General features: G+C 72.0%; 142 protein-coding genes, 3 rRNA genes, 4 pseudogenes and 1 riboswitch (1 of these 150 running past the window's edge). Of the genes and pseudogenes, 95 read left to right on the top strand and 54 right to left on the bottom strand.

The window, feature by feature from the left end; all coding sequences use genetic code 11:
- The 6 genes from AC4BEG_RS03905 to AC4BEG_RS03880 form a co-directional block, all read left to right on the top strand.
- Positions 1-2104, top strand: partial view of a serine/threonine-protein kinase gene (locus tag AC4BEG_RS03905; RefSeq protein WP_490704507.1) — the 3' portion only. The gene continues 278 nt to the left of window position 1, outside the view; 2104 of the gene's 2382 nt are visible here — the last part of the coding sequence; the start codon falls outside the window, past its left edge; its stop codon occupies positions 2102-2104.
- A gap of 295 nt (positions 2105-2399) precedes the next feature.
- Positions 2400-3968 carry a phytoene desaturase family protein gene (locus AC4BEG_RS03900; protein ID WP_490704506.1) on the top strand — a complete coding sequence of 523 codons (1569 nt, stop codon included), beginning with the start codon at positions 2400-2402 and terminating at the stop codon, positions 3966-3968.
- Between the two features lie 90 nt (positions 3969-4058).
- On the top strand, positions 4059-5162 hold the full coding sequence (locus tag AC4BEG_RS03895) for an NAD(P)H-dependent flavin oxidoreductase (RefSeq protein ID WP_490704505.1): 1104 nt from the start codon (positions 4059-4061) through the stop codon (positions 5160-5162).
- Positions 5163-5192: 30 nt separating this feature from the next.
- The gene (locus AC4BEG_RS03890; RefSeq protein WP_490704504.1) at positions 5193-6752 is read left to right on the top strand and encodes an acyl-CoA synthetase; all 1560 of its coding nucleotides are present in this window, start codon (positions 5193-5195) and stop codon (positions 6750-6752) included.
- 31 nt (positions 6753-6783) lie between these two features.
- Complete coding sequence (locus AC4BEG_RS03885) at positions 6784-7473, top strand: alpha/beta fold hydrolase (protein ID WP_490704503.1); 690 nt, start codon at positions 6784-6786, stop codon at positions 7471-7473.
- Positions 7474-7512: 39 nt separating this feature from the next.
- Positions 7513-8142 (top strand): chorismate mutase, encoded by a 630-nt coding sequence (locus AC4BEG_RS03880; protein WP_490704502.1) that lies wholly within the window; start codon positions 7513-7515, stop codon positions 8140-8142.
- 76 nt (positions 8143-8218) lie between these two features.
- Here the strand turns inward: AC4BEG_RS03880 and AC4BEG_RS03875 are convergent, their stop codons facing one another.
- Positions 8219-9844, bottom strand: coding sequence for an acyl-CoA synthetase (locus tag AC4BEG_RS03875; RefSeq protein ID WP_490704501.1), 1626 nt, complete (start codon positions 9842-9844; stop codon positions 8219-8221).
- Between the two features lie 162 nt (positions 9845-10006).
- Between AC4BEG_RS03875 and AC4BEG_RS03870 the strand changes: the two genes are divergently transcribed.
- The 5 genes from AC4BEG_RS03870 to AC4BEG_RS03850 all read left to right on the top strand — a co-directional run bounded on the left by AC4BEG_RS03870 (position 10007) and on the right by AC4BEG_RS03850 (position 14406).
- The gene (locus AC4BEG_RS03870; RefSeq protein WP_490704500.1) at positions 10007-10813 is read left to right on the top strand and encodes a crotonase/enoyl-CoA hydratase family protein; all 807 of its coding nucleotides are present in this window, start codon (positions 10007-10009) and stop codon (positions 10811-10813) included.
- A gap of 77 nt (positions 10814-10890) precedes the next feature.
- Positions 10891-11853 (top strand): Zn-ribbon domain-containing OB-fold protein, encoded by a 963-nt coding sequence (locus AC4BEG_RS03865; protein WP_490704499.1) that lies wholly within the window; start codon positions 10891-10893, stop codon positions 11851-11853.
- Complete coding sequence (locus tag AC4BEG_RS03860; protein ID WP_490704498.1) at positions 11854-12915, top strand: thiolase family protein; 1062 nt, start codon at positions 11854-11856, stop codon at positions 12913-12915.
- Positions 12912-14078: a thiolase family protein gene (locus AC4BEG_RS03855; protein ID WP_490704497.1), complete on the top strand. Its 1167-nt coding sequence runs from the start codon at positions 12912-12914 to the stop codon at positions 14076-14078. Before AC4BEG_RS03860 ends, AC4BEG_RS03855 begins: the two co-directional genes overlap by 4 nt.
- Before the next feature lie 82 nt (positions 14079-14160).
- Positions 14161-14406 carry a DUF397 domain-containing protein gene (locus AC4BEG_RS03850; RefSeq protein WP_201873574.1) on the top strand — a complete coding sequence of 82 codons (246 nt, stop codon included), beginning with the start codon at positions 14161-14163 and terminating at the stop codon, positions 14404-14406.
- A gap of 107 nt (positions 14407-14513) precedes the next feature.
- Here AC4BEG_RS03850 and AC4BEG_RS03845 read toward each other — a convergent pair whose 3' ends face one another.
- On the bottom strand, positions 14514-15659 hold the full coding sequence (locus AC4BEG_RS03845; RefSeq protein WP_490704496.1) for an isoafricanol synthase: 1146 nt from the start codon (positions 15657-15659) through the stop codon (positions 14514-14516).
- A gap of 250 nt (positions 15660-15909) precedes the next feature.
- Between AC4BEG_RS03845 and AC4BEG_RS03840 the strand changes: the two genes are divergently transcribed.
- Together AC4BEG_RS03840 and AC4BEG_RS03835 are read left to right on the top strand one after the other, a co-directional pair.
- Positions 15910-18819: an ATP-binding protein gene (locus AC4BEG_RS03840; protein WP_490704495.1), complete on the top strand. Its 2910-nt coding sequence runs from the start codon at positions 15910-15912 to the stop codon at positions 18817-18819.
- A gap of 622 nt (positions 18820-19441) precedes the next feature.
- Positions 19442-19942, top strand: a complete 501-nt coding sequence (locus AC4BEG_RS03835) for a hypothetical protein (protein WP_490704494.1) — start codon at positions 19442-19444, stop codon at positions 19940-19942.
- Between the two features lie 85 nt (positions 19943-20027).
- On the opposite strand, the gene AC4BEG_RS03830 is transcribed toward AC4BEG_RS03835, so the two are convergent.
- Positions 20028-22040, bottom strand: a complete 2013-nt coding sequence (locus AC4BEG_RS03830) for an N-acetylmuramoyl-L-alanine amidase (protein WP_490704493.1) — start codon at positions 22038-22040, stop codon at positions 20028-20030.
- Between the two features lie 340 nt (positions 22041-22380).
- On the bottom strand, positions 22381-23484 hold the full coding sequence (locus AC4BEG_RS03825) for an aminoglycoside phosphotransferase family protein (protein ID WP_490704492.1): 1104 nt from the start codon (positions 23482-23484) through the stop codon (positions 22381-22383).
- 245 nt (positions 23485-23729) lie between these two features.
- On the opposite strand from AC4BEG_RS03825, the gene AC4BEG_RS03820 reads away from it, so the two are divergent.
- Positions 23730-25253: a DNA-binding protein NsdB gene (locus AC4BEG_RS03820; RefSeq protein WP_490704491.1), complete on the top strand. Its 1524-nt coding sequence runs from the start codon at positions 23730-23732 to the stop codon at positions 25251-25253.
- Positions 25254-25312: 59 nt separating this feature from the next.
- On the opposite strand, the gene AC4BEG_RS03815 is transcribed toward AC4BEG_RS03820, so the two are convergent.
- Positions 25313-26821, bottom strand: a complete 1509-nt coding sequence (locus AC4BEG_RS03815) for a PP2C family protein-serine/threonine phosphatase (RefSeq protein WP_490704490.1) — start codon at positions 26819-26821, stop codon at positions 25313-25315.
- A gap of 310 nt (positions 26822-27131) precedes the next feature.
- Here AC4BEG_RS03815 and AC4BEG_RS03810 point away from each other — a divergent pair, with 310 nt between their 5' ends.
- From AC4BEG_RS03810 to AC4BEG_RS03785, 6 genes are all read left to right on the top strand, one after another.
- Complete coding sequence (locus AC4BEG_RS03810; protein WP_490704489.1) at positions 27132-28556, top strand: HEAT repeat domain-containing protein; 1425 nt, start codon at positions 27132-27134, stop codon at positions 28554-28556.
- Between the two features lie 375 nt (positions 28557-28931).
- The gene (locus tag AC4BEG_RS03805) at positions 28932-30098 is read left to right on the top strand and encodes a glycosyltransferase family 4 protein (protein WP_490704488.1); all 1167 of its coding nucleotides are present in this window, start codon (positions 28932-28934) and stop codon (positions 30096-30098) included.
- Positions 30095-31444, top strand: a complete 1350-nt coding sequence (locus AC4BEG_RS03800; RefSeq protein ID WP_490704487.1) for a glycosyltransferase — start codon at positions 30095-30097, stop codon at positions 31442-31444. Before AC4BEG_RS03805 ends, AC4BEG_RS03800 begins: the two co-directional genes overlap by 4 nt.
- Positions 31445-31806: 362 nt before the next feature.
- Positions 31807-32781 carry an SGNH/GDSL hydrolase family protein gene (locus AC4BEG_RS03795; RefSeq protein WP_490706971.1) on the top strand — a complete coding sequence of 325 codons (975 nt, stop codon included), beginning with the start codon at positions 31807-31809 and terminating at the stop codon, positions 32779-32781.
- Complete coding sequence (locus AC4BEG_RS03790; RefSeq protein WP_490704486.1) at positions 32778-36380, top strand: hydantoinase B/oxoprolinase family protein; 3603 nt, start codon at positions 32778-32780, stop codon at positions 36378-36380. The genes AC4BEG_RS03795 and AC4BEG_RS03790 overlap by 4 nt, the downstream gene beginning before the upstream one ends.
- A gap of 391 nt (positions 36381-36771) precedes the next feature.
- Positions 36772-37077, top strand: coding sequence for a WhiB family transcriptional regulator (locus AC4BEG_RS03785; protein WP_490704485.1), 306 nt, complete (start codon positions 36772-36774; stop codon positions 37075-37077).
- Between the two features lie 40 nt (positions 37078-37117).
- On the opposite strand, the gene AC4BEG_RS03780 is transcribed toward AC4BEG_RS03785, so the two are convergent.
- Genes AC4BEG_RS03780 through AC4BEG_RS03770 form a run of 3 tightly spaced genes read right to left on the bottom strand, consistent with a single transcriptional unit; the run spans position 37118 to position 39452 of the window.
- Positions 37118-38011, bottom strand: coding sequence for a 5-oxoprolinase subunit C family protein (locus tag AC4BEG_RS03780; protein WP_490704484.1), 894 nt, complete (start codon positions 38009-38011; stop codon positions 37118-37120).
- Positions 38008-38676, bottom strand: coding sequence for a 5-oxoprolinase subunit B family protein (locus AC4BEG_RS03775; RefSeq protein WP_490704483.1), 669 nt, complete (start codon positions 38674-38676; stop codon positions 38008-38010). Before AC4BEG_RS03775 ends, AC4BEG_RS03780 begins: the two co-directional genes overlap by 4 nt.
- Complete coding sequence (locus tag AC4BEG_RS03770; RefSeq protein ID WP_490704482.1) at positions 38673-39452, bottom strand: LamB/YcsF family protein; 780 nt, start codon at positions 39450-39452, stop codon at positions 38673-38675. The genes AC4BEG_RS03775 and AC4BEG_RS03770 overlap by 4 nt, the downstream gene beginning before the upstream one ends.
- Positions 39453-39738: 286 nt before the next feature.
- Between AC4BEG_RS03770 and AC4BEG_RS03765 the strand changes: the two genes are divergently transcribed.
- From AC4BEG_RS03765 to AC4BEG_RS03735, 7 genes are all read left to right on the top strand, one after another.
- Positions 39739-40410, top strand: coding sequence for a GntR family transcriptional regulator (locus AC4BEG_RS03765; RefSeq protein WP_490706970.1), 672 nt, complete (start codon positions 39739-39741; stop codon positions 40408-40410).
- A 156-nt stretch (positions 40411-40566) separates the two neighbouring features.
- Positions 40567-41289 carry a DUF969 domain-containing protein gene (locus AC4BEG_RS03760; protein WP_490704481.1) on the top strand — a complete coding sequence of 241 codons (723 nt, stop codon included), beginning with the start codon at positions 40567-40569 and terminating at the stop codon, positions 41287-41289.
- On the top strand, positions 41286-42254 hold the full coding sequence (locus tag AC4BEG_RS03755) for a DUF979 domain-containing protein (RefSeq protein WP_490704480.1): 969 nt from the start codon (positions 41286-41288) through the stop codon (positions 42252-42254). The genes AC4BEG_RS03760 and AC4BEG_RS03755 overlap by 4 nt, the downstream gene beginning before the upstream one ends.
- Positions 42255-42285: 31 nt before the next feature.
- Positions 42286-42930, top strand: coding sequence for a pyroglutamyl-peptidase I (pcp, locus tag AC4BEG_RS03750; protein WP_490704479.1), 645 nt, complete (start codon positions 42286-42288; stop codon positions 42928-42930).
- Between the two features lie 216 nt (positions 42931-43146).
- A complete protein-coding gene (locus tag AC4BEG_RS03745; protein WP_490704478.1) occupies positions 43147-44679 on the top strand; it encodes a hypothetical protein in 1533 nt (510 codons plus the stop codon).
- A gap of 73 nt (positions 44680-44752) precedes the next feature.
- Positions 44753-45646 (top strand): hypothetical protein, encoded by an 894-nt coding sequence (locus tag AC4BEG_RS03740; RefSeq protein ID WP_490704477.1) that lies wholly within the window; start codon positions 44753-44755, stop codon positions 45644-45646.
- Positions 45647-45716: 70 nt separating this feature from the next.
- The gene (locus AC4BEG_RS03735) at positions 45717-51101 is read left to right on the top strand and encodes a hypothetical protein (protein WP_490704476.1); all 5385 of its coding nucleotides are present in this window, start codon (positions 45717-45719) and stop codon (positions 51099-51101) included.
- 116 nt (positions 51102-51217) lie between these two features.
- Here the strand turns inward: AC4BEG_RS03735 and AC4BEG_RS03730 are convergent.
- The 7 genes and pseudogenes from AC4BEG_RS03730 to AC4BEG_RS03700 form a co-directional block, all read right to left on the bottom strand.
- Positions 51218-51690, bottom strand: a pseudogene (locus tag AC4BEG_RS03730) (APC family permease); the annotation flags it as partial.
- Positions 51691-51717: 27 nt separating this feature from the next.
- Positions 51718-52926: an RNA-guided endonuclease InsQ/TnpB family protein gene (locus AC4BEG_RS03725; protein WP_490704475.1), complete on the bottom strand. Its 1209-nt coding sequence runs from the start codon at positions 52924-52926 to the stop codon at positions 51718-51720.
- Positions 52927-53101: 175 nt separating this feature from the next.
- Positions 53102-54568 (bottom strand): aldehyde dehydrogenase family protein, encoded by a 1467-nt coding sequence (locus tag AC4BEG_RS03720; protein WP_490704474.1) that lies wholly within the window; start codon positions 54566-54568, stop codon positions 53102-53104.
- On the bottom strand, positions 54565-55728 hold the full coding sequence (locus tag AC4BEG_RS03715) for an aromatic ring-hydroxylating oxygenase subunit alpha (RefSeq protein ID WP_490704473.1): 1164 nt from the start codon (positions 55726-55728) through the stop codon (positions 54565-54567). The genes AC4BEG_RS03720 and AC4BEG_RS03715 overlap by 4 nt, the downstream gene beginning before the upstream one ends.
- Before the next feature lie 73 nt (positions 55729-55801).
- Positions 55802-58261, bottom strand: coding sequence for a GcvT family protein (locus AC4BEG_RS03710; RefSeq protein WP_490704472.1), 2460 nt, complete (start codon positions 58259-58261; stop codon positions 55802-55804).
- Positions 58258-59343, bottom strand: a complete 1086-nt coding sequence (locus AC4BEG_RS03705) for an S-(hydroxymethyl)mycothiol dehydrogenase (protein ID WP_490704471.1) — start codon at positions 59341-59343, stop codon at positions 58258-58260. The genes AC4BEG_RS03710 and AC4BEG_RS03705 overlap by 4 nt, the downstream gene beginning before the upstream one ends.
- 325 nt (positions 59344-59668) lie before the next feature.
- The gene (locus AC4BEG_RS03700; RefSeq protein WP_490704470.1) at positions 59669-60466 is read right to left on the bottom strand and encodes an IclR family transcriptional regulator; all 798 of its coding nucleotides are present in this window, start codon (positions 60464-60466) and stop codon (positions 59669-59671) included.
- Between the two features lie 149 nt (positions 60467-60615).
- On the opposite strand from AC4BEG_RS03700, the gene AC4BEG_RS03695 reads away from it, so the two are divergent.
- Positions 60616-60978 (top strand): bifunctional 3-phenylpropionate/cinnamic acid dioxygenase ferredoxin subunit, encoded by a 363-nt coding sequence (locus AC4BEG_RS03695; protein WP_490704469.1) that lies wholly within the window; start codon positions 60616-60618, stop codon positions 60976-60978.
- Entirely contained in the window at positions 60975-62171 is a 1197-nt protein-coding gene (locus AC4BEG_RS03690) for an NAD(P)/FAD-dependent oxidoreductase (RefSeq protein WP_490704468.1), read from the top strand. Before AC4BEG_RS03695 ends, AC4BEG_RS03690 begins: the two co-directional genes overlap by 4 nt.
- On the opposite strand, the gene AC4BEG_RS03685 is transcribed toward AC4BEG_RS03690, so the two are convergent.
- Positions 62119-62550, bottom strand: coding sequence for a hypothetical protein (locus AC4BEG_RS03685; RefSeq protein ID WP_490704467.1), 432 nt, complete (start codon positions 62548-62550; stop codon positions 62119-62121). The genes AC4BEG_RS03690 and AC4BEG_RS03685 overlap by 53 nt on opposite strands.
- 375 nt (positions 62551-62925) lie before the next feature.
- On the opposite strand from AC4BEG_RS03685, the gene AC4BEG_RS03680 reads away from it, so the two are divergent.
- The 4 genes from AC4BEG_RS03680 to AC4BEG_RS03665 are packed head-to-tail and all read left to right on the top strand — an operon-like array spanning position 62926 to position 67152.
- Positions 62926-65742: a sensor histidine kinase gene (locus AC4BEG_RS03680; protein ID WP_490704466.1), complete on the top strand. Its 2817-nt coding sequence runs from the start codon at positions 62926-62928 to the stop codon at positions 65740-65742.
- The gene (locus AC4BEG_RS03675; protein WP_490704465.1) at positions 65739-66167 is read left to right on the top strand and encodes a roadblock/LC7 domain-containing protein; all 429 of its coding nucleotides are present in this window, start codon (positions 65739-65741) and stop codon (positions 66165-66167) included. Before AC4BEG_RS03680 ends, AC4BEG_RS03675 begins: the two co-directional genes overlap by 4 nt.
- A 15-nt stretch (positions 66168-66182) precedes the next feature.
- A complete protein-coding gene (locus AC4BEG_RS03670; RefSeq protein ID WP_490704464.1) occupies positions 66183-66578 on the top strand; it encodes a DUF742 domain-containing protein in 396 nt (131 codons plus the stop codon).
- On the top strand, positions 66559-67152 hold the full coding sequence (locus tag AC4BEG_RS03665; protein WP_490704463.1) for a GTP-binding protein: 594 nt from the start codon (positions 66559-66561) through the stop codon (positions 67150-67152). Before AC4BEG_RS03670 ends, AC4BEG_RS03665 begins: the two co-directional genes overlap by 20 nt.
- 85 nt (positions 67153-67237) lie before the next feature.
- On the opposite strand, the gene glpK is transcribed toward AC4BEG_RS03665, so the two are convergent.
- The 6 genes from glpK to AC4BEG_RS03635 all read right to left on the bottom strand — a co-directional run bounded on the left by glpK (position 67238) and on the right by AC4BEG_RS03635 (position 75067).
- Positions 67238-68767 carry a glycerol kinase GlpK gene (gene glpK / locus AC4BEG_RS03660; RefSeq protein WP_490704462.1) on the bottom strand — a complete coding sequence of 510 codons (1530 nt, stop codon included), beginning with the start codon at positions 68765-68767 and terminating at the stop codon, positions 67238-67240.
- A gap of 14 nt (positions 68768-68781) precedes the next feature.
- Positions 68782-69552 (bottom strand): MIP/aquaporin family protein, encoded by a 771-nt coding sequence (locus tag AC4BEG_RS03655; RefSeq protein ID WP_490704461.1) that lies wholly within the window; start codon positions 69550-69552, stop codon positions 68782-68784.
- 398 nt (positions 69553-69950) lie between these two features.
- Positions 69951-71141, bottom strand: coding sequence for a lipid-transfer protein (locus AC4BEG_RS03650; protein ID WP_490704460.1), 1191 nt, complete (start codon positions 71139-71141; stop codon positions 69951-69953).
- Complete coding sequence (locus AC4BEG_RS03645; RefSeq protein ID WP_490704459.1) at positions 71138-71590, bottom strand: Zn-ribbon domain-containing OB-fold protein; 453 nt, start codon at positions 71588-71590, stop codon at positions 71138-71140. The genes AC4BEG_RS03650 and AC4BEG_RS03645 overlap by 4 nt, the downstream gene beginning before the upstream one ends.
- Before the next feature lie 125 nt (positions 71591-71715).
- A complete protein-coding gene (locus AC4BEG_RS03640) occupies positions 71716-72519 on the bottom strand; it encodes a M15 family metallopeptidase (protein WP_490704458.1) in 804 nt (267 codons plus the stop codon).
- 64 nt (positions 72520-72583) lie between these two features.
- Entirely contained in the window at positions 72584-75067 is a 2484-nt protein-coding gene (locus tag AC4BEG_RS03635) for a glycoside hydrolase family 31 protein (RefSeq protein ID WP_490704457.1), read from the bottom strand.
- 313 nt (positions 75068-75380) lie between these two features.
- Between AC4BEG_RS03635 and AC4BEG_RS03630 the strand changes: the two genes are divergently transcribed.
- Positions 75381-77399, top strand: a complete 2019-nt coding sequence (locus tag AC4BEG_RS03630) for an acetoacetate--CoA ligase (protein ID WP_490704456.1) — start codon at positions 75381-75383, stop codon at positions 77397-77399.
- A 132-nt stretch (positions 77400-77531) separates the two neighbouring features.
- On the opposite strand, the gene AC4BEG_RS03625 is transcribed toward AC4BEG_RS03630, so the two are convergent.
- The gene (locus AC4BEG_RS03625; protein ID WP_490704455.1) at positions 77532-78851 is read right to left on the bottom strand and encodes an aminotransferase class I/II-fold pyridoxal phosphate-dependent enzyme; all 1320 of its coding nucleotides are present in this window, start codon (positions 78849-78851) and stop codon (positions 77532-77534) included.
- An 86-nt stretch (positions 78852-78937) separates the two neighbouring features.
- Between AC4BEG_RS03625 and AC4BEG_RS03620 the strand changes: the two genes are divergently transcribed.
- Positions 78938-80263: an MFS transporter gene (locus AC4BEG_RS03620; RefSeq protein ID WP_490704454.1), complete on the top strand. Its 1326-nt coding sequence runs from the start codon at positions 78938-78940 to the stop codon at positions 80261-80263.
- 23 nt (positions 80264-80286) lie between these two features.
- The gene (locus AC4BEG_RS03615; RefSeq protein WP_490704453.1) at positions 80287-81243 is read left to right on the top strand and encodes a DUF8829 domain-containing protein; all 957 of its coding nucleotides are present in this window, start codon (positions 80287-80289) and stop codon (positions 81241-81243) included.
- Positions 81244-81327: 84 nt separating this feature from the next.
- Here AC4BEG_RS03615 and ptsP read toward each other — a convergent pair whose 3' ends face one another.
- Together ptsP and AC4BEG_RS03605 are read right to left on the bottom strand one after the other, a co-directional pair.
- On the bottom strand, positions 81328-82998 hold the full coding sequence (gene ptsP, locus AC4BEG_RS03610) for a phosphoenolpyruvate--protein phosphotransferase (protein ID WP_490704452.1): 1671 nt from the start codon (positions 82996-82998) through the stop codon (positions 81328-81330).
- Between the two features lie 104 nt (positions 82999-83102).
- On the bottom strand, positions 83103-83555 hold the full coding sequence (locus AC4BEG_RS03605; protein ID WP_490704451.1) for a PTS sugar transporter subunit IIA: 453 nt from the start codon (positions 83553-83555) through the stop codon (positions 83103-83105).
- Between the two features lie 560 nt (positions 83556-84115).
- On the opposite strand from AC4BEG_RS03605, the gene AC4BEG_RS03600 reads away from it, so the two are divergent.
- From AC4BEG_RS03600 to AC4BEG_RS03540, 13 genes are all read left to right on the top strand, one after another.
- Positions 84116-85644, top strand: a 16S ribosomal RNA gene (locus AC4BEG_RS03600).
- A gap of 288 nt (positions 85645-85932) precedes the next feature.
- Positions 85933-89057, top strand: a 23S ribosomal RNA gene (locus AC4BEG_RS03595).
- Between the two features lie 73 nt (positions 89058-89130).
- Positions 89131-89247: ribosomal RNA gene (gene rrf / locus AC4BEG_RS03590) — 5S ribosomal RNA — on the top strand.
- The 16S, 23S and 5S rRNA genes sit together here, the layout of an rRNA operon.
- 147 nt (positions 89248-89394) lie before the next feature.
- The gene (gene clsA / locus AC4BEG_RS03585) at positions 89395-90003 is read left to right on the top strand and encodes a cardiolipin synthase ClsA (RefSeq protein WP_490704450.1); all 609 of its coding nucleotides are present in this window, start codon (positions 89395-89397) and stop codon (positions 90001-90003) included.
- Between the two features lie 110 nt (positions 90004-90113).
- The gene (locus AC4BEG_RS03580; protein ID WP_490704449.1) at positions 90114-92609 is read left to right on the top strand and encodes a sugar phosphate nucleotidyltransferase; all 2496 of its coding nucleotides are present in this window, start codon (positions 90114-90116) and stop codon (positions 92607-92609) included.
- 116 nt (positions 92610-92725) lie between these two features.
- On the top strand, positions 92726-93661 hold the full coding sequence (locus AC4BEG_RS03575; RefSeq protein ID WP_490704448.1) for a DUF881 domain-containing protein: 936 nt from the start codon (positions 92726-92728) through the stop codon (positions 93659-93661).
- Entirely contained in the window at positions 93658-93990 is a 333-nt protein-coding gene (locus AC4BEG_RS03570; RefSeq protein WP_014058688.1) for a small basic family protein, read from the top strand. The genes AC4BEG_RS03575 and AC4BEG_RS03570 overlap by 4 nt, the downstream gene beginning before the upstream one ends.
- A gap of 245 nt (positions 93991-94235) precedes the next feature.
- The gene (locus AC4BEG_RS03565) at positions 94236-95228 is read left to right on the top strand and encodes a DUF881 domain-containing protein (RefSeq protein WP_490706969.1); all 993 of its coding nucleotides are present in this window, start codon (positions 94236-94238) and stop codon (positions 95226-95228) included.
- A 130-nt stretch (positions 95229-95358) separates the two neighbouring features.
- Complete coding sequence (locus tag AC4BEG_RS03560) at positions 95359-96213, top strand: FHA domain-containing protein (RefSeq protein WP_490704447.1); 855 nt, start codon at positions 95359-95361, stop codon at positions 96211-96213.
- 17 nt (positions 96214-96230) lie between these two features.
- Entirely contained in the window at positions 96231-96980 is a 750-nt protein-coding gene (gene ftsR / locus AC4BEG_RS03555) for a transcriptional regulator FtsR (protein WP_490704446.1), read from the top strand.
- 52 nt (positions 96981-97032) lie between these two features.
- Entirely contained in the window at positions 97033-97506 is a 474-nt protein-coding gene (locus AC4BEG_RS03550) for a bifunctional nuclease family protein (protein WP_014058684.1), read from the top strand.
- 206 nt (positions 97507-97712) lie between these two features.
- The gene (locus AC4BEG_RS03545) at positions 97713-98342 is read left to right on the top strand and encodes a MerR family transcriptional regulator (protein ID WP_490704445.1); all 630 of its coding nucleotides are present in this window, start codon (positions 97713-97715) and stop codon (positions 98340-98342) included.
- Between the two features lie 106 nt (positions 98343-98448).
- The gene (locus tag AC4BEG_RS03540) at positions 98449-99918 is read left to right on the top strand and encodes a DNA polymerase IV (RefSeq protein ID WP_490704444.1); all 1470 of its coding nucleotides are present in this window, start codon (positions 98449-98451) and stop codon (positions 99916-99918) included.
- Here AC4BEG_RS03540 and AC4BEG_RS03535 read toward each other — a convergent pair.
- Positions 99894-100223, bottom strand: a complete 330-nt coding sequence (locus AC4BEG_RS03535; RefSeq protein WP_490704443.1) for a PRC-barrel domain-containing protein — start codon at positions 100221-100223, stop codon at positions 99894-99896. The two genes, AC4BEG_RS03540 and AC4BEG_RS03535, sit on opposite strands and share 25 nt — an antisense overlap.
- A gap of 113 nt (positions 100224-100336) precedes the next feature.
- A riboswitch (glycine riboswitch) is annotated at positions 100337-100435 on the top strand.
- Between the two features lie 182 nt (positions 100436-100617).
- Between AC4BEG_RS03535 and gcvP the strand changes: the two genes are divergently transcribed.
- On the top strand, positions 100618-103530 hold the full coding sequence (gcvP, locus tag AC4BEG_RS03530; protein ID WP_490704442.1) for an aminomethyl-transferring glycine dehydrogenase: 2913 nt from the start codon (positions 100618-100620) through the stop codon (positions 103528-103530).
- A 137-nt stretch (positions 103531-103667) separates the two neighbouring features.
- Here the strand turns inward: gcvP and AC4BEG_RS03525 are convergent, their stop codons facing one another.
- Both AC4BEG_RS03525 and AC4BEG_RS03520 read right to left on the bottom strand, forming a co-directional pair.
- Complete coding sequence (locus tag AC4BEG_RS03525; RefSeq protein WP_043236576.1) at positions 103668-103874, bottom strand: DUF5999 family protein; 207 nt, start codon at positions 103872-103874, stop codon at positions 103668-103670.
- A 263-nt stretch (positions 103875-104137) separates the two neighbouring features.
- Positions 104138-104725: a hypothetical protein gene (locus AC4BEG_RS03520; protein WP_490704441.1), complete on the bottom strand. Its 588-nt coding sequence runs from the start codon at positions 104723-104725 to the stop codon at positions 104138-104140.
- Between the two features lie 454 nt (positions 104726-105179).
- Between AC4BEG_RS03520 and AC4BEG_RS03515 the strand changes: the two genes are divergently transcribed.
- Both AC4BEG_RS03515 and AC4BEG_RS03510 read left to right on the top strand, forming a co-directional pair.
- Entirely contained in the window at positions 105180-106682 is a 1503-nt protein-coding gene (locus AC4BEG_RS03515; RefSeq protein WP_490704440.1) for a glutamate-cysteine ligase family protein, read from the top strand.
- A 132-nt stretch (positions 106683-106814) separates the two neighbouring features.
- Positions 106815-107615, top strand: coding sequence for a CPBP family intramembrane glutamic endopeptidase (locus AC4BEG_RS03510; RefSeq protein ID WP_490704439.1), 801 nt, complete (start codon positions 106815-106817; stop codon positions 107613-107615).
- 25 nt (positions 107616-107640) lie between these two features.
- Here the strand turns inward: AC4BEG_RS03510 and AC4BEG_RS03505 are convergent, their stop codons facing one another.
- Positions 107641-108456, bottom strand: coding sequence for a PhzF family phenazine biosynthesis protein (locus AC4BEG_RS03505; RefSeq protein ID WP_490704438.1), 816 nt, complete (start codon positions 108454-108456; stop codon positions 107641-107643).
- Positions 108457-108606: 150 nt separating this feature from the next.
- Here AC4BEG_RS03505 and AC4BEG_RS03500 point away from each other — a divergent pair, with 150 nt between their 5' ends.
- Complete coding sequence (locus AC4BEG_RS03500) at positions 108607-109266, top strand: PadR family transcriptional regulator (protein ID WP_490704437.1); 660 nt, start codon at positions 108607-108609, stop codon at positions 109264-109266.
- A gap of 78 nt (positions 109267-109344) precedes the next feature.
- Here AC4BEG_RS03500 and AC4BEG_RS03495 read toward each other — a convergent pair whose 3' ends face one another.
- Positions 109345-109773: a type II toxin-antitoxin system Rv0910 family toxin gene (locus tag AC4BEG_RS03495; protein WP_490704436.1), complete on the bottom strand. Its 429-nt coding sequence runs from the start codon at positions 109771-109773 to the stop codon at positions 109345-109347.
- A 30-nt stretch (positions 109774-109803) separates the two neighbouring features.
- Positions 109804-110433 (bottom strand): HAD domain-containing protein, encoded by a 630-nt coding sequence (locus AC4BEG_RS03490; RefSeq protein ID WP_490704435.1) that lies wholly within the window; start codon positions 110431-110433, stop codon positions 109804-109806.
- Between the two features lie 217 nt (positions 110434-110650).
- Here AC4BEG_RS03490 and AC4BEG_RS03485 point away from each other — a divergent pair, with 217 nt between their 5' ends.
- Together AC4BEG_RS03485 and AC4BEG_RS03480 are read left to right on the top strand one after the other, a co-directional pair.
- The gene (locus AC4BEG_RS03485; protein WP_490704434.1) at positions 110651-111262 is read left to right on the top strand and encodes a Clp protease N-terminal domain-containing protein; all 612 of its coding nucleotides are present in this window, start codon (positions 110651-110653) and stop codon (positions 111260-111262) included.
- A 31-nt stretch (positions 111263-111293) separates the two neighbouring features.
- Positions 111294-112328, top strand: coding sequence for an EamA family transporter (locus AC4BEG_RS03480; RefSeq protein WP_490704433.1), 1035 nt, complete (start codon positions 111294-111296; stop codon positions 112326-112328).
- Positions 112329-112669: 341 nt separating this feature from the next.
- Here AC4BEG_RS03480 and AC4BEG_RS03475 read toward each other — a convergent pair whose 3' ends face one another.
- Positions 112670-113356 (bottom strand): pyridoxamine 5'-phosphate oxidase family protein, encoded by a 687-nt coding sequence (locus tag AC4BEG_RS03475; protein ID WP_490704432.1) that lies wholly within the window; start codon positions 113354-113356, stop codon positions 112670-112672.
- A 36-nt stretch (positions 113357-113392) separates the two neighbouring features.
- On the opposite strand from AC4BEG_RS03475, the gene AC4BEG_RS03470 reads away from it, so the two are divergent.
- Entirely contained in the window at positions 113393-114721 is a 1329-nt protein-coding gene (locus tag AC4BEG_RS03470) for an aminotransferase class I/II-fold pyridoxal phosphate-dependent enzyme (RefSeq protein ID WP_490704431.1), read from the top strand.
- 25 nt (positions 114722-114746) lie between these two features.
- Here AC4BEG_RS03470 and AC4BEG_RS03465 read toward each other — a convergent pair whose 3' ends face one another.
- Positions 114747-115754 carry a DMT family transporter gene (locus tag AC4BEG_RS03465; protein ID WP_490704430.1) on the bottom strand — a complete coding sequence of 336 codons (1008 nt, stop codon included), beginning with the start codon at positions 115752-115754 and terminating at the stop codon, positions 114747-114749.
- A gap of 74 nt (positions 115755-115828) precedes the next feature.
- On the opposite strand from AC4BEG_RS03465, the gene AC4BEG_RS03460 reads away from it, so the two are divergent.
- Complete coding sequence (locus AC4BEG_RS03460; protein WP_490704429.1) at positions 115829-116737, top strand: LysR family transcriptional regulator; 909 nt, start codon at positions 115829-115831, stop codon at positions 116735-116737.
- Between the two features lie 41 nt (positions 116738-116778).
- Here the strand turns inward: AC4BEG_RS03460 and AC4BEG_RS03455 are convergent, their stop codons facing one another.
- Positions 116779-117264: a pyridoxamine 5'-phosphate oxidase family protein gene (locus tag AC4BEG_RS03455; RefSeq protein ID WP_490704428.1), complete on the bottom strand. Its 486-nt coding sequence runs from the start codon at positions 117262-117264 to the stop codon at positions 116779-116781.
- Between the two features lie 129 nt (positions 117265-117393).
- On the opposite strand from AC4BEG_RS03455, the gene AC4BEG_RS03450 reads away from it, so the two are divergent.
- Positions 117394-118005 (top strand): cysteine hydrolase family protein, encoded by a 612-nt coding sequence (locus AC4BEG_RS03450; protein WP_490704427.1) that lies wholly within the window; start codon positions 117394-117396, stop codon positions 118003-118005.
- Positions 118006-118026: 21 nt separating this feature from the next.
- Here the strand turns inward: AC4BEG_RS03450 and AC4BEG_RS03445 are convergent, their stop codons facing one another.
- The 3 genes from AC4BEG_RS03445 to AC4BEG_RS03435 form a co-directional block, all read right to left on the bottom strand.
- A complete protein-coding gene (locus AC4BEG_RS03445; protein ID WP_490704426.1) occupies positions 118027-118578 on the bottom strand; it encodes a Rieske (2Fe-2S) protein in 552 nt (183 codons plus the stop codon).
- Positions 118579-118684: 106 nt separating this feature from the next.
- On the bottom strand, positions 118685-120790 hold the full coding sequence (locus tag AC4BEG_RS03440) for a S9 family peptidase (protein ID WP_490704425.1): 2106 nt from the start codon (positions 120788-120790) through the stop codon (positions 118685-118687).
- Positions 120791-121140: 350 nt separating this feature from the next.
- Positions 121141-121803, bottom strand: a complete 663-nt coding sequence (locus AC4BEG_RS03435; RefSeq protein ID WP_490704424.1) for a class I SAM-dependent methyltransferase — start codon at positions 121801-121803, stop codon at positions 121141-121143.
- Positions 121804-122117: 314 nt separating this feature from the next.
- Here AC4BEG_RS03435 and AC4BEG_RS03430 point away from each other — a divergent pair, with 314 nt between their 5' ends.
- Positions 122118-122804 (top strand): lysophospholipid acyltransferase family protein, encoded by a 687-nt coding sequence (locus AC4BEG_RS03430; protein WP_490704423.1) that lies wholly within the window; start codon positions 122118-122120, stop codon positions 122802-122804.
- Here the strand turns inward: AC4BEG_RS03430 and AC4BEG_RS03425 are convergent.
- The gene (locus AC4BEG_RS03425) at positions 122776-123387 is read right to left on the bottom strand and encodes a TetR/AcrR family transcriptional regulator (RefSeq protein WP_490704422.1); all 612 of its coding nucleotides are present in this window, start codon (positions 123385-123387) and stop codon (positions 122776-122778) included. The genes AC4BEG_RS03430 and AC4BEG_RS03425 overlap by 29 nt on opposite strands.
- A 247-nt stretch (positions 123388-123634) precedes the next feature.
- Between AC4BEG_RS03425 and AC4BEG_RS03420 the strand changes: the two genes are divergently transcribed.
- From AC4BEG_RS03420 to AC4BEG_RS03340, 17 genes are all read left to right on the top strand, one after another.
- On the top strand, positions 123635-125131 hold the full coding sequence (locus AC4BEG_RS03420; protein ID WP_490704421.1) for an MFS transporter: 1497 nt from the start codon (positions 123635-123637) through the stop codon (positions 125129-125131).
- Between the two features lie 15 nt (positions 125132-125146).
- Entirely contained in the window at positions 125147-126100 is a 954-nt protein-coding gene (locus AC4BEG_RS03415; RefSeq protein ID WP_490704420.1) for an ABC transporter ATP-binding protein, read from the top strand.
- Between the two features lie 12 nt (positions 126101-126112).
- The gene (locus tag AC4BEG_RS03410; protein WP_490704419.1) at positions 126113-126853 is read left to right on the top strand and encodes a hypothetical protein; all 741 of its coding nucleotides are present in this window, start codon (positions 126113-126115) and stop codon (positions 126851-126853) included.
- Between the two features lie 538 nt (positions 126854-127391).
- The gene (locus tag AC4BEG_RS03405; RefSeq protein ID WP_490704418.1) at positions 127392-134819 is read left to right on the top strand and encodes an SDR family NAD(P)-dependent oxidoreductase; all 7428 of its coding nucleotides are present in this window, start codon (positions 127392-127394) and stop codon (positions 134817-134819) included.
- 113 nt (positions 134820-134932) lie between these two features.
- The gene (locus tag AC4BEG_RS03400; protein WP_490704417.1) at positions 134933-135439 is read left to right on the top strand and encodes a DinB family protein; all 507 of its coding nucleotides are present in this window, start codon (positions 134933-134935) and stop codon (positions 135437-135439) included.
- Positions 135436-136344, top strand: coding sequence for a cytochrome P450 (locus tag AC4BEG_RS03395; protein WP_490704416.1), 909 nt, complete (start codon positions 135436-135438; stop codon positions 136342-136344). The genes AC4BEG_RS03400 and AC4BEG_RS03395 overlap by 4 nt, the downstream gene beginning before the upstream one ends.
- 14 nt (positions 136345-136358) lie before the next feature.
- Positions 136359-140537: a non-ribosomal peptide synthetase gene (locus AC4BEG_RS03390; protein ID WP_490704415.1), complete on the top strand. Its 4179-nt coding sequence runs from the start codon at positions 136359-136361 to the stop codon at positions 140535-140537.
- Between the two features lie 20 nt (positions 140538-140557).
- Positions 140558-145108, top strand: coding sequence for a non-ribosomal peptide synthetase (locus AC4BEG_RS03385; protein ID WP_490704414.1), 4551 nt, complete (start codon positions 140558-140560; stop codon positions 145106-145108).
- Positions 145105-146703: a GMC family oxidoreductase gene (locus AC4BEG_RS03380; RefSeq protein WP_490704413.1), complete on the top strand. Its 1599-nt coding sequence runs from the start codon at positions 145105-145107 to the stop codon at positions 146701-146703. The genes AC4BEG_RS03385 and AC4BEG_RS03380 overlap by 4 nt, the downstream gene beginning before the upstream one ends.
- A 44-nt stretch (positions 146704-146747) precedes the next feature.
- On the top strand, positions 146748-147521 hold the full coding sequence (locus tag AC4BEG_RS03375) for a thioesterase II family protein (protein ID WP_490704412.1): 774 nt from the start codon (positions 146748-146750) through the stop codon (positions 147519-147521).
- Between the two features lie 82 nt (positions 147522-147603).
- Entirely contained in the window at positions 147604-148560 is a 957-nt protein-coding gene (locus tag AC4BEG_RS03370; RefSeq protein ID WP_490704411.1) for a metal ABC transporter substrate-binding protein, read from the top strand.
- Positions 148541-149359 (top strand): metal ABC transporter ATP-binding protein, encoded by an 819-nt coding sequence (locus AC4BEG_RS03365; protein ID WP_490704410.1) that lies wholly within the window; start codon positions 148541-148543, stop codon positions 149357-149359. Before AC4BEG_RS03370 ends, AC4BEG_RS03365 begins: the two co-directional genes overlap by 20 nt.
- Positions 149356-150207 (top strand): metal ABC transporter permease, encoded by an 852-nt coding sequence (locus AC4BEG_RS03360; protein ID WP_490704409.1) that lies wholly within the window; start codon positions 149356-149358, stop codon positions 150205-150207. The genes AC4BEG_RS03365 and AC4BEG_RS03360 overlap by 4 nt, the downstream gene beginning before the upstream one ends.
- Before the next feature lie 145 nt (positions 150208-150352).
- Positions 150353-151177, top strand: a complete 825-nt coding sequence (locus AC4BEG_RS03355) for a HipA family kinase (RefSeq protein ID WP_490704408.1) — start codon at positions 150353-150355, stop codon at positions 151175-151177.
- Complete coding sequence (locus tag AC4BEG_RS03350) at positions 151174-151569, top strand: DUF3037 domain-containing protein (RefSeq protein ID WP_490704407.1); 396 nt, start codon at positions 151174-151176, stop codon at positions 151567-151569. Before AC4BEG_RS03355 ends, AC4BEG_RS03350 begins: the two co-directional genes overlap by 4 nt.
- 157 nt (positions 151570-151726) lie before the next feature.
- A complete protein-coding gene (gene fabG / locus AC4BEG_RS03345; RefSeq protein WP_490704406.1) occupies positions 151727-152488 on the top strand; it encodes a 3-oxoacyl-ACP reductase FabG in 762 nt (253 codons plus the stop codon).
- 17 nt (positions 152489-152505) lie between these two features.
- Complete coding sequence (locus AC4BEG_RS03340; protein ID WP_490704405.1) at positions 152506-153267, top strand: SDR family oxidoreductase; 762 nt, start codon at positions 152506-152508, stop codon at positions 153265-153267.
- 66 nt (positions 153268-153333) lie between these two features.
- On the opposite strand, the gene AC4BEG_RS03335 is transcribed toward AC4BEG_RS03340, so the two are convergent.
- Positions 153334-154761, bottom strand: coding sequence for an IS110 family RNA-guided transposase (locus AC4BEG_RS03335; RefSeq protein WP_490701905.1), 1428 nt, complete (start codon positions 154759-154761; stop codon positions 153334-153336).
- Positions 154762-155128: 367 nt separating this feature from the next.
- Here AC4BEG_RS03335 and AC4BEG_RS03330 point away from each other — a divergent pair, with 367 nt between their 5' ends.
- On the top strand, positions 155129-155815 hold the full coding sequence (locus AC4BEG_RS03330) for a uracil-DNA glycosylase (RefSeq protein WP_490704404.1): 687 nt from the start codon (positions 155129-155131) through the stop codon (positions 155813-155815).
- A 16-nt stretch (positions 155816-155831) separates the two neighbouring features.
- Here AC4BEG_RS03330 and AC4BEG_RS03325 read toward each other — a convergent pair whose 3' ends face one another.
- Positions 155832-156242, bottom strand: a complete 411-nt coding sequence (locus AC4BEG_RS03325; protein ID WP_490704403.1) for a DUF3224 domain-containing protein — start codon at positions 156240-156242, stop codon at positions 155832-155834.
- Positions 156243-156351: 109 nt separating this feature from the next.
- Here AC4BEG_RS03325 and AC4BEG_RS03320 point away from each other — a divergent pair, with 109 nt between their 5' ends.
- Positions 156352-157323 carry a helix-turn-helix transcriptional regulator gene (locus tag AC4BEG_RS03320; protein WP_490704402.1) on the top strand — a complete coding sequence of 324 codons (972 nt, stop codon included), beginning with the start codon at positions 156352-156354 and terminating at the stop codon, positions 157321-157323.
- 130 nt (positions 157324-157453) lie between these two features.
- Entirely contained in the window at positions 157454-157960 is a 507-nt protein-coding gene (locus AC4BEG_RS03315) for a hypothetical protein (protein ID WP_490704401.1), read from the top strand.
- 213 nt (positions 157961-158173) lie between these two features.
- Here the strand turns inward: AC4BEG_RS03315 and AC4BEG_RS03310 are convergent, their stop codons facing one another.
- On the bottom strand, positions 158174-158857 hold the full coding sequence (locus tag AC4BEG_RS03310; RefSeq protein WP_490704400.1) for a TetR/AcrR family transcriptional regulator: 684 nt from the start codon (positions 158855-158857) through the stop codon (positions 158174-158176).
- Positions 158858-158931: 74 nt separating this feature from the next.
- Here AC4BEG_RS03310 and AC4BEG_RS03305 point away from each other — a divergent pair, with 74 nt between their 5' ends.
- Together AC4BEG_RS03305 and AC4BEG_RS03300 are read left to right on the top strand one after the other, a co-directional pair.
- Positions 158932-160194 (top strand): FAD-dependent monooxygenase, encoded by a 1263-nt coding sequence (locus tag AC4BEG_RS03305; protein ID WP_490704399.1) that lies wholly within the window; start codon positions 158932-158934, stop codon positions 160192-160194.
- Positions 160191-161108, top strand: a complete 918-nt coding sequence (locus AC4BEG_RS03300; protein ID WP_490704398.1) for a Gfo/Idh/MocA family protein — start codon at positions 160191-160193, stop codon at positions 161106-161108. Before AC4BEG_RS03305 ends, AC4BEG_RS03300 begins: the two co-directional genes overlap by 4 nt.
- On the opposite strand, the gene lnt is transcribed toward AC4BEG_RS03300, so the two are convergent.
- Positions 161068-162612, bottom strand: a complete 1545-nt coding sequence (gene lnt, locus AC4BEG_RS03295) for an apolipoprotein N-acyltransferase (protein ID WP_490706968.1) — start codon at positions 162610-162612, stop codon at positions 161068-161070. The two genes, AC4BEG_RS03300 and lnt, sit on opposite strands and share 41 nt — an antisense overlap.
- Positions 162613-162731: 119 nt before the next feature.
- Positions 162732-165194 carry a SpoIIE family protein phosphatase gene (locus AC4BEG_RS03290; protein WP_490704397.1) on the bottom strand — a complete coding sequence of 821 codons (2463 nt, stop codon included), beginning with the start codon at positions 165192-165194 and terminating at the stop codon, positions 162732-162734.
- Between the two features lie 219 nt (positions 165195-165413).
- Here AC4BEG_RS03290 and AC4BEG_RS03285 point away from each other — a divergent pair, with 219 nt between their 5' ends.
- The 4 genes from AC4BEG_RS03285 to aspA all read left to right on the top strand — a co-directional run bounded on the left by AC4BEG_RS03285 (position 165414) and on the right by aspA (position 170323).
- Positions 165414-166145, top strand: a complete 732-nt coding sequence (locus AC4BEG_RS03285) for a FadR/GntR family transcriptional regulator (protein WP_490704396.1) — start codon at positions 165414-165416, stop codon at positions 166143-166145.
- A gap of 140 nt (positions 166146-166285) precedes the next feature.
- Positions 166286-167728 (top strand): amino acid permease, encoded by a 1443-nt coding sequence (locus tag AC4BEG_RS03280; RefSeq protein WP_490704395.1) that lies wholly within the window; start codon positions 166286-166288, stop codon positions 167726-167728.
- 91 nt (positions 167729-167819) lie between these two features.
- The gene (locus tag AC4BEG_RS03275; protein WP_490706967.1) at positions 167820-168854 is read left to right on the top strand and encodes an asparaginase; all 1035 of its coding nucleotides are present in this window, start codon (positions 167820-167822) and stop codon (positions 168852-168854) included.
- 65 nt (positions 168855-168919) lie between these two features.
- A complete protein-coding gene (aspA, locus tag AC4BEG_RS03270) occupies positions 168920-170323 on the top strand; it encodes an aspartate ammonia-lyase (protein ID WP_490704394.1) in 1404 nt (467 codons plus the stop codon).
- Positions 170324-170342: 19 nt separating this feature from the next.
- On the opposite strand, the gene AC4BEG_RS03265 is transcribed toward aspA, so the two are convergent.
- On the bottom strand, positions 170343-171647 hold the full coding sequence (locus tag AC4BEG_RS03265; RefSeq protein ID WP_490704393.1) for a helix-turn-helix domain-containing protein: 1305 nt from the start codon (positions 171645-171647) through the stop codon (positions 170343-170345).
- 390 nt (positions 171648-172037) lie between these two features.
- Between AC4BEG_RS03265 and AC4BEG_RS03260 the strand changes: the two genes are divergently transcribed.
- The 6 genes from AC4BEG_RS03260 to AC4BEG_RS03235 all read left to right on the top strand — a co-directional run bounded on the left by AC4BEG_RS03260 (position 172038) and on the right by AC4BEG_RS03235 (position 182262).
- The gene (locus tag AC4BEG_RS03260; protein ID WP_490704392.1) at positions 172038-173015 is read left to right on the top strand and encodes a trypsin-like peptidase domain-containing protein; all 978 of its coding nucleotides are present in this window, start codon (positions 172038-172040) and stop codon (positions 173013-173015) included.
- A 12-nt stretch (positions 173016-173027) separates the two neighbouring features.
- On the top strand, positions 173028-174707 hold the full coding sequence (locus tag AC4BEG_RS03255) for a VMAP-C domain-containing protein (RefSeq protein WP_490704391.1): 1680 nt from the start codon (positions 173028-173030) through the stop codon (positions 174705-174707).
- A gap of 89 nt (positions 174708-174796) precedes the next feature.
- The gene (locus AC4BEG_RS03250; protein ID WP_490706966.1) at positions 174797-175837 is read left to right on the top strand and encodes an AAA family ATPase; all 1041 of its coding nucleotides are present in this window, start codon (positions 174797-174799) and stop codon (positions 175835-175837) included.
- On the top strand, positions 175834-181011 hold the full coding sequence (locus AC4BEG_RS03245; protein ID WP_490704390.1) for an SAV_2336 N-terminal domain-related protein: 5178 nt from the start codon (positions 175834-175836) through the stop codon (positions 181009-181011). Before AC4BEG_RS03250 ends, AC4BEG_RS03245 begins: the two co-directional genes overlap by 4 nt.
- The gene (locus AC4BEG_RS03240) at positions 181008-181238 is read left to right on the top strand and encodes a hypothetical protein (RefSeq protein ID WP_490704389.1); all 231 of its coding nucleotides are present in this window, start codon (positions 181008-181010) and stop codon (positions 181236-181238) included. Before AC4BEG_RS03245 ends, AC4BEG_RS03240 begins: the two co-directional genes overlap by 4 nt.
- Before the next feature lie 49 nt (positions 181239-181287).
- Positions 181288-182262, top strand: coding sequence for a hypothetical protein (locus AC4BEG_RS03235; protein ID WP_490704388.1), 975 nt, complete (start codon positions 181288-181290; stop codon positions 182260-182262).
- 30 nt (positions 182263-182292) lie between these two features.
- Here the strand turns inward: AC4BEG_RS03235 and AC4BEG_RS03230 are convergent, their stop codons facing one another.
- Entirely contained in the window at positions 182293-182862 is a 570-nt protein-coding gene (locus AC4BEG_RS03230) for a hypothetical protein (RefSeq protein WP_490704387.1), read from the bottom strand.
- 82 nt (positions 182863-182944) lie between these two features.
- Positions 182945-184189 carry an ANTAR domain-containing protein gene (locus tag AC4BEG_RS03225; protein ID WP_490704386.1) on the bottom strand — a complete coding sequence of 415 codons (1245 nt, stop codon included), beginning with the start codon at positions 184187-184189 and terminating at the stop codon, positions 182945-182947.
- A gap of 285 nt (positions 184190-184474) precedes the next feature.
- Here AC4BEG_RS03225 and AC4BEG_RS03220 point away from each other — a divergent pair, with 285 nt between their 5' ends.
- Together AC4BEG_RS03220 and AC4BEG_RS03215 are read left to right on the top strand one after the other, a co-directional pair.
- Positions 184475-185422, top strand: a complete 948-nt coding sequence (locus tag AC4BEG_RS03220; RefSeq protein WP_490704385.1) for a GlxA family transcriptional regulator — start codon at positions 184475-184477, stop codon at positions 185420-185422.
- Positions 185423-185506: 84 nt separating this feature from the next.
- Positions 185507-186136: a DJ-1/PfpI family protein gene (locus AC4BEG_RS03215; protein WP_490704384.1), complete on the top strand. Its 630-nt coding sequence runs from the start codon at positions 185507-185509 to the stop codon at positions 186134-186136.
- 119 nt (positions 186137-186255) lie between these two features.
- On the opposite strand, the gene AC4BEG_RS03210 is transcribed toward AC4BEG_RS03215, so the two are convergent.
- Complete coding sequence (locus AC4BEG_RS03210) at positions 186256-187113, bottom strand: response regulator transcription factor (RefSeq protein ID WP_490704383.1); 858 nt, start codon at positions 187111-187113, stop codon at positions 186256-186258.
- A 314-nt stretch (positions 187114-187427) separates the two neighbouring features.
- Here AC4BEG_RS03210 and AC4BEG_RS03205 point away from each other — a divergent pair, with 314 nt between their 5' ends.
- Entirely contained in the window at positions 187428-187550 is a 123-nt protein-coding gene (locus AC4BEG_RS03205) for a hypothetical protein (protein WP_490704382.1), read from the top strand.
- Between the two features lie 74 nt (positions 187551-187624).
- On the opposite strand, the gene AC4BEG_RS03200 is transcribed toward AC4BEG_RS03205, so the two are convergent.
- Both AC4BEG_RS03200 and AC4BEG_RS03195 read right to left on the bottom strand, forming a co-directional pair.
- A complete protein-coding gene (locus AC4BEG_RS03200) occupies positions 187625-188992 on the bottom strand; it encodes an NAD(P)/FAD-dependent oxidoreductase (protein ID WP_490704381.1) in 1368 nt (455 codons plus the stop codon).
- A gap of 52 nt (positions 188993-189044) precedes the next feature.
- Positions 189045-189632, bottom strand: a complete 588-nt coding sequence (locus AC4BEG_RS03195) for a helix-turn-helix domain-containing protein (protein WP_201879405.1) — start codon at positions 189630-189632, stop codon at positions 189045-189047.
- A 166-nt stretch (positions 189633-189798) separates the two neighbouring features.
- Between AC4BEG_RS03195 and AC4BEG_RS03190 the strand changes: the two genes are divergently transcribed.
- Complete coding sequence (locus AC4BEG_RS03190; protein WP_490704380.1) at positions 189799-190275, top strand: hypothetical protein; 477 nt, start codon at positions 189799-189801, stop codon at positions 190273-190275.
- Between the two features lie 59 nt (positions 190276-190334).
- On the opposite strand, the gene AC4BEG_RS03185 is transcribed toward AC4BEG_RS03190, so the two are convergent.
- The 5 genes and pseudogenes from AC4BEG_RS03185 to AC4BEG_RS03165 all read right to left on the bottom strand — a co-directional run.
- Positions 190335-190538, bottom strand: coding sequence for an MbtH family protein (locus AC4BEG_RS03185; RefSeq protein ID WP_201879402.1), 204 nt, complete (start codon positions 190536-190538; stop codon positions 190335-190337).
- 81 nt (positions 190539-190619) lie between these two features.
- Complete coding sequence (locus tag AC4BEG_RS03180) at positions 190620-191897, bottom strand: MFS transporter (protein ID WP_490704379.1); 1278 nt, start codon at positions 191895-191897, stop codon at positions 190620-190622.
- A 17-nt stretch (positions 191898-191914) separates the two neighbouring features.
- Positions 191915-213754, bottom strand: a pseudogene (locus AC4BEG_RS03175) (non-ribosomal peptide synthase/polyketide synthase); the annotation flags it as partial.
- Between the two features lie 9 nt (positions 213755-213763).
- Positions 213764-221392 (bottom strand): annotated as a pseudogene (locus AC4BEG_RS03170) (amino acid adenylation domain-containing protein); the annotation flags it as partial.
- Positions 221393-221395: 3 nt separating this feature from the next.
- Positions 221396-230557: pseudogene (locus tag AC4BEG_RS03165) on the bottom strand (amino acid adenylation domain-containing protein); the annotation flags it as partial.
- Positions 230558-230686 lie beyond the last annotated feature (129 nt).

Genomic DNA, 230686 nt, shown 5'->3' with positions numbered 1-230686 from the left:
GGAGTTACTGGAGGGCCGCAACCTCGGCCAGCTGCTGGACGACAACAAGCACCATCCGCTGCCGGTGCCGGATGTGCTGGACATCGCCGGTCAGGTCGCCGCCGCCCTCGCCTACACTCATCAACAGGGCATCGTGCACCGGGATTTGAAACCGGCCAACATCATGCGGCTCGCCGACGGCAGTGTGAAGCTCTGCGACTTCGGCATCGCCCGCCCCGGCCAGGACTACGGCCTCACCTCCCGGCTCACCGGCACCGGCGTTGCCATGGGCACACCGCACTACATGTCGCCCGAGCAGATCGTGGGCGGTGCCGTCGACCACCGCAGCGATCTGTACTCGCTGGGCTGTGTGCTCTACGAACTCGCCACCGGGGCACCGCCGTTCGACCTCGGCGACGCCTGGGCGATCCTGGTCGGCCACCGGGACACCCCGCCCGCACCGCCGAGACGCCACCGCCCCGAACTGCCCGAGCGGTTCGAGCGGGTGGTGCTCGATCTGCTCGCCAAGACCCCGGAGCGCCGCCCGCGCGACGCCTCCGACCTCGCCGAGCGGATCGCCGTGGCGCGGGCCGCCCGGTTTCCGGCGGTCGGTGGGGCCGTCGTCCGGGGGCCGGGGCCACGGCTTCCGGCCTGGGCCCTGAGGATGACCATCGGTTCGCGGGCGGGCAGCCCGGACGCGGCGCTGCCGACCCCGCCTGACCCGCCCGAGGCCCTCACCGGTGCGTGGACCGGCCCCCGGGCGGTACTGGCCGCGCGGCCGACACCTCCGCCGGGCCCGCTGGGTGCCGTTCCACCGGACGCGCCCGTTTCGCCTGACGGCTGTGGCGCGAGCTCGCGTGCTTGGGCGCAGGCCCCGCCGACGCCATCGCCCGCCGTGAGGCACGCCGTTCCCGACGACGGCCGTTGGGCGGGCCCGCCCGCGGTGGCGTATGCGGCGCCCCCGGTCCCGCCCGGCGACGTATACGGGCACGTGCCCGAGGCCGAACAGCTCGGTGAGCGGCACCAGGCCGGACTGCGGCTGGTGCAGCTCGGCCGTTGGCAGGAGGCGGCCGAGCTGCACCGCGCGGTCGCCGCCGAGCGTGCGCGGCTGCTCGGCCCCGACCACCGCGACACTCTCGCCAGCCGCTACGAGATGGCGTTCGCCCTGGGCGGTCTGGATCGCCCCGGCGAGGCGCTGCGCGCGTACGCCGAGGTCGCGGCGGCCCGCGAACGGGTGCTGGGCCCCGGCCATCCCGATACGCTCGCCGCCCGGCAGGAGACCGCGTTCACTCTCGGCCGACTCGGCCATCACACCGAGGCCCACGGGATCTACACCGCCGTCCTCGCCACCCGTGAGCGGACGATGGGCGCCGAACACCCCGACACCCTGCGCTGCCGCCACAACCTCGCCTTCAATCTGGGCCGTCTGGGCCGCCACCAGGAGGCCCACCGGATGGCATGCGAGGTGGCCGCCGCCCGGACCCGGGTGTTGGGCGCCGAGCACCCCGACACCCTGGTCACCCGCTCCGAGGTGGCGTACGCCCTCGGGCGGCTCGACCGCTGGGAGGAGGCGCTGAGCGGCTACCGCGAGGTGGCCGCGGCCCGCACCCGGACGCTCGGCCCGGACCACCCCGACACCTTCGCCGCCCGCTACGAGGTCGGGATCAGCCTGGGGCGTCTGCACCGTGCCCCGGAGGCGCTGATGGTCTACCGCGCCCTCGTCGCCGACCGCACCCGCGCCCAGGGCCCGTCACATCCGGAGACCCTGCGCGCCCGGCACGGCCTCGGCGTCAACCTCGGCCGACTCGGCCGTTGGGCGGAGGCGCTCGCCGAGGCGCGCGAGGTCTGTGCCCTGCGCGAGCGCGCCCTCGGCCCGGACCATCCGGACACCCTGGTCAGCGAGCGGGAGGTGGCCGTGGCACTCGGCTGGCTGGGCCGCTGGTCGGACGCGCTGGCCGGATACCGCCGGGTCGTCCGCGCCCGGACCCGTGTGCTGGGCCCGAGCCACCCCGACACGGTGGCCAGCCGTACCGACGAGGCCCACTGCCTGGAACAGCTCGACCGCCACCCCGCGGCCGCCGCGCCGCACCACCCCGCATGCGCGAAGCCCCGCGCCTACGGCTGACCCAACGCGGCGGTGGGCCCGCCGCCGCCCCCGGCCCCGTTCGGGCCACCGTCGTGGGGCGCGGGCCCGGCGGCCGGGCCCCGTCGCACCGGCCGTTGCCCGGTGGCAGCCCGGCCCTTGGAGGGGGCGGGCCCGCGCCGGTAGCGGCGGCTGCGGTTGGCCCCCGCGGCACGGCAGGTCACCCCGTGGCGGCCCGGCCACGCCCTGGCCACCGCCGTGGAGTGCGGGCCCGGCGGCCGGGCCCCGGCGTACCGGCGGTCTGGCCCTGGAGATCGTTGCGTGTTAGGCAGAGGGCATGCCTCACCACGATGCGTATCACGATGCGTATGACGTCGTCATCGTCGGCGGCGGTCACAACGGGCTGGTCGCCGCCGCCTATCTTGCTCGCGCCGGGCGCAGTGTGCTGGTGCTGGAGCGGCTTGGGCGGACGGGGGGAGCGGCGGTGTCCACGCGGCCGTTCGCCGGGGTGGACGCACAGCTCTCGCGCTACTCCTACCTCGTCAGCCTGTTGCCGCGGCGGATCGTGGAGGACCTGGGGCTGCGGTTCGCGGTGCGCAAGAGGGCGGTGTCGTCGTACACCCCGGCGGTGCGGGACGGGCGGCCGACCGGGCTGCTGGTGGACACCGCGGGCGGCGGGCGCACCCGGGAGGCGTTCGCGCGGCTGACCGGCTCCGAGCGCGAGTTCGCCGCCTGGCAGGGCTTCTACGGGATGACCCAGCGGGTCGCCGAACGGGTCTTCCCGACGCTGACCGAACCGCTGCCCACCCGGGAGGCGCTCAGGGCCCGGATCGGGGACGACCGGGCGTGGGAGGCGCTGTTCGAGCGGCCCGTGGGCGAGGCGATCGAGGCCGCGTTCGAGGACGACCTCGTCCGTGGTGTGGTCCTCACCGACGCGCTGATCGGCACGTTCGCCCATGCCCATGATCCGTCGCTGCGACAGAACCGCTGTTTCCTCTACCACGTGATCGGCGGCGGTACCGGCGACTGGGACGTTCCGGTCGGCGGGATGGGGGCGCTCACCGACGCGCTCGCGGACGCGGCCCGCGCGGCGGGCGCCCGGATCGAGACCGGACGTGAGGTGACCGCGATCGCCACCGACGGCACAGCGGCGGAGGTGAGTTACGCGGGCGATGCGGGCGAGGGTGTGGCCGCCGCCCGGTACGTACTGGTGGGGGCCGCGCCGCGGGAACTGGCCCGGCTGCTGGGCGAGCAGCCGCCCACCCCGCCCGCCGAGGGGGCGCAGCTGAAGGTGAACATGTTGCTGCGGCGGCTGCCCCGGCTGCGCGATCCGCGGACCGATCCGCGCGAGGCGTTCGCCGGGACATTCCACATCGCCGAGGGGTACGGCGCGCTGGAGGACGCCTACCGGCAGGCCGCCGCGGGGGAACTGCCGCACCGCCCGCCGTCGGAGATCTATTGCCACTCCCTCACCGATCCGTCGATCCTCGGCCCCGAACTCGCCGCGCAGGGCTACCAGACGCTGACCCTGTTCGGACTGCACACCCCCGCACGGCTGTTCACGGCGGACCATGACGCGGCCCGCACCGCGCTGCTGGAGGCCACCCTCGCGCAGCTCGACGCCCATCTCGCCGAGCCGCTGGCGGAGTGTCTGGCCACCGATGCCGACGGCAGGTCGTGTATCGAGGCGAAGAGCCCCCTGGACCTGGAACGTGAACTGCGGCTGCCCGGCGGCAATATCTTCCACCGGGATCTGGCCTTCCCCTACGCGCAGGAGGGGACGGGCCGCTGGGGCGTGGAGACCCGGCACCCCAATGTGCTGCTGTGCGGGGCGGGCGCGGTACGCGGCGGCGGAGTGAGCGGGATCCCCGGGCACAACGCGGCCATGGCCGTGCTCGAGCGCTGACACCCGGATTGGACGCCCGGATCCCATCGATCTGACGTTCCGTCAGAAAAACTCTTCCCTCGTCCGGCGCCCTGCGGCATCCTGCCGCCCATGAGAACGGAGCTGAGCACACGGCTGGGCGTGGAACACGCCATCTTCGGCTTCACACCGTTCCCCGCCGTCGCCGCGGCGATCACCCGGGCCGGTGGGTTCGGGGTGCTCGGCGCGGTGCGCTACGGCGCGGCCGAGGACCTGGCCCGCGATCTGGACTGGATGGAGCGGCACACCGGCGGACTGCCCTACGGCCTGGACGTGGTGATGCCCGCCCGCCAGGTGAAGGGGGTGACCGAGACCGATATCGAGGCGATGATCCCCGAGGGCCACCGCCGGTTCGTGGCGGACACGCTGTCCGCACACGGGGTGCCGGAGCTGGCCGAGGGCGAGGCGTCCGGCTGGCGGATCACCGGCTGGCTGGAGAAGGTGGCCCGCAGCCAGCTCGACGTGGCCTTCGACTATCCGGTCAAACTGCTGGCGAACGCGCTCGGTTCACCGCCCGCCGATGTGGTCGACCGCGCCCATGACCACGGCATCCTGGTGGCCGCGCTCGCGGGCAGCGCCCGGCACGCGCGCCGCCACCAGGAGGCGGGTCTCGATGTTGTGGTAGCCCAGGGCTACGAGGCGGGCGGCCACACCGGCGAGATCGCCACCATGGTGCTCACCCCCGAGGTGGTGGAGGCCGTGGACCCGCTGCCCGTGCTCGCCGCCGGAGGCATCGGCAGCGGTGAACAGATCGCCGCCGGGCTCGCACTCGGTGCCCAGGGCGTCTGGCTCGGCTCGGTCTGGCTCACCACCGAGGAGGCGGAACTGCACTCCGCCGCCCTCACCCGCAAACTGCTCGCGGCCGGATCCGGTGACACCGTGCGCTCCCGCGCCCTCACCGGCAAACCTGCCCGCCAGTTGCGCACCGCGTGGACGGATGCCTGGGAGAACCCGGACGGGCCGGATCCGCTGCCCATGCCGCTTCAGGGGCTGCTGGTCGCCGAGGCCGTCTCACGCATCCAGAAGTACGAGGTGGAACCGCTGCTCGGCACCCCGGTCGGCCAGATCGTCGGCCGGATGACCACCACCCGCAGTGTGCAGGCCGTCGTCGACGACCTGACCCGAGGATTCGAGCGTGCCATCGACCGCATCAACCGCATCGCCGGACGGGCGTGACCGGACGGCCGTGAGGAGGGCGAAGGACCGATGAGCGAGATCCCGCACGGCTTCTGGGCCCAGGCCACACAGGAGCCGGACCGTACCGTCCTGGTGGCCCCCGACGGCGAGGAGTGGACCGCGGGGCGGCTGCACACCGCGTGCAACCGCCTCGTCGGCGGACTGCGCGCCGCCGGGCTGCGGCGCGGCGACGCGTTCGCCGTCGTACTGCCCAACGGGCCCGAGTTCCTCACCGCCGCCCTCGCCGCCACCCAGGCCGGGCTGTATCTCGTCCCCGTCAACCACCATCTGGTCGGCCCCGAGATCGCCTGGATCGTGGCCGACTCCGGCGCCAAGGTGCTGATCGCCCATGAGCGGTACGCCGAACGCGCCACCGCCGCCGCGGACCAGGCCGGGATGCCCGCCGACCGCCGCTACGCCGTGGGCGACATCGAGGGATTCCGCCCGTACGCGGCCCTGCTCAACGGCCACCCCGGGGAGCCGCCCGCCGACCGCGAACTGGGCTGGGTGATGAACTACACCTCCGGCACCACCGGCCGCCCGCGCGGAATCCGGCGTCCGCTGACCGGAAAGCTCCCCGAGGAGAGCCATCTCGGCGGATTCCTCCGCTTCTTCGGTATCGCCCCCCGGGCCGAGGTGCCCGACCACGTCCATCTGGTGTGCTCACCGCTCTACCACACCGCCGTTCTCCAATTCGCGGCCTCCTCTCTGCACATCGGCCATCCCCTGGTGGTCATGGACCGCTGGACACCCGAGGAGATGCTGCGGCTCATCGACACCCACCGCTGCACCCACACCCATATGGTCCCCACCCAGTTCCACCGGCTGCTGGCCCTCCCCGAAGGGGTCCAGCGTTCCTACGACGTGTCCTCGATGCGCCACGCGATCCACGGGGCCGCGCCCTGCCCCGACCACATCAAGCGCGCGATGATCGACTGGTGGGGCCGCTGTGTCGAGGAGTACTACGCGGCGAGCGAGGGCGGCGGCGCCTTCGCCACCGCCGAGGACTGGCTCAAGAAGCCCGGCACGGTGGGCAGACCGTGGCCCATCAGCGAACTGGCCGTCTTCGACGACAGCGGCGAGCGGCTCCCGGCCGGCGAAGTCGGCACCGTGTACATGAAGATGAGCACCGGAGGCTTCTCCTACCACCAGGACGAGCACAAGACCCGTAAGAACCGCATCGGCGACTACTTCACCGTGGGCGACCTCGGGCTCCTCGACGAGGACGGCTATCTCTTCCTCCGCGACCGCAAGATCGACATGATCATCTCCGGCGGGGTCAACATCTACCCGGCTGAGATCGAGGCCGCGTTGCTCACCCACCCCGCCGTCGCCGACGCGGCCGTCTTCGGCGTACCGCACGACGACTGGGGCGAGCAGGTCAAGGCGATCGTGGAACCCGCTGAGGGACACGCGCCCGGACCCGTGCTCGCCGAAGAGCTCCTCACCCACTGCGCCCAGCGGCTCGCGGGCTTCAAACGCCCCAGGTCCGTGGAGTTCATCGCCGAGATGCCGCGCGACCCCAACGGCAAGCTCTACAAGCGGCGGCTGCGCGAACCGTACTGGGAAGGACAAGAGCGCCCCATGTGACCACGGGTAATCCGGCCGTATCCTCTGCCGTATGCACACACTTGACACGGTCGAGGTGGACGGGATCGAGCTGGCGTACCGGGTGTGGGGCGCCGCGGGGGACCCGGCCGTCCTGCTGTTGCACGGCCTCGGCGAGGGCGGGGTGGACTGGCTCACCGTCGCGCCGCGGCTCGCCTCGGGCCGCCGGGTGTACGCGCTCGATCTGCGCGGACACGGTACGAGCGACTGGCCGGGGGACTACGCCCTGGAGCCGGTGCGGGACGACGTCGCCGGATTCCTGGCGGCGCTCGGCCTGGACTCCGTCACCGTGATCGGCCATTCCTACGGCGGGGTGGTGGCCTATCTCCTCGCCCAGAGCCATCCGCACCTGGTGGAGCGGCTGGTGCTGGAGGACGCCCCGCCACTGCTGCCCCAGGACCCGCCGCTCCCGGTGCCCCCGCGGCCCGCGGGGCGGCTGGTCTTCGACTGGGCCGTCAAGACCCAGTTCACGCAGGCGCGCAACGCCCCCGACCCCGGCTGGACCGAAGGGCTCGCCGCCATCACCGCCCCGACGCTGGTGATCGGCGGCGGACCGGCCAGCCATATTCCGCAGCGGCTGCTGGCCGACATGGCAGAGCGGATACCCGACTGCCGTCTGGTCACCATCGACGCGGGCCATCTGGTCCACCAGCAGTGTCCGGAGGAGTTCCTGGCCGCCGTCGGCGCGTTCCTGGAACAGTAGGGGCCGGATCACCGAACGTCCGCCGAGAGAGGTTCACCCGTGCGACCGTCCCCGCGTGCCCCCCGTCGCCTGCTGATCGCGGCCCTCACCACCGCCGTGCTGGCCACCGGGGCGGCCGGAGCCGTCGCGGCCCCGGCCGCCACCGCGCCGGACCGTCCCGCCGCCACCGGGTCCCGGCTGCTGCCGCTGGCCGGACTGTCCGCCGAGCGGCTGCTGATCGCGGACGAGGTCGCCGCCGCCAAGTGGGGTACGGACAGTCCGATCGACGACCCCGCGCGGGAGAAGCAGGTGCTGGACTCGGTCGCCCGGCAGGCCACGGAGCTGGGTGCCGACCCGGCCGCGACCGTACGGATCTTCCGCGACCAGATCGAGGCGAGCAAGGTGGTGCAGCGCGGCCTCTACCGCCGCTGGGACGCCGATCCGTCGCAGGCGCCCACCGAGCGCCCCGATCTCTCCCAGGTCCGGCTGAAGATCAACCGGATCAACGGCGAACTGGTGGGGGCCATCGCCGACTCGGCCGCCGCGCGCACCGCTCCCTCCTGCGCGGGACGGCTGGCGGCCGGGGCGGTGTTCACGGTTCATGAACAGCGGCTGGACGCCCTGCACACGGCCGCCCTGGGGCGTTCGCTGCCGTCGGTGTGCGAGCGCGGGACGGCCACCACCGGCTGACGGAGCGCACCGCCCGCTGACGGGGCGGCCACCACCCGCTGACGGGGCGGCCACCGCCCGCTGAGAAGGGGGCCGTTCAGGCGTCGGCCGTCGTCGCGGCGCCCGCCGTGGCCCGCGCCCAGCGGTAGTCGGCCTTGCCGCTGGGGGAGCGCTGGATCCGGTCGGTGAAGACGACGGTACGGGGGATCTTGTAGCCCGCGAGCCGGGTGCGGCAGTGCTCCCTGACCGCGTCGGCGGTCAGCGACGTCACCCCGTCCCGGGGCTGGACGACGGCCGCGACCCGGTTGCCCCAGCGCTCGTCCGGGACCCCCGCCACCAGTGCGTCGTACACGTCCGGATGGGCCTTGAGGGCCTGCTCCACCTCTTCCGGATAGACCTTCTCACCACCGGTGTTGATGCACTGGGAGCCGCGTCCCAGGACCGTGACCACACCGTCCTCGTCGACCGTCGCCATGTCCCCGAGCAGCACCCAGCGTTCACCGCGTGCCGCGAAGAAGGTCTCGGCGGTCTTCTTCGGGTCGTTGTAGTAGCCGAGCGGCACATGGCCGTGCTGGGCGAGGCGCCCGGGCACACCGGGCGCGGCGGGCTCCAGCGTCACCGGATCGACCACGGTGGTACGGGTGTTGACTCGCAGCCGGAAGCCCTTTTCGGGGCCGGAGTCCTCGGTGGCCGTGCCATTGAAGCCGGACTCCGAGGAGCCGAAGTTGTTGAGCAGCATCGCGTGCGGCACCAGTTCGGCGAACCGGGCGCGGACGGTGTCCGACAGGATCGCGCCCGAACTGCTGACGGTGATCAGCGAGGAGCGGTCGATGCCCTTCAGCGGCCCGCTCAGCGCGTCGATCAGCGGGCGCAGCATCGCGTCACCGACCAGCGAGAGGCTGGTGACCCGCTCCTTCTCGACCGTCCTCAGCACCTCCTCGGGCGTGAACTTGCGGTGGAGGACCACCTTCTGCCCGTAGTGGAGGGCGACGAACGTGGTGAGGGTGGAGGTGCCGTGCATCAGCGGCGGGGCGGGGAAGAAGACCAGGCCCTCGCCGCCCGCCGCCACCCGCTCGGCCAGCTCCTCCGGGCGGCCGACGGGTTCACCGCTGGGCGCGCCGCCGCCGAGTCCGGAGAAGAACAGATCCTCCTGACGCCACATCACCCCCTTCGGCAGTCCGGTGGTGCCGCCGGTGTAGATGATGAAGCGGTCGTCCGCGGAGCGCGGTGCGAAACCGCGCGCGGCCGAACCCGCCGCCTCGGCCTCGGCGAACGGCACGGCCGACGCCGGACCCGGTCCGTCGCCCCCGCCGACCCGCAGCAGGTGGCGCAGGGTGTCGGCCCTCGGTACCGCGGCCGCCACCCGCTCGTCGAACTCGGCATCGAAGACCAGCGCGGCCAGGTCGGCATCACGGTAGAGATGGATCAACTCCTCTTCGGTATAGCGGTAGTTCACATTCACCGGCACCGCGCGGATCTTCAGGCAGGCCAGGGTGGTCTGGAGGTATTCCACACCGTTGTAGAGATGGAGCCCGACATGCTCACCGGGTCCGATCCCGCTGTCCAGGAGATGGTGGCCGATCCGGTTGGCCGCCTCGTCGAGCCCCGCGTAGTCGAGCCTCCGCTCCCGTCCGGTGCCGGGGTGGTCGAGGTACACCAGGGCCTCCCGGCCGGGCACCGTGTCGGCGATCGACTCGAACAGGTCGGCAAGGTTGTACTCCACGGTTCCTCCTGACCTGGTACCGGGCGGGCTCGGCGCTCATTACAGACCCGCGGGGGAGAGGTGGGAAGAGTCGCGGCCAAGAAATCTGACGAGACGTCAGCTAACTCTTGAAGTCGCTCCCCGCCTCCTGCAACCTGTTGGCGTCGAGACGGGAGGACTGCCGTGACAAGCGGGACCGAACACCTCGTGGTGGAGCGAGTCGGCGCCACCCTCGTACTCACCCTCAACCGACCCGAGGCGAAGAACGCCCTCTCGCTGCCGATGCTGGTCGGGCTGTACGACGGCTGGCTCGAGGCCGACGCGGACGACTCCGTACGCTCCGTGGTGCTCACCGGCGCGGGCGGCGTGTTCTGCGCCGGAATGGACCTCAAGGCACTCGCGGGCGGCGGCCGGATGGCCGGAGACCACTACCGCGACCGCCTCACGGAGGACCCGGACCTCCACTGGAAGGCCATGCTGCGCCACCACCGGCCGCGCAAACCGGTGATCGCCGGCGTCGAGGGCCACTGTGTCGCGGGCGGCACCGAGATCCTCCAGGGCACCGACATCCGGATCGCCGGGCGCGGCGCCACCTTCGGCCTCTACGAGGTGCGCCACGGACTCTTCCCCATCGGCGGCTCCACGGTGCGGCTGGCCCGGCAGGTGCCGCGCACCCACGCCCTGGAGATGCTGCTCACCGGGCGCCCCTACACCGCCGAGGAGGCCGCGCGGATCGGGCTGATCGGCCATGTCGTCGAGGACGGCGCGGCGCTGGACAAGGCGCTGGAGATCGCCGAGCTGATCAATGCCAACGGTCCGCTGGCCGTCGAGGCGGTCAAGGAGTCCGTCTACGAGACCGCCGAGATGACCGAGACCGAGGGGCTGCGGTCCGAACTCGCACGCGGCTGGCCGGTGTTCGGCACAGCCGACGCCAAGGAGGGCTCGAAGGCCTTCGCGGAGAAGCGGCCACCGGTCTACCGGCGAGCCTGACCAGCGGCTACGCGCTCCCGTGCGCGGCCGATGCGCATCCGACCGGTCCGGACCGCCGGACAGAAGGAGACCCACCCATGCCCCCGGCTCCCTCCTCCGAGGCCCTCCAGGCCCCCCTGGTCGTCGAGTTCCCCTTCACCCGCTCCCTCGGACCGGTCCAGAGCGCCTTCCTCACCGGGCTGCGCGAGCGCACCGTGCTCGGGGTCCGCACCACCGACGGCCGGGTGCTCGTACCGCCCGTCGAATACGATCCGGTCACCGCCGACGAGCTGCGCGACCTGGTCGAGGTCGCCCCCACCGGCACCGTCACCACCTGGGCCTGGAACCCGTCGCCGAGTCGCGGCCAGCCCCTGGACACCCCCTTCGCCTGGGCGCTGGTACGGCTCGACGGCGCCGACACCGCCCTGCTGCACGCCCTCGACGCACCCGGGCCGGAGGCCGTGCATACCGGGATGCGGGTACGGATCCGCTGGGCCCCGGAACGCACCGGCGCCATCACCGACATCGCCTGTTTCACACCGGACACGGGTGAGGCCGGGGTGAGTGAACCCGTCCCGCACAGCGGTGTGTTCACCGACCCCGTGCGCGGGATCGTGGCGCCCGCGCGGCTGGACTACACCTACGCGCCCGGCCGCGCCCAGTCCCGCTTCCTGGCCGCCCTCGCCGACCGCAGGACCGTCGGGGAGCGCTGCCCGTCCTGCCACAAGGTCTATGTGCCGCCCCGGGGCGCCTGCCCCACCTGCGGGGTCGCCACCGCCGAACAGGTGGAGGTCGGCCCGCACGGCACCGTCACCACCTTCTGCATCGTGAACATCAAGGCCAAGAACCTGGACATCGAGGTGCCGTACGTCTACGCGCACATCGCCCTGGACGGCGCCGGACTCGCCCTCCACGGCCGTATCGCGGGCATCCCCTACGACCAGGTGCGGATGGGGCTGCGGGTGGCGCCCGTATGGACCGAGGACGGCCGCTTCCCCGACCACTACCGGCCCACCGGCGAACCCGACGCCGACTACGACACCTACAAGGAGCTGTTGTAGATGCGAGAGGTTGCCATCGTCGCCTTCGCGCAGAGTGACCACCGCCCCGACACCACGGACATCTCCGAGGTCGAGATGCTGATGCCCGTCCTGCGCCGGGTGCTGGACGACGTCGGGCTCACCACCGGGGAGATCGGCTTCACCTGCTCCGGCTCCTCCGACTATCTGGCGGGCCGCGCCTTCTCGTTCACCATGGCCCTGGACGGCGTCGGCGCCTGGCCGCCGATCTCCGAGTCCCATGTCGAGATGGACGGCGCCTGGGCGCTGTACGAGGCATGGACCAAGCTGCTCACCGAAGAGGCCGACACCGCGCTCGTCTACTCCTACGGCAAGTCCTCGCCCGGTGATCTGCGCGAGGTGCTCACCCGTCAGCTCGACCCGTACTACCTGGCGCCCCTGTGGCCGGACTCGGTCTCGCTGGCCGCCCTCCAGGCCCAGGCGCTCATCGACGCGGGGGAGACCGACGAACGCGCGCTGGCCGGGGTCGCGGCCCGCACCCGCACCTCGGCCGAGGACAATCCCCATGCTCAGCAAGTCGGTTCGGCCGGGCCCGAGCGGCTGCTCGACACCCCGTATCTGGTGCGGCCGCTGCGCCGCCACGACTGCCCGCCGATCGTCGACGGCGCGGCCGCCGTCGTGCTCGCCGCCGGGGACACCGCCCGCCGGCTGTGCCGCCGCCCCGCCTGGATCCGAGGCATCGACCACCGCGTCGAACCGCACGCCCTGGGCGTACGCGACCTCACCCGCTCCCCCTCCACCCGGCTGGCCGCCGAGCGCGCGGGCGCCTTCGACGCGCCCGTGGACACCGCCGAACTGCACGCCCCGTTCACCTCGCAGGAGGTGATCCTCCGCCGTGAGCTGCGGCTCGGCGAGGACGTCCGCGTCAATCCGTCCGGCGGTGCGCTGGCCGCCAACCCCATGATGGCCGCCGGGCTGATCCGGCTCGGGGAGGCCGCCGCCGCCATCCACCGCGGCGGCTCCGACCGGGCCCTGGCCCACGCCACCTCGGGCCCCTGCCTCCAGCAGAACCTGGTGGCGGTCCTGGAAGGAGACCCGCAGTGAGCAAGGAGCCGGTGGCCGTCGTGGGAATCGGCCAGACCCAGCACACCGCCGCCCGCCGGGATGTGTCCCTCGCCGGACTGGTCCGCGAGGCGGCCCTGCGGGCCCTGGAGGACGCCGAGTTGACCTGGGCGGACATCGACGCCGTGGTCATCGGCAAGGCCCCGGACTTCTTCGAGGGCGTCATGATGCCCGAGCTGTACCTCGCCGACGCGCTCGGCGCGGTCGGCAAACCCCTGCTGCGTGTCCACACCGCGGGCTCGGTCGGCGGCTCCACCGCACTGGTCGCCGCCGCCCAGGTGGCCGCCCGGATCCACCGGACCGTGCTCACCCTCGCCTTCGAGAAGCAGTCCGAGTCCAACGCCATGTGGGGGCTGTCCCTGCCAGTGCCGTTCCAGCAGCCGCTGCTGGCCGGGGCGGGCGGCTTCTTCGCGCCCCATGTGCGGGCGTATATGCGGCGCACCGGGGCGCCCGCCGGGACCGGCGCGCTCGTCGCCTACAAGGACCGCCGCAACGCCCTGCGCAACCCCTACGCCCATCTGCACGAGCACGGGCTCACCCTGGAGAAGGTGCGGTCCTCCCCGATGCTGTGGGACCCCATCCGCTACTCCGAGACCTGCCCCTCCTCCGACGGCGCCTGCGCCATGGTGCTCACCGACCGCGCCGGGGCCGCCCGCGCCCCGCGTCCGCCCGCCTGGATGCACGGCGGCGCCATGCGCAGCGAGCCCACCCTGTTCGCGGGCAAGGACTGTGTCTCCCCGCGTGCGGGGCGGGACTGTGCGGCCGATGTCTACCGGCAGGCGGGGATCACCGATCCGCGCCGTCAGATCGACGCCGTGGAGATGTATGTGCCGTTCAGCTGGTACGAGCCGATGTGGCTGGAGAACCTGGGCTTCGCGGTCGAGGGGGAGGGCTGGAAGCTGGTGGAGTCCGGGGTGACCGAGCTGGACGGCGAGCTGCCGGTCAACCCCTCGGGCGGGGTGCTGTCCACCAACCCCATCGGGGCCTCCGGCATGATCCGCTTCGCCGAGGCCGCGCTCCAGGTGCGCGGCGAGGCGGGGGAGCACCAGGTCGAGGGGGCGCGCACGGCGCTCGGCCACGCCTACGGCGGAGGCTCCCAGTTCTTCTCCATGTGGGTGGTGGGGGACGCGCCGCCCACCGGTTGAGCGTACCTCTTTCGTGGCCTGTCCGGCACCGGCCCACGGTCGCTAGGGTGGGGCGCGGACGACGATCCGGGAGGAGCCAGGCGTGGCCGAGATCACCACCACCGAACACCCCCTCACCTCCGGCTGGGAGAAGCCGGACCTCGACCTCACGGGCGCCCAGTGGCGCTCCAGCAGCCAGGGCGTGGGCGATGTCGAGATCGCCTTCGTGGAGGGGTTCATCGCGATGCGCCACGGCCGGCGCCCCGAGGACCCGGCGCTGATCTTCACCCCGGCCGAGTGGCGGGCCTTCGTCCTGGGCGCGCGGGACGGCGAGTTCGACCTGACATAAGCCCCGAGCCCCGCCGTAACGGAGTTGCGCACCGCGGTGCGCGCCCGCGGTGCGCACGGCCTGCCGCCGTGCGCACCGTCCGTCCGTCCGTAGTCCGGTGGTGAGCGTCAGCCCGGTGTGCGCCCCGCGCGCACCAGCGCGTCCGATTCGGCCAGACCCGCCCACGGACGTTGCCGTCCCCGGCTCACCGCCTCGATGCCCCGCTCGTCGTAGCGGGCCGTCCGCAGCGACCACCCCAGATTGCCGTTCATCACGTTCCGCATGCCGTCCACATAGGACTGCACATTCCGGCGTACGTCCCGCTCTGCCCCGGCCCGGGAGAGCATCCTGGGCAGCCGGGCCGCGGTCTTCTCGAACCAGTGGTAGCGGGCGTTGGCGAGGTCGGCGATATGGCGCACCGCGTCCTCCAGATCGCCACCGGTCCGCTCCCGCCGGACGATCACGCTGTTGTGCACGTCCCCGGCCGCCAACTCCTTGTCCAGGGAGGCGATGTCGTTGGTAAACACCACCACGTCGTCGGTGGCTTCCCGCATCTTGGCGAGCGGATGGCCGCCGTGGAGTGTGCTGGGGAGGGTGTAGCCGCCGAAGGGCTCATTGAGGTCCAGACACGGCTGCACTCCTATGGAGTGGCGGCGTAACGCGAGCACGGCGTCCACCGAGCGCGGCATACCGCCACCGGAACCGGTGCGCTCCAGGGCCTCGCGGTGGTACGAGTGCAGATACTCCAGCCAGTGGTGGCGGAAACGCGCCCGCCACACCGGTGAGCGGCCGGAGTTGATCCGGCGCCACAGGTCGCGGAAGCCGGCCAGCAGCGGTCCGCCCGGCCCCTCGGAACCGTCCCCTTCGCCGTCCCCGGGCGCCTCCCGCGCGTCCGGGGTGGTGAGGGGCTCCTCGGTGATCCGGATGACATCGGCCACCAGCCGTGCCACCGCCTCCGGGCGGTGGCCCAGTTCACCGTCGAATTGGTCGTCGAAGACGAAGTACCAGCCGACCAGGTCATTGCCCAGATTGAGATCCGCGCCCCTGGCCTCGGGGTAGAACAGCCCCGTCAGCACGTCGAAGCGCAGCGCGTCGTACTCCGCGACGTCCTCAGCCCCCTCGAAGACACCGAACCGCGACAGCCACTGGACGGTGTGCAGTCTGGCGGCCTCCGCATCGGGGCTGAGGCCGTCGGAGGCCGGGAAGTCGAAAAGGGCCGCCCGCCGCAGCAGTGCCGACTGTCGGGCGTGAGACCGCGAAGTGCTTGTGGTCATGATGCGAAACCGCCCCCCTCCATGAAGTGGATCACCTGTGCCGCACATACCACAGGGCATCACGGCACCAAGGCAACCCGATGGATCCGGCCATCCTCGCCTGCGAAACGTGCCATCGATAGAGGACGAGTTGAAATGGTGCGTGCCCGTGGCAATGCCATGGGGAAAACGCCGGTGCGGGGGCTACGGAGCGTGCCATACACGCTACGCTCGGCGTTACCTGCCGGAGGGGAAGAACGTGGCGGAGGACATGAGCCGACAGAACCAGGCGCGCCTGACACTGCTGGAGCGGGAGAGCGAACTCGGCGCGGTGGACGAGGCGTTGACGGACCTGTGCGGTACGCGTCCCGAGGAGCACTGCGGAACACGCACCGGAGGTGTGATCGCCTTCGCGGGGCCGGGCGGCGTCGGCAAGACCGCGGTGCTCGCGGAGATGCGGCGCCGGGCGGTCGCCCGTGGTTGCACCGTACTGTCCGCGCGCGGCGGCGAACACGAACAGGGCGCGGCCTTCCATGTGGTGCGGCAGCTCTTCCAGCCCGTGCTGGCGGCCACCGGCGAGGAGGAGCACCGCCGGATCCTGGGCGGCTGGTACGACATCGTGGCGCCCGCGGTCGGTCTGGTGGTCTCCGAGGGCGGTGGCGCACCCGATCCGCAGGGCGTCCGCGACGGCCTCGACTGGCTGGTCACCCGCTTCGCGGTGGAATACGCCCCGGTCGTGCTGATCCTGGACGACGTCCACTGGGCCGACACCGAATCCCTGGACTGGCTCACCCGGTTCGCGCCGCGCGCCGTGGACCTGCCCCTGCTGCTCGCCGTCGGCTACCGCCCGGAGGACCTGTCCGCCGAAGCCGCCGGAGTCCGCGGTCTCACCGAGCGCCAGGGCTCACGGCCGCATGTGCTGGTGCCGCTCACCCCGAGCGGAGTCGGCAGGATCGTTCGCGATGTCCTCGGCGAGGAGGCCGACGACTCCTTCTGCCGCGAATGCTGGGCGATGACCGGTGGCAACCCGTTCGAAGTCATCGAGCTCACCGCCAAGATCCGCGACCGTGATCTGAAACCGCAGTCGGAGAATCTGCCCGCGCTGCGTGAACTGGTCTCCTCGGCCAAGGACAGCGGGCTCAACGACCGGCTGACCCGGCTCGGCACCGCCGCCGTACGCCTCGCCTGGGCCGTGGCCGTCCTCGGGATCGAGGCCACCCCCGGCCTGAGCGCCAGTGTCGCCGGGCTCAGCGAGACCGAGGCCGCCGATGTGGTGGGGCGGCTCGTCGACGCCCGTATCCTCGCCCCGCCGCGCGGCGGTCCGGGGAAGCAGCCCCTGGAATACCTCCACCCGCTCATCGCCACCGCCATCTACCAGGCGATCCCCGGCGCGCTGCGGGTGGCCATGCATGGCGAGGCCGCATCCGTCGTCCTCGGCGCCGGACTGGGATCCACCGCCGCCGGCCGCCATCTGCTGGAGATGCACCCCGAGAGCGACCCGTGGGTGGTGCGCCATCTGCGGACCGCGGCCCGTGAGTATCTGCGCGCCGGAGCGCCCGACGCCGGGCGGCGCTGCCTGGCCAGGGCGCTGCGGGAGCCGCCCGCCCCCGAGGAGCGCGCCGCCGTCCTCTACGAACTGGGCTGCTCCGCCCAGCTCACCGAGCCCTCCGTCACCGTCAACCATCTGCGGGCCGCGCTGGAGGAACCCGCGCTCGACACGGATCTGCGCGAGGCCATCACCTGCCGGCTGGCCCAGGCGTACGGCCACAGCGGCCGCATGGAGGAGGCCGCGCAGGTCGTCGCCGCGGAGGCCGGGCGGGCCACCAGCGCCCGCACCCGGCTGCGGATGCAGACCGAACAGTTCATGTGGAACATGTTCCGCGCGGACGAGAAGGAGTCGCCCGCCCGCTCCCGCAGACTCGCCCGGCTGGCCGACCACCTCACCGGCCGCGGTATGGCCGAGCGCTATCTGCTCGGACTGCGCGCCTGGGACGCGATGACCCGCGGCGAACCCGCCACCACCGCCCTGTACTACGCCGAGGAGGCCCTCGGCGACGGCCTCAGCTGGACCGATGAGGACTGGGGCTTCGAGGTCCCCATCCTGGTCGCGCTGATCTTCCTCCACTGCGACCAGCCGGGACGCGCGGAGGACCTGTTCAACAAGGGCATCGCGGAATGCGAGCGCAAGGGCTGGCGCGGCTCCCACCTGGCGTTCGGCATCACCCTCCTCGGCTACGCCCGCTACCGCCGCGGCGCGCTGAACGAGGCGGAGGAACTGGCCCGCGAGGGGATGCGGATCGCCGATCTGGTCGGCTCCTCGACACCCGCCCACTGGACCGCCGTCGGCACTCTCATCGAAACCCTGATCTGCCGCGGCCGGGTCCAGGAGGCGCAGGAGTTCGCGGCCGGACACGGCGGGGAGATCCTGCCGCAGGCCGTGCTCTGCCCCGATGTGCCCGCCGTCCGCGGTGAACTGCTGCTCGCCGCCAATATGCACCGCGAGGCCCGGCACCAGCTCACCGAGGTCGGCCGCCGGATGGATGGGCGCGGGATGCGCAACCCCGCCTGGTGCCCCTGGCAGCTGCACCTCTCCCAGGCCCTGGCGCTCACCGAACCGCGGGAGGCGGCCGAGGTCGCCGACGACGCGGTGCGCCGCGCCCGCCAGTTCGGCACCCACTCCGCCATCGGACGCGCCCTGCACACCGCGGCGGGGGTGGCCCACGGATCGGAGCGGATCAAACTGCTGGCCGAGGCCGTCGGCCATCTCGAGCGCTCACCGTCCGCCTACGACCTGGCCGTGGCGCTGGTCGACCACGGCGCCGCGCTGCGCCGTATCGGCCTGCCCCAGGAAGCGGGCGATCGGCTCTACCGCGGTCTGGAGGGCGCGGTCCAGTGCGGAGCGGAGGCGCTGGCCACCCGCGCCCGCGACGAGCTGTCCGCGGCGGGGCTGCGCCCCATGCAGCTCCGCGTCGACCACACCAGCCCGCTCACCTCCCAGGAGCAGGCCGTCGCCGAGCGGGCCGCCCAGGGCTGGACGGACGAGCGGATCTGTGAGGAGACGGGGCTGAACGACCGCGATGTGGCCCGGTTACTCTCCGGTGTCTACCGCAAGGTCGGCACCGACCGTACCGGGCTGGCCAAGCTCCTGGGCCTCGCCGCTGACCGGCCTCCGGCGCAGTGATCCGACCACTGACGGCCCGGCCGGGCCGGACCACCTGCGGTCACCGCGGCCGTGATCCGGCCCCCTGGCGGCTCCGCCCCGGTTCCGGCCACCGGGCCGCGCCGGGTCCGCGGTTGCCCCGTAGGCCGCGGGGGCGGTGATCCGACCGCTGTTCGCACCGCTGCCGGTCGGCACGGCCCGGCCGGGTCCGAGGACCGGTAGCGGCATCGGGCCCCGGTCCGGCGGGTGGTGGCCCCGCCGCTGCCCCGGGCCGGGTCGCTGGGCCGCGCCGGGTCCGCGGTTGCGCCGTAGGCCGCGGGGGCGGTGATCTGATCACTGTCCGCACCGCTGCCGGTCGGCAGGCCACCCGCAGGCTGTCCGCCGCCGGGCCGCGGGCCGACGCGGGCCGCCGCCCCCTGGCGGTCGGTTCGGCCGCCGGGCTGCACCCGGCCATCGATGGGCCCGCGGCCGTGCCCGGCCGCACGCGGCGGCTTCGGCCCGCAGGCCGGGGCTTGGGTGTCGTCGTCGCGGGGCTCCGGGACCGCTCAGCGGCCCCGAGGAGCTCCCGCGGGCGACGGGCCGCGCATCCGATTCGTAACTTCCCCGGCAGGGGGGACGTCGAGCGGGCACGTACCATATCCGCATGTCCTTCCTCCGCCGCCGCAGCGCCGCCACGCCCACCGGGCCGGACTTCGATGTCCTCGCCATGGATCCGGGGGACTGGCCCGGCGATCTCGGGGCGGGGCTGCTGCCCGCGCCGGACGGCAGCTGCCAGGGCGTCTTCCTCCGCTACGACCTGTTCGGCGGCCGCGGCCCGGCGATGATCATCGGCAATCTGCCCGAGGGCTCCCCGGCCCGCGAGGTCGAAGAGGGCCAGGTCCCCTTCGAGGTGACCCAGCTGCTCGCCGCCCTCGAGAACGAGGAGCCGGTGCATGTGGTCGACATCGAGGACAGCCCGGTGATGCACGAGGACAACCTGCTCATCGTGCGCCGGATCAAGGTCTCCGAGGGCCGGATCTCCTGTGCCCAGTTCGACCGCGACGACGGTGTGCTGGTCACCATCGCCAGCTGGGACCGCCCCATCACCGACGACCTCTACCGGCTGCTCAAGCCGCTGCCCGCGGAGATGTTCCAGCAGCGCTGACGAGACTGGCGCCGAGGGCGGACCTTGGCAGGCCCGGCACGGGGCGCCAGCCGCGTCTGACGCCCCGTCGGTCACACTTTCGGTCTCACTTCCCCGAACGGCGGACCGTGACATCGGCGGCGCGGACGAAGGCCACCCGGTGCCCGAACTGGATCTGGTAGTAGATGTCCTGACCGCGCACCACCTGGTGGCCCGCCGGATCGAAGGTGGTCGCCCACAGATACTCGCCCGGTGTCCTCAGCCCCAGCGGATACGACTGCCCGGCGAGCAGCTTGTACGGCAGTGGGGAAACCGCCTGCACCGGCACTCCCTCCGGATACGCCTCCTGCTCCGGATAGGCCCGGCCGTACACCGGAACCTCCGTGGCCCCCGCCCGGGGCGTGACGACCAGACCCTTGGCGTGCACCGCGGTGGGCTGTGGCTTGGGGTTGTGGAACCACGCCACCTGGCCCAGGTACCAGATCGCCGTCCAGTCGCCCTCCCGCCCGGCGACCGCGAACTGCTGGCCGGTGGTGGCGCGGGCGCCGGTGTCATTGACGCCCGTTGTGGAGTCGGAGCCGTCCGGACGCAGCCCGATGTCCTTGACCAGCGGCGCGTCATCGCTGGGCGCGGTGTGCAGCCGCACCGCGGAGGAACCGTGCGGGGCGCAGGGCTGCCCCGCCTTGTCACAGCCGGTGTACACCGGCTGATGGGTGTCGTAGTCCGGGCGGATGGTCACCAGCCCGCCCCAGGCACCCGCGGTGTGCCGGAAGGGCGCGCCGAGCAGGGTGAAGTAGTGGGCCCAGTCCCAGTAGGGGCCCGGGTCGGTGTGCATGCCCTTGATGGTGGCGGTGGTGGTCCCCGGGACATTGTCATGGCCCAGGATGTGCTGGCGGTCCAGCGGGATGTCGAACCGTCGCGCCAGATAGCGCACCAGACGGGCCGACGCGCGGTACATCGCCTCCGTGTACCAGGCGTCGGGGGCGGTCAGGAAGCCCTCGTGTTCCAGCCCGATCGACTTGGCGTTGACGTACCAGTTGCCCGCGTGCCAGGCGACGTCCTTGAGCGGCACATGCTGGGCGATATGGCCGTCGGAGGAGCGCAGGGTGTACTGCCAGGAGACATAGGTGGGGTCCTGGACCAGCTTGATGGTGGTGTCCCAGGGGCCCTCGGTGTCATGGATGACGATGTAGTCGATGCGCTGGGACTCGGGCCGGTTGCCCAGGTCGTGGTTGCCGTAGTCGTTGTCCCCGAACTGCTCGTACGGCGCCGGGATCCACTCGCAGGACACGTTCTTGGGCGCTTCGACCTGCGGATCGCGGGCGGGCGAGGGAAGCCCGAGGGTGCGCAACTGCCGTCTGTCGGGGGAGACTTCGGGGTGCGCGTCGAGTGCCACCCGCTCACCGTCGCCGGTCGTCCGCGTCGTACCGCCGCGGATCACCTCGTACACCTCGTCGGCGAAGGCTGCCGCCGCCGCGGTGTGGTCCGCGCCCGGGTACGCCGCCACCGCCGCGTACCAGTCGGCCGGGTCCTCACTCAGCGGCAGCCCGAGCCGTCTCTGTTCGGCGGCCAACAGGGCGGCGCCACCCCGTACATTGGCCGTGGCGTCGGTGCGCAGAGCCTCCGCGGACAGTCCGGTCAGCTTCGCCGCCCGGCCCAACGTGCGCAGCCGTGCGGGGAGTTGGCGCGGCTCGGGCACGGTGGTGCGGGGGACCCGCAACGGACGGGCGAGATCACCGCGCGCGTCCTCGGTGCCCGCACTGTGGTGCGGGGTACGGGCCAGCGCGGTGTGCGCGTCGGTGAGATGCATCGGGCCATAGCCACCGGTGACACTGGGCGCCCCGCCGTGGCCGTCCCAACGCGACTGGAGATACGCCACACCCAGCAGCACGCTCAGCGGAACGCCGTGCTCTTCGGCCGCCGCCGCGAAGGCCCGCTGGAGGCTGTCGCCGCCCCTCGGCCGCGGCTGATCGGCACGGGCGGCCGGGGTGGCGGAGACGAGGGGAAGCAGAAAGGCGGCGGACGCGGTGGCACCCGCGGCCCGTACGGTGGTTCGCCGGCTGGGGCCGGACGCCGGTCTGTTCGAGTCGTGGGCGCTGTCCTGTGCGGATCCTGGCATAGCAGCCTCCTCAAGGCGGGCCGAGCACGAGCCGGGCCACTCAGAGGTATCCGCTGCCAAGCCATCCGTCAATCAGATGCGCCCAGACGGGTGTTCGCACGTCAGCCGCCTGCGGCGCGTCACCGGTCCAGACCGGTGACGCGCCTCTAGGGCCCGTCGTCACAGGGGCCGTCCTGCTCCCGACGCCTGGCACGGCGCCCCCAGCTACCGCTGAGAGGTGCCCCCGGCCGCGTTGTCGAAAGGAGCCCGAGTACGCCCAGTACGAGGGCGATCCTCCGCCTTGCGAGCTACCGCAGACGCCGCTCGCGGCCGGACGCCCCCTGTGACGACGGACCCTGGCTCACCGCGTACCGACCGCGGCCCGTACCGCTCGCCGGGCCAGCGCACAGTCGTCGTGCAGCCGGCGCAGCAGCAGCCGCTGCTCCTCGCCCGCCGGGATCGCGCCGGGCGCCACGGGGGTGGGGTCGTGCATGGTGCGCTGCACGGCGGTCTCGTACTGGCGGATCTCCCGGGTCAGCACCAGCATCAGATTCACCAGGAAGGAGTCCCGCGCGGCCGGGCCGGCCGCCTGGGCCAGCTGGCTGATCTGCCGTCGGGCCACCGGGGCGTCGCCCAGCACCGTCCACAGCGTGGCCAGGTCATAGCCGGGCAGATACCAGCCCGCGTGGTCCCAGTCGAGCAGCACCGCGCCCGAGGGGGACAGCAGGACGTTGTTCAACAGGGCGTCGCCGTGGCAGAACTGTCCCTGCGCCTGCCGCCCGGGGGCGTGCGAAAGTCCCAGCAGCAGCTTCTGGAGGTCGCCCATGTCCCGGTCGGTCAGCAGCCCCAGCTCGTGGTAGCGCGACAGCCGGGCCGCGTAGTCGAGCGGGGCGTCGAACAGGTCCGCGGGCGGCCGCCATTGATTGATCCGGCAGATGGCGCTCAGCGCGGCCCGGATGTCGGCGCGCTGCGGCGGCTCCATGGGGTGGCGCTGCGAGGCGGCGACGCGACCGGGCATCCGCTCGATGACCAGTGCGCAGTTGTCCGGGTCGGCGGCGATCAGCCGGGGCACCCGTACGGGCGGCCGCTGGCGCACGAACGCCCGGTACATCGCTATCTCCCGGCGGAACCGCTCGGCCCACGCCGGGGAGTGGTCCAGCAGGCACTTGGCGACCGCGGTGGTGCGGCCGGTGGTGCCGACCAGGAGCACGCTCCGTCCGCTGCGCCGCAGCACCTGCACCGGATTGAACTCCGGACAGATGCGATGGACCGATGCGATCGCGGTGCGCAGCTGCGCACCCTGAGGACCGGACACGTCGAGTCTCCCGCGGGGCGGCACGTGGCCGAGGGCGGCGGACCGCCGGGCGCGGCCGCTGTGGGAGGGATCGAGGTACGGCCCAGTGCCGGGCAGCTGCCGCCGGTACGGCCGGGGTGGGACGGACACGGAGGACGATGCTGCGTACATGGGCGAGACAGATCCCTTCGTGTGCCGACGAATGCGTACGCTCCCGGCCCCGTGACGGGGCCGCACCCTGGGGAATGCGGTCGATTTCGCTCGAGCCGCCACCGGGCCGGGTAACGCGCTTCTACATCACACCCGCGCGCGGGTGGCACACCATCTGGCGGACCCTGGCGAACCCTGGCGAATAGTCGCACGGCCCGTGATGGGACCGTTACTGTCGAGCCAGCCGAGGAACCTGGGGGCTTGACGTGACGAGGGAACCCAACACCCGTCTTGCGGACCTGTTCGGCCTCGCCGGCTGGTCCAAGGGCGAGCTCGCGAGGCTCGTGAACCGGCGGGCGGCGGCCATGGGCCATCCGCAGCTGGCGACCGACACCTCGCGGGTGCGGCGTTGGATCGACACCGGCGAGACGCCGCGCGATCCCGTGCCCAAGGTGCTGGCGGCCCTGTTCACCGAGCGTCTCGGTCGTGTCGTGACCATCGAGGACCTCGGGTTCGGACGAGGGGGGCGGACGGGAAAGGGACAGTCCGCCGATGGGCTGTTCTGGCCCCCCGAGTCCACGGCCGCGGTCCTCACCGAATTCACGGGAATGGACCTTATGTTCAACCGACGCGGCTTGGTGGGTGCGGGCGCCGCGCTCGCCGCGGGATCCGCCATCACCGGTGCCATGAGCGACTGGCTGCTCTCCGACCCCACCCTCGCTTCCGACGCCCCCCGTACCGACCAGCCCCTGTCCGCCGAGCCGGCGGGCTTCGACCGCTATGAAGCCGCCCCCGTGGGCTCCCAGGAGATCGACGCGCTGGAGACCTCGGTGGAGGTCTTCCGCGCCTGGGACGCGGCGCGTGGTGGCGGACTCCAGCGCAAGGCCGTGGTGGGCCAGCTCAACGAGGTGGGCGGCATGCTCGCCTATCACCACCACCCCGAGCACCTCCAGCGCAGACTGTGGGGGGTGGCGGCCAATCTGGCCGTGCTGGCCGGCTGGATGTCCCATGACGTGGGCCTCGAACCCACCGCCCAGAAGTACTTCGTGATGGCGGCGCACGCGGCCCGGGAGGGCGGCGACCGCCCGCGCGCCAGTGAGGCGCTGTCCCGGGCCGCCCGTCAGATGGTGCACATCGGCCGCCCGCAGGACGCCCTGGAGCTGATGCAGCTGGCCAAGTCCGGTGCGGGCGACCGGGCGTTGCCCCGGACCCGCGCCATGTTCTGCACCATCGAGGCGTGGGCGCAGGCGTCGATGGGGCACGGCCAGGCGGTGCGCCGCACCCTGGGCGAGGCGGAGGAGCTGTTTGTCTCCGACCGGGACCGCGGGCCGTCGCCGAGCTGGATGCAGCTGTTCAACGAGGCGGATATGCACGGGATGCAGGGGCTGGTCTACCGCACCCTCGCCGAGCACGACCCCTCGGTCGCCTCGCTCTCCCAGCGCCATGCCAAGGAGGCGCTGCGGATGCGGGAGGGCGGCCGTCAGCGGTCGCAGATCTTCGACCACATCTCCATCGCCTCGGCCTGCTTCATCGGTGACGACCCGGCACAGGGCGACCGCCACGCACGGCAGGCGCTGGACACCATCGAGCAGAACTCCTCGCACCGCACCTGGGACCGGCTGCGCGAGATGTACGGGCTCACCGCCCCGTACGCCTCCTCCCGGCCGATCCGGGAGCTGCGGGAGGAGATCCAGCAGGCGCTGCCCAAGAGCATCGCCACCAAGGGAGCGAAGGGGGCGGGTCCTGGAGTGAAAGGGGCGGGCGGCACGGCCAGGAGCGCGGCGGTCTAGCGACCGCCGCGGCACCGCCCTGGAGGAGCAACGCCCTTCGCACCACGCGGAGTTGATTGCTAGGAGCCGACTTTGGCGATCAGTACGCAGGCGTCGCCCTCACGGCGCTCATCGCCGAATGCCTCGACGACTGTCCGTACGCAGTCCTGTGCGCCGCGGGCGGCGGCGAACCGTGGCGCGAGGGCGAGCAGCCGCTCGGTGGCGTCCTCGGCGTCCTGGGCGAGGCCGCCGGTGTGCAGCAGCAGGAGGTCGCCGGGGACCAGCCGTTCTTCGGCCTGGGCGTACGCGGCGCCGGTGGTGGCACCGAGCAGCACTCCGCCCGGCGGCGTCAGCGCGCGCCCCCTCCCGCCGCGGAAGAGCAGCGGGGCGGGGTGCGCGGCCTGCGCCCACACCAGGGTGCGGGTGCGCGGGTCGTACCGGCCGCAGACGGCACTGCCCAGCGCCGGCTGCGAGGAGACCCCGAGCAGCTGGTTGAGCCGCCCCATGAGCGGTCCCGGCTCGATTCCGGCGACCGCCATACCGCGGACGGCGCCGAGCAGCATCGCCATCCCCGAGGTCGCGGCGACCCCGTGGCCGGTGAGGTCACCGACGCTCAGCAGGGTCCGGCCGTCGGGCAGTTCGAGCGCGTCGTACCAGTCACCGCCGATCCGCGCGCTGGTCTCGGAGGGGAGGTAGTGCGCGGCCAAGTCGAGGCCGGGGTCCTGGGCCGGTGTCCCCGGGGCGGCGCTGTCCGGGAGGCGCAGTGAACCGCGCCAGGGCGGCAGCACGGCCTCCTGGAGCTCGACCGCCAGCCGGTGCTCGGTGCGGGCCGCGTACCGCTGGCGCTGGAGCGAGTCCTGGCTCTCGCGCACCGCCCGCTGGCTGCGGCGCAGTTCGCTGACGTCCCGGAGCACGGCCCACATGGACGCGGTGCTGCCGTCGGCGTCGAAGACGGGCTCGCCCGCCATATGGATGGTACGGACCGCGCCGTCCGCGCGCACCACGCGGAACTCCCCGTCGATCGGCTTTCCGTCCACCAGACAGTCCGTGACCATCGCGGTCAGCGCCTGCTGGTCCTCGGAGAAGACCCAGGAGGGCAGCTCGTCGAGGGTGAGTCCGCCGTCCTCGGGGGTGCGGCCGAAGATCCGGCACAGCTCGTCGGACCAGATCACCTCGTCGGTGAGCAGATTCCACTCGGCGCTGCCGACCCGGCTGAGCAGCGAACCGCGCGCGGCGGAGGTGACGGCCGGCTCCGCGGCGGCCTCGCCCGAGGCCCCGGTGCCGCTCTCCCCGGTGCGGGGCTCGGGTACGGTCCGCGCCCCGGGCTCCTCCGGCTGGTCCGCGGGCAGCCCCTCGCGCAGCTGGCCCAGATGCTGGCCGAGGTCGTCCAGATGGTGGACGGCGAGATCGCACAGCGCGCGCTGCCAGCGCAGCTGCGGGTCGTGGTCCCCGTCCAGATCGGCCGCGGTGTCTCTGCGGACGGCGTCGACCCTTCCACGGAGTCGCTCGGTCTGCGAGATGAGGGCCTCGACCGTGCCGCGCCGGGGCGGCTGGACTGAGGGCTGGTCCGCGGAGCGGGGGGGCGGCATGACGTTCTCCGATACGGGCGCGGCGCGGCCGGATTCATGGGGCTGGACCGGTTACGACTGTTGCACAGGCTGCGACGTACCGTAAGCGGTTTGGCAATACCCGATCCGGTGGTGCTTCTGGCATATGCCAGCGGCTGTCCTGGGATATTTCGCCCGCATCCGCCGGAGGAATTGGTTCCGGTAGGCTGCTGCGCTCGGGAATCCCTACAGTTCGGGCCTCCAGCAGGCATACCGCACCCGGACTCCGGCAAGAATGGCGGACGACGGAAATCCCGTTGCCAGCGAACCTCCCGCACCGGATGCTGACCTCATGTTCGATCCAGACATAGCGCCCAGCGGCACCCTGCTCGGCCTCCTTCAGAGAGGCCGCGGCGACGGGACCCTGCACGCCCTCGCGGCGCCGCGGGCCGAGGCGCTCGCGGCACTGCACCACTGCGTGCTGCGCGACCCCCGCCGTGACTGGCAGGTCGAGAACCGCTCCCTCTACTACGCCCGGCTCTGTCTCGACCTCGACGCCGACCTCGACGCGATCGAACAGCATCTCTTCCACCCCGACGACCTGCTCGACACCGACGAGCAGCGCACCGGGCTGGCCCTGGCCGTCCTCGGCCACCTCGCCTCCTACGACCGGCTCGACGCCCTGCGGCTGCTGCGCCGCTACGCCGCGGCCGGATCCAATTGGGAATGGGCCCTGGACGAGCTGGCCCTGCGCGACGACGACACCGGGCTGCGCGCCCTCGCCCCTGGGATCCTCGCCCGCTTCCCCGAGACCCCCGACGGCGACGCCGAACTGGCCGCCGCCATGCGCGGCGCCTATGAACCCCGGCCCTGGCGGCTGTGGGCCGACGACCCGCGGTACGGACAGCGGGTGCGCGCCGCGCAGGAGCGGGGCTCCTTCGACCGCTGGCAGCGCCAGCTGCGGCCCACGGGCCCGCGCCCCGGCTGGAGCGTCCATGACGTCCTCCGCTGGGCCCAGCAGGAACACGACCTGCGACCGAGCGCCCGTACCCCGGACGCGGCGGCCCGAATCCTCATCGCCGTCGCCGGTCCCGAGGACCGGCCCGAGCTGCTCGCCGCCGCCGCCTCCGCCCCGGACGCGGCCCGCGCGACGGCCCTGCGGCACCTCGCGGAGACCGGCGATCCCGAGGTGCTGGACCTGATCGAACTCGCCGTGACCGAGCCGGACGCCACCGAGCTGGTCTCCCAGGCGGCCCTCTCCGCCTTCGAGCGGATGCGCAGCATCACCGCCCTCGACCGCGCCCGCGTCTGGGCCCACCGCCCCGACGCCCTCGGCGACGCCGCCGCCGCGATGCTCGCCTGCCGCGGCGGCCAGTACGACGCCCCCCTCGTCCTCTCCGCCCTCCGCCGCACGGTTCGCGGCGACGGCCCCGACGCCCAGGCCCTGTGGACCCTCGTCGACGGCGCCGGACGCCTGGCGATCACCTGTGCCGCGCCCGTACTGCGCCACATCTACCGCGAAACCGCCTCGTCCCACCTCCGCGGCCGCGCCGCGCGGGCCCTCGCCGCCACCGATCCGTCATTCGCCGCGGGCTTCGCCGTCGAATGCCTCTGGGACTGCGAGGAGAGCACCCGCGAAGTCGCCGCCCACCACGCCGCCACCGCCGACGCCCGCGTCGTGGAGCAACTCCGCCGCCTGGCCACCGACCCCGCGGAGGAGGCGGACGTGCAAACCGCCGTCCGCAGCCGCATCGGCCCCGACGCGGCCGGCGTCTGACCGACGCCTGGGGCCTGCCCGCCCCGGACCCACCTCGCCCGCCGTCGTCGGCTCCGGCGTCACCTGGCGCGATCCCGGCGGGCCCTCCGGCTCGGACGTATGTCGGGCCGGGCAGGCAACCTCGTCGGCGGGCCGTGCGTCTTTCCTTGCGTCGTCACCATGTGTGCCCTCGCGATCCGCACATGTCATCTGCCCCGCCCCGGGAATCCGCGCACCGCGCGGCTCGGTTTCGGGTGGGTTCGTCCGGTGATGGCGGGGCATGACCGGGGCCACCGACCCCTTCCGCGGGCCCCGAGGGCCAACGCTCATGGGACGTTCCACGGCAGGAAACGTGCTCGATGCCAGGGCCACCCTTCGTACGCCGACAACACCGGTATGCGAGTCGCCATCGTCACCGAATCCTTCCCGCCCGACATCAACGGCGTCGCTCATTGCACGCTCCAGACCGCCGACCACCTCCACCGGCTCGGTCACGAGCCGATGGTCATCGCCCCCGCCGGTCCGCCCGGAGGGCAACCCGCCGTCTCCGGTGACGAGCCACCGGAGAGCCAGGGGGAGCTCGACCGGTCGCATCCGTACCCCGTCGTCCGTATCCCGTCCCTCCCGCTGCCCGGCTATCCGCAGGTGCGTGTCGCGCTCCCCAGCCGCCGCCTCGCCGCCGCGATCACCTCCCACGGCAGTGACCTCGTCCACCTCGCCAGCCCCTTCGTGCTCGGGGCGCGGGGGATGACGGCCGCGCTGCGGCTGCGGATACCCGCCGTCGCCGTCTACCAGACCGATCTGGGCGGTTACGCCCGTACCTACCTCGGAGCGGGGGAGAACGCGGCCTGGCGGCGGATCCGCGCGGTGCACACCGCGGCCGACCGGACCCTCGCCCCCTCCACCGCCGCCGCCCGCGACCTCGAGGAGCACGGGGTGCCGCGGATCCGGCTGTGGCCGCGCGGGGTGGACACCGAGCGGTTCCACCCGTCCCGCCGCGACCACGAGCTGCGCCGTGCCCTCGCGCCCGGCGGTGAGCTGATCGTCGGCTACGTCGGGCGTCTCGCCCCGGAGAAGAACGTCGAACTGCTCGCCCCGCTCTGCTCCCTCCCCGGTGTGCGGGTGGTCGTGGTCGGGGACGGGCCGAGCGAGCCCGCGCTGCGGGCCGCGATGCCCCAAGCCCGCTTCCTCGGCCGCCGCACCGGCGAGGAACTGGCCCGCGTCTTCGCGTCGCTGGACGTCTTCGCCCACACCGGACCTCAGGAGACCTTCTGCCAGACCGTGCAGGAGGCGCAGGCCAGCGGTGTCGCGGTGGTCGCGCCCGCCGCGGGCGGCCCGCTCGACCTCGTCGACCACGGACGGACCGGACTGCTGGTGCCGCCCGGCGACGCCACCGAGGTGCGGGACGCCGTCTCGCTGCTCGCGGCCGACGCCCGGCTGCGCGCCTCGCTCGGACGTACCGCCCGGGCCGCGGTCGAGGGCCGCACCTGGGGAGCCATCGTCGACCAGCTGGTCGACCACTACGCCGAGGTCCTGATGACCCGTACGGCGGTGGCGGCATGACCAGCGACCAGATCCAGCCCCGGACCCAGCGCCCGCTGCGCATCGTCCGGCTCGCCAACTTCGTCACCCCCGCCTCCGGCGGCCTCCGCACCGCGCTGCGCGAGTTGGGCGCGGGCTACCGGACCGCCGGTCATGAACCGGTGCTGGTGGTGCCGGGCGAGCGCGCCTCCGACGAAGAGACCCGCCAGGGACGGGTGATCACCCTCCCCGGGCCGTGCGTCCCCGGCACCGGCGGCTATCGCGTCCTCACCGACCGGCGGCGGCTGAGCGCCCTGCTGGAGTCGCTCGCCCCCGACCGGCTGGAGGTCTCCGACCGCACCACGCTGCGCTGGACGGGGGAGTGGGCGCGGCGCACCCGCGTTCCCGCCGTGATGGTCTCCCACGAGAGCGCGGACGCCGTGCTGCGCACCTGGGGTGTGCCGGAGGCGTTCGCCCAGGGCGCCGCCGACCGGCTCAACCGGCGGACCGCACGGGCGTATTCGCGGATCGTCTGTACGACGGAGTGGGCGGCGCGCGAATTTGTACGGATCGGCGCGCGGAATGTCGTACGCGCTCCCTTGGGTGTTGACCTGGAGCACTTCCACCCAGCCCACCATGACGCACGGCTGCGCGACCGCCACCGGGGCGATGCCGCGGTGCTGCTCCTGCTGGCCTCGCGCCTGTCACCGGAGAAGCGTCCGGGCCGCGCCCTCGACGCACTCGCCGAACTCCGGCGGCGCGGGATCCCGGCGGCGCTCGTGGTCGCGGGCGACGGTCCGCTCCGCGGACGGCTGGAGGCCCGCGCCCGTACCGAAGGGCTTCCGGCGTCCTTCCTCGGCCATGTCGCGGACCGTGCCGACCTCGCCGCGCTCCAGGCCAGCGCGGACGTCGTCCTGGCGCCTGGCCCGGCGGAGACCTTCGGACTGGCCGCGCTGGAGGCGCTGGCATGCGGTTCGCCCGTGGTGGTCAGTGAGCTCTCCGCGCTCCCGGCCATCGTCGGAGCGGCGGGTGAGACGGCGGCCGACAGAGGACCGGCGTTCGCGGACGCGGTGGAACGGATCCTGGACCGCCCGGAGCCGCTGCGCCGCGCCACGGCGCGGGCGCGGGCCGAGCGTTACGGCTGGCCCGCCGCGGTCGCCTCCTTCCTGGCCGCCCACGACGCACCGCTCGACGCCGCCCCGGTGGGGGAGGGCGAGCCGACGGCCGGCGTTTCGGCGCACCACCAGGTGTCCGACGGTGTCGCGTGCGACGGCGCCCCGGACCCGGCCGCGTCCCATCCGGACGCGCCCCGGCGCGGATACGGCCCGATGGCGCACTGCCCCACGGCCAACCGGCCCGCCCACAAGGCCATGGGCGGTGTGCGGTGAGCGCGGCCCGCGCCGCGCGGCGGCCGGACACCGGAGGGCCGACCGCCCCACCGGCCGCGCCCGTGACCGCCCCGACCACCCCGAAGCCCGTGTCGGCCCGCGCGGTCGCCACCGCGAGTACCCGGGCCCAGGCGACCGCACCCGTCCCCGACAACGAGCCCGGGACGGGCCCGGCCACCGTACGGCGTACGCCAACGCCTGCCGCCATGTCCGCGGCCCCCGCACTCGCCTCCGACGCGGCCCTCGCTCCCGGCGCCGGGTCCGCCTCGGCCGCGGAGTCCGGGACGGGGCCGGACGCCGCATGTGTGGCGGGTGCCGTGCCACCGGCGGTGTCCGCCGGGGACACCGCCGCCCGCGGGCCCGTGCGGTTCGCCGCGCTCGGGGATTCGCTGAGCGAGGGGCTCGGGGATCCGGCGGCCGGGGGCGGGTGGCGCGGGTGGGCCGCGTTGCTGGCGGCGGCGGCCGGGCCGCGGGGCGGGGCCGAGGTGGAGCTGGTCAATGTGTCCCGCAGTGGCGCGCTGGCCGCCGATGTCGCCGAGGAGCAGCTGCCCGCCGCCCGCCGGGCCCGTCCGCATCTGGCGTCCGTCGTGGTCGGCGGCAATGACACACTGCGCGACTCCTTCGACATCCACCGCGTGGCCCAGGCCCTCGACCGCACGATCGGCGCCCTCCGCGCGGACGGCGCCGTGGTGCTCACCGCCTGTCTGCCCGACCCGGGGCGGATGCTCGGGCTGCCGTCCGCGCTCGCCCGTCCGCTGGGGCGCCGGATGGGTGCCGTGAACACGGTGGTCCGTGCCCTGTCCGCGCGGTACGAGACGGTCCATGTGGAGCTGGGGGAGCACTCCTGGGTGACGGACCGGCGGGCGTGGAGCGTGGACCGGCTGCATCCCAGCGAGCTCGGCCACCGGCTGCTGGCCCGGGAGTTCCACACCGCGCTCACCGCCCGCGGCATCGCCATGGGCGAGCCGCCGTCGCTCGTCCTCGACGGCCCCGCCCCCTCGGCCGCCGCGGCCGCGTGGTGGATGGCGACTCGCGGCACGCGCTGGGTCGCGGACCGCTGCACCGATCTGCTGCCCGGACTGCTCGCCCTCGCGGCACTGGAGTGGCGGCATCGGCTGATGGGCACCGGACATCTCCTCGACAGCCGGGACGAACAGGCGGCCCTCGCCGCGCTCGCCGCCCTGGGCGGCGAACTGCGCCACACCGCGGTGAGCACCGCACCCGGCACCGCGTCCAGCACCGCACCCGTCTCCGCGTCCGGCACCGCGTCCAGCGCCGCACCGGCGCCCGGCCAACCCCTCCCCACCCCACCCCACGCTGCGACAATGGCAGGATGACGGGTCGCTGGGAGTTCTGGATCGACCGTGGCGGGACCTTTACGGACGTCGTCGGCAAACGCCCCGACGGCCGTCTGGTCACCCGCAAACTCCTGTCCCACCACCCCGAGCGCCACCAGGACGCCGCCGTCGCCGGAATCCGGCAGACCCTCGGGCTCACGGCCGGGGAGCCGGTCCCGGCCGACCGGATCGCCGTCGTCAAGATGGGCACCACGGTCGCCACCAACGCCCTGCTGGAGCGCACCGGCGAGCCGACGGTCCTCGTGGTCACCGAGGGGTTCCGGGACGCGCTGCGGATCGCGTACCAGAACCGCCCGCGGCTGTTCGACCGCCGGATCGTCCTGCCAGAGGCGCTCTACGACCGGGTGATCGAGATCCCCGAGCGGGTGGACGCCCACGGCGGCGTCGTACGGCCGCTCGACCTCGCCGCCGCCACCGAGGGCTTGCGCATCGCGTACCGCGACGGCTTCCGCAGCGCCGCCGTGGTGCTGCTGCACGGCTACCGCCACACCGCACACGAACAGGCGCTGGCCACCGCCGCCCGGGAGCTGGGTTTCACCCAGATCAGCTGCTCCCATGAGGTCAGCCCGCTGATGAAGCTGGTGTCGCGCGGCGACACCACCGTGGTCGACGCGTATCTCTCGCCGATCCTGCGCCGCTATGTCGAGGACGTGGCCACCGAACTGCGCGGAATCCGGCTGATGTTCATGCAGTCCAACGGCGGGCTGCGGGAGGCCGCGCACTTCCGTGGCAAGGACGCGGTGCTGTCCGGGCCCGCGGGCGGTGTGGTGGGGATGGCGCGATCGTCCGAGGAGGCCGGTCACGACCGGGTCATCGGCTTCGACATGGGCGGCACCTCGACCGATGTGTCGCACTACGCGGGCGAGTTCGAGCGGGTCTTCGGCACCGAGGTGGCCGGGGTACGGATGCGGGCACCCATGATGAACATCCACACCGTGGCGGCGGGCGGCGGTTCGGTGCTGCACTTCGACGGACGGCGCTACCGGGTGGGGCCGGACTCGGCCGGTGCCGTCCCCGGTCCCGCCTGCTACCGCCGCGGCGGCCCGCTGACCGTGACCGACGCCAATGTGATGCTGGGCCGGGTGCAGCCGGACCACTTCCCGGCGGTGTTCGGCCCGCACGCCGACCAGCCGCTGGACGCGGACACCGTCCGCGAGCGGTTCGCCCGGCTGGCCGAGGAGATCGCCGAGGCCACCGGCGACCGGCGCGGCCCGGAGGAAGTGGCGGCGGGTTTCCTGGACATCGCGGTCCTCAACATGGCCAACGCGGTCAAGAAGATCTCCGTACAGCGCGGCCACGACGTCACCCGCTACGCGCTCACCAGCTTCGGCGGCGCGGGCGGTCAGCACGCCTGCGCGGTGGCCGACGCGCTGGGCATCGGCACGGTGATCGTGCCGCCGCTGGCGGGTGTGCTCTCCGCGTACGGCATCGGGGTCGCGGATGCCACCGCCATGCGGGAACACGCCGTCGAGGCCGAGCTGTCCGAGGAATCGCTGCTACGGGTGCGCGAGCTGTGCACCCGGCTCGCCGAGCGGACCCGCGCCGAACTGCTCGCCGACGGTGTCCCGGAGGAGACCGTGACCACCGAGGCCCGGGTCCATCTGCGCTACGCGGGCACCGACTCCACGCTCCCCGTCCCTCTGGACACCATCCCGGTGATGGCTGGGGAGTTCGTCCGCGCCCACCGCACCCGCTACGCCTTCACCATGGACAAGCCACTGGTGGCCGAGGCGGTGTCGGTGGAGGCGACCGGCGCGGCCGGGCCCACCGGTGGCCATGCGGTGGAACAGCCGCCCCGGGAGGGCGAGGTGGCGCCCGTCGCCACCGTGCGGATGTTCACCGGGGGCAGCTGGCAGCGGACGGCGCTGTACGAACGCGCCCGGATGCGCCCGTCGGACCATGTCACCGGACCCGCGGTCATCGCCGAGGACGACGCCACCACCGTGGTCGACCCCGGCTGGCAGGCGGCCGTGGGCGAACGCGGCCATCTGCTGCTCACCCGGGTCCGGCCCCGTCCACGCACGGTGGCCGTGGGCACTGAGGTGGATCCGGTGATGCTGGAGGTGTTCAACAGCCTCTTCATGGCCATCGCCGAACAGATGGGTCTGCGCCTGGAGAACACCGCCCACTCCGTCAACATCAAGGAGCGGCTCGACTTCTCCTGTGCCCTGTTCGACGACGAGGGCAATCTCATCGCCAACGCCCCCCATATCCCGGTGCACCTGGGCTCCATGGGCGAGTCCATCAAGGAGGTGCTGCGCCGTAACGGGGACACGATGCGGCCGGGAGATGTGTACGCCATCAACGACCCGTACCACGGTGGCACCCATCTGCCGGACGTCACGGTGGTCACCCCGGTCTTCGACGAGGCGGGCACCGGTCTGCTCTTCCTCGTCGCCTCGCGCGGACACCACGCCGAGATCGGTGGGATCACCCCCGGCTCCATGCCCGCGTTCAGCCGGACCATCGAGGAGGAGGGGGTCCTCTTCGACAACTGGCTGCTGGTGCGCGACGGTGTGCTGCGCGAGCGGGAGACTCGTGAACTGCTGACCGGGGGGCCGTATCCGTCGCGCGCCCCGGACGCCAACCTCGCCGATCTGCGCGCCCAGATCGCCGCCAACGAGAAGGGCATCCAGGAACTGCGCCGGATGATCGGCCAGTTCGGCCTGGACGTGGTGCACGCCTACATGGGCCACGTCCAGGACAACGCGGAGGAGTCCGTCCGCCGGGTCGTCTCCGCCCTCGGCGACGGTGCGTACCGCTACGAGACAGACGGCGGCGCCGTCATCCGGGTCACCGTGACCGTGGACCGCGCGGCCCGGGGCGCCGTCCTGGACTTCACCGGCACCTCACCGCAGCGGCAGGGCAACGACAACGCGCCCAGCTCGGTGGTGATGGCCGCGGTGCTCTATGTGTTCCGCACCCTGGTGGCCGAGGACATCCCGCTCAACAGTGGCTGTCTCAAACCCCTCGACGTCCGGATCCCGGAGGGCTGCATGCTGGCGCCGGTCCATCCGGCCGCCACCGTCGCGGGCAATGTGGAGACCTCACAGGCCGTCACCGGAGCGCTCTACGCGGCCCTCGGGGTGCAGGCGGAGGGCTCGGGCACGATGAACAACGTGACCTTCGGCAATGACCGCGTCCAGTACTACGAGACCGTGGCCAGCGGCTCCGGCGCGGGCGACGGCTTCGACGGCGCGGACGCGGTGCAGACCCATATGACCAACTCCCGGCTGACCGACCCCGAAGTGCTGGAGTGGCGCTATCCGGTGCGGGTGGAGAGCTTCGGGATCCGCACCGGCAGCGGCGGCCGCGGCCGGTGGCGCGGCGGCCACGGCGTCACCCGCCGCCTCCGCTTCCTGGAGCCCATGACGGTGGCCCTGCTCACCGGCCACCGCCGGGTGGCCCCGTACGGGATGGCGGGCGGTGAGCCGGGCGGGCTCGGCGCCAATCTGATCGAGCGTGCGGACGGCTCCACCGAGCACCTCGACGGACGTGACACCGCGGACGTCGGCACCGGCGACATCCTCGTCGTCCGCACCCCGGGCGGCGGCGGATACGGGCCCCCGGTGGAGTGACGCCGCCTGGGGACGACGGTCGGTGGCGGATGCCGGAGTGGGCGCACGGGGGACCGCGAGAAGGTGGCGGCGCTGATCGCGGCCGGGCCGTCCGGCTGCCGGCGGAACCGCGCGACTGAGGTATCGCCCGAAGAATTGCCCGAAGAACTGCGTGACCGAGGGGTTGCGGTAGCGGGCGCCGTGAGTAGGTTGATTCCCCCGTTGTGACGTATGGCGCGTTCAAGACCGTTTGCGGTGGCGGCCATCGGTAACCCGAGACGTATCGAACCCGTCCGGATGCGCCCGCGTGAGCACGGGCGCCCGCCCCGCGGACAGTGCGCGGCGAGGCCGAGGACGGGCAGCCGGAACCGAATACACAGCACACGACCGAATTCACGGAAAAGGGGCAGCCATGGAGTGGTGGCGGAGCGCCGCATGCACGGACGAGGATCCCGAGCTGTTCTTCCCGGTCGGGGTCGCCGGTCCCGCCGCACAGCAGCAGGAGGCACGGGCCAAGCAGGTCTGCGGACACTGCCCGGTGACCCGGGTGTGCCTGGAGTACGCGCTCGAGACCGGGATGACCCACGGGGTGTGGGGCGGCACCGGTGAGGAGGAGCGCCGGGTGTTGCGCCGCCGGGGACAGCGCCGGGCCAGGAACGCCGAGCGGACCCGGGAGCGGGCCGTGGCACACGCCGGAGGCCGTCGCGCCGCCCGCTGAACGGTCGCGGCGGTCATGGGCGTTATGCGCGCTATGTGTGTTACGCCGGGTGCGGCCGCCCCCACGAGACCCGTCCCAGCGGGGTGAACCGCACCGGGGTGCCCGGCGCGGCCTGCGCCGCGGCGGCGAGCCACCGCTCCGGGACGACCCCCACGACCGGGTAGCCGCCGGTGGTCGGATGGTCGGCGAGGAAGAGCACCGGACGGCCGTCGGGCGGCACCTGGATGGCGCCGAGCGCCATGCCCTCACTGGGCAGTTCACCGTCCCGCGCCCGCTCCAGGGCGGGGCCCTCGGTCCGCAGCCCGATCCGGTTGCTGGCGGCCGAGACCCGGAAGTCGCCGGTGGTCAGCGTGTGCAGCCCCGCGCGGGTGAACCAGTCGTCGCGCGGGCCGAGCACCACCGGGAGCACCAACTCCGGCGGTACGCCCCGGTGGGGCACCCCGTCCGCCCCGGGCGGCGCCTCCCCGGCGGGCCCGAGGCCGAGCACCGCACCGTCCGCGAGCGGAGCCGGGCCGAGCCCGGAGAGCACATCGGTGGCGCGGCTGCCGAGCACCGGTTCGGCCCCGACCCCGCCGTCGAACGCCAGATAGCTGCGTACGCCATGGGTGGCGGCCCCGAGTTCCAGCAGCGCACCGGCCGGTACCCGCACGGGCGCGCCCCATGCGGCCGGGCGGCCGTCGACCGTGACCGGGCAGGGCGCGCCGGTGACGGCCACGGTCGCCGTGCGGCGCAGCCGTACCGCGCAGCCGGTCAGGGTGGTCTCCAGGGTGGCGGCCCCGTCGGCGTTCCCCACCAGGCGGTTGGCGAGCCGGTGGGCGGGCTGGTCGAGGGCGCCGGAGCGCGGCACACCGAGATGGGCGTGGCCGGTCCGGCCCAGGTCCTGCACGGTGGTCAGGGCGCCTGCCCGTGCCACCGCGAAGGCGCTGTCGGTCATGTGCCGCTCCCTTCGCCCGTCGTGGGCTCCCGAGGGACCGTCGTGGGCTCCCACGGGACGAAGCGGACGCGGGTGCCGGGCGTCAGCAGCGCCGCCGGTTCTCGTGCGGCGTCCCACAGCACGGTGTCCGTGGTGCCGATGAGCTGCCAGCCGCCGGGGGAGGAGCGCGGATAGACGCCGGTGTACGGGCCCGCCAGCGCGACCGAGCCCACCGGGACCTTCGTCCGCGGGGTAGCGCGGCGCGGTACCGCGAACCGCTCCGGCAGCCCGGTGAGATAGCCGAAGCCCGGCGCGAATCCGCAGAAGGCGACGCGGAACTCGGTACCGCTGTGGACGCGTACGGCCTCCTCGGGGGTGACCCCCCAGAGGCCGGCGACCTCGGGGAGGTCCGGGCCGTCGTAGCGCACCGGGACCTCAAGGATGGCGCCGTCATCGCGGGTGAGGGACGGTATGTCCCAGCCGGGCAGCTCGGCGGCGAGACGGCCGGGGTTCTCGAGGCCGTCGAGGTACACGGTGCGGGCGGCGGGCACGATCTCGCGCACCGCGGGCAGCCGTCCGTCGGCCACCCGGCGCAGCAGCTCGGCGTGGAGCGCCTCGGCCGCGTCGCCGCTGCCGAGTTCGACGAGGAGCCCGTGATCGCCGACGGGCAGGCTCCGGAGGGTCACGTGAACGCCGCCACGCGTACGCCCGCGGCCGTCAGTTCGCTCCGCACCCGGCGGGCGAGGTCGGCGGCGCCGGGGGTGTCGCCGTGGAGACACAGGGAGCCCACCTCCACCTCGATCCGCCAGCCGTCGACAGAGGTGACGGCGTTGTCGCGGGCGAAGCCCAGGGCGCGTTTGACCACCGTGCCGGGGTCGGAGACCACGGCGCCGGGCTCGGTCCGCGGCACCAGGGTGCCCGCCGCGGTGTACGCGCGGTCGGCGAAGGCCTCGGCGACCACCGGCAGTCCGGCCGCGCGGGCCGCCTCGTGCAGCCGGGAGCCGGGCAGACCCAGCACCGGCAGCGGTCCGCCCGCGGCGAGCCGTACGCCCTCGACGACGGCGGCGGCCTGCGCCTCGTCGTGCACACAGCGGTTGTACAGCGCGCCATGGGGTTTGACGTAGGACACCCGCGATCCGGCGGCGCGGGCGAAGATCTCCAACGCGCCGATCTGGTAGGTGATCTCATCGGCCAGTTCGCGCGGGGGGACGTCCATGGCGCGCCGTCCGAAGCCCGCCAGGTCCCGGTAGGAGACCTGGGCCCCGATGCGGACACCGCGCTCGGCCGCCAGCTCGCACACCCGGCGCATGGTCGACGGGTCTCCCGCGTGGAAGCCGCAGGCGACATTGGCGCTGGTGACGATGGACAGCAGGGCCTCGTCGTCGGTGAGCTGCCAGCGGCCGAAGCCTTCACCGAGGTCGGCGTTGAGATCGATCGACGGGTTCGCCAAGGGTGCGGTCATATCCGTCCGTTCGGGCGTGCGGATCGCGTACGGGTGGGGGAGAGTACGCGGGCGATGTGGTTGAGCGTCAAGGTAGGCGATCGTTGAACGATCCGACAAGAGTGTTGTTGTCCCGTTCTTCTTTCTGGGCTTGACTTCTCGCGATACGGAATGCGCGAAGCCGCGAAGAGGAGCAAAAGTGGCGAATGGGGACAACGGGTCCAACGGGACACAAGGCTTGCCGCCCGGCGCGGAGCGTCGGCTTGCGCAGGCGTCGGACGTCTCGGAGGGCTCCGGGGTCCCGGGACTGGAGGCCGACCGGGCGCTACTGGGTCGCACCAGTACCGCGGAGCGGGTCGCGGACATCCTCCGCGACCGCATCGCCGAGGGCTTCTTCCCGCCCGGCACCCGGCTGTCCGAGGACAGCGTCAAGGGCGCCCTGGGTGTCTCCCGCAACACCCTGCGCGAGGCGTTCCGGCTGCTCACCCATGAACGGCTGCTGGTGCACGAGCTCAACCGCGGGGTCTTCGTTAGGGTGGTGACCGTCGATGACCTCAACGATCTCTACCGGCTGCGCAGGCTGGTCGAATGCGCGACGCTGCGCGAGCTGGGGGAGCCGCCGTACCCGCTGGAGGCGGTCGAGGCGGCGGTGGTGGCCGGTGAGCGCGCCGTGCAGGACCGTTCCTGGCAGGACCTGTCCACCGCCAACATCCGCTTCCACCAGGCGATCGTCGGCCTCGCGGGCAGCCCGCGCGCCGACGAGCTGATGCGCGCCGTCCTGGCCGAGCTGCGGCTGGTCTTCCATGTGATGGCCGACCCCCGCCGCTTCCACGCGCCGTACCTGGTCCGCAACCGGCAAATCCTGGAGGTGCTCCAGGCCGGGGACGCGGTGGAGGCCGAGCGGCTGCTCGCCTCCTATCTGGACGACTCCCAGCGGCAGTTGGTCGAGGCCTACGCGCAGAAGGTGGCCCGCGCCTAGGGTCTGCGACGCGATGGACGATCCGACGGAACGAGAACAAGTTGGTTTCAGGCTCTTGTCGGATCGTTGAACGAACACCTAGCCTCCGGTGCATTCTCCTCACGCCGTCGTGCTCCGTACGCCGTCGTGGGGTCCTGCACGCGGAAGGCGGGACACATGATCGTTCTCCTTGGCGTTCTGGTGGTGATCCTCGGATTCGCCACCCGACGCAATCCCCTGCTGGTGGTCGGGGTCGCCGGCATCGTCACCGGGCTGCTGGGCAAGCTGTCGCCTCAGGAGGTCCTCGCGGCCTTCGGCAACGGCTTCGCCTCCAGCCGCTCGGTGACGATCTTCGTCATCACCCTCCCGGTCATCGGCCTCTTGGAGCGCCACGGGCTCCAGGAGCAGGCCCGGACCCTCATCGGCAAACTGGGCAAGCTCACCACCGGCCGGTTCCTCGCGCTCTACCTGGCCCTGCGCCAGCTGACCGCGGCCTTCGGCCTCACCAGTATCGGCGGCCCGGCCCAGAGCGTGCGTCCCATGGTCGCGCCGATGGCCGAAGGCGCCGCCGAGCGGCGCCACGGTCCGCTGCCGGAGAAGGTGCGGGAGCGGATCCGCTCCTACTCCGCCAGCTCCGACACCGTCGGGCTGTTCTTCGGCGAGGACTGCTTCCTGGCCATCGGCTCGATCCTGCTGATCACCGGCTTCGTCAACTCCACTTACCACACCCACCTGGAACCGTTGCAGCTCGCGCTGTGGGCCATCCCCACCGCCGTCTGCGCCTTCCTCATCCACGGCTTCCGGCTGCTGCGCCTGGACCGCTCGCTGGAGAGCCAGATCGCCGCCTCGGGCGGACCGTCCGCTGCCGTGGGCAGCCGCACCGTGGAGGAGGCCAAGTGATCAAGGCCGAGTGGTTCTTCTGGCTCGTCGGCGCCGTCTTCCTCGCGATGGCCACACAGATGGCCTTCGACCGCAGCAACCCCAAGCGCCATGGCTCCGCCGCCTTCTGGGGACTGCTGGGCGCCTGCTTCTTCTACAGCTCCTGGGTGACCGAGAAGAAGGCTCCCGCCGAGCCGCTGGGCGTCGCCGTCCTCGCCATGGTCTGCCTGGGCGGCTTCAACCTCACCGGGCGCGGGGTCCCGCGGACCACCACCACCGAACAGCGCGTCGCCTCCGCCGCCCGGCTCGGCAACCGGCTGTTCATCCCCGCGCTCACCATCCCGCTGGTCGCCGTCATCTGCGCCTCGGCCGTCAAGCACTGGCACATCGGCGGCACCCCGGTGCTCGAGACGGGCAGCGAGACCATCCTCGGCCTCGGCTTCGGCGCGATCGCGGGGCTGCTGGTCGCCATGGTCGTGGTCCGCGAGCGCAGGCCCGCCGTGCCGCTGCACGCCGGGCGGTCGCTGCTGGAGTCCATGGGCTGGGCGCTGCTGCTGCCCCAACTGCTCGCCGTACTCGGCTCCATCTTCCAGGTGGCCGGGGTCGGCGACCAGGTCGGCAAGATCACCGAACAGCTGCTGCCGGACGGCCAGAAGTACATCGCCGTGGCCGTCTACTGCGTCGGCATGGCCCTGTTCACCACCATCATGGGCAACGCCTTCGCGGCCTTCCCGGTGATGACCGCCGCCATCGGCTGGCCCGTACTCATCGAGCAGATGCACGGGGACGTGCCCGTGGTGCTCGCCGTCGGCATGCTCGCGGGCTTCTGCGGAACGCTGGTGACCCCCATGGCCGCCAACTTCAACCTGGTGCCCGCCGCACTGCTGGAACTCAAGGACCAGTACGGGCCCATCAAGGCGCAGATCCCCACCGCCGGCGCGCTGCTGGTCTGCAACATCGCCATCATCTCGCTCTTCGCCTTCTGACCGGTTCGCCTTCTGATCAGAGAGAGTTCCGATGACCCGGGTGCTGCTCACCGGTTTTGAACCCTTCGAGGGCGAGGAGGTCAACCCGTCGTGGGAGGCCGTCTCCCTCGCCGCGGCCGCCCCGCCGCCCGGCCTTGATCTCATCACCGCGCGGCTGAGCTGCGTCTTCGGCACCGCTCTCGAGGAGTTGGCCGCCGCGGTGGAGGCGGCCGACCCCGATCTGGTGCTGTGCGTCGGACAGGCGGGCGGCCGCTCCCGGATCACCGTCGAACGGGTCGCGATCAACGTCGACGACGCCCGCATACCCGACAACGCCGGACAGCAGCCGATCGACGAACCCGTCGTGGCGGGTGGCCCCGCCGCCTACTTCGCGCCACTGCCGGTCAAGGCGTGTGTCGCCGCCGTGCGGGCGGCCGGGATCCCGGCCGCCCTGTCGCAGACCGCGGGCACCTTTGTGTGCAATCACGTCTTCTACGGACTCGCCCATCTGATCGCCACCCGGCGGCCAGAGATGCGCGGCGGCTTCGTCCACCTCCCGTACGCCCCCGGACAGGTCGTGGACCGGGACCAGCCGTCGCTGCCCGTCGCCACGGCCGCCGAGGCGCTCCGCGTCATCGTCACCACGGCGGCGCACACCAGGACGGATCTGCGCATCGCGGAAGGAGCCACCCATTGAGCCCGCCGCGCTGCGCAGACTGTCCATGGACGGACCACCCGGTCACGGGGCCGTAGACTGACGGGCCGGTGAGTCGCGGGAGACGCGCCGGTGTCGCGCGCGTGGACGCGCGTATCAGCGCGCACCCGCGTACGCCCCGGCGGGGGATCTCCGCGTCATAGCGGGATCTCCGTGCCGTTTCGTCCGTTGTCGGTGCGACGGCCTACTCTGTGCGACGTGACATCTCCACCCCCCGGGGCCGCTGCGCCCCAGCTCAACGGCCATGCCGGGGCTGCTCGCCCGGCACCGGGCCCGGCCGCCGACGAGGGCCTGGCCCGGCGGCTGCGCGCGCTCGCGTGCACCGCGCCGCTGCATGACCTCGACGCGCGCAAGGTCAATCTGGCGGGGGAGTACGGGGTGTACGCGATGGCCGAGGTCGCCCTCGCCGCCATCGACCTCGTCACGCTCCACATGGACTTCGACACCGGAGCCGACCACGACGAGATAGTGGCCCGGCTGCTGCCCCGGATCGCCGCCCAGGCCCCCACACGCCCCGCCGCCGAGCATGAGCGCGTCGCCCGCTGGGTGCTGGACAACCTGATCAACGTCGGCAGTGTGGACCGCGGCTTCCGCGCGGTCTACGGCACTTTCGGCCCCGACGGCGCATATGTCCGGCGTGACTACGACTTCAAGCTGATCGAGGAGGTGCCGGGACCCGGCGGCACCGTCTATCTGCGCACCACCGACGAGGCGGTTAACGTCCTGGTCGGCGCCCTCGACACGGATGTCACCAGCGCCCAGATCGCCGCCGAGGTCAAGTTGGAGGTGCTGATCAGCCGCGGCCGTCTCGCCGACGCCCAACTCGCCGCCGAGCAGGCCCGCTACCGCACCGTCCAGTACTCGGAGACCCTGCGCCGCACCCTCGACGCCACCCGGCGCAACGTCCGCGCGGTCGACTGGCTGAGCACCGTCCCCGAGATGATCACCGAGGCGCTCGACCACGTCGCCGACCGCTACCGCCACGAGAACGCGATCCTCACCAACATCCGCAAGGCGCGCGACGAGGCCGAAGGCGCCGAGCACAAGCGGCGCGCCGCCGAGCTGGTCGACATCGTCAAGGACTGCATCCGCCGTCACACCCAGCTTCAGTCCCGGCTGCTGGAGGCCGGGCCGCTGTTCCGCGCCGAGCAGGACCGCCAGGCGTTCGCCACGCCCGCCGCCCGCGCCGGACTCGACCTCTACGGACAGCTGCTGTCCCCGCTGCTCCCGCTCCCGGTGGAGCGCGCGGGCCGGGTCACCGACGCCTTCTTCGCCCGCGGCGCGGGCCTGCGCACCCCGACCTCGGTACGGATGGGCGACCTGGTCGAGATGCTGCTCACCCCGCCGGTGGAGCGGGAGCACCTCGGCGCGGAGATGCCCGAGCCCGATCTGATCGCCACCCCCGACGACAGCCGCTTCAGCGAGGAACAGCTCGGGATGGCCATGGAGCTGCTCGACCTCCCGGCCGACGTCCCCCGACGCCTCTCGGGCCTCCTCGCCGACGCCCGCCGCCGCGACGCCGACCTCCCGTACCTCATCGCCCTCCTGGCCGTGCACGCCGCGAGCCCTCCGGTCGGCACCGCCTACCGCCAGGGCGAGCAGCGCCTGCTCTTCGCCGTCGACGACGGCACCGAGCTGGACGACCCGGAGTTCGGCGGCGCCGATCTGATCGTCGGCACGGCTCTGCTGGACGCCGTCGGCATGGCCGCGGACCGGGCGGAGGTGGCCTGATGCCGCGCGACGCCCGACCGGCCGCCGTGTCCTTCGTCAACCGTGAGTACGCCCCGCGCAAGGAGCTTCACCCGTGACCGAGTACGACGCCCTCGACGAGGCGACGCAGCCGGACCCCGCACCGGCGCCCGGCGGCGCACCGGGCGGGGTCACCCCCGCCGACGCGGCCGACGCCGCGCGGCTGGTGGCCTTCGGGCTCCAGCCCAAGCTGCTGCCCGCGCGTGACGTCGAGTACGCCGAGCTGCTCCGCCGCCACCGCGACGAACCGGCCTTCGCCCGGCTCACCGACGCCGTCGCCGCCGGGCTCGGTCTGATCGTGCTGGAGGTGTCCGCCCGCGCCGGGATGGCCGTCACCGCCGCCGAGGACTCCGTCTTCGCCGTCCGTATGGGCGACTACGCCCGCCGCGCCAACACCGACTCCGCCGACCGCTTTCTGCACGGCCTCGCGCATCTCGCCGTGGCCGCCCTGGCCTTCCCCCGCCCCGAGGACCTCGCCGATGACGGCTACATCGGCCGGATCACCGTCAACGGGGTCGACGCCTTCGTCCGCCAGGCGTGCCGCCGTCTGGAGGAGCGGGCCGGGGAGCAGGGCGACAACACCGATCCCGCCACCGACGCGCCTGGCCTGGAGGCCGCCTGGCGGGTGTACGCGCGACGCAGCGCCACCGGCGCCACCAAGGACGCGCGCAGACTGGCCGGTTCGACCACCGGCATCGTCGGCAAGGCCGTCGCCTTCCTCGTCGACTCCGGCTTCCTCCAGCGCACCGGGGACGACGCCGGGGGCGCGTACCGCACCACCGCCCGCTACCAGCTCCAAGTGCGCGACATGGCGGCCGGTGCCGCCATGACCGAGCTGCTGGAGCTGGGCGTCGTGCCCGTCGGCGACGGCAGTGCGACCCTGCTGCCGCCCGATGACACCGACGACCTCGACCTCGTCGCCGACGCCGGTCTGCCGTTCCACTCCTGACGACTGACGACTGACGACTGACGACCGAAGATCCACCCGCCACCCTGACGACAACGAGAGTCCTGCCGCCATGTACGAGCTGTCCCGGGTCCGCCTCTACTCCATCGGGCCGGCCGGTGCGCGCTATGCCGACACCGTGCTGGACCTGCGCGGAGTCGGCGAGCCGGTGCCCAGCCCCGCGCCCACCCAGGCGGAGTTCTTCGAGGAGGAGCCGGTCGGCCCGCCCCGGCGCCCGGCCCCCGCGGGCGTGCTCTTCCTGGAGAACGGCGGCGGCAAGTCCGTCCTGCTCAAGCTGATCTTCTCGGTGATGCTGCCGGGCCACCGCAACACCCTCGGCGGCGCCAGCTCCGGTGTGCTGCGGAAGTTCCTGCTCGCCGACGACTGCGGCCATGTCGCCCTGGAGTGGCAGCACACCGTCACCGGTGAGACCGTCGTGGTCGGCAAGGTCAGCGAGTGGCGCGGGCGTCAGGTCTCCAACGACCCGCGCAAGTTCGCCGAGGCGTGGTACTCCTTCCGCCCCGGCCCCGGGCTCAGCCTGGACTCGCTGCCCGTCGCCGAATCCGCCGCGGTACGGCCCGTCGCCGAGGGCGCCTCCACCGCCCGCGGCCGCCGCCGCACCATGAAGGGGTTCCGCGACGCGCTCACCGAGGCGGGCAAGGCGTATCCGCATCTGGACGTGGTGTGGGTGGAGATCCACGAGCGCTGGAACGAACACCTCGGCGACCTCGGTCTGGACCCCGAACTCTTCCGCTACCAGCGGGAGATGAACGCCGACGAGGGCGAGGCGGCCGGGCTCTTCGCCGTCAAGAACGACTCCGACTTCACCGATCTGCTGCTGCGCGCCGTCACCGACACCCGTGACACCGACGGGCTCGCCGATCTCGTCCACGGCTTCGCGCACAAGCTGGGCCGCCGCGCCGAGCTGACGGCCGAACGGGACTTCACCGCCGGTTCGCTGGATCTGCTCTCGCGGATCGCGGAGGCGGCAGACCGCCGTGAGCAGGCGCGCGGTGTGCACGCGGGCGCCGAGCGCCGCACCCGTACGCTCGCCCGGCGCCTCTCCGCGCGGGGAGCGGAGGAGCGTGGCCGCGCCGCCGAGCTGGCTCAGCAGGTGGCCTCGGCCGCACACGCCGTCACCGAGGCCGAGACGGCGCGCGGCCGCAGCGACCTCGTCGCGGCCGAACTCGCCTACCGCCACGCTTCGTTGGCCCTGGCCGCCGCCGAGAAGGGCGCCGCCGCGCAGCGCCGGGAGCTGAACGACGCCCGCACCCTGCACGCTGCCTGGCAGGCCGCCGAGACGGTGCTGCGCCATCGCGCCGCCGCCGACCGCTCCGCGCGCGTGGCCACCGCTATCCGCGAGGCCGAGCGGGACGCCGCCCCCGCCCTCGCGGCCCGCGCCAAGGCCGCGGCCGACCTCGTACGCGTCCTGCACGCGGCGGCCGAGGACGGCGAACGGGTGGCCAACGAGGAGGAGGAGCGCTCCGCCGCCCTCCAGGAGACCGGTGAGTCCGCCCACCGCGACGCCACCGCCGCCGCCACCGCGGCCCAGCGCGCCCGCAGCGACGCCGAGCATCTGCGGCAGCGGCTCGCCGAGGTCGAGCAGGAGACCGCCGAGGCCGTACGGGCCGGATGGCTCGACGACTCCGCCCCGGACGCCGACCCGGCCCGCGCCGCGCTCGCCGCGAGCGACGCGGAGAAGACCGCGGCCGCGGCCTGGGACGCCGCCCGTGAGACGGCCCGCCGCACCGCCGAATACGCCACGTCGGCCGCCGCCGAACAGGCCGGCGCCGAACTGGCCGCCGCCCGCGCGGCGGACGCCGCGCGGGCCGCGGAGTCCGCGTACGAGGGGGAGCGGCGTACGGCGGAGGCGCTCGGCGCCGAACAGCGCCTGGTCGAACTGCTCGGTCTGCCCCAGCCATCGGCCCCCGTCCCCGCACCCCGCGGCACCCACCGCCCGCTGGCCGCCGACTCCGGCCGGACCGGGTGGATCACGCTCCCGGTCGACGATTCCGACGCGGACGACATGCTGGGGCTCGCCCAACTCCCGGACGCCTTCCGCGCCGAGCCCCCGACCCGCCCGTTCGCACCCGAGCCCGACTCCCTGGGCGATCACGACCACGACCACGCCTACGCCTACGCCGAGGGCGAGGGCGAGGGCGAGGGCGGCGTGGAGGCGCCGGGGACGGGTGGGCCGACCGACCGTTGCGTGCGTCCGGACCGTGGCGTCCCCACCGCGACGGTGGACCCCATGGCTCCGGATCTGACCCCGGCCGGCGGACGGGACGTCGATGACCAGCACGCCGACGGCGGCAGTCGCACCCTGGCGGCGGAGTCCGTTCCGCCCGCGCGGGTGACCGTCCGGGTCGGGGACGAGGACGAGGCCGATGACGAGGGCGAGGACCGGGACGGGGGCGAGCAGCGCCGTCGCCGTCGTGCGGTGGCCGCCGAGTCGCGGCCGACGGGGCGGGTTTCGGCCGATGTCGAGGGCGGCACCGAGCGGCAGCCGTCCGACTCCGGCTCCGGCAACGCCGGTTCCGTTCCGTCGCCCGCATCCCGCGCCGACGGTCAGGAGTCCACCGACGCCGAGAACCCCGATACGCCCGACACCTCCGCCGACGACCCCGACTGCTGGGATCCCGAGCTGGGGGAGGACACCGCGGACGCTCCGCGCCCGCGCCAGGAGCGGCCCGCACCCCCGCGCCCCGAAGGGCCGCTGACCGCCGAGGAGCTGGACCGGAACGCCGAGGCGTTGCGCGAACTGCTCGACGACGGCGTCGCGTCCGCCGAGCGGCAGCTGTTCGAGCTGCGCACCGCCGCCGCCGATGACTCACGGATCCTCGCCGCACTCGGCGACGGCGGGTTGCTGCCGCCCAGCCCGGATGTGCTGGCGGCCGTCGAGTTCCTCGGTGAGCACGGCATTCCGGCGCTCCCCGGGTGGCGTTATCTCGCCCAGGCCGTCGACCCCGTCGACCACGCCGCCGTACTCGGGGCCCGCCCCGAGCTGGTGGACGGTGTGGTGATCACCGACCCCGACACCCACGCCCGCGCCCGCGAGGTGCTGGGGCAGGCGTCGCTGCTGCCGCGGTCCGCCGTGGCCGTCGGCACCGCCGCCGCGCTGCTCGCGCCGACGCCCGCGCCGGGGGCACAGGACAGCGGGGTCTTCCTGGTGCCGCCGAACCCGGCGATGCACGACGAGCGCGCCGCCGACGACGAGCGGCGGGAGCTGCGTACCCGCGCCACCGCGCGGGACGAGGAGATCCGGGCGCTCGCCGCCCGGCTGGCGGGCGACCGTGCGCTGTCGGCGCGGCTCGCGTCCTGGCGCACCGGCTGCCCGCGGGGGCGGCTCGCCGAGCTGGCCGCCGCGGCCGAGGAGGCGCGGGAGACCGCCGACACCGCACAGCGGGAGCTGGTGGAGCTACGGACGGCCCGCGCCGAGGCCGACGAGGCCGCCACCGAGGCGGCCCGGGTCCGCGACGAGCGGCAGGAGGCGGCCCAGCGCGCCCGCCGCGTGGCCGACGCGCTGGCCGGTCTGGCGCACCGGCTGCGTCGGCGTGCGGACTGGCAGACCCGGCTGCGCGAACTGGCCGACGAGGCCGCCGAGTCGGAGGAGCGGGCCGACACCTGTGTGGACCGCGCCCGCGCGGCCGACGAGGACCGGCGCGCGGCCCAGCGCGCGGCCGATGACGCACGCCGTACCGCCCGCGCCCTGCGCGCCGAGCGGGCCGAGATCGCGGGCGCGCCCGACGACCTCGGCGAGGACACCGAACCACCCACCGCCTCGCTGCCCGCGCTCCGCGAGGCGTACCGCGCCGCCTCCCAGGTGTACGAGAAGGTCGGCGTGGGCGCCGACCTCCGCGCCGAACAGGCCCGCGCCGAAAGCGACGAGAGCGCGGCACTCGCCGCCCTCGACCGGCTCACCAACAAGGTCCGCACCCGCGCCGCGCAGCTCCTGGAGGGCACCGACGGCGCCGACGGCCCCTCGCGCCAGGCCGCCGCGGCCCGCGCCGAATCGCTGGTCCAGATGCTGGAGACGCGCGCGTCGGCGGCGAGCGAGCAGCTGGGACGGCTGCGTGGCGAGGCCGAGCGGCTCGCCCCCGCCGACGACGGCGACGCGCACACCGAGCTGCCCGAGGAGATGGTCCCGGCCGACGCCGAGCGGGCCAAGGAGCTGCTGCGCACCGCCACCACCGAACTGGCCACCCGTACCGACGCGCTGGACACCGCCCGCACCGTCCACGCCGAGCTGCTGCGCTCCCACCGCGCCGCCGAGGACGCCGCGGGTGGCTTCGACGAGACCGCAGCGCTGCTGCGGGACCTGCTGCGCGATGGACCGGGCTCGGGCGAGGACGAGGCGGAGCGCCCCGAGCCGTACACCGGGGACCTCACCGAGGCCCGCCAGGCGGCGACCGAGACGCGCCGCTCACTCCGTGGCTGCGCGGCCGATCTCTCGCAGGCCGAGTCGGCCGTCCGGGAGGCGAGCGACGTCCTCGTCCGGCACGCCAACTCCACCCGCTACGAGCACGTGCGCACCCCGGCCCGCCAGCAGATCCGGGAACTGCCCGCGGCGGCTCTGCCCGAGCACGCCGCGGCCTGGGCCGAGGCGTTCGCGCCCCGGCTGCGGGTGCTGACCGATGAGCTGGAGCAGCTGGAGCGCAACCGCGGCAGCATCGTCGACCGGCTGCGCGGCCTGGTCGAATCCTGTCTGGCCACGCTGCGTTCGGCCCAGCGGCTCTCCCGGCTCCCGGAGGGCCTCGGCGAGTGGTCGGGCCAGGAGTTCCTGCGGATCCGCTTCGACGACCCGGACCAGGCGACGCTGACCGAGCGGCTGGGCGAGGTCATCGACGAGGCCACCAGCTCCGCCGTGAAGAAGAACTCCGATCTGCGCCGCGACGGAATGTCCCTCCTCCTGCGCGGAGTTCACGCCGCGCTCCAGCCGCGCGGTGTGGCGGTCGAGATCCTCAAGCCGGACGCGGTGCTGCGGGCCGAGCGGGTGCCGGTCGGGCAGATGGGCGATGTGTTCTCCGGCGGTCAGCTGCTGACCGCCGCGATCGCCCTGTACTGCACCATGGCCGCGCTGCGCAGCAATGACCGCGGCCGGGACAAGCACCGCCACGCGGGCACGCTCTTCCTCGACAATCCCATCGGCCGGGCCAACGCCACCTATCTGCTGGAGCTCCAGCGGGCGGTCGCGGACGCGCTGGGTGTACAGCTGCTGTACACCACGGGCCTGTTCGACACCACGGCGCTGGCCGAATTCCCGCTGGTGATCCGGTTGCGCAATGACGCGGATCTGCGGGCCGGGCTGAAGTACATCAGCGTCGAGGAGCATCTGCGGCCGGGGCTGCCCGAGCGTGACCCCGAGGGCGAGCAGGTGCACGGCCAGATCACGGCCACCCGGATGTACAAGCGGCCGGAGACCGCCGGGCCCGCGGACACCGCCGATCCGAAGGAATGAGCCGAAGCGGCGGCCCAGGCCCCACAGCCCAGCCCGCCGCTTCGGCCCCCCCGCTAGTTGGTCACCTGCTGTGTGGTGCTCCCCGCGGAGGCCGCGTAGTTGACGTCGCCGTTGTAGTTGGCGGTGACGGTGTGGGTTCCCTTCTGGAGCGGGTTGAACGTCCCGGAGGCCACGCCGTTGACCAGCGTCACGGTCTGCGGGGTACGCCCGGGAATCTGCGGCAGCGTCAGCTGGTAGGCCAGGGCCACCGCGGCCAGCGAGACGATCGAGGCGACCAGCATCATCCACCCGGCGAGCCAGCCCACATGCACGTTGCCCAGCCGCTTGGACCAGTTGTAGACCGAGCCCGCGACCGGATAGCGGGCGGCCAGCTCGGCAAGCAGAGCGCCACCATGAGCTGTCCGGCGAAGACCATCGGCCAGGACCACCAGTAGGCGGGCCCACCCTGGCTGTAGCCGAAGTAGAAGAGCTGGAAGGTGCCGGTGAGGATGGAGATGTAGCTGATCCCGGCGGCGAAGGTGTGGAAGGTGCCGAGCGTTCTCTTCAGTTCGGGACGGTAGCCGAACTCCGCGAGTTCGGCGTCGTCCTGGGAAGGGGACTTGACTTCCTCCCCCGCCTAAAGGCGGGGGATTCCAGCGGTCACCCGCTGGGGTTCCTGTTTCACCGACGACCGCCCCGTCCGGGAGGACTCCCGTTGAGGTCTTACACCGTCTCCACAGGCAGACGCCGCCAGCCCGGCGGCCAGGATGTTGCGTGCCGCGTTCACGTCACGGTCATGCACGGTGCCGCAGTCGCACGTCCACTCACGGACGTTCAGCGGCAGCTTCTCGCGGACCGTGCCGCAGGCCCCGCACAGCTTCGAGCTGGGGAACCAGCGGTCGATCACCACGAGTTCGCGCCCGTACCAGGCGCACTTGTACTCCAGCATGGAGCGCAGTTCCGTCCACGACGCGTCCGAGATCGCACGCGCCAGGGTGTGATTCTTCAGCAGGTTGCGGACGGTGAGGTCCTCGATCACGACCGTTTGGTTCTCACGGACGAGCCGAGTGGTGAGTTTGTGCAGGAAGTCCCGACGGCGGTCGGCGATCCGAGCATGGACCCTGGCGGCCTTCCGGCGGGCCTTCTCTCGGTTGTTCGAGCCCTTGGCCTTGCGGGACAGCTCCCGCTGAGCCTTCGCAAGCCGGGTCCGGTCGCGGCGCTCGTGCCTGGGGTTGGTGATCTTCTCCCCGGTGGACAGGGTCACCAGCGAGCTGATCCCGGCGTCGATACCGACCGCCGCGTCCGTGGCCGGGGCAGGGGCGATGGTGTCCTCGCACAGCAGGGATACGAACCAGCGCCCCGCGGCGTCACGGGAGACGGTCACCGTGGTCGGCTCCGCCCCCTCCGGGAGCGGGCGCGACCAGCGAAGGTCCAGCGGCGCCGTCATCTTCGCCAACGTCAGGCGCCCGTCACGCCACTTGAAGGCGGAGCGGGTGTACTCCGCACTCGCGCGAGACTTCTTCCGGCTCTTGTACCGGGGGTACTTGGCCCGCTTGGCGAAGAAGTTCCCGAACGCCGCCTGAAGGTGGCGCAACCCCTGCTGGAGCGGAACGGAGGACACCTCGTTCAGGAAGGCGAGTTCCTCGGTCTTCTTCCACTCCGTCAGCGCGGCGGAGGCCTGGACGTAGGAGACGCGGCGCTGCTCGCCGTACCAGGCACGGGTGCGCTCCTCCAGCGCCCGGTTGTAGACGAGACGCACGCAGCCGAACGTACGCGACAGCTCAGCCGCCTGCTCGCCCGTCGGATAGAAGCGGTACTTGAACGCCCGCTTCACCTGCTGCGCCATGCCTCACACTCTATCAATTCCTATGTGATTGAAGGGTTTCGGTCGCTGGTCGGCACACGCCGAATCGCCCTGACGGCGACTCGGCTTTCCCTGCCCTGCTCCGCAGGAGTCCGTTTCCTCCCCGGCCTGAAGGCCGGGGTATCCACGGAGGAATCCCGATGAACGGACTCCAATGTCAGGCGAACCAGCCCTGGGGACGGGGACGGGTATTGCGCCAGATGTGCTTGGTCTCGCGGTACTCCGCGAGACCGCTGGGCCCCAGCTCCCGTCCGGTCCCGGACTGTTTGAACCCGCCCCACTCCGCCTGCGGCAGATAGGGGTGGTAGTCGTTGATCCATACGGTGCCCAGCCGCAGCCGGGACGCGACCCGCTGGGCCCGCCCCTCGTCACCGGACCACACCGCCCCCGCGAGTCCGTAGATGGTGTCGTTGGCCAGCCGCACCGCCTCGTCCTCGGAGGCGAAACGTTCCACCGTGAGCACCGGCCCGAAGGACTCGTCGGCCAGCACCGACATACCGCTGTGGCATTGGTCCAGCACGGTCGGCAGATAGTAGAAGCCGTCCGCCAGGGCGGGATCCTCCGGCCGGGCCCCACCGCAGCGCAGCCGCGCCCCCTCCGCGATCCCGGCCGCCACATACGCCTCGACCTTGGCCCGGTGCGCGGCCGAGATCAGCGGACCGGTCCGGGCCTCCGCGTCGAACGGACCGCCCAGTCGGATCGCCTTCGCCCGGCGCACCACCTCGTCGACGAAGGCATCGTGCAGCGAGTCCTCCACCAGCAGCCGGGCACCGGCCGAGCAGACCTGTCCGGAGTGCAGGAAGACCGCGGTGAGCGCGTAGTCCACAGCCGTCTCGAAGTCCGCGTCGGCGAAGACCACATTGGGGTTCTTGCCGCCCAGCTCCAGCGAGGTCCGTTTCACCGTGCCGGACGCGGCGGCCATGATCCGCCGCCCGGTTCGCAGCCCCCCGGTGAAGGACACCATGTCCACATCGGGGTTGTCGGTCAGCGGCGCCCCCGCCTCGGCCCCCGGGCCCAGCACCAGATTGGCCACCCCGCCCGGGAGTCCCGCCTCCTGAAGCAGCCGTATCAGGGCGATGGCCGTACTCGGCGTCAGCTCACTGGGCTTGAGGACGAAGGTGTTGCCCGCCGCGAGCGCGGGCGCCACCTTCCACGAGGTCTGCAACAGCGGATAGTTCCACGGGGTGATCAGGGCGCAGACCCCGACCGGCTCATGGACCACCCGGCTGACGGCGTCCTCCAGACCGGTGTCCACCTCCCGGTCCACCTCGGTGCGCACCAGCGTGCCGAAGTAGCGGAAGCACGCGGCGACATCGTCGATGTCGATCTCGCTCTCCGCCAGCCGTTTGCCGGTGTCCAGGGACTCGGCGCGGGCGAGTCCGGCCTTGTCCCGCTCGAGCAGATCCGCCACACGCAGCAGCAGATCGCCGCGGGTGGCCGCCGGGGTGTGGGGCCACGGCCCCTGGTCGAACGCCTGCCGGGCGGCGGCCACCGCCTCAGCCGCGTCCTTGGCACCGCCCTCGTCGACGACCGCGACCAGCGAGCCGTCGGCGGGGCACCGGATCTCCCGGGTGCGCTGGTCGATCGCTTCGGTCCACTGGCCACCGATGAAGAGATCAGTCACGGGCATTCCTCCGCTGTCGGGGTCGGGACATGCTCGGTCACCCACTGGTGGAACGCGCCGATGTGGTGCTCGCTGGGGACGAGCACTCCGCCGCGCCGGTACGCCCGCGAGTCCATGGCCGGCTGGGTGCGCTCACAGGCGTCGAAGTCCTGGGTGTTGACGCGGTGAAACAGCTCGACCGACTTCGACAGATCCTGGTCGGAGGCGGAGGCCACGACGTCCGGTGCGTACAGCCAGTCGCACTCCACCAGGGTGCGATCGGCGGCGAGCGGGAACATCCGGTGGACGATCACATGGTCGGGCACCAGGTTGATGAACACCTGCGGGCGCACCGTGATCGCGTAGTAGCGGCGGTCCTGCTCCTCGGCGATCCCGGTGAACCGGTCGAAGCCCGCGCTGCCGTCCACCGTGAAGCCCTCGGCCTCCGCGGCGAACTCCGCGCCGTGGCCGACGAAGTACTGCGCGGCCAGACCGTCGGCGAACTCCGGGAGCACCTCGGTCAGTTCCGGGTGGATCGTCGCGCAGTGGTAGCACTCCATGAAGTTCTCGACGATCAGTTTCCAGTTGGCCCGGATGTCATAGCTGATCCGGCGGCCCAGGGCCAGCGCCGCCACGTCGTAGCGCTCCACTGCCTCGGCGTCGCCGAGGCGTTCGGCCACTGATCCGATCACCGTCTCCTCGAAGGAGGGCGGTTCGTCGGCCAGGCACACCCAGGCGTAGCCGAGCCATTCGCGCAGGGTCACCGGGATCAGCCCGCGCTCGACCCGGTCGATGTCGGGCATCTTCTGGAGGTTGGGGGCGGCGGTGAGTCTGCCGTCCAGATCGTAGGTCCAGGCGTGGTACGGGCACTGGAGCGAGCGCCGCACGGTGCCGGACTCCTCGGTGCACAGCCGGGCGCCGCGATGGCGGCAGATATTGAGGAACGCGCGCAGTTCACCACGGCGGTTCCGGGTGATCAGCACGCTCTCCCGGCCGACCTGCACGGTGCGGAACGCTCCGGGCCGGTCCAGCTCGGCGCTGCGCACGGCGCAGTACCACAGGGCCTCGAACAGGTGCTCCTGCTCCTGACGGAAGATGCCTGGAGAGGTGTACCAGTGGCCGGGGAGAGTGGTGATCAGACTGGGGGATGTGGCGGCGGGGGATTCGGGAGCCACAGTCATGGGTTCTCCTCAGGCGTGCGCGGCGGTCGGCCGCGGGGTCGAAGAGGTCGATGGGACATGGAACGCCCGGAGGTCAGCGGCGGATCCGCGCCATCCGCGGGTCGAAGAGGGGCTCGGCGGTGACGGTCGCGGGGACCTTCTCGCCGAAGTACTCGATGTGCACGGCGGTGCCGGGCACGGCGGCCGCGGCGGGCAGCCAGGCGTAGGCGACCGTGCGGCCGACGGTGTAGCCGTAGGCGGCGCTGGTCACATAGCCGGCGGGCGCGCCGTCGACGAACACCGGCTCGCTGCCCATGACCAGGGCGGCCGGATCGTCCAGAGTGAGACAGGTCAGCCTGCGCCGCGCGGTCTCCTCGGAGCGGCCCTCGAGTGCGGCCCGCCCGATGAAGTCGCCCTTGTCCATCCGGACGGCGAAGCCGACCCCGGCCTCGTACGGGTCGTGCTCGGTGGTCATGTCGTGGCCCCAGGCGCGGTACCCCTTCTCCAGCCGCAGGCTGTTGAAGGCGGAGCGCCCGGCGGCGATCACCTCGTGCTCCTGTCCCGCCTCCCAGAGGGTGTCCCACAGCCGCAGGCCCATATCGGCGGTGGTGTACAGCTCCCAGCCCAGTTCGCCGACATAGCTCAGCCGCATCGCGGTGACCGGGACATGGCCGAGGTAGGTCTGCCGGGCCTTGAAGTAGCCGAACGCGCCGTGCGAGAAGTCATCGCGGGTGAGCGGCTGGACCAGGTCCCGGGCGAGCGGGCCCCACACCCCGATACAGCAGGTGCCGGGGGTGATATCGGCGATGTGCACGTCGTCCGGGGCGTGGCGCAGCAGCCAGTCCAGGTCAAGACCGCCGTTGGCGCCCACCTGGAAGCGGTTCTCCGCCAGCCGCGCGACGGTCAGATCGCTGCGCACACCTCCGGCCTCGTCCAGCAGCAGGGTGTAGGTGACCGAACCGGGCTTCTTCGCCAGCTGGTTGGTGGTCATCCGCTGGAGGAAGGCGAGCGCGCCGCGTCCACTGACCTCCAGCCGCTTGAGCGGGGTCATGTCGTACAGCGCGACCCGCTCCCGGGTGGCCCTGGCCTCGGCGGCGGCGATCGGCGACCAGTAGCGGGCCGACCAGGCGTCGCGCGGGGGCAGTTCGATGCCCTCGGCGAGTGGGGCGTTGGCCGCGTACCAGTGCGGACGCTCCCAGCCGCCGCCCTCCAGGAAGGAGGCGCCCAGCTCCCGCTGGCGCACATGGAAGGGGCTGACCCGCAGCGGGCGGGGCCACTCCATGGGTTGCAGCGGGTGGATGACGTCGTAGACCTCGACGAAGTTCTGGGCGCCGCGCTCGGCCACATAGGCGGGGGAGCGCTGGGCGTCCTCGAAGCGGTACAGATCGCAGCCGTGGACATCGGTGGACGGCCGCCCGTCGGTCATCCACTCGGCGACGGCCTTGGCGACGCCCGCGGAGTGGGTGACCCACACCGCCTCGGCCAGCCAGAAGCCGCGCACCTCACGGGATTCGCCGAGCACCGGCATCCCGTCCGGGGTGAAGGAGAAGACGCCGTTGAAGCCCTCCTCGACCCGGCTCGCGCCGAGCGCGGGGAGCAGTCCGACGCTGTCCTCCCAGCTGGGCGCGAAGTCCTCCTCGGTGAACGGCAGCGAGGACGGCATCACCGGGGCGTCGTCGTAGGCGGGCACCTCGGCGGCGTCGACCGGCATCGGCCGGTGGGCGTAGGAGCCGATGCCGAGGCGGTCGGTGTGCTCGCGGTAGTACAGATCGCGGTCCTGGAAGCGCAGGATCGGCCGGTTCGCCTCGGTGCGCGGGTCATTGAGCCCCGCCAGCTCCGGCAGCGGCGCGGTCTTGGCGTACTGGTGGGCCAGCGGCAGCAGCGGAACCGGCACCCCGGCCATCGCACCGATCAGCGGGCCCCAGAATCCGGCGGCGGACACCACGAGGTCGGCGGTGAAGCGGCCCCGGTCGGTGACCACACCGGTGACCCGGCCGTCCTCCTGCTCGATCCCGGTCACGGTGTGCCGGTCCAGGAAGCGGGCGCCGCGCTCGGTGGCCCGCTCCATCTGGGCGCGGGAGGCGAGCAGGGCGCGGGCGAGTCCGTCGTCCGGGGTGTGCAGACCGCCGAGGATCCTGTCCTGGTCCAGCAGGGGCCACAGCTCCACGCAGCGGGCGGGGCCGATCAGTTCGGCCCGCACCCCCCAGGAGGTGGCGAGCCCGGCCTTGCGGTGCAGATCGGCCCAGCGCTCCTCGCTGGTGGCGATCTCCAGTCCGCCCACCGGGTTGAAACAGGACAGCCCGTCCACCTCGAGGGCGGAGAACTTCTCCACGGTGTAGGCGGCGAAGTCGGTGAGGGTCTTGGAGGGGCTGGTCTGGAAGACCAGTCCGGGCGCGTGCGAGGTCGAACCACCGGGGGCCAGCAGCGGCCCCTGCTCCAGGACGGTGACCTCGCTCCAGCCGCGGGCGGTCAGCTCGTCGGCCAGTGAGCAGCCGACGATACCGGCGCCGACGATGACCACGCGCCGCTGCCTGTTGCGGGCCTCCCCGTTCACAGGACCACCACCGACCGCAGCACCTCGCCGCGCTGCATCTTGGCGAACGCCGGCTCCACCTCGTCCAGCGCGATCATCTCGCTGATGAACGCCTCCAGGTCCAGCTTGCGGCTGAGGTGGAGGTCGACCAGGACGGGGAAGTCCCGGCTGGGCAGACAGTCGCCGTACCAGGACGACTTGAGGGCGCCGCCGCGGGAGAACAGGTCGATCAGAGGCAGATCGATCCGCATCTCCGGGTCCGGCACACCGACCTGCACCAGCACCCCGGCGTGGTCGCGCATATAGAAGCCCTGCCGGTAGGTCTCGGGGCGGCCCACCGCGTCGATGACGACATCGGCGCCGAAGCCGCCGGTCAGTTCGCGCACCGCCTCGACCGGGTCGGTGCCACGGGAGTTGACGGTGTCGGTGGCGCCGAAGCGGGTGGCCGCGTCCAGCTTCTTGTCGTCGATGTCGACCGCGATCACCCGGCGCGCCCCGGCCAGCGAGGCCCCGGTGATGGCCGCGTTGCCGACCCCGCCGCAGCCGATGACGGCCACCGTGTCCCCGTTGGAGACCTGGCCGGTGTGCACGGCCGCGCCGTACCCGGCCATCACCCCGCAGCCGATCAGGCCCGCCGCCTCGGGGCGCGCGGACGGGTCGATCTTGACCGCTTGGCCCGCCGCGACCAGCGTCTTCTCGGCGAACGCCCCGATGCCCAGGGCAGGGCTGAGCGGGGTGCCGTCGGCGAGCGTCATCGGCTGGGCGGCGTTGCGGCTGTCGAAGCAGTACCAGGGACGGCCCCGGCGGCAGGAGCGGCAGCCGCCGCAGGGAGCGCGCCAGGCCAGGACGACGTAGTCGCCGGGGGCGAGCCCGGTGACGCCCGGACCCACGGCCTCGATGGTCCCCGCCGCCTCGTGCCCGAGCAGATACGGGAACTCGTCACCGATCGCGCCTTCCCGGTAGTGCAGATCGGTGTGGCACACCCCGCACGCCTGGACGGCCACGAGCACCTCACCGGGGCCGGGATCGGGCACGATGATCGGCACCACCTCCACGGGGGCGCCCTTTTTGACCGCGACGACGGCGCGGGCTTCTTGCGGCATGGCTCACTCCTCTGTTCTCCTGCGCTCGCAGGGACCGGGCGTGGGGAGCTGACATGGCGGACTCGATATGGGGGGAAACCGACCGGTTCAACGGCTCTTGGTTACCCTCGAGTTGCGTATAGCGCGGCGTGTTGCGCGATGGGGGACATCCTGAAAGTGGTTCCCCCGCGCGGTCAAGAGGTACGCGCAATCGAGCTGTAGCGAAGCGTCGACCCGGGAGGGCGTGGCCGCGGACGGGCGCTCCCGGCGGGGCGTTCCGCGAAGACGACGAGGGGGCCGGACGGATCCGGCCCCCTCGTGCGGGTGGTGGTTCTTTCTCGCCTGCTCAGCCGGGGAAGCCCATCCTCCGGGACAGTTCCTCGGCCGTCTTCACGGCGTACTCGGCCAGGTCGGGCAGCCGGCTCTGAGCCATCCGGTAGGCCGGGCCCGAGACGCCGATCGCCCCGATGACCGCGCCGTCGTGGCCGCGCACCGGGGCGGCGACCGCGTTCAGCCCGATCTCCAGCTCCTCGCAGGAGTAGGCGAAGCCGCGCTCGGCGGCCGTCTCCAGCTGCTGCCGCAGCTCGGCGGAGGTGGTGAGGGTGTGCTCGGTGAACCGCGGCAGCTTCCGTGTCACCAGCCGCTCCCGCCGCTCGCCGGTCAGATGGGCGAGCAGCACCTTGCCGCTCGCGGTCGCGTGCAGCGCGGTCCGGCGGCCCAGCCAGTTGAAGGCGGTGACCGCCGCGGCGCCGCGCGCCTGCATGATGTTGACCGCCGCGTCCCCGTCCAGCACGGCGATATTGGCCGTCTCCCCGGTCTCGTCGGCCAGCGCCCGGCACACCGGGGCGCCCTCCTGCGAGATGTCCAGGCGGATGGCGGCGGCGCCCGCGAGTCTGAGCACCCCCGCGCCCAGGTAGTACTTCCCCCGTTCTCGCTCCTGGCCGACCAGCCCGCGGTTCTCCAGCACGCCGAGCAGCCGGAAGGCGGTCGACTTGTGCACCCCCAGCTCCTCGGCGATCTCGGTCACTCCGGCCTCGCCCAGCTTGGCGAGGATCTCCAGGACGCTGACCGCCCTGTCCACCGACTGCACTGACCCGGCGGCCCCCCGCTTCTCCTCGGCCCGGTCCTCGGTCGTGTTCGTCATGGGTCTGATCTCACCATCCGGCGGCTTCGCGTGGGGCCCCTCGACGGGGAACTCTTGACGACTGCCTTCCTGATCTGGATTCTGTTGCGCATCGCGCTATTCGATGCGCCATTCAGAACGCATGATACCGATCAACGTGAGGGGGGCCAATGATTCCCGTCTGCCGTATCGAGGACCTGCCGGAGGGCGAGTCGGTGCGTGTCGAGGCCGGTGAGACCGGCGGGCCGATCGCCGTATTCCACTCCGAGGGCGCGTTCTACGCCATCGACGACACCTGTAGCCACCAGGACGCCTCCCTCTCGGAAGGCTGGCTGGAGGGCTGCTATGTCGAATGCCCGCTGCACGCCGCGCTGTTCGATCTGCGTTCCGGCGAGCCCACCTGCCTGCCCGCCCGCAAGCCCGTACGGACCCACGCTGTCACGGTCGTCGACGGAATGCTCTATGTCCACCCCACGGTGCACACCGTTCCCGGCGAGCCCGTCCGCGCGGTCCAGGAAGAAGCCGTCGCATGAGGACGGTCACCGTCGTCGGCGCCTCGCTCGCCGGACTGCACGCGGCGCGGGGCCTGCGCTCCCACGGCTTCGACGGGCGGCTGATCATCGTCGGTGAGGAGCGCCACCGCCCCTACGACCGCCCGCCCCTGTCCAAGGAATTCCTCACCCGCCCCGGCGGCCCGGACGGCGATCCCGGTCCGCTCGCCCTGACCGACCCTGAGGACGAGGCCGAGCTCGACGCCGAGTGGCTGCTCGGCGTCCGGGCCGAGGTGCTGGACCCCGCCGCGGGCGAGGTCCGCCTCGCGGACGGCCGCACCATCGGCACCGACGGGGTGGTGATCGCCACCGGTGCCGCGCCCCGCACCCTGCGCGCCACCGCTCTCCCCGGGGTGCACACCCTGCGCACCCTCGACGACGCCGCCCGGCTCCGCGCCGAGCTGCACGCGGGCGCCGGCCGCGCGGTGGTGATCGGCGCCGGGTTCATCGGCGCCGAGGTCGCCTCCTCCTGCGCCGCCCTCGGACTGGACGTCACCGTGGTCGAGGCCGCCCCGCTGCCGCTGGTGCCCCAGCTCGGCGAGGAGCTGGCCGGGGTCTGCGCCGCGCTCCACCGGAACAGCGGGGTGGACCTGCTGTGCGGCACCCAGGTGGCCACCCTGCGCGGCACCGGCCGGGTCACCGGTGTGGAGCTCGCCGACGGCCGGGTGCTCCCCGCCGATGTGGTGATCGTCGGGATCGGGGTGCGACCCGTCACCGGCTGGCTGGAGGGCTCGGGCCTGAAGCTCGACGACGGGGTGCTGTGCGACGAGGGCTGTGTCACCGCGCTGCCCAATGTGGTGGCCGTCGGGGACGTGGCCCGGCTCGCCCGGCCCGGCACCGGACGCACCGTCCGCGCCGAGCACTGGACCAGCGGAATGGAACAGGGCGGGGTGGCCGCCCGCAATCTGCTCGCCGGATCCACCGTCGAGCCGTACACCGCGCTGCCCTACTTCTGGTCCGACCAGTACGGCGCCCGGATCCAGTACGCGGGACGGCGCGAACCCGGGGACACCGTCCGCATCGACGAGGGCGACCCCGCCGACCCCGGCGCCGGACTCCTGGCCGTCTATGAACGGGACGGCAACACCACCGCCGTCCTCGCTATCAACCGGCCCCGGCCCTTCATGCGGCTGCGCCGCGAGCTCGCCCGCGCTCCCCGGCCGGCCGGGAGGTGACCCGCTCCGCCCTGCGGGCCTCCCGGCGCTGACGGCGCAGCTCCCGCGCCGTGCTGCTGGGCCGGGAGACCACCCCGTAGCGCTGGTTCCAGACCTGGCGGGTCACCCACACATCCAGCACACCCCAGGTGGCCACCACCGTGCTCGCCACCGTGGCGAGCACGGCGGGGAAGGCGAACCACGACCCCGCGAAGGTGCACAGCACGGCCACCATCGCCTGCACCAGCGTCACCGCCACGATGATCACCGCCCGCACCGCCGCCGTACGAACGGGGTCGGGCAGCCGCCTCCGGCGGGCCGGTTCCTCGGTCCACAGTGGCCGGACCGCCCGCGCCGGGATGTCGCGATCCTTGTCCATCGCGCCGTGCATGGCGTCCATGACGCTCTCACCCCTTTCCTGCGGCCGCCCCGCCCCGCCGTCCAGATAGCGGTACTTGGGACGTATGCCCCGTTGATGTCCCCCATAACGTCACGAACGGCGGACACCGGAAGTTCCCCTCCGCGGACCGTGGGGAGAGGAAAACCGGCCAAGCCTCATGTGCCAGGGGCACTCGATGATCGGCAGGTCGGTGCCAAGCCCCGGGGGGTAAGTCGGACAATGGCCCGACAACTCCTGATCATCAGGGGTGGGGGGATCACTGCATCTACCGGACAGCTCTTCGAGGCCGCCGTATTCCAGTAGTAGGCTCGCGCCCGCTCGTTGTCGGAACATCGAACACCGCCCCCGCGCAAGGGGGTTGACGTTGGGGAGGCCATGCGCTTTCGCGGGAAGTCCATCCGCCGGAAGATCGTGGCGCTGTTGCTGGTGCCGCTTGTCTCACTGACGGCAATCTGGGCCTTCGCTACAGTGATCACCGGTCGTGAGGCGATGCAGCTGCTGGACGCGTCCGACATCATCGACAAGGCGGGCCAGCCGGCGGAGGACGCGGTGCACGCCGTCCAGAAGGAACGGCGGCAGACCCTCATCCTGCTCGCGGATCCCCGCCGGTCGGACGCGCTCCCCGTGCTCCACACCCAGCAGCGCAAGACCGACCAGGTCATCAACACCCTGCGGGACGCTGCCACGGACGGCGATGTGCGCGACCTGATGAATGGCGACTCCCGGGACCAGCTCGGCGGGATCCTCAAGGCGGCCGACGGCCTCGACAGTCTGCGCCGGAAGGTCGAGGACAACGACATCACCCGGACCGCAGCATATGAGTACTACAACAAACTCGTCGACCTCTGCTACAACTTCCGCAGTTCGCTGCATGCCGTGCCCGACACCGACCTGGACAAGCAGGGCCGGGCACTGGTCGCGATGATCCGCGCCCGGGAGGCCCTCTCCCGGGAGGACGCCCTGTACGTCTCCTCCCTGACGGCGCGCAAGATGAGCCTGGCCGACCTCAAGGCCATCTCCGACCTCATCGCCGAGCGCACCTTGCTCTACGACACCAACCTCCCGGTCCTGCCCGCCTCGGAGCAGAAGATCTTCGCCGACTACCGGCGCACCAAATCCGCCCCCGCCGCGCTGCGGGTCGCCGAGGGGAAGCTGCTGTCCTCGATGGACCCCAAGGCGGCCATCAAGGCCCTGGACCAGGAGCACTGGGAGGCCGCCGCGGGACCGGTGCTCAATGACTACGACCGACTGGGCGAAGAGGCCACCGACCGGCTCCAGGACCGTATCGACCCGGTCGCCGACAACGTGCTGCTCAAGGCCGGCGTGGCCGGCATCCTCGGTCTGCTGGCCCTGGTCGTCTCGGTCTTCGTCTCCTTCCGGATCGGCCGCACCCTGGTCCGCGACCTGTCCGGGCTCCGCAAGGACGCCCAGGAGGTCGCCAGCGTCCGGCTGCCCGGTGTGATGCGCCGCCTCGGCGCCGGGGACAAGGTCGACATCGAGACCGAGGCGCCCCGGCTCGACTACGGCCCCGATGAGATCGGCCAGGTCGGCCAGGCCGTCAACACCCTCCAGCGGGCCGCCGTCGAGGCCGCCGTCAAACAGGCCGAGCTCCGCCAGGGCGTCTCCGAGGTCTTCGTCAACCTCGCCCGCCGCAGCCAGGTGCTGCTGCACCGCCAGCTCACCCTGCTCGACGCCATGGAACGGCGCACCGAGGACACCGACGAACTCGCCGATCTGTTCCGCCTGGACCATATGACCACCCGTATGCGGCGGCACGCCGAGGGCCTGGTCATCCTCTCCGGCGCCGCGCCCTCCCGGCAGTGGCGCAAGCCGATCCAGCTGATGGACGTGGTGCGCGCCGCCGTCGCCGAGGTCGAGGACTACGAGCGGATCGAGGTCCGCCGGATGCCGCGGCTCGCGGTCAACGGCCCGGCCGTCGGCGACCTCACCCATCTGATCGCCGAACTGCTGGAGAACGCCACCGTGTTCTCCCCGCCGCACACCGCCGTCCAGGTGCACGGCGAGCGGGTCGCCAAGGGCTTCACCCTGGAGATCCACGACCGCGGTCTGGGGATGACGTCCGAGGCGCTCATGGAGGCCAACCTCCGGCTCGCCGAGACCGCCGAATTCGAGCTGTCCGACACCGACCGGCTCGGTCTGTTCGTGGTCAGTCGGCTCGCCCAGCGCCAGGGCGTCCGCGTCTCGCTCCAGCCCTCGCCGTACGGCGGCACCACCGCCGTCGTCCTCATCCCCGGCAGGCTGCTCAGCGAGAACGACGCCGATGACGACGCCGACGACCGCGGCCGCGGCCAGGGTTACGACCGGCTGGGCCCCCAGAGCAGGCTCCAGGCGGTCCAGCAGCGGACCGCGCCGTTGGAGGACCCCTCCGCGGTCTTCCGGGAGCTCACGGCGCCGACCGGGCCGACGCGGGGTGGACCCGCCCAACTCGAGGCGCCGGTATCGCGGTTCCCGGCCGGGCCTGCCGGGGCGACCGGGGCGAACGACGAGACCGAGGAGGACGAGGAGCTGGGCGGGATCTTCCGGGCCCGCGGACTGCCCAGCCAGCGCCCCGCCCCCGACGTCGAGCGGCACCAGCCCGCTGCCGCACCGCCGCCTGCCCAGGGCGGTGGCCCCGCCCCGCTGCCCCGCCGTGTCCCGCCGGTGCTGGTCTCCGACCACGGCCGCCCGGTCGACGGCACCCCGGGCGGCCGGCACGCCCGTCCGTACAGCGCCGATCAGCCCTCCCGGGCCGAACGGCCGGGCCCGGACAGGGGACCGGGTTCGGACAGCGGAACGGCCCCGGTCGCACGGGGACAGGCACCGGAGCCGGGACAGGGGCCGGGACAGGGATACGGATCAGGGCACATCCCGGGGCAGGGCCAGGACCGCGCCCCGTCCTGGGCGGGGGAGCGGACGCCCGAACGCCCGGCACCGCCGCGGCGTTCGGCATCCGGGCTGCCCAAGCGCGTCCGGCAGGCCAACCTGGCTCCGCAGCTGAGGAACGACCCCACGCCGCGCGATGAGGCGGAAAGGTACCCTTCGGACACCGATCCCGAGCGGGAGGCCGAACAGGCACGGGCCACCATGGCCTCCCTCCAGCGGGGTTGGCAGCGTGGTCGGCGTCAGACGGGCAGCGGTTCCGGCGCGCAGGACACAGCACCAGGAATGACATATGAGGGGGACGGTCGATGACCGCATCGAACGCCGCAGCAGGGAACGCCTCGGCACGGACGTCGGGCGAACTCAATTGGCTGCTTGACGAACTGGTCGGACGGGTGGGCAGCATCCGCAAGGCGCTGGTGCTCTCCGGGGACGGCCTGCCCACCGGCGGCTCACACGATCTGTCCCGGGAGGACGGCGAGCATCTGGCCGCCGTGGCCTCCGGATTCCACAGCCTCGCCAAGGGCGTCGGCCGCCACTTCGACGCCGGCCGGGTGCGGCAGACCATCGTCGAACTCGACGACGCCTTCCTGTTCGTCACCGCCGCGGGCGACGGCAGCTGCCTGGCGGTGCTCGCCGACGCCGACTCCGATGTCGGTCAAGTGGCCTACGAGATGACGCTGCTGGTGAAGCGGGTGGGCGCCCATCTGGGCTCCGCTCCGCGATCCGGCGGGTGACGGAGGCCGGGGGACATGACCCGAGGCGGGGAACAGACCGGCCGCTGGTTCGACGACGCGGCAGGGCCGGTGGTCCGGCCCTATGCGATGACACGGGGGCGCACCCGCAGCGCCGCGGAGGGAAAGCTCGATCTGATCGCGGTCGTCGTCGCCGACGCTGTGAGCCAACGGACCGTCACTGACCAGACGCTGTCCCCGGAGCACATCGACATCGTCGAAATGAGCCGCGACACCCCACAGTCCGTCGCCGAGCTGGCGGCCGAACTCGACCTTCCGGTCGGGGTGGTCCGTGTACTCATCGGTGACCTGCTCCACGCGGCACTCGTCCGAGTGTCCCGGCCCGTACCTCCGGCGGAACTGCCGGACGAGAGGATTCTGCGCGAGGTGATCAATGGTCTACGGGCACTCTGACCTAGGCCGCTCTCCCATCGTCGAACCGGTCACGCTGAAGATACTTGTGGCGGGCGGATTCGGCGCGGGCAAGACGACCCTGGTGGGCGCGGTCAGCGAGATCAAACCGCTGCGCACCGAGGAACTCCTCACCGAGGCCGGCCGTCCGGTCGACGACATCGCGGGGGTGGAGGCCAAGACAACCACCACCGTCGCCATGGACTTCGGGCGTATCACCCTCCGCGAGGACCTCGTCCTCTACCTCTTCGGCACCCCCGGACAGGACCGCTTCTGGTTCCTGTGGGACGAACTGGCCACCGGCGCGCTGGGCGCGGTGGTGCTGGCCGACACCCGGCGGCTGGAGGACTGCTTCGCCGCCATCGACTACTTCGAACGGCGCGGTATCGCTTTCACGGTGGCCGTCAACTGCTTCGAGGGCGCCGAGCGCTACCCCGAGGAGTCGGTGCGCGACGCGCTCGACCTCGACCCCGGCACCCCGGTCATCCTGTGCGACGCCCGCGAGCGGGAGTCCGCCAAAGACGTACTCATCTCGGTCGTCGAGCACGCGATGCTGGCCTCGGCCACAAGGCGCTAGCCGGACCTCCGCGCGGCGCAGGAGCGACCCGGCCCGTACCCCGCTCTCCGGGGTACGGGCCGTCGCCGTACGGCGCTGCGGGGAACTACGCTTCGGCGTCCCGGTCCTCCTTGTGCCACCCGAAGCTGCGCTCCACCGCCATGCGCCAGTTGCCGTACTCGCGCTCCCGCTCCTCCGCGCCCATCCGCGGGGACCACTCGGTGTCCCGCTGCCAGTGGGAGCGCAGTTCGTCCAGGTCCTGCCAGACCCCGGTGGCCAGCCCGGCCGCGTACGCCGCGCCCAGACAGGTGGTTTCGGAGACCACTGGACGGATCACCGGGACGCCGAGCACATCGGCCTGGTGCTGCATCAGCAGCCCGTTCGCGGTCATCCCGCCGTCGACCTTGAGGGTGGTGATGCGCACCCCGGAGTCCTGGTACATCGCGTCGACCACTTCGCGCGTCTGCCAGCTGGTGGCCTCCAGTACGGCACGTGCCAGATGTGCCTTGGTGACGTACCGGGTGAGACCGGTGACCACCCCGCGCGCGTCGGAGCGCCAGTACGGGGCGAACAGCCCGGAGAACGCCGGGACGATATACGCCCCGCCGTTGTCGGACACGCTCGCGGCCAGCGGCTCGATCTCGTCGGCCGAGCGGATGATGCCCAACTGGTCGCGGAACCACTGCACCAGCGCCCCGGTGATGGCGATCGAACCTTCCAGGCAGTAGACGGGCCGCTCACCCCCGAGCCGGTAGCCCATCGTGGTCAGCAGTCCGCTCTTGGCGGGCACCGGGCGGTCGCCGGTGTTCAGCAGCAGGAAACTCCCGGTGCCATAGGTGTTTTTGGCCTCGCCGACGCCGTAGCAGGTCTGGCCGAACACCGCGGCCTGCTGGTCACCGAGGGCGGAGGCCACCGGCACCCCGGCGAGCTGGCCCACCGCCGTGCCGTACACCTCGGCCGAGGACCTGATCTCCGGGAGCATCGCCTCGGGGATGTTCATCGCCGCCAGGATCGCGCTGTCCCACTGGAGGGTTTCCAGGTCCATCAGCAGGGTGCGCCCGGCGTTGGTGACATCGGTGACATGCACTCCGCCGTCGGTGCCGCCGGTGAGGTTCCAGATCAGCCAGGAGTCGATGGTGCCGAACGCGATCTCGCCGAGCTCGGCGCGGCGGCGCAGCCCGGGTACGTGTTCCAGCAGCCAGGCGGCCTTGGGCCCGGAGAAGTAGCTGGCCAGCGGGAGCCCGGTGGTGCCCCGGAAGCGGTCCTGGCCGTGTTCGCCGCCGAGTTCGGCGCACAGGGCGGAGGTGCGGGTGTCCTGCCAGACGATCGCGTTGTGCACCGGTTTGCCGGTGGCGCGGTCCCACAGCACGGTCGTCTCGCGCTGGTTGGTGATGCCCAGCGCGGTCAGCTGGTCGGCGCGCAGCCCGGCCTTGGCGAGTGAGCCCGCCACCACGGCCTGCACCTTGGCCCAGATCTCGGTGGCGTCATGCTCCACCCAGCCCGGTTTGGGGAAGATCTGGCGGTGTTCACGCTGGTCGACGGCGACGATCCGGCCGCCTTGGTCGAAGATGATGCAGCGGCTGGAGGTGGTGCCCTGGTCGATCGCGGCGACATAGGTGTCCGAGCGGTTCGGCATGGCGTCTCCTTCGGTCAGAAGGCTGCGTTGAAGACAAGACCCGCGAGCACGGCCCCGATCAGCGGACCCACCACCGGGATCCAGGCGTAACCCCAGTCCGAGGTCCCCTTGTTGGGGATGGGCAGCAGGGCGTGGGCCAGGCGCGGGCCGAGGTCGCGCGCCGGGTTGATGGCGTAGCCGGTCGGCCCGCCCAGGGACAGGCCGATCCCGACCACCAGGAAGGAGACGAGCAGGATGGAAATACCGGATCCGTAGATCACCGTGCTGTCGCCGCCTCTGCCGGACACCGGGCCGATGCCGATCCCGTCGACCTTGCCGAAGGCGAGCAGCGGAAGCACCAGGGCCGCGGTGGCGATGATCTCGGTGACCAGGTTGGCCACCGGATTGCGAATCTCGGGGATGGTGGCGAAGACACCCAGCGTGGGCTGAGCGTTCTTCTCCTCGGCGTTGGCGGCGAACTGGGCGTAGTAGAGCAGCCAGGCGAGCACCGCGCCGATGGCGGCGCCGATCAACTGGCCGCTGATGTAGAGCGGCACCTTGTCCCAGTCGCCGGTGTCGACGGCGACGCCCACGGTCACGGCCGGGTTGAGATGGGCGCCGGAGAGCGGCGCCGCGGTGTAGGCCCCGGCCAGGACACCGAAGCCCCAGCCGAAGGCGATGACGATCCACCCGGCGGCCTTGGCCTTGGAGTGGTTCAGGGTGACGGCGGCACAGACGCCGGCTCCGAAGAGAATCAGTATCGCGGTGCCGATGACCTCACCGGTGAAGATGTCCCCATTGCTCATGGCGGCTCCTAGGTCCTGTCCTGTCGATCTTCGTGGATCAGCCCGCGGCGTCTGGTGCCGTGGAACGCACGGCGGAGGGTCGTCCTCGTACTGGGCGTACTCGGAAGATCCCGACAACGCGGCGAGGCGCGGTGCCAGGCGTCGCGGGCCCGCGAAGATCGGCAGGACAGGGCCTAGGACCTCGCCCGGGACGCGGTGCCCCGGTCCTCCGTGCTGGGTCGTTTCGAGCGTGCGGATGCATCGGAATCGCCCATGGGGGGTGAGCGTGGTGGAGCCTGCGCGCGGCGACGCCGACGGACACCGCAGAAGTGTTGCTCCGAGGCCATGTGGCGTCAAGGTGATGAACGGCAACGGTGTCCGTCACGGCCGGACGCCGGACGCCTGCGCCCCACGGTCCCTCAGCACACCGCGATCACCGACGAGCCGTGCCCGAACAGCCCCTGGTTCGCGGTGATTCCGGCGCGCGCCTCCGCCACCTGGCGGTCTCCCGCGGTGCCGCGCAACTGCCAGGTGAGCTCACACACCTGGGCGATGGCCTGGGCCGGGACCGCCTCCCCGAAGGACGCGAGACCGCCGCTGGGATTGACCGGGATCCGTCCGCCCAGCGCCGTGACCCCCTCGCGCAGCAGCTTCGCCCCCTCCCCGGTGCCGCACAGCCCCAGGTCCTCGTACCACTCCAACTCCAGTGCCGTGGACAGGTCGTACACCTCGGCCAGCGACAGATCCTCCGGACCGAGCCCGGCCTCCTCGTAGGCCGCCCGCGCGATGGACGGACGGAACGGATCGGGTCCCGGGCCGGCCGTCGGAGCGGAGTCGGTGGCGATGTCCGGCAGATCGAGCGCGGTCCGCGGATAGCGCGGCGAGACCGACGACACCGCGCGGATCCGCACCGGCCGCCGTGCCCCGCGCCGCCGCGCCGTCTCCATGCTGCCGAGCACCAGCGCCGCCGCCCCGTCGGAGGTGGCACAGATGTCCAGCAGCCGCAGCGGATCGGCGACCACCGCGGACGCGGCCACCTCCTCGGCGGTCACGGGGGAGCGGTAGCGGGCGTAACGGTTGAGGGCCCCGGCGGCCGCGTTCTTCACCTTGACCCGTGCGAAGTCCTCGGGCGTATCGCCGTACACCGCCATCCGGCGGCGTGCCCACAGCCCGAAATAGGCGGGGTTGGTGGCGCCCAGCACCCGGAAGCGCAGCCAGTCCGGGTCATCGGGGCGCTCACCGCCCGCGGGTGCGAAGAAGCCCTTGGGCGCCGCGTCCGCGCCCACCACCAGAACGGTGTCCGCCATCCCGGACAGGATCTGGGCGCGGGCGGTGTCGATCGCCCGCGCACCGGACGCACACGCCGCGTACACACTGGTGACCTTGGCGCCCTGCCAGCCAAGCGCACGGGCGAAGGTCGCGCCCGCCACCTGTCCGGGATAGCCGCAGCGCAGGGTGTTCGCCCCGACCACGGACTGGATCGCGGACCACTCGAGTCCGGCGTCCTCGAGCGCGGCGCGGGCGGCCGCCGTCCCGTACTCGGTGAAGTCACGGCCCCATTTGCCCCATGGGTGCATTCCGGCGCCCAGCACCGCCACATCGCCCGTCATGACGCCTCCTCGGGAACCGGCCGCCAGTGCCAGGTGGTCAGGGTCCGCCCGTCCTCCTCGGCCAGCACCCCGGGTACCACCTCGACCTCCATGCCCACGGCCAGATCGGCCACGGTCACCCCGGGCGCGCCCTGTCCCAGCACCACCATCCCCTCGGCCGCGAGCTCCACGGCGATCAGGGTGTACGGCTGCCAGGGGCGGTCGGGGTCCGAGGGATACGGGGCGGGCGGCCGGTAGCGGCCGTCGGTGTACGACCAGATCCGGCCCCGCGGGGACAGCGGCACCTCGTCCAGTGCGGTGCCCGGACAGCCGGGGGCGCGGCAGAAGGCGTCCTCGCGCGGGAAGTACACGGTGCGGCACCGGCGGCAGCGGGTGCCCAGCAGCCGGAATGCGGTGGTGTCGTCCGGGGTGAACCACCCCGTGACCACCGGTGTTCGGGTATGGGACACGGCCCCTCCCGGCAGACGGTCCAGTGGACAGTGGTGCAACTCGAACTGACGGTACGTCAGAAGTGTGCCACGGGGAACCTCGGACGCGTCACGTGCCGGAAGAGACCGGGACCGTCGGCGGCCGGTCAGTGGCCGGTCAGCGACCGGCGCGCCACCGGGAAGTCGAAGTAGGTGTCCGGGAACAGCTCCGGCTTGTAGGTGTAGTGCCACCACTCCTCGGCCAGATTGACGAAGCCCAGCTTCTCCATGGTGTTCTTCAGCAGCATCCGGTTCGCCCGCTGGGTCCCGGTGATCCGCGGATCCATGGTGTGCGAGAGGGTGTCGAAGCAGTCGTATCCGGTGCCCATGTCCACCGAGTTGTCCGGGAACCGCTCCTTCCGCGGCCCGTAACAGGGCGTGAGCTGCTCGCCGGGCTCATACGGCCGGGTGGGCTTCGCGGGCAGCTTCACGATCGTCAGATCCAGCGTGCTGCCCCGGCTGTGCCCGGACTTCTCGGCGATATAACCGTCCTCGAACAACCGGGTCTTGTCGACCCGCGGATAGAACTCACCCTTCATCCGCTGGTCGTCGAGGTCCTTCGCCCACTCCACGAAGTTGTCCACGGCGCGCTGCGGGCGGTAGCAGTCGTACACCTTCAGCGTGTCACCGCGCTTCAGCAGCCGTGTCTGCGCCCGGTGGAGCGCCTCGGCCGCCGGACGGGTCAGGATGCACATCGGGCGGCGATAGCCGTCGACCGGATCACCGGTGAAGTTGTGCGGTGTGAGATACCGGATCTCCTGGAGGATCGTCGGATCCACATCACTCAGCGCCACGAACTCCTCGGGGGCCTTCGGATCGGGTTTCGCCCGCGCCGGGCCGGAGGAGGCCAGGGCCATCAGGGCGGCGAGGGGCAGGGCGAGGGCGCGCAGCGCGGCAGCACATTTCGGCATGGCCATCCTCTACCAGCCGCCCACGCCCCGGACAACCCCGGCCGCCGCGCGCCCCGTTGAGCGCTCAGTGGCGCCCCCGGCCCCCGCTCCGAGGTGCGTGGCCGCGTACCCGCACCGGATGGACCACCTCGGCCCCGTCCTCCCGCTCCACGCGCACCTCGCCCGCGCGCAGCCGGGTGGAGAACCGCACCACCTCGGTCTTCTCCCAGCCGTCGCCCCGGTCCTCGACCAGCACCCCGCCGCCGCCCTTGCGCCCCGGACACGGTGTCCACACCTCCAGCTCCACCCCGCCGTCGGCACCCGCCACCGGCACCACGGAGCCCGCCCGTGCCAGCACCGGGATCCGCGACAACGGGGCATCCAGCACCGCCTTGCCCGGCCCCTCGTACGCCACCCCGGTCACCGTGTCGTACCAGCGGCCGCGTGGCAACCGCACCGTACGCTGCTCCGCCCCCTCCTCCAGCACCGGCGCCACCAGCAGCGCGTCCCCCAGCAGAAAGGCGTCGTCACAGTCGCGCAGCGCCCGGTCCTTGGGTGTGCGCCACCACACCGGCCGCACATAGGGCGCACCGGTACGCCCCGCCAGCTGGGCGAGGGTCAGGAAGTACGGGTGCAGCCGCTGCCGTTCGGCCAGCGCCGCCGTCGCGAACCGAAGGACCCGCGGCCCGAACTCCCACGGCTCCCGGCGCCCCGCCGAAATGGCCGAATGCGTGCGGAACAGCGGCAGATACGCGCCCAGCTGGAACCAGCGCAGATACAGCTCGGGCGACGGAGAGCCGGTGAACCCGCCGATGTCCGGCCCCGAGTACGGCACACCCGACAGACCGAGCCCCAGCACCAGGGCCAGCGAGGCACGCAGCCCCGGCCAGCCGGTGGCCACGTCCCCCGACCAACTGCCCCCGTAGCGCTGCAACCCCGCCCAGCCGGAGCGTGAGAAGAGGAACGGCCGCTCCTCCGGCCGCAGTTCGCGCAGACCTTCGTAACCGGCCCGTGCCATGGTCAGACCGTAGACGTTGTGCGCCTCCCGGTGGTCGCCACCGCGGCCCTCCAGCGTGTGCCGGGCCGAGCGCGGCAGCGTCGTCCCGCCGAAGGCGCCGAACGACACCGGCTCGTTCATGTCGTGCCACACCCCGGAGAACCCCTGCGCCAGCCGCTCCGCGTACAGCGCGCCCCACCATTTGCGCACCCGCGGATCGGTGAAGTCCGGGAACACCGACTCACCCGGCCACACCTCACCGCGCACCTCCAGGCCCAGGGCGTCGCGTACGAACACATCGGCCGCCGAGCCGCTGTCGTACACCGCGTCACCCGGCTCCGCCTTCACCGCCGGATCGACGATCGACACCAGCCGTACGCCCTCGCCCCGCAGCTCGGCGGCGAGACCGGGCAGATCGGGGAAGCGCTCGGTGTCCACCGTGAACACCCGGTTCCCCGCGTAGTGGTCGATGTCCAGATGCAGCGCGGACAGCGGCAGCCCGCGCTCCCGGTAGCCGGCCACCACCCGGCGTACCTCGTCCGCGTCGCCGAAGCCCCACCGGGCGTGCTGATGGCCGAGCGCCCAGGCGGGCGGGACCGCCGGGGCGCCGGTCAGCGACGCCCAGCTGTGCATCACCCGCGCCGGGGTGCCCACGATCACCCAGTAGCGCAGCGGGCCGCCCTCCATCCGCGTCCAGCAGCCGCCCGGACGGTCATGGCCGGAACCCTGGCCCTCCTCACCCTCCCGCAGGGTGACCGAGCCGTCCCACGAGTTGTCGTGGAACACCAGATGGGTGCCCGCGTCCGCCACCACCAGCTGCAACGGCACGGTGAGCGAGAGCGGATCGTCACCCGGCCGGAAGGCGCCCCCCGGGTCGGTGTTCCACAGCCGGTACCGGCCGTCCCGCAGCCGTGGCCCCGACGACCGCCCGCCGAGCCCGAAGAACCGGGCGTCCGCCGCCACCTCGGACCGCTGCTGCCAGCGGGCGCCCTCGCCGAGCGGCCGCTCCCCGTCGGGCCCGCCCCCGTCCCGCTCCTGCTGTGCCGAATCCTCCTGTGCCGAGTCCTCCTGTGCCGATCCGGCCACTGCGGCGGCCGGTTCCCACCAGCGCGGCGGAAGATCGCGGCGGAGCAGCACCCCGCCCGGCGTCCGCACCTCCACCGCGCCCAGCCGGGAGACCGCCACCGTGACCCGCTCGGACACCACCCGCCAGCCGCCGACCGTGTCCGGTTCCAGCACCGCCCGGTCATCCACCTCCGGGCAGCCCCGGACCAGCGCGTACGACGGTTCCGGCGTCGCCCCGTCCCAGCCGCAGAACACCGCGCCGCCCGTCGTCACCCGCACCCGCAGCGACGACCGCGCGAACCGCACCATGCCGCCGCCGGGCTGCGGATCCGCCCCGGTCACCACACCCGGCACCCGGGCCAGCTCCGGGCCCCGCCGCGGCAGCCCCGCCGCGTCCGAACGCCGCCGCAGCCACGCCGCCCGCAGAGACCGCAGCCCCCGCGCCGTACCGACCGCCTTCACCGACCGAACCAGCTTCCCCGACCGCACCAGGTCACGCGCATCCATACTGCTCACCCTGCCACTGACGGAGCCGGTGCAGACCACAGTTCAACTGCCGTTCACCCGTGGTCCGGCCACACTCCTTCCCGGCCGGATGTGGAGTGGCGCCCCTGGTGCGGAGATCGATCACATGGCATCGTCCTGCACGGACACCGACGAGCCGACCCAGATCGCACAGAGCGTACACACCGTACACATCGCCTGCACGAATCAGACCGGACCAGACCAGACCAGACCAGACCGCCACGACGCCGTCGCACAGTTGACGCGGACGACGTGGGCAGCGTGGCCCACGCCGACAGCCCGGGAGCCGACACACATGAACACCTCAGCGCACTCCGAACCTCTGCCCAGGCCCCTGTGGCAGCCCGGAGCGGACCGGATCGCCCGGTCCCAGCTGACCCGCTTCCACACCTGGGCCGCCGAGCGGCACGGCGCGCCCGCCGCGACCCCGGACGACCCGGCCGCGAGCTACGCCACGCTGCACCGCTGGTCCGTGGCGGAGCTGGCGACCTTCTGGGCGGCCGTCGCCGAGTGGTTCGAGGTGCGCTTCACCACCCCGTACGAGACGGTGCTCGCGGACCCCGCCATGCCCGGCGCCCGCTGGTTCCCCGGCGCCACCCTCAACTACGCCGAGCATGCGCTGCGCGCGGGGGAGGACCCGGCCCGTGCCGACGCCCCCGCCCTTCTCCACGTCGACGAGACGCAGGAGGTCACCCCCATGACCTGGGCGGAGCTGCGCGGCCAGGTCGGCGCGGTCGCCGCCGAGCTGCGCCGCCTCGGCGTACGCCCCGGTGACCGGGTCAGCGGTTATCTCCCCAACATCCCCCAGGCCACGATCGCCCTCCTCGCCACCGCCGCCGTCGGGGCCGTATGGACCTCCTGCGCCCCCGACTTCGGCGCCCGCAGTGTTCTGGACCGCTTCCAGCAGGTCGAGCCGGTGGTCCTGTTCACGGTCGACGGCTACCGCTACGGCGGCAAGACACACGACCGCGCCGAGACCGTGGCCGAGTTGCGCCGCGAGCTGCCCACCCTGCGCGCCGTCGTGCACATCCCGCTGCTGGGCACCCCGGCCCCCGAGGGCGCGCTCGACTGGGACGCGGTGGTGAGCGAAGCGGTCGAGCCGGTCTTCGCACCGCTGCCCTTCGACCATCCGCTGTGGGTGCTCTACTCCTCCGGCACCACCGGACTGCCCAAGGCGATCGTGCAGTCCCAGGGCGGCATCCTGCTGGAGCACCTCAAGCAGGTGGGCCTGCACTGCGACCTCGGGCCCGCCGACCGCTTCTTCTGGTACACCTCCACCGGCTGGATGATGTGGAACTTCCTGGTGTCCGGCCTGCTGGTGGGCGCCACGGTGGTCCTCTACGACGGCAGCCCCGGCTACCCGGACACCGCCGCCCAGTGGCGGGTGGCCGAGCGCACCGGCACCACGCTCTACGGCACCTCCGCCGCGTACGTCATGGCCTGCCGCAAGGCCGGGGTCCACCCGGGCCGCGACTTCGACCTCTCGCGTGTGCAGTGCGTCGCCACCACCGGATCCCCGCTGCCGCCCGACGGTTTCCGCTGGATCCACGACGAGGTGGCGGAGGACATGTGGATCGCCTCGGTCAGCGGTGGCACCGATGTGTGCAGCTGCTTCGCCGGGGCCGTACCCACCCTCCCGGTGTACATCGGTGAACTCCAGGCCCCGAGCCTGGGCACCGACCTCCAGGCGTGGGACGCACAGGGCAAGCCGGTGGTCGACGAGGTCGGCGAGCTGATCGTCGCCCAGCCCATGCCGTCGATGCCGGTGCGCTTCTGGAACGACCCCGACGGCAGCCGCTACCGCGACAGTTACTTCGAGATGTTCCCCGGCGCCTGGCGGCACGGGGACTGGATCACCCTCACCGACCGCGGCACCGTGGTCATCCACGGCCGCTCGGACTCCACGCTCAACCGGCAGGGCGTGCGGATGGGTTCGGCCGACATCTACGAGGCGGTCGAGCGGCTGCCCGAGATCCGCGAGTCCCTGGTGATCGGTGTCGAGCAGCCCGACGGCGGCTACTGGATGCCGCTGTTCGTCCATCTCGCGCCGGGGGCGACGCTGGACGAGGGGCTGCGCGACCGCATCAAGCGGACGATCCGTGAGAACCTCTCCCCGCGCCATGTCCCCGACGAGATCATCGAGGTGCCGGGCGTACCGCACACCCTCACCGGCAAGCGCATCGAGGTCCCGGTCAAGCGCCTCCTCCAGGGCACCCCGATGGACAAGGCGGTCAACCCCGGCTCGGTGGACAACGCGGAACTGCTGCACTTCTACGAGCGGCTGGCCCGGGAGAAGCGGACACAGACCGGCTGACAACCGCGTTCCCGGCGGCCGGCCCGACAGGACAGGGCGACGTACGGCGGTCAGGGGCGACGTACGGCGGGCAGGGTGGCGTACGGCGGACAGGGGCAGACGTACGGCGGACAGGAGTGGCGTACGGCGGATCTATCCGCCGTACGTCACCTGTGACTCACCCAGCACCGCCGCCAGATCCGCCGCCAGCGGCCCCGCGTCGGCGGCCGCGAGACCCGCCGTCGTGATCCGTACGCCCGGCGCGGACGCCAGCCGGAACCGGGCCCCCGCGGCCACCCACCAGCCGTGTGTCCGCAGCCCGTTGACCACGGCCGCCTCGTCCCGGACCGGCACCCACACATTCATGCCGCTGGCTCCGTGCGCGGCGATCCCACGGGCCGACAGCTCGGTGAGCAGGGCCTCGCGCCGCAGCGCGCAGGCGGTGCGCGCGCTGTCGACCAGGGCCCGGGTCTCCGGGTCGGTCATCAGCCGGGTCACCGTCTCCTGGAGGACATGGCTGACCCAGCCCGAGGTCAGCAGCAGCCGTCCGTCGTGGCGTGCCAGCGTCGTCCGGTCGCAGGCGAGCGCGCCCCAGCGCAGATCCGTTCCCAGGTGCTTGGAGACCGTACGCACCTGGGCCCAGCGCGCCAGCCCCCCGGTGGTCAGGCTGTGCAGCGGCACCCCGGCGATGTCCGCGGCGTGGTCGTCCTCGATGACCAGCACCTCGGGCGCGCCGTCCAGCACCTCGAGCAGCGCCGCCCGGCGCTCCTCCGTGAACCAGCCGCCGTACGGATTCTGCGAGCGCGGACTGCATACGACGGCGCGCACCCCCGAGCGCAGTGCCGCCCGTAGCGCGTCGGGCCGAATCCCCTCGTCGTCCACCGCCACCGGCACGGTGCGCAGCCCCAACGCCGGGACCAGATCGAGCAGATGGTGATAGCCGGGGTCCTCCATGGCTACCGCGTCACCGGGGGTGAGCTCGACCGACAGCAGCCGCGCGATGCAGTCCAGCGCGCCCTGGGCGAAGGTGATGTGCTCGCTCGGTACGCCGTCACGCTCGTACCAGGCGCCGGCCAGCTCTTCCAGTCCGGCCAGCCGGGGCCGGGCGCGGTGCGACCGGATGCCGGGGGAGAGCCGCGCGGACGGCAGCGCGGCGGGCAGGAACGCGGGATCGGGATGACCGCCCGCCAGATCGAGCACTCCGTCGGGCACCGGCGGCGGACGGCGTGAGGCGACCGCGGGAGCCTCGGCGATCACCGTGCCGCCCCGCCCGTGCGTCATCACGATCCCGCGGCGGCGCAGCTCCTTGTAGGTCGTCGCGACCGTGCCGGGACTGACGCCGAGCCGCTCGGCCAGGCGGCGCACCGGAGGCAGCGCGGTGCCGGGCGCCAACGCCCCGTCCATGACGCCCTGTTCGATCGATGAGGCGATTCCCTTGGCCGTGGTGCCAGTGATCTCATATTGTGTCGCCACAGAAAATATTCTGTACCAACACAAAATAACGTGTCAACTCGTGCAACCGCGTGAGTACGGGTCAACTCGCATCAGGGGGAAACCAGGTGAGCAAGCCATGGAGGCGCACCGCACCCGCCGAGCGCATCCCGCTCGGCAAGCGCATCCCCGGTGGCCGGGACGGCCGCCGGATGCTGGTCGTCAGCTTCGTCGACCGGGTCGGCTCGGGACTGTGGGGCGCCACCGCCGCCCTCTACTTCACCTACGCCGCCGGGCTCACCACCACCGAAATCGGCCTGCTGCTCGGCGTGTCCGGCGCCGTCGGCATCGCGGGACCGCCCCTCGGCGGCGTGCTCGCCGATCGCGTCCCGCTGCGCCCGTTGCTGATCGCCGTCCAACTCGTGCGCGCCGTCGCCTCGCTGGCCCTCCTCAGCACCACCGATCTGCGCCTGCTGCTCGCCATCGCCTCCCTGGGCAGCGTCGGTGACCGCGCCTCCGCCGTCCTCACCAAGCTCTACGCGACCCGTGTCGCGGGCTCCGACCGCGCCCGCTACCAGGCCATCAACCGCACCGCCGCCAACACCGGCTGGGCCGTCGGCGGACTCATCGCGGCCGCGGCGCTCACCGGTGGCTCCCTCGCCGTCTACCGCTGGCTCCTCATCGGCGACGCCCTCTCCTTCGTCGCCGCCGCCCTGATCACCTTCGGCTGCGCCGAACCGCCCTCGGCCACACGCGTCGTGGCCTCGTCCGACCCTCGAAGCGAACAGAACAAGCACCAGACGCCGCGGCGGACCGCACCCGCCGCCGCACCCCCCAACCCCTGGCGCGATCGCGGCTATCTCACCTTCACCGCCACCGAGGCCGTCCTCTTCCTCGATGACTCCGTCTTCAAGATCGGCCTGCCGCTGTGGGCCGCGACCGCCACCAACGCACCCCATGAGCTGGTGCCCCTGCTGCTGGTCCTCAACAACGTGCTCGTGGTGCTCTTCCAGGTCCCGCTGGCGCGGTTCGGGGCCACCCCGCACACCGCCCGCGCCACACTGTGGCCGCTGGCGGGCGCCTTCCTCCTCGGCGGCGCCGCGCTGGCCGCCTCGACCGTCGGCGCGACCTGGCTCGCGGTCGCCGCGCTGGTGCTCGCCGCGACCGCCTTCACCGTCGCGGAGATGCTGCACGCCACGATCTCCTGGGAGCTGTCCGTCGCCCTCGCCCCGCCCGGCGCACAGGGCGCCTACCTCGGAGTGCACGGTCTGGCCCAGGCCGTGCAGCGCAGCGTGGGCCCCTTCGCGGTGACTGCCGCGATCGCCGCGGGCCCCCTCGGCTGGCTCGGCTTCGGCGCCGGGCTGGCCGCGATGTGCGGCGCCCAGCGCCACCTGGTCCGCGACCGCGGCGACGGAGCGTTGTCAGTGGCCCCGGTTACGGTGAGTGAGCATTGACCCACGGGCGCTGAGGGGGAGTCATGGCGCACACCAGGCACGGCGGCAGGAAGCGGAGCGGACGGGGCAGGCACCGGGCCGGGCCCGGCGGCGGCCGGGGGAGGACGAAGCGGCTCACCGCGCGGCGGGCCCTGCGGAGAGAAGTGCCCAGCACCGTGGCGCTGTTGGCGGACGAGCGGGACTTCACGGCCATGCGGCGCTATGCGTCGTTCACCTTCGACGACCACACCCACTATCTGCGGCAGATGGAGGGGCTGCTGCGCGCGCTCGCCGCACAGGGCGTACACACGGCGGTCGCCCTCTTCGACCCGGACGGCTACGCGGAGTTCTGCGCGGACGCCCGGCTCGACCCCGACACCCCCGCCGCCCGCACCCGTTACACGGCGGAGACGGCCGCCGCGGGCGGCACCGTGACCTACGACGGAGAGCCGATGGACCGTCTGGTGCCGCGCCTGATCGGCGCGGCCGAGGAGCGGGCCACCCTGGAGTACGCCACGGCCCTGCTCTCCCGGGCGGGCGCCGGTGACGGCATCGCCGGCGCGGCGGCCGAGCGTGCCGCCGCCGCGCTGCGCGCGGTGCTGGAGGCGGCGGGGCCCGGTGTGCACCATCTGGTGTGCAGCGTCCCGGCGGGCGGCACCTCGTTGATCGCGGTGGTGCACGCCGAGGCGCGGGGAGAGCGCCCGGCGCGCGCGGCCGAGCCCGGCGCCCAGGTCTTCCGCACCGTGCTGGCCTGCGGCATCGCCACCCGGAGCCCAGGGGGCATCGTGCTGCGCAGCTCCCTGCCCGGGGCGCGGGACCGGGTGCGCGGCTGGGCACTGCACGACGGCTGGCTCCGGCCGCTGAGCGAGGCGGAGGTGTTCACCGCGTACTGCACCGACGCGGAGACCGGCGAGCCGATCCCGCCGGAGCACGGCGTCGAGTACCGGGCGGGCATCCCACTCACCCGGCCCGCCGAGGACACCCGGCCCGAGGAGGGGTGATCACAGCACAAGGCCCGTTCCCCGCCGCGATTGTCGCGGCGGGGAACGGGCCCTGGTGACACCCGGGTTGCGCGGCCCTCCGGCTCATTCGCCGGACAGCACCGCCTGCGCGGCGCGGCGGGCGTCCTCGGCGGTGTCGGCGGCGCGTGCTGCGGCGGCGGCGCGTTCGCACTGGGCGAGGGTGTGTTTGGCGAGGGTGGCGCGTACGTAGGGGAGGGATGCGGCGCCCATGGAGAGGCTGGTGACGCCCAGGCCGGTCAGGACGCAGGCCAGCAGCGGGTCGGCGGCGGCTTCGCCGCATACGCCGCAGCTCTTGCCTTCGGCCCTGGCGGCTTCGGCGGATGCCGCGACCAGGTCCAGGAGTGCGGGCTGCCAGGGGTCCTGGAGCCGGGAGACGGCGCCGACCTGGCGGTCGGCGGCGAAGGTGTACTGCGCGAGATCGTTGGTGCCCAGCGAGAGGAACTCGACCTCCTGGAGGATCGAGCGTGCTCGCAGGGCGGCGGAGGGGATCTCCACCATCGCGCCGAACTTGGCCTGAAGGCCCGCCTGGCGGCAGGCGTCGGCGAATGCCTTCGCGTCGGTCCGGTCGGCCACCATCGGGGCCATCACCTCGAGATAGACCGGTAGTCCCTCGGCCGCCTTGGCCAGTGCCGTCAGCTGGGTGCGCAGCACATCCGGGTGGTCCAGCAGGGTGCGCAGACCGCGTACGCCCAGTGCCGGGTTGGGCTCTTCGGCGGGGGTGAGGAAGTCCAGCGGCTTGTCCGCGCCCGCGTCCAGCACCCGTACCACCACACGGCCCTCGGGGAACGCCTCCAGTACCTGCCGGTACGCCTCGGTCTGCTTCTCCTCCGACGGCGCCTTGGCGCTGTCGTCCAGGAACAGGAACTCGGTACGGAACAGCCCCACCCCCTCCGCACCCGCCTCGACCGCCGCCGGCACATCCGCCGGACCCCCCACATTCGCCAGCAACGGCACCTTGTGGCCGTCGGACGTCGCGCCCGGACCGGAGGACGCGGCCAGCGCGGCCCGGCGCTCCTCGGCCGCCCGGGTCAGCTCGGCCCGCTTCTCCTCGTTCGGCGCCACGAAGATCTCACCCGTACTGCCGTCCACGGCGATCACGGTGCCCTCGATCAGCTCCCCGGCACCCGGCAGCGCGACCACGGCCGGAACTCCCAGGGCGCGGGCGAGGATCGCGCTGTGGCTGGTCGGCCCGCCCTCCTCGGTGACAAAGCCCAGGACCAGCGTCGGGTCGAGCAGCGCGGTGTCCGCCGGTGCCAGATCACGGGCGATCAGCACATACGGCTCATCGCTGTCCGGCACCCCCGGCATCGGCACACCCAGCAACCGCGCCACGATCCGATTCCGTACGTCATCCAGGTCGGCCACCCGGCCCGCCAGATACTCACCGGCCCCCGCCAGCAGCGCCCGGTACGCGGCGAACGCGTCGTAGACCGCGCGCTCGGCCGTGCTGCCCACCGCGATACGCCGCTCGACATCGGCCATCAGCTCGGGGTCCTGCGCCATCATGGCCTGCGCCTCGAGCACGGCCTGCGCCTCGCCGCCCGCCAGATTGCCGCGCGCGATCAGATCGGCGGACACGGCCTCGACGGCCTGACGGGCACGACCCTGCTCACGCGGTGCGTCGTCGGCCGGAATCTGCTTGGCCGGCGGTTCCAGCACCGCCGTGCCCATGTGCCGCACCTGGCCGATCGCCACCCCGTGGCTCACACCGACGCCTCGCAGCGTTGTCTCCATGTCACCCGTCCCCGGTCGATACGGCGGAACCCCGCCATGGTGGATGTCGTACTCGCCGCGATCGCGCCCGGTCCGGCCCCGCCGGCGCCGGGCTCACATCCGGCTCAGGTCCATGTGAAGAGTGCGTCGCCCGTCTTCACCTCAGTGTCGCCGTCGCTGACGGCGGCCAGGTTGTCCGCGGCGGCCTCCAGGGCCACAACGGGACAGATCGGCGACTTCCCCGCGGCCACGGCGACGTTCGGGTCCCAGCGCACGATCGCGTCCCCGCGCCGGACGGTGTCCCCCTTGTTGATGAGCACCTCGAAGCCCTCACCGTTCAGCTGCACCGTGTCGATCCCCAGGTGGGTGAGCACACCGTGCCCCTCGACGTCCACGACCACAAACGCGTGCGGGTGCAGGGAGACGACGATGCCGTCGACCGGGGCCACGGCCACGCACGGTTCCAGCACCGGATCGACCGCTGTACCCGGACCGACCATGGCGCCGGAGAACACCGGGTCGGGGACCGCAGCGAGACCGATCGCACGCCCGGCGAGGGGGGACGTCACGGTGGTCATGGGAAGCCTCCCAGGGGCGAAGATTCATCACGCGCCGTCACCGCCTGTACCGGACAGCGCACTGCGCAGAAGCGTAAGTCATAGGAACTTTGGATTCCGCACGCGCGGCGCATGCCGGAGAGCGTCCGGGGGCGACGAATCGATTTGCCATGGCTGTGCGGGGACCTGTACTGTCGTATGCCTGCCCACCGGATGAAGCATCGCAGTCAACTGCGAGCGCGTCCAGGTCAAGGGCGGCACCTTCAGTTACTAGATCCAATTCTCGGATCCGCTTTCGCATGCCGTGCGAGGGACACCGGTTCGAGACACGGAAATGGTCTGATAGCGTGTGAAACACCGAAGGGAAGCGCCCGGAGAAACCGGTGAAACGGTTTCGAAGGAAGCGTCCGTTCCTTGAGAACTCAACAGCGTGCCAAAAGTCAACGCCAGATATGTTGATACCCCGTCCACTCGTGGACGAGGTTCCTTTGAAAAACACACAGCGAGGACGCTGTGAACCATCGGACTATTCCTCCGGTGGTTCCGCTCTCGTGCAGTGTTGCCGGGATATCCCGGAAGCATTCACGGAGAGTTTGATCCTGGCTCAGGACGAACGCTGGCGGCGTGCTTAACACATGCAAGTCGAACGATGAACCGGTTTCGGCCGGGGATTAGTGGCGAACGGGTGAGTAACACGTGGGCAATCTGCCCTGCACTCTGGGACAAGCCCTGGAAACGGGGTCTAATACCGGATATGACCACCGACCGCATGGTCTGGTGGTGGAAAGCTCCGGCGGTGCAGGATGAGCCCGCGGCCTATCAGCTTGTTGGTGGGGTGATGGCCTACCAAGGCGACGACGGGTAGCCGGCCTGAGAGGGCGACCGGCCACACTGGGACTGAGACACGGCCCAGACTCCTACGGGAGGCAGCAGTGGGGAATATTGCACAATGGGCGAAAGCCTGATGCAGCGACGCCGCGTGAGGGATGACGGCCTTCGGGTTGTAAACCTCTTTCAGCAGGGAAGAAGCGCAAGTGACGGTACCTGCAGAAGAAGCGCCGGCTAACTACGTGCCAGCAGCCGCGGTAATACGTAGGGCGCGAGCGTTGTCCGGAATTATTGGGCGTAAAGAGCTCGTAGGCGGCTTGTCGCGTCGGATGTGAAAGCCCGGGGCTTAACCCCGGGTCTGCATTCGATACGGGCAGGCTAGAGTTCGGTAGGGGAGATCGGAATTCCTGGTGTAGCGGTGAAATGCGCAGATATCAGGAGGAACACCGGTGGCGAAGGCGGATCTCTGGGCCGATACTGACGCTGAGGAGCGAAAGCGTGGGGAGCGAACAGGATTAGATACCCTGGTAGTCCACGCCGTAAACGTTGGGAACTAGGTGTGGGCGACATTCCACGTTGTCCGTGCCGCAGCTAACGCATTAAGTTCCCCGCCTGGGGAGTACGGCCGCAAGGCTAAAACTCAAAGGAATTGACGGGGGCCCGCACAAGCGGCGGAGCATGTGGCTTAATTCGACGCAACGCGAAGAACCTTACCAAGGCTTGACATACACCGGAAACATCCAGAGATGGGTGCCCCCTTGTGGTCGGTGTACAGGTGGTGCATGGCTGTCGTCAGCTCGTGTCGTGAGATGTTGGGTTAAGTCCCGCAACGAGCGCAACCCTTGTTCTGTGTTGCCAGCATGCCCTTCGGGGTGATGGGGACTCACAGGAGACTGCCGGGGTCAACTCGGAGGAAGGTGGGGACGACGTCAAGTCATCATGCCCCTTATGTCTTGGGCTGCACACGTGCTACAATGGCCGGTACAATGAGCTGCGAAGCCGCGAGGTGGAGCGAATCTCAAAAAGCCGGTCTCAGTTCGGATTGGGGTCTGCAACTCGACCCCATGAAGTCGGAGTCGCTAGTAATCGCAGATCAGCATTGCTGCGGTGAATACGTTCCCGGGCCTTGTACACACCGCCCGTCACGTCACGAAAGTCGGTAACACCCGAAGCCGGTGGCCCAACCCCTTGTGGGAGGGAATCGTCGAAGGTGGGACTGGCGATTGGGACGAAGTCGTAACAAGGTAGCCGTACCGGAAGGTGCGGCTGGATCACCTCCTTTCTAAGGAGCACATAGCCGACTGCAAGCAAGTGTCTTGCACGGTTGCTCATGGGTGGAACGTTGACTACTCGGCATTGTTTCGGAAGCTGTCTGCTAGTACTGCCTCTTCGGGGGCGTGGAACGCGGGGTCAAGCTGACGGGGCGGTGTCGGGCACGCTGTTGGGTGTCTGAGGGTACGGACTCGTATGGGTTTGTCCTTCGGCCGGTCCCGGTGTTCCATGCCGTGTGGTGTGGGTGACGGGTCACGGGTCGTTATTTGAGAACTGCACAGTGGACGCGAGCATCTGTGGCCAAGTTTTTAAGGGCGCACGGTGGATGCCTTGGCACCAGGAACCGATGAAGGACGTGGGAGGCCGCGATAGGCCCCGGGGAGCTGTCAACCGAGCTTTGATCCGGGGGTGTCCGAATGGGGAAACCCGGCAGTCGTCATGGGCTGTCACCCGCTGCTGAACACATAGGCAGTGTGGAGGGAACGCGGGGAAGTGAAACATCTCAGTACCCGCAGGAAGAGAAAACAACCGTGATTCCGGGAGTAGTGGCGAGCGAAACTGGATGAGGCCAAACCGTATGTGTGTGATACCCGGCAGGGGTTGCGCATGCGGGGTTGTGGGAGTTCTCTTGATCGGTCTGCCGGCCGGTCGGTGAGTCAGAAATTGTTGATGTAGGCGAAGGGCATGCGAAAGGCCCGGCGTAGAGGGTAAGACCCCCGTAGCTGAAATGTCGGCAACTTGCTTGAGAACCACCCAAGTAGCACGGGGCCCGAGAAATCCCGTGTGAATCTGGCGGGACCACCCGCTAAGCCTAAATATTCCCTGGTGACCGATAGCGGATAGTACCGTGAGGGAATGGTGAAAAGTACCGCGGGAGCGGAGTGAAATAGTACCTGAAACCGTGTGCCTACAAGCCGTGGGAGCGTCGCCGTGTTCTTCGGAGCACGGTCGTGACTGCGTGCCTTTTGAAGAATGAGCCTGCGAGTTTGCGGTGTGTTGCGAGGTTAACCCGTGTGGGGAAGCCGTAGCGAAAGCGAGTCCGAATAGGGCGGTTGAGTAGCACGCTCAAGACCCGAAGCGGAGTGATCTAGCCATGGGCAGGTTGAAGCGGAGGTAAGACTTCGTGGAGGACCGAACCCACCAGGGTTGAAAACCTGGGGGATGACCTGTGGTTAGGGGTGAAAGGCCAATCAAACTCCGTGATAGCTGGTTCTCCCCGAAATGCATTTAGGTGCAGCGTCGTGTGTTTCTTGCCGGAGGTAGAGCACTGGATAGGCGATGGGCCCTACCGGGTTACTGACCTTAGCCAAACTCCGAATGCCGGTAAGTGAGAGCGCGGCAGTGAGACTGTGGGGGATAAGCTCCATGGTCGAGAGGGAAACAGCCCAGAGCATCGACTAAGGCCCCTAAGCGTATGCTAAGTGGGAAAGGATGTGGAGTCGCAGAGACAACCAGGAGGTTGGCTTAGAAGCAGCCATCCTTGAAAGAGTGCGTAATAGCTCACTGGTCAAGTGATTCCGCGCCGACAATGTAGCGGGGCTCAAGTATACCGCCGAAGTCGTGTCAATCCAGCATGTACCCCTAACGGGGGCTGGGTTGGGTAGGGGAGCGTCGTGTGCCGGGTGAAGCAGCCGTGTAAGCGAGTTGTGGATGGTTCACGAGTGAGAATGCAGGCATGAGTAGCGATACACACGTGGGAAACGTGTGCGCCGATTGACTAAGGGTTCCTGGGTCAAGCTGATCTGCCCAGGGTAAGTCGGGACCTAAGGCGAGGCCGACAGGCGTAGTCGATGGACAACCGGTTGATATTCCGGTACCCGCTTTGAAGCGCCCAATATCGAATCCTCTGATGCTAAGGCCGTGAAGCCGCCTCTGATCTCTTCGGAGTGAGGGGGAGTGGTGGAGCCGCTGACCCTAGGTGGTAGTAGGTAAGTGATGGGGTGACGCAGGAAGGTAGTCCAGCCCGGGCGGTGGTTGTCCCGGGGTAAGGGTGTAGGCCGTGCGGTAGGTAAATCCGTCGCACATATAGGGCTGAGACCTGATGCCGAGCCGATTGTGGTGAAGTGGATGATCCTATGCTGTCGAGAAAAGCCTCTAGCGAGTTTCATGGCGGCCCGTACCCTAAACCGACTCAGGTGGTCAGGTAGAGAATACCGAGGCGTTCGGGTGAACTATGGTTAAGGAACTCGGCAAAATGCCCCCGTAACTTCGGGAGAAGGGGGGCCATTGCTGGTGATGGAGTTTACCTCCGGAGCTGGTGGTGGCCGCAGAGACCAGCGAGAAGCGACTGTTTACTAAAAACACAGGTCCGTGCGAAGCCGTAAGGCAATGTATACGGACTGACGCCTGCCCGGTGCTGGAACGTTAAGGGGACCGGTTAGTCGACCTTCGGGTTGGCGAAGCTGAGAACTTAAGCGCCAGTAAACGGCGGTGGTAACTATAACCATCCTAAGGTAGCGAAATTCCTTGTCGGGTAAGTTCCGACCTGCACGAATGGCGTAACGACTTCTCGACTGTCTCAACCATAGGCCCGGTGAAATTGCATTACGAGTAAAGATGCTCGTTTCGCGCAGCAGGACGGAAAGACCCCGGGACCTTTACTATAGCTTGATATTGGTGTTCGGTTCGGCTTGTGTAGGATAGGTGGGAGACTGTGAAGCGCTGACGCCAGTCAGTGTGGAGTCGTTGTTGAAATACCACTCTGGTCGTGCTGGATGTCTAACCTGGGTCCGTGATCCGGATCAGGGACAGTGTCTGGTGGGTAGTTTAACTGGGGCGGTTGCCTCCTAAAGGGTAACGGAGGCGCCCAAAGGTTCCCTCAGCCTGGTTGGCAATCAGGTGTTGAGTGTAAGTGCACAAGGGAGCTTGACTGTGAGACTGACGGGTCGAGCAGGGACGAAAGTCGGGACTAGTGATCCGGCGGTGGCTTGTGGAAGCGCCGTCGCTCAACGGATAAAAGGTACCCCGGGGATAACAGGCTGATCTTCCCCAAGAGTCCATATCGACGGGATGGTTTGGCACCTCGATGTCGGCTCGTCGCATCCTGGGGCTGGAGTCGGTCCCAAGGGTTGGGCTGTTCGCCCATTAAAGCGGTACGCGAGCTGGGTTTAGAACGTCGTGAGACAGTTCGGTCCCTATCCGCTGTGCGCGTAGGAGTCTTGAGAAGGGCTGTCCCTAGTACGAGAGGACCGGGACGGACGAACCTCTGGTGTGCCAGTTGTCCTGCCAAGGGCATGGCTGGTTGGCTACGTTCGGGAGGGATAACCGCTGAAAGCATCTAAGCGGGAAGCCTGCTTCGAGATGAGGGCTCCCACCTCCTTGAGAGGGTAAGGCTCCCAGTAGACGACTGGGTTGATAGGCCAGATATGGAAGCCGGGTGACCGGTGGAGTTGACTGGTACTAATAGGCCGAGGGCTTGTCCTCAGTTGCTCGCGTCCACTGTGTTGGTTCTGAAGTAATGAACCGTGTCGAATTTTCCGGTTCAACTTTATAGTGTTTCGGTGGTCATTGCGTTAGGGAAACGCCCGGTTACATTCCGAACCCGGAAGCTAAGCCTTTCAGCGCCGATGGTACTGCAGGGGGGACCCTGTGGGAGAGTAGGACGCCGCCGAACAAATTCTGCAAAAGCCCCCGAAGGGAACAATATTTCCCTTCGGGGGCTTTTTGTTGTCTCTGTCGTCCCGCCCCGGTGCGAGGGCGGTCCGTCCCTACCGGTAGGGTCATGAGGCATCATCGGAACGTTCTCGCAGGAGGCTCCCGGGTGGAGGTTCAGGAGACACGCGTTCAGACGGACCGTGTACTCACGATCCCGAACATCCTCAGCGCCGCGCGCCTCGTCGGCGTGCCGCTTTTCCTGTGGCTGATCCTCCGGCCCGAGTTCGGCGGGCCCAACAGTGATGGCTGGGCCCTGTTGCTCCTGGCGCTCAGCGGTGTGAGCGACTATCTCGACGGCAAGTTGGCCCGTCGCTGGAACCAGATCTCCAGCCTTGGCCGGATCCTCGATCCGGCGGCCGACCGCCTCTACATTCTGTCTACACTCGTCGGCCTCACCTGGCGCGAGATCCTGCCCATCTGGCTCACCGCGGCACTCCTCGCCCGGGAGTTGGTACTGCTTGTGATGGTGTGGATCCTCCGCCGCCACGGTTATCCGCCACCGCAGGTGAACTTCCTCGGTAAGGCGGCCACCTTCAACCTGATGTACGCCTTCCCCTTGCTCCTTCTGAGTGATGGAAGCGGCTGGCTTCACACGACCGCCGCAATTTTCGGATGGGCGTTCGCCGGATGGGGTACAACACTCTATTGGTGGGCAGGAGTCCTCTACGTGGTTCAGGTCCGCCGACTTGTCAGGGCGGACGCCGCGGCCGACTGAGCTCGCCGTAGCGGCAGCCTGTTGAGGCCGGGTGCCCGAAGCACGTTTCAGGGCCATCGGGCGTGCAGGGTCGGCATGACCGTCGTCTCTTCAAGGAGGACGCTTCCGACATGAAGGCCGTCGTGATGGCGGGAGGCGAGGGAACTCGTCTGCGCCCGATGACCTCGACCATGCCCAAACCGCTGCTGCCCGTGGCGAACCGGCCCATCATGGAGCATGTGCTGCGGCTGCTGAAGCGGCATGGGCTGTCCGAGACCGTGGTGACCGTCCAGTTCCTCGCCTCCCTGGTGAAGAACTACTTCGGTGATGGCGAGGAGCTCGGCATGGAGCTCACCTACGCCAACGAGGAGAAGCCACTCGGAACCGCCGGCAGTGTCAAGAACGCGGAGGAGGCACTCAAGGACGATGCCTTTCTGGTCATCTCCGGTGATGCTCTGACTGATTTCGACCTCACCGAGCTGATCGATTTCCACAAGGAAAAGGGCGCGCTCGTCACCGTCTGCCTGACCCGCGTCCCCAATCCGCTTGAATTCGGTATCACCATCGTCGACGAGGGCGGAAAGGTCGAGCGCTTCCTCGAGAAGCCCACCTGGGGCCAGGTCTTCTCCGACACGGTCAACACCGGCATCTACGTCATGGAGCCGGAGGTCTTCGACTACGTCGAGCCCGATGTCCCGGTGGACTGGTCCGGCGATGTCTTCCCGCAGCTCATGAAGGAGGGCAAGCTCATCTGCGGCTATGTCGCCGAGGGCTACTGGGAGGACGTCGGCACCCATGAGAGCTATGTGAAGGCGCAGGCCGATGTCCTCGAGGGCAAGGTCGACGTCGAAATCGACGGCTTCGAGATCTCGCCCGGCGTCTGGGTCGCCGAAGGTGCCGAGGTCCATCCCGACGCCGTGCTCCGCGGCCCGCTCTACATCGGGGACTACGCCAAGGTCGAGGCGGACGCCGAGATCCGTGAGCACACCGTCGTGGGGTCGAACGTCGTCGTGAAGAGCGGGGCCTTCCTTCACAAGGCCGTGGTGCACGACAACGTGTATGTCGGCCAGCAGAGCAATCTGCGTGGCTGTGTCATCGGAAAGAACACCGACATCATGCGTGCCGCCCGGATCGAGGACGGCGCGGTCATCGGGGACGAATGCCTGATCGGCGAGGAGTCGATCGTCCAGGGCAATGTGCGCGTCTATCCGTTCAAGACCATCGAGGCGGGCGCGTTCGTCAACACCTCGGTCATCTGGGAGTCCCGCGGACAGGCCCATCTGTTCGGCACCCGCGGTGTCTCCGGGATCCTGAATGTGGAGATCACCCCGGAGCTCGCCGTGCGGCTCGCCGGGGCGTACGCCACCACCCTCAAGAAGGGATCCACCGTCACCACGGCACGTGACCACTCCCGTGGTGCGCGCGCCCTGAAGCGGGCCGTGATCTCCGCCCTCCAGACCAGTGCCATCGATGTGCGGGATCTGGAGAATGTACCGCTGCCGGTGGCCCGTCAGCAGACCGCGCGCGGCAGCGCCGGCGGCATCATGATCCGTACCTCGCCCGGGGTGCCGGACTCGGTCGACATCATGTTCTTTGACGAACGCGGCGCGGATCTTTCCGCGGCCCGCCAGCGGAAGCTGGACCGGGTCTACGCACGTCAGGAGTACCGCCGGGCGTTCCCCGGGGAGATCGGCGACCTCAGCTTCCCGTCGAGCGTCTATGACTCGTACACCGGATCGCTGTTGCGGGCCGTGGATATCAGCGGGATCGCCGAGTCCGGGCTCAAGGTCGTCGTGGACGCTTCGAACGGAAGCGCCGGTCTGGTGCTCCCGAGTCTGCTCGGCCGGCTGGGGGTGGACGCCCTGACGATCAACCCCGGTCTCAATGAGTCGCGTCCCACGGAGACCGCGGACGCCCGCCGCTCGGGTCTGGCCCGGCTCGGTGAGATCGTCGCCTCGGCCCGCGCAGCCTTCGGGGTGCGTTTCGACCCTGTCGGCGAGCGGCTCTCGCTCGTGGACGAGCGGGGCCGCATCGTGGAGGACGACCGGGCGCTGCTGGTCATGCTGGACCTGGTGGCCGCCGAGCGGCGCAGCGGGCGGGTGGCGCTTCCGGTGACCACGACCCGTATCGCCGAGCAGGTCGCGGCGTACCACGGCACCCAGGTGGAGTGGACGACCACGGCCGCGGACGACCTCACCCGGGTCGCCCGCTCGGAGACCACCGTTTTCGGCGGCGATGGCCGTGGTGGCTTCATCATTCCCGAGTTCAGCAGTGTCTTCGACGGCTCGGCGGCCTTCGTCCGGCTGATCGGCCTGGTGGCGCGTACCCAGTTGACGTTGAGTCAGATCGACGCCAGGATTCCGCGGGCGCATGTGCAGCGTCGTGATCTGGCCACCCCATGGGCGGTCAAGGGTCTGGTGATGCGGCATGTGGTGGAGGCCGCGGGTGACCGCTCCGTGGACACCACCGACGGGGTCCGCGTCGTGGAGACCGATGGGCGCTGGGTGATGGTGCTCCCGGATCCGGCCGAGGCCGTCACCCATCTGTGGGCGGAGGGCCCGGACGACGCTTCCGCGCAGGCCCTGCTGGACGAGTGGTCCGGCGTCGTGGACAGCGCGGGGCGCTGACCCGGCGGTCGTTCCGGCGCTTTTGTGCGCGTCGGGGCGCCACCTCCCGGCCCCGGAACCGGCACGCCGATGGGGCCATTGGGTGACGGCGCCCCCGACGTGCGACGATGTGCGGCATGTCGCAGCAGCCCCCCGTTCGGAGCACAGAAACGCCGAGCCCACGCCCGCGTCTCGACGCGTCGATGTCGCTGCTGACCAATGTGATGGACCACAGCCTCGACGACGGTTACGCGGAGGCGGCCGCTCGGCGCGGGGAGACTGGGCGGTCGGGGCTGCCCCGGACCCTGCGCGCCAAGCTGGGGCTGGCCCTCGGCCTGGTCCTGGTGGGGGTCGTGGTGACCATCGGTGCCGCCGAAGCACGGATATCGGCGCCCACACTGGCCAAGGAGCGGGGAGAACTCATCGACCGCATCGAGCGGGGGAACTCGAACGCGGACGAGCTCGCCAAGAGCGTGGACAAGCTCCGCGGCGAGGTCGGGGAGAAGCAGCGGCAGGCGCTGGAGAAGCACGGCGGGGCCAGGGGCGATCTGGTCGCACTGCTCGCGGGGGCGACCGAGGTCACCGGTCCCGGTCTGAAGCTGGTCGTCAATGACGCCAAGCACGCCGAGAGCAGCGGCGGGGGACCGCGGGAGAGGGCCGACTTCTCCGACACCGGGAGGGTGCGCGACCACGATATGCAACGCGTGGTCAACGGTCTGTGGGAGGCGGGGGCCGAGGCCGTCTCGATCAATGGACAGCGGCTGACCGCACTGTCGGCGATCAGGGCCGCGGGCGACGCCATACTGGTCGACAACAAGCCGCTGGCGCCGCCGTATACGGTGCTCGCGGTGGGGGACGGCCAGCGGCTGAGCACCCGCTTCCAGGACAGTGCCGACGGACAGTATCTCCACGTCCTCAAGGAGAACTACAACATCCGCACCAGCATTTCCGCCCAGGACAAGGTCCGGCTTCCGGCCGCGCCGAGTCTGATCGTACGTACCGCAGAGCCGATAGCCGGGGGCGCAGGCAAGGGTGGCGCCGACACCGCCGACACAGGGAAGGGCACATCGTGATCGCCGTATTGGGCCTCATCGTGGGAGTCGTGGTCGGACTTGTGGTCCGACCCGTGGTGCCGACGGTGGTCGAGCCCTATCTGCCGATCGCCGTCGTCGCGGCACTCGACGCGGTGTTCGGTGGCTTCCGCGCGATGCTGGACGGGATCTTCGATGACAAGGTCTTCGTTGTCTCGTTCCTCTCCAATGTGGTGGTGGCCGCCCTGATCGTGTTCCTGGGCGACAAGCTGGGCGTCGGCGCCCAGCTGTCCACGGGGGTCGTGGTGGTGCTCGGTATCCGGATCTTCTCCAACGCCGCCGCCATCCGGCGCCATGTGTTCCGGGCGTGAGGCCGATGACGACTGACGACACCCCTGAGAAGCCGGAGCGGTCGGAGCGGTCGGAGGAGCGCGGTACGCCGGAGCGTTCCGCCCGTCCCGAGCGGCCTGGGCGTCCCGAGGCGGAGGCCGGGAAGGACGAGCGGCCGGAGCGGAACGGTAAGCCCCGGCAGCAACACGTGCCCCAGCCGTCCCAGCGGCAGTCCGAGCGGCCGGACAGACCGGACCGGTCGGCCAGGTCCGCGGCCGGACGCCCCCTGCCGCTGGAGCAGCCGCGCGGTGAGCGCGGAGCCGCCGAGTCCGGTGGAGCTCAGCGGCCTCACCCCCGGCCCGCCGACGGAGCCAAGCCGTCCGTTAGCAAGCCGTCCGGAAGCAAGCCGTTTGGCGCTCGGCCCTCCGGACCGGAGCGTGCCGGAGGCGGGGCTTCGGCCGCCGAGCCCGGAGGAAGGCCGCAGAAGGGTTCCCACGACGCCGCGGGGCCCGCGCCGGAGGGCCAGGACGGTACGGTCGAGGACGCGGCCGAGAAGCCGCTCACCGGCCGTCAGCGTCTGGTGAAGGGCCTGTGGCCGCCGCGGATGACCCGTGCCCAGCTGATCGTCGCCTTGTTGCTGTTCGGCCTCGGCCTCGGTCTGGCCATCCAGGTGCGCTCGACCAACGAGAACAGCGTGCTGCGCGGCGCCCGCCAGGAGGACCTGGTACGGATCCTGGACGAGCTGGACGACCGGACCCAGCGGCTCCAGGACGAGAAGCGCCGTCTCGAGGGCCAGCGGACCGAGCTGGAGAACAGCTCGGACCGGGCCGAGGAGGCCCGTAAGCAGACGCTCCAGAAGGAGCAGCAGCTCGGGGTGCTCGCCGGTACGGTCGGGGCGCAGGGGCCCGGTATCACGATGAAGATCAGCGACTCGCGGGGCGCTGTGGAGGCCGACATGCTGTTGGACACCGTCCAGGAGCTGCGGGCGGCGGGCGCCGAGGCGATCCAGATCGGCAAGGTGCGGGTGGTCGCCAATACCTACTTCGCCGACGCCGGCGGAGGGGTCGAGATCGACGGACGCAGGGTGACGCGCCCGTACGTCGTCAAGGTGATCGGCAAGCCGGAGGATCTGGAGCCGGCGCTCAACATTCCGGGCGGTGTGGTGCAGAGTCTGGAGAAGGAGCAGGCCACTGTGTCCATCGTGCGGGAGAAGAAGATCGTTGTGGATGCCTTGCGGTCCACGAAGCGGCCTGACTACGCTCGGTCGTCATCACGGTGAGGCGGTTCGAAATGAGGGTCTCTCGGGGAGACCATATGGACGCGGGGGGTCAACGCACCGGAAGAGTCCCGCGTGATGGAAACTGTCTGGTGGTCACGGACGTTGTGAGGATGTCCGGACCGTCCGGTGTGTGCATCGAGGGTTTGTCCTGCCCCACGGGCGGGTCTGTTTCAGTCAAGGGGAATCGCCCGTGAAGTTGTTCGGGAAGTTGTTCGGGAAGAGTGCACGCCAGGACGGCGGCAGCAGCACCGCTCGCCACCGTGCCCCGCGTGCCGCGGAAGAGAGTGGAGGGGGGAGCGAGGAGCGCCCGCTGTTCCGGGATCAGGTCGGTGGTGCGCAGGGTGGCGACATTTCGGGTGGTCGGGGCGCGTCTTCTGTTGACCCCTCGGCGGCCGGACGCATAGGTTTCGAAGAACCATCGACCTCGAGTGGTGGAGGGTTCGGCTTGCCTGTTTGTACGAGGTGCGGGCATCGGAATGCCGAGGCCAGCCGGTTCTGCTCGAACTGCGGCGCGCCGCTGCGGGGCGGTGCGCCCTCCGAGCGCGCCTCCGAGACCACCTCTACCATTTCGATCTCCGGCCTCGAGGCGTATGACTCGGAGGTCACCGGGCAGACGCAGCTGCCCTCGCTCAGCCCCGAGGCCCAGGCCGCCGTCGAGGCGCTGCCCCTGGGATCGGCGCTGCTGGTGGTCCGCCGCGGGCCCAATTCCGGCAGCCGGTTCCTGCTGGACAGCGATGTGACCACGGCCGGCCGTCACCCGCAGAGCGACATCTTCCTGGATGACGTCACGGTCTCCCGCCGCCATGTGGAGTTCCGGCGCGGCCAGGACGGCAGCTTCACCGTCGTGGATGTCGGCAGCCTCAACGGGACGTATGTCAACCGCGAGCAGATCGATGCGCCGGTGGTCCTGACCAGCGGCGACGAGGTGCAGATCGGGAAGTACCGGCTGGTCTTCTACCCGAGCCAGCGGGGCGTCGGCATCTGACCCGTCAGGGGAGGTCCATGCTTCAGACACCGTCGGGCGGTGCCGATACCGGCACCGCCTCCGCGGGCAGCCGGACGATGAGCATCGGCACCGTGCTGAATCTGCTGCGTGAGGAGTTCCCCGAGGTCACCCTCTCCAAGATCCGCTTCTTGGAGGCGGAGGGGTTGGTGGAGCCGCGGCGCACCCCGTCCGGCTACCGCAAATTCAGCCAGGGGGATGTGGAGCGGCTGGCTCTGATCCTCCGGATGCAGCGGGACCACTATCTGCCGCTCAAGGTCATCCGGGAGCATCTGGAGGCCCTGGAGCGCGGTGAGCGGCCGCAGCTGCCCGGCCCGCAGGGGGAGCGGCAGCGTGAGCTGCTGGACCCCTCCGCCGAGGCCCCCCAGGACGGCCCCACGGCCGCCCGGGTGGGCCGTGTCGAGCTGCTGGCGGCGGCCGAGGTCAGCGAGGCGGAGCTGGCCGAATGGGAGTCGTACGGGCTGATCGCGGCGGCCAGGGACGGCGGATATGACAGCGAGGCCGTCACCGTGGCCCGGCTCATCGCCGAGCTGGGCCGTTTCGGTCTGGAGCCACGTCATCTGCGGATCATGAAAGCGTCCGCCGAGCGGGAGGCCGGGCTGGTCGAGCAGGTGGTCGCGCCGCTGCGATTGCATCGAAATCCGCAGACCAGGGCCCATGCGGAGGCCAGTGCGCGGGAGCTGGCCAGCCTCTCCGTACGGCTTCACGCGGCCCTGGTGCAGACGGCTCTGCGGGCCCAGGCGCACTGAGCGGCCGGGCCCCGACTATCCAAACCGGCCGCGCACGTCCTAGGGTTGCTGTGTGAACGAGCTCGACGTCGTGGGTGTCCGGGTGGAAATGCCCTCCAACCAACCGATCGTGCTCCTGCGCGAGGTGGGAGGCGACCGCTACCTCCCGATCTGGATCGGACCAGGGGAGGCGACGGCCATTGCCTTCGCCCAGCAGGGCATGGCACCGGCGCGCCCGCTGACCCACGACCTCTTCAAGGACGTGCTGGAGGCGGTCGGCCAGCAGCTCACCGAGGTCCGGATCACGGATCTGCGCGAGGGGGTCTTCTACGCGGAGCTGGTGTTCGCCAGCGGTGTCGAGGTCAGCGCACGGCCCTCCGACGCCATAGCGCTCGCCCTGCGTACCGGGACGCCGATCTACGGCAGCGACGGCGTGCTGGACGACGCCGGAATCGCGATCCCGGACGAGCAGGAGGACGAGGTGGAGAAGTTCCGCGAATTCCTCGACCAGATCTCGCCGGAGGACTTCGGCACCAGCAGCCAGTGACCAGTGGCCAGTAACCGACGGTCGGCAGCGGCCATCGGTGAAGTCTGCCCGTCCTCGCTAGAGCATTCGAGTAGCCTTTCCCGGAAGAGGGACACGGGAAACCACCCTTAGGGTGATTATCACTCGGCGTGGCGAGTGTGGCGATCGTTGACGCACCCCGGGTGACTGCCTACCTTCAAGATGGCAGGTCGAGGACGGAGGTCGGCGTGAGAATCACCGGCGACGGCACGGCGGCCGGCGGTCCGTTTGCGCTCCAGGGGGGCGCACCGGCCGAACCGGCACTCAAGGCTCGGGTCACGGCACAGATCGCGCCGCCGGGCGCGGAGCCCGCCACAGGGGGGACGGAGCGGATCGGATACCGCGGACCGACAGCGTGCGCGGCCGCGGGCATCACCTACCGCCAGCTGGACTACTGGGCCCGTACCGGTCTGGTGGAGCCCAGCGTACGGCCCGCCTACGGCTCGGGGAGCCAGCGGCTGTACAGCTTCCGGGACGTTGTCGTCCTGAAGATCGTCAAGCGGCTGCTGGACACCGGTGTGTCCTTGCAGAACATCCGGGCCGCCGTCCAGCATCTGCGCGCCCGCGGGCTGGACGACCTCGCCCAGATGACCCTGATGAGTGACGGCGCCACCGTCTACGAATGCACCTCGCCGGATGAGGTCGTCGACCTCCTCCAGGGCGGCCAGGGCGTTTTCGGGATCGCCGTGGGCGTGGTGTGGCGGGATGTCGAGAGCGCGCTGTCCCAGCTGCACGGCGAGCGGGTGGACACCGGCGAGACGCTGATCGGCCAGAACCCCGCCGACGAGCTCGCCCGGCGCCGCAACAGGGCGGGCTGACCGCCCGGGGCTCCCCGCGCCCGGCGAGTGAGCCGAAGGGGCTTTGGCGTCGGCGGCGGACCGAGCGGTAAGGGAATGTCAGTGGCGTGCGGCAGCATCGGTAGATGTGAGGGGTGCGCCGACGATTCTGCATCTGGACATGGACGCCTTCTTCGCCGCGGCGGAGCAGGCGGCCAAGCCCAGCCTGCGCGGGAAGCCGGTGATCGTGGGCGGCCTCGGCCCGCGGGGCGTGGTCGCCACCGCGTCCTACGAGGCGCGGGTGTTCGGGGTGCATTCGGCGATGGCGATGGCGCAGGCCCGTCGGCTGTGTCCGAACGCCGCGTACCTCACCCCCCGCTTCGCCTTGTACCGCCAGGTCAGCGAAGCCGTGATGGCGCTGCTGCACACCCTGTCGCCGCTGGTGGAGCCGCTCAGTCTGGACGAGGCGTTCGTGGACCTGGAGGCGGGCGGCACCGAGCCCGCCGTCGGCGCGGCGCGGGCGGTGGGGGAGCGCCTGCGGGCCGATATCCGGGCGGTGACCGGGCTGACCGGCTCGGTGGGTCTGGCCGGGTCCAAGATGCTCGCCAAGATCGCCTCGGAGCAGGCCAAGCCCGACGGTCTGGTGGTCATCGAGCCCGGTACGGAGCGGGACCTGCTCGGTCCGATGCCGGTGCGCACGCTTCCGGGCGTCGGCCCGGCCACCGCCGAGGCGCTGCGCCGCGCCGGGATCCACACCGTGGCGGAGACCCGGGAGGCGGGCGAGGCGGAGCTGGTGCGGCTGCTGGGCCGGGCCCATGGGGCGTCGCTGTATCTGATGGCCTGCGGGCGGGACGAGCGTCCGGTGGTCGCCGAGCGTGACACCAAATCCGTGTCGGTGGAGGACACCTTCGACGTCGATCTGACCGACCGCACCCGGGTGCAGCTGGAGGTCGCGCGGCTCGCCGACCGCTGTGTGGGGCGGCTGCGCGCGGCGGGCCACTCGGGGCGCACGATCGTGCTCAAGGTCCGGCGGTACGACTTCTCGACGATGACCCGCTCGGAGACCCTGCGGGGGCCCACGGACGACCCCGCGGTGGTGCGGGAGGCGGCGGCCCGGCTGTTGGAGGGCGTGGACACCACGGCGGGTGTGCGGCTGCTGGGAGTGGGTGTGAGCGGCCTGGCGGACTTCACCCAGGAGGATCTGTTCGCCCAGGCCGCGCAGGCCGCTCACGAGGCGCTGGAGGACGCGCAGGCGGCGGGCGGTGAGGCATCCGAGCCCGCGGGGCCGGGCGCGGAGGAGGCCGCCGAGCCCACCGGGGCACCGCGGCGCTGGCTGCCGGGGCTGGATGTGCGGCACAGCGAGTTCGGCGCGGGCTGGGTGCAGGGCAGCGGGGTGGGCCGGGTGACGGTGCGTTTTGAGACACCCTGGTCGGCGGAGCCGGGCCGGGTGCGTACGTTCTCCGTGGACGACCCCGCGCTGGAGCCGGGTGAGCCGCTGCCGCTGCTGGCGCCCGCGGAGAAGCCGGAGTCGGGTCCCGGCCCGCACGACGGTCCTGGCACCGCCACGGCCCCGGGCCAGGGCTCCGGCCACGGTCAGCCGGTGACGTCCAGTCCGTAGTGGTGGTAGAGCTGGAGCTCCTGCTCGGGCGAGAGATGGCGGCCGACCCCTAAGTCCGGGGCGCCCTTGATCAGCGCCCGGTCGTAGGGCACCCGCAGGGTGTCGCCGACAACCTCGCTCGGTTCCAGGGGTACGAACACATCCCGGCTGAACAGTCCGGTGCGTACCGCCGCCCACTCGGGTTCGCCGGTCGCGTCGTCGAGATAGACCTCGTCCACGGTGCCGATCTTGGCGCCCTCGCGGTCGAATGCCTTGCGGCCGATCAGGGTCCGCGGGTCGATATCGGTCTGCACGCTCTCTCCCACAGGTGGCAATTGTCCAGTGATAACTACAAAAAGCCACATCGCCGCGCGCGGCCACTCGAGCGGTCGGCGCCCCCACCATGCGACAGATGCGCTGGTACGCTGGCTGTGGCTGTAGACCCCGTGCGGGAGAGTTCTCCGTCGATTTCTGTCGGAGGCGCCGAAGGAGCAAATCCTCCCCGGAATCTCTCAGGCACACGTACCGTGCGGGTGAGGTCACTCTGGAAAGCAGGGTGGGCCGCGGGCGGGCGTCGCTCCGAACCCCTCCTCACCGACGGTGAAAGCCGGTCGCATGCGGGCCGGTGAAGCTCTCAGGTTGATGACAGAGGGGGAGGCCGTCCGGGCACCCGCGCCGTGGTGCCCCTCGTCGGTCGTACAGACCAGGAGGCCCCCGCAGATGACCGCCAACCACATCACGCTCTCCGAACTGGAGCGCGGTACGCCGTTCGAGCAGCGCCACATCGGTCCCGACAGCGAGGCACAGGCCAAGATGCTCGCGCAGGTCGGCTTCGGCTCGCTCGACGAGCTGACCGAGACAGCCGTACCGGATGTCATCAAGAGCACCGAGGCGCTGGACCTGCCCCCGGCCCGCAGCGAGGCGGAGGTGCTCGCCGAACTGCGCGGTCTGGCCGACCGCAACCAGGTGCTGCCGTCCATGATCGGCCTTGGCTACTACGGCACCTTCACCCCGCCGGTGATCCTGCGCAATGTGATGGAGAACCCGGCCTGGTACACCGCCTACACGCCGTACCAGCCGGAGATCTCCCAGGGCCGTCTGGAGGCTCTGCTCAACTTCCAGACCGTCGTCTCCGACCTGACCGGGCTGCCCACCTCCGGTTCCTCGCTGCTCGACGAGGGCACCGCCGCCGCCGAGGCGATGGCGCTCTCGCGCCGGGTCGGCAAGGTCAAGGAGGGCGTCTTTCTGATCGACGCCGACTGTCTGCCGCAGACCGTCGCGGTCATCCAGACCCGGGCCGAGCCCACCGGCGTCGAGATCGTCGTCGCCGATCTGTCTCAGGGCATCCCGGACGAGATCGCCGAGCGCGGTGTCTTCGGTGTGCTGCTCCAGTACCCGGGCGCCTCCGGTGAGGTGCGCGACCCCCGTCCGGTCATCGAGCGGGCGCATGAACTCGGCGCGATCGTCACTGTCGCCACCGATCTGCTCGCGCTCACCCTGCTCACCTCGCCCGGTGAGCTGGGCGCGGACATCGCGGTCGGCAGCAGCCAGCGCTTCGGTGTGCCGATGGGCTTCGGCGGCCCGCACGCCGGATTCATGGCCGTCCGGGACGCCTTCGCCCGCAGCCTGCCGGGCCGGCTCGTGGGTGTCTCGGTCGACGCCGACGGCGACAAGGCGTACCGGCTGGCCCTCCAGACGCGTGAGCAGCACATCCGCCGGGAGAAGGCCACCAGCAACATCTGCACCGCCCAGGTCCTGCTGGCCGTGATGGCCGGGATGTACGCGGTCTACCACGGCCCGGACGGGCTCGCGGCCATCGCCCGGCGTACCCACCGCTACGCCACCGTCCTCGCCGAGGGGCTGCGGGCGGGCGGTGTCGAGATCGTGCACGGCGCCTACTTCGACACCCTCACCGCGCGGGTGCCCGGCCGTGCCGCCGATGTGGTCGCCGCCGCCCGCGAGGCCGGGGTCAATCTGCGGCTGACCGACGCCGACCACGTCGGCATCGCCTGTGACGAGACCACCGGGCGCGCCCAGCTCGCCGCCGTCTGGTCCGCCTTCGGCGTCGACGGTGGCAGCGGCGAGGGCACCGCGATCCCCACGGTCGACGAGCTGGACGCCGCCGCGGGTGAGGCGCTGCCCCAGGAGCTGCTGCGCGACGACACCTATCTGACCCACCCGGTCTTCCACCAGCACCGCTCCGAGACCGCGATGCTGCGCTATCTGCGCCGGCTGTCCGACCGGGACTACGCCCTGGACCGGGGCATGATCCCGCTCGGCTCCTGCACCATGAAGCTCAACGCCACGACCGAGATGGAGCCGGTCACCTGGCCCGAGTTCGGTGCCCTGCACCCGTTCGCGCCCGCCGAGCAGGCCCACGGCTATCTGACGCTCATCCGCGAGCTGGAGGAACGGCTGGCCGCCGTCACCGGCTACGACAAGGTCTCCCTCCAGCCCAACGCCGGTTCACAGGGCGAGCTGTCCGGGCTGCTGGCAGTACGCGCCTACCACCGGGCCAACGGCGACACCCAGCGCACCGTCTGCCTGATCCCGTCCTCCGCGCACGGCACCAACGCGGCCAGCGCCGTGATGGCGGGCATGAAGGTCGTCGTGGTGAAGACCGGCGAGGACGGCGAGGTGGACACCGACGACCTGCGCGCCAAGATCGAGAAGTATGGCGACCAGCTGGCCGTCCTGATGGTCACCTACCCCTCCACCCATGGGGTGTTCGAGGAGCACATCACCGAGATCTGCGCCGCCGTGCACGACGCGGGCGGCCAGGTCTACGTGGACGGCGCGAACCTCAACGCGCTGGTCGGGCTCGCCGAGCCGGGCCGGTTCGGCGGCGATGTCTCCCACCTCAACCTGCACAAGACCTTCTGCATCCCGCACGGCGGCGGCGGACCGGGCGTCGGCCCGGTCGCGGTGCGCGAGCACCTGGCCCCCTACCTCCCCAACCACCCGTTGCAGCCCGCCGCGGGCCCGGCCACCGGCGTCGGCCCGGTCTCGGCCGCGCCGTGGGGCTCCGCGGGCATCCTGCCGATCTCCTGGGCGTACGTCCGGCTGATGGGCGCCGAGGGGCTGCGCCGCGCCACCCAGGTCGCGGTGCTGGGCGCCAACTACATCGCCAAGCGCCTGGAGCCGCACTACCCGGTGCTCTACACCGGCCCCGGCGGTCTGGTGGCCCACGAGTGCATCGTCGATCTGCGCCCGCTCACCAAGGCGACCGGGGTGACCGTCGACGACGTGGCCAAGCGGCTGATCGACTACGGCTTCCACGCGCCGACGATGTCGTTCCCGGTGGCCGGGACGCTGATGATCGAGCCGACGGAGAGCGAGGACCTGGCGGAGCTGGACCGCTTCTGCGAGGCGATGATCGCGATCCGCGCGGAGATCGAGAAGGTCGCCTCGGGCGCCTGGGCCAAGGAGGACAACCCGCTGCGGAACGCACCGCACACCGCGGCCTCGCTCGGCGGGGAGTGGGACCACCCGTACACCCGGGAGGAAGCCGTCTTCCCGGCCGGGGTCTCGGCGGCCGACAAGTACTGGCCGCCGGTGCGGCGGATCGACGGGGCCTACGGGGACCGCAACCTCGTCTGCTCCTGCCCGCCGCTGGAGTCCTACGAGGGCTAGGCAGCGGGCTGGACATGCGAACGGGGTGCCGTCAGGCACCCCGGGGATGTGGGGCCGGTTCGGCGAAGGCGCCGGGCCGGCCCCAGTCTGTCTCCGCCCTTCCGGCCGCGGGGGCCCGAACGGCGGTGGGACAGGGCCTAGGCGGCGGTCACGATGTGCTCGGAACCCCGCGGTCGGCACGGGGCGATGACCCGCCCGTCCGGCAGCAGCTCACCGGTGTCCTCGAAGAGCAGGACGCCGTTGCACAGCAGGCTCCAGCCCTGCTCGGGGTGGTGCGCCACGAGATGGGCGGCCTCCCGGTCGGCGGAGTCGGCTGACGGGCAAGGTGGTTGATGCTGGCACATGGCAGGGATCTTTCGCTGCGGTGTGGTGAAGGTGCTGCGGTTCTTCGCGGCTTTCATGGCCGCCCCCCGTGGTGAGTTGGTCGGTTGCTCCCAGTGTTGCCCTACGGGCGGGATTCCGCAGGGATTTCGCGGTACCGGTCTCGCTAGATAATGACGCATCACCCGTCCGGACGGTTCATCGCGGCGGGACTGTTACCAGGACGCAGCGGAGCGCCCTGTGACCCGGTGGTCACAGGGCGCTCCGCTCCTGGTGAAGGCGCTGGTCAGGCGGGTGAGCCCAAGAGTGGTGCCGGGGTCAGCCGCAGGGTGAGCACCGGCAGCAGATCCGCCGCGCGGTGCGCCCGGTGGGCCGCGATCCCGGGCGGGGCCGGGGCCAGTGGCACCAGCAGATCGCCCGCGCCCAGACTGCCGTCGACCGCGTCCGCCGCGGGGTTCTCGTGCAGCCACAGCGTCACCATGTACATCTCCGGGATCGACAGCAGCCGCGGCTGGTACGCCGCGGGCAGCGACTGCGCCTCGCGCAGGGCCAGTTCGGCCGACGCTACGTACGGCCCCTCGGAGAAGTGCGAGAACGCCCAGCCGTCGGCGGTGAGCCGCGCCTCCGCGGCGGCCACCGTACGGCCCTCGTCGTGGAGTACGAAGCGCCATCCGTGGAGCCGGGTCCGCGGCGATCCGGCGGGTGTGTTGATGGTGTCCAGGACATGGACGGGCAGCGGGAGTTCGGGTTCGAAGGGGCCCGTGAGGGCGGTGAGTCCCGGGGTGCGGACCTCATGGACGGCGGTGGGGGAACCGAGGGCCGTGAGGACGCTGCGCAGGGCGGGCGCGGGTGCCGGGGGCGCGTGCAGCGGCATGGTGGGTGGCCTCTCACTCAGGAGACACGGTGAAGCGGCAGCAAAGCCGAGGGTCGACAACGCTGTCGGTGTGCGAGGGTCATACGCGGGTCAGAGGGGGCCGGGACAATCTGTCCGGGCGTTATCTCTCCGCCTCGTTAACCGAGTTTATACGTACTGTGTTCCCGGCATGTTTCCGCTAGCTGTGCGCGGTATTGCCGACAAGAGGTATTCAGGACCGCGCAGGCGTGGGGATTTTCCCCGATTCTGTGCCAGATGCACGGATATGACCTGGCTTTTTGTCGTCATCGCGGTAGGCTGGATCTCGCCGGTGCATTTCCCGGCCCATTGCGCAGTAGTTGAGAGCGTACCGGCTGGGCGGTCCGCATGGGGCGTTATCGATCACATTGGTGGGCATCATCGAGCGTGGTGTACGCGGCTGACGCCGGTGATCCACTCGAGGAAGGACGCTTCGATGGGGGAGAAGGTCGTAGCCGGTGAGTTCGACCCGTCCGGTCGGCAGCGGCAGCGCGGTCGGCTCCGGCAGTGCCTGGACGGGCTCGGCCGGCTCCTGGCGGAGAAGCGATTCGACCGCCCACGGAATCTCATGGGGCTGGAGATCGAACTCAATCTCGCCGGTGCCGACGGCATGCCCAGGATGATGAACGCGGAGGTTCTGGAACGTATCGCGAGCCATGATTTCCAGACCGAACTCGGGCAGTGCAATCTTGAAGTGAACATCGTGCCGCACCGTTTGCACGGACGTGTTCTCGACCAGCTCTCCGAGGAGCTTCGAACCGGGTTGTCATATGCCGACCGCAAGGCGCGGGAAGTCTCCTCCGAGATCGTGATGATCGGAATTCTCCCGACCCTTGCCGCCCGCGACCTGGGATCGGCGAACCTCTCCTACGACGACCGCTACAAACTCCTCAACGAACAGATGCTGGCCGCCCGCGGCGAGGATTTCCTCATCGACATCGAGGGCCAGGAGCGCTTCACCTACGCCAGCGCCACCATCGCCCCCGAGGCCGCCTGCACCTCCGTGCAGCTCCATCTCCAGGTCACCCCGGGGCGGTTCGCGGCGGTGTGGAACGCGGCGCAGGCGGTGGCCGCCGTGCAGATCGCGGTGGGTGCCAACTCCCCCTTCGTCTTCGGGCGGGAGGCGTGGCGGGAGTCCAGACCGCCGCTGTTCCTCCAGGCCACCGATGTCCGTTCGCCGGAGTACGCCGCTCAGGGCGTCCGGCCGCGCACCTGGTTCGGCGAGCGCTGGATCAGCGACGCCTACGAGCTGTTCGAGGAGAATCTGCGCTACTTCCCCCCGCTGCTGTCGGCCGGTCAGGACGAGGACCCGCTGCGGGTGCTGGAGGACGGCGGGGTGCCCGCCTTCCATGAACTGGTGCTGCACAACGGCACGATCTACCGCTGGAACCGGCCCGTCTACGACGTCGCGGGCGGGGTGCCGCATCTGCGGGTGGAGAACCGGGTGCTGCCCGCGGGCCCCACCGTCACCGATGTCATCGCCAACGCGGCGTTCTACTACGGACTGGTCCGGGCGCTGGCGGAGGAGCCCCGCCCGGTGTGGTCCCGGCTGCCGTTCAGCGCCGCCGCGAACAACTTCGACGCGGCCTGCCGCCATGGCATCGACGCGGTCCTCCAGTGGCCCAGGACCGGCCGCTCGACCTCCCTGGTGCGTACGCCCGCGGTCCGGCTGGTACGCGAGGAGCTGCTGCCGCTGGCCGCGGCCGGGCTGGACGGCTGGGGGGTCGAGCCCGCCGACCGCGACCGCTATCTCGGCGTGATCGAGGAGCGCTGCAAGCTGCGGACCAACGGGGCGTCCTGGCAGGCCGCGACCTATCACCGGGCGCTGGGCAGCGGGCTGGGGCGGGACGCGGCGCTGGCCGCCATGACCCGCCGCTACTGTGCCCTGATGCGCACCGACGCACCGGTGCACACCTGGCCGACCGACCTCTCCGGCTGATCCCGGGCCCGCCGCACGTCCACCCTGGCGACCACGTATTGTCCGGTCGGGAAGGGCCTTCAGGGGCCGGAGTGACCGGAGTCGTCCAGGTCGCCGGACCGGTGCGGCGCCCCGGACGGAGTGGAGGCAGGAGTGCGGTCACAGGCGCGCGGCGCGGAGCTGCCCGTGTACGAGAGCGGGCTCTCGCGGCGGACCCTGCGCAACGAGACGGTGCTGGTGCTGGCGCTGTCGCTGGGTGCGAGCGCGCTGTCCGCGCTGATCAACTTTGTGGGCTCGGTGACCCGGCCCGGTGGGCTGAAGGACCAGGCCGCCACGCTCAACGCCTCCGAGGCCCCGGGGCGGCCCTGGCTCGACCTCATCTGGCAGCTCTTCGGGATCACCACCGCTCTGGTCCCGGTCGTGCTGGTGGCCCATCTGCTGCTGCGGGAGGGTGCGGGGCTGCGCGCGATCGGATTCGACCGGACCCGGCCGCGTTTCGATCTGGGCTGGGGAGCGGTGGTCGCCGCCTGCATCGGCGGCACCGGGCTGCTGCTCTACCTGGGCGCGCGGGCGGCCGGGGGCAATCTGACGGTGGTGCCCGAGGCGCTGCCCGATGTCTGGTGGAAGATCCCGGTCCTGATCGCCTCCGCGGTGCAGAACGCCGTGCTGGAGGAGGTGATCGTGGTCGGCTATCTGCTGCGCAGGCTCGGGCAGTTGGGGTGGACCCCGATGGCCGCGCTGCTGGCCAGTTCGGTGCTGCGCGGCTCGTACCACCTCTACCAGGGGCTCGGCGGCTTCTTCGGCAATATGGCGATGGGCGCGATCTTCGTCCTGCTCTACCGCCGGTGGGGGCGGGTCGGGCCGCTGGTGGCCGCCCATGCGCTGATCGACATCGTGGCGTTCGTCGGCTACGCCCTGCTGGCGGGCCGGGTGGACTGGCTGCCCACCGCCTGACCGAGCCCCTCGGTGGGCTGGGGGCTCAGACCAGCAGTTCTCCGTCGATGACGGTGACCGCGCCGCCGGTCAGCAGGGTGCGGTCACCGCGCAGCGCGGTACGCACCAGTCCGGTACGGGCGGACGCCTGGAGCCCGGTGAGTTCGGTGCGGCCGAGCCGGGCGGACCAGAAGGGGGCGAGCGCGGTGTGCGCGCTGCCGGTCACCGGGTCCTCGTCGATACCGACAGCCGGTGCGAAGACCCGTGAGACGAAGTCGTAGCCGCGGGACGGGTCCTCGGCCGGCGCGGTCACGATCACGGCCCGTCCGGCCAGATGGGCCAGCGGCGCCAGATCGGGTGTGAGGGCGCGCACGGTCTTCTCGTCGGCCACCTCCACCAGGATGTCGCCGACGTGCGGTCCGGTGTCCCGGGCGGAGAGGACCTTCACCCCGAGTGCGTCGGCCAGGGCGCCCGGCACCTGCATTTCGGTCAGTTCGGCCGTCGGGAAGTCCAGGGTGATGGTGCCGCTGTCCTCGGCGGTCGCGGACAGCACCCCGCTGCGCGTGGCAAAGCGGACGGTGCCGGTCGCGGTGCCCGTGGTGCGCAGGATGTGGGCCGTGGCGAGGGTGGCGTGACCGCACATGCTGACCTCGGTGGTCGGCGTGAACCAGCGCAGTGCCCAGTCGGCCTCGGCCGCCTCGGGCAAGGGGCGGGCGAACGCGGTCTCGGACAGGTTGACCTCGGCGGCGATCCGCTGGAGCCGGTCGTCGTCCGGGAAGGTGGCCGTGTCGAAGAGCACGACTCCCGCCGGGTTCCCGGCGAAGGGGCGGTCGGTGAACGCGTCGACGATTCGTATGCGCATGTCTCGACCGTAGGCGGCCTCCGGCGGTGTTGACCATGGCCAATTCTCGCGGTGTGGCCCGGCCGGGCTATATCGGGGGCTTGTCGTTCGATCGGTTCCGATATATCGTTGAAGCATCGTGATGGATCGCCGATAGAAAGGAGCATCACGATGCGTTCCCAAGGACACCGACATGGACACTGCGGACCGGGCCACCGGGGCCGGGGCGACGGCGAGGAGCGGCGCGCGGCCTTCGGCCCGTTCGGGCCGCCCTTCGGCGGGCCTCCGTTCGGGGGCCGCGGCCGGGGCGGGCCCGGCGGCAGGGGCCCTCGGGGCCGGGCGCGGCGCGGCGATGTGCGCGCCTCGATCCTCGCCCTGCTCAAGGACCGCCCGATGCACGGCTACGAGATGATCCAGGAGATCGCCGAGCGCAGCGAAGGAGCGTGGAAGCCGAGCCCCGGTTCGGTCTACCCGACCCTTCAGCTGCTGGAGGACGAAGGGCTCATCAGTAGCGAGAGCGAGGGCGGCAAGAAGCTGTTCGCGCTCACCGAGGAGGGCCGTACCGAGGCCGACGCCGGAGCGCAGGCCCCCTGGGAGGAGGCCGGGCGCGGCATCGACTGGGAGGCGATGCAGGAGATCCGGCAGGCCGGGTTCGGCCTGATGGAGGCGTTCGGGCAGGTCTGGAAGACCGGTACGCCCGAGCAGCGCAAGAAGGCCATCGCCGTCATCAATGAGTCGCGCAAGCGGATGTATCTGATCCTCGCCGAGCAGGACGACGAGAGCGGCGAGAGTGGCGAGGGCGGCGACGGCGCCGCGAGCGGTGAGCGCTGATGCCGTAGGGGGGCACAGCACGGAAAGGGCGGGGGCCGGGGCCGATGGGCTTCGGCCCCCGTCTGCGAGTGGTGGGTCTCAGCCGACGAGCGCGCCCAGCCTGCGCAGTGACTCCTCGAGCGCGCTGGTCGCCGACTCCTTGAGTTTCGCGGCCATCAGGGTCACCGCGCCCCCGGTGAACTGCCCGTCGATCCGGACCGTCGTGGCATCGCCGTCCGGGGTGAGTGTGTAGCGCATCCCGAGGCTGACCCCCATCGGGCCCTTGCCCCGGGTGGCCAGCAGCCGGGCCGGTTCACAGCGCTCCACGGTCCAGTTCACCTCGGCGGGAAAGCCCATGAGCTTCATGTTCTCCGAGTAGGTGGTCGCCGTATCGACGCGTTCGGGGCAGCCCTGGGGAAAGCCGGTGTGGGTGGCGTTCCAGTCCCCGTACGAGGAGGGGTCGGTGAGGGTGGCCCAGATCCGCTCGGCCGGTGCTTCGATCCGTGCCTGCGCGCTGGCCTCGGCCATGGGGGATCCCTTCCGTGGGCGGTACGGCAGCTACGCCGGGCGCCGTGGCTCGGGTGCCCCGGCGGCATCGCGCACCGTAGTCCCGGGGGCCTCAACCCTCAAGCCTGACGGTGCATCAGATCCGGACGTCCTGGCGGCGGCTGAGCGGCGCGGCGGCAGTGGGAGCCGGCGCCGTGCGGGCGGGCGCTCCAGCAGCCGGTCGACATGGTGGCGGCGCAGCCCGCGCCCCGGTTCCACCGGTACCAGCAACTGATCCCGCCGCCAGCGGGAGCGGCGCACCAGCCGCTCGGGCATGACGTCGTCCACCCAGGCGAACGGGCGGCCCGCCGCATGCCGCAGGATCGGCGCCCACTTCCGGCCGGTCAGCAGCTCCAGGAGGGGCAGCTTGGGGTCGCCCGGCTGTTCCTGGTAGCCGCTGAACTCGACGACCGGCAGCGGCGGCAGTTCAAGGAGTGGCGCGATATGGCGGTTGGCCTCGTGCTCCCAGGTCGTCGCCCACACCAGTTCATAGCGCTCCGACAGCTCGCGCAGCCAGTCGGCGTGGGTCGCCGAGAGCAGCACGGTGAAGTCGAGGATGGTGTACCCGGTGAACCCCTCGGCGGGCAGCACCGGGTTGAGTACACCGTCGATGTCCAGGAACAACAGCGGCCGGTCGGTCATCGGACTCCTTTGCTGCGGCGTCGCGTGGCGGAAGGCGCGGTTGCCAGTGAGGGACGTCCGGTGGAGGGGCGGCGGTTGCAGTACCCCGCACGCCGTTGTCATCGAACCCCTCCTCCCCGAGGAGGAGATCCGGCCATCGGCACCCAACTACGGTGGGATGCGCACATGCTTCCCGACGGGGATGCTCCGACCCCATCGGGACTGATGGGGTAAGAGTGTGCGAAGTCGTACCCTTTCCACCGGCGCGGCCGCCGCCGGATTCGACGACCGGCTCGGCGGGTGCCTGACCGCCGTGGTCGCGGGTGCCCGCAGACGTGCGTTCCGCGACGGGGACAAGCACATCGACACCGCCCATCTGCTGCACTCCCTGGTGGAGTCGGACCCACGGGTGCGGGACGCGTGTCCGGGCGGCCCGTCGCAGGTGGTGCGGCTGCTCGGCTATCTGGTGCAGCGCACCATCGGCTACGGCCTCCGGTGGAGCGGCGCGGTCGAGGAGTCCGGCGCGGGGCCGGCGGTGGTGGCGGCGGGGACGGGGACGGGGGTGCGGGACGGCGACAGTGCGCCGGCGGTGACCGGGGGGCGGAACCGTCCCGGGTGGCCGGGCTGGGCCGCGCCCGGCTGGTCACCGGCCGCGGCGGTCACCCTGGAGGCGGCGGTCCGGCGGGCCGCGGCCCGCGGTGTGGCGTACGCCGACGGCCCCGATCTGTTCGCCGCGCTGCTCCGCGACCGGGGCTGCCGGGCCGTGGAGGTGCTGCGCCGGGCGGGGATCGATGTGGAGGTCCTGGTCATGACCGTGGACGGAGAGATCTGCCAGCAGTCAACGGGATGACGGTCCTGACCAGAGCTGACATGATGTCCCGGTGCACATATCGCAAGGTCAGAGTGGACGTCAGGAACGGAACGCGGCGCTGGGGCTCGCCCTGGTGTCGGCTCTCGCGTTCGGCGGATCGGGGGTCGCCGCCAAGCCGCTGATCGAGGCGGGGCTCGAACCGCTCCAGGTCACCTGGTTGCGGGTGATGGGCGCGGCCCTCGTCATGCTGCCCGTGGCCTGGTACCACCGCCGTCTGCTCACCCGGCGCCCAGCCCTGCTGGTCGGATTCGGACTGCTGGCCGTCGCGGGTGTACAGGCGTGCTACTTCGCCGCGCTCTCGCGTATCCCCGTCGGCGTCGCCCTGCTCGTCGAATACCTCGCGCCCGCTCTGGTGCTGGGGTGGGTCCGGTTCGTCCAGCGGCGTCCGGTCAGCTGGGCCGCGGCGGTCGGTGTGGTGCTGGCGGTCGGCGGACTCGCCTGTGTGGTGGAGGTGTGGTCCGGGCTGCGCTTCGACGCCGTCGGACTGCTGCTCGCCCTCGGCGCGGCCTGCTGCCAGGTCGGCTACTTCGTCCTCTCCGACCACGGCAGCGACGGCCAGGACCAGGCCGACCCTCTGGGTGTCATCGCCTACGGCCTCCTCATCGGCGCCGCGATGCTGACCGTCGTGGGCCGCCCCTGGCAGATGGACTGGTCGGTACTGACCGGCCGGGCCGAACTGGGCGGCCTGGGCGGCGCCCGGGTGCCCGCGATACTGCTGCTCGCCTGGATCGTGCTGGTAGCCACGGTGGTCGCCTATCTCACCGGAGTCCTCTCGGTACGCCGGCTCTCCCCGCAGGTGGCCGGGGTGGTCGCCTGTCTGGAGGCGGTCATCGCGACCGTGCTCGCCTGGGTGCTGCTGGACGAACACCTCGGGGCCGTCCAGGTCGTGGGCGGTGTGGTGGTGCTGGCGGGCGCGCTGATCGCGCAGACCTCGGCGCCGAAGGCGGCGTCCGGTGAACCGGTCGCGGCGTCCGGCGCGATACCGGAACCGGCCCCGGCGGACGCCGACCGGCGGCTGTCCGCGGAGGACCCGACCCCGCGCTGAGGCGTTCGGCCACGGTCCTCCGCCATCCACGACGTGGCCTGGCCGGACGGGTGTTGGGAGCCCGGGACAGCATCCGGGCATGCGACTGACTGTGCCGCCCGGGGCGACTAGGCCCTGTCCGGTGGGTCTTTGAGGAGCAGCCCGCGGCGTCTGGTGAGGGGGCACCTCCCAGCGTTGGCTGGGGGCGCGCTGTCAGGCGTCGCGAGCCCGATAAGACCCGCCGGACAGGGCCTGGCCCATCGGAGGAGCTCCGGTGGGCTACTCGCCCCGGGGCGTCAGGTGAGCCTCGCGGCGGTGCGCCGACGCGCCGACTCCGGTTTGTGGCGTTCTTCCCGGACCGGTCAGTGCCCGGTGAGATAGCCGGGCACGGGTGTGCCGGGCGCCAGATCGTCGGCGGGAACCGGCGCGCCGTAGGTGCGGGCGACGGGCAACACTCCGCTCCAGTAGGGGAGTTCCAAGTCCTCGGGGTCGTCGTTGGGCCCGCCGGAGCGGATCTTGGCGGAGACCTCGGCGAGATCGAGGCGCAGTACGGCGGTGGCGGCCAGCTCCTTGGCGTTGGCGCGGCGGGAGTCGGCGGCGCGGCCGGGCACTACGTGGTCCACCAGCGCGTCGAGGGCGGCGGCGCGCTCGACCGGGTCGAGGACCGGCCGGGCGGTGCCGTGCACCACCACCGAGCGGTAGTTGATGGAGTGGTGGAACGCCGAGCGGGCCAGCACCAGGCCGTCCACATGGGTCACGGTGAGACACACCTCCAGCCCCGGCTCCTCGTCCCCGGGCCGCTCGGCGGCCGCGGTACGCAGCGGACGGGAGCCGGTCGAGCCGTGGACGTAGAGGCTCTCACCGACCCGTCCGTACAGGGTCGGCAGCACGACGGGCGCGCCGTCGCGTATGAAGCCCAGGTGGCAGACGTAGCCCTCGTCGAGGATCGCGTGCACCACCTCGCGGTCGTACGTGGCGCGTTCGCGGGCGCGGGTCGGCACGGTCCGGTCGGTGGCCGCGTAGGCGTCCGGAGAGGCGGGCGCGGTCATTTGCGTCCTCCATTGCACTAGTGCAAAATAGGGTTTGTGCTAGGAGAATATCCGATCGAGGGTCGGCGCGCAGCCGAGATCGCGGGCAGTGTGGAGCGCGCGGTCGGTGCCGGTGCGCTGCCGCCGGGCCAACTGCTCCCGCCGCTGCGGGAGTTGGCGGAGCGGCTGGGGGTCAATCCCAATACCGTCGCGGCCGCCTATCGTGTGCTGCGCGACCGGGGTGTGATCGAGACGGCGGGTCGGCGGGGGAGCCGGGTGCGCCCGCGCCCGGCCAGCACGCCCCGTGAGTGGATCCGGGTCGAGGCCGCGGACGCGCGCGACCTGGGTACGGGCAACCCCGACCCGGCACTGCTGCCCCCGCTCGGCGAGGCGCTCGCGGCGGCCGCGGCGCGCGCCGCCGAACGTCCGACGCTCTACGGTGCGCCGGATGTCGCCCCCGGACTGGCCGAACTGGCCCGTGCCGCCCTCGACGCCGACGGCGTACCGAGTGGGCCCGTCGCCGTCACCTCCGGCTCGCTCGACGCCATCGAGCGGGTGCTCACCGCGCATCTGAGGCCCGGTGACGCGGTCGCGGTCGAGGACCCCGGCTGGGGCAGTCTGCTCGACATCATCCCGGCGCTCGGACTGCGCCCCGTCCCCGTCGGGGTCGACGACGACGGACCGCTGCCCGAACGGGTCGAGCGGGCGCTGCGCCAGGGGGCGCGGGCGCTGGTGGTCACCGACCGGGCGCAGAACCCGACCGGCGCGGCGATCGGCGCCGCGCGCGCCCGTGAGCTGCGGGACGTCCTCGCCGGTCACCCCCAGGTGCTGCTGATCGAGGACGACCACGGCCACGGCATCGTGGATCTGCCGCTGCACCCCCTCGCGGGCGGCACCGAGCACTGGGTGCTGGTGCGCTCCACCGCCAAGGCGTACGGCCCCGATCTGCGGCTCGCCGTGCTGACCGGTGACGACGTCACCCTGGACCGGGTGCGCGGCCGTCAGCGGCTGGGCCCCGGCTGGGTCAGCCATCTGCTCCAGGAGGCGGTGGTCGAGCTGTGGCGCGGTGGCGCGGTGGATCCCAGGGCGGTGGCGGCCTCGTACGGCGAGCGGCGCGGAGCGCTGGTGCGGGCCCTGCGGGAGCGGGGCATCGCCGCCCACGGCCGCAGCGGGATGAATGTGTGGGTGCCGGTCGCCGACGAGACCGGCGCGGTGACCCGGCTGCTTCAGGCGGGCTGGGCGGTCGCGCCCGGGGCGCGCTTCCGGGTGGCGTCGCCGCAGGGGGTGCGGCTGACGGTCTCGGCGCTGAGCATGCGGGACATCGGTCCCGTCGCGGGCGCGCTGGCGGCGGCGACGGGACCGGCCCCGGCGGGGCGCTTCGACTGAGCGGGCGGCGGCACGGCCGCCGGGCTCACGCCTTCGCGGTTGTCGCGGTTGTCGCAGTAGTCGCGGTCTTCGGGCGCGGCTCGCGCGGTCCCCGCGGTCCGCTCTGGGTCAGCGCGGCGCCCGCGAGTACCACCAGCGCGCCCACCGGCGTGTTCCAGGTGAGGTGCTCACCGAGGATCGCCACGCCGGCGGCGGTCGCGATCACCGGGATGAAGTAGGTCACCATCATGGCGGTCGTCGGGCCGACCTCCGCCACCAGGCCGTACTGGATCAGGAACGCCACCCCGGTGCCCAGCGCGCCGAGGGCGAGCACCGACAGCAGCGGCAGTGCCGGGAACGAGTGGGGCGTCGACGCGAACACCGGTGTCACCACGGCGAGTTGCGCCGTGCCCAGCAGCAACTGGGTGCCGGCCATCGACAGATGGGAGGCGCCGGCGCCGGTGAGCGTGCGCCGGACGTACTGCCAGCCCACCGCGTAGCTCGCGGAGGCGACGAGCGCCAGCACGGTGCCCAGCGGGTCCTGCCCGGAGAAGCCCTGCCAGGCGCCGAGTACGATCAAGACGCCGATGAAGCCGAGGCCCAGGCCCGCGACCCGTCGGCGGGTCGGCCGGTCGTCGGAGACCACCACCACGGCGAGCAGCATGGCCCACAGGGGAGATGTCGCGTTGCAGATGCCCGCGAGGGTCGAGGGGATGGTCAGCTCGGCGTAGGCGAACAGCGAGAACGGAAGGGCGTTGAGAAAGAAGGCGGACACCGCCAGATGCCCCCACATCCGCGCCCCGCGCGGCAGCCGCTCCCGCTTCACCGCCAGGACCGTGAACAGCACGGCCGTCCCGAACAGCATCCGCCCCAGGGTGACGTAGAGCGGTGCGAACGCCTCGTTGCCAACCTTGATGAACAGAAAGCTGAAGCCCCAGATCAGGGAGAGCAGCCCGAACCGGATCCGCCAGTCGAGCACCGGTCGGCGCGGCGCGGGGGAGGCGTCCGGGACCACCGGGGCGGGGGCGGTCGTCGGGGTGGGAGCTGTGGTCATGGCAACACTGTGCGGCGCGAGAACCTCTTAGGACAAGCGATATTTCATACCAGGCATCGCGTAGGATTGCTTACATGTTGAACCTGGATCGCCTACGGACCCTCCACGCCGTGGCCCGCCACGGCTCCGTGAGCGGCGCGGCCGAAGGGCTGCACGTCACCACCTCCGCCGTCTCCCAGCAGCTGTCGAAGTTGGAGCGGGAGACCGGACAGCAGCTCCTCGCCAAGAACGGCCGCGGAGTGCGCCTCACCGACGCCGGAAGACTTCTCTCCGACCATGCGGCCCGCATCCTCTCCCAGGTGGAGCTGGCCCAGTCGGATCTCGAGGCACAGCGCGGACACGCGGTGGGCGAGCTGCTGCTCGGCGCCTTCCCCACCGCCGTCCGCGGCCTCTTCCCCGAGGCGCTGGCTCGGATGCGCACCGAGCACCCCCAGCTGCGCGCCCGGTTGCAGGAGATGGAGCCGGACGAGTCGGTGCCCGCGGTGGTGCGGGGCGACATCGACGTCGCCGTGGTCCTGGACTGGTACAACAAGCCGCTGCCGATGCCCGACGGGCTGGTGAAGGCACCGCTGATGGACGACCCGGTGGATGTGGCGATGCCCGCGGACCACCCCTTCGCCGACCGGTTCGCGGTCGAGCCGGAGGACTTCGTCGAGGACGAGTGGATCTCCTGGCCGCAGGGCGGGTTCTGCTACGACTGGCTGATGGTGACCCTGCGCAGCAAGGGCATCGAGCCCCGGGTCCGGCACACTGCGCGGGAGCACCACACCCAGCTCGCGCTGATCGCCGCCGGGCTCGGGGTCGCCGTGGTGCCGCGGCTGGGCCGTGGCCCGGTGCCGCCGGGGGTGCGGATGGTGCCGGTCAGCCCGCCCACCATGCTGCGGCACATCTACGCGATCTGGCGTGCCGACGCCGATCGGCGGCCCTCGATCCGCGCGGCCGTGGAGGTGCTGCGTTCGGTGGGAGAGAAGATCGGCGACTAGGCCCTGTCACCTAGGCCCTGTCCTGCCGTGCGGCGGGCCGCTCACCCTCCGCCGTCCGGCCGGTTCCCGGGGAGCTTGCGGAAGTCCCAGGAGACGATCGTGTCCGGGATCAGCCGCAGCCAAGCGTGGCGGCCGTCGTACGGCATGGCGTCCAGCCCGAAGTACTTCGCGGCGAACAGCCGCTCCGGCGTGTCGAGTTCAGGACACGGCGCGCCGGAGCGTGGGGCCTCGCCCACGGCCACCGCCGCCCCGGACAGCTCCACGCCGCGCAGCTCGCCGTACTCGTGCCCGTCATCGACGACCACGGCGATCCGCGGCTCGCGGCTCGCGTGGGCCCAGCGGCGGCTGCGGTTGAGCGAGTACAGCCACAGCGCGGTGCCGTCCCAGCCGAACCACAGCGGGCTCACATGCGGCCGCCCGTCCGCGCCCACCGTCGCCACCCGGCACACGCGCTGCTCGGCGAGGAAGGTGTCCAGCTCGTCCCGGGTCATCATGATGCGGCGGCCCCGCCGCTGGGTGACGGCCATGCCTTCCGGCACCTCCCTGGCTGAAGTGGTGCGCCACAGGATGGAGGCTCTTCCTTCCACAAGCAAGGGCCGCTAGCCTCCCGCGCCGTGACCACACCCCCATCCGAACCACCCCGAAAAGCAACCGGGTTGAGCGATCTCCTGGCACCCGGGCACTGCGCACTGCTGACCGTCGAATGCCAGCGCGGTGTGGTGGGCCCGGACAGCGCCCTGCCCGAACTGGCCGCCGCGGCACGGGAATCCGGAGCGCTCGGGCGTGTCGCCCGGCTGGTGTCGGCCGCCCACGACTCGGGCGTACAGGTGCTGCACGCGGTGGCCGAGCGGCGCGTCGACGGACGGGCCGCGAGCCGTAACGCACGGCTGTTCCGGGCCGCCGAGCGGATGCCGGTCCAGCAGCTCGCCGGAAGCGACGCGGTGCGCGTCGCCGAACCGGTCCCGGTGGCGGCCGAGGATCTGGTGGTACGGCGGCTGCACGGGCTGTCGCCGATCGCCGGGACCGAGGTGGACGCGCTGCTGCGCAATCTGGGCTGCCGCACCCTGGTCATCTGCGGGGTGTCGGCCAACGTCGCCATTCCCAACGCCGTCTTCGACGCGGTCAACCTGGGCTATACGGCGGTGGTGCCCGAGGACGCGATCGCCGGGGTGCCCGCCTCGTACACCCCGGCGATGGTCCGCCACACCCTCTCCCTCGTCGCCGCCGTCACCACGGCCGACGAGGTGATCTCGAGCTGGGGCGGGTGATGCCGTCCGGCGGGTGAGCCGTCAGGCCATCCAGATGGCGCTGCCCTGCACCTTGATCTGCGCGCCGGGCAGGGGCTTGGTGGCCGGACCGCCCTTCACACTGCCGTCGGTGATGTCGAACTTGCTCTGGTGGCACGGGCAGTTGATGGTTCCGCCGGTCACATCGCCGACCGAGCAGCCCGCATGGGTGCAGATCGAGGAGAACGCCTTGAACTCCCCGGCCTTGGGCTGGGTCACCACCACCTTGTGGTCCTTGAAGACCATGCCCCCGCCCTCGGGAGTCTGGGAGGTCTTGGCCAGCTCCGTACTCCCGCCTCCGCCGGAGTCGCCGGCCCCGCCGGAGGCGCTGTCTCCGCCGGAGTCGCCCGCTCCGCCGCTGTCACCGGCGCCGGCCTGGCCGCCCTGCGACGGCTGTCCGGAGCCCGCGTCCTGAACACTGCCCCCGCCCTGCGTGCCCGACCCGCTGTCGTCGCTGCCGCACGCGGTGAGCGCTGCGGCGAGTCCGGCGGCTCCGGCGGCGGAGACGACGGCACGACGGGTGGAACCCCGCCCGGTGATGGCCGGCTGCGTCATGGTGGTGCCTCCCTGTCATGGGGACGATTCGCCCTTTCATACGGAAAGGGCGGTCCCTTTGTTCAGAGGGCGCTCGGGACGCGCGCGGACGGCACCCGGAAGGCGCTCAGACCGCGAGCGCCTTCCGGAGGAAGTCCAGCTGGAAGCGGAGGAGGTTTTCGGTGACCGCCTCGTCCGTCGGCAGATGGGACGAGGCGGGCAGCGGCAGCACGGTGTGCGGACGCCCGGCGGCGAGCAGCTCCGCGGAGAACCGCAGCATATGGGCGGGGGCCACATTGTCGTCCGCGAGCCCGTGGATCAGCAGCAGCGGGCGGCGCAGCTTGTGGGCGTGGCCGAGCAGGGAGTTGCGCGTGTAGTTCTCCGGTTCCTCGTCCGGGTGGCCGAGGAAGCGCTCCTCCCAGTGCGTGTCGTACAGCCGCCGGTCGGTCGGCGCGGCGCCCGCGACGGCGGCGTGCACGATGTCCGGATGGTGCAGTACGGCCGCCGCGGCCAGCGCGCCGCCGAAGGACCAGCCGCGCATCGCGACCCGCTCGAGGTCCAGGTCCGGACAGTGCCGGGCGGCCGCGCGCAGCGCGTCGAACTGGTCCTGGAGCACCGGGCCGAACCGGTCGCCCCGGATCGCCTTCTCCCACGCCGGACCGCGCCCCGGAGTGCCGCGGCCGTCGGTGACCAGCACCGCGAAGCCGTGCTCGGCGAACCACTGCGACACACACGCCCACCAGCCGCGGGCGCGTACCGCCTGCTGGACCCCCGCCCCGGCGTACGGATCGAGCAGCACCGGCAGCTTCCCCGCGCCCGGTTCGTACCAGGACGGCAGATACAGCGCGGCGCGCAGGGCGCGCTCACCGAGCCGCAGATGCTCGGGTGCGACCGTGAGCCCAGGCTCCTCGGCGAGCGAGGCGATCCGGCCGGCGGGCGCGCCGTTCCGTAGCACGGTCACCGACCCGCCGTCCGGGGTGAGGCTCGCCAGCACCGTCGTCGGCCCGCCCGCCGCGCCGTGGTGCACCCCCGGCTCCTGGCTGAGCCGGACGAAGCCCGCGCCCGGTGCGTAGGACCACACATGGTGCTCGGACGGCTCCTCGCTCGCGGTGAACAGCACCCGCTCCCCGTCCACCCCCAGCACCTCGTGCACCTGGAGGCCCGGCGGGGACAGCGCCTCGCCGATCCGCACACCCCGCGTGTCGTCCCGCTCCGCCACCCCGACCGACACGCCGGAGGCGGTACGGGCCGGGGTGCCGGGCACCAGATGCACCCACGCCGGATCGCGCCGCTCGTCCAGGAGCCGGGTCGCCCCGGTGGCGGGGTCCACCGCCAGGGTGCGCACCGCGCGCTGGTCCCGGCTCTGCACGGTGACCATCGGACCATGGGCGTCCCAGCGCGCGTCCACGACGTACTCGAACGCCGTGCGGTCCCAGTCGACCTCGGTCCGCCGCCCGTCGACCGTCACCAGATGCAGCGACACCTCGGCGTTGGCGGTGCCCGCCGCCGGATAGCGCAGCGCGCGCGGCTTCCGGGACGGATCCGACGGATCGGTGAGATAGCGGATCCCCACCGCTCTCGGATCGGTCCGGGCGACGAGCAGGGCGCTGCCGTCCGGCGCCCACCAGTGGCCGCGCAGCCGCCCGATGGACTCGGCCGAGACGTAGTCGGACAGCCCGTAGGTCACCTCGGGCTCCTCCGGCACGGCCAGCGGGCGGTCCCCGGCGCCGTCGAGGCCGACGACGTGCAGCGCGCCGCCCGTCACATAGGCGATCAGCCGTCCGTCGGGGGAGGGGCGGGGATCGGTCACCGGGCCCGCCGCCGTCACCGGGAACGGGGCGCCGCCGTCGGTGCGCACCGCCCACAGTGCCCCGCCCAACGCGAACACCGCGACCCGCAGTTCACGGTCGGCCGCATAGCCGACCACGCCCTCGGAGAGCTCCCGGGTCCGCTCGCGCCGGGCGCGTTCGGCCGCCGGGACCGCGCCGCCGCCCGCCAGCCGCCGTGGATCCGCCAGCAGCCGCTCCGCCCCGTCCGGACCGCCACCGCCGCCGGTCTCGTACAGCCACAGCAGGCTGATCGGATCGGTGCCACCACCGGTGCGGACGAACAGCACGCGCTCCCCGTCCGGCGAGACACTGAACTGCCGTGGCACACCGAGGGCGAAGCGGCGGGTGCGGGCCAGCCGGCGCGGAAAGCCGCGTACGGCGGCGGAGACTTGGGAGGCATCCATGCGGGGGACTATGCCATGCCGGATTTCCCTTGAGCGTGGACAGGACAGCCCTGACCATCGTTCCGGGGATCCGAGAGGGGAAGTCCAGGTGGGACGTCCGTCACGCCAGGGCCACAGGGGTCTGCGCGGATACGGTGGGTGTTGATCTCCCCGCGGCAGCACGGCTCACGTCTCGTCGCCCGCGCGACGACGCCTGCGCCACCAGCGTATTCCAAGCGCTCCGGCTCCGACGTGCCAGACAAGCCCGAACGCCGCCACACCCAGACCCGCCTTGGAACCGAGCCATAGGTGGAGTGCGAGGCCGATGGGCAGGAGCGCGAGCGCCGCGGCACGGAGCAACCGTCCCGGCGTCATGCGGCATCCGCCGGTTTCCCGGCCTGGACATAGTGGATCCACGGCCGGAGGTCACCGGTGACCACGTCGACGAAGCCGGCATCGCGGACCAGGCCCTGGAGTAGATGGACGGGGTTGCGTTCCATCGCCGGGCCGGTGACAGCGCCGATCAGGTGGCGGCCGACGTGTCCGGACGGGGGGCGGAAATCGGCGACCAGGACGCGCCCGCCAGGGCGCAGTACCCGGATCATCTCGGCGATCGCACGGCCGCGCAACCGTTCGGGCAGGTGATGGATCATCAGGCTAGTGGTCACGACGTCGTACGAACCGTCGGACGCGTCGAGTTGCTCGGCGATCCCGTCCGCGTAGGTGCAGTGAGCCTGACGGGTCAGGCGGCGGGCGTGGGCGACGACGCCGGGTGAGGGATCGATGCCCAGGACGGTGCCGGAGGGACCGACGACGTCGGCCATGAGCCGGCTGAGGTAGCCGGTACCGCAGCCGACATCGAGCACACGATCACCGGGCTGGGCCCCGCTGAGCCGCGCCAGCCGCTGGAAGACGCCACGTCGTCGGCCCGCGAAGAACACCGAACTGAAGATCTCGTATCCGCGTCCGTGCGCGATGGTCAGACCAGAGGTCCGCGCGTCCGCGCGGCCGTGCAGAAAGCGTGCGAGCTCCATGGCCCACCTTTCCCTGTCGTCACTGGATCCCACTGGGTAACGACTTCGGCCGAGTCGATGTCACCGCCCGCCAAGCCGCACACGCCTGAGCGTGGCCGATCCCGCAACTCGATCACGGCCGACACGCCCCGTCGGCTCCGGTGACGCGACGCGGCGCGGAAAGAGGCGTGCCCGAATCCCGGGAGAGCTCTAGGGTTGCGGCCTCTGACGGTTCTTGGGGGGAGTCGACGATGGCGCGGCGGAGAGAAGACACAAGCGCCGGGATCCGGGTGGTCGCAGGACTCTTCCGCCTGACCACTCGGGCGCTCGCTCGCGTGAGCCCTGGAGTGACCGGCGAGATCCCGTTACGCGGCCCAGCCCTGGTCGTCCTGAATCACTGCTCCCATCTGGATCCCCTGTACGACGCGATCTTCGTCTATCAGGCGGGCCGGATGCCGCGGTTCTTCGCCAAGCACACGCTGTGGAGACGCCCCGTCGTCCGCCGTCTGCTGGAGTCGACAGGCCAGATTCCGGTGTCCCGGGGCTCGGCGGGGGCCGTGGAGAGCCTCCGCGTCGCGGCTCAGGTCATCGGGGACGGGAAAGTGGTTCTCATCTATCCGGAGGGAACGCTGACCCGCGATCCCGAGGGCTGGCCGATGCGGTCGTACACCGGGGTCGCCCGGCTGGCTCTCGAACACGACATACCCGTGATCCCGGTGGCCCGCTGGGGGACGCGAGACATCTACGACCAGTACCGACGGAAGTTCCGCCCTTTTCCGCGGAAACGGGTGGTCTACCGCGTCGGGGACGCGATCGATCTGAGCCCCTACCGCGACAGGCCCGCCGACCGGGACACCCTGCGCGATGTCACCGACCTGATCATGGGCAGGGTGCGGGATCTGCTGGGCGAGATCCGGGGGCAGGAACCGCCGAGTTCGTTCGCGCCACGCGTGCCGCGCTCATCCGCTGAGCCGCGCCGAAAGGAGGGTGACCTCAGCCGCCGTCGTCGGCAGGCTCGGTGACTCCGGCGATGAGGGTGCGGACCAGGCGGTCGACCAGCTCGTACACGGAGGCTTCTCCCGTGTGGCCGGTGAGCAGCAGATGGTGCACCGTTCCGATCAGCGCCAGGGAGATCGCCTGGGAGTCGGCCCGGGGAGCCACCCTGCCGCCGCGCTTCTCAGCATCCAGATAGGCGGCGATCGAGGTGGTCACCTCCGGGAGGCCAGGAGCCCCCGACGCCAGCGCGGCTTCGACGCGTGGACGGAGGCTGGGCCTGGCGATGACCAGGTTCGCGATCGCCAGGGTCGTCGATTCGAACAGCGACATCGCGGCGCCGGTCAGATTCCCCATGACGGTGCCGCTCCCGGCCCGGGCCGGGAGCCCGGCGGCTGTCTCCGCCTGGACGCGGAACTGCCGGACGACCAGTTCGGCGAGGAACTCCTCAAGATCGCCGAAGTGGTTGTAGAGAAGGCCGGTCGCGCAGCCGGCCTCACGGGTGATCGCGCGTCCGGTCAACGCTTGGGGCCCCTCCCGCACCAGGACCTGTTCGGCAGCGCGGAAGAGGTGGTCACGAAGCTCTGGTATGGCCACACCACGGGGAGACACAGATGCAGCGTAACGCAGGCCGGGCCGCGTGGACGCGGCGCGGAGGGAAGATCACTTGACAGGTATGAGCAACCGTTCATACCCTCGATGAGCACATGCTCATACTAGCCGGGAGTATCCCAATGGAATCGCTTCACCTAGGCATCGCGATCGTCGGGATCATCGTTCTGCTCGCATTCGGCGCCAAGCACCTGACGAGCAAGAAGCGCAACGGTGTCGGCCACGGGCCCCGTTCGGACTCCGATCGGTGACGGTCCACCACGACCCACCGGCACCGGGCGCCGGACCCACCGCACCACCCGGTGACTCGGTCCCCGGTCGTCGCGTTCCCTGGACGCTGCTGTTCCTCCTCGCCGGCGCCCAGGCCATGGTCGCGCTCGATGTCACCGTCGTGAATGTCGCGCTTCCGGCCATCGGGGGCGATCTGCGTTTCGGCGCTGGTGACCTGCAGTGGGTCGTCTCCATCTACGTGCTGATCACGGGTGGCCTGCTGCTGCTCGGAGGGCGGCTCTCGGATCTGCTGGGGCCGCAGCCGACGTTCTTCGCCGGGCTGTCGCTGTTCACCATCGCCTCACTCACCAGCGGCCTTGCCCAGACCTCAGTGGTGCTGGTCATCTCCCGTGCCGCGCAGGGGGTGGGGGCCGCGCTGCTCTCGCCCGCCGCTCTTTCGCTGATCACCAGGACCTATACCGGACCTCAACGGGCCAAGGCCCTCGGTGCGTGGGGAGCCATCGCCAGTGGCGGCGCCGCCGCCGGACTGCTGGTGGGCGGCGCGCTGACCACCTGGCTCGACTGGCGGTGGGCATTCCTCATCAACCTTCCGATCGGAATCGTCGTCCTCGTGGCGGGCGTATGGCTCGTGCCCCGCGGCGGCCGGGCCCTTCAGCGGCAGCAACTGGACATCCTGGGCGCGGTGACCGGGACCGCCGCCTTCGCGGTCATCATCTACGGCATCAGCGGTGCTGCCCAGCACGGCTGGGGGTCGGTTCGTACGACGACGCTGCTGGCGGCCGGTGCGGCGCTGCTTCTCGCGTTCGCCGCTGTCGAACGGCACACGTCCCGTCCCCTGGTGCCGCCGGCGCTCTGGCGCGAGCGGTCCCTGGCCGCCGGCACCGTGGGCATCTTCGGCGCGACGATCACTCTCGTCGGGGCCCTGTTCCTCGGCACCTTCCTCCTCGAGACGACGATCGGGTCGTCCCCCCTGGAGACGGGGGTCTCACTGCTGCCCATGGTGCTGGCCATCGCCCTGGCCGCTCACGTCGGCGGGGCGATCCTCAACCACTTGGGCGCGAAGTGGGCCTGCGTCATCGGGCTCGTGGTAGCGGCCGTCGGCGCCCTCCACCTGGCGACGGTGCCTCGGACCGCCGACTACGCCTTCGACCTGCTGCCGGGATTCGGGCTGCTCGGCTTCGGGCTCGGTCTCACCTTCGTCGTCCTGTCGGTCACCTCCATGGCCGACATAGACCCGGACCGTGCGGGCAGCGCCTCCGGGCTGTACATGACCGCCCATGACATCGGCGGTGCGTTCGGCGTAGCTGTGCTCTCGACCGCGTCCGCCGCAGCCACAGCCGACAGCGAGGCGCTCCAGTCCCTGGCGGGGCAGCACCGCGGCTTTCTCGTCGCGGCTGCCGTCACGCTCGGCTTCGCGCTTCTCGCCGCGGTGACCATGCCGAATTACCGGCCCCCCGTCGACCCCACCGGTACGCGGAAGCGCCGGAGCGGACACGGGCACTTCCATGGCTGACCATCGGAAAGGGTTATGCGAACAACCAAGGAACTCCAGGGCGTTGACGGTGTCCTCGGCGACGGGCCGGGCATCGCATGTCGACAGTTGACCAAGAGGTTCGGCGAGCTCTACGCGGTCAGGGACCTGACGTTCGAGGCGCCGATGGGGGCGGTCACCGGCTTCGTCGGAGCGAACGGCGCCGGCAAGACCACCACGATGCGGATGCTGCTGGGGCTGATCGAACCGACCTCGGGGACGGCACTGGTCGGCGGTCGCCGGCTCCGTGACATCCCCAATCCCCGGTCGGTGGTGGGCGTGGCACTGGACAGCCCCGGTGCGCACCCGGGTCATACGGCGCGAGCCCATCTGGGCATTCTGGCCGCCGCCTCGGGTATCGCGCCGCGGCGGATCGACGAGGTCCTGGAACTGGTGAATCTCGCTTACGCCGCCAACCGGCGTGTCGGCGGTTTCTCCCTGGGCATGAATCAACGGCTCTCGCTGGCGGCGGCGCTGCTCGGTGACCCGCCGGTCCTCATGCTCGACGAGCCAGCCAAGGGGCTGGATCCTCCGGGCATGCTCTGGCTGCGCGACTTCCTGCGCGCTCTGGCGGACCGCGGCCGATGCGTCTTTCTCTCCAGCCACCATCTGGCCGAGCTCGACGCCATCGCCGACGGTGTGGTGGTGCTGCACCGCGGCCGGCTCGTCGCACAGGGCAGCCTGGCCGAACTCGTGAGCCACCGCGCCCGGACCGTACTGGTCAAGAGCCCGCAGCCGGAGGATCTCGCCGACGCTGTCCGCGCCGCGGGAGGCCGGGCCGCCGCGCTGCCCGATGGCGGAGGGCTGCGGGTCGACGGCCTGGGCGCGGCCGAGGTCGGGGAACTCGCCCAGGCGGCCGGGGTCGCCCTGCACCACTTGGCCGAGGAGCAGGCGGAGCTCGAGGACATCTTCCTGGAGCTGACCGCGTCGGGCGTGGACACCACGCAGTAGAGGAAACAGTGAATGAATCGCCTGATCGCAAGTGAAATCCGGAAGCTGCGCGCGATGCCGACGATGTGGTGGCTGTTGGGAGGGACGACGCTGCTGGCCATCGCGGCCACCATCGGTGCCATCGTCCTGTCGAACGCCCGGGATATCTCCCTGGTGAGCGAAGAGGCGCTGCGCGGAGATCTGCATGCCGTCGGCAGCGGATCCATCCTGGTGGCCGTCGCCGGAATCATCGGTATGGCCGGCGAGTTCCGCTTCGGGCAGTCGGACCAGACCTTCATCTCGGAGCCGAGGCGCGGCAGAGTGCTCGGTGTGAAACTGGCCGTGTTCTCGGTGGTGGGCGCCGTGTTCGGCGTCGTCGCCTCACTGGGCACCTTGGCCACCATGTGGATATGGCTGGCCACTGACGGAGAGACGCTCCCGCTCGGCCGGACGTTCATCTGGACAACTTTGGGCGGCGCCGTCGCCTCCGCTGCCATTTTCGGCGTACTGGGAGTCGCCATTGGCACGGTGGCCCGTAATCAGGTCGTGGCCATCGTGAGTGCGCTCGGCTGGCTGATTGTCTTCGAACCGATTGTCTTCGAGGCGTCGACGTCGGTCGGCCAGTGGCTTCCGGGCGAAGCCGCCCAAGCGCTCCGTCAGATTCCCGAGGACGGCCTGCTGTCGGCAGGCCAGGGCGCCGCCGTGTTCGGGGTCTGGACCCTTGCCGTCCTTGTGTACGCCTACGGGAGGTCGATGCGGAACGATCTCACCTGACCTCGACTGCCGGCTGTTGTCGGCAGCGTGGCGCGACGCTCGGCCGGGGTTTCCCGGCCGAGCGTTTTGCATGGAAGGGCTTTACCGGTGCAACGGATTCCTTTTCTTTGAATGCTGTTATTGCAATGGACTGGCAATTGGCGTGATCGTAGAGAAAAGCGCTTGACATTGCCCAGGGGTGCCTGGCAGGGTGGAATTTGCTAAACGGGGGAAGGGGATATGTTTATCATGCTTGCATGCAACGGGGAGATGTGGTCCGGCGCATCGCCGACCTAAATATATTCGGACGCGCTTATTCCGCATATCTTGGCCTGTGATCGGGCTCTTCTGGGTGATATTGCGTTGAATTAAGCGGCCCTTGTCCGGCCTTTGGCGGCGGCCCTTCCGAAATTTTTTGAATGATTCGGGCAAACGCTGAATGAAACCGCCAGCTGCTTCTTGCTTCTGGGGATTCATGTATTCCGTTTGAGTTCGCGAGGAAAAGCGCAGCCAAGCTCTCGGGGAGTCACGGGGAACACGTGGCCGGGCAGGAGGAAGCATGGCAACGAATCATCACGTGTGGGATGTCGAATCGGTAGTCGAAGCGGCACAGGACCACGCGCGTAGCCTGCCCGACAAGGCGGCGATTGTCTTTCTGGACGAGGGCGAGCGCGAAGCGGAGACGGTCACCTTCGCCCAGCTCGACCACCGTGCCCGCGGCTTCGCCGCCCGCCTCCAGGCCGAGGGGCTCGCAGGCGAGCGCGTCCTGATCCTGCTCCCCCAGGGCGTCGAGTACGCCGTGGCCTTTCTGGGATGTCTGTACGCCAACGCCATCGCGGTCCCCGCCTTCCCTCCCAACAAGAGCAGGCATGGCGCCCGGGTGGAGGGGATCGTGGCCGATTGCGCCCCGAAGCTCGCCGTGGTGGCCGGGCAGCGCGCCACGGCCCTGCGCGCAGAACTTCCCGCGGACTGCGCGGTGGTACCCGTGGAAGAGTTCGCCACGTCGGACCCCACACAGTGGGCAAGGCCCGCTCTCGCCCCCGACGCCATCGCCTATCTCCAGTACACCTCCGGCTCCACCAGCGCCCCGCGCGGTGTCATGGTGACCCAGGCGAATGTGATCCATCAGCTGCGACTGCTCAATGAATCGCTGGAGCTCTCCGGTGACGAGACATCACTGTCCTGGTTGCCGATGTTCCATGACTTCGGCCTGGTCGCCGGCCTGCTCTATCCACTCACCCTCGGTTCCACGAACGTGATGATGGCGCCGGTCGCCTTTGTCCAGCGCCCGCTGCGCTGGCTCACGGCGATCACGCGTTACCGGCCCGCCATCACCTTCGGCCCGAACTTCGCCCTGGACATGTGCTGTGACCGCGTCCGCCCCGAGGAGCGGGCCGGCCTCGACCTGTCGAGCCTGCGACTGTTCATGATCGGGGCCGAGCCGGTGCGCCCGCAGTCGATGGAGCGGTTCGGGGCCGAGTTCGGCCCGTTCGGGTTCAGCGCCGAACGGTTCAACCTGGCCTATGGTCTGGCCGAGTCGACGCTCGCGGTGACCGTCCGCGGCCGGCGGGATCCGCTGACCATCACCTCCTTCGACATCGACGCACTGGGCCAGGGACGGTTGGAGACAGTGCCCGACGGTTCCGCCGGGAGCCGACGGCTCCCGAGCAATGGCGATGTGTCGCTCGACACCGAGCTGGTGATCGTCGACCCGGACACCTGCGAGCCGTGCCCAGAGGGCACCTCCGGTGAGATCTGGCTCGCGGGCAGGACGGTCACCCCTGGCTACTGGGAACGGCCGGAGGAGACGGAGCGGACGTTCGGCGCACGGCTCGCCGACGGCCGCGGTCCCTATCTGCGTACAGGCGACCTGGGAGCGCGCCTCGGCGCGCACGTCTACATCACGGGCCGCCGCAAGGATCTTGTCATCATCCGCGGTACGAACCACTACCCGCACGACATAGAACTGACCGTCGCGGACGCACACCCCGCGCTCACCCGGGACAAGGGCGTCGTGTTCTCCGTGGACACGGACGGAGAAGAGCGTCTGGTCGTCGTCAGCGAGCTGTCGCGGTCGCACTTCCGGGACGCCGACCCGGAGGAGGTCGCGCGCGCCATGCGGCTCGCGATCGCCGAGGAACACGAGTTGGTGGCTGAGACGATCGTCCTGCTGCGCCCGGCTCAGCTCCCGCTGACCTCCAGTGGAAAGGTGCGCCGCCAGACCACGAAACAACTGCATCTGACGGGTGAGTTGCGTCCTGTCCATACCTCCCCGGCACCCGGTGGGCCCGCTCGTACCTCCGCACGGCCGCGGCGGACCGATGCCCCGGCGCTCTCCCGGCCGACCCTGATCGCCTGGCTGGCGGGGCGGATCGCCGAGCTGAAGAGGATCGGACCGGCAGATGTCCCGGTCACCGCCCCGTTCGGCGCGATCGGCCTCGACTCGGTGTCGCTGGTCGGACTCTCCGGTGAGCTGTCCGAGCTCCTCGGCCGGCCGGTGGACCCGGGCGAGATGTACAACCACCCCACCATCGCGCGGCTTGCGGACGCGCTCGCTCCGGACGCGCCGGAGTCGACCGCGGTGGCCGGCGCCGTCGCGACCGTACGGGATTCGTCCCCCGTCGCCGAACCGACGGCCATCATCGGCATGGCGTGCCGGGTGCCGGGCGCGGATTCGCCGGAGGAGTTCTGGGCGCTGCTGGTCGAGGGCCGTGACGCGGTGCGTGAGACACCCGCGCGGCGTGCGCGGCTCGGATACCGCTTCGACGACGGCGAGCCCCGCTGGGGCGGCTTCATCGACGGCGTCGACGAGTTCGACGCGCGGTTCTTCGGGATCTCGCGCGCCGAGGCCGAGAGCATGGATCCGCAGCAGCGCCTTCTGCTCACCACCGTGTGGCGAGCGCTGGAAGACGCGGGCGTGGCCCCGGACAGCCTCGCCGGCAGCCGCACCGGAGTATTCATCGGGATCAGCACCAACGACTACCGGCAACTCCAGGCCCGTGACGGCGCCGACGGCGGCGCCCACGACGGTACGGGCACCGCCCTGAGCATCGCCGCCAACCGCGTCTCCTACTTCCTCGATCTGCGCGGTCCGAGCCAGGCCGTCGACACGGCCTGCTCGTCCTCCCTGGTCGCCCTGCACCAGGCATGCGGCAGCCTTCGTCACGGCGAATGCGACATCGCGATCGTCGCGGGGGTCAATCTGCTGCTCGACCCCGCGGCGACCGCCGTGTTCGCCGAGGCCGGGATGATGGCGCCCGACGGGCGATGTAAGACCTTCGATGCCCACGCGGACGGCTATGTCCGCGGCGAAGGCTGCGGTGTTGTCGTTCTCCGGCGTCACAGCGATGCCCTCCAGCTCCGAGACCGAACCCATGCGCTGATACGCGGATCCGCCGTCAACTCCGACGGCCGGAGCAACACACTCACCGCACCGAATGGACCGGCCCAGCAAGAGGTGATCCGGGCCGCGCTCACCGCGGCCGGCACACCACCGGAGCGCATCGGCTATGTCGAGGCCCACGGCACCGGCACCCGTCTCGGTGATCCGATCGAGACGGCAGCACTGCGCACGGTCTACGGGGCGGCCACGGGCACTCCCCTGTGGCTGGGATCGGTGAAGACCAACATCGGGCACCTGGAGGCGGCGGCCGGGATCATCGGCCTGATCAAAACCGCGCTGTGCCTGCGGCACCGGGAAATCCCCGCGTCCTTGCACTTCAGCCGGCTCAACCCGTACATCGACCTGGCCGGTTCGCGCTGCCGGATCCCCACCGCCACCACACCGTGGCCGGACAGCGGGACTGAGCGGACCGCCGCCGTCAGCTCTTTCGGATTCGGCGGCACCAACGCCCATGTGATCCTCTCCGAGTCCCCGCGCCAGGAGACCCCGGTGGCCCTCGGCGGGGACACGGCGTGGTCGCCACTGCCGATCTCGGCCAAGAGCCATGCCGCTCTGCGGCAGCTCGCCGAGAGCTATGTGGACCTCCTCACCGCCGGGCGTGCCTGTGACCTGCCACTGCCGGCGCTCACCCACACCGCCGGGGCACGTCGTGCCCATCACGACCACAGGCTGGCCGTACTCGCCCGGTCCGCCGAGGAGGCCGCGGAGGTGCTGGCGTGCCATGGACGCGGTGAGACGTCTCCCGAGCTGGTCGCCGGGATCGCCGACCGGCGGGGCGGCGGCCCCGTGGCCTTCCTGTTCACCGGACAGGGCGCGCAGTACCGCGGTATGGCCAAGGCGCTGTACTTCCGGCACGCCGCCTTCCGCGAGGCCGTCGACCGTTGCGACGCGGTCGTTCGCGCCGAACTCGGCTCCTCGCTGCTGCCGACGCTGTGCGATGCCCCGGGCGAGCAGGTCGACCTCGATCCGACGCTGTACGCACAGCCCGCGATGTTCATCGTCGACTACGCGCTCGCGTCCATGTGGCAGGTGTGTGGCCTGCGTCCCGACTACGTGCTCGGGCACAGTCTCGGCGAATATGTAGCGGCCTGTGTGGCGGGGGCCGTGAGCCTCGACGACGCCCTGCGGCTGGTCGTCAAACGGGCCCGCTGCATGCAGGACTTGGCCTCCCCGGGCTCGATGTACGCCGTGCACGGCGACGAAAAGCTGGTCACGGAACTGCTGCGGGACCTGTCACCCGGACGGGGCATCACGGTCGCGGCCTACAACGGGCCCGAGGACGCCGTGGTGTCCGGGGGCGAGGCCGAGTGCGCCGAAGCCGCCGAACGGTGGCGGGAGCGCGGCGCACGGGTCACCCGGCTGACCGGCACCCGGGCCTTCCACTCACCGCTGATGGCCGACGCGATCGGCGAGTTCGAGCGGTTTGCCGCCACGGTCACCTTCCGGCCGCCGCGGATTCCGCTGCTGTCCAATCTGACCGGCGAACCGGTGGAGACGCTCTCCGCCCGCTACCTCGCCCGCCACTCCCTGGAGCCGGTGCGGTTCGCGGACGCGCTCGGTGCCCTTGCCCGGCTCGGCTGCGCCACGATCGTGGAGTGCGGGCCGCATCCGGTGCTCAGCCCGCTCGCCGGACGCATGCTGCCCGGCTCCGTCTGCCTGCCCAGTCTGCACCGCGACGACCTCGACGACCTGACGTTCCAGCGCGGACTGGCCGAGTGGTACGTACGGGGCGGGTCCGTCGACTGGGCCGGCGTACTGCGGGAACGGCTCGGTGACCGCGTATCCCCGCCCACGCCGGTGTCCCTCCCCCCGTACCCGCTGGCCACCGACCGCTACTGGTACACCAGGCGGGGGAGTACGGGTCACCCGCTCGTGGGCGCTTCCGTCGACCTGGCCGGAACGGAAGGCCGCTGGTTCACGGGGAATCTGGACGCCGGGCGACCGTGGTTCCTCGACCAGCACCGGGTCTGGGGCACACCGGTGCTGCCCGCGGCGGCGATGGCCGAGGGGGCGCTCGCGGTGCTCAGCGAGGTCGCGGGGGCCGGGTCCTGGACACTGGAGCACCTCACCTTCAACAGGCTCGTGCCGTTCCAGGACACCACGCGGGTCGACGTCCAGACCCTTGTCGAAGAGGGTGCGGGCAGTCACCGGGTCCGCTGCTTCCACCGTGCGGAGCACGCGCAGGGCTGGACCGAGCACGCCACGGTGGACTCGGCGACGCCCGCGAGGGGCCCGCGCCCCGACCCGGTCGCTCTGGACGAGCTGCGGCGGCGGATGACCGAGCGGAGCCCCGGGGCGCTGTACGACGTGCTGCGCGAGCGCGGGCTCGAGTACGGGCCGACCTTCCGGGCGGTCCGACGGCTCTGGCAGGGAGAGGGCGTGGCGCTCGGCGAGATCCGGGCCGATGACGCGGGCACGGACGGTGACGCGTACGGGCTGCACCCCGTGGTCTTCGACGCCTGTTTCCATGTGGCCGCTGCCCTCATGGAGGGCGACCAAGAACTTCTGCTCCCAGTCGCCCTCGACCGGATCACCGTCCACGGCCGGCTCCCGGCTCAGGTGTGGTCCCATGCGCGCCGGAGCACCGTCGATGGCTCGGGCGACCTGCTGCTCGACCTGGACATAGTTTCCGAGCAGGGCGTGCCGCTGGCGCTGATCGAGGGAATGCGACTGCGGCCGGTCACCGCCGACGCGCTCGCACGTCCGGCCGGTCCGCCGCTGCCCCGGTACACGAGCACCTGGCTTCCGCTCAGCGAGCGTGCACCGGAGACGGACGCCGCCCCGCGACGGGGCACCTGGCTGGTGTGCGGGGCCGATCAGCGGGCGCTACGGGGCTGGTGCGACGAGCTGGCCGGTGTCGGCATTCCCGCCGTCGGCCTGGTCGTGGGCCCCGACGAGCCCGCTCAGCCCGGCCTGCGCCACGCCGATCAGGACCGCCCCGAGGACATCGCTCGGCTGTTCGCCACACTGCGCGGGGAAACGGACGGCATCGCCGGGCTGATCCTGCACGGCGGACCGGCCACGGGCTCCGGATCCCCGGTTGAGGACACCTATGTCCTCGCGCGGCGCGGCTTCGGCGTGCTGCAGTCCTTCCTCCGCGAGTTCGCGGCGGGCCGTCCCGAGGTGCTCGTCTGTTCGGCGGGCGCGATGGCGGTAACCGATGGCGGGACAGCGGTAGTTCTCCCGCAGACCGCGCTCACCGGCCTGGCCCGGGCCGTCGTCGCCGAATACCCGGACCTGAAATGCGTCCAGGTCGATCTCGATCCGGCGGGCACGCAGCCGCTGAGCGAGGTCCTCGGCCGGGCAGCCGGCCTGCCCGGCCGCGGCCATCTCGCGGTGCGCGGCGGCCGATGGTACGAGGCACGGATCCGGGAGACGTCCGCCGCACGGCCGACGGAGCCGGTCCGTATCCGGGAGGACGCCACCTATCTGGTCACCGGAGGATGCGGCGGCCTGGGCCTGGCCGTCGCGACCTGGCTGGCCGGTCAGGGCGCTCGCCATCTGCTGCTGACCGGCCGCACCCCGCCCTCCGGGCAGCCCGCCGCGGTCACCGCTCTGCGCGCCCGGGGTGTCCGGGTGGAGGTGTGGCAGGCTGACGTCGCCGATGCCGACGCCGTACGGGAGCTTCTCGGCCGGGCCCGCCGTGAACTGCCGCTGCTGCGCGGCGTCGTGCACGCGGCGGGCGTCGGTGACGACGCCTCCCTGGAGCAACTCGACTGGGCGCGGTTCGCCCGGGTGCTGGATCCCAAGGTACGCGGTGCCTGGAATCTGCACCGCTCGACCGAGGACCTCGACCTCGATCTGTTCGTGCTGTTCTCCTCGCTCGCGTCGCTCATCGGATCGCCGGGACAGTCCAACTACGTGACCGCCAACGCCTTTCTGGACGGACTGGCCCAGCTCCGGCACGATCAGGGGAAGCCGGCGCTCAGTGTCAACTGGGGCCCCTGGTCCGAGACCGGGATGGCGGCTCGCCCCGCACTCCTGGCGCGGCTCGCGCAGCGGGGGATCACAGGCATCCGCACGGACCGGGCGCTGGCCGCGCTTGACGCGCTGATCTCCGACAGCGCCACCTCGGCCGGCGTGGCGGAAGTGGACTGGCCCCGATGGGCGAACTCCGTGACCGAGCGGCTGCCGTACACGCTGCTCGGCGACCTGGTGCGGGAACCTGCGGCCGAGCGCGTGGCGACCCGCCATGAGGGACAGGAGGCCGCGGAGGACGTGGCGTCCGCACCCGTGCTCGATCTACGGAATCCGGCCGCCGCGCGGAAGGCCGTACTCGGTGAACTGCTGCAGCGGGTCGGGGAGTTGCTCGGCCTCAGCTCCGCTGATCGTGAAGAGCTGCGGCCGACGTTCTCCCGGGTACGTCTCAACGAGCTGGGTCTCGACTCGCTCATGGCGGTCAGGCTCCGGAACCGGTTGCTGTCGGACTTCGCCACCGACGTACCGCCGCACTTCCTCTTCGGCGGCAGCACGGTCACGGACGTGGTGGAGCTGATCTGGCGGCAGCTCACCGTCCGAAGCGTCGTCGCGACCGACGACGGCGCGGCGGAGGACGCCGAGGGTCTCGAGGTCCTGACACTCTGACGTCGCCCGGACGATCTTCCGCATACCGCACCGACACAGCACCACACGTCCTCGGGCACTCCCCTGTGCCTGTCTCTTCCCGATCCGATTCCAAGAGATGACGAGGTGTCGCAGTGAACACGCGAGTCGACGAACTGGTGAGCAAGTTCGAGGAGATGAACTCCGAGCTGATCGAGTTCGTCTCCGGACTGACGGAGACCGAGCTGTCGGCCTCCGGCGGGGACGAGGGCGGCGCGACAGTCGGCGAGGTCGTGGCGCACCTCGGTGAGGGCGCGCCCCAGGTGCTGGCCTGGCTCGCCGGCACGACGAACACCCCGGCTCCCGCACATGACCACCACGACCACGGCCACGGCCACGGGCACACGCATCAGCACAGCGGCCGGCAGGACCTTGTCGACGGACTGCGCGACTCCCTGGCCAGGGTGGTCGACCTGCTGCGGACCCTCGACGACAAGCAGCTCGACAGCAAGCCGGCCGCCGCGCCCGGCATCACCGACGGCAGAAAGTCCCTCTTCGAGGTGGTCGACCTCATGATTGACCACCAGGCGGACCACCTCGCCCACATGCGCACCTCGGTCTCCTTCCAGGCGGATGGACGGACGGGGCAGGGTGCCACATGAGTGATCTGGACACGATGCTCGCCGACATCCCCGCGGACCCGTATCCGCTGTACGACACGCTCCGCTCCCGCGACCGCATGCTCTGGAGGGAAGGCGCCGACCGCTGGCTGGTCACAGGGCACGGTGAGGCGCTCGCGGTCCTCCGTCACGAAAAGGTGTCCAGCGATCGCACCCGATGGGACGGATACCGGCCGCCGACCGGTTACGACCGCGGAGTCGGCATGTCCACGATGGATCCGCCCCATCACACCCGGCTGCGCGGGCTCGTCCAGCGCGCCTTCACTCCACGCGTCGTCCAACAGCTGCGGCCACGCATCGAGGAGCTGGTGGACGACCTGCTGACGGCCGCCGCCGAGCGCGGCACGATCGATCTGATGACCGACCTCGCCGGGCCGCTGCCGGCGACCGTACTCGCCGAACTGCTCGGCATCCCCGCAGCGGACCAGGAGAACTTCCACCAGTGGGCGACCACAATGATCGCCGCGATCGATCCCGCCTCCCACGCCGTCTCGGCCGACCGAGCCGAGGCCGGACAGCGGGCGGACACCAAGATGTCCGGCTACCTCACCGAGATCATCGGACGCCGTCGCGACGAGCCGCGCGAGGATCTGATCAGCGCTCTGGTGCGGGCCGAGGAGGACGGCGAGCGGCTGACCGGTGACGAACTGCTGGACATGTGCATCCTGCTGACCGTCGCCGGGCTGGAGACCACCGTCCATCTCATCGGCAACGGGGTCAACGCCTTGCTGGAACACCCCGACCAGCTCGCCGGGCTGCGCTCGGATCCCGCACCGACCGCGAGTGCGATCGAGGAACTGCTCCGCTACGCCGCCCCGATCCAGGCCGAGCGCCGGAACACCCCGCATGTCCGCGGTTTCGTCTCGCTGCCGGTCGCCCTCGACTGATGGAGTTCTGGGAAGTGACCACATCCCGAGAAAAGGATGGAGCCGCGCTGCTGGTTCGGCTCGCCGAGAGCGGCGTCACGGTCAAGCTGCTCGACGACGAAAAGATCGAGGTGACCGCCCCCCGAGGGAGGCTCTCCGACGATCTGCGCGAACAGATCAGGCGCCGGAAACCGGAATTGATCGAGTGGCTCGTCCAGGAGCGCGAAGCCGCGCGGCAGGACACCGGGCTGCCGGTGCTGACGCCCGATACGGCCGGCCTGCACGAGCCCTTCCCGCCGTCCGACCTGCAGATGTCCTTCCTCGTCGGCGGCCGGGAGGAGTTCGAGTACCACGTACGTCCGCATCAGTACATGGAGATGGACTTCGACGGACTGGACCCGGTGCGCTTCGAGAAGGCACTCCGCCGTGTGCTGCGCCGGCAGCGCAAGAGCATCGTCGTGGTCCGCGACGACCTCCGGCTGGAGACGGTTCGCGACCCGGCACCCGTCCGGGTTCCGGTCGAGGATCTGCGCAAGTGCGGTGAGGAGGAAGCGCAGGCCGGCATCGAGCGAGTGCGTGCCGAGATGCGGGCCCGGGAGCTTCCCCTCGACCGGTGGCCATGGATGGACGTGCGGATCACCCTGTACGGCGAGGGCCGCGCCCGCTTGCACTACAACAACAACAACTTCTTCAGCGACGGCCCGGGTACCGGCCGTTTCCTCGACAGCGTCCTGCGGTGCTACCGCGATCCGCACGAGGTCCTGCCCGAACTGGAGTTGGGCTACCGCGACTGCGTTCTGGCGCTGGCGGCGCTGGAGAAGTCGCCCCTGGGCGAGGCGTCCAGGTCGTACTGGTGCGACCGGATGGCCGACTGGCCGACAGCCCCGGAACTGCCGCTCGTCGCGGGAGCCGAACCCCGGACGCGGGCCCGGCTGGAGCGCCGGGAGTTCGTTCTCCCCGCCGAGCGGTGGGCCCGGTTCAAGCAGAAGGCCGCCCTCCACGGGCTGACACCGACCAACGCGGTGTACGGCGCGTACGCCGAAGTGGTCGCCTACTGGAGTGGGTCCCGGCACTTCCTGCTGAACAACATGATGACGCACCGTCTTCCGCTGCATCCGCAGATCGGCGACGTCGTCGGCAACTTCGCCTCGCTCTACCCGCTGGAGGTGGACTGGCGGCACGAAGAGACCTTCAAGGAACGCTGTCGCCGGCTCCAGTCGCGGGTCATGGCGGACATGGAACACACCTACTGGAGCGGGGTGAAGGTCCTCCAGACCCTCAATCAGGTCCGGCGCACACCGGGACGGGCCGTCTGCCCCTTCGTGGTCGGCAGCGGACTGTTCATGGGCCATATGGACCGTCCCGTCTTCAGCCACCTCGAAACCCCTCAGGTCCTGCTGGACAACCAGTTCTGGCAGCAGAGCGACGGCAGCCTGTGGGTGGTGTGGGACCTGGTGGAGGCGATGTTCCCGGCCGGCCTGATCGATGCCATGCACCACGCGTACCGCGCCCTGCTCGCCACGCTCGCGGACGAGGACGCGGCGTGGGACCGTATCGCCTTCGATCTGCTCCCCGCCGAGCAGCGCAAGCGCCGCGCCCGCGTCAATCGCACCGCCCAGGACCTGCCCGGTGGCCTGCTGCACTCCGCGCTGCCCCGACGCGCCGCCGACATGGGCGACCGCCCGGCGGTCATCGCCTCGGACACCTCGCTGACCTACGCCGAACTGGACGCGCGCGCCCGCCGGCTCGCCGAGATGCTCGGCGCCCATGGCGTCCGCCGAGGGGACATGGTCGCCGTGGCGGCTCCGAAGGGCGGTGCACAGATCACCGCCGTGTACGGCGCCCTTGCCGCGACGGCCGCCTACGTACCCATCGATCCCGGCTGGCCGCGCGAACGCGTCCGGTATCTGCTCGACGAGATCCGTGCCACGGCCGTGCTGACCACCGGTGACCTGCGCACGAGGCTGTTCGCGGACGCCGTCTGCCCGGTGCTCGCCGTGGACGGACCGGAGGCGGCGTGGCAGCCGAGGACGGCGCTGCCCGGTACCGGGAAACCGGCGGACGTGGCATACGTGATCTACACCTCCGGCTCCAGCGGCAGGCCGAAGGGCGCGATCCTGGACCACGGCGGCCCGATGAACACCATCACCGAGATCAACCGCCGCTTCGGCATCGGTCCGGACGACGTGGTCTTCGGTGTGTCGTCCCTCTGCTTCGACCTGTCCGTGTACGACGTCTTCGGCTCCGCAGCCGCCGGGGCCACCCTCGTGCTGCCGCCCACCGGGCAGGCCGACCCAGAGGAGTGGATCGACACGGTGCTCGGCCAGGGCGTCACGGTATGGAACTCGGTGCCCGCGATCATGGAGCTGTTCGTGGAGGCCGCGGAGGCCGCCGGGGTGTGCTTCCCGGCCCTGCGCACTGTTCTGCTGAGCGGTGACTGGATTCCGGTCCAGCTTCCCGCGCGGATCCGCGCGGTGGCGCCCCACGCCCGGGTGATCAGTCTCGGGGGAGCGACAGAGGCGTCCATCTGGTCCATCCACTACCCGGTCGACGAGCAGGACCCCTCCTGGGTGAGCATCCCTTACGGCACACCGCTGGCCAACCAGAGCTGGCGAGTACGGGACTCGGTGGGCCGGGACGCCCCCGACTGGGTCGCCGGTGAGCTGTACATCGGTGGCGCCGGCGTCGCCCGGGGCTACCTGGGCGACCCGGAGCGGACCGCGGCGTCGTTCGTCACCGATACGGGTAACCGGACGCTCTACCGCACCGGCGACCTGGGACGCTACCTGCCCAGCGGGGACATCGAGTTCCTGGGACGCGCGGACTTCCAGGTGAAGATCCAGGGGTTCCGGGTGGAACCGGGCGAGATCGAGCACGCGCTGTGCACACACCGGGACGTACGGCACGCCGCCGTCGTCGCCCGGACGCCGGGCGCCGGCAAGCAACTCGCCGCCTTCGTGGTCGGAGAGGACGGCGCACCGCCTCCCGAGCCCGGCACACTGCTGGACCACCTTTCCGAGCGGCTGCCCGGGTATATGGTCCCCAGCTTCGTCACCGTGCTCGACCGGTTGCCGCTCACCGGTAACGGCAAGGTCGACCGCAAGGCGCTGGAGGCCATGGGCCCCGCCCCGGATGTCCAGAAGCGTCCGTACACACCACCCCGCACCCCCACCGAGACAGTGCTCACCGACATCTGGACGTCCATCCTGGAGACCGGTCCGGTCGGGGTGTTCGACGACTTCTTCGAGCTCGGCGGCCAGTCCTTCGCGGCGTTGCGCGTTCTCGGCCAGGTGAAGCAGCGGCTGGGACGGCAGATCCCGCTCGGGGCGCTGCTGGAGCGCCGGACGATCGCGGCCCTCGCCGAACTGCTGGACGCGCCCGGCCAGGGCTGGTCGCCGCTGGTCACTCTCCAGGACACGGGCGAGGGCGAGCCCTGGTTCCTGGTCCATCCCGCGGGCGGCAATGTGCTCTGCTACCGCTCGCTCGCCGATCGGCTCAACGGCCCCTGCTACGCCCTGCAGGCACCCGGTCCCGCCGTCGGCCGCGAACCCCTGGAGTCAGTGTTGGAGCTGGCCGCCCTCTACACCGAAGCGCTGCTGGCGGCACGGCCCCACGGCCCGTACCGGATCGGTGGCTGGTCCTCCGGCTCGGTGATCGCCTTCGAGATGGCGCACCTGCTGGAGCGGCGCGGCGAGCACGTCGAACGGGTCGTGGTGATCGACTCTCCGGCCCCGGTCGAGCCCGGCGCCACCGACGAGACGACCATGACGCTCTGGTTCCTGGAGGACCTGGCCGTCGGATTCGAACCGGCCATGGTGAGCGCGGACGAGACACGGGAGCTGGCCGCGCTGCCCGACGGTGACCGGCTGGCCCGCGCGGTGGCGCTCGCCCGGCGCCAGAACCTCCCCGACGCCGTCCTCGACCCGGCCGTCCTGGCCCTGAGCTGGCCGGTGTTCCGGGGGATCATCCTCGCCTGCCACGGCTACCGCGCACCCGTGATCGATGCCGATCTCACCGTCGTGCGGGCGGCGCGAGACCGGGTGAGCGAGTTCGCCGGCCATCCGCACGCGGACGCGGCCGACTGGGGATGGAGCGCTCTGACCCGGGGCGAGGTCACCGCGACCGTGGTCGAAGGCACCCACCACACGCTGCTCACCGGCAGCCATGTCGCCGCGGTCGCCGCTGTGATCACGGGCTGTCCGGCCCACCACTGACCTTCGGGAGGACATCCGCGATGGAGCAGGACCTGGTCATGGAGCTTCACCGGCTCGGCATCAAGCTACGGCTGACGGACGGTCGGCTGGACGTGGTCGCCCCGGCCGGCTCGCTCACGCCGCGGCTGCGGGAGGAGCTGCGGGAGCGGCGCGAGGAGCTGATCGCGCTGCTGTCCCGGACGGAGACGGGCCAGGGGGAGTACCGGCTCGTGCCGCGTCCCGAGGAGCGCCATGAGCCGTTCGCACTGACCGACATTCAGCACGCCTACTGGATCGGGCACAACCGTGCCTTCGAGCTGGGAGGGGTGGCCACCCATTTCTACTTCGAGCTCGAACGCGAGGGGCTGGACGTCTCACGCCTCGAACGGAGTCTGCGCAAGGTGATCGACCGGCACGACATGCTGCGCGCGCTGATCGAGCCGGACGGCAGGCAGCGCGTGCTGCCCGAGGTGCCCGCCTACGAGCTGCGCTGCGCCGATCACAGCGGGGCGACCCACGACGCGTACGAGGCCCAAATCGCCGCCGTCCGCGCCGAGATGGGGCACCAGGTACTGCCCCCGGACCGGTGGCCGCTGTTCGACATCCGGGCCACGCGGCGTGATCGGCGACTGCGGCTGCACGTCAGCCTCGACCTGCTGATCCTGGACGCCTTCAGCATCGATGTGTTCTTCCGGGATTGGCAGCGGTTCTACGAGGATGAGAGCCACCTCCCCGGACCGCTGGACATCACCTACCGCGACCACGTCCTCGCGGAGGAGTCCCAGCGGGGAGGGGCCCGCCACCGGGCGGCCGAGGAGTACTGGACCGGGCGGCTCGACTCGCTGCCCGCCGCTCCCGAACTGCCCCTGGCGCGTCAGCCTTCCCAACTGGAGCGCACCGCCTTCGTCCGGCGCCGGGCGAGCCTGCCTCGCGTGCAGTGGGACGCCCTCAAGCGCAGGGCCCGTGAGCACGGGGTGACCCCTTCGTCGGTCCTCCTGACGGCCTTCTCCGACGTGGTGCGCCTGTGGTCCAAGCAGCCCGACTTCACCCTCAACCTCACCCTGTTCAACCGGCCCTCGGCGCCCGAACGGATCAGCGAGGTCATCGGCGACTTCACCTCGCTGACCCTGCTGGAGGTGCATGGCGGGCAGGAACCGTTCGCCCGGCGGGCGGACCGGCTCCAGCAGCAGCTCATGCGCGATCTCGAGCATCTGTCCTACAGCGGTGTGCGGGTACTGCGTGAGCGGTCCCGGCGGTCGGGCGGGGGCGCCGGCGGGGCGATGCCGATCGTGTTCACCAGTGCGCTGGGCTTCGCCACCGAGGCCGACACGATGGACGGGATGTCCTTCTTCGGGACATACGTCTACGGGATCAGCCAGACGCCGCAGGTCTGGCTGGACCATCAGGTGATGGAGGAACAGGGCTCGCTCGTCTTCAACTGGGACGCGGTGGAGTCGCTGTTCCCCGACGGACTGCTCGACGACATGTTCGTCGTCTACCGCGGCCTGCTGGACCGGCTCAGCAGCGACGAACGCGCGTGGCGCACGGCCGCCCCGCTGATCTCGCCGCCACCGTGGCAGCTCGTCGAACGGGCCCGCGCCAACGACACCGCCACCGCCCTGCCGGACTCCACGCTCATCGGCGTCGTCGCGGAGCGGGCGGCCCGGCAGCCCGACGCGGTGGCCGTGGTGTGCGACGACGCCCAGTACACCTACGGCGAGGTCATCGAACGGGCGTACCGGCTCGCCCACCGGCTGACCGCCCTCGGTGCGCGCACCGGGCATCTCGTCGCGGTGGTCCTGGAGAAGTGCCTGGACCAGATTCCCGCCGTGCTGGGCGTGGTGGCCTCCGGCGCCGCCTATCTGCCCATCGATCCGCAGTGGCCCGACGCGCGGCGCGACCGGCTCCTGGAGTCGGGACGCGTCCGGATCGTGGTCACCACTTCGGGGCTGCGGGACACGTTGTCCTGGCCGGAGGACGTCCGGGTGGTCACCTTCTCCGATACCGAGGTGGCGGAGGCGGACCCGACGCCGCCCGCCACCACCCCGGCGCCGGAGGACCTCGCCTATGTCATCTTCACCTCCGGCTCGACCGGCAGGCCCAAGGGCGTGATGATCGACCACCGGGGCGCGCTCAACACCCTGCACGACATCAACCGGCGCTTTGGCATCGGCCCGTCCGACCGTGTACTGGCCCTGTCCGCCCTGAGCTTCGACCTCTCGGTCTACGACATCTTCGGCACGCTCGCGGCCGGCGCCACCGTTGTGATGCCCGCCGCGTCCCGTTCGCAGGAGCCGGCGTACTGGTCGGAGCTGGCCGAACGGCACGGTGTCACCGTATGGAACTCCGTCCCCGCCCTGATGCAGCTCTGGACGGACGCCACGCGGCCGGGGGAGCGTCCCGCAGTATCGCCCCTGCGCCTGGTCCTGCTCAGCGGGGACTGGATACCCGTGGCGCTGCCCGGCGCGGTGCGCGCCAGGCACCCCCGCGCCGAGGTGGTCGGCCTGGGCGGCGCCACCGAGGCGTCCATCTGGTCGGTGTGCTTCCCCATCGGGGAGGTGCCGGCCACGTGGACCCGTATTCCGTACGGCAAGCCGCTGGCCAACCAGACCCTGCACGTCTACGACCAGGACTTGAGGGAGTGCCCCGTCTGGACGGTCGGCGAGATATACATCGGCGGAACCGGTGTGGCGACAGGCTACTGGGCCGATCCGGAACGTACGGCCGAGCGGTTCGTCCACCACGGAGAGACCGGCGAAACGCTGTACCGGACCGGAGACCTGGGCCGCCGGCTGCCCGATGGCAACATCGAGTTCCTGGGCCGGGAGGACTTCCAGGTCAAGCTCAACGGCTACCGCATCGAACTGGGCGAGATCGCCGCCGCGCTGAACCAGCAGCCCGGCGTGGAGAAGGCGATCGTCAGCGTGGACATCAACCCCGGCACCGGGCGGCGCCAGCTCGTCGCCCATGTGGTCCCCACCGGCGACCGGACCGTCCAGGGAAGCCAGGCGTCCCTCGTCGGCGACGCCTGGCCCGCCCTCCTCGCGGCGGGGAACGGGGCGTTGCGACAGGGCCTGGCCGATCTGGAGGAGGAGCTGGCCGACTACCGCGGCGCCTGGCAGGCCCTCGAAGAGGCATGTGTGCCGATCATGGCGCGGACGCTCGCCCGGCTGGGCGTCTTCACCAGTCCCGGCGACACCGCGACGGCCGAGGAGATCGCCGAGCGCGCCGGGGCCAAAGCCGGGTACCAAGGGCTCATCCACCACTGGCTGGACGCGCTCACCGCCCATGGGCTGCTGTGCCCGGCCGACCGCCACGGGGCCTATCGCTGCGCCGACGTCCTGGACGCCACCGCACTCGACACCCGGGTACGGGCCGTGCTGCGCACCGTCCGGGCGACCGGTCCCGGCCGGGTGTTCGCCGACTATCTGGCGAACTGCGCCGAGCATCAGGTCGATCTGCTGCGAGGCAGGGTCAATCCGCTCCAGTTGCTGATGCCGGACGGCAGTCGGCATGTCACCGACATGCTGTACGCCGAGAACCCGGTCTCCGCGCTCCAGAACCGCATCGCCGCCGAGGTGGTGGCCGAGCGGGTCGCGTGCCACCGCGGCGACGGCCCGGTACGCATCCTTGAACTCGGCGCCGGCACCGGGGCAACCACGGCCCAGGTTCTCCCTCGTCTGCCCGCCGAACGGGTGCGCTACCGCTTCACCGATGTGTCGACCTTTTTCACCGAGCGCGCCCGGCATGCCTTCGCCGGCTACGACTTCGTCGACTACGGTGTTTGCGACATCGACCGTGACTTCACCCCGCAAGGGTACGAACCAGGGTCCGCCGACATCGTGGTGGCCGCGAACGTGCTGCACGACGCCACAGACCTGGGCGCCTGCCTCGGCCATGTCCGGCAGGTGCTGGCGCCGGGCGGGGCGCTCGTACTCATCGAGGGCACGGAGAACTCGGTGATCCAGATGGTCACGGTCGGCTTCATCGAGGGCTTCTCGCACCACCAGGGACGGCGCGACCTGCCGCTGCTGCGCGTCGACGAGTGGCGGGGGGTGCTCAAGGCGGCGTCCTTCGAACGCGCCACCGCGATCCCCGAGGCCGACGCGGCCACCGACATGATGGTCCAGCACGTGCTGCTCGCCGAGTCCGCAGTCGGTGCCGCCCGGCCCGACCCCGCGGAACTGCGCGGCGCTCTGGCGGGACTGTTGCCGGACTACATGGTTCCGCATCACTACCTCTTCATCGACCGGATACCGCTGAGCGCCAACGGCAAGGTGGATGTGTCCGCCCTGCCGACCCCCTGGGACGAGGAGAGCGAGGAGTCCCGGGTGGCGCCGCGCGACGACACCGAATCCGCGCTGCTCGCCGTCTGGCAGGACGTGCTGGGGAACGAGGAGTTCGGTGTCGAGAGCAACTTCTTCGAACTCGGCGGTGATTCACTGCACGCGGTACACGTTCTCGCCCGGCTGCGCGAGGACTACCCGCTCGGCGATGACGCCGACGACGAACTGCGGCTCCTCTTCGAGAATCCGACGGTCGCGTCACTGGCGGCGGCCCTCACCGCACGGGCCGAGGGGAGGACACCGTGACCGGCCGGGCGGACACCGGGACCGGCACGGTGGCGTACGAAGACTCCGGCGGCTGGGACGACATCATCGTCGGCGCGGGTTCGGCGGGCGCGGTCCTGGCCGCGCGGCTCTCCGAGCGCGGCGCCCGCAGGGTCCTGCTCATCGAAGCCGGCGTGGGCCCCGCCCCGGACAGCGCGGCGGGCCGACACGCGCGGGCGGGCGTGCCCGTGCTCCGCGGACACAACTGGGACCACACCGCCCTGCTCGGCCCGGCCGGCGGGCGAAGCTTCCCCTACCCCCTGGGCAAGGGGCTCGGCGGTTCGTCCGCGGTCAACGGCGCCCTCGCGTTGCGCGGTCTGCGTCATGACTTCGACGGCTGGGCCGCCGAGGGAAACCCGGAGTGGGCCTGGGAGCAGGTCCTGCCGTACTTCATCGCGGTCGAGGCCGACCAGGACCGAAAGGACTCACACCACGGCGCGCATGGTCCGGTCCCGGTCAGGCGTCCGTCGGTCGAGTCATTGGGCGCCGCCGGTACGGCCTTCCTGCGATCCTGCCGGCAGCTCGGCCTCCCCGCACTCGACGACCTCAACACCGGCCAGGGGCCGGGAGCAGGTCTCATGCCCGCCAACGCGCTCGGAGAGCGGCGCGTGTCCACGGCCGACAGCCATCTGACGGCCGCACGCGCCCGGCCGAACCTCACCGTCTGGGAGAACAGCACCGTGGTCGGGCTGCTCTGGGGCGGCGGCGACCGGGTGACCGGTGTGCAAGTGCACCGGGCGGGCCGCACGCACCAGGTGACCGCGCGACGGGTGACCCTGTCCGCCGGAGCGGTCGGCACACCCACGCTCCTCCAGCGCTCGGGCATCGGCGATCCGCGGCTGCTGTCCGCCGCCGGTGTCCGCCCGCGCGTCGCCCTTCCGGGGGTGGGGAAGAACCTCACCGATCACGCCGCGGTGGTGCTGTGGGCACAGCCGAAGCCGGGTGTGTGCCGGGCGGGGCACACCTGGCACGAGGTGATGGCGCGGCTGTCCAGCGGAACCGGCGGGGCCGACCACCCGGAAGACGCCGCCGACCTCGCGCTCTTCCTGGTGGACAACGTACCGACCGCCGAGATGCCCTTCATCGCGGGAAAGCTGGGCGCCGAGCTGGCCGTGGGGGTGTCGGCGATGCTGCTCAGGCCCGCCTCCCGCGGCTCGGTCACGATCCGTGACGCGGCGCACGACACCGCGCCCGAGATCGTGCTGGGGCTGGCCTCCGATGCCTTGGACGTCGAACGGCTCATGGTCGGCGTCCGCTCGGCCTGGTCCGTGCTGACCTGCCCGCCGCTGGCCGGTCTGCTGGAGCGGGTGTTCGTGTGGACCGGCCGGATGGTGCGGGACGAGAAGGTGCTGCGCCGCGCCGTCACCGGCTTCGTCTCCCCGACCTGGCATCCGGTCGGCACCGCCCGGATGGGGCCGGACGGTGTTCCGCTGGCCGTGGTGGACCAGTACTGCCGGGTCCATGGGGTGGAGGGCCTCCGCGTCGTCGACGCCTCGGTGATGCCGTCCATCCCCAGCGCCCCGCCCAATCTGACCTGCGTCGCACTCACCGAACGGGTCGCCCGATGGATGGACTGACGCGCCCGGCCGTCTCGCCGACGACCGGCCCGACCCCGTGGTGCGTGCGCCGGCGACGAGCCCCGCAAGCCGCGCTGCGCCTCTTCTGCCTGCCCCACGCGGGCGGGGGCGCCGCGACCTTCCGGCGCTGGCCGGGCCTGCTCGGACCCGACATCGAGGTGGTCGCGATCCGCTTGCCCGGCCGGGAGACACGGTTTCGCGAAGCACCGTACGACCGGCTGGACCGTCTGGTGTCCGCGCTCGTACGCGACATCGAACCCCTGCTGGACCGTCCGCACGCCTGGTTCGGCCACAGCATGGGGGCCGGTATCGCGTTCGAAGCCTGCCGGCTCATGCGCCGCCTCGACATCCCCGAACCGGCCAGGCTGCTGGTCGCCGCATCCCCGGCCCCCCACCTGCCGCGTCGTGAACGTCCCGTCCACGACGCCCCCGCCGCGGACCTGGTGGAGCGACTGGGCGAGCTGAACGGAACCTCATCCGAACTGCTGCGGAACAACGCCGTACTGGCCGCGCTGCTGCCCACCCTGCGGGCCGACTTCTCGGTGGCCGAGACCCATCGCCACCGCCAGGAACGCCCGCTGAACTGCCCGATCTCGGTGTACGGCGGCACCGATGACGCGTCGGCCCGCCCGGAGGACCTCCACGCCTGGCGTGAACACTCCACCGCCGAGGTCTCCGTCCGCCTGTTCACCGGGAGCCATTTCTTCCCGCACGAGAGCGTGGACCGCTTTCTGCCCGTCCTGGCCGCCGACCTGCTGGGCGGGCCGACCGCGGCTGCCACTGACCGGACCTTGGGAGACCACCATGCGATGTTCTGACGATTCCTCGGTCGGCTGTCGCTCCCGTGCGTGCCGCCGCCCTACCCTCGCCGCCTCGACCGCCCTCCTCACGCTGGTGGGGATGGCCACAACGGCCTCCTGCACCACCGATTCCTCAGCCTCCCCCTCCGGAAAGCTGCGCGTGGTGACCACGGTCGCGCCGCTCACCAGCATCGTCGCCGGCGTCGGCGGCGACCGGATCGAGTTGACGGGGCTGGTCCCGGAAGGCACCAACAGCCACACCTTCGAGCCGGCGCCCTCCGCCGGCAAGGCGCTGAGCAAGGCCGACCTCATCTTCATGAACGGACTGCACCTCGAAGAGCCCACCAAGGAGCTGGCGGAGCGCACCAAGCGTTCCGGCACCCGCGTGGTGGAGCTGGGTACCCAGGCCCTGCCCGAGTCCGACTACATCTACGACTTCTCCTTCCCGAAGAAGGACGGCAAACCGAATCCCCATCTGTGGACAGACCCCACGCACGCCATCAAGTACGCCGAGGGCGTCCGCGACGCGCTCGGCGAGAAGGATCCGGACAACGCGGGGGCCTACCGCAAGAACGCGGCCACCTTCATACGCAAGGCCACCGCACTCTCCGACGCGCTGCGCGCCGATCAGAAGTCGCTGCCGAAGGACCAGCGGAAGCTGCTCACCTACCACGACGCCTACGCCTATTTCGCCCGTACCTACGGCTGGCGTGTCGTCGGCGCGATGCAGCCGCGGAACTTCGAGGATCCGCCGCCGAAGGACATCGCCAGGCTGATCGACCAGGTCAAGCGGGAGAAGGTCGCCGCGATCTTCGGGTCCGAGGTGTTCCCGTCGAAAGTGCTGGAGCAGATCGGGAAGGCGACCGGCGCCCGGTACGTGGATGTGCTCCGCGACGACGACCTGCCGGGAAAGCCGGGCGATCCGGAACACTCCTGGGCCGGTCTCATGCGCTTCGACTACGTGACCATCATCGAGGCGCTGGGCGGCTCGGCCCCGTCCCTCAAAGCCCTCGACACCCATCAGGAGGGAGTGACTGATGCCTCCTACGCCCAGTGAGCCCCTCACTGGCGGGCGGCTCGCACGGCTGCGCGACGTCGACGCGGGCTACGACCGTCACCAGGCGCTGCGCGGTGTCGACCTGACGCTGACCGAGCACTCGTTCGTCGGTGTGGTGGGCCCGTCCGGATCGGGCAAGACCACGCTGCTGCGCCTGTTGCTGGACACCATGGCTCCCACCCGTGGCCGGGTGGAACGGGCCCCCGGCCTGACCGTGGGGTATGTCCCGCAGCTCGTGAACGTCGACTGGGACTTCCCCATCACCGTCCGCGAGTGCGTGCTGGCCGCCAGGCGGCAGACCCGGTTCCTGCCCCGGCCGACCCGCGCGGAGCGCGCCGACGTGGACGAGGTCCTGGACCGGCTGGACATCGCGCACGTGGGCGACCGGAAGATCCGGGAACTCTCCGGGGGCCAGCAACAGCGCATGTTCCTGGCACGGGCGCTGCTCCAGCGACCGCGACTGCTGCTCCTGGACGAGCCGACGAGCGGCCTGGATGTCGCCACCCGGCACGACATCCTGCATCTGCTCGGCGCACTCAACCAGGAAGGGCTCGCGATCCTGCTCACCACGCACGACCTCAACGGCATCGCCAACCATCTGCCGCATGTGGTGTGTCTACGCGGAGAGGTGGTCGCCACCGGCTCTCCCGCCGAGGTGATCACCCCGGACGTACTGGAGCGTACCTTCGGGGCGCGCATGGACGTGCTCGAGCACCTGGGCATGCTCGTCGTCGTCGATCAGGGCTCGCCGGCACTCGGAGCGGGCCGACTCGAAACGGGCGAGGAGGTGGCGCGGTGAGCGCTCTGTCCACCCTCGTCGACCCGTTCGAGTACGCCTTCTTCGTCAACGGCTGCATCGTGGCCACCGTCGCCGGTGCGCTCTGCGGCATGACCGGCGTGTTCATCACCCTGCGCGGCATGTCCTACATCGGACACGGCCTGTCCCACTCCGTGTTCGGAGGATTCGCCGCCGCGTCGATCATCGAGTTCAACTACTATCTCGGCGCGGGACTCTGGGGCCTCGTCAGCGCGCTGCTGATCAACCGCGTGGCGCGGGCCCGCTCGATCGGTTCGGACGCCGCCATCGGGGTCGTCACCACCGCCTCCTTCGCGCTCGGGGTCGCCCTTCTGACCTTCTTCGGCAGCCGGGGCCCCTCATTCGACGCCGCGCTGTTCGGATCGATCGTCGGAGTGCGCGCCGTCGACGTCTGGATCGTCGCCGGTGTCACCCTGCTGACCGCGATCGTGCTGGTGGTCCGCTACCGAGCCCTGCTGTTCACCACCTTCGACCCGGATGTGGCCGCCGCGACCGGGGTCAGAGTGGGCCGTGTCGACGCGCTGCTGATGTCCATCCTGTCGCTGGCCATCCTCTCGACCCTGACCGTGATCGGGGTGACCCTCGTCGCCGCGACCCTTGTCGTGCCCGCCGTGATCGCTCGCATGATCGCCCCCACCTTCGGGCACATGCTGCCGCTGGCAGCCGTCATCGGAGCGGTCTCCGGATTCTGCGGCATGAACCTCAGCTACCACGCCAACGTGCCCAGCGGGACGATGATCGTGCTGGTCGGAGCGGTCATCTTCACCCTCGTCTACATGTTCACCGGCCGTCCTGCCTGGGCACGACGGCGCCGTGTCACAGCCGGCTGAACAGCCGTCGGTCAACGGCTCCGCGGGCTCCCCGGCGGAGGACCCCCAGATTCTCCCCAGGGCTGTTCATGGACGGTTCCCCGGGGTGTGCGCGTCTGGGGTCGGTCGGGGATTGCAGGGCCAAGAAGGCACGTAGCCTGGGGAAATGCTTCCTGAAGTCACCGCCGTCCGCTATGTCACGCCCTTGCGTGAGGGCGGGTCGCTCCCCGGCATCGTCGAGGCCGACGATCTCGGCACCTATGTCATGAAGTTCACCGGCGCGGGGCAGGGCCGCAAGACCCTCGTGGCCGAGGTCGTCTGCGGTCAGCTGGGCCGCCGTCTGGGCTTGCGCGTCCCGGACCTGGTACGGATCCAGCTGGACCCGGTGATCGGGCTGAGCGAACCGGACCAGGAGGTGCAGGAGCTGCTCAAGGCCAGCGGCGGGCTCAATCTGGGCATGGACTACCTCCCCGGTTCGCTCGGCTTCGACCCGCTGGCCTTCGAGGTGGGCCCGGCCGAGGCGGGCCACGTGGTGTGGTTCGACGCGCTCATCGGCAATGTGGACCGGTCCTGGCGCAACCCCAACCTGCTGGTCTGGCACGGCAGGCTGTGGCTCATCGACCACGGCGCCACCATGATCTGGCACCACAGCTGGCGCGGTCTCGAGGCGGCCGCGGCCAAGCCCTACGACGCCTCCGAGCACGCCCTGGCCCCCTTCGCGCCGGATGTCGCCGCGGCCGCCGAGGCGCTGGCCCCGCGGATCACCGAGGAGCTGCTCACCGAGGTGGTGGCCGACATTCCCGACGAATGGCTGGTCGACGAGCCCGGTTTCGACGGCCCCGCCGCGGTGCGCCGCGCCTATGTCGAGGTGCTGCTGGAGCGCGCCGCGACCGTGGGCGAGAAGATCACCGTTGGCGAACGCGCCGGGACGGGGCCCTCCCGGGCCCCGCACTGGCTGCGGGTGTGGGTCGACGGAAAGGCGGGCACGTGAGCGGGCTGCACAACGGCCGGGATGTCTTCGAGTACGCGGTGGTGCGGGTGGTGCCCCGGGTCGAGCGCGGTGAGCTGATCAACGCGGGGGTGGTCGTCTACTGCCGCGCGCGGTCCTTCGTCACCGCGCGGATCCATCTGGACGAGGCCCGGCTGCTGGCGCTCGACCCTTCGGCGGACGTGCCGGGGGTACGGGCCGCGCTGGGCGCCGTGGAGGGCGTGTGCAGCGGGGGAGAGCGGGCCGGGCAGGCGGCGGGCGACGACGCGGGACGGCGGTTCCGCTGGCTGGTGGCCCCGCGCTCCACGGTCGTCCAGCCGGGCCCGGTGCACACCGGTCTGACGACGGACCCGGAGGCGGAGGCCGACCGGCTGCTCGAGCTGCTGGTGCGCTGAGCGGCGCACCGGCCCGCCCGGAGATGAGCGAGCGCATCCGAGGGGGTCGTTGACAGGCGGGGGCGGTCCTCATAGCGTCTCGTCTGCTGAAGCGACTAAGCGGTTGCTCACCGCCGGGACGGGGTGGTGAGCCGCTACCGAGGCGAGGAGAACCCGCATGTCCACCACCGAGCAGCGCGTCGCCATCGTGACGGGCGCGGCCCGCGGCATCGGCGCGGCGACCGCCGTGCGTCTGGCCGAGGAGGGTCGCGCCGTCGCCGTGCTCGACCTCGACGAGGCGTCCTGCGCGGGCACCGTGGCGCAGATCACCGAGGCGGGCGGCAAGGCCATCGCCGTGGGCTGCGACGTGTCCGACGCCGCGCAGGTGGAGTCGGCGGTCGGGCGGGTCGCCGAGGAGCTCGGCGCGCCGACCATCCTGGTCAACAACGCCGGGGTGCTCCGCGACAACCTGCTGTTCAAGATGAGCGACACCGACTGGGACACGGTCATGAACGTCCATCTGCGGGGTGCGTTCCTGATGTCGCGGGCCTGCCAGAAGCACATGGTGGACGCCGAGTTCGGCCGGATCGTCAACCTCTCCAGCAGCTCGGCGCTCGGCAACCGCGGTCAGGTCAACTACTCCGCCGCCAAGGCCGGTCTCCAGGGCTTCACCAAGACCCTCGCCATCGAGCTCGGCAAGTTCGGGGTCACCGCCAACGCCGTGGCGCCCGGTTTCATCGCCACCGACATGACCGCCGCCACCGCCGAGCGCGTCGGCATGGGCTTCGAGGACTTCCAGAAGGCCGCCGCCAGCCAGATCCCGGTGGCCCGGGTCGGACGCCCGGAGGACATCGCCAACGCGATCGCCTTCTTCACCGGTGACGCCGCCGGATTCGTCTCCGGCCAGGTCATGTACGTGGCCGGCGGCCCGCTCAACTGACGGGAGCCGTGGACCACATGACCGCAGAGATCAAGGACAGCGGCCGGGCGGCACTCGTCACCGGGGCCAGCCGCGGTATCGGATACGCCATCGCCGAGGCGCTGGTGGCGCGCGGGGACCGGGTGTGCATCACCGGCCGCAACGAGGACTCGCTCAAGGAGGCGGTGGAGCGGCTCGGCGCCGACCGGGTCATCGCCGTCCCCGGAAAGGCCCATGACGAGGCGCACCAGGCGGTGGCCGTCGAGCGTGCGATGGAGGCGTTCGGCCGGATCGACTACCTCGTCAACAACGCCGGGACCAACCCGGTCTACGCACCGCTGGCCGAACTCGACCTCGGGGTGATACGCAAGGTCTTCGAGACCAACGTGGTCTCGGCGCTCGGCTTCGCCCAGCAGACCTGGAAGGCATGGCAGCGGGAGAACGGCGGCGCGATCGTCAACATCGCCTCGGTCGCCGGTCTTTCACCCTCGCCGTTCGTCGCGGCGTACGGGGTGAGCAAGGCCGCCATGATCAACCTCACGGTGCAGCTCGCCCATGAGTTCGCGCCCGGGGTGCGGGTCAACTCCATCGCCCCCGCCGTGGTCAAGACCAAGTTCGCCACCGCGCTCTACGAGGGGCGCGAGGAGCAGGTCACCGCCCAGTACCCGTTGGGACGGCTCGGGATGCCCGAGGACATCGGTGGCGCGGCCGCCTTCCTCGTCTCCGACCAGGCGGCCTGGATCACCGGCCAGACACTGGTGGTGGATGGCGGGATCTACCTCAACGCCGGAGCGGGCTGACCGCGCGGTGGGCTCCCGGCCGCCGCGCGGCGGCCGCGAGCCCACTCCGGATGAGGTGTTGAGTTCCTAACGGACGTCAAGTAGCTCATGGTGTTCTTGAGGGTTGGTTCGTAGGGTGGTTGTCGACGGGCCGGTTGCCGGAGCACTTCGTGACTCCTTCTCGCGCCGGCTCGTCGTTGGGTTCTTCAGCTGCTGGGATCGGCGTCGGACGTGGACCTTCGCTCGGGCGGCCTTGTCGACCTTGTAGCGGGTCGCGCAGATCTGTCGTCCCTCGGCCTCGGTGATCTCGCGGCCGTCAGTGTCGCGGAGCTCGTAGAGGGTGCCGTTGCGCCAGCAGGCGGCCAGGCGGGTGATCAGTGCGGCGGCCAGTGTGCACAGGGCGGAGTTGTGGTGTTTGCCCTTGTTGGCGACGAGATCGTGGTAGCGGGCGGCCAGGGTGGGATCGACGTGCCGGGCGATATCCGCGGCCTTGAACAGGGTCTCGCGTAGTCCGGGATCTCCTTGGCGGGTGGGCGGTCCGTTGCGGCCGGTCAGTCCGGACTGGCTGACACGGGGGACCAGGCCGGTGAAGGCGCGGATGCCGGCCAGGCTGGCGAAGCGGTTCGGATCTCCGAGCCTGCCCAGGATGCCCGCGGCCGTGGTCACGCCGAAGCCGGGCCCGGAGGCGATGACCTGGCCTGGGTCGGCTTCTTCGTAGAGGACGGCGATCCGGTCCTCCAGGGTGGTGATCTGCGTGTTCAGGTGAGCGGCCATATGGGCCTCGCCGGCGATGTCCTCGGCGAGTTCGGCGAAATCCAGGGCGTCGTCGGGCCAGAGCTTGAGGGTCTGCTGGGCGGCGTTGACGATCTGTTCGGCGTGCTCCTCGCGCCACTGTCCGCGGCTGTGCCGGATCAGCATGGCGGCCAGTCGTTTTCGGCCCAGCCGCCGGATGGCGTGGGGGTCGGCGCCGGTCTTCGCCAGCACGGCCAGAGCCGCTTTGGAGTAGGCACCGGTGCCCAGGGCATCGGCCCAGGCGGGTCCGAGCAGCTCCAGCAGGGCATCGAGCCGGTAGAAGGTGGCGGTGCGGCGTTCGACCAGCGTGCTGCGGCGGCGGACGGCTCGTCGCAGTGCGTTGGCGGGACCTGTGTCCGACAGCTCCCGCAGCCCTTCGGGGTGCAGCAGCGGAAGCCGCGCCAGGACCCGGGAGTCGAGGCGGTCGTTCTTGGTGTGCTTGGAGTAGTAGTCGCGCAGGTCCGCCGACTGTTCCGGTGGCACCAGGACGACCTTGGCGCCGCGGTGCTGGAACCACGCGGCCAGTGGGGCCCAGGCGTTGCGGGTCGGCTCCATGATGACGACGACGTCGTCGGTGCCGGGCAGTCCGTCCCATAACCGTTCGAGGTCTTCGGGCGTGGTCGTGAAGCGCCGTCCGGAGAACTGGATCTCTCCGGTGGCGTCGGTGCAGGTGGCCCGGTGCGAGGCCCGGCAGGCCACATCGATTCCCAGGTGCAGTCTCAACAGGCTTCCCGTCTGGTGCAGCGGCAGGCTGACGCTTGTCCAGCCCCTCCACCACGACCCGCGTGGCACGTGTTCCGCAGGGTTGTGCTGACCGGACATTCGGTAGCAGCGGTCCGCGCTCGCCGCGGCCACGAGTTCCCAACAGGGACGCACGTGCGTCGGGAGGTTCAACCAGCCGTCGATCAACGTTGAGAAGTCGCCTGCAAGCAGACGCTTCGGTCAGTGATCCAGCCGTGCCGGAAGAACCGGACCCGACGCACCCTACGCAGCCCCCGAAGATCCCGGAGGGCCATCTCCAAAGCTAAATGTCAGTGTCCGCCGGTAGGTTCTGTGCCCGTAAACGGAACACCGACCGGAGGTTGTTGACGTGCCCTACGAGCTGCCCGAGTCCTGGCGCGGCGTCCTCGGCGAGGAGCTGGAGAAGCCCTACTTCAAGGAGCTCACCGAGTTCGTCGAGGAGGAGCGGGCCAGGGGCCCGGTCTACCCGCCGCGCGAGGAGGTCTTCGCCGCCTTGGAGGCCACTCCGTACGACCAGGTGAAGGTGCTGGTCCTCGGGCAGGACCCATACCACGGCGAGGGCCAGGGGCACGGTCTGTGCTTCTCGGTGCGGCCCGGGGTGAAGACCCCGCCGTCGCTGCGGAACATCTACAAGGAGATGAAGGAGGAGCTGGGCCATCCCATCCCGGACAACGGCTATCTGATGCCGTGGGCCCGGCAGGGTGTGCTGCTGCTCAACGCGGTGCTGACGGTCCGCGCCGGTGAGGCCAACTCCCACAAGAGCAAGGGCTGGGAGAAGTTCACGGACGCGGTGATCCGCGCGGTGGCCTCCCGCCCCGACCCGGCCGTCTTCGTCCTGTGGGGCAACTACGCCCAGAAGAAGCTGCCGCTGATCGACGAGGAGCGCCATGTGGTGGTGAAGGGGGCGCACCCCTCCCCGCTGTCGGCGAAGAAGTTCTTCGGCTCGCGTCCCTTCACCCGGATCGACGAGGCGGTGAAGGCCCAGGGACACACCCCGATCGACTGGCGCATCCCCGACCTGGCCGCCCAGGGCTGATCCCGGCTGAGCCCGGTCAGTCCGCGAGCTCGTAGTCGAGGGTGTACCCGATCTCCTTGACGCCCTGCGGGGCGGTGAAGGAGCCCCGGCCGGTGAGCGTGGCCAGCTCACCGCTGCCGGAGCCGGGCACCACCTCGAACGAGCAGTGCACGGTTCCGTCCGCGCCGAAGCTGCCGCGCTGCGCCAGGACAAACCCGCCCCGGCGGCCGTCGAGCTCGCCGTCCATCAGCTCATGGCCGGTGAAGGAGCCGGTCTTGTCGGTGGTGTAGACGATCGAGTACTGGCATACGGTGTCCGGCGCCGTGATGGCGCCCGTCCAGCCGTTGGTGACCTGGGCGCGGGCGATCCTCGCACCGTCCGCGGCCTGCCCCGCCTCGGTCTCCTGCCAGTCGGCGAAGGTGAAGTGGCCGGTGGCGTGTGTGGTCATGGTGGGTCCTTTCGGCGGGGCCTCGCCCCGCGGATGGTGCGGGCTGTGACGACCACGATCTCCGTCGTACCTGACATCTTTTGTCAGGTACGACGGCACAATGGCAGCCATGCGCGCCGACCGTCTGCTCTCCCTGCTCCTGCTGCTCCAGCACCGGGGCCGGATGACCGCCCCGGAGATCGCGGCCGAGCTGGAAGTGTCGGTCCGCACCGTCTACCGCGATGTGGAGGCGCTGAGCGCCAGCGGGGTGCCCGTCTACGCCGACCGCGGCCCGGCCGGGGGCTACCGGCTGCTCGACGGCTACCGCACCCGGCTCACCGGGCTCACCGGTGACGAGGCCGACTCGCTCTTCCTGGCCGGGATGCCAGGCCCGGCCGCCGAACTGGGGCTGGGCGCCGACCTCGCCACCGCCCAGCTCAAGCTGCGCGCCGCGCTCCCGGCCGGTCTGGAGGAGCGGTCGCGCCGCATCCAGGAGCGGTTCCACCTCGACGCCCCCGGCTGGTTCCGCGACGCCGAACCGGTGCCCCACCTCGCCGCGGCCGCCGAGGCGGTATGGGAGCGGCGGGTGCTGCGGGTGCACTACCGGCGTTGGCGCGGTGAGGTGCGGCGCGATCTGCACGGCCTGGGCCTCGTCCTCAAGGGCGGCATCTGGTACCTGGTGGCACGGGCGGACGACAGCGTGCGCAGCTACCGGGTCTCGCGCATCCTGGACGCCGAGCTGCTGGACGAACACTTCGAGCGCCCGGCCGGATTCGATCTCGCGGCCCACTGGCAGGAGGTGTCCCGGCGGCTGGAAACGTCCCGCTTCCAGGGCGAGGCGGAACTGCTGCTGACCGAGCGCGGGCGGAAGTTGCTGCCGATGCAGTTCGGCGCGATCGGTGCGATGGCGGCGGCCGGGGCGGGCCCGCCGGACGAGGAGGGACGGGCGCGGGTGACGCTGCCGGTGGAGTCGCTGCCCGTGGCCGTCCACGACATACTGCGGCTGGGCACCGAGGCCGAGGTGCTGGACCCGCCGGAGCTGCGGGAGGCGGTGGCGCGTGCCGTCACCGAACTGGCCCACCGCTATCAGCGGTCGGACTGACCCCGCCGCACGCACGGCCGGCGCGTCGACCACCCGGCCGGACCGCGACACACCGGCCGCGCCCGCACGGGCGGTTAGCGTCGACGTGAGCACGTGAGCACGTGAGCGCGACTGGGGAGCGGAGGACGCGATGACCGAAGCGCAGCGGACGGCGCCGGAGGGCGACGCCGTACTGACCCGGATCGCGCAGACGGTGATGCTCCACCGGGGCGGCGACCGGGAGGAGGCGCGCAACCGGTTCGCCCTGCTGTGGCAGGAGCTCGGACGGGGCGGGCAGCCGTTCCACCGCTGTGCCCTCGCCCACTACATGGCCGACACCCAGGACGACCCGGCCGATGAGCTGATCTGGGACCTGCTGGCGCTCGCCGCCGCCGACGGACTCACCGGCGGGCGGGACCCCGACGGCGAGGCGGGGGAGCGGCGCCCCGGCACGGCCGAGGTGCGCGCCCTCTACCCCTCGCTCCACCTCAACCTCGCGGCCGACTACGTGAAGCTGGGCCGGGAGGACACGGCCCGCGGCCAGTTGGCCCTGGCCCGCGCCAGCGCGGACGCGCTCGGGGAGGATCCGCACGGCGACGGCGTACGGGCCGCGATCGCCCGGCTGACCCTCCGGCTGGAGGGGCCGGAACGCGGTTAGGCCCTGTCGTGCCGATCTTCGCGGGCCCGCGACGCCTGGCACCGCGCCTCGCCGCGTTGTCGGGGTCTTCCGAGTACGCCCAGTACGAGGACGACCCTCCGCCTTGCGATCCACGGCACCAGACGCCGCGGGCTGATCCACGAAGATCAACAGGACAGGACCTAGTCGCCGGTCACCCCGTCGATCCTGCGCTCGCTTGATCTCATGCCGGGATCATGACCTGGTGTTCTCTGTGCCGCCAGACGCTCTCGGCATCATGCCGCGCAGCAACTCCTCGAATCCGGCCCGCAGTTCCGCGCGTCCGGGTACATCGGCGTGGTCCGCTCCCGCTGCGCAGCTGAACATCAGCCCCTCGCACCAGGCGGTCAACGAGCGGGCGTGGCGGCGTGGTTCGGTGGAGCCCGCCGACGCCATCATGCCCTCCAGAAGCCGCCGGAAGCCGCGGCCCGCCGCGTCGTAGTGCTCCCGCAGCTCCGGCCGCCGGGTCGCCTCGAGTGCCAGCTCGTAGCGGGCGATCAGCAGATCGCGCTGCATGGTCAGTGAGCGGTGCAGGGCGAGGGCGAGGGTGTCGGCCAGTGCCCCGAGCGGATCCGCCGCCGCTGCGCCGTGCACGTCGTCCGCGCCGTGCGCGTCGTCCGGGCCGCCCGACGACGGAGGCATCTCCTCGGGGACGAGCACCCGCGCCTCCCGCTCCGCGAGTCGCCGCACCGCCGCCTGAAGCAGCGCGGCGCGGGTGCGGGCGTGGTTGGAGGTCGAGCCCAGCGGTAGTCCGGCCGCCTCGTCCACCGCGCGGTGTGTCAGTCCCCGCATACCGCGTTCGGCCAGCAGCGCGAGTGCGGTGTCGGCGATCAGCTCGGCACGGGACCGGGCGGGGGCGGCGGGTCGATCAGCGGTCATGGGGCCAACCTACCTCCCGCACTACAGGTGTAGTAGCTTGGGCATCACTACATCCGTAGTGTTCTGGAGGAGCCATGCACCACCCCCGTGCCGTTGTCATCGGCGCCGGAATCGGCGGCCTCACCGCCGCCGCGGCGCTGCACCGCCGTGGCTGGTCCGTCACCGTCCTGGAGCGTGCGGCCACCCTCGAACCGGTCGGCGCCGGGATCTCGCTCGCCCCCAACGCCCAGCGCGCCCTGGACACGCTCGGCATCGGCGACGACATCCGCGCGCTCGCCGCCTGGCAGGGCGACGGCGGACTGCGCGCCCCCGGCGGCCGCTGGCTCTCCCGGACCGACAGTGCCGCGATGGCCGAGCGGTTCGGCGGCCCGATGGTCCTCCTCCACCGGGCCACCCTCGTCGATCTGCTGGTCTCCCGGCTGCCCGAGCGCCGCGTACGCACCGGGACCGCCGCCCAGCTGGCCGACCCCGGCACCTCCGGCCGCCCCGCCCTGGTCAGCACCGGGGACGGCGTGCTGGAGGCCGAGCTCGTCATCGCTGCCGACGGTGTCCACTCGGACGTCCGGCGCACCCTCTTCCCCCGCCACCCCGGGCCCGAGTACGCCGGATTCACCGCCTGGCGCATGGTCATACCCGCGCCCGAGCGCACCTTCGCACCCCATGAGACCTGGGGGAGGGGACGGCTGTGGGGCACCCAGCCGCTGAAGGACGGCCGGGTCTATGTCTACGCCGGAGCCGTCACCCCGCCCGACGGCCGTGCCCCGGACGACGAACGGGCCGAGCTGATCCGGCTGTTCGGCGACTGGCACCGGCCGGTCCCCGAGATCCTGGCGGCCGTCGCCCCGCACGACATCCTCCGCCATGACATCCGGCAGATGACCCATCCGCTGCCCGCCTACCACCGCGGCCGGGTCGCCCTGCTCGGCGACGCCGCCCATGCGATGGCCCCCACCATGGGGCAGGGCGGCAACCAGGCCATCGAGGACGCCGTGGTCCTCGCCCACCACCTCGCGCCCGACAGCGCGGACCCCTCGACCGGCCTGGCCGCCTACACGGCCGACCGGCTGCCCCGCACCATGGACGTGGTGCGCCGCTCCGACCGCGCCGCGCGCATGATCACCCTCACCGGCGGGGCCGCCGTGGCCCTGCGCAACTCCGCCGTCATGGCCGTCAGCAGGCTGCTGCCGCACCTGGCGCTGCGCGCCTTCGACGGCATCGCCGACTGGCGGCCTCCGGAGCCCGCGTATCCTTCGGGGGCAGGCGCGGGGACACCTGCGGTGGCACACCGTCCCCGGGTCGCGCGACCGGACGGCGGGACGGACCAGGAGGCACTGTGAGGGTCGGCTGCATCGGGCTCGGCGACATCGCGCAGAAGGGCTACCTGCCCGTACTGATGGCCCGTCCCGGTATCGAACCGCATCTGCACACCCGCACCGCCGCCACCCTGGAGCGGGTCGGTGACGCACACCGCGTACCCGAGGCCCAGCGCCACACCGACCTGGACACACTCCTCGCGGCGGACCTCGACGCGGCGTTCGTGCACGCCCCCACCGCCGCCCACGCCGATCTCGTGACCCGGCTGATCGAGGCCGGGGTGCCCACCTACGTCGACAAGCCGCTCGCCTACCACCTCGCCGACAGCGAGCGGGTGGTGCGGCTCGCCGAGGATCGCGGGGTGAGCCTGATGGTGGGCTTCAACCGGCGCTACGCCCCCGGCTACGTCCAGTGCCTGGACCATCCGCGCGATCTGATCCTGATACAGAAGAACCGTGTCGGACTCGCCGAGGATCCGCGCACCCTGGTCCTGGACGACTTCATCCATGTCGTCGACACCCTGCGCTTCCTCGCGCCAGGACCGGCCGACCACATCGACGTCCGGGCCAGGATCCGCGACGGGCTGATGCACCATGTGGTGCTCCAGCTGTCCGGCGACGGATTCACCGCGCTCGGCGTGATGAACCGGATGAGCGGTTCCACCGAAGAGGTCCTGGAGGTCTCCGGCCAGGACACCAAGCGCCAGGTGCACAATCTCGCCGAGGTCATCGACCACAAGGGCCAGCCGACTGCGCGCCGCCGCGGCGACTGGGTGCCGGTCGCCCGGCAGCGCGGTATCGAGCAGATCACCGACGCCTTCCTCGACGCCGTGCGCGGCGGCCGCCTGCTCACCGCCGAAGACGCCCTGCGCACCCATGAGCTGTTCGAACGAGTCGTCAGGGACGCGGTGGAAGTCGCCGGCCCGACATCCTCCTGAGCGCCCGCACCCCCTCGTACCCGCCGTACACGAGCAGCGCGGCCATCGACCCGTACACGATCCACGGTCCGGTGCGGACATACGGGCTGGTGCCCTGCCCCAGCGGCACCTCGTAGACCGTCGCCGCGCTCGCGTCGGTCCCCATCCGGCCGCCGACCGGCTCACCGTGCGGCCCGAACACCGCGCTCACCCCGGTCAGTGTGGCGTGCACCATCGGCCGCCAGGTCTCCGCGGCCCGCAGCGCGGCCAGCGAAGCGTGCTGCTCGGGCGCCCAGCTGTGCTGGAACGTCGAGGTGGCCGACTGCACCACCAGCACCTGGGCGCCGTCCCGCGCCAGGGAGCGGCTCATATCGGGGAACGCGGACTCGAAGCACACCAACGGGCCGATCCGCAAGGCCTCCGGCAGCCGCATCACCACCTGCTCGGTGCCGCGCCTGCGGTCCTCCCCCGCGGCCTTGCCCACCGAGGTGGCCCAGCCCAGCAGCGGCCGCGCCGGGATGTACTCGCCGAACGGCACCAGCCGCATCTTGTCGTAGCGTTCGCCGGTGGGGCCCTTGGGGCCGATCAGCACCGAGCTCTTGTAGATGCCGGGCCGGTCGCTGCGCCGCGCGTCCACGTTCACCAGCAGATCGGCGTGCACCGCGCGGGAGAGCGCGGCCAGTTCGCGGCTCAGCTTCGGCCGCTGCCCCAGATCCTCGCCGACACTGCTCTCGCCCCACACCACGAGGTCCACATCGCGTCCGGCCAACTGCCGGGTCAGCTCCGCGCTCCGGTCGAAGCGGGGCAGCGGACCGCGGATCACCCCCGGCTGCACCACCGCGATCCGCGCCGTACCGGACTCCTTCGCCACCGGCCCCCAGGCCCACACCGCACCCGCCGCGGCCGCGCACGCGGTGATCCCGGCCACCGCCACGGTGCGCGCCCGCGGGACCGCGATCAGCACCGTCAGCGCCACGTTCACCAGCACCAGCAGATAGCCGATCAGCCAGACCCCGCCCACCGAGGCCAGCCGCAGCGCGGCCGGGACCTGCCACTGGCTCGCGCCGAGCAGCCCCCATGGCCCGCCCAGGTACTGCCAGGACCGTACGAGCTCGACCATCAGCCACGCCGCCGGCACCAGCACCAGCGCCGCCGCCACCCGGCCGGGACCCGGTCGCCCGTGCAGCAGCCGGTGCGTCAGCCAGCCCCACGGCCCCCACAACAGCCCCAGCAGCGCGGCCAGCACCACGATGAACACATGCAGACTCGGCATCAGCCAGTGGTGCACCGCGAGCAGAAAACCGGTCCCGCCCAGCCAGCCGTCCAGCAGCGCCCGGCGGCCGGTGGGGGCTGAGCGGACCAGCAGCAGCCACGGCACCAGCGCGGCGTACGCCAGCCACCACAGCGACGGCGCGGGGAACGCGAGTGCGGGCAGCGCCCCCGCCGCCACGGCCATCGCGCCCCGCCACCACCGCGAGGCGAGCCGACGCTTCCACCGGTCCCCGCCGTCGACCGACCACCGCACCCCGGACGCCCCCCTCTTCACGGACTTCCTCCTGCCAGCGGACCAGGCAGACGACCAGTGTGCGACAGGAACCCGATCATCAACAGGGCACGGCCTCGGCCGAGTGGAACGCCTGGCCTTCATACCGCTTCCGGGAGGTCTTGTTCGGCCCAGATCAGCTTGCCGCCCTCGGTGTAGCGGGTGCCCCAGCGGCGGGTCAGCTGCGCGACGAGGAACAGGCCGCGGCCGCCCTCGTCGGTGGTGCGGGCGTGCCGCAGCCGCGGGGAGGTGTTGCTGGTGTCCGCCACCTCGCAGATCAGCATGTCGTGCCGGATCATCCGCAGCCGGATGGGACCGGCGCCGTGCCGGATGGCGTTGGTGACCAGTTCGCTGACGATCAGCTCGGTGGTGGGCACCAGGGCGTCCAGCCGCCATTCGGCGAGCTGGCGCACCGCGAGCGAACGGGCGCTGGCGACCACGGCCGGGTCCGTGGGCAGATCCCAGGAGACGACATGGCCCGGCCCCAGCGTGCGGGTACGGGCCAGCAGCAGCGCCACATCGTCGCTCTGCCGCCCGGTCATCAGGGCGTCCACCACCGTCGAGCACAGCTCCTCAAGCGGCAGACCGGGCTGGGCGAGGGTGTTGCTCAGCCGCCCGAGCCCCACATCGATGTCCTGGTCACAGGTCTCGATCAGCCCGTCGGTGTAGAGCGCGATCAGGCTTCCCGCGGGCAGCTCCAGTTCCGCCGACTCGAACGGCAGCGAGCCCAGGCCCAGCGGGGGACCGGCGGGCAGCGGCGGGAAGGACACCTCGCCGCCGGGGTCCACCACCGCCGGGGAGGGGTGGCCCGCCCGCGCCATCGTGCAGCGCCCGGTGACCGGGTCGTAGACCGCGTACAGGCAGGTGGCGCCCAGCACCGCGGCGGCGATGGCCTCCTGCCCGGCGTCGCCCGCCCGTTCGGCCTCCTCCTCGGTGAGCCGGATGACCAGGTCGTCCAGATGGGCCAGCAACTCCTCGGGGGGCAGGTCCATATCGGCGAGGGTGTGTACGGCGGTGCGCAGCCGCCCCATCGTGGCCGCCGCGTTGATGCCGTGCCCGACCACATCGCCGACCACCAGCGCCACCCGCGCCCCGGACAGCGGGATCACATCGAACCAGTCGCCGCCGACGCCGTTGCGCGCGTCCGTCGGCAGATAGCGCGAGGCCACCTCGAGGGCCTGACCGCCGGTCAGGGCGTGCGGCATCAGACTGCGCTGGAGCGCCAGCGCGGTGGCGTGCTCACGGGTGTACCGCCGCGCGTTGTCCACGCACAGCGCCGCCCGCGCCACCAACTCCTCGGCGAGCAGCAGATCGTCCTCCTCGAAGGGCACCGGATGCCGGGAGCGGATGAACGAGGCCACGCCCAGGACGGAGCCGCGGGCGCCGATCGGCGCCACCATCAGGGAACGCATCCCGAACTCGCGGACCTTCGCGGTACGGGCCGGGTCGTCCCCGCTCCATGCCCCGATGGAGGCGTCCATCGCCGGGTCCAGCAGCGCCTCACCGGAGAAGAAGCAGCAGGCGAACGGGGAGGCGGGGGAGATCGCCACGGCGTCCCCGGGCTCCGCGATGGACTCCGGGCACCCCTCGCGGATGGAGCTCTGCCCCGCGCGGCGGAAGGCGGGCAGGGTCTCACCCAGTGCCGGCATGGCCTCCTCGCCGCGCAGCACCGACTCCAGCAGATCGACGGTGACGAAGTCGGCCAGGGACGGCACCGCGAACTCGGCCAGCTCCTGGGCGGTGCGCATCACATCCAGGGTGCTGCCGATCCGCGCGCTCGCCTCGTTGAGCAGTGCCAGCCGCTCGCGGGCCTGCCAGCGGTCGGTGACGTCCATGCCCATGTAGCACACGCCCACCGCGTTGCCGTCCGCGCCGTCGAGACGGAAGAAGGACGTGGAGTACGCGTGCTCGCTGTGCGGCTCGGCCAGGGTCCAGCCCTGGTACTCGTAGTCGACCACCGGGTCGCCGGTCTTGAGCACCTGCCGCATCTGCGCCTCGATCGCGTCGGTGTCCAGGCCGGGGAGCATGTTGCCGCCGAACCGGCGGCCCAGCCGCTCGGCGCGCGGCACCCCGCCGTAACGCTCCAGGGTGTCGTTGATCCACACGTAGCGCAGATCGGGGCTGAGTACGGCCATGCCGATCGGGGCGCGGGTGAGGAACGCGGTGAGCAGTGAGCCGCTCACCGCCCAGGTCGGGATCTTCCCCATGTCGATCGCGGAGACCAGCCAGCACTGCCCGCCGTCCGGTGCCAGCATCGAGCAGACCCGGAGCCCCACATCGATCCGGCGGCCGTCCCGGTGGCGGACCTCCTCCATACCGCCCCAGCTGCCGTGGGTACGGCACCGGTCGGCGATGGCCAGGGCCTTGGCCGTGTCGTCCGGTGTCGCCAGCAGTGTGGTGGCCGGCCGCTCCATCACCTCGGCCGACGGATAGCCGAGCAGCTCCTCCGCCGCGGCGGTCCAGCCGATGACGGACCCCGTCGCGTCGATCAGCGCCGTCGCCGCATCCGCCATGTCGAAGGGGACATGCGTCTCGGTCGGCGCGATTCCCTCGGGGATGGCCATCGGACCCGTCCCATCTGCGGATACATTTCCCTTAATACTATGACTTCTGCCCCTTCTGGCCCCCGCGTCACCCGTGATGGCGCGGGCGAGCTTGCGGAACCAGGCCCTGTCCTGTCGATCTTCGGCAGAAGTCAGGTAAGGCTGCCCTGAGCCGCTGCATGGAATCTCATACTCCGGAATCTCTTGACAACGTTCAGGTGTGCGACTGACTATCGGCGCGTGAACCTGTCAGACAGCCAGACAGGTGATGCCTCGCTCCGCCGCGTCAGCGCGATGGAAGCGGTGCTCACCCATCTCCGGAGCGCCATCGAGCGCGGCGACTACGCGGTGGGGGACAAACTCCCCTCCGAGGCGGAGCTGTGCCGTCGTCTGGAGGTGAGCCGTCCGGTGCTCCGCGAGGCGCTGCGGGCCCTCCAGACCATGGGCCTCACCGCGTCCCGCACCGGCAAGGGCACCTTCGTCATCTCCAGCGGCCCGGTGGAGGACCCCACCTTTGGTGACTACGCCGCCAGCGACCTGATGGAGGTACGCCGCCACATCGAGATCCCGGTGGCCGGATACGCGGCGCTGCGCCGCTCCTCCGAGGACCTCGACCACCTCTGGCATCTGCTGGAGCGGATGGAGCGGGAGACCGACACCACCGCCTGGGTGGCGATGGACACCCTCTTCCACCTCGCCGTGGCCCAGGCAGCCCGCAACCCGGTCTTCCGCAGGGTCATCGAGGAGATCCGCGACGCCCTGGCCCGCCAGTCGGCGTTCCTCAACGAACTCGGCGGCCGCCGTGATCAGTCGAACCGGGAACACCGGGCGATCATCGAGGCGCTCGCCGACGGTTCCGAACACGACGCGGTGGAGGCCATGTCCCACCACCTCGAACGGGTCGAGACCACCCTGAGCTCCATCGTGCGGTCCACCGCGGCGGACGGCCCCCCGGCCCCCGGTACGGCCTAGGCCCCCATTCCCCCATCCCCATAAGCCCCGAGCCCCGCAGGCCCCCGAGCCCCGGGCTCCCGACCCCCCATGCACTCAACGCACCACACGGACCACGTACCGAACGCACCAAGCGCACCAACGGAAGGCGGACAGCAGGCGTGAGCGAGCAGTCCCTCCGGCAAGAAGTACGCCACCAGCCCCCCACCGACCCGCCCCAGCAGCACATCGACGCGGGCGACGCCGGGTACAGCAAGTCCCTCAAGGCCCGGCATGTCAACATGATCGCCATCGGCGGCGCCATCGGCACCGGGCTCTTCCTCGGCGCGGGCGGACGGCTCAAGGACGCCGGCCCGTCCCTCGCCGTGGCCTACGCGATCTGCGGCATCTTCGCCTTCCTGGTGGTGCGGGCCCTGGGTGAGCTGGTGCTGCACCGGCCGTCCTCCGGCGCGTTCGTCTCCTACGCCCGTGAATTCCTCGGTGAGAAGGGCGCCTTCGTCGCCGGATGGATGTACTTCCTGAACTGGGCCACCACCGGCATCGCCGATATCACCGCCGTCGCCACCTACACCCACTACTGGGGCATGTTCACCGACATTCCCCAGTGGGTGATCGCCCTCATCGCGCTCGCGGTCGTGCTCTCGGTCAACCTCATCTCCGTGAAGTTCTTCGGTGAGATGGAGTTCTGGTTCGCCATCATCAAGGTCGGCGCGCTGGTCGCCTTCATGGCCATCGGCATCTTCCTGCTGGTCACCCGGGAGCAGGTGGCCGGTCACAGCACCGGCCCGAGCCTGATCACCGAGCACGGCGGGGTGTTCCCGCACGGTGCGCTCCCGATGCTGCTGGTCATCCAGGGCGTGGTCTTCGCCTACGCCTCCGTCGAACTCGTGGGCGTCGCCGCGGGCGAGACCCAGAACCCCGAGAAGATCATGCCCAAGGCGATCAACTCCATCATGTGGCGGGTCGCCCTGTTCTACGTCGGCTCCGTGGTGCTGCTCTCCCTGCTGATGCCCGCCGGCTCCTACTCCGCCGACGAGAGCCCGTTCGTCACCGTACTGTCCAAGCTGGGTGTACCGGCGGCCGGCGGAGTGATGAACCTCGTGGTGCTCACCGCCGCCATGTCCAGCCTCAACTCCGGTCTCTACTCCACCGGCCGGATTCTGCGCTCGATGGCCATGTCCGGTTCCGCGCCCAAGTTCACCGGCGCGATGAGCCGCACCCACGTCCCCTATGGCGGCATCCTCCTCACCGCCTTCTTCTGTGTGCTGGGCGTCGGCCTCAACTACGTGGTGCCCAGCGACGCGTTCGAGATCGTGCTCAACTTCGCCGCCATCGGCATCCTCGCCACCTGGGGCATGATCATGCTCTGCCATCTGCTGTTCTGGCGGCGCACCCGGTCCGGTCAACTGGCCCGGCCCGGCTACCAGCTGCCCGGCTCCCCGTACACCGAGATCGTCACCCTGGGCTTCCTCGCCTCCGTCCTGGTCCTGATGTGGGCGGACGGCGGACCCAGCCGGATCACCGTCATGGCGCTTCCGGCGATCGTGGCGGCCCTGATCATCGGCTGGTTCACGGTACGTGGCCGGGTGCGCGGCTCCCGGTGAACCACTCCTGTCAGAACCTGGAGCTCCCCGGCCGGACCACCCGGCCGGGGATCCTCCGGTCAGTCACCCCTCCGAACACGAAAGCACCGTGATGACGACCCCCCTCGGGCTGTCGACCGACACCGCCCGCCGTACCCCCGCCGAGCCCCCCGCCGTCCGTGAGCCCCGTCATGTGCCGCTGGCGCACCTCGTCCGCGGCGGAATCATCGAGGGTGTGCACCACGGCTCGGCGGTGGTCCTGGGACCCGACGGCCGGATCGCGTTCGCGACCGGTGACCCCGAGGTGGCGTTCTATCCGCGCTCCGCGCTCAAGCCCGTCCAGGCCGTCGCGCTGACCCGGGCCGGACTGCCGCTGGACGGCGAACTGCTCGCGCTCACCGCCGCCAGCCACTCCGGCCAGGAGTGCCATCAGACCGCGGCACTGCGGATCCTGGCGTGGGCCGGACTGACCGAGGACGCGCTGCGCAACGTCCCCGATCTGCCCTACGGCGCGGCCGAGCGCGAGGCATGGCTGCGCGCCGGACACGGGCCCACCCGGCTCGCCCAGAACTGCTCCGGCAAGCACGCGGCGATGCTGCTCACCGCGCGGCTCAACGACTGGCCCCTGGAGAGCTATCTCGATCCGGCCCACCCCCTCCAGCGGCTGATCGCCGACACCGTGGCGGACCTGACCGGACAGCGGGTCGCCGGGGTCACGCTCGACGGCTGCGGGGCACCGCTGTTCGCCGTCTCCCTCCACGGGCTCGCGCGGGCCGCCGCGCGGATCGCCACCGCCGCCGCGGACACCCCCGAAGGCCGGGTCGCCGCCGCCCTGCGGGCCCACCCCGAGACGCTGTCCGGCACCGGACGCGATGTCGCCCGGCTGATGAGCGCCGTGCCCGGACTGATCGCCAAGGACGGCTTCGAGGGCGTCCAGGTGGCCGCGCTGCCCGACGGCCACGCCATCGCCGTGAAGATATCCGACGGCGCCGACCGGGCCCGGATGCCGGTCACCGCGGCGCTCCTCGCCCGCTGTGGCATCGCCCCCGAGACGCTCGCCGAGTTCGCCACCGCCCCGGTGATCGGCGGCGGTACCACCGTCGGCGAGCTGCGCGCCGTCGACGCCCTCACCGCGTCGCCCGTCTGATCCGCCCCGCCGCCGCCCCGTTCCACCCCACGCCCCACCGCCACACGAGGAAGCACCGCACCGACATGACCTCCACCGTCGGCCACCGCCGCGAACACGACCTGCTGGGCGACCGCGAGGTCCCCGCCGACGCGTACTGGGGCATCCACACCCTGCGCGCCTCGGAGAACTTCCCCATCACCGGCACCCCGATCGCCGCCTATCCGCACCTCGTCAGCGCCCTGGCCGCCGTCAAGGAGGCCGCCGCCCGCGCCAACGAGGACCTCGGACTGCTCCCCCCGGCCAAGGCCGACGCCATCGCCGCCGCGTGCGAGGAGATACGCCGGGGGCTGCTGCACGACCAGTTCACCGTCGATGTGATCCAGGGCGGCGCCGGTACCTCGACCAACATGAACGCCAACGAGGTGATCGCCAACCGGGCCCTGGAACTCCTCGGCCACGCCAAGGGCGACTACCGCCACCTTCACCCCAACGAGGACGTCAACCTCAGCCAGTCCACCAACGACGTCTACCCGACCGCCGTCAAGGTCGCCACCATCATCGCGGTGCGCGAACTCCACACCGCCATGGAGACGTTGCGCGGAGCGTTCGCCGCCAAGGCCGAGGAGTTCCGCGACATCCTCAAGATGGGGCGCACCCAGTTGCAGGACGCGGTGCCGATGACCCTCGGCCAGGAGTTCTCCGCCTACGCGGTGATGCTGGAGGAGGACCAGAGCCGGCTGCTGGAGGCCGTCGGTCTGGTGCACGAGATCAACCTCGGCGCGACCGCGATCGGCACCGGTCTCAACGCGCCCGCGGGCTACGCCGAGGCGGCCCGCGGCCACCTGGCGGACATCACCGGACTGCCCCTGGTCACCGCCGCCAACCTGGTGGAGGCCACCCAGGACTGCGGCGCCTTCGTCCAGCTGTCCGGTGTCCTCAAGCGCATCGCCGTCAAGCTCTCCAAGAGCTGCAACGATCTGCGGCTGCTCTCCTCCGGACCACGCGCCGGTCTTGGCGAGATCAACCTGCCCCCGATGCAGGCCGGTTCCAGCATCATGCCCGGCAAGGTCAACCCGGTCATCCCCGAGGTCGTCAACCAGGTCGCCTTCGAGGTGATCGGCAACGACGTGGCCATCACCATGGCCGCCGAGGCCGGACAACTCCAGCTCAACGCCTTCGAGCCGATCATCCTGCACTCCCTCTCGGAGAGCATCACCCATCTGCGCGCGGCCTGCCTGGTCCTCGCCGAGCGCTGCGTCGTGGGCATCACCGCCAACACCGACCAGCTGCGCGCCACCGTCGAGAACTCCATCGGCCTGGTCACCGCGCTCAACCCGCACATCGGCTACAGCGCCGCCACCAGCATCGCCAAGGAGGCCCTGGCCACCGGCCGCGGTGTCGCCGAACTCGTCCTGGAGAAGGGCCTGCTGCCCCCGGACCGGCTCGCCGCCGTCCTGCGCCCGGAGGAGGTCGCCGGACAGCGCTGAGGCGCGTCAAGTCCCGGTGTCACTCCCTGCCGCCCCGCAGCCGGACCACCGCCGGGGCCGCGCTGAGCGGCAGCAGATCCCGGGGCCGGTCCGGCCGGGTCACCTCCAGGAGGATCCCGTCGGCGATGCGGTACGGGCGGTGCGCCAGCACCGCCCCCAGCCCGCGGCGCAGCCGGGACATCGCGGCCCGTACGGTCACCGTGCGCGTCGGATCGCCGAACAGGTCCTGGGCGAGCTGCGCCGCCGTACGCCCCTCGGGGTGTGCGGCCAGGACCAACAGCACTTCGGCGTGGCGGGGGCTGAGCTGATGGGTCCAGGCGCCCGCCGGGCCCGCGAACGTCAGCGACCAGTGGTGCGGATGGCGTACGTCCAGCAGCAGACGGCCGGCGCCCGCCGGGGTGCCGTCCTCGCCGTACTCGCCCTCCAGGACCCGCAACAGATGCCCGCCCGGGAGCGGTTCGACCGCGCAGGTGCCCAGCGCGGGCAGCCACACCGCACCGTCGGCCGCCGCCTTCGGCAGCAGCAGCCGGCGGTCCTGCGGGTTCACCCCGGTGACCCCGGCGACCCAGCCGTGCGGATCGACCGCGACGGCCTTGCCCTGGAGTCGGGCGAGCACCGGCGCGGCGACCGCGCGGAGCCGGTCCAGCTCCCGGCTGTGGGCCAGCCGCAGTTCGCCCTCGGCCCACCGGGCGGTCGCGGTGACCAGGGAGAGCACGGTCGGATGTGCGGTGGGGGCCGGTCCGCTGATGTCGATGACTCCCAGCAGCCGGCCGTCCCGGGGGTCGCGCACCGGGGCGGCGGCGCAGCTCCAGGTGTGGAAGGCGCGGACGAAGTGCTCCGCCGAGTGCACCCGGACCGGGGCGCGGACGGCGAGCGCGGTGCCGATCCCGGTCGTCCCGGTGACCTCCTCGGCCCACTGCGAACCCTCGATCAGCGCGATGCCGTCGGCGTGGCGGCGGATTCCGCGGTGGCCGTCGATCCACAGGATCCGCCCCTCCGCATCGGCGATGATCATGAGATGGCCGGCCGCCTCCGCCGCCTCCAGCAGCCCGCTGTGCAGTGTGGGCAGCACATCGGCGAGCCGGGTCTGCTGCCGCCGCCGCTCCAGCTCGTCCAGGCTCAGCGGACGCGGGGTGCCCCCGCGGTCCGGATCGAGCCCCAGCCGGAGCATCCGGTCCCAGGACTCGCCGATCACCGGGCGTGCGGGCAGCGGGAGTTGGCCACGGCTCAGGGCGGTGTCACGCATGACCGCCATCAGCCGGGCCGATTCGGCCGGACTCAGCGCGGCCAGGGGATCGGCGTGGCGCGGGTGCTGGATTCGCATGGGTTGCGGCCTTTCGTCACACCGCGGCCCGCCACGGCGGCGGGCGGGGTGTCCGCCTGCCGCCGGGTGTCGTGGTGCAGCCTCGAATCCGTGCTGAACAGGGCTTCGTTCTCTCCGCGATTGTAAGGTGGCCGCCGCCGCGGAGCGCACCGCGCGCCGCCCGGATCCGGCCCGGTCATGGGACCGCGCGGCCGCGGACCGCCCGGACCGGTGCACAAGATCGACCGGATGGGTGACCGGACCGGCGTACGGGAGCGAACCGGGAACGTCCCGGGGGCAACCGCCGTTCAGGGGGGGGTGCGGACCGGCGCCGATCCCGTCATGTGGACAGATGGCAACCACGGGGTGACGCGTCGTAAGCTGTCCGTCATCGGCAGCTGGTGGGAGGTCATGTTGTCGCAAGGGGGGCCTGCTCGGGCCACGCTCACCGCCCTGCTGGCGAAGCTCTATCCGGAGGCACGATCGGTGCGGCGGGTGCTGGACGCCGCCGACATCCCGGCCGGAATGGTGGACTTCGGCGGGGGCGCGCTCGACATGTGGCACGCGGTGCTGCGCGAGGCGGACAACCGGAGCAGGCTCGAGGGCCTGTTGACGGTCGCCGTCAGTGAGTTCCCGGAGAACGCCGAGCTGCGTGCGGCGCTGGCCGGCCGGCTCGGCCGGTCCGCCGCGCCCGCCGCGTCGGACCTGGGCGCCCCGGTCACGGCCACCCACGCCGAGAAGCTGATGGGAAGCCAGAGCACGCTGCTGCCGCTGGCCTTCCTGGAGCACGGGGTGCGGGCCGCCCGCTGTGTCGGACTGCTGCGCGGACCGGTGGAGGCCCTGGGCACCGGCTTCCTCGTGGCCGGAGACTTCGTGGTCACCAACCACCATGTGCTGCCGGACGCGGAGACGGCCGCCACCGCCCGGATCGTCCTCGGCTACCAGGAGCGGCCGGACGGCGAGATCGACGGGGGCCGGAGCTTCGCCCTCGACCCCGGCCTCGGCTTCGCCACCTCCGAGGACCACGATCTGACCGTGGTGCGCTCCCGCGACCCGCTGAACGCCGAATGGGGCGCCCTGGAGCTCGCCCCCTCCGGCGCCGGGACCCCTCACCGGCTCAATATCGTCCAGCACCCCGCGGGCGGTCCCAAGAAGGTCGCGCTGTACCACAACGTGGTCAGCCACAGCGATGAGAACCGCCTGCTGTACTTCACCGACACCCTGCCCGGCTCCTCCGGCTCCCCGGCCTTCGACGACCAGTGGCGGGTCGCCGCCGTCCACCGCGCGGGTGGCCATCTCCGGTCCCCGGACGGCACCGGCCACGTCTACAGCAACGAGGGCGTACCGGTGCGCAGGCTGGTCGAACTGCTCGCCACCGCCGCCTCCTGAGAGCACATGCCCGTGGCGACCCCGATCGAACGCGTCCCATCGAACGTGGCCGGTCTCGTGGCCGAAGCGGCGCGTACCCGCTGGTGTGGTCGCTTCGCCAAGGAGCTGGCCGAGCGCTTCGGCACCGCCGCCGAGGCCGAATTCGTGCTCGCCCAGGCCGGATTCGAGGTGGTGTGGCCCGCCGGGGGGCCCGGTCCGCTCCAGGCGGCGCTGGACCGAGTGCTGCGGCGCCATGTGCACAACCCCGATGCCATGGAGCGGCTGTTCGCCGCGCTGGAGTTCCAGTACGGCGAGCAGCGCTGGCACACCACGCAACGGCAGCGCTACCAGGCGATCCAGGCCGAGCGCTGGGGCCTGCTCCCGGCCGTCGCCCCCGGGCTGCTCGACGCGCGGGAGCGCGCCGACCTGGACACCTTGCTGGGCGACCCGGGGTGTCCCACCGAGCCCGGCGAGCTGTGCGAGGTGCTGTGGGCGGCGGCCTCCTCCCTGGGGCTCCCGGCCGCCCGGGACGGGCTGCTGACCGCGGAGCAGACCGGGACGGTGACCGCGCTGGTCGAGGAGCTGGACACGCGCAACAGCCCGGCCGGACGAGTGCCCCCGCTGCTGGTCTTCCTCGAACATCTCGCTGCTCGCGCCGAGGACATGGCCCGCGACGATCTGCGGGTCTGGATCGACGCCGTGGCCCACGCCCGCGCCGACCGGGTGCCCAAGGGCCGGCTCGCCGAGGAGCGTGCCGCGGCCGACGCGGCGGCCTCGGTGTCCGACTCCTGCCATGCCTCCCTGACCAGCTGTCTGATCCGGGTCGAGGGCTCAGGCCCGGGAGCCGGCCGGTACCGGCTCGCCGCCTGGCTCTACCGCCGGGGCCGCTGCCTGGGCATCAAGGTCCAGGACGACACCGTGTACACCGCGGCCGAGATCCCCGGCGGCGCCGAGGAGTTGATCGCCCGGCTCCAGCCGTATGTCCAGCATCTCGACCCCGAGACCCTCACCTTCGAGTTCCTGCTGCCCTGGGAGGCGCTCGGCTGGCCGGTGGACGAGTGGAATCTGCGCGGCGGCGGACCGCTGGCCGTGGCGCGTCCCATCGGCCGCTACGGCCTGGTGGTCGTCCGCTCCCTGGACCGGCTGCGTGACGGCTGGTCCACCTCCCAGTGGACGGCGCGCTGGGAGCGGCTGGACGGGCGGTCCGCCGCCGACGACCCACCGCCCCGGGCCTGTTGGCTGGACGGCGACGGCACCCCGGCGGACGAGGCCGACGACCGGCCCGAGGACGACTCCCGCCCGCTGGTGGCGGACATGGCGTCGCCCCAGGCGCTGGCGGCCGAGGTCGCCTCCCGCAAGGACATCAGCTGTCTGATCGTGACCTACCCCTATCCACATCCGGCCACCGCGGTACCGGACGCCCTGCTGTCCGCCATTCAGGAGGGCGTACCGGCCGCCGTGTGGTGGCGCGGCCACCGGGACGACAGCGTCCCGCCCGGCCGCGCCCGGCGCGTCGCCGCGCTGGCCGAGGCGGGCGCGGGTCTGTCCGGTCTGCCCGCCACGGTGCTGACGTTGCGCCAGGAAGCCGCCCGGTGTGGCGACGGGGGCCACGACGGCACCGGCATCGCGGTGTTGTGGGACAACCCGGGCTGGCATCCCGAACGGCTCAGAAGACTCGGCGGCCCCAGGGCCCACAGAGGAGGCAACGGATGATCCCCGAAGACCAGCAGTCGCCCGCCGAGGCGCCCGGGACGGGGGCCGTGGTACCTCCGGCACGAGCCGGGACGGACCAGGTGGCGGCGGTGCCGAGCTGGTGGATCTACTACGGCGACGGCGTCCGCCGCACCGGCTGGACCCCGCCCGCGGCACCGCCCTGGCGCCGCTTCGACGGCAAACGGCCGGTACCCGACGAGGAGGCCGTGGACGCCGCCGCGGACTCCGCCGCCCGCGGCGAGGAACCGGCGGTGGACAGCTGCGCCCGCCACCGCGAGGAGAGCCCCGGCTCGGCCGACATCGTCACCACCTACCGCGCGGAGCCCCAGGAGGCCCGTATGGTCAACGCCGCGCTCCATCTGCGCCGTCCGCTCCTGGTCACCGGCAAACCAGGGACCGGCAAGTCCAGCCTCGCCCGCGGCATCGCCCATGAACTGGACCTCGGCCGGGTGCTGCGCTGGTCGGTCACCAGCCGTACGACGCTCCTGGACGGGCTGTACGCGTATGACGCCATCGGCCGCCTCCAGGACGAGAAGCACCAGGGGAAGCGGCCCGACGACATCGGCAGGTACGTACGCCTCGGACCGCTCGGCACCGCCCTGCTGCCCTCCGACCGCCCCCGTGTGCTGCTCATCGACGAGCTGGACAAGGGCGATGTCGATCTGCCCAACGACCTTCTCTCGGTGCTGGAGGAGGGGGAGTTCCCCATCCCCGAACTCCAGCGGTACCCCCAGTGCGACGTCCGGGTGATGACCGACGACGGGTGCCGGGAGCCGGTCCGGCACGGGAAGGTGCGCTGCGCGGAGTTCCCCGTGGTGGTGCTCACCAGCAACGGCGAGCGGGAGTTCCCGCCCGCGTTCGTCCGCCGCTGCGTCCGGCTGGACATCGCTCCCCCCTCCCGGAAGAAGCTGGAACGCATCGTCGAGGCCCACCTCGGCCCGGAGGTGCTGCGCGCCTCGGCCGGACGTCTCGAGGAGTTCGCGGACGACCTCGAAAAGGGCCGGAAGCTGCTGGCCACCGACCAACTGCTCAACACCCTCCAGATGGAGAGCGCCACCGAGCACACCGACGACCCCGAGTGGCCCGCCGTGCTGGCGGCACTCCTCCGTCCGCTGAACGACACGGCATGACCGACCTCATCCATCTCCTCGCGCTGGCACGGGAGTTGAGCGGCGACGAGGACCTGACCGCCCGCGAGCTGGCCGAACTGCTCTGGCTGGCGGAGGAGGTCCGGGCCACCCGGCAGCCTGCCGCGGAACCGGTGGACCCGCCGCCCGGCGAGCCGCCCGCACCACCACCTCCGCCACCGGCCCCGCCACCGGTGGCCGAGGAGCCGTCCGAGGAAGCCACGGAGGACGTCACACCGGAGGAGGAACCCGCCGAGCCGCTCCGGCCGTCCGCCACCCCGCTCCACAGCCCCGCCGCGTCCGGGCCCACGGGCGCGAGCGAGCACGGCGGCGGCGCGAAGGCCACGCCCCTTCCGCTGCGTCAGCCCTCCGCGCTTCCGCACCGGCTGGAGCTGGCCCGTTCCCTGCGTCCGCTCAAGCGGCGGGTGCCCGCCCCCGGCCGCCGGGTTCTGGACGAGCCCCTGACCGCGGACCGCTCCGCCCGCGCCCGCCGCCCGCTCCCGGCGCTGTGCCACGCCTCCGAACGCTGGCTGGAGCTGGCCCTGGTGGTGGACGAGAGCGTGTCCATGTCCGTGTGGCGCCGTACGGTGGACGACTTCCGCGCGCTCGTCGAGGGACACGGAGCCTTCCGGGACGTACGGATGTGGCGCTTCGACGCCGACGAGCCCGAGCTCGTCCTCCGCTACGGCCCGTGCGGAGGCGACGGACACACCACCCCGGGGGCCGAGGGGCGCAAACCGGCCGAGCTCCACGACCCCGCGCACCGCCGTCTGATCCTCGTCGTCACCGACGGCCTGGGGGAGTTGTGGGGCACCCCGGCCATGACCCGGACCTTACGGCAGTGGGCGCGCCGGGCCTCCCTGACCGTGGTGCAGGTGCTGCCCCCCGAACTGTGGCACCGCACCTGGCTGCCACCGGTCCGCGCCGCGCTGCGCGCCACCGGACCGGCTCGGCTGACCGTACGTCCCCTGGGCCCCGGCGGCACCCTCGGCTCGGGCGGCGGCCGCTCCGCACCGGACCTGGTGCCGCTGGTCACCCTGGACCCGGAGTGGCTGCGTCCCTGGGCCCAGGCGGTGTCCGGCAGCCGCACCACCTGGCGCCCCGGGTCCGCGGTGGACCTCGCCAAGACCCCGTCGCACGGCGAGCCCGATCCGGTGACCCATCCGGTTCCGGACCACGAGACGTCGGCGGCCGCACGGGTGGAGGACTTCCGCACCTGGGCGACGCCCGGCGCGATGGAGCTGGCGTTCCTGCTCTCCGCGGCCCCGCTGACCCTGCCGCTGATGCGCTGGCTCCAGCAGACCCTGCTGCCCGCCACCGGCCCGGCGCAGCTCGCCGAGGTCTTCCTCTCCGGTCTGCTGGTCCGCAACGCCGAGCGCCACCGGGGCGAGAACCCCGACCGGGTGGTGTACGAATACCGTGCCGGGGTTCGCGACGAACTGGCCTCCGGGCTCACCCGCACCCGTGCCTACCAGGTGCTCACCACCCTCATCCGGGCCCCCGAGGCGCTGGCCGAACCCTTCGGCGGCTCACTGGACTTCCGTGTCCTGGCCGCCGACCCCACCGGCTCGCTCGAACTCGCCGACGGCCGGGTGTTCGCCACTGTGGCCGCCTCGGTGCTCGGCGGCCTCGGCGGTGAACTCACCGCCTACGCGCAGCGGATCGACACCGCGCTGCGGGACGTCGAGACGCCGCAGGAGCCCGAGCCCGCCGACGACGAGCCGCGCGGACGGGTCTGTGTGGCCGCCGCCCAGGTGGACGGGGGCGATGTGGCGGTCACCTCCGCGGGCGGCGAGCTGTGGATCTGGGACCTGACCACCGGCCGGGGCCGGTTGGCCGCCCACGGCGGAGAGACGGCCGTCACCGCCCTGGTGTGCGCCTGCACGGCGACGGGACGGGCGATGGCGGTGGTGCTGTACGCGGATGGTGTCCTGGCCGCGGTGGACCTCACCGCCCAGATGGGGCGGGAAGCGTGGCGGCGGGGGGCGGGCGCCCGGCCCGGGGTGCTGGCCTGCGGTGAGGTCGCGGGCCAGCGGATCGTGGCCGTGGCCGGGCCCGACGGGATCGATCTGTACGACCTGGCCAGCGGGGTGCCGTTCCTGCCCACCGTGCCGGTCGCGGAGGACGTCCGGGCGCTGGCGGTGCTGACGGCTGACGGCCGTTCCCAGCTGTTCACCGGGGACACCGAGGGTGTGGTGCGGGACCGTTTCCTGAGGCCGGGCGGCATGGGGGTGTCCCCTGCGGTGAGCGGCCCGGTGGGGCGGCGCCACTTCCTCAGCTTCGCCCCCGGGACCTCGGAGGACGAATCCACCGCCGCCGCCCGCCGCGAACTCGCTGCGGCCTTCCGGGAGTTCGGCTGTCACACCCACGTCGTCACCGATGTGCCGGAGCGGGAATTCCCGAGGATGATCGACGAGATCACCTCGGGGTTCGGCGAAGCGGACGTCGTGATCGTCCATATCGCGGGCCATCTGGCGGCGGACACCGACGGGCTGCTGGGGCTCGTAGGCCCGGACCGGGGCGGCGGGCGGTGGATACTGATCGCCGACGGCTGCCAGGAGGTCGCCGAAGACCGTTTCCCCGTCCTCGACGTCGACACCCTCATGGTCCCCGCGCCGGGGGTTGGTACGGGGAGGCTCACCCGTGTGCTCACCGAGGCACTGCGCCTTCTCGCGTCCGGACGCCGGAGAGCGCCGCGTGACGAGCCGTACATCCCGCTCAGGGATGTGGTGGAGGTCATGAATCTGCTGACCGAGGACGGCCCCTCGCCCGGTCCGGTGCTGCGTCTGCGGTACACCCGCGGACTGCCCGACGCGTTCCTGCCCAACCCCGGCTATGAACCGTCGGCGGAGACGGATGTCCCCGACCGCACCTTGTGGAGGTATCCGCGGGACGCGCCCACGTTCCGGACCCTGACCGGATGGGTCGGCAACCCCGCCGTCTATCCACGGATGGCACTGGTGCTCGGCCCCGCGGCCAGTGGCAAGACCACCTTGGTGGCCACGGTGATGAGCTGGGTGCGGGAGAGCCCCGGCTGCCCCGCGGCCTTCATGGTGTCGGCCTGGGGGGCCACCAGCACGGCTCTGACGGAGCTGCTGGCCGCGCACTTCGGCGCGACGGACGAATCGCCCTGCGGGGTGGACCAGTTGGTGGCGCGCCTCCGCCACCGAGGGGACCAGCCCCTCGTCGTGGTGGACGCCCTGGACGAGACGCCGTACGCCCGCGCCATCGTGCGGGAACTGCTGCTGCCGCTGCTCGACTCCGGTGTGTGCCGACTGCTCGTCGCGTCCCGCGCGGGTCGCCACACCAGGGAGCTGACGGAGAACGACCGGCCGGTGCTCACCGTCCGCCTCACCGCCACCCGTGATATGCGGCGTCGTGCGCTGCGCAATGTGTGTGAGGAGATGCTCGGTTCGGCCTCCTTCTACCGCCGCCGGGACGACGCGCCCGTGCGCCGGGCGTTCAGCGAGGCCGTGGCCACCACCCTGGTCGAGCGGAGCGCCCCCACGGAACAGATCGTCGTCGCGCGCGCCTTCGCCGGTTTCATCGCCTCCCGGGGCGAGCCGCTGGAGGATGCCACCGAGGCGGAGTGGGTCGGATCCGGGGTGCCGAGGACCCTGTCCGACGTGGTGCAACTGCTGCTCGCCGACGCCCGCAGCCCCTGGACCAGGCTGGTGCTCAAAATCCTGGCGGAGAGCAAGAGCGGGGGACTGGCCGACACCGAGATCCAGCGCCGCTGCGCGGCGTTCGGCGGCGCACCGCCCTCGCTCTACGAGGTGCGGGAGGCGCTGGTGCCGATCCGGGGACTGGTCAACACCACCGTGGACGCACACGGAACCGCCCGGTACCGCGTGGTCAATGTCGCCGTCGCGAACCGCGTACGCACCGCGCGGACCGCCGATCCCGACCTGGCGTGCGATCCGTTCCCGGTGCGCCCCTGGTCCGCACCGTCCACGCTGGCCCGGCAGCCGGGCGCTGCCCTCACCCTGGCGGTCGACGATCGGTCTCCCGCCACGCTGGTGTTCACCGGACCCGGAGGGCCGTTCCTGTCCTACCAGGTCGGCCGGGGAGGGGATCGGCTGCGTTCTGTGCACCTCACGCCTGGTGAGGAATTCCTTCCCCATCTGGGGTTCGTGGAGTGGTCCGGGGTCAGGGCGGCGGTTCTGGGGTCCCGGTCGGGGCTGTCCATCGTCCCGCTGGACGGCCCGCGCGTCATCGTCTCCCGCGCTCCCGAAGGGCTCGGCGCCATCGAGGCGTTCACCGCCACCACCAGTGCCGCCGGACGGCCCGCGGCCATCACGGTGGACGGCGCGGGGATCCCGCGGGCATGGCATCTGGACAACGGCATGCCCCTGGGACGACCCTGCGCCGCCGTGCCCCGGGTGCTGTTCCTCCACCCGTCCGAGCTGGACCCCTGGACCGCCGGGCTGAGCGACGGCCTGGCCAAGGCCGGTCTCCGGCTCCCCGCGGACGATGTGGATCTGCGGACGCTGCCCTATCTGCCCGTGCTGCAACCAACCCCGGGCGAGGCCGAATCGGACACCGAGGTCCAGGCCGCGTTGTCCGCCGCGCAGCAGCAGCTGCCGGAAGGAGCCACCAGGAGCAGATTCTCGTTCCGCGGGCTGCTGAACTCCCTGACGCGGCGACTCGGTGTGTTCCCGGACTGGCTGCCCGCCGTCACCCAGGAGTTCATCACCTACCTGAACGACGACGCGTGCCGGGCGGCGGTCCGGCGCATGCTCGCCGAGGCGGTCGCCGCACAGCGGCCCCAGGTCCTGATCGCGCATGGGATGGGCTCCGTCATCGCCTACGAGGCACTGTGGGAGCGGCCCGAGCTGTCCGTGGAGCTCCTGGTCACCATGGGGACTCCGATCGGCCTGGACGCGATCTTCTCCCGGCTCGAACCCGCGCCCGTGGACGGCCGGGGGCGCAGGCCACCGGGAGTGCGGCGCTGGGTGAACCTCGACGGCCGGCTGGACCCCCTGTCCTACCGGCCGCTGACCGCGAGGTTCGACGGCGTCGCACGGGACATCTCCTGCGACGCAGCCGGGGCGCCGCTGGGCGGAGGCCGCAGGAGCTATCTGAACCACCCGGCCCTGGCGGAGGTGCTGGCCGAGGTGCTGGCCCCCTACCTCACCCCTGCCTCCCTCACCCCTGCGACAGAGAGGAACCCATGACGGACGAACAGCACCGCCCGGAACCCGAGGGGGATGTGGCGGCGCATGAATCCCACGGCGCCGGCGGCCCGTTGCTGCCGCTGCCCGGACGCTCCACCGAGTACGAGGTCTATCTCTTCCGGTGCGGGGTGTGCGGCGAGGAGAGCACGATGATGTTCATGGACGCGGGGGAGACACCCCTGTGCGGCAGGGATCCGGACCACGGGGCGACCACATGGGTGAGATGAGCCGAGCGGCACACGGTACGGCGCGAGGGCGCCGGTGAAGCTCGACAGCGTGGCGAAGCCCCTGTCGCCAGCACTCTCCGGCCGGTTCTTCCTCGTCTCGACGCTGCCCACCGCCGCGGGCGCCGTGTTCGTCCTGGTGCTGCTGTGGGCGGGCGCCCCCGATCCGGTGCGGTTCGAGCGGGCGTGGCGGACCGCGGCCGGGCTGAAGGCGGGCGAGGTGCTGCTGCTGGTGCTGAGCCTCACCCTCGTCGGCGTCATCACCATGCCGCTGCAACTCTCTCTGGTGCGCTGGCTCGAGGGGTACTGGCCGCGCTGGCTCGCCCGGCCCGCCGCTTGGTGCACGGCGTGGCAGAAGCGGCGGCGCGGTCCGCTCGGCTGGCCGCACGGCAGCGCCGTACCGTCCGCCGCCCTCGTACAGCGCGCGGGGGAGCGCGGCGCCTGGCAGCGCAGCCGTTTCCCGGCGGAGGACCACCTGCTGCGCCCCACCGGGCTCGGCAACGCCCTTACGGCCGCCGAGCGCCGTGCCGGGCGGCTGTACGGACTGGACGCGGTGGTGGTGTGGACCCGTCTGGAGCCGGTGCTGAGCGACCGGGTGCGCGCCGCGGTGGCCGAGGGCCGAGACGCGCTCGACGCCGCGGCCCGCCTGTCTGTCACCGCGGGTGCCGTCGTCCCCGTCTCCGCGGCCCTGCTGTGGCGGTCGCAGTGGTGGCAGCTTCTGGCGCTGGCCCCGGCCGTCATCTGCTGGGCCGCCTACGCCGCCGCGGTGCACGCGGCGGTGGCATACGGCGAGGTGCTGGCGGTCGCCTTCGATCTGCACCGCTTCGACCTGCTGACGGCGCTTCATCTGCCGCTGCCCGACGACCGCGCGGCCGAACGTACGGCCAACGCCGAGCTCAGCAGGCTGTGGCGGCAGGGCGCGGGAAGCCCGGCCGGGATGGTGTACGACCATCCCGCGCCGCCCGCCGAACCGGCCTCGCCTCCACAACCGCCCCAGCCCACGGGCACCCCCGGCACCGGGCCCTGAACTCCCACCCATCGAGGCTTAGTCGGACGGTCATGTGGGCCCTGCTCCGGGGGCCGGTTCGGGGCGGGGTTCTGGGGTGCGGCCGGGGGAGATGAGCGCCGAGACGGCGCGGGCGTGCAGGGAGTCCAGGGTCGCCAGCTGCTGCCCCGCCGCGTCCAGCAACTCCGCGAGATGGCCGGTCTCCAAGCGGGAGTCGTGCACGGCGGCGGCGAGCAGGGTGCGCCACAGCAGGGCCTTGCCCGCCACACCCAGCCGCATCGCCTCCAGCTCCAGCACTGTGTTCAGCCCCGAGCGGCGGCGCATCCGGCCCCTGGGCCGCAGCCGGGTGAGCCGTTCACCCGCCCACGCCCCGTAGATCTTGTAGCGGCGGGTGGGCACATCGAGCGCGGCCATGCACCACAGCAGTGCCTTGCGGTCGCGGGCGATCTCCGTCTTGAGCCGCGTCAGCTCGCCGCTGTATGCCGAGTGCCGGTGCTCACGGGCCATCCGGCGGGCGAGGCCGACACCGGCCGTAGCACCGGCCAGGTGGTCGTTGAGGTAGATCTGGAGCATCCGCGGCGCGGAGGCGCTGCCGGAGCGGGCGAGGGCCGGTACCACCATGATCGTCCTCCCGAACGCTGGGGCCCCGGGGGACCCGTTCACGCCCAGGGGTACCCGTCCGGACCCCGCGCCAACGCCCTTCTCACCCGTGCGGGGGGCCGGAGGAGGCGGACGGCGCACCCCGGTCGCGGGTGGCCCGCTGATGCAGATGTTCCAGGGCGTCCCGGAGGACGGTGCTCTCGTGCCACTCCAGCCAGGCTCCCCCCTGCGCGGCGAGCTGGGCGAGGATCCGCTCCTCGCCCGCGGTCAGGTGCCGACCGGCTCTGGCCACATGGAGCGAGAACACTCCGACGACCCGGCCCGAACCGCCGGTCATCGGGATGCTGTGCACGGTGCGGGAGCCCGTGGAGAGGATGAGTCCGCGGGCGGTGTCGGAGAACACCTGGTCGGTGGCGACGTCCGACATGACGGGACGGCCGTGCTCGGCCGCCAGGGCGCAGGTGGTCTCGCCCTCGCCGACGACGTTGAAGAAGTCGATGAACTCCTGGTCGAAGCCGTGGTGCTGTTCCATCCGCAGCCGCCGTGCCGAGTCGATGAGCTGGAGGTCCCCCATCTCGCAGCCCACCGTCTCCAGGGCCTGGTGCAGCACTCGCTTCACCACCGCGCCGCGGTTGGCGCCGCGGTGGTGTGCCTCCGGCAGCAGCGGCAGCGGGGGCGCCGGACGACGGACGCGGCCCGGGAACCACAGTGCGCTGCCGGGTGCGGGGCGCGGGACGTCCATGAGCGCCGCGGCCAGGGTGCGCAGCTTGACGTTGTACGCCTGTGAGCTCTCCTTCAGAAGGGTGAACGCCGTCTCCGGGCCGGCCAGTCGGTACCGCTCCAGCAGGATGCCCTGCGCCTGTGCGATCAGCGGATGCGAGCGCAGCTTTCCCCGCAGATCCGCGGTTTCCCGCCGCAGCCGCTCCAGCTCCGCCTCCCGCGCGACGGCCGTCTCGCGTTCCGTGCCGGTGCCGGTGCCGGTGCCGGTGCCGGTGCCGGGGGCGGGGGCGGCCGGGGCTTCGGGTGCCATCGCCCGCTGCGCCTCCGCCACGGTGGGGAACAGCCGCACGCCGGAGTCGACCAGCGTCAGCCGCAGCAGCCGCGCCACGGCCTCGGAGGCCGCGGCAAGGAGCAGCGTGCCGCCGGTCGCGTGCAGCGAACGCACACAGTCGAGCAGCCCGCGCATACCGTCCGCCGTGACCGTACGGACCCGGGACAGGTCCACGACCACCGCGCCGGTCCGCCCTCGCAGCCCGGCCCGCAGCACCGCGGAGAACAGCGGATGGTCCGGTCGGTCCAGGTCGCCGTCCGGGCGCAGCGTTCTCCCGGGACCGCTCGTCTGGTACATCTCAGCCCTCGTTCCCTCCGGGGATTCTCAAGGGGGACTGTGCCCCGGGATCCGCCCACCATGGTCGGGCCGGGGGCCGGGAGTCAACGTCGGCCCCGGCCGCGCGGGCGCCGGGGAGACGGGAGTACGAAGGGTCCCCGCCTTCTGGTGGACGGGGGTGCGGGCCCGGCGCGCGGAACCGGCGTCCGCGCAACGGCGGTGGCGATCAGCATGCGGCACCCCATGGCAGAAAAGGTGGGAAGCGCGTCATTGCTGCCATCGCCCACGGCGGCCAGCATGGACCGTATGGAACGGCGCACCGTCCTCATCGCCCTCTACGACGGCGTACAGAGTCTGGACTTCACGGGGCCGCTGGAGGTGTTCTCCGGCGCGGCCGGTGTGGTGCCGGGCGCGTACGAGGTCAGGACCGCAAGCCTCGACGGCTCACCGGTGCGCACGTCCAGCGGGCTGACGGTCGTCCCGGACCTCGCGCTGCGCGGCGCCCCCGCCCCGCACACCCTCCTCGTCCCGGGCGGTGAGGGCACCCGGTTGTTACATCCCGGCGTGGTGGAGTGGCTGCGCGAGAACGCCCCGGCGGCGCGGCGTCTGGTGTCGGTGTGCACCGGGGCCCATGCGCTGGCCGCCGCCGGACTGCTGGACGGACGCCGGGTGACGACCCATTGGGCGTTCGCCGAGGGGCTGGCCGAGCGGTTCGCCGCGGTGGAGGTGGACCCGGACCCCATCTTCATCCGCGACGGGGCGGTGTCCACCTCCGCCGGGGTCACCAGTGGCATCGATCTCGCGCTCGCACTCGTGGAGGAGGACCTCGGCCGTGACGTGGCGCTCGCCATCGCACGCTACCTGGTCGTCTTCCTCCGCCGCCCCGGCAATCAGCGGCAGTTCAGCGTCCAGCTCGAGGCACAGAGCGCACAGCGCCGCCCGCTGCGCGACATCCAGCAGTACATCTCGGAACACCCCGGCGCGGATCTGTCCGTCGCCGCCCTGGCCGAGCGTGCCCATCTCTCCCCCCGCCACTTCGCCCGCGCCTTCCGGGACGAGATCGGCACCTCGCCCGGCCGGTATGTGGATCAGGTGCGGCTCGAAGCGGCCAGGCGGCTGCTGGAGGACACCGACGGCGGGGTCGAGGAGGTGTCCCGGGCCTGCGGCTACGGCACGCCGGAGGCCATGCGCCGCGCCTTCGTCCGTGACCTGGGCGCCGCGCCCGCCGAGTACCGGCGCCGGTTCCACCCCTGAAAGCCCGTTCTCCCACGACCACGACCACGACCGCGTCCTGGCCTACCGCCATGACGCCATCACCACCGACCGAAAGGCCATGCTGTGCAGATCGCGATCCTGCTCCACGAGAACTTCACCGCTCTCGACGCCGTCGGCCCGTACGAGACCCTGGCCGGACTGCCGGGTGCCCAGCCGGTGTTCGTCTCCGAGCGCCGCGGTCCCGTACGCAATGACAGCGGCAGCCTCAAGCTGGTGGCCGAAGCCACGCTGGAGGAGGTGGAGCGGCCGGACGTCGTTCTGGTGCCCGGCGGCCCCTTTACGGTCGAGCAGCAGAAGAACCCGGTGGTGCTCGAGTGGCTGCGGGCCGTGGACGCCACCACGACCTGGACGGCCTCGGTGTGCACGGGTTCGATGATCCTCGCCGCGGCCGGGCTGCTCACCGGCCGCCGCGCCACCACCCACTGGACCGCCATGGAGGGCCTCCGGGCTCTGGAGGTGGACGCCGTGGACGAGCGCTATGTGTTCGACGGCAAGTACGTCACCGCGGCGGGAGTTTCGGCCGGGATCGACATGGGGCTGGCCCTGGCCGGGCGGATCGCCGGGGACACCGTGGCGCAGGGCGTGCAGCTGATGCTCCAGTACGACCCGCAGCCGCCCTACGACAGCGGTTCCCCGAGCAAGGCCCCGGCCGAGCTCACCGCCCGGATGCGCAAGGAGGCCACCGGACAGTAGCCCTGTCACGGGGGAGGGGGCGGCGGGTGCGGGGAGCCGCCGCCCCCGCTACCGCCGCGGGACCGAAAACGGCTGACCCGCGCGGGCAGCGCGCGTTGCCTTGTCCGCCACGGTCGCCGTTACGGCAGCAGGCCCCGGCGGCGGGCGATGACCACGGCCTCGAAACGGGTCCGGGCGTCCAACTTGCGCATGGCGCCGCGCAGATACGCCTTGACGGTCTCGGGGCGCAGCGAGAGACGATCGGCGGCCTCGGCGTTGGTGCAGCCCAGCGCGATCTGGGCGAGGACGTCGAGCTCCCGCGGAGAGAGCGGAACGGCGGTTTCGGGGGCGGTGGAGCCGAGTCCGGCGAGACGGCGGGAGGCCGCGCAGAGCCGGGCGCGCAGTGCCTCGTCCCCCACGGCCTGGGCGATCACCCGTAGCTCGGCGTGGAGTTCACGGATCCCCTCGACCGTGAACCGCTCGTCCGGGGCGGGTTCGGCCTCCGCCGCGCGCCGGAGCCGCAGCCGCCGGTCGACCTCGTCCCGGACCGCGAGCTCCCCGGCCAGCTGCCGCGAGGCGTCGACCACCGTGTCCGTCACCCGGTCCCCGAGGCGGATGACGCTACGGCTCGCGCCGTACAGCACCCCGCGCACCGTGCCGGTGACGACCACGGGCACGGCGACCACGGAACGGATGCCCTCCGCGGACACCGGGCCGTCGTAGTCATGGGTGATCGACCGGGCCGCCTCGTAGTCGGCCACGGAGGCGGGCCGCGCACTGGCCAGAACGCGGCCGCCGAGGCCGGTCGAGGTTCTGATGCCGAGCCCGCGCAGCGCCGCCGTCCGCACCCCGGCGAACTGCGACAGCCGGAGCACGCCCTCGCACACCTGGCCGCCGAAGACGACCGGGAGGCGTGAGCGTTTCTGGACCGACCGGAGCGCCTGCCGGAAGGCGTCCCCGTCGTCGGGCCGCAGGGAGAGGTCCGTACTCGATTGCATTGCCCCTGCCCCTTTCCGGGGGTAGCCGGCGTTGTGCGTATCGCGCAGCATAAGAGGCCTAACCCCGCGGCAAAAGGCCCTGTACCGGAAAAGGAGGGGAGTTGTCGAGGCCGGAATGTCAATCGGTGGAGCCCCCGGGAGAAACGGGAATGTTTCCCCTCTTCCGTTCTCCGGCCGCCCGTACCGTGGAATTCCCCTGGGCGTGAACTCGCCCAGGTCAGGCGTGCGATGCCCGCTGTTAAGGTGAACGCGGCGGTTCTGAGGTCCACACGCCCGGACACCGCGGAAAACCCGCACATGACAGGGGGCGATCCGTGCCGACGGCGGATGAATTGCTGGGAGCCGAGGTGGTGGTGGATCTCGCCGCCCGGATGGCGGCCGTGGACCCCGGCCAACCGCTCACCGCCGTCACACGAACCGTGAACGCGCTGGACTGACTCGGGCCGCCGACGGGCGCTGAGCGCCTGTCCGGGAAAGGACGTCTCAAGACAGCGGCCACTCATGACATGGGTCAGCGTCCGGATATCCGGTCGGCGAGCAGGGCGATGGGCGAGGTGGTGGTCCGTCCGGCGGCCTCGGAGCGGTCGGCCGCGCGATAGGCGGCGTACATCCCGTGCACCCCGAGCCAGCGCAGCGGTTCCGGTTCCCATTTACGGGTGCGGTGGCCGACCCACGGGAGGGCGGTCAGCTCGGTGGAACGGCCCAGCAGCAGATCGCACAGGGTGCGTCCGGCCAGGTTGGTGGCGGCCACACCGTGGCCGACGTAGCCTCCGGCGAAGCCCATACCGGTGGCCGGGTCGAAGTCGATCGAGGCGCACCAGTCACGGGGCACGGCCAGCACACCCGACCAGGCGTGGTCGATCGCGATATCGGCGGTGTCCGGGAAGAGTGAGGTCAGGATGCGCCTCAGGGCGCGCACGGTGTCGGCGGAGGTCTGCCCCGCCCGGTCGGTGCGTGACCCGAAGCGATACGGCACCCCCCGGCCGCCGATCGCGATCCGCCCGTCGGGGGTGCGCTGTCCGTAGGTGTACGCATGGGTGGCGTCGCTCAGCAGCTCCTGCCCCTCCCAGCCGAGCCGCTGCCACAGCCGGTCGGGGAGCGGTTCGGTGACGATCATCGAGGAGTTCATCGGCAGCCAGGTGCGCCGCTCGCCCTCCAGCACACTGGTGAAGCCCTCGGTGGCGCGTACGATCCGGTCGGCGCGGATGGTGCCGAACGGTGTGCTGACCCGGCCCGGCGCCAGCGCGGTCACCGGAGTGGACTCCAGGATCCGCACCCCGCGCGCCGCCACCGCCTCCGCCAGCCCGCGTACCAGCTTGGCCGGGTGGACCCGGGCGCAGTGCGGATTGTGGAAGCCGGCCAGCGCCCCGTCCAGCCGCAGCCGCGCGGTGACCTCCGGGGCGCTCAGCCACGCCAGATCCGCCGCCCCCCAGTGGCGCTCCTGCTCGTACGCCGCCCGCAGCCGGGGCAGTTGGGCCGCTCCGTGGGCGACAAGGAGATAGCCGCTGCGGACGATATCGGCCTCGATGCCCTCGGCCTCCGCCACCGCGATCACCTCGTCGACGGTGTCGACCATCTGCCGCTGGAAGGCGATCACCGCCTCGCGGCCCCGGCGCTCGGCGTAGGTGGCGGGCGATCCGGCGATCTTGCTGCTCAGCCAGCCCGCGTTCCGCCCCGACGCCCCGAATCCGGCGAACTCCCGCTCCACGACGGTGATATCGAGCTCGGGCGCGGCCCGCTTGAGGTAATACGCGGTCCACAGCCCCGTGAAGCCCCCGCCCACCACGCACACATCGGTGGTGAGATCGCCGTCCAGTGGCGGCCGTCGTTCGGGGAAGCCGGTCTGGCGGTACCAGAAGGACACATTTCCGTTCAGCACTGCGGCACTCAGCCAATCGTGTAGTCCGGCCGCCGGCCGGGCGGTTATCGGGTCAGTAACTGGGCGGGCTGATCACCCACAGCACACGCGCACCGGCCCCGGCCGTCTCGCACAGCCGGTGCGGTACGGCGGAGGAGTAGCGGATGCTGTCGCCGGCGCCGAGGGTGAAACCGCGCTCGCCCAGGTGGAGCCGGACCGTGCCCTCGAGGACGTACAGGAACTCCTCCGAATCGCCGTGGCTGTACGGGGTCTCGCCTGTGGAGCCACCGGCGTCGAACTCCCCGAGGAACACCTCGAGATGGTGCTGCGGCCCCGGCGTCAGCCGGAACTTGCGTCCGCCGAGCACCCCGAGCGCCAGCCGCGGCGCCTCGTCGGCCCGCAGCACACTCGGCCCGCTGGTGAAGTCGTCGCCGAACAGATCGGCCACCTTGAGCCCGAGCGCGGAGGAGATCTGCTGGAGGGTGGCGATGCTCGGATTGGCCTGACCGCGCTCTATCTGGCTCAGATAGCCCTCGCTGATCCCGGCGGACCCGGCGACGGCCTTGAGCGTCAGGCGGCGCGCCTTGCGCAGGGTGCGCAGCCGCTCGCCCACGGACTCGTCGTCGCCCCCGGACCGCTGGGCGGGGCGTTCATGTTCCATGGCGGGCCACGGTAGAGACGACTGCGTGGTCGGCACAAGAGTCTGTGGCGAGAACTCAGAAATCTTTACTCGACATCCGGTGCTCTTGAGAGGGACGTCAGCGAGGTGGCGGGGCTCCGAACACGGTGCGGTGCCGTGGTCGGTGTCACCTTGTAGCGTGCGTTCCGTGAGCGATGTGTACGAACTGACCCTGGCCATGGATCTGTGCGACGACCTGTCCGAGGAGGAGATCGCCGAGCTCCGCTGGCATCTGGGCCTCGGCCCCCAGCCGGAGCGGCTGAGCATCCTCTCCTCGTTCCCGGTCGTCGTGGAGGACGAGTCCGGTGAGCCACGGGTGGAGGACCACCCGGAGGCGCTGCTGAGCCAGCACGGCGCGGCCTGGCGGGTGGGTGGTGTGGTCTCCTCCGAGCTGATCAGGCGCAATGGACGGGGGCGGCAGGGCTGGGCCATGACCTCCCGTCAGGAACTCCACCCCGACCTCTTCGGCCCCGTCGGAGTGCTGCTGAGCTGGCTGGCCGGCAAGGCCGTTCCGCTGCACGCCCACGAGGACGGCGCCGTCCACGTGGGATGCCTGCGCTTTCTCGAGGACCTCGGCCCCCGACCGCTGATGGTCCGGAACGGTACGGTCGGCTGGCCGGAGTGACGCCGTGGCGAGGGGGCCGGTCGCGCCGTGCACCGGCCCCCTCGCCGTCCGGGCGTGCCTCAGGAAGCCGCCTGGTCCATGCGCTCCCGCAGACTGCGCGGCCGCATATCGGTCCAGACCTCGTCGACATGGGCCGAGCACTCCTCCTTCGTGCCCTCCTTGCCGACCGGCTGCCAGCCGTCGGGCACTTCGAGATCGGCGAGCCACAGCGAGTACTGGTCCTCGTCGTTGCGCAGCACCTGGTAGCGGGCGTTGTCGTCCATGGTGTTCTCCTCTTCGATCCGCTGTGCGTGTTCGTACGCGGGGTCGGTGGGTCGGTGGGTCCGTGGGTCGGAAGTCCGGTGTCAGCTCTCCTCGGGCGGCTCCTCCTCCGGGCGGTCCCGGGGCAGTCCGCGCAGGGTGGGGCCCGCGGTGGCCAGGACGGCCGCGACGGTGATACCGGCCGAGCACACCAGGATCGCCCCGTCGCCCGGCAGGACTTCGGTGAGCAGACCGCCCAGCGCGGGCCCCGCCGCCCCCGCCGCTCCGCACGCGAGCACCAGCACACTGGTGAGCCGCCCGCGTAGGCCGTCGGGGGTGCGCAGCAACTGGTCGGTCATGATGGCGGTGTTCGCCGTCGGCGGGCACAGTGCCATCAGCGCGAACAGCACCCCGGTGAGATAGCCGTCGTGCACCAGCACGGCCACCGGGGTGAGCAGGGCCAGCGCCCAGAACACCGCCACGATGGCGCGGTACGGGCCGAGTCGGCGGTGCCAGACGGGCGCCACCAGCGCACCCACCAGACCGCCCGCCCCCAGCATGGCCGCCATGACACCGACCTCTCCGGAGGGCACCCCCCGGGTCCCGGCGAGCACCACCACCACGATGTAGAAGGCGCTGAAGAACAGGTTCAGCACGATGGCGCAGGCGACGGTCACCCGGATCGGGCGCTCCCGCCACACCCACCGCAGCCCGTCCAGCACCTCCCGGCCCGGATGCGGCGCCGGGCCCGTGGGGCGCTCACGCCGCGGCAGCCGCAGGAAGAGCAGGGCGGTGAACGACACCGCGTGGGTCACGGCGTCCGCGAGAAACGGTACAAAGCGCCCCGCGGCGAACAGGAATCCACCGGTGGCGGTGCCCGAGAGCTGGCCCATCGAGGCGCGGGCGGTGTTCATCGCGACGGCCGTGGGCAGTTGGGCGTCGGTCACCAGCGCGGGCAGGGAGGCGCTCTCGGCCGGTTCGAAGAGGGCGGCGCAGGCTCCGAACACCGCGGCGACGGCCACCATGTGCGCCACGGTGGCCGTGTCCGTCCACACCGCCACCGCCAGGCTGACGGCGGACACCGTCTGGGCCGCCTCGCACACCAGCATGATGGCCTTGCGGTCGTAGCGGTCCGCCAGCACACCGGCGGGCAGCCCGGCCACCATCTGGGCGGCGGCGATGGTGCCCATGACGAGCCCGGAGGCGGCGCCGGAGCCGGTGAGCGCCAGCACCAGCAGCGGGAACGCGATCATCGTCGCGTGGAAACCGAACTCCGAGAGTGCCTGACTGCCCCACAGCAGCCGGTAGTCGCGGTTGCGGGACAGCGGCGCCTCCGGGACGGCCCGTTCCCCGGTCGTGACACCGGACTCGTCCGGCGCCATGGCCCTCCGCTCCCCGGTCATCCCTCGCCCCGGCAGTCCCGGGCGATCCGGCGCAGCGCGTCCGCGAAGTCCGCGGCCACCGCCTCCACCGTGGACCGCTCGTGCACATCGGGGTGGTAGTACCAGGTGAAGGCCAGCCGTCCGTCCTGCACCGCGCCCACGACCTCCAGCAGATGGGAACCGCCCTGGCCCGGGTCGTGGTCCTGGCCGAAGGAACCGTGCTCGGCGTGGAACAGTCCGCCCTGGGCCTGTGAGGAGCGGGCGTCCCACTGGCCCAGGTAGTTGAAGACGATCTGCGGGCCCGCACCGGTGCCGGTCAGCCGCTCCCGTACTTCGGGCGCCCCGAAGGTCCGCAGCGCGCCGAAGCCGAAGCCATTGCCGGGCACGGTACGCAACTGCCGCCGGACCGACTTGACCAGCGCCCGCCAGTCGGTCGCCGCGAGGTCATCGCTCTCCGGCCGGCCGGGCACCTCGAAGGAGACGGGGTACATCGTGGTGAACCAGCCGACCGTACGGGACAGATCGGCGCCCTCGACCACGTCCTCCCGGCCGTGGCCCTCGAGTTCGACGGAGACCCGGCCGTGTCCGGTCCAGCGGGCGAGTGCCAGTGCGAGGGCGGCCAGCAGCACATCGTTGATCCGGGTGCGGTACGCGGTGGGGGCCGAGCGCAGCAGGGCCTCGGTGTCCGTCGCGTCGACCTCGACCGGCACGGTGTCCGTCTCCGCGCCCGGGGTGTCGACGGTGTGGTCGACGGGAAGCGGCCGGGCCTCCAGCGCGGTGGCCCAGTGGTCGGCCTCGTGGTCCAGTCCGCCGTCGGCGACATGGGCGGCGAGCCCGGTGGCCCAGTCGCGGAACGAGGTGGTCTTGGGACCGAGGTCGACGGGTTCGCCCCGGAGGCTCTGCTGATACGCGGTGTCCAGGTCGTCCAGCACGATCCGCCAGGACACCCCGTCGATGACCAGGTGATGGGCGGTCAGAAAGAGAAATGGACGACGGGTGTGCCCGCGCCGGAACAGCACCGCCTTCAGCAGCGGGCCCCGGTCCAGCGCGAAGCTCGCGTGCGCTGCGTCGGCCGCCTCCGCCATCGCCGTGTCCGCCTCGGCCGGTGCCAGTCCGGACAGATCGTGCCGGGTCAGCACGGTGGCCGCGGGATCGGGCCCCGCGTTCTCCTGCCGCCACTCCTCCCCGTCCCGGGTGAACCGCATCCGCAGGCCGTCATGGTGCACCAGCAGTGCGGCGAGGGCCTTCTCGAGCGCGGTCTCGTCCGGCTCCTGGTGCAGCTCCAGCAGCGCGGACTGGTTGAAGTGATGCGGATTGACGGTGTGGGTGGCGAAGAACCAGCGCTGGATCGGAGTGAGCGGAAGGGATCCGGTGACCGGCTCCGACCGGGTCCGGTCCCGCTCGGCCGTCACCACCTCCGCCAGCGCGGCCACCGACTGGTGGGTGAACAGATCCTTGGTGGACATGTGCAGCCCGGCCTGCCGGGCCCGTGACACCACCTGGATGGAGAGGATGGAGTCCCCGCCGAGGTCGAAGAAGTTGTCGTGCGCGCCGACCCGTTCAAGACCCAGGACATCCGCCCAGATCGCCGCGATCCGGCTCTCCAGCGGGGTGCGCGGCGCCACATGTCCGGTGCCGGAGGAGGCCGGTGCCGGATCGGGGTCGGGCAGCGCACGCCGGTCCACCTTGCCGTTCGGGGTGAGCGGCAGGGCGTCCAGGGTGGCGTACGCCGACGGCACCATGTGGTCCGGGAGGATCCGGCCCAGGAAGTCGCGCAGCGACGCGGCGGTGGGGGACGCACCGGGGGCCGGGATCACATAGCCGACCAGCCGCTTCAGCCCTGACGACGGCTCGGGCGCGGACGCGGTGTCCCGGACGGCGACCACCGCGTCGCGCACCTCGGGGCTGCACCGCAACGCGGCCTCCACCTCACCGGGTTCGATACGGAACCCGCGTACCTTGACCTGGTCGTCGGCCCGGCCGAGGAACCGCAGGGTGCCGTCCGCGTCCCAGCGCACCACATCGCCCGTGCGGTACATCCGCCCGCCCGCCGGGCCGAACGGATCGGCCAGGAATCGCGCGGCGGTCAGCCCCGCCCGGCCGTGATAGCCGCGCGCCAGCCCCGGACCCGCCACATACAGCTCCCCGGCCACCCCGACCGGCACCGGACGCAAGCCCTCGTCCAGCACATAGGCGCGGCTGCCCGGGATCGGGCGGCCGATCGGCGGAGCCGCGGATCCGGCGGTGAGCGGTTCCGACCAGGTGCTCACCACCGTGGCCTCGGTCGGGCCATAGGAGTTGATCATTCGGCGGCCGGGAGCCCAGCGGTCCACCAGGGCGGCGGTGCAGGCGTCACCGCCGACGATCAGGGTGCGCAGCCGGGGGAGTCCGGTCTCCGGAACGGTGGCCAGCGCCGCCGGGGGGATCAGGGCATGGCTGATCCGCTCCTGGTGCAGCACCTCCGCGAGCCGTTCGCCCAAGCGCGGCCCCTCGTCCGCGACCACCAGGGTGGCCCCGCCGGCCAGCGCGGCGCACAGCTCCAGGACGGAGGCGTCGAAGCTGGGGGAGGCGAACTGGAGCACCCGGTCCCCGGCACGGACGTCGTAGTGCGCGGCACACGCGGCCGCGAAGTTCGCCAGTCCCGCGTGGCTGACCACCACACCCTTGGGGACCCCGGTGGAACCGGAGGTGTAGATGACATACGCCGGGTGGTCCGGCACCAGTTCCGGTACGTCCGGCGGTCCCTCGGGGCCCTCGTCGACCCAGACGGACGCCGGGTCGTCGACCACCACCGCGGGCCCGGCGTCCTTGAGCATGAACGCCTTCCGCTCCTCGGGATAGGCCGGATCGACGGGCAGGAACGCACCGCCCGCCTTCACCACGGCCAGCTGTGCCACCACCATCTCCACCGACCGCGGCAGAATCAGCGCCACCAGCCGCTCCGGACCCGCGCCCCGCCCGGCCAGCCGGCGGGCCAGCCGGTTCGCCGCCATGTCCAGTGCGGCGTAGGTGAGTTCACCCGCCGGGTGCCGGACGGCCGTGGTGTCCGGTGCCGCCGCCACCTGCCGTGCGAACAGCTCGGGCAGGGTGGCGGGCGCCACCGGCCGACCGGTGGCGTTCCACTCCACCAGGGTGCGCCGCAGCTCCTCCGGAGTGGTCAGGGGCAGGGCGCCCACCGGTCGGTCCGGGTCCTCGGCGATACCGGTGAGCAGGGCCTTCAGGGCGCCGCCCAGCCGCTCGGCGGTCGAGGCGTCGAACAGATCGGTGTTGTAGCCGATCAGCCCGCGCAGGGCGCCGTCCCCGTCCTCGGCGAATTCCAGGGTGAGGTCGAAACTCGCGGTCCGGACGTCGAGTTCGATGTCCTCCAGCACCAGACCGGGCAGCTCCATCGCCGGTGCGGGGATGTTCTGGAGCACGACCATCGCCTGGAACAGCGGTGTCCGGCTGGTGTCCCGCGCGGGCTGCACCTCGTCCACCACCCGCTCGAACGGCACGCTCTGGTGGGCGAAGGCGTCCAGTACGGTGCCGCGCACCTCGGCGAGGAAGTCGGTGAAGCCACGCCGGGGATCCACCGAGGAGCGCAGTACCAGGGTGTTGACGAAGAACCCGACCAGCCGCTCCACCTCGGTACGGTCCCGGCCCGAGGTCACCGTGCCGACCGCGATGTCCCGCCGGCCCGACAGCCGGGACAGCAGGATCTGGGACGCCGCCACCAGCGTCATGAACAGTGTGGTGCCCCGGGTCCGGCCACGGTCCTTCAGCCGTTCGGCCACATCCGCGGGCAGGGCGAACTCCACGGTGGCGCCGTTGCGGGTCTGCACCGGCGGACGGGGCCGGTCGGTGGGCAGCTCCAGCGGTGGCACCCCGGCCAACTGATTTTTCCAGTAGGCGAGTTGTTCCTCGGCGTGCGGACCGGACAGCTCGGCGCGCTGCCAGGCCGCGTAGTCCGCGTACCCGACCGGCAGCGGGGGCAGATCGGGTGTCCCGCCGCTCAGCTCCGCCCGGTACAGCTCCCGCAGATCACCGGTGAGCACCCCGGTGGACCAGCCGTCGGTGATGATGTGGTGCAGCGTCAGGCCGAGCACATGGTCCCGGGCGTCCATCCGGATCAGCGCGGTGCGCAGCAGCGGGCCGCGCCGCAGATCGAACGGGCGGGCCCGCTCGTACCCCAGCAGCTCCGCCAGTTCGGCTTCCCGCTCCCCGGCGGACAGCGCCGACAGATCGGTGGGGGTGAGCCGGACCTCGGCGGGCGGACGCACGATCTGCACACCCCGGCCGTCCACCGTGTCGAAGGTGGTCCGCAGTGACTCGTGGCGGGCCACCAGCGCGGTCAGCGCCCTGCTCAGCGCCTCGACGTCGAGATCCCCGCGCATCCGCAGCGCCAGCGGGGTGATGTACTCCGTGCTGTCCGGTTCGAAGGAGTCCAGGAACCAAAGACGTTGCTGGGCATACGACAGCGGCAGCTCCGCGTCCCGGCTCACCCGCGCGATCGGGGTGAGCCGCGGCCCGGTACGGCCCTCCGGCGCGCCGAGGGCCGCGGCGAGCGCGGCGACGGTCGGATGGGTGAACACCATCCGGGGCGACAGCTCCCGGCCGAACGCCTCCCGCAGCCGCGAGGTGAGCCGGATGCTGAGGATCGAATCGCCGCCCAGCGCGAAGAAGTTGTCCTCGGCGCCGACCTGTTCCACCTCCAGCACCTCGGCCCAGATCGCCGCCGTCAGCCGCTCCGCCTCGCCGCGCGGCGGCCGTGCGGGCGCCCGCTCCGCGGCCGGGGCCGGGGCGGGCAGCGCGGTACGGTCCACCTTGCCGTTGCGGCTCAGCGGCAGCGCGGCGAGCGCCATTACGGCCGACGGCACCATGTAGTCGGGCAACCGGTCCGCCGCGTGCGAGCGCAGGCGCTCACCGTCCACCGGCGCCCCGTCCGCGGCCACCACATACGCCACCAGCCGCTTGGCTCCCGGACGGTCCTCCCGGGCCACCACCGCCACATCGACGACCGACGGATGCGCGGCGAGCACCCGCTCCACCTCGCCCGGCTCGATCCGGAAACCACGCACCTTCACCTGGTCGTCGGCGCGCCCGGCGAACTCCACCGTGCCGTCCGGCCGCCGCCGCGCCAGATCCCCGGTGCGGTACATCCGCCCCCCGGGCGGGCCGTACGGATCGGCCAGGAACGAGGCCGCGGTCGGGCCGGGTCGGCCCAGATAGCCGCGTGCCACGCCCTCCCCGGCGACGTACAGCTCCCCGGCCACACCCGGGGGCACGATCCGCAGCCGCGCGTCCAGGACGTACACCCGGGTGTGGTCCAGCGGGCGGCCGATCGGCACCGTCTCCGGCACCCCGTGCGCCCCGGACATCGCGAAGCACGTGGCGAACGTCGTCGTCTCCGTCGGACCGTAGCCGTCCACGACGGTCAGCCCGGGGCAGTGTGCCAGCACCCGGCGCACCGAGGCCGCGGGCACCACATCACCACCGGTCCACACCTCGCGCAGCCCCGCGAAACAGTCCGGGGCGTCCTGGGCCAGCAGCCGGAACAGCCCGGCGGTCAGCCACACGCCCGTCAGCCGGTGCTCCGCCACCAGCGCCCGCAGCGCCCCGGTGTCCAGCTCGCCCGGCGGCGCCACCACCACCTGTCCGCCGCGCAGCAGCGGCACCCACACCTCGTAGGTGGCGGCGTCGAACGCCACCGGCGAGTGCAGCGGCACCCGTTCGTGTCCGCCGCCGTCGAAGCCCCGGTGCTGGGCGAGCGCCACCACATCGCGGTGGCGTACCCCCACCGCCTTCGGCTCCCCGGTCGACCCGGACGTGAACATCACATACGCCAGCTGATCCCGGTGCGTCGCCGGGACCGGCGGCGGGGTCCGCCCGGCGTCGCGCGCGGCCGCCACCTCGGCGGCCGTCAGCGTCACCGCTGCGCCCACCTGCTCCAGCAGCGTCGCCCGCCGCTCGCCCGGGGCGCGTACGTCCACCGGTACGTACACCCCACCGGCCTTGACCACCGCCAGCTGCGCCACGACCAGTTCGGCCGACCGGTCCATCAGCAGCCCGACCCGGTCCTCGGTCCGCACCCCGGACCGCACGAGCACCCCCGCCAGCCGGTCCGACCAGGCGTCGAGCGCGCGGTAGTCGAGCACGGTGGCACCGTCGGTGACGGCCACCGCCTCCGGGGTACGCGCGGCCCGCTCGGCGAACAGCTCGGCGAGCGAACCGGTGGGCAGCGGCGGGGCGGTGGTGTGCCACTCCGCGACGGCCGCCCGGCGCTCCGGCGCGGTCAGCAGCTCCAGGTCGTCCAGGGTGCCCCCGGCGCCGTCGGCGATACCGGTCAGCAGGGTCCGCAGATGCCCGGCGGCCCGCTCGGCCGTGGCCGCGTCGAACAGCGCCGGGTCGTAGGCGATGTCGAACCCGAGCGTCTCGCCCAGATAGGCGCGCAGGCACAGCGGGAAGCTGGTGGAGTCCTCGGCCCGCACCTCGTGGACGACGATCCCGGCACCGGCCGTGGAGGATTCGTCGAAGGGGTAGTTCTCGAAGACCACCATGCTGTCGAAGAGCGCCTCACCGGGTGGCAGCGCGCTCAGCCCCTGGATCCGGGGCAGGGACACGAAGTCGAAGCGGCGGGAGTCGCTCTGGTGCTCCTGGAGCTCCCGCAGCCACTCGGCCACTTCACGGCCGCCCTCGACCACGGCCCTGGTCGGGACCGTGTTGATGAACATGCCGACCATCGTCTCCACACCGGGCAGTTCGGCCGGGCGGCCCGAGACGGTGGTGCCGAACACCACGTCGGACACCCCGCCGTAGCGGGACAGCAGCAGCGCCCACGCGCCCTGCACCACCGTGTTCACGGTCAGCCCGTGGCCGCGCGCGGTCTCCCGCAGCCGCGCGGACACCTCCCGGTCCAGCTCCAGCCGGGTCAGCGCGGCCGAGTCGGCGCGGTGTGCCTCCGTGGGCGGCCGGTCGTACGGCAGCGGGGTGCGGGCGGTGAACCCGGCCAGCGCCTCGCGCCACCAGCCCTCGGCCCGCTCCTGGTCCTGTGCGCGCAGCCAGCGCAGGAAGTCCCGGAACGGGCGGCGCGCGGGCGGCTGGGGGGTGCGGCCCTCGACGAGCGCCGCATAGCCCTCGCACACCTCGGCGAAGACCTGGCCGGTGCTCCAGCCGTCCAGCATCACATGGTGTGAGGTCCACACCAGGGTGATCTCGTCGTCGGAGAGCCGGACCAGCGCGATCCGGCTCAGCGGAGCCGCCGTCAGCTCCATTCCGGCCGCCCGGTCCTCGGCCAGCAGCCGGCGCAGCGCCGCCTCCCGCGCGGCCGCGGACAGTTCCCGCCAGTCGTGGTGGCTCACCGGCAGCACCGCCTCGCGGTACACCACCTGCACCGGTGCGGCCAGCCCCTGCCAGCGCACCGCGCCGCGCAGCGCCGGTGTCCGGTCCACCACGGCCTGCCAGGCGGTGGCGAAGGCGTCCGGGTCGGTGACCCCGCCGATGCGCAGCGCCATCTGGTCGACATAGGCGCCGCCACCGTCGCCGGTGCCGGTCTCCACCAGCCCGTGGAAGAGCATCCCGGTCTGCAACGGGGTCAGCGGGCAGATGTCCTCCACCTCGCCGCCGTCGCCCGCGACCAGATCCACCTGGCGCTGGTCCAGCCCGGCCAGCGGGAAGTCGGAGGGAGTACGGCCGCCCGCCCCGGGTGTGGCGCAGTGCTCGACGATCTCCCGCAGCGCGGCCATCACACCGTCGGCCAGCCCGCGCACCGTCGCCTCGTCGTACATCCGGGCCGGGTAGGTCCAGCCCAGCTCGAGACGCCCGTCCTGGACCGCGCCGGTGATCTCCAGCAGACAGCCGCGGGTCTCTCCGGGGGGCGCGTCCTGTCCGGTCACCGGCAGTGGCTCGCGGACGAGGGCGGACGCGGTGCCGCCGTCGGCCACGTCCCACTGGCCGTGGTAGTTGAAGGAGATCTGTGGGACGGGACCGGCGCGCAGCGCCTCGGCCGCGGATCCGTCCGGGGCGAGATGGCGCAGCGCGCCATAGCCCAGGCCACGGTGGGGTACGGCCCGCAGCTGCTCCTTGACCGACCGCAGGGCGTCGCGCCACCCCGCGTCCGCCGCCACCGTCAGCGCGAGCGGGAACTCGGCGGTGAACCAGCCGGCCGTACGCGACAGGTCGATGTCCTCGAACAGGTCCTCGCGGCCGTGGCCCTCCACCCCGATGAGCACGGTGTCCCCGCCGGTCCACCGGGTCAGGGTCCGGCCGAGGGCGCTCAGCAGGACGTCGTTGATCCGGGTGCGGTACACCCCGGGGACGTCGCGGAGCAGCGCGCCGGTCGCGGCGCGGTCGAGGACGGCGGTCACCGTGGCGGCCGTCTCCTGAATGTTGACGCCCTCGCGGTCCACCGGCAGCGCGGTGGCCGGTGTCCGCGCGGTACGCGTCCAGTAGGCCAGCTCGCCGTCGAAGCCGCCGGAGCGCACATGGTCCGCCAGCCGGGCCGCCCACTGGGCGCAGCCGCTGCTCACCGGGGGGAGTTGGGGGGTGCGTCCGTCGGCGGCCTGCCGGTACGCGGTCTCCAGGTCGCCCAGGAGAATGCGCCAGGACACCCCGTCCACCACCAGATGGTGTGCGGTGAGCAGGAGTTCCGGCGGCTGCCGGTGGCCGGAGGTGAACAGCAGGGCGCGCACCACCGCCCCCTCGGCGATGTCCAGACCGGTCTGGGCGCGGACGGTGGCCTCCCGCACCGCCTCCGCCCATGCGTCCTCGCCGAGCCCCGACAGGTCGTAGCGATCGAAGACCCCGGCGGGTGCCGTGGGCAGCACCTCCTGCCGCCACTGCCCGCCGGAGACGGTGAACCGGGTGCGCAGCGCCGGGTGGTGGGCCACCACGGCACGTATCGCGTACCGCAGCGCGGCCACATCGAGCTCGTCGGTGAGCCGCAGCCGGTGGGTCATGGTGAAGTGGTGTGCCTCGCCGGGCCGCCGCCCTTCCAGATACGCCTGCTGGATCGGGGTGAGTGGCGCCGGACCGGACGGTGCCGGGGCGGACACCGGCCGCGGGGCGGCCAGGGGGACGGCGCCCACGGCGAGTTCGGCGATGGTCTGGTGGCGGAAGATGTCCTTGGAGGTGAGCCGCAGCCCGGCCTGGCGGGCGCGGGAGACGATCTGGATGCTGAGGATCGAATCGCCGCCCAGGGCGAAGAAGTTGTCCTCCACGCCGACCCGGGGGAGGCCCAGCACCTCCGACCAGATCCGGGCCAGTGTGGTTTCGGCCGGGGTGCGCGGTGCGGTGTACGCCTCCGCGTCGGACCGGGCGGGCGGCGCGGGCAGCGCCCGCCGGTCCACCTTCCCGCTGTCGGAGCGCGGGATCCGCTCCAGGGTGACGAAGGCGGCCGGGACCATGTAGTCCGGCAGGGTCCGCTTGAGCCAGGCGCGCAGCTCCACCGGATCGCGTAGCGACCCGGGCTGCCCGGCCACCAGATAGGCCACCAGCCGCCGGTGGCCGGTGTCCTCCCGGACCACCACCACGGTGTCCTCGACCGCCGGATGGTCGCGCAGCGCCGCCTCGATCTCACCGGGCTCGATCCGGAAACCACGGATCTTCACCTGGTCGTCGGTGCGGCCCAGGAACTCCAGCGCCCCGTCCGCCGTCCAGCGCGCCCGGTCGCCGGTGCGGTACATCCGGGTCCCGGGGGGACCGTACGGATCGGCCACGAAGCGCTCCGCGGTGAGCCCGGGGCGGCCGCGGTAGCCGCGGGCGATCTGGGCACCGGCCAGATGCAGTTCACCCGGCACCCCGGGCGGCACCGGCCGCAGCGCGGCGTCCAGCACATAGGCGCGCAGATTCCGCCCGGGACGGCCGATGAGCGGCCGTTCGCCGAGCTCGGCCAGCCCCCCGTACACCGCGTCCACGGTGCACTCGGTGGGCCCGTAGAAGTTGTACGCGGCCGTCTGGGGCAGGGCGCGCAGCTCCCGCCACAGCGCCGGGTCCAGGGCCTCGCCGCCCACCATCACGATCCGCGGATGGTGACGGCCCGGGGCGAACAGCCCGGCGGCGGTCAGCTCGTGGAGATAGGAGGGGGTGAGATCGAGGAAGTCAAGACCGCGGGTGCGGATCAGCTCCACCAAGGTGGCCGGGTCCAGCCGTTCGCTGTCGCCGATCAGATGGACCTCCTGCCCCAGGGCCAGCATCAGCGGCCCCTCCCACGAGGTGTCGAAGGAGAACGCGGCGGTCAGCGCGGTACGCAGCGGACGGCCCGCCGCGGCCGTGTGCGGCTCGACCAGCGCCGCCCGGTGGTCATGGCAGAGGTTGACCAGCTGGCGGTGCTCGACGGCCACGCCCTTGGGGCGGCCGGTGGACCCCGAGGTGTAGTTGAGATATGCGGTGTGCTCCGGGCGCAGCGGGGCCCGCCGGTCGCCGTCGTCCGGATCGGTGGCGGACAGCCCGTCGAGCGGCGCGGCGGCCAGGGCCTCCGGGGTGAGGATCACCTCCGGCGCCGCGTCCTGAAGCAGGAACCGCAGCCGCTCCTCGGGCAGTTCGGGGTCGAGATGCAGAGAGGTACCGCCTGCCTTCAGGACGGCCAGCAGCGCCACCAGCAGCGCGGAGGTGCGCGGCAACCGGACCGCCACCACCGCCTCGGGGGCGACCCCGAGGCCGATCAGATGGCGGGCCAGCCGGTTGGCGCGGGCGTTGAGCTCCGCGAAGTCGTAGCAGGCGTCCCCGGCCACCAGCGCGGTGGCGTGCGGGGTCCGGGCCGCCTGCTCCTCGAAGAGCCGTGGGAAGGTGGCCTCCGGCACCGCGAGCGCGGTGGCGTTCCACTCCTCCAGGACCGTGTGGCGTTCGGCGTCCGAGAGCAGCGGCAGCTCGCCCACGGTGCGCTCCGGGTCCCGCGCCACCGCCGCCAGCAGCAGCCGCAGCTGCCGGGCCATCCGCTCCACGGTCGCCGTGTCGAACAGATCGGTGCTGTACTCCACGAACGCGGTGAGCGTGTCCCCGTGTTCCACGAAGTCGATCCCGAGGTCGAAGCCCGTGGTGCGGCCCGGCATCCGCACCGCCTCCACCGTCAGACCGGGCAGCCGGGGCACCTCGCCACCCAGGTTGTGCAGCGCCACCATCACCTGGAACAGCGGGCTGCGGCTGGTGTCCCGCTCCGGCTGGAGCTCGTCCACGATCCGCTCGAACGGCACGTCCTGGTGGGCGAAGGCGTCCAGCACGGTGGTGCGTACCTCGGACAGCAGCTCCCGGAACGGGCGGTCGGCGCGCACCCGGTTCCGCAGCACCAGCGTGTGCACGAACATGCCCACCAGATGCTCCAGTTCGGGGCGCTCCCGCCCGGAGGTCACCGTGCCCACCGCGATGTCCTCCTGCCCCGACCAGCGGGCGAACAGCACCTGGCAGGTGGCGAGGAGAGCGGTGAACAGGGTGCCGTCGGCGCGGCGGCCGGTCTCCCGGAGCCGGGCCACCAGTTCCGCGTCGAGGGAGAACTCCAGCAGTGCGCCGTTCCGGCTCTGCACCGGCGGCCTCGGCCGGTCGGTCGGCAGCTCCAGCGGGACCAGCCCCGCCAGCCGCTCCCGCCAGTGGTCCAGCTGCGCTTCCACCGCCGCCGCCCCGCCGCGCGGATCGCGCTGCCAGGCCGCGTAATCGGCGTAGCCGATGGGCAGTTCGGGCAGTTCAGGGCCGCGTCCGGTCACGGCCGCCGTGTACAGCTCGGTCAGATCGGTGCTGATGACGGCGGTGGACCAGCCGTCCGTGACGATGTGGTGCAGGGTCAGCGTGACGATGTGATCGGTGTCCGCCAGCCGGATCAGGGACGTCCGCAGCGGCGGCCCGGTGCGCAGATCGACAGGGGTGGCGGTCTCCCGCGCCAGCAGCCGGTCCAGCTCCCGCGCGCGCTCGGGCTCGGGCAGCCCGCTCAGGTCGTGGACCGGAAGCCGCACCCGGTACGGCTCCCGCACCCGCTGCACACCCCGCCCGTCCACCTCGGCGAAGGTGGTGCGCAGCGACTCGTGCCGGGCCACAAGACCGTCCAGCGCGGCGCCGAGGGCGGCGGTGTCCAGCCGTCCGCGCAGCCGCAGTGCGAAGGGGGTGAGGTACTCGGTGCCGTCGTCGTCGAAGGAGTCCAGGAACCACAGCCGCTGCTGGGGGTACGACAGGGGCAGATCCCCGCCGCGCGGCAGGGACGGGATGGTGTTCCGGGCCGCCGTCGCTCCGGCCGGTGCGGTGAGCTCGGCGGCCAGCGCCGCCACCGTGGCATGGGTGAACAGCAGGCGCGGGGACACCTCCGCGCCGAACGCCGCCCGCAGCCGGGAGGCCACCCGGATGGCCAGGATCGAATCCCCGCCCAGCGCGAAGAAGTTGTCCTCCGCGCCGACCTCCCCGGCCCCCAGCACCTCGGCCCACACCCCGGCCACGGTCCGCTCCGCCGGGGTGCGCGGGGCGATCCGCTCACCGCTGGTGGCGAAGCCGTCCGCGCCGGGGGCGGGCAGCGCCCTCCGGTCCAGCTTGCCGTTGGCGGTCAGCGGCAGCGCGTCCAGCGGGACATACGCGGCGGGGACCATATGCGCGGGCAGGACGCGCTCCAGCGTTTCGCGGAGCGCGGTGGCGGACGGCGGCGCGGACGCCTCGGCGGCCACCGTGTACGCCACCAGCCGCCGTACCCCCGGCTGGTCCTCGCGTACGGTCACCACCGCGTCGGCCACCTCCGGATGGGCGGTCAGCGCCGCCTCGATCTCACCGGGCTCGATCCGGAAGCCCCGGATCTTCACCTGGTGGTCGGCGCGGCCCAGATACTCCAGGGTGCCGTCCGCGGTCCACCGCGCCCGGTCGCCGGTGCGGTACATCCGGCCGCCCGCCGGGCCGAACGGGTCCGCGACAAAGCGGGACGCGGTCAGCCCCGGGCGGCGCAGATAGCCGCGGGCCAGCCCCGCCCCGGCCACGTACAGCTCACCGACCGCGCCCGGCGGCAGCGGCTGAAGGCCGTCGTCGAGTACGTACACCCGCAGATCGGGGATACCGGTGCCGATCCCGCTGCCGGTGGCGCGGGCCGCGCCCGCCCGGTCCAGCGCGGCGTAGGTGACATGCACGGTGGTCTCGGTGATGCCGTACATGTTGACCAGGAGCGGCGCGGTGTCCTGGTGGCGCGCGTACCAGCCCGCCAGCCGCCGCGGATCCAGCGCCTCACCGCCGAACACCACGGTGCGCAGGGCCAGTTCGGTACCGGGACTCTCCTCGTCGGCGCGCATCAGCGCGGCGAACGCCGAGGGCGTCTGGCTGAGCACCGTCACCCGCTCCTCCGCCAGCAGCCGCAGGAACTCCTCCGGGGAGCGCGAGACGGCGTACGGCACCACCACGAGCCGCCCGCCGTGCAGCAGCGGCCCCCAGATCTCCCACACCGAGAAGTCGAAGGCGTAGGAGTGGAACATCGTCCACACCTCGTCCGGGCCGAAGCCGAACCAGGGGGCGGTGGTGGTGAACAGCCGCACCACATTGCGGTGCGGCACCACCACACCCTTGGGCAGCCCGGTCGAGCCCGAGGTGTAGATGGCGTAGGCGGGGCTGTCCGGCAGCGGTTCGGACCCGGCCGGGACGGTGGCGGGGCGGCCGGCCAGATCGGCGGCCACCTCCGGGTCGTCCAGACACAGCGGAGCCACGTCCCCGGCGCAGCGCGGTGCCAATTCAACGGTGGTCACCACAGCCACCGGTGCGGCATCGGCCAGCAGATGTGCGATCCGGGCGGCGGGCAGATCCGGGTCAATCGGCAGATACGCCGCGCCCGTCTTCAGCACCGCTACGATCGCCACGACCATGTCCAGCGAGCGGGGGAGCGCGAGCGCCACATACCGCTCCCGCCCGGCGCCCTCGGCGGCCAGCCGGTGGGCCAGCCGCCCGGCCCGCGCGTCGAGTTCGGCGTAGGTCAGCGACGCGCCCGCGCACCCGACGGCGGTGGCGTCGGGGGTGCGAGCCACCTGCGCGGCGAACACCTCCACCACGGTCCGCTCGGGCGACGGCCACCGTGCGGCATCCCGTCCGGCCCACTCCCCGAGCAGCCGGGCGCGCTCCGTGTCGGTGGTCCACGGCAGGGCCCGCAAGGGGCGGGCCGGGTCCGCCGCCATCTGCCGCAGCAGCAGACACAGCCGGTCAGCGAGGGCGGCCGCGGTCCGCTCGTCGAACAGACCGGGGTCGTAGCCGAGGTCGAAACCGAGCCGGTCGGACAGATGCGCCCGCAGGCTCAGCGGGAAGTTGGTGGCATCGGTGGACCGCACCTCGACGATCCGCAGGCCCGCCTCGCGCGCCGAGGAGTCGTCGAAGGGGTAGTTCTCGAAGGCCACCATGCTGTCGAAGAGCGCGGTGCCCGCCGGGACCTCGCTCCAGCCGGTCAGCTGGGCCAGCGAGACCGTCTCGAAACGCCGCGCCCCGGCCTGTGCCATCTGGAGCTCCCGCAGCCACTCCACGGTGTCGCGGGCGCCGTCCACCCGTACCCGGGTGGGCAGGGTGTTGATGAACATGCCCACCATCGACTCCACCCCGGCCAGTTCGGCCGGGCGGCCCGAGACGGTGGTGCCGAAGACCACGTCCCGCTCACCGCTGTACCGCGCGAGGAGCAGCGCCCAGGCGCCCTGCACCAGGGTGTTGACGGTGAGCCCGTGGCGCTGTGCGGTACGCCGCAGCTCGTCCGAGGCGTCCCGGCCGAGCGCCACCGACAGGGTGGCGGAGGACCGGGCCCGGTGCGATGCGAGGGGCCCGCGGTCCCAGGGCAGCGGGGTGGGCGCGGTGAAACCGGCGAGCAGCGACCGCCAGTGCTCCCGCGCCTCCGTGTCGTCCTGGCCGTCCAGCCACTGGAGATAGTCGCGGAACGGGCGGCGGGCGGGCAGAACGGGACGGTCGCCCCGGGCCACCGCGGCGTAGCGCTCGCACACCTCGGTGAACACCTGCGCCAGGCTCCAGCCGTCCAGGACCAGATGGTGCGAGGTCCAGATCAGCGCCAGCCGGTCGCCGGTCAGCCGGGCCAGGGTGAGCCGCATCAGCGGCGGTGCGCTCAGATCGACACCGCGCGCCAGATCCTCCGCCCGGACCCGCTCCAGCTCGGCCTCCCGGCGCTCCGCGGGCAGTTCGCGCCAGTCCAGCTGGGTCACCGGTACGTCCACCTGCCGGTGGACGAGCTGCACCGGCCGTTCGACGTCCTGCCACACCACCGCGCCGCGCAGCACGGGGGTGCGGTCCACCGTCTCCTGCCAGGCGTCGGCGAACGCCCGCGGATCGCCCACTCCCTCCAGGATCAGGGTGGCCTGGTCGAGGTAGACGTCCTCCTCGCCGCCCACCAGCCGGTGGAAGAGCATGCCCTCCTGAAGCGGTGTCAGCGGAAGGATGTCCTCGATGTCCCGGCCGTTCCCGGCCAGCCGGTCCACCCCTGCCTGGTCCAGCCGGGCGAGCGGGAAGTCCGAGGGGGTACGGCCTCCGGTGTCCGGCCGCCCGCAGTGCCACACGATCTCCCGCAGCGCGCCGAGCATGGCGTCGGCCAGCCGCCGCACCGTGGAACCGTGGTGCACCTGGTCGGAGTAGAGCCAGGTCAGCTCCAGTTCGCCAGCGGCCACCAGCCCGGACACATCGAGCACGTAGGTGGACGGCTCCTCGGCGGCGAGGTCCCGGCCCAGGCTCTCACCGGTGAGGGTGAATCCGCTCTCGTCGCCCGAAGTCTCCCACTGGCCGTGGTAGTTGAAGCACACCCCGGGCAGCGGCAGCTCGCGCAAGCGTCGGGCGGCGGAGTCCGGTGCGCTGAGATGTGCCAGCGCCTCGAAGCTCAGACCCCGGTGCGGCAGGGCGCGCAACTGCTCCTTCACGGACTTCAGCACCGCGCCCCAGTCGTGTCCGGGCAGGGTGAGCGCCACCGGGTACTGGGTGGTGAACCAGCCGACGGTACGCGACAGATCGGCCGTCTCGTCGATCTCCTCCCGGCCGTGGCCCTCCATGGCCACCAGCACCCGGTCGCTCCGCGTCCAGTCGGCCAGCACTCGTCCGAGCGCGCTCATCAGCACGTCGTTGACCTGGGTGCGGTACACCCCGGGCACCCGGCGCAGCAGTGCGTCGGTGGTGTCCCGGTCAAGACGCACCCGGACGGTACGGGTGGAGCCCGCGGTCGCCCGGCCCGGGAGGTCCACCGGGAGCGGGGCGCCACCGGTCCGTCCCACGCCCTCCCAGTACGGCAGATCGCCGTCCAGACCGCCGCCGCGCACCAGGGCGTTCAGCCGGTGGGCCCAGCGGGTGAACGGGGTTCCCGCCGGTTCCAGCCGCACCGGCTCCCCGGCGACGGACTGGCGGTAGGCGCTTTCCAGATCGCCGAGCAGAATGCGCCACGAGACGCTGTCCACGGCCAGATGGTGTGCGGTGAGGAACAGCCGCGGCCGGGCCCCGGCTCCGCGTACCAGCAGCGCGGCGCGCAGCAACGCGCCGCCCTCCAGGTCGAGTTCGGCGCGGGCGGCGTCGGCCGCCGCCTCCGCCGCGGCGCGCTCCTCCTCGGCGCGCAGCGCCGACAGGTCGTGGCGGCGCAGCACCCGTCCGGCCACGGCGCCGTCGGTCCGCTGCCGCCACCCGTCGCCATTGGCGGTGAACCGGGTGCGCAGGGCCGGGTGATGGGCGGCCACGGCCTCCAGGGCGGCCGCGAGCGCGGTCTCGTCCAGGTCGTGGGGGAGGTCGGCCACCATCGACATGGTGAAGTGGCGCAGCGGGCCGTGGGTGGCGAAGAACCAGTGCTGGATCGGGGTCAGCGGCGCCGGACCGGTGTCGTCCGGTCGCTCGGCCGCGGTGTCGGGCGCGGTCCGCTCGGCCACCGCCGCGGCCAGGTCGGCCACGGTCTGGTGGAGGAAGATGTCCCGGGAGGTGAGCCGCAGTCCGGCCTGGCGGGCGCGGGAGACGGTCTGGATGCCGAGGATCGAATCGCCGCCGAGTTCGAAGAAGTTGTCCGTGGCGCCGACCGACCCGGCGCCGAGCACCTCGGCCCAGATCCGCGCGAGCTCCTTCTCCACCGGGGTGCGCGGCGGCACATAGGTGTGCTCCCGCCGGTCCGCCTCGGTCCGCGGGGCCGGCAGCGCCCGCCGGTCCAGTTTGCCGCTCGTGGTCAGTGGCATGGTGGCCAGCGCGGTGAACACCGCCGGGACCATATGGCCCGGCAGGGTCCGCCCCAGGGCGGCCCGCAACTCTGCGGCCGCCGGGGGCTCGAGCCCGGCGGCCGGTACGTAGTACGCGGCCAGCCGGGCGTGGCCGCGGTCGTCGGCCACCGCGATGACGGCGGCCTCGGCGACGGACGGCAGATCGAGCAACGCGGCCTCGATCTCGCCCGGTTCGATTCGATGGCCACGGACCTTCACCTGGTCATCCACCCGGCCGAGGTAGTCAAGATCCCCGTCGGCGGTCCAGCGCGCCAGATCGCCGGTGCGGTACATCCGGCTGCCCGGCGGGCCGTAGGGGTCGGCCACAAAGCGTTCCGCGGTCAGCCCGGGGCGGCGTACATAGCCGCGCGCGAGCTGTGCACCGGACAGATACAGCTCCCCCGCCACGCCCACCGGCACCGGCCGCAGCCGGGCGTCCAGCACTTGGGCGCGCAGATTGCCCAGGGGCCGCCCCACCACCGGCCGCCCGGCCCCGGTGATCCGAGCGGAGAGCGCGTCGACCGCGCACTCGGTCGGACCGTAGAAGTTGTACGCGGTGGTGCCGTCCACCCCGGCCAGCTCCCGCCACAGCGTCTGGCCGACCGGCTCACCGCCCAGCATCAGCACCCGGGGGCGGTGGCGGGAGTCGGTGAGCAGCCCGGCCGGAAGGAGCTGCCGCAGATAGGAGGGGGTGAGATCGAGGAAGTCGATCCGGTGCTCGATGACATGGCCGACCAGGGCGGCCGGGTCCAGCCGGGTGGCCTCGTCGATGAGGTGCAGCTCATGGCCGTCGGCCATCAGCAGCACCCCCTCCAGCGAGGTGTCGAAGGAGAACGAGGCGGTCAGCGCGGCGCGCAGCCGTCCGCCACCGGCCTGGGCCACCAGCCCGTGCCGGTGGTTGACCAGCAGGTTCACCATCGCACGGTGGGACACGGCCACGCCCTTGGGGCGACCGGTCGAACCGGAGGTGTAGATGACATAGGCCGCGCCGTCCGGGGCCGGGGCGGCGGTCCGGCCGGTGTCCATGGCATCGGACACCGCTTCACCGGCGGACAGCTCCCGCAGCACCGCCTCGTCGAGCACCAGCGCCGGTTCCGCGTCGGCCACCAGGAACGCCAGCCGCTCATCGGGGAGTTCGGGGTCGAGCGGCAGATAGACCCCACCGGCCTTGAGTACGGCCAGGATCGCCACCACCATGTCGGCGGTGCGCGGCAGCCGCACCCCCACCACCCGTTCGGGACCCACTCCGCGCGCGATCAGTCGGCGCGCCAGCCGGTCGGCGGCGGCGTTCAGCTCCGCGAAGGTGTACGCCGTGTCCCCGGCGACCAGCGCGATGGCCTCCGGGGTCCGGGCCGTCTGCGCCTCGAACACCGCCGGGAACGTGGCCGGTCGCACCGCGCGGACGGGGCCGCGCCCGGCCTCCGTCACCCGCCACCGCTCCTCACCGGTCAGCAGCGCCACCTCCCGCAGGGGCCGCTCCGGCTCGGCCGTCACCCCGTCGAGGAGGGCCAGCAGATGCCCCGCCATCCGCTCGATGGTCCCCGCGTCGAACAGCTCGGTGCTGTACTCCAGCAGTCCCCGCAGCTCCGCCCCGTCCGCCACGAACTCCACACTGAGGTCGAACGTCGAGGACCTGCGGGGGACATCGACGCTCTCCGCTGTCAGCCCGGCCGGACGGGGCGTGCCGCGCGGGGTGCTGTGCAGCAGCACCATCACGTCGAACAGCGGATTGCGGCCCGCGTCCCGGCGCGCCCCCACCGCCTCCACCAGCCGCTCGAACGGTGTCTCGTCGTGGGCGAAGGCGTCCAGCACCAGGGCGCCCGCGTGGTCGAGGAGCTCATGGAACGAGCGCGCGGTGTCCACCGCCGACCGCAGTACCACCGTGTTGACGAAGAAGCCGACGGCGCGCTCCAGTTCGGTACGGCTCCGCCCCGAGGTGACCGTGCCGATCGCGATGTCGTCCTGCCCCGTCCAGCGGGCGAACAGCCCCTGGCAGACCGCCACCAGTGCGCTGAAGAGGGTGGTGCGGTGTTCGGTGGCCAGCTCCCGGAGCCGGGACGCGGTGGCCGCGGAGACGGTGAAGGTGTGCACCGCGCCCGCCGAGGTGCGCAACCTGGGCCGCGGCCGGTCGGTGGGCAGCTCCAGCGGCACGGTGTCCTTCAGCCGCTCCGTCCAGTAGCCGAGCTGACGCTCCAGGGCCGCCCCGGACAGCCGCTCCCGCTGCCACACCGCGAAGTCCGGGTACTGCACCGGCACCGGCGGCAGCGGGTCCGGCGCTTCGGGCGTGGCCGCGGCGCCGTACAGGGCACACAGCTCATCGGTGAGCACACCCATCGACCAGCCGTCGGTGACGATGTGATGTGCCGTCAGCAACAGCACGTGCTCCTCGTCCGCCACCCGTATCAGCAACGCGCGCAGCAGCGGCCCGGTCCGCAGATCGAACGGGCGGGCGTAGCTCTGGAGCAGCAGCCGGTCCAGCTCCGCCGCACTGTCCTGAGCGTCGTCGCCGAGGTCCGCGACCGGCAGTGGGAGCGGGGCGGGCGGCGACACCACCTGTACGGGACGGCCGCCGGTGTCCTCGAACGTGGTCCGCAGCGCCTCGTGCCGCGCCACCAGACCGTCCAGCGCCCGGGAGAGCGCCGGACGGTCCAGGGCACCGGTCAGCCGCAGTGCCACCGCGCTGTTGTAGCCCGCCTCGTCCGGCTGGAGGGTGTGCAGGAACCACAGGCGGGTCTGCGCGAACGACAGCGGAAGCGGCCGGGTGCGGTCCGCCCGGGGGATCGCCTCGGTGCGTCCGGCCCCGCCCGCCAGCCGACGGCGCAGCGCCTCCCGCAGCTCCTCGGGCAGGGCGGCGGCGCGGCTCTTCCTCGAAGACGTCATCGTCTGTTGTGTCCTCTACCGTTCGTCGTGGTCGCCGCCCGCGGCGGCGTCTTCGAGTTCGCGCAGGATGTACTCCTCGACCAGGTCGGCGAGGCCGGAGACGGTGCGCGCGGTCAGGATGTCCCGCGGGGTCAGCTCGAGGCCGAAGGACTCCTTCGCCCGGGAGGCGATCAGCAGACTCCGCACCGAGTCACCGCCCAGCGCGAAGAACTCGTCCTCCGCGCCGACCCGTTCCACCCCCAGCACCTCCGCCCAGATCTCCGCGACGACCTCCTCGGTGGGGGTACGCGGCGGGACGAAGCGGACCGCGGGCGCGGTGGCGGGGGCGGGCGCGGGCAGCGCCGCGCGGTCGGTCTTGCCGTTCTCCGTGAGCGGCAGCCGGTCCAGTACGGCGAAGGCCGACGGGATCATGTGGCCGGGCAGCGTCCGGCCCAGCAGGGCACAAAGTTCGGCACCGTCCGGGGCGGTGGCACCGGCGGCGGGGACCACATGGGCCACCAGACGGTGCGTCCCGGGCTCGTCCTCCCGGACCGTCACCACCGCCTCGGCGAGGGCGGGATGGCCGCACAGGGCGGTCTCCACCTCCCCGGCCTCGATGCGGTAGCCGCGCAGTGTGAGCTGGTGGTCGGTGCGTCCCAGGTGGTGGATCCGGCCCGTGGCGTCATAGCGGGCCAGGTCGCCGGTGCGGTACATCCGGCTCCCCGGCGGGCCGAAGGGATCGGCCAGGAAGCGTTCGGCGGTCAGCCCCGGGCGGCCCAGATAGCCACGGGCGAGCGACGGACCGGAGATCCACAGCTCCCCGGGCACCCCCGGCGGCACCGGACGGAGCCGCCCGTCCAGCACATACACCCGGGTGCCCGGCACCGGCCGTCCGATCGGTGGTGGGGTGCCCTCGTCGGTGAGCGGACCGGACCAGGTGGCGACCACGGTGGCCTCGGTGGGCCCATAGGAGTTGATCATGCGGTGGTGCGGGGCCCACCGGGCCGCCATCTCCGTACCGCAGGCGTCCCCACCGACGATCAGCGTCCGCAGGGCGGGCAGTTCCTCCTCGGTGCCCGGCGGCAGGGTGGCCAGGGCCGCGGGCGGGATGAGGGTGTGGGTGATCCGCCGGTCCCGCAGCACCCGGGCCAGCCGACCGCCCAGCAGCGGACCGGGCTCGGGTACCACCAGCGCGGCCCCGGTGGGCAGCGACATGCACAGCTCCAGTACGGAGGCGTCGAAGCTGGGCGAGGCGCATTGCAGCACCCGGTCGCCCGGCCGCACCTGATAGTGCTCGGCCTCCGCGGCGGCGAAGCCGCCGAGCCCGCGGTGGGTGACCACCACCCCCTTGGGGGTCCCGGTGGAACCCGAGGTGTAGATGACGTACGCCGCGTCGTCCGGGCCGACGGGCCCGTGCCGGTCCGCCTCGCCGGGGCGGTGGTCCGGCCCGTCGGGCACCTCCACCGCGTCCGGCCCTTCCAAGGTGACCAGCGGAGCGGCGTCCTGGAGCATCAGGGCGATCCGCCCGGCCGGGTACTCGGGGTCGACGGGCAGATAGGCGCCCCCGGCCTTCGCCACCGCGAGCTGGGCCACCACGATCTCGACCGAGCGCGGCAGGACCAGGGCCACGATCCTGCCCGGACCGACCCCCTGGGCGATGAGGCGGTGGGCGAGCCGGTTGGCCCGCCGCTCCAGTTCGGCGTAGGACAGCTCGACGTCGGCGGAGACCACCGCGGGCGCGTCGGGCCATCGGTCCGCCGCCGCCTCGAACAACTCGGCCAGGGTGGCGAGCGGCGCCTCGTGGGCGGTGCCGTTCCACTCGGTCAGGATCCGCCGGCGCAGCTCCGGGGGCAGGATGTCGATCCGGTCCAGCGGCAGTTCGTCGGGGGCGGCGGCGAGGGCACCGAGCACATGGGTCAGCTGGGCCGCCAGCCGCTCCGCGGTGATCTCGTCGAACAGCCGTGGATCCCAGCCGAGTTCCACCGCCAGTTCGGTACCGGGGGAGACGACCACGGTGAGCGCGTAGTTGGTGCTCTCCAGCGCATGGAGGTCGCGCACCGCCAGACCGTGTTCCGCGGCCGCGGAGCTGTTGATCGGGTAGTTCTCGAACACCACCAGGCTCTCGAAGAGATTGCTCCCGCCCGGCACCCCGCTCCAGCCCTGGATCCGGGAGAGCGGCACATGGCCGAAGCCGCGCGCCTCCGCCTGCCGGGTCTGGAGCGTCCGCAGCCAGGCCGCGGTGGCCGCCCCGCCGTCCACCTCGGTGCGCACCGGCAGGGTATTGATGAAGATGCCGGTGATGCTGTCGGCGCCGGGCAGCTCGGTGGGCCGCCCGGAGACGGTGGCCCCGAAGCACACGTCCGTCTCACCGCTCCAGCGTGACACCAGCAGCGCCCAGGCCCCCTGGACCACGGTGTTGAGGGTGAGCCGGTGGCGCCGGGCGAAGTCCTGGAGCGCCGCGGTCTCCGGCTCGCCGAGCCGCCGCGAGAGCCAGCGCGAGGAGCGGGTCGGGGTGTGCGGCGTGGCCTTGCGGTCGTAGGGCAGCGGAGTGGCCGCTTCGAACCCCGCCATCGCCGTGCGCCAGTGCTCCTCGGCCCGGGAGCGGTCCTGGCGGCCGAGCCAGGCCACATAGTCCGCGAACGGCCTGCGGGACGGCAGTTGCGGTGTCTTTCCCCCGGCCAGCGCGGCGTGTGCGGCGAAGACGTCCGACAGCACCTGGAAGACACTCCACCCGTCGAGCAGCACATGGTGGAACGTCCACAGCACCCGCACCTCGGTGGGGGAGAGCCGGGCCAGGGCGACCCGCAGCAGGGGCGCCGCGGTGAGGTCGAGACCCCGGGCGCGGTCCTCCTCCAGCAGCCGGTCCAGGGCGGCGGCGCGACCGTCCTCGTCCAGCCCGCTCCAGTCGTGTTCCTCGATCGGCACGGCCGCGGCGGGCCGCACGATCTGGAGCGGTTCGGGCACCCCGCGCACCACCACCTCGCTGCGCAGCACCGGGGTGCGGTCGACGACATGCTGCCAGGCGGCGGCGAGTACGGCGGTGTCCCGGACCCCGTCCAGTACGAAGGTCGCCTGCTCCACATAGAGCCCCTGGCCCTGCTGGGCAAGGCCGTGGAAGACCAGCCCGGACTGGGTCGGGGTCAGCGGATAGAGGTCCGCCACGTTCCGTCCGTCGCCCGCCAGCCGGTCCACGGCCTCCTGGTCCAGGGCGGCCAGCGGGAAGTCCGACGGCGTCCGGCCCCCCGCGCCCGGCGCGGCGCACAGCGCGACGATCGCCCGCAGCTCCTGGGCCATCTCCTCGGCGAGCCGGAGCACGGTGGCGCGCCGGTGCAGACCGCGCGCGTACGACCAGGCCAGCTCCAGCTCGCCGCCCGCCACCCGGCCGACCACATCGATCAGATGCGGCCGGGGCGCGTCCGCGCTCATCCCGCCGTCCAGAGCGTCGCGCAGCGTGTGCAGCAGTCCGCTGTCCTGGCCCGCCCCGGGGAGCGTTCCGTCCTGCTGCCCCAGGTAGTTGAAGCTGATCCGCGGCGGCGCGGCCGGGAGGTCCGGCGCCGCGCCGGGCAGCAGATGGCGCAGCGCGCCGTAGCCGAGACCGCCCCGCGGCACCGCCCGCAGCCGCTCCTTGACGGCCTTGAGCGTCTCCGCGAGACCGCTTGCCGGGGAACCCTCCAGCGCGATGGGGAACATACTGGTGAACCAGCCGACGGTACGGGAGAGATCGACCCCTTCGAAGATCTCCTCGCGGCCGTGCGCCTCCAGGTCCACCAGCACCCGGTCCCGGCCGGTCCAGCGGCCGAGCACCCGCCCCAGCGCACACAGCAGCACATCGTTGATCCGGGTCCGGTAGGCACCGGGTACGTCCTGGAGCAGGGCGCGGGTGGTGCCGGTGTCCAGCCGGACGGTCACGGACTCCTCGAAGGCCACGGTGTTGGGCCCCTCACTGTCCGTGGGCAGCTCGGCGCAGCCGTCCAGTGCCGCCCAGTGGTCCTGTTCGGCGGCGAAGCCCCCCGCCGCGGCATGGTCGCGCAGCCGCAGCGACCACTCCCGGAACGACGTGGTCTTCGGGCCGAGTTCGGCCGTACGGCCCTTGGCCAGCGCGCGGTAGGCGGTGTCCAGGTCCTCTAGCAGAATGCGCCAGGAGACGGCGTCCACCACCAGGTGGTGGGCGGTGAGCAGCAGGACGGGGCGCTGCCCCTCGCCCCGGGTGAACAGGGCGGCCCGCAGCAACGGCCCCCGGGCCAGGTCGAATCCGGCCTCGATCCGGGCCGCGGCCTCCCGCAGCGCCGCCTCCCGCCGCGCGGGCGCGTGGCCGGACAGATCGACCACCTCGAGCGCCGGCTCCTCCCCGGGCGGGGCGCTGTGCTGCCGCCACGGGCCGTCCCCGGTGCGCTCGAACCGCATCCGCAGGGCGTCGTGGTGGTCCATCAGGACCGCCAGCGCCGCGCCCAGCGCGGTGATGTCCACCGGTCCGGTCAGCTCGGCGGAGAGCGACTGGGTGAAGTGCCAGGGGCTCTCCGGCAGGCTCTCGAACAGCCAGTGCTGGATCGGGGTGAGCGGCACCTCGCCCAGGACCGGCCCCTGTTCAGCGGTGGCCGCCGAGGACACCGCGCCCTCCGCGGCGGCGGCCAGGGCCGACACGGTCTGGTGGACGAAGAGATGACGTGGTGTCAGCTCGATCCCGGCGCGGCGGGCCGAGGAGACGATCTGGATGCTCAGGATGGAATCGCCGCCGAGGGCGAAGTAGTTGTCCTCGACGCCGACCGACTCCACCCCCAGGACCTCGGCCCAGATCCCGGCTAGCGCCTTCTCGGTCTCCGTACGCGGTGCGACCCGGTTCGCCGTGGGGGCGGCCCAGTCCGGCGCGGGCAGCGCCCGCCGGTCGAGTTTGCCGCTCGTCCCCAGCGGCAGCCGCTCCAGGGGGACCACGGCCGCCGGGATCATGTGATCGGGCAGACTGCGGGCGAGGAACGACCGCAGCGCGGCCGGATCCACCGACGCCCCCGGGGCCGGGACCACATACCCGGCCAGCCGCTTGTGGCCCGCGGTGTCCACCACGGCCGCCGCGGCCCCGGCCACGTCCGGATGGCGTGCCAGCGCGGCCTCTACCTCGCCCAGCTCGATCCGGAAACCCCGCACCTTGACCTGGTCGTCGGTCCTGCCCAGGTACTCCAGCTGCCCGTCGGCGTCCCAGCGCACCAGATCCCCGGTGCGGTACATCCGGCCACCCGCGGGCCCGAAGGGGTCGGCGGTGAACCGGTCCGCGGTCAGCCCCGGACGCCCCGCGTACCCCCGGGCCAGTCCGGCCCCGGCGAGGTACAGCTCCCCGGGCACCCCGACCGGCACCGGGCGCAGCCGGGCGTCCAGGACGTACGCCCGGGTGGCGGCGACCGGGGACCCGATGGGCGGGGTCCGGCCGGGGTCCGCCGGGTCGCAGGTCCACGCGGTGGCGTAGACGGTGGCCTCGGTGGGGCCGTAGATGTTCGCCACCCGGCAGCCCGGGATCGCCGCGCGCACCTCCTGGACCGTGCGGGCGGCCAGCCCCTCACCCGCCAGCACCACGGTGTCCGCGGTGACCGACACCGCGCCCTTGCCGAGCACTTGCCCCAGCGCGGACGGCACCGCGCTGAGCAGACTGGCCGACCACGGTCCGGTCCGCTCGGCCAGGGTGAGCAGATCGCGGACGATCTCCAGCGAGCCACCGGCCAGCAGCGGGCACAGGATCTCGAAGACCGACACATCGAAGTTGAGCGAGGTGGCGGCCACCACATGGGCCAGCCCCTCCGCGCCGAACTCCGCCTCGGCCCACGCCGCGAGCGCCGCCACACTCGCGTGGGTGACCACCACACCCTTGGGGGTGCCGGTCGAGCCCGAGGTGTGGATGACATAGGCGGGATGGCCGGGGTTCAGCGGGTGGCGCCGTTCGGCGTCGGTGATGTCGCGGGTGACCTCCCTGGCCAGCCGCTCGGCGAACTCCGCTTCGTCCAAGGCGAGATGGGCCGCCTTCCCGGCCGGGATGCGCACCCCTGTCTCCGCGGTGGTCAGCACGATGTCCGGGGCGATGTCCTCGAGCATGAACGCGATGCGCTCCGCCGGATACGCCGGGTCCACCGGCAGATATCCGGCCCCCGACTTCAGCACCGCCAGCAGTGCCACCACCAGATCCGGGGTGCGCGGCAGCGCGAGCGCCACAAACCGTTCGGGGCCCGCGCCCGAGGCGATCAGCAGCCGGGCCAGCCGGTTGGCGCGCTCGTTCACCTCCCGGTAGCTGAGCGATCCGTGCTCTCCCCGTACCGCCACCGCGTCCGGGGTCCGGGCCGCCCGCGCCTGGAACAGCTCCGGCAGCACCACCCGCGACGCAGGGGCCACCGGCCCGCTGAACTCCTCCAGGATCCGCCGGGTCTCCACCGCGCCCGCCGGCGGCAGCTCCGCCACCCGGCGGGCCGGATCGGCGGCCATCTCCTCCAGCAGCCCGCGCAAGCAGGCGCCCAGCCGCTCGACGGTCGGCGCGTCGAACGCGGCCGGGTCGTAGTCCAGCGAGATCGACAGCCGCTCCTCGGGCGCCACCACCACGCTCAGTGCGTAGTTCGTCGGTTCGAGATCCCGCTCCTGCCGGATACCCAGACCGTGTGCCGCGATGGCCTCGCTGTCGAAGGGGTAGTTCTCGAACACCACGATGCTGTCGAAGAGGTTCATCCCCCCGGGCACCTCGCTCCAGCTCCGCAACTGCGCCAGGGACACGAAGTCGAAGCGCCGGGACTCCGACTGGGCCGCCTGGAGCTCCCGCAGCCAGACCGGCAGCGGTGTGCCGCCGTCCACCCGCACCCGGGTGGGCACCGTGTTGATGAACACCCCGACCATCGACTCCACACCCGCGAGCGACGCCGGACGCCCGGAGACCGTGGTGCCGAACACCACGTCGTCCGTACCGCTGTAGCGCGCCAGCAGCAGTGCCCACGCTCCCTGCACCACCGTGTTCATGGTCAGCCCGGCGCGCTGGGCCGTGGTCCGCAGCCGGGCCGACTCCTCGGCCCCCAGGGTGACCTTGTGGGTACCCGAGGACGCCGTGCGGTGCGCCTCCACCGCGGGCCGGTCACGGGGCAGTTCGGTCGGCGAGGTGAAGCCCGCCAGCGCCCCGCGCCAGAACCGCTCGGCCTCCGCGGTGTCCTGCTCGGCCAGCCAGCCCAGATAGCCGCGGAAGGGGCGGCGGGACGGCACCGCCGCGGCGCGCCCGGTGGTGAGTGCCGTATAGCGCTCGCAGATCTCGTCGAACACCTGCGCCGCGCTCCAGCCGTCCAGCAGGCAGTGGTGGAACGTCCAGAGCAGCCGGACCTCGTCCGCCGACAGCCGGATCAGGGCCAGCCGCATCAGCGGCGCGGTGCCCAGGTCGATGCCCTCGGCCCGGTCCTCGGCGAGCAGCCGGTCCAGTTCGGCGTCCCGCCACCGCTCCGGCCGCCCGGTCCAGTCATGGTGGACGATCCGTATCGCGGCCCGCCGCCGGACGACCTGGAGCGGTTCGGGGGTGTCCGCCCACACCAGATGGGTGCGCAGGATCGGATTGGCGTCCGCGGTCCGCTGCCACGCGGTGGCCAGCGCCTCCGGGTCGCCCACCCCGGTCATCGTCAGCTGCACCTGGTTGACGTAGGCGTCCGAGGCCGGGTCCACGAGATGGTGGAACAGCATGCCCGCCTGCATGGGGGTCAGCGGATAGATGTCCGTCACCTCGCGGCCGTCCCCGGCGATCCGGTCCACCGCGGCCTGGTCCAGCCGGGCCAGCGGGAAGTCCGACGGGGTACGGCCCCCGGCACCGGGCTCGGCGCAGTGGCCGGCGATCTCCTCCAGGGCCCGCACCATCTCCCGGGCCAGCCGGGTCACCGTCTCCTCGGTGTGCGTGGCCGTGCCGTAGTACCAGGTGAGTTCCAGGCACCGGTGCTCCACCCGGCCCACCACGTCCAGCAGATGGGCCCGTGCCGACTCCGGCGCGGCGTCACCGCCCAGTCCGCCCCGCACACCGCGCACCAGCGACGCGGTGTCCGGTGCGGTGTCCGCACCGGGGGCCGACCAGTCGAACCGGCCCAGGTAGTTGAAGCTGATCCGGGGCTCCGGGGCGGTCCGCAGCGCCGCGGCCCCCGGGTGGTCCGCTGGGGCGAGATGACGCAGCGCCCCGTAGCCGATGCCCCGCGCGGGGACGGCCCGCAGCCGCTCCTTGACGGACTTCAGCGTCTCGCCCCAGCCGCCCGCCGGAAGGTCCAGGGCCACCGGGAACATGGTGGTGAACCAGCCGACGGTACGCGACAGATCCACCCCGTCGAGCAGATGCTCCTCCCGGCCGTGGCCCTCCAGGTCCACGGTGACCCGGCGGCGTCCGGTCCAGTCGGCCAGCACCCGGCCCAGCGCCGCGAGCAGGACGTCGTCGACCCGGGTGCGGTAGACCCCCGGCACCCGCTGGAGCAGCGCGGTGGTCAGCTCGCGGTCCAGCCGTACGGTGACCGACTCCATGGCCGCCACGGTGTTCTCCCCGGCGCCGTCCACCGGCAGCCCGGTGTCACACTGCGCCGCCACCGCGGTCCAGTGGGGCAGTTCGGCGTCGAAGCCGCCCGCGGCGGTGTGTTCGGCCAGCCGCCGGGACCAGTCCCGCAGCGAGGTGGTCCGCGCTCCCAGCACGATCGGCTCGCCCCGGAGCGCCTGGCGGTAGGCGGTGTCCAGGTCCTCCAGCAGCACCCGCCAGGACACTCCGTCCACCACCAGGTGATGCACGGTCAGGAAGAGCGCCGGTGGCTCCCCTGGTGCTCCGCGCAGCAGCCGCGCGGCCAGCAACGGCCCGCGCTCCAGGGTGAATCCGGCGTTCGCCTCGGCCATGGCCGCGTCCCTAGCGGCCCGCCGCTCCGCCGCGTCCCGACCCGACAGATCCACCTCCCGCAGCGGCACCGGGTCCTCCGGGTCCGGCGGCGGGCAGTACTGCCGTACGGCGTCGTCCGCCCCCCGCTCGTAGCGCATCCGCAGCGCGTCGTGGTGGACCAGCAGCGCGGCCAGCGCCGCACGCAGTGCGGGGAGGTCAAGATCCGGGCCGAGTTCGGCCAGTACGGACTGGTTGAAGTGGCCGGGCCGGGTGGTGTGGGTGGTGAAGAACCAGCGCTGGATCGGGGTGAGCGGCAACTCCCCGGAGACCGGGCCGGTGTCGCCCGCGGGACGGGCGTCGGTCCGCGCCACGGTGGCCAGCGACGCGATGGTGGGGTGCCGGAACAGCTCCCGGGGCGTCAGCGTCAGCCCGGCCTGGCGGGCGCGGGAGGCCACCTGGATGCTGAGGATCGAATCCCCGCCCAGCATGAAGAAGTTGTCCTCGACCCCGATCCGGTCCCGGCCCAGCAGCGCGCCCCAGATCTCCGCGAGCGCCCGCTCGGCGTCGGTGCGGGGTGCCACGTGTCCGGTGCCGGTCGCCGCCGTCCAGTCCGGTGCGGGCAGCCGTCGGCGGTCCACCTTGCCGTTGGCGGTGAGCGGCAGTTCGTCCAGGGCCGTGAACACCGCGGGCACCATGTAGTCGGGCAGTGTGGCGCCGAGGAGGGAGCGCAGCTCCTCGGCCCCGGGCAGGGCGCCGCCGCGCACCGGGACCACGTAGCCGGTCAGCAGGGTGCGCTCCCCGTCCCGGGCGAGGGTCACCACCGCCTCCGCCACGGCCTCGTGGCGGACGAGCGCGGCCTCGATCTCCCCCGGTTCGATCCGGAAACCCCGGATCTTCAGCTGGTCGTCGGCCCGGCCCACGAAGGTGAGTTCACCGTCGTCGGTCCAGGCCACGATGTCCCCGGTGCGGTACATCCGGGACCCGGGCGGTCCGAACGGATCGGCCACATACCGCTCGGCCGTGGCACCCGGACGGTTCCGGTAGCCGCGCGCGAGACCCGCGCCCGCGATGTACAACTCTCCCGGGATACCCGGTGGTTGGGGCTGGAGAGCGGCGTCCAGGACATGGGCCCGGGTGTTGTCCATGGGCCGTCCGATGGGCAGCGCGCGCGGCAGTTCCTCCCCGGCGCGGAAAGCCCGCCGGGTGGCGAAGGTGGTGGTCTCGGTGGGCCCGTAGCCGTCGACGACCGTCAGCCCCGGGCAGGCGTCCAGCACCCGGCGCACCGCCGCCGCGGGCACCACGTCACCGCCGGTCCACACCTCCCGTGCGCCGCGCAGACACTCCGGCGTGTCCTGCGCGAGCAGCCGGAACAGTCCGGCGGTCAGCCACAGACACCCCACCCCGTGGGTGTCGATCGCCCGGCGCACGGTGTCCGCGTCCACGTCCCCCTCGGGCGCGAGGACGGCGGTGCCGCCGCGCAGCAGCGGCACCCACACCTCGTAGGTGGAGGCGTCGAACGCCTGCGGGGAGTGCACCAGCACCCGGTCGTGCCCGGCGAAGGCGCGGTCGGCGGCGAGCATGGCCACATCGCGGTGGCGCACCGCGACCCCCTTGGGCCGCCCGGTGGAGCCGGAGGTGAACATCACATACGCGGTGGAGTCGGGGAAGACCGCCACCCGCGGCGGATCACCGGGACCGCTCCCGTCCTCGCCGGGCGCCACCACCACGGTCCGCCCGCCGTGCGGTACGTCCGCGGCGGTGCGCTCCCAGGCCCGGTCGGTCAGCAGGACGTCCGCCGACGCCTCGGCCAGCACCGTGCGCAGCCGGTCCCCGGGCGCCCGTACGTCCAGCGGGACATACACCCCGCCCGCCTTGACGATGGCGAGCTGCGCCACGAGCAGCTCCGCCGAACGGTCCATCAGCACCGCCACCGGGTGCTCGGGCCGGACACCGAGCCCGATCAGCCGGTGGGCCAGCCGGTTGGCGCGGATGTCCAGCTCCCGGTAGCTCACCGGGCCGCACGCGCCGTCCAGCGCGATGGCGTCCGGGGCCTTGTGGACCTGCGCGGCGAACAGTTCGGGCAGGGTGCTCATCGCCACCGGCGCGGCGGTGTCGTTCCACCGGTCGAGCACCCGGCGGCGCTCGGGGGTGAGCATCGGCAGCCGGGCCGGTGCCCGGTCCGGGCTCTCCGCCATGGTGGCGAGCAGCACCGACAGATACTCCGCCATCCGTTCCACGGTGGCCGCGTCGAACAGCGCCGGGTCGTAGCCGAGCCGCAGGGTCAGCTCCTCGCCCGGGTAGACCACCAGGCTCAGCGGGTAGTTGGTGGTCTCGATCCCGTCGAGCTCCCGCAGTGCCAGTCCGTGTGCGGCGGCGAGGTCACCGCCCACGGGATAGTTCTCGAACACCACGATGCTGTCGAAGAGGTTGACCCGCTCGGCGAGCCCGGTCCACGACCGCAGCCGGGGCAGGGGGACGAAGTCGAACCGCCGGTCCTCGGTCTGCGCCGACTGCACCTCCCGCAGCCAGCTCAGCAGGGTGGAGCCGGACGGCACCCGCACCCGGGTCGGCAGGGTGGCGATGAACAGCCCGTTCATGTCCGGCGCGCCGGGGAGTTCGGCAGGGCGCCCGGACACCGTCGTACCGAACACCACGTCCGGGCGGCCGGTCTGCCGGGACAGCAGTAGCGCCCACGCCCCCTGGAGGAGGGTGTTCACCGTCAGCCCCTCGTCCCGGGCCAGCTCCGCAAGACGGCGGGAGGTGTCGGCGGGCACGGTCACCCGCACCGCCTCGGTGGACTCGGCGTGATGGGTCTCGGTGGGCTCCCGGTCGTAGGGCAGCGCGGTGGGCTCCGTGAGCCCCGCGAGCCGGACCCGCCAGTGTTCCTCGGCCCGCGCCCCGTCGCGCTCCCGCAGCCAGGCCACATAGTCGCGGAACGGACGGCGGCTGGGCAGCCCGTCGGCCAGGGCGGCGCCGGTCGCGCCCTCGCGTGCCCGCGCATGGCAGTGGAAGACGTCCGACAGCACCTGGAACAGGCTCCAGCCGTCCAGGATCAGATGGTCGAAGGTCCACACCACCTGGACCTCGGTGGCCGACAGCCGGGCGAGCGCCAGCCGGCTCAGCGGCGCGGTGCCCGGGTCCAGACCGCGTTCCCGGTCCTCGGCGAGGAACCGCCGCAAGTGCTCCCGGCGTTCGTCCTCGGCCAGTCCCCGCCAGTCGAGGTGGGTGACGGGCAGCCGCACCGCGCGCTCCACCACCTGGAGCGGTTCGGCCACCCCGTCCCACACCGCGCGGGTGCGCAAGCCCGGCGTACGGTCGGCCACCCGCTGCCAGGCGGCGGCCAGCGCCTCCGGGTCGGGCACCCCGTCGAGCACAAAGGCCAACTGCTGGAAGTAGACGCGCCGGTCGTCCTGGGACAGCCGGTGGAACAGCATGCCCGCCTGGGTGGGGGTGAGCGGGTAGATGTCCTCCACCGCGGCGCCGTCGCCCGCCAGCCGGTCCACGGTGGCCTGGTCGAGTGTGGCGAGCGGGAAGTCGGACGGGGTACGGCCCCCGGCGCCGGGCGCGCTGCCGTACCGGGCGATCTCCACCAGCGCCCGGCGGAACTCCTCCGCCAGGCGGGCCACGGTCTCCTCGTGGTGCAGCTGGGCCGAGTAGAACCAGGTGAACTCCAGGGTCCGCCTCTCGACCCGGCCGACCACCTCCAGCGGATGCGGCCGCGGGCTCTCGGGGTCGGCGTCCAGGGAGAGTTCGCGGTGGGTGTCCCGGAACAGCCCGTCGCCCTCACCCGGCAGTGCGAACTGGCCCAGGTAGTTGAAGCTGATCCCCGCCGTGGGGCCGTCCGGGAAGCCCTCGGGGCGGAGCAGATGGCGCCGCACCCCGTAGCCCAGACCGCGCCGCGGCACCGCCCGCAGCTGCTCCTTGACGGACTTGAGCACCACGCCCCAGTCGCCGTCGGGCAGCTCGAGCGCCACCGGGAAACGGGTGGTGAACCACCCGGCCGTACGGGACAGATCCACGTCCTCGAAGAGCTCCTCGCGGCCGTGTCCCTCCAGGTCCACCGGGACCCGGGCCCGTCCGGTCCACCTGGTCAGCACCCCCGCCAGCGCGCTCAGCAGCACATCGTTGACCTGCGTCCGGTACACCTCGGGCAGCGTCTGGAGCAGGGCGGCGGTCTCGTCCTCGCCGAGCCGGACGGTGACCGAGCGCGCCGAGGCGTAGGTGTTGGCCCCCTGGCGGTCCGTCGGCAGCGCCGGATCGCACCCGGCGGCCACCTCGGTCCAGTACGCCGTCTCGTCGTCGAACCCTCCGGCCTCCGCGTGCCGGGTCAGCCGCAGCGCCCAGTGGCGCAGCGAGGACGACTTCGCGGGCAGCCGGACCGGGCCGCCCCCGGCCAGGGCGCGGTAGGCGGTGTCCAGGTCCTCCAGCAGGACGCGCCAGGAGACACCGTCCACCACGGCGTGGTGCACGGTGAGGTGCAGCACCGGACGCCGTCCGTCGCCGCCCTCCTCGAACACCGCGCGCAGCGGCGGTTCCGCCGCCAGATCGAAGCCGCCGAGATGGGCGGCGCCGTCGCCGGTGGCATGGCGCAGCACCTCCATGGAGCCGACACCGTCGATCCACTGGTCGCGGCCGGGCCCGCCGCCGTGCAGCGGGAAGCGGGAGCGCAGCGCGTCATGGTGGGCCAACAGCTCCGCCAGGGCACCGCGCAGCGCCTCCTCGTCCACGTCCTCGGCCAGGACCATGGACACCGTCTGGTTGAAGTGCCCGGCCCGCTCCGGGTCGTGCTCGAACAGCCACCGCTGAATGGGCGTCAGGGGCAGTTCCCCGGTGGCCTCCTGGTCCCCGGACACCACCGGCCGCTCGGCCGGGGCGGAGGTGTCCAGATGCAGGGCCAGCGCCGCGATCGTCTGATGGCGGTAGACATCGCGCGAGGTGAGCGGAAGTCCGGCCTGCCGCGCCTGGGACACCAGCTGGATGCTGAGGATCGAATCGCCGCCGAGGGAGAAGAAGTTGTCCTCCACCCCGACCCGCTCCATCCGCAGGATCCCCGCCCACACCGCCGCGAGGGTCCGCTCGGTGGCGGTGCGCGGTGCCACATAGCCATGGGCCGCGGTGGCGCTCCAGTCCGGGTCGGGCAGCCGGTTCCGGTCCAGCTTGCCGTTGGGGTTGAGCGGCATCCGGTCCAGCACCAGGACGGTGGCGGGCACCATGTAGTCGGGCAGTGCGCGCCGCAGGAACCGGCGCAGCCCGGCCGGATCCGGGGAGACCCCCGGCGCCGCCACCACATAGGCGATCAGCCGCTTGAGGTCGCCGGACTCCTTGGCGACGGCCGCGGCCCCGGCCACCTCGGGGTGGCGCAGCAGCGCCGTCTCCACCTCGCCCAGCTCGATCCGGAAACCGCGGATCTTGACCTGGTCGTCCGCTCTGCCCATGTACTCCAGCCGGCCGTCGCCGTTCCACCGCACCAGATCACCGGTGCGGTACATCCGGCCGCCGGGCGTGCCGAAGGGGTCCGCCACAAAGCGCCGGGCGGTCAGCGCGGGCCGGTTGAGATAGCCGCGGGCCAGCCCCTGGCCACCGAGGTACAGCTCCCCGGTCACCCCGGGAGGCACCAGTCGCAGGGTGGGGTCCAGGACGTAGGCGCGGGTGGCGGCCACCGGACGTCCGATCGGCGGGGCCTGCTCGGGCGCCGCGCCGTCGCAGAACCACGCGGTGGCGTACACCGTGGCCTCGGTCGGCCCGTACAGATTCGCGATCCGGCACGACGGCATGGCCGCGCGGACGTCCCGTACGGTCTTGGCGGACAGCGCCTCGCCCGCCAGCACCACCGTTCCGGCCTGCAACGCCACCGTGTCCCCGGCCAGGATCCGGTCGAACACCGAGGGCACCGCGCTGATCAGCCCGGGGGTGCGCGGCCGCTCCCGCGGATCGAGCAGCGCGGGCAGCTCCCGGACCACCTCGACACTGCCCCCGGCCAGCAGCGGGCACAGGAGCTCGAACACCGACACATCGAAGTTGAGCGAGGTGGCGGCCACCACATCGGTCAGCCGGCTCCGCCCCAACTCCGCCTCGGCCCAGGCCGCGAGAGCCGCCACACTGCGGTGGGTGACCACCACGCCCTTGGGCCTGCCGGTCGATCCGGAGGTGTAGATGACATACGCGGGGTGGGCCGGGTCCAGCGGCATGGTCCGCTCGGCGTCGGTGATGTCGCCGTCCGCGCGCGAGGCCAGATCGGAGCGGACCGCGGTGTCGTCCAGGACCAGGATCTCCGCGCCCGGGGGCAGACATCCGGCCGTCTCACCGGTGGTCAGCACCACCGCGGGCGTAGCGTCACCCAGCATCAGCGCGATGCGCCGGGCCGGATAGCCCGGGTCCAGCGGCAGATAGCCCGCGCCCGCCTTGAGCACCGCCAGCACCACCACGACCAGGTCGGCGGTGCGCGGCAGCGCCAGCGCCACCAGGCGCTCCGGGCCGATACCACGGTCGATCAGCAGCCGGGCCAGCCGGTTGGCACGTCGGTTCAGCTCGCCGTAGGACAGCCGGACATCCCCGTGGGCCACCGCGGGAGCCGAGGGGCGGCCGGCCGCCTGTGCCTCGAACAGCGCGGGCAGCGTGGTGTCCGGGGCCGGGCGCCCCGGCCCGTTCCAGGAGTCGAGCATCGTATGCCACTCGGCGTCGGTGAGCATCTGGAGTTCGATCAGGGGGGTTTCGGGAGCCGTCGCCATGCCCGTCAGCAGCCGGTGCAGATGGGTGGCCATCCGCTCCATCGTCCCGGCGTCGAACAGATCGGAGTTGTACTCCACCGTCAGACCCAGCGAACCGCTCTCCCGCGGCAGGAACTCCAGCACCAGGTCGAACCGCGCGGCGGGCCGCGGCAGGGCGTGCTCGGTGATCCGCAGCTCCCCGGCCTCCCGGGTCGGCACCATCGCGCTCTGCTGGACGACCAGCGCCTGCACCAGCGGATTGCGGCTGGGATCGCGCTGCGGGGCCAGCTCCTCCACCACACGCTCGAACGGCAGCTCGTCATGGCCGAACGCGTCCAGCACCGTTTCACGCATGGTGTCGAGGAACTGCCCGACCGTGGTGTCCCCGTCCACCTCGGAGCGCAGCACCAGGGTGTTGACGAAGAACCCGGCGACGGACTCCAGTTCGCTGCGGTTCCGTCCGTTGGTGACGGTGCCGAAGGAGATGTCCCGCTGCCCCGAATAGCGCGCGAACAGCACCGACACCGCCGCCGCCAGCAGGGTGAACAGGGTGGTGCCGCGCTCCCGGCCCAATCGGGCGAGATCCGCCACCAGATCGGCGGGCAGCTCATGACGGTGGACCGCGCCCGCGGTGGTGCGCACCGGCGGCCGGGGCCGGTCGGTGGGCAGCTCCAGTGTCTGCATCCCGGCGAGCTTGGTCCGCCAGTACTTCAGATCCGTCTCCTGCCGCGGCGGAGCCGGACGGCTCCGCTCCCACACGGCGTAGTCCGGGTACTGGAGGGGCAGCGGCGGCAGTCCGGCGTCCGTGCCCGCCACCCGCGCCCCGTAGAGCGCGGCCAGTTCACGCACCAGCACACCGACGGACCAGCCGTCGGTGACGATGTGGTGCTGGGCGAGCAGCAGGATGTGCTCGTCGTCGGCGAGCCGGATCAGCAGCGCCCGGGTCAGCGGCCCCCGCTCCAGGTCGTAGCTGCGGCTCAACTCCTCGGTCAGAGCTGCGTCGACGGCCCCGGCCCGCTCGGCGGCGGGCAGCCCGCTCAGATCGGTGCGCTCCAGAGGTACGGTGCCCCGCTCGGCCACCCGCTGCACCCCGTGGCCGTCCACGGTGGCGAAGGTGGTGCGCAGCGCGTCATGGCGGGCGGCCAGTCCGTCCAGCGCGCGGCGCAGCGCCTCGGCGTCCAGCGGGCCGCTCAGCCGCAGCCCGGCCCCGGTGTTGTACTCGGTCCCGCCGGAGGTCAGATCGTCCAGGAACCACAGCCGCCGCTGGGCCGCGGACAGTGGCAGCGGGCGGTCGCGCGGCGCGGGCGGGATCGGCGGATCCACGGCCACGGGCTCGGCGGGCAGCGCCCGCGCCAGCCGTGCCACGGTCCCGGCGTCCAGGAGTTCACGGAGCGTCAGTTCAGCCCCCAGCTCCGCCCGCACCCGGGACAGCAGCCGGATCCCCAGGACCGAGTCGCCGCCGAGCCCGAGGAAGTCGTCCTCGACGCCCACGGTGTCCACCGGCATTACCTCGGCCCAGATCCGGGCCAGGGCGGCTTCGGCCGGGGTGCGCGGAGCGATGTGGCGGGCGTCCCCGTCGGGGGCGGAGCGCGGCGCGGGCAGCGCCGCGCGGTCGATCTTCCGGTGCGGGGTGAGGGGCAAGGCGTCCAGCACGACATAGGCGGACGGCACCATGTGCGCGGGCAGCACCCGGCTCACCGCGGCCCGCAGTCCGGCGGCCCCCGGCGGTGTCCCGCCACCGGCGGGCACCACGTACGCCACCAGCCGCCGCAGCCCCGGCTCGTCCTCCCGCACGGTGACAACGGCGGCCCCGACCTCCGGATGGCGGGCGAGCGCGGCCTCCACCTCGCCCAGCTCGATACGGAACCCCCGCACCTTGACCTGGTGATCGGTGCGGCCGAGGAACTCCAGCTCCCCGTCGGCCGTCCAGCGCGCCAGATCGCCGGTGCGGTACATCCGGCCGCCCGGTGGACCGAAGGGGGCGGCGACAAAGCGCTCCGCCGTGAGCCCCGGCCGGTCCAGATAGCCGCGGGCCACCCCCGCGCCGCTGATGTACAGCTCACCGGTGGTGCCGACCGGCACCTGCCGCATCGCCCCGTCCAGTACGTACACCCGGGTGTTGGGCAGCGGACGGCCGATCGGCGGGGTGCCGGAGCCCGCGCGCAGCGCACCGGTCCAGGTGGCCACGACGGTGGCCTCCGTCGGACCGTAGGAGTTGACCAGCCGCCGGTCCGGCGCCCACAGATCCACCAGACCGGCCGGGCACGCCTCGGCGCCCACGATCAGTGTGCGCAGGTCCTCCAGCCCCCGGCGGGCCTCCTCGGCGGGCACCGTCGCCAGCGCCGCCGGGGGGATCAGGGCGTGGGTCACCGCGTGGTCCCGCAGTACGGCGGACAACTCGGCGCCCAGCAGCGGCCCTTCCGGAGGCACCACCAGCGCGGCGCCCGCGAGCAGCGAGGAGCACAGCTCCAGCACCGAGGCGTCGAAACTGGGCGAGGAGAACTGCAACCACCGGTCGCCCGGCCGTACGGCGTAGTGTTCGGCGGCCGCGGCCGAGAAGTTTCCCAGGCCGCCGTGGGCCACCATCACCCCCTTGGGGACACCGGTGGACCCCGAGGTGTAGATGACGTATGCCGGATGCTCCGGCAGCAGCGGGGCGAGCCGGTCCGTGTCACCGGGGGCACGGCCGGGGCCGGTCACGGTGCGGATATCCGCCGGATCGTCCAGCACCACGACGGGCCGGGCGTCGGCCAGCATCATGGCCCGGCGCTCCTCGGGGTGGGCCGGGTCCACCGGGAGGAAGGCACCTCCGGCTTTTGCCACCGCCAGCTCCGCCACCACCAGTTCGGCCGAGCGCGGCAGTACCAGGGCCACGACGCGCTCCGGTCCCACCCCACGCCCGATCAGCCGGTGCGCCAGCCGGTTGGCCCACTCCTCGACCTCGCCGAAGGACCACGTCCGGTCCTGCGCCACCAGCGCCGGAGCGTCCGGAGTGCGCGCCGCCCACACGGCGAACAGCGCGTCCAGCGGGGCGTGGGAAGCGTCACGGCCGGTGGCGTTCCACTCCGCCGGAGGCAGGCCCGGTGCCACCTGGGGTGCGGCAGCCGTACGGGCGGTCGGCTGGCCGGATGACATCTCATGGCGGTCGTTCATGGTGGGTCGGCCCTTCGGAGCGGGTGTTCGGGCGGGGACAGGGGGACGGTGCGCCGCGTGGCCTGACGGTGAGCGTGGGGGAGTCCGCCGCGGTGGGGAGGTCCGGTCTGG

Source organism: Streptomyces sp. JLBJ103 (genome assembly GCF_058215575.1).
This window is presented reverse-complemented; position numbering and strand designations above follow the sequence as displayed.

Excerpts from the sequence above, each read along its gene's own strand:
- AC4BEG_RS03900 (WP_490704506.1), top strand. The coding sequence starts at position 2,400 with ATGCCTCACCACGATGCGTATCACGATGCGTATGACGTCGTCATCGTC.
- AC4BEG_RS03895 (WP_490704505.1), top strand. The coding sequence starts at position 4,059 with ATGAGAACGGAGCTGAGCACACGGCTGGGCGTGGAACACGCCATCTTC.
- AC4BEG_RS03890 (WP_490704504.1), top strand. The coding sequence starts at position 5,193 with ATGAGCGAGATCCCGCACGGCTTCTGGGCCCAGGCCACACAGGAGCCG.
- AC4BEG_RS03885 (WP_490704503.1), top strand. The coding sequence starts at position 6,784 with ATGCACACACTTGACACGGTCGAGGTGGACGGGATCGAGCTGGCGTAC.
- AC4BEG_RS03865 (WP_490704499.1), top strand. The coding sequence starts at position 10,891 with ATGCCCCCGGCTCCCTCCTCCGAGGCCCTCCAGGCCCCCCTGGTCGTC.
- AC4BEG_RS03860 (WP_490704498.1), top strand. The coding sequence starts at position 11,854 with ATGCGAGAGGTTGCCATCGTCGCCTTCGCGCAGAGTGACCACCGCCCC.
- AC4BEG_RS03845 (WP_490704496.1), bottom strand. The coding sequence starts at position 15,659 with ATGACCACAAGCACTTCGCGGTCTCACGCCCGACAGTCGGCACTGCTG.
- AC4BEG_RS03840 (WP_490704495.1), top strand. The coding sequence starts at position 15,910 with ATGAGCCGACAGAACCAGGCGCGCCTGACACTGCTGGAGCGGGAGAGC.
- AC4BEG_RS03835 (WP_490704494.1), top strand. The coding sequence starts at position 19,442 with ATGTCCTTCCTCCGCCGCCGCAGCGCCGCCACGCCCACCGGGCCGGAC.
- AC4BEG_RS03830 (WP_490704493.1), bottom strand. The coding sequence starts at position 22,040 with ATGCCAGGATCCGCACAGGACAGCGCCCACGACTCGAACAGACCGGCG.
- AC4BEG_RS03825 (WP_490704492.1), bottom strand. The coding sequence starts at position 23,484 with ATGTACGCAGCATCGTCCTCCGTGTCCGTCCCACCCCGGCCGTACCGG.
- AC4BEG_RS03815 (WP_490704490.1), bottom strand. The coding sequence starts at position 26,821 with ATGCCGCCCCCCCGCTCCGCGGACCAGCCCTCAGTCCAGCCGCCCCGG.
- AC4BEG_RS03810 (WP_490704489.1), top strand. The coding sequence starts at position 27,132 with ATGTTCGATCCAGACATAGCGCCCAGCGGCACCCTGCTCGGCCTCCTT.
- AC4BEG_RS03805 (WP_490704488.1), top strand. The coding sequence starts at position 28,932 with ATGCGAGTCGCCATCGTCACCGAATCCTTCCCGCCCGACATCAACGGC.
- AC4BEG_RS03800 (WP_490704487.1), top strand. The coding sequence starts at position 30,095 with ATGACCAGCGACCAGATCCAGCCCCGGACCCAGCGCCCGCTGCGCATC.
- AC4BEG_RS03790 (WP_490704486.1), top strand. The coding sequence starts at position 32,778 with ATGACGGGTCGCTGGGAGTTCTGGATCGACCGTGGCGGGACCTTTACG.
- AC4BEG_RS03785 (WP_490704485.1), top strand. The coding sequence starts at position 36,772 with ATGGAGTGGTGGCGGAGCGCCGCATGCACGGACGAGGATCCCGAGCTG.
- AC4BEG_RS03780 (WP_490704484.1), bottom strand. The coding sequence starts at position 38,011 with ATGACCGACAGCGCCTTCGCGGTGGCACGGGCAGGCGCCCTGACCACC.
- AC4BEG_RS03770 (WP_490704482.1), bottom strand. The coding sequence starts at position 39,452 with ATGACCGCACCCTTGGCGAACCCGTCGATCGATCTCAACGCCGACCTC.
- AC4BEG_RS03760 (WP_490704481.1), top strand. The coding sequence starts at position 40,567 with ATGATCGTTCTCCTTGGCGTTCTGGTGGTGATCCTCGGATTCGCCACC.
- pcp (WP_490704479.1), top strand. The coding sequence starts at position 42,286 with ATGACCCGGGTGCTGCTCACCGGTTTTGAACCCTTCGAGGGCGAGGAG.
- AC4BEG_RS03735 (WP_490704476.1), top strand. The coding sequence starts at position 45,717 with ATGTACGAGCTGTCCCGGGTCCGCCTCTACTCCATCGGGCCGGCCGGT.
- AC4BEG_RS03725 (WP_490704475.1), bottom strand. The coding sequence starts at position 52,926 with ATGGCGCAGCAGGTGAAGCGGGCGTTCAAGTACCGCTTCTATCCGACG.
- AC4BEG_RS03715 (WP_490704473.1), bottom strand. The coding sequence starts at position 55,728 with ATGACTGTGGCTCCCGAATCCCCCGCCGCCACATCCCCCAGTCTGATC.
- AC4BEG_RS03705 (WP_490704471.1), bottom strand. The coding sequence starts at position 59,343 with ATGCCGCAAGAAGCCCGCGCCGTCGTCGCGGTCAAAAAGGGCGCCCCC.
- AC4BEG_RS03700 (WP_490704470.1), bottom strand. The coding sequence starts at position 60,466 with ATGACGAACACGACCGAGGACCGGGCCGAGGAGAAGCGGGGGGCCGCC.
- AC4BEG_RS03695 (WP_490704469.1), top strand. The coding sequence starts at position 60,616 with ATGATTCCCGTCTGCCGTATCGAGGACCTGCCGGAGGGCGAGTCGGTG.
- AC4BEG_RS03690 (WP_490704468.1), top strand. The coding sequence starts at position 60,975 with ATGAGGACGGTCACCGTCGTCGGCGCCTCGCTCGCCGGACTGCACGCG.
- AC4BEG_RS03685 (WP_490704467.1), bottom strand. The coding sequence starts at position 62,550 with ATGGACGCCATGCACGGCGCGATGGACAAGGATCGCGACATCCCGGCG.
- AC4BEG_RS03680 (WP_490704466.1), top strand. The coding sequence starts at position 62,926 with ATGCGCTTTCGCGGGAAGTCCATCCGCCGGAAGATCGTGGCGCTGTTG.
- AC4BEG_RS03675 (WP_490704465.1), top strand. The coding sequence starts at position 65,739 with ATGACCGCATCGAACGCCGCAGCAGGGAACGCCTCGGCACGGACGTCG.
- AC4BEG_RS03670 (WP_490704464.1), top strand. The coding sequence starts at position 66,183 with ATGACCCGAGGCGGGGAACAGACCGGCCGCTGGTTCGACGACGCGGCA.
- AC4BEG_RS03665 (WP_490704463.1), top strand. The coding sequence starts at position 66,559 with ATGGTCTACGGGCACTCTGACCTAGGCCGCTCTCCCATCGTCGAACCG.
- glpK (WP_490704462.1), bottom strand. The coding sequence starts at position 68,767 with ATGCCGAACCGCTCGGACACCTATGTCGCCGCGATCGACCAGGGCACC.
- AC4BEG_RS03655 (WP_490704461.1), bottom strand. The coding sequence starts at position 69,552 with ATGAGCAATGGGGACATCTTCACCGGTGAGGTCATCGGCACCGCGATA.
- AC4BEG_RS03650 (WP_490704460.1), bottom strand. The coding sequence starts at position 71,141 with ATGACGGGCGATGTGGCGGTGCTGGGCGCCGGAATGCACCCATGGGGC.
- AC4BEG_RS03640 (WP_490704458.1), bottom strand. The coding sequence starts at position 72,519 with ATGCCGAAATGTGCTGCCGCGCTGCGCGCCCTCGCCCTGCCCCTCGCC.
- AC4BEG_RS03635 (WP_490704457.1), bottom strand. The coding sequence starts at position 75,067 with ATGGATGCGCGTGACCTGGTGCGGTCGGGGAAGCTGGTTCGGTCGGTG.
- AC4BEG_RS03630 (WP_490704456.1), top strand. The coding sequence starts at position 75,381 with ATGAACACCTCAGCGCACTCCGAACCTCTGCCCAGGCCCCTGTGGCAG.
- AC4BEG_RS03615 (WP_490704453.1), top strand. The coding sequence starts at position 80,287 with ATGGCGCACACCAGGCACGGCGGCAGGAAGCGGAGCGGACGGGGCAGG.
- ptsP (WP_490704452.1), bottom strand. The coding sequence starts at position 82,998 with ATGGAGACAACGCTGCGAGGCGTCGGTGTGAGCCACGGGGTGGCGATC.
- AC4BEG_RS03605 (WP_490704451.1), bottom strand. The coding sequence starts at position 83,555 with ATGACCACCGTGACGTCCCCCCTCGCCGGGCGTGCGATCGGTCTCGCT.
- AC4BEG_RS03580 (WP_490704449.1), top strand. The coding sequence starts at position 90,114 with ATGAAGGCCGTCGTGATGGCGGGAGGCGAGGGAACTCGTCTGCGCCCG.
- AC4BEG_RS03575 (WP_490704448.1), top strand. The coding sequence starts at position 92,726 with ATGTCGCAGCAGCCCCCCGTTCGGAGCACAGAAACGCCGAGCCCACGC.
- ftsR (WP_490704446.1), top strand. The coding sequence starts at position 96,231 with ATGCTTCAGACACCGTCGGGCGGTGCCGATACCGGCACCGCCTCCGCG.
- gcvP (WP_490704442.1), top strand. The coding sequence starts at position 100,618 with ATGACCGCCAACCACATCACGCTCTCCGAACTGGAGCGCGGTACGCCG.
- AC4BEG_RS03525 (WP_043236576.1), bottom strand. The coding sequence starts at position 103,874 with ATGTGCCAGCATCAACCACCTTGCCCGTCAGCCGACTCCGCCGACCGG.
- AC4BEG_RS03520 (WP_490704441.1), bottom strand. The coding sequence starts at position 104,725 with ATGCCGCTGCACGCGCCCCCGGCACCCGCGCCCGCCCTGCGCAGCGTC.
- AC4BEG_RS03515 (WP_490704440.1), top strand. The coding sequence starts at position 105,180 with ATGGGGGAGAAGGTCGTAGCCGGTGAGTTCGACCCGTCCGGTCGGCAG.
- AC4BEG_RS03505 (WP_490704438.1), bottom strand. The coding sequence starts at position 108,456 with ATGCGCATACGAATCGTCGACGCGTTCACCGACCGCCCCTTCGCCGGG.
- AC4BEG_RS03500 (WP_490704437.1), top strand. The coding sequence starts at position 108,607 with ATGCGTTCCCAAGGACACCGACATGGACACTGCGGACCGGGCCACCGG.
- AC4BEG_RS03495 (WP_490704436.1), bottom strand. The coding sequence starts at position 109,773 with ATGGCCGAGGCCAGCGCGCAGGCACGGATCGAAGCACCGGCCGAGCGG.
- AC4BEG_RS03490 (WP_490704435.1), bottom strand. The coding sequence starts at position 110,433 with ATGACCGACCGGCCGCTGTTGTTCCTGGACATCGACGGTGTACTCAAC.
- AC4BEG_RS03475 (WP_490704432.1), bottom strand. The coding sequence starts at position 113,356 with ATGACCGCGCCCGCCTCTCCGGACGCCTACGCGGCCACCGACCGGACC.
- AC4BEG_RS03465 (WP_490704430.1), bottom strand. The coding sequence starts at position 115,754 with ATGACCACAGCTCCCACCCCGACGACCGCCCCCGCCCCGGTGGTCCCG.
- AC4BEG_RS03460 (WP_490704429.1), top strand. The coding sequence starts at position 115,829 with ATGTTGAACCTGGATCGCCTACGGACCCTCCACGCCGTGGCCCGCCAC.
- AC4BEG_RS03455 (WP_490704428.1), bottom strand. The coding sequence starts at position 117,264 with ATGGCCGTCACCCAGCGGCGGGGCCGCCGCATCATGATGACCCGGGAC.
- AC4BEG_RS03445 (WP_490704426.1), bottom strand. The coding sequence starts at position 118,578 with ATGACGCAGCCGGCCATCACCGGGCGGGGTTCCACCCGTCGTGCCGTC.
- AC4BEG_RS03440 (WP_490704425.1), bottom strand. The coding sequence starts at position 120,790 with ATGGATGCCTCCCAAGTCTCCGCCGCCGTACGCGGCTTTCCGCGCCGG.
- AC4BEG_RS03435 (WP_490704424.1), bottom strand. The coding sequence starts at position 121,803 with ATGGAGCTCGCACGCTTTCTGCACGGCCGCGCGGACGCGCGGACCTCT.
- AC4BEG_RS03415 (WP_490704420.1), top strand. The coding sequence starts at position 125,147 with ATGCGAACAACCAAGGAACTCCAGGGCGTTGACGGTGTCCTCGGCGAC.
- AC4BEG_RS03410 (WP_490704419.1), top strand. The coding sequence starts at position 126,113 with ATGAATCGCCTGATCGCAAGTGAAATCCGGAAGCTGCGCGCGATGCCG.
- AC4BEG_RS03405 (WP_490704418.1), top strand. The coding sequence starts at position 127,392 with ATGGCAACGAATCATCACGTGTGGGATGTCGAATCGGTAGTCGAAGCG.
- AC4BEG_RS03395 (WP_490704416.1), top strand. The coding sequence starts at position 135,436 with ATGAGTGATCTGGACACGATGCTCGCCGACATCCCCGCGGACCCGTAT.
- AC4BEG_RS03385 (WP_490704414.1), top strand. The coding sequence starts at position 140,558 with ATGGAGCAGGACCTGGTCATGGAGCTTCACCGGCTCGGCATCAAGCTA.
- AC4BEG_RS03370 (WP_490704411.1), top strand. The coding sequence starts at position 147,604 with ATGGCCACAACGGCCTCCTGCACCACCGATTCCTCAGCCTCCCCCTCC.
- AC4BEG_RS03365 (WP_490704410.1), top strand. The coding sequence starts at position 148,541 with ATGCCTCCTACGCCCAGTGAGCCCCTCACTGGCGGGCGGCTCGCACGG.
- AC4BEG_RS03355 (WP_490704408.1), top strand. The coding sequence starts at position 150,353 with ATGCTTCCTGAAGTCACCGCCGTCCGCTATGTCACGCCCTTGCGTGAG.
- fabG (WP_490704406.1), top strand. The coding sequence starts at position 151,727 with ATGTCCACCACCGAGCAGCGCGTCGCCATCGTGACGGGCGCGGCCCGC.
- AC4BEG_RS03340 (WP_490704405.1), top strand. The coding sequence starts at position 152,506 with ATGACCGCAGAGATCAAGGACAGCGGCCGGGCGGCACTCGTCACCGGG.
- AC4BEG_RS03325 (WP_490704403.1), bottom strand. The coding sequence starts at position 156,242 with ATGACCACACACGCCACCGGCCACTTCACCTTCGCCGACTGGCAGGAG.
- AC4BEG_RS03320 (WP_490704402.1), top strand. The coding sequence starts at position 156,352 with ATGCGCGCCGACCGTCTGCTCTCCCTGCTCCTGCTGCTCCAGCACCGG.
- AC4BEG_RS03315 (WP_490704401.1), top strand. The coding sequence starts at position 157,454 with ATGACCGAAGCGCAGCGGACGGCGCCGGAGGGCGACGCCGTACTGACC.
- AC4BEG_RS03310 (WP_490704400.1), bottom strand. The coding sequence starts at position 158,857 with ATGACCGCTGATCGACCCGCCGCCCCCGCCCGGTCCCGTGCCGAGCTG.
- AC4BEG_RS03305 (WP_490704399.1), top strand. The coding sequence starts at position 158,932 with ATGCACCACCCCCGTGCCGTTGTCATCGGCGCCGGAATCGGCGGCCTC.
- AC4BEG_RS03290 (WP_490704397.1), bottom strand. The coding sequence starts at position 165,194 with ATGGCCATCCCCGAGGGAATCGCGCCGACCGAGACGCATGTCCCCTTC.
- AC4BEG_RS03275 (WP_490706967.1), top strand. The coding sequence starts at position 167,820 with ATGACGACCCCCCTCGGGCTGTCGACCGACACCGCCCGCCGTACCCCC.
- aspA (WP_490704394.1), top strand. The coding sequence starts at position 168,920 with ATGACCTCCACCGTCGGCCACCGCCGCGAACACGACCTGCTGGGCGAC.
- AC4BEG_RS03265 (WP_490704393.1), bottom strand. The coding sequence starts at position 171,647 with ATGCGAATCCAGCACCCGCGCCACGCCGATCCCCTGGCCGCGCTGAGT.
- AC4BEG_RS03260 (WP_490704392.1), top strand. The coding sequence starts at position 172,038 with ATGTTGTCGCAAGGGGGGCCTGCTCGGGCCACGCTCACCGCCCTGCTG.
- AC4BEG_RS03245 (WP_490704390.1), top strand. The coding sequence starts at position 175,834 with ATGACCGACCTCATCCATCTCCTCGCGCTGGCACGGGAGTTGAGCGGC.
- AC4BEG_RS03240 (WP_490704389.1), top strand. The coding sequence starts at position 181,008 with ATGACGGACGAACAGCACCGCCCGGAACCCGAGGGGGATGTGGCGGCG.
- AC4BEG_RS03230 (WP_490704387.1), bottom strand. The coding sequence starts at position 182,862 with ATGGTGGTACCGGCCCTCGCCCGCTCCGGCAGCGCCTCCGCGCCGCGG.
- AC4BEG_RS03225 (WP_490704386.1), bottom strand. The coding sequence starts at position 184,189 with ATGTACCAGACGAGCGGTCCCGGGAGAACGCTGCGCCCGGACGGCGAC.
- AC4BEG_RS03220 (WP_490704385.1), top strand. The coding sequence starts at position 184,475 with ATGGAACGGCGCACCGTCCTCATCGCCCTCTACGACGGCGTACAGAGT.
- AC4BEG_RS03210 (WP_490704383.1), bottom strand. The coding sequence starts at position 187,113 with ATGCAATCGAGTACGGACCTCTCCCTGCGGCCCGACGACGGGGACGCC.
- AC4BEG_RS03195 (WP_201879405.1), bottom strand. The coding sequence starts at position 189,632 with ATGGAACATGAACGCCCCGCCCAGCGGTCCGGGGGCGACGACGAGTCC.
- AC4BEG_RS03185 (WP_201879402.1), bottom strand. The coding sequence starts at position 190,538 with ATGGACGACAACGCCCGCTACCAGGTGCTGCGCAACGACGAGGACCAG.
- AC4BEG_RS03180 (WP_490704379.1), bottom strand. The coding sequence starts at position 191,897 with ATGGCGCCGGACGAGTCCGGTGTCACGACCGGGGAACGGGCCGTCCCG.